We start from the raw sequence: 228775 nt of genomic DNA, 5'->3' as shown, positions 1-228775 counted from the left end.
TGCGCTCCGTCTCCGTGGTTCTCGTGCTCTGTGATGCTCTCGTGCTCTGTCATGATCTCGTCCCCCGATTCACCGATGGCGCCGCGTTCGCGGCCTCATCCTCAATGATCTCTCCTGTGGCGGTATTCACCGCCGGGGCGGCCGGGGCCGCCTGGGTGAGGGCGGCGGCCACCGTCTCCGCCGTCTTGCGGCCCACGCCGGGCACCTCGCAGATCTGCTCGATGGTGGCGGCGCGCAGCCGTTTGAGGGACCCGAAGTGCTTCAGCAGTGCCTGCTTGCGGCTCTCGCCCAGCCCCGGCACGGCGTCCAGCGGTCCGGCCTTCATGGACTTGGCGCGCTTGCTGCGCTGGTAGGAGATGGCGAAGCGATGGGCCTCGTCACGGATCCGCTGCAACAGATAGAGCCCCTCGCTGCTGCGGGGCAGCACCACCGGGTCGTTCTCGCCGGGCAGCCAGACCTCCTCCAGCCGCTTGGCGAGGCCGCAGACGGCCACGTCATCGATGCCCAGCTCGTCCAGGGCCCGCTGGGCGGCGGCGACCTGTGGCTGTCCGCCGTCGACCACGACGAGCTGCGGAGGGTAGGCGAACCGCTTGGGGCGGCCGCTGTCGTCGAGCGGGCCGGAAGACTCCCCGGAACCGTCGGAGGCCGTGCCCTGGGGAGCGGCGATCCCCTCGGGGGCCGTGTCCTGGGCGGTGACGGGCTCGGGGGCCGTGTCCTGGGCGGTGGCAGGCTCGGGGGCCGCGTCCTGGGCAGTGACGGGCTCCTCGCGGGGCTCCTCCTCCCACTCACCCGTCCGCTGCTTCTCCTGGAGATAGCGGCGGAAGCGGCGGCCGACCACCTCGTGCATGGAACGCACGTCGTCCTGCCCGGCGAAGCTCTTGATCTGGAAGCGGCGGTACTCGCTCTTCCTGGCGAGCCCGTCTTCAAAGACCACCATGGAGGCCACCACGTCATCGCCCTGGAGATGGGAGATGTCGAAGCACTCGATGCGCAGCGGCGCGGAGTCCAGGTCCAGAGCGACCGCGATCTCCTCCAGCGCCCGGGAACGCGTGGTCAGATCGGACGCGCGCTTGGTCTTGTGCAGCGCCAGCGCCTGCTGGGCGTTCCGCTGCACGGTGGCCATCAGGTCCTTCTTGTCGCCGCGCTGCGGGATGCGCAGATCGACCCGGGAGCCCCTGCGGTCGGTGAGCCACTGGACGACCGGCTCGGCCGGGTCGGGCACGGCGGGCACCAGCACCTCCTTGGGCACCGCGTCGCCCCGCTCCTCGCCGTAGAGCTGTTGCAGGGCGTGCTCGACGAGATCGGCGGTGTCCACGGCCTCGACCTTGTCGGTGACCCAGCCGCGCTGACCGCGCACCCGGCCGCCGCGCACATGGAAGATCTGGACGGCCGCCTCCAGCTCGTCCTCGGCGACCGCTATCAGATCGGCGTCGGTCGCGTCGGCGAGCACCACCGCGTTCTTCTCCATGGCGCGCTTGAGCGCCCCTATGTCGTCACGCAGCCGGGCGGCCTTCTCGTACTCCATCTCCTCGGCCGCCTCCTGCATCCGCTGCTCCAGGCGGCGCAGATAGGTGCCGGTGCGCCCGGCCATGAAGTCACAGAATTCCTCGGCCAGTTCACGGTGTTCCTCGGCGGTGACCCGGCCGACGCAGGGGGCCGAGCACTTGCCGATGTAACCGAGCAGACAGGGCCGGCCGATCTGGGCGGAGCGCTTGAACACCCCTGCGGAGCAGGTGCGGACGGGGAACACCCGCAGCATCAGATCGACGGTCTCGCGGATGGCCCAGGCATGGGCGTACGGGCCGAAATAGCGCACGCCCTTCTTCTTGGGACCGCGCATGACCTGGACCCGGGGGAATTCCTCGTTGAGCGTGACCGCGAGGGACGGATAGCTCTTGTCGTCACGGTATTTGACGTTGAACCGGGGATCGAACTCCTTGATCCACGAATACTCGAGCTGTAGCGCCTCGACCTCGGTGGAGACCACGGTCCACTCGACCGCGGCGGCCGTGGTGACCATGGTGCGGGTGCGCGGGTGGAGATTGGCGAGGTCCTGGAAGTACGACGAAAGCCGCTGGCGCAGGCTCTTCGCCTTTCCGACGTAGATCACCCGGCCGTGCTCATCACGGAACTTGTACACCCCCGGCGAATCGGGGATCTGTCCCGGCTTGGGGCGGTAGCTGCTCGGGTCGGCCATGGTCACCACCCTACTTGCGGGGAGTGACAGTTCCGGCGCCCTTCAGCCGCGGGTCCGGGGGGCACCCGGCCGCGGGTCCGGGGGTGTACGGGGCGTACGGGCCGGTGCGGTTCAGGCGTCCGGGCCCGCGACGAGCTTTCCGCCCTTGGCCCTGACCGGGACGGAGGGCAGCGGCTCGGTGGCGGGGCCCTCGAGAACCTTGCCGGTCCGGGCGTCGAACTGGCTGCCGTGGCAGGAGCAGCTGATCTTCCCGTCCTCGACCGCGTCGACCACACATCCGGCGTGCGTGCACACCGCGCTGAACGCCGTGTACGCACCGTCCGCGTCCCGAGCGACCACCACCCGGTCCTCGCGGTAGATCTTCGTGCCACCGGGCTGGACGGCGTCCGCCGCGCCGAGGTCGACCGGGGCGGTGGGGGTGACCGGGGCCTTCGCACCCGCGCCGCCCGCGGAGCAGGCGGCGACTCCGAGGCCCGCGGCGCCGGCCAGTGCCGCGCCGCACAGCACGGTTCGTCGGGAGGCGGGCTTGCTGCTCATAGCGGGCTCCTGGTGAGAGTCATGGCGTAACGACGATACCGGCACAGATCCGTCCGCTTGCCACCGCGGTCGCGTGGTGGTGTCGCACGGTCCCGTGGTGGCGCCGGCCGCGACGTAAACGCTTGCGCAAGCGTTTACGTCACCCCCTCGAGTGGTGTACGTTCCCCCGGCGGGCAGCACAAGTGGGCCCGGACAGCGGCGCGGCGACAACGGCACGGCACAGCGGCCCGGCGACAACCGCGCGAGACAGCGAAAGGGACGGCGGATGACGACCATGGCGGATGTGGCCCGGTGTGCGGGCGTGTCCGTGGCCACCGTCTCGCATGTGCTCAACGAGACCCGGCCGGTGCGCCCGGACACCCGCCGGGCGGTCCTGGACGCCATCGACGCCCTCGGCTACACCCCGAACACGTTGGCGCGCTCCCTGGTCACCGCGCGTACCCGGTCGATCGGACTGGCCGTCTCGGCAATCAGGAATCCGTACTTCACCGAGATTCTGCAAGGGGTCGAGTCCCGCGCCCTCGAACACGGCTACAGCCTGCTGATCGCCGATCCGCACGACGATCCCGCGCATGAGCGCAAGGTGGTCCAGCTGCTCCATGAGCGGCGGGTGGACGGTGTGATCGTGGCCCCGTCCGCCGAGCCCTCGGCGCTGGTGGACTATCTGACCCGGCGTGAGGTACCCGCGGTCTTCCTCGACCGGCTGGTGAGCGAGGGCCACGACCAGGTGTGCGCCGAGAACACCGCCCCGGTCGAGCAGTTGGTCCTCCATCTCGCCGACCTCGGCCACACGCGGATCGGCCTGGTCGCCGGGGAACCGGGGCTGAGCACCACCACCGAGCGGATCGCCGGTTACCGGGCCGGGCTGCGCTCGCGCGGGCTGCCGTTCGCACCGGAGCTGCTGGCCGGTGGCCACTCCGCGGCCCAGGGCGCCGAGGAGGCCACGCACCGGCTGCTCGCCCTCCCCGAACCGCCCACCGCGATCATCACCGCGAACAACACCATGACCATCGGCGCGCTGCGCGCCCTGCGGGCGGCGGGTCTCGGCGTACCGGACGACATCGCGCTCGTCTGCTTCGACGACTTCTCCTGGGCCGATGTGTTCTCCCCCGGGCTCACCGCGATCGCCCAGCCCAGCCGGGAGATCGGCAGTGCCGCGCTGGGGCTGCTGCTCGACCGGCTGGCGGACCCGGCGCGGCCGCCCCGGACGGTCCGACTGCCCTGTTCCTTTGTCCATCGCACCTCCTGCGGCTGTGCCGCCTGAGCTCCCGGTCCGCACCAGGAAAGGATCCGTCCCGTGATCGTCGTCGCCGGAGAAGCCCTGATCGACCTTGTGCCCGGTGCTGCGCCCGGTGGTACGCCCGGTAGTACGCCGCCGGGTTCCCCGGCCGGTGGTGAGCTGCCCGCGCTGCTGCCCCGGCGCGGCGGCGGGCCGTACAACACCGCGATGGCGCTGGGGCGGCTGGGTTCGCCCACCGCGTTCTGCTCACGGGTGTCCACCGACAGCTTCGGTGAGGCGCTGCTGTCCGGGCTGCGGGCGGACGGGGTGGACACCGCGCTGGTGCAGCGCGGCCCGGAGCCCACCACTCTCGCGGTCGCCTCCATCAGCGCTGATGGCTCGGCGGGATACGGCTTCTATGTCGAGGGCACCGCGGACCGGCTGTTCGAGCTGCCGGCCGCGCTGCCCGACGGGGTCACCGCCCTGTCGCTGGGCACCTGTTCGCTGGTGCTGGAGCCGGGCGCCAGCGCATACGAGGCGCTGCTGCGGCGTGAGGCGGAGCGCGGGGTGTTCACCGCGCTGGATCCCAATATCCGCACCGGTCTGATCGCGGACGCGGACGCCTACCGGGCGCGCTTCCGCGGCTGGCTGCCGTATGTCGGGCTGCTGAAGCTGTCGGTCGAGGACGCGGCCTGGCTGGCGGACACCGATGATGTGGACGCGGCCATACGGGAGTGGCTGGCGACGGGTCCGGCCGCGGTGGTGCTCACCCATGGCGGGGACGGGATCAGTGTGCGGTGCCAGGACGGCAGTGGCTGCGCGGTGCCGGGTGAGCGGGTGGAGATCGTGGACACCATCGGCGCGGGCGACACCGTGAACGCCGCGCTGCTCCACCGGCTCGCGGCGCATCACGCGCTGTCGGCGCCCGCGCTCGCCAAGCTGGACGAGGCGGCCTGGCGGGATGTGCTGGGCTTCGCGGCGCGGGCCGCCGCGATCACCTGCTCACGCCCGGGTGCCGAACCGCCCTACGCCGCCGAGCTGACCTGACGCCCCCTGGGGACCGGCGCCAGGCCGCCCCGGCGCGCCCCAACGCCCGTGGCCCGGCCCGCCGTTCAGCACGGCCGACCGGGCCACGGCTCATATCGCTAGCTGCCGGCCGCCTTCTTCGCCGCCACCGTCTTCTTGGCGGTGGTCTTCTTGGCAGCGGTCTTCTTGGCGGCCGTCTTCGCCGCGGTCTTGGCGGGCGCCTTCTTGGCCGCGGTCTTCTTCGCGGCACCGCCGCTCTTGCCGCCGTTGCGCGCCGCGGGCACCGTCGCGTCGCTCACCCGCTCACCCAGCATGTCCCGCAGGAACTTCCCGGTGTGGCTGGCCGGGACGGAGGCCACGTTCTCCGGGGTGCCCTCGGCGATCACCAGACCACCGCCGCTGCCGCCCTCCGGACCCATGTCCACCACCCAGTCGGCCGTCTTGATCACATCGAGGTTGTGCTCGATGACGATCACCGTATTGCCCTTGTCGACCAGGCCGGAGAGCACACTGATCAGCTTGCTGATGTCCTCGAAGTGCAGACCGGTGGTCGGCTCGTCGAGCACATAGACGGTGCGCCCGGTGGACCGCTTCTGGAGTTCGCTGGCCAGCTTGACGCGCTGGGCCTCACCACCGGAGAGGGTCGGCGCGGGCTGCCCCAGCCGGACGTAGCCGAGCCCCACCTCATTGAGCGTGCGCAGATGGCGGCTGATCGTGGGCACCGCCTCGAAGAAGTCGAGCGCCTCCTCGATGGGCATGTCCAGCACCTCGGCGATGGACTTGCCCTTGTAGTGCACCTCGAGGGTCTCCCGGTTGTAGCGCGCGCCGTGGCAGACCTCGCACGGCACATACACATCCGGCAGGAAGTTCATCTCGATCTTGATGGTGCCGTCACCGGAGCAGTTCTCGCAGCGGCCGCCCTTGACGTTGAAGGAGAAGCGGCCCGGCAGATAGCCGCGCACCTTCGCCTCCATCGTCTCGGCGAACAGCTTGCGCACATGGTCGAAGACACCGGTGTACGTGGCCGGGTTGGAGCGCGGGGTGCGGCCGATCGGTGACTGGTCGACATGCACCACCTTGTCGACCAGATCGTCACCGGCGACCCGGGTGTGACGCCCCGGGACCGCCCGCGCGCCGTTCAGCTCACGGGCCAGATGGGTGTAGAGGATGTCGTTGACCAGCGTGGACTTACCCGAGCCCGAGACACCGGTGACCGCGGTGAGCACCCCGAGCGGGAAGGACACATCGATGTCCTGGAGGTTGTTCTCCCGGGCGCCATGGACCGTCAGCTGCCGCTTGGGGTCCACCGGCCGCCGCATCGCGGGCAGCGCGATGGCCTTCTTGCCGGACAGATAGTGGCCGGTCATCGACTCCTTGTTGACCAGCAACTCGCTCAGCGGCCCGCTGTGGACCACCTTGCCGCCGTGCTCACCGGCGCCCGGACCGATGTCCACCACCCAGTCCGAGGTCTTGATGGTGTCCTCGTCGTGCTCCACCACGATCAGGGTGTTGCCGAGGTCGCGCAGCCGCACCAGCGTCTCGATCAGCCGGTGGTTGTCGCGCTGGTGCAGCCCGATCGAGGGCTCGTCCAGCACATAGAGCACACCGACCAGGCCGGAGCCGATCTGGGTGGCCAGCCGGATGCGCTGGGCCTCGCCACCGGAGAGGGTGCCCGCCGCGCGGTTGAGCGAGAGGTAGTCCAGGCCGACGTCGACCAGGAACCGCAGCCGTTCGTTGACCTCCTTGAGCACCCGCTCGGCGATGGTCTTCTCACGGGCGGTGAGCTTCATGTTCCGCAGGAACTCGGCGCAGTCGCTGATCGACATCGCGGAGACCTCCGCGATGGACCGGCCCTGCACGGTGACCGCGAGGACGATCGGCTTGAGCCGGGTGCCCTCACAGGTGGGGCAGGGCACCTCGCGCATATAGCCCTCGAACCGCTCCCGGCTGGAGTCGCTCTCCGCCTCCGAGTGGCGCCGCTTGACGAAGGGCACCGCCCCTTCGAAGGCCGTGGTGTAGGCGCGCTGACGGCCGTAGCGATTGCGGTAGCGGACCTCGATCTGGGTCTTGTGCCCGTTGAGCAGCGCCTTCCTGGCGCGCTGCGGCAGCCCGGCCCAGGGGATGTCGGTACGGAAGCCGAGCGCGTCGGCGAGCGCGCCGACCAGCCGCCCGAAGTAGTCCTTGGTGTGACCGTGGGACCAGGGGTGGATGGCGCCCTCGTCGAGCGATTTCTCCTCGTCCGGGACGATCAGCTCGGGGTCGACCTCCATCCGGGTGCCGATACCGGTGCACTCCGGGCAGGCGCCGAACGGTGAGTTGAAGGAGAAGGAGCGCGGCTCCAGCTCCTCGAAGGACAGGTCGTCGTACGGGCAGTAGAGGTGCTCGGAGAACATCCGCTCACGCTGCGGGTCGTCCTCGTCGAGATCCACGAAGTCGAGGATCACCATGCCGCCGGAGAGCCCGAGCGCGGTCTCCACCGAGTCCGTCAGCCGCCGCTTGGCACTGTCCTTCACGGTGAGGCGGTCGACGACCACCTCGATGGTGTGCTTCTCCTGCTTCTTCAGCTTCGGCGGGTCGGTCAGGTGGACGGTGGTGCCGTCCACCCGGGCCCGGCTGTATCCCTTGGACTGGAGGTCGGAGAAGAGGTCGACGAACTCCCCCTTGCGCTCGCGCACCAGCGGGGAGAGCACCTGGAAGCGGCTGCCCTCGGTCAGCTCCAGCACCCGGTCCACGATCGCCTGCGGCGACTGGCGGGCGATCGGACGGCCGCATTCGGGGCAGTGCGGCTTGCCGATCCGGGCGAACAGCAGCCGGAGGTAGTCGTAGACCTCGGTGATGGTGCCGACCGTGGAGCGCGGATTGCGCGAGGTGGACTTCTGATCGATGGACACCGCCGGGGACAGGCCCTCGATGAAGTCCACATCGGGCTTGTCCATCTGGCCCAGGAACTGACGGGCGTAGGAGGAGAGCGACTCGACGTAGCGGCGCTGCCCCTCGGCGAAGATCGTGTCGAACGCGAGGGACGACTTGCCCGACCCGGACAGACCGGTGAAGACGATGAGCGAGTCACGCGGGAGGTCGAGCGAGACGTTCTTGAGGTTGTGCTCACGAGCGCCACGGACGATGAGACGGTCGGCCACGCCGGTCGGCACCTTTCTTGAGAGAGGTGGGTGCGCCGGGCCCGCTCCCGGGGCTCCCTGCCGACGAGCAGGAACGGAGCGGAGCGAAGCCCCCAGACCAAGAGTATGGGGGCGCCACGGCGGTGTCTTAAGGATGGTGTCTTAAGGATGCAGCACACCGAGCCTATAGCACGCACATTCGATTTGCGGGACTGGTGAGCCGGGTTCACCCGATCGTGTAGCCCGCACTACGGTCGGGACATGAACGACTACGCACGGGGACCCGCCGTCGGCCGCACCGTGGCGGACACCGTGGCGGATCTGCCGACCGATTCGTCGAGCGCCGGCCCGACGTCCTCACTTCTTCAAGGTTCGCGGGGCGCCCCGGTATTCCCCCGCTGCGGCTGACGTTCCCGGCGCGGATCCGGTCCGTCCGGGCGGCCCCCTGCCCGTACTCCCGCCGCTAGGCTTGAGGCCATGACCTACAGCGGAGCGGTGACGGTCGGCGGACCGGCGGATGTGCATGAACTGACCGATCTCATGATCTCGAAGGTCGCGGTCGGCCCCATGCACAACAACGCCTATCTGCTGCGCTGCCGGGCCACCGACGAGCAGTTGCTGATCGATGCCGCGGCCGAGCCGCGCACCCTGCTCTCCCTCATCGGTGACAGCGGCATCGCGTCCGTGGTCACCACCCACCGCCACCAGGACCACTGGGGCGCGCTGCGCGAGGTGCGGGAGGCCACCGGCGCCCGTACCTACGCGGGTCGCTACGACGCGGAGGGCATCCCGGTGCCCACCGATGTCCTGGTGAAGGACGGCGACACGCTGCGCGTCGGCCGGGTCGTGCTGACCGCCCGCCACCTGGTCGGCCACACCCCGGGCAGCATCGCGCTGGTCTACGACGACCCGCACGGCCACCCCCATGTGTTCACCGGCGACTGCCTCTTCCCCGGCGGGGTCGGCAACACCTTCAAGGACCCGAAGGCGTTCGAGAGCCTGATCAACGACGTCGAGACCAAGCTCTTCGACCGGCTGCCGGACGAGACCTGGGTCTACCCCGGCCACGGCGACGACACCACGCTCGGCGCCGAGCGCCCGCAGCTGGGTGAATGGCGCAGGCGCGGCTGGTAGCGCCCCCTGCGCGCCGCCGGAGCCCCCGGCCCCTCCGTACGCCTGCCGTGCGCCCCGTAACCGCCGGGGGGTGACGGCGGTTGGCGCGGCATGCACCCTGACCGCTCCCCGTCCATGGCCCGACTCGCGGCCGCGTCCCTGGCCGGTACCGCGATCGAGTTCTACGACTTCTTCGCCTACGGCACGGCCGCGGCCCTCGTCCTCGGCCCGCTGTTCTTCCCCACCTTCTCGCCGCTGGCCGGAACCCTCGCCGCCTTCTCCACCTTCGCCGTCGGCTTCCTCGCGCGGCCGCTCGGCTCCCTGCTCTTCGGGCCGCTCGGGGACCGCCACGGGCGGCGGCCGGTCCTGGTCGCCTCGCTGCTGCTGACCGGTCTGGCCACGGTCGCGGTGGGCTTTGTGCCCACGTACGACTCCATCGGGATCGCCGCCCCGGTGCTGCTGCTGGTCCTGCGCTTTCTCCAGGGGCTCGGCGTCGGCGGCGAATGGGGCGGTGCGGTGCTGCTGACCGCTGAGCACGCGCCGGCGCGGCGGCGCGGGCTGTGGTCGGGCTTTCCGCAGGTCGGCCCGTCCATCGGGTTCCTGCTGGCCAACGGGACCATGCTGGCCCTGTCGGCGGGGCTGAGCGACGCCGAGTTCCGGTCCTGGGGGTGGCGGGTGCCGTTCTGGGCCGCGGGGGTGCTGGCGGGCGCCGGGCTGCTGCTGCGTACACGGCTGACCGAGTCCCCGCGCTTCCGGGAGCTGGCCGAGCAGGGCGAGCGGGCCACCGCGCCGCTGGCCGAGGTGGTGCGCGGCCACTGGCGGCTGGTACTGCTCACCGCGGGCGGGCTCGCGGTCGGCTACGCCGTCTTCTACGCGGTCACCACCTGGTCGCTGGTGTACGGCACGGAAGAGCTCGGTGTGGACCGTACGGTGATGCTGGGCTGCATCATGGCGGCGGTGGCGGTGTTGGGCGCCATGACCCCGCTGGCGGCCCATCTCGGCGACCGCTTCGGACGCCGGCCGATGTGTCTGGCGGGCTGCGCGGCCACGGTGGTGTGGATGTTCCCGATGATCGCGCTGCTGCGCACCGGGGAGCCGCCGCTGATGTTCCTGGGGTTCGCGGTCGCGATGCTCGCCTTCATCAGCATGTTCGCGGTGATCTCGGCGTATCTGCCGGAGCTGTACGAGGCGCGGGTGCGCTGCACGGGTGCCGCGGTCGGCTACAACCTCGGGGGTGTGCTGGGCGGGGCGCTCACCCCGGTGGTGGCGACGGCGGTGTCGCGCGGCGACGGCCCGCCGTGGGGCGTGGCCGGGTATCTGACCGCGGTCGCGCTGCTCAGCCTGGGCTGTTTTGCGCTGCTGCCCGAGACCCGGCCGACGGCCGACCGTTCCCCGGAGGAGCGGCCGGCCGTACGGCCCCTGGAAACAGGAGAGGCGCCCGCCTGATGGAGGGGGCGCCTGTCCCGGGCGCGCGCACCGGGTGCGTCGGAGTGGGCGCCGGGCGGGGCGCCCGCACCGGTGCGTCGGAGTTGCGCGCCTGGCGGGGGAGTCGGACGGGGCGTGCGGGACGGCGCACGCCCCCGCGTGGGTCAGATGTCCACGCTGTCCTTCTCCCGCTGCGAGTCCTCGGCCGCGGCCGTGGCACCGGCCTCCGCCGCGGCCTGCTTCTTCGAGGCGTAGAGGCTGGTGACCGTGGTGACCGCGAGCACCGCGCAGATGACGCCCAGCGAGACCGGGATGCTGATCTCGGGGACGTGCACCCCGGACTCGTGCAGCGCGTGCAGCACCAGCTTCACGCCGATGAAGCCGAGGATGACCGACAGCCCGTACGAGAGGTGGACCAGCTTCTTGAGCAGTCCGCCGATGAGGAAGTACAGCTGGCGCAGACCCATCAGGGCAAAGGCATTGGCGGTGAAGACGATGTACGGGTCCTGGGTGAGGCCGAAGATCGCGGGTATCGAGTCCAGGGCGAACAGGACGTCCGTGGTGCCGATCGCCAGCATGACGATCAGCATCGGGGTCATCAGCCGCTTGCCGTTCTCCACGATGAACAGCTTGGTGCCGTGGTACTTGTCGGTGGACGGGAAGCGCCGCTCGACCGCCTTCAGCAGGCGGTTCTCCTCGAACTCCTCTTCCTCCTCACCGGATCGCGCCTCCTGGATGAGCTTCCAGGCCGTCCAGATGAGGAAGGCGCCGAAGAGGTAGAAGACCCAGGAGAAGTTCGAGATGATCGCCGCGCCTCCGGCGATGAAGACCGCGCGCAGCACCAGCGCGATCAGCACACCGACCATCAGCACCCGCTGCTGATAGATCGTCGGCACCGCGAACTTCGCCATGATCAGGACGAAGACGAAGAGGTTGTCGACGCTCAGCGACTTCTCGGTGATGAAGCCCGCGAAGAACTCTCCGGCGGGCTGGCCGCCCGCGAAGAACAGCAGGCCGAGGCCGAAGAGCCCGGCGAGGACGATCCAGACGGCGGTCCAGATCCCGGCCTCCTTGAGGGAGACCTCATGCGGCTTGCGGCCGCCGATGAAGAAGTCGACGGCAATGAGGGCACTGAGACCGGCGATGGTCAGTGCCCACATGTTCAGGGAAACATCCACGGTTCCTCCGGCATGTGTGCGGCAGTTTCAGCGTGTCGCTGCCGGAGGTCTCTTCCGCCCGCGCATCCGCACGGGCCGGTGCCCCGGGATCTTGTCCGGCCTCATAGGAAGCCGTCCGCGATCCGTATTGACGGGAACACCGCGTAGGAGTACTCCCCTCCGCACGAAAGAGAGTACAGGAATACCCATGGAAGAGTAAAGAAAAAGATAAAAGCCCAGGTCAGATGGGTTTGCCAACTCATTGCGCAATCCAAAGAGCACCCGGGGTGACCGGATCACCGGCCACCGCGGGCGCTCTGGCGGAGCGCCGCGCGCCCTACCTGCCGTATGCCTCCCGGGCGCGGGCCACCTGCCCCATCACCTGCCACAGCACCTGGCTGCCCGCCGGGGCCAGCGACGGCTCGTAGGTCCAGGCGTGCCCCACCCAGGGGTCGGCGAGATGGTCCTCGGCGACCGGGGTGATCCGCAGCAGCGAGCGCCACAGCGGGTCCAGCACCGGCCCGTACCCCCGTGCGTCATCACGGTCGGCGACCATCATCAGATGCACGCCCACCGAGGGCCCCTCGTCCGCCAGATAACGCAGCTGGGTCACGGCCCGGTCGTCGAAGCCGTGCGGGAAGTCATGGACGATCAGCAGCTGTTCGGCGGTGTCCACATCCGGCGGCAGCGCGTCCGTGGCACCGCTGCGCACCGCCATCTGCACCAGGTCCACCCGGCGCGTCAGCGCGGCGAGCGTCGAGGTCACGCCCTGGGCTCCGGCCGCGGGCGCCCGCAGCGCGCCCGACTCCAACAGCGGGGCGTACGAGGCCGAGGCCGAACCGGCCGGGTCGATCACATGCGGCTGGAACTCCCCCACCGGATAGACGGCCATCAGCCGGGCGGCGATGGCCACCGCGGTGTCCGAGGCCAGCTTGCGCAGGCCCCCGGAGTCCAGCAGCGCCCCCTCGGGCGAGCCGGACCGCCCGGCGTCGATCCACAGCCCGCGCTCCAGCGGCAGCCGCACCAGCATGGGGATTCGCAGATCGGTGCGCTCGGGAAGGTGCAGATCGCCCAGGCGCAGCGCCATCGGGATCTCCATCGGCACCTGGTAGCCCTGCCAGACCGGGCTGCCCCAGCGGGCGTACGCGGGCGGCAGCGCGGGCTCGACCACCTCGGCCTCGGCGGCGAGCTGCGCCAGGTCGCGGTCGAGGGCGGTGCGGGCCTGGTCCACCAGAGCGGTGTGCTTGGCGCGGGCCTCCGCGCGGGCGGTGTCGGCGGCGGCACCGATCCGGGAGCGCGGATCGGAGAGCACCCGGTCCAGCTCCTGTTCCATCCGGGAGTCCGCGAAGTCCACGGCGCTGCGGTAGGCGGCGGCGGTGCGGGCCAGGTCCTCGAACATCCCCCAGACCTGGTTGTAGAGCCGCTCGTCCATGGTCCAGCCGGAGGCGTCGCCCGCGACCGGCTGGGGCGGCCGGCCGGGCGCGGCGGGCGGTACGGCCGGGGGCGGGGTGGGCGGGGTGGCCGTACGGCGGCCGGGGTGCTGGTAGTTGACCGGCCCGCCGGTGCCGGACGCGGCCGGGGTCTGCGGCTGCGCCGGGCTCTGTGACTGGGCGGGGACCGGTGCGGGTTCGGAACTGCCGCCCGCGGTGGCGGTCCGCACCCGTCCGTCGTCCCCGGGGCGGGGCGGCGGCTGGGCAACCGAACGGGCCATGCCCCGGGCCACCGCCTCGTTGATCTCCGCGGCGAGTTCGGCGGCCTGCGGCAGCCCCTGGTCCTGGAGCATCGCGGCGAGGCCGCCCGCGTACCCCTGGCCGACGGCGCGCACCTTCCAGTCGCCCTGCCTGCGGTACAGCTCCAGCGCGACCACCGCGGACTCCGCCTCCAGACCGGTGATGGTGTAGCTGGCCACCTCGGCGCCGTCGAGCCCGGTGACGGCCGCGAACGGGGCGGCCAGGGAGCCGAACCGGACCGGGCCGCCGACGCCGGTCGGCAGCGCGAGCAGCACGGTGACCCGGTGGACGCCCTCGGGCAGCGCGCCGAGGTCGACGGCGAGCCGGTGGTCCGCCGCGGCCTGCTTGGACACCTCGATACCGGGCAGCTGCGGCGAGGCGGGGTGGGCGACCCACTCCGCCCCGTGCACCGTGCCCTGTTCATCGCCGAGTGTCGCCCCGGCCACGATCGGATTGCCCGCCGAGATCCGGATCTCCAAACGGGTCTGGGGCAGAGGGTGGTTCTGCCCCCGCACCAGCTCGGCCGTCATCGCTGCGTCCCCTCGTTGTGTTCCGTTGTATGCGTCATGCGTACGGATGTGTCTGCTGCGGTGCGGGTGTTGCGGCGCCGAACACATCGGCCCGGCGGGCGGATGCGCCACCGGGCCGACGGACAGCGGCGTCTTACAGGTGCGGCAGGATGTGCGGCATCAGGTCCTGGAAGGTACGGCCGTTGGCGGGCTCACCCACCGCCTTCATCTCCCAGCCATTGCCCACGCGCTGCACCTTGGCCATGATCTGCGCGGTGTACTGACCGCCGCCGGTGAGGGTGTAGCGCGCCAGCTCCTGGCCGTTGGTCTCGTCCACCAGACGGCAGAACGCGTTCTGCACCTCGGCGAAGGTCTGGCCGGTGAAGGAGTTCACGGTGAAGATGATCTGGTTGATGTGCACCGGAATGCGCTGGAGGTCGACCAGGATCGCCTCGTCGTCGCCGCCCTGGCCCGCGCCGCCGACCAGATTGTCACCGGTGTGGCGCACCGAGCCGTCGTCGCTGACCAGGTGACGGAAGAACACGACGTCGGTGGGCTGCTGGTCGGCGAAGAGCACCGCCGACGCGTCGAGGTCGATCTCCCGCGTACGTGATCCGAACAGCCCGCGGCGGGGCGCCGCCTGCCAGCCCAGCCCCATCCGCACCGCGGTCAGGGTGCCCCCGTCGGCCTTCTGCAGGCTGATGGCCTGACCCTTGGACATGTTGACCGTCACGTGCTGTCCCTACTCTCGTCTCTCGAAATTCCCCGTGGCCTGCGCAGGGCGCGGCCCCGGACCGCCCGGCTGTGCGGCCCTGCGAAAACCCTATGCACTGGTGCCGGGAGTCCAGCCGGGCGGGCGGCTTTTGTGTCGCTCTTGCAACACAGCGGGGCACGGCAGGGACGGGCAACGGGGCGCGGTGCGGGCACGGCAGGGCATGGTGGGGCACGGACGGGGCACACCGGAGGTCGGTGTGCCCCGGGGCCGGGCGGGTCAGGAGAGCCCGGCCTCCTTCATCTGCCGCAGCTCCTTCTTCAACTCCCCCACCTCGTCCCGCAACCGGGCCGCGACCTCGAACTGGAGCTCCGCCGCCGCGGCCCGCATCCGGTCGGTCATCTCCTCGATCAGCTCGGCCAGTTCGGCGGCGGGACGGTCGGTCAGTGCCCCCTCCTTGCCCGCGGCCGCCTTGCCGCCCTTCTTGCCCGCCTTCTGCGCGCCCAGGGCGGGCACCGGCGCCTTGCCCTTGCCCTGGTCCTGCTTGCGGTAGCCGGTGCCCAGCAGCTCCCTGGTGTCGATCTCCTCGCGGGCCAGGGTGGCCACGATGTCGCCGATCCTCTTGCGCAGCGGCTGCGGATCGATTCCGCGCTCGGTGTTGTACGCGATCTGCTTGGCGCGGCGGCGGTTGGTCTCCTCGATGGCCTTCTCCATCGCGGCGGTGACCTTGTCGGCGTACATATGGACCTGGCCCGAGACATTGCGCGCGGCCCGGCCGATGGTCTGGATCAGCGAGGTACCGGAGCGCAGGAAGCCCTCCTTGTCGGCGTCGAGGATGGCGACCAGCGACACCTCCGGCAGGTCCAGGCCCTCCCGCAGCAGGTTGATGCCCACCAGCACGTCGTACTCGCCGGCACGCAGCTCGCGCAGCAGCTCCACCCGGCGCAGGGTGTCCACGTCGCTGTGCAGATACCGCACCTGGATGCCCAGTTCGAGCATGTAGTCGGTGAGGTCCTCGGCCATCTTCTTGGTGAGGGTGGTGACGAGGACGCGCTCGTCCTTCTCGGTGCGGGTGCGGATCTCGTGGATCAGATCGTCGATCTGTCCCTCGGTGGGCTTGACGACGACCTCGGGGTCGACGAGGCCGGTCGGCCGGATGATCTGCTCCACGAAGCCGTCGGAGCGGGAGAGCTCGTACGGGCCGGGAGTGGCGGAGAGATAGACCGTCTGCCCCACCCGCTCGAGGAACTCCTCCCATTTCAGCGGGCGGTTGTCGAGTGCGGAGGGCAGCCGGAAGCCGTGCTCGATCAGGGTGCGCTTACGGGAGGCGTCGCCCTCGTACATCGCGCCGATCTGCGGCACGGTGACATGGGACTCGTCGATGACCAGGAGGAAGTCCTCCGGGAAGTAGTCGAGCAGGGTGTGCGGCGGGGTCCCGGACTCACGGCCGTCGATGTGCAGCGAGTAGTTCTCGATACCGGAGCAGGTGCCGATCTGGCGCATCATCTCGATGTCGTAGGTGGTGCGCATCCGCAGCCGCTGGGCCTCCAGCAGCTTGCCCTGCTTCTCCATCCGGGCGAGGGTCTGCTCGAGCTCGGTCTCGATCCCGGAGATCGCCCTCTCCATGCGCTCGGGACCGGCCACGTAGTGGGTGGCGGGGAAGACGTAGAGCTCTTGGTCGTCGCTGATGACCTCGCCGGTGAGCGGGTGGAGGGTGGACAGCGCCTCGATCTCGTCACCGAACATCTCGATGCGGACCGCGAGCTCCTCGTAGACCGGGAAGATCTCGATGGTGTCGCCGCGGACCCGGAAGGTGCCCCGGGTGAACGCCACGTCATTGCGCGTGTACTGGATGTCCACGAAGCGGCGCAGCAGCTGGTCACGGTCGGTCTCCTCGCCGACCTTGAGCGGCACCATGCGGTCCACGTACTCCTGCGGCGTACCCAGGCCGTAGATGCAGGAGACGGAGGCGACGACCACCACATCGCGCCGGGTCAGCAGCGAGTTGGTGGCGGAGTGGCGCAGCCGCTCCACCTCCTCGTTGATCGAGGAGTCCTTCTCGATGTAGGTGTCCGACTGCGGAACGTACGCCTCGGGCTGGTAGTAGTCGTAGTACGAGACGAAGTACTCCACCGCGTTGTTCGGCAGGAGCTCGCGGAACTCATTGGCCAGCTGGGCGGCCAGTGTCTTGTTGGGCGCCATGACGAGCGTCGGCCGCTGAAGCTTCTCGATCATCCACGCGGTGGTGGCGGACTTTCCGGTGCCGGTCGCGCCGAGGAGCACGACGTCGCTCTCACCGGCCCGGATCCGCCGGTCGAGGTCGGTGATGGCCGTGGGCTGGTCACCGCTGGGCTGATACGGGCTGACGACCTCGAAGGGCGCCACCTTGCGTTCGATCTGGGTTACGGGCCGCATGTCACCCACGGTACGACTCGCCACCGACAACGAAGGCTCGGTCGCCCCGGCAGCCGCCCCGTAGCCTGGCCCGGACGGGCTCGCGGCCGGTTTCCACGGCCCGCGGACGGCCCCTGACGACACCGGAGCGAAGGGAATCGATCATGTACGAGTACAAGGTGATCCAGATCCGTGAGGGTCTGATCGGCGGCAAGATGTCGGCCGACAAGGTCGAGGATCTGCTGAACAAGTACGCGGCCGACGGCTGGCGGGTGAAGGCGATAACGAGCGCGGATGTGAAGGGCCGGGTCGGACCGGGCGGGGTGGAGGGGCTGCTCGTCACGTTCGAGCGCCCACGAGGGTGAGCGGGGCGGCGCGGACTGTTTCCCCAGCGGACTGTTTCCCCCATTCGATATCTATCCCCGGGGCCGCGCGTCTGGGACCCTCTGGCCGTTCACGAGCCATGCGCGAGTCACACGACGCGAGGAGTCCGTATGCAGATCCGTCCTGCCGCCGCGTTAACCGGCGCGCTCCTGGGTATGTCCGCGCTCTTCCTCCTCCCCATGACGGCGGCCGAGGCGACCGGCCATCCGCACCACCACACGACGACCGTGGCGCATCGGGGCGCCTCCGCCTACGCCCCCGAGAACACCCTCGCCGCCGTCGACGCGGCCGACGAGCTCGGCATCGACTGGGTGGAGAACGACGTCCAGCGCACCAAGGACGGCGAGCTGGTCATCATGCACGACACCACCCTCGACCGGACCACGAACGCCGAGGAGGTCTTCCCGGACCGCGCGCCCTGGAAGATCTCCGACTTCACCCTCGACGAGATCGAGAAGCTGGACGCCGGAAGCTGGTTCAGCTCCCGGTTCGCGGGCGAGACCGTGCCGACCCTCGAGGAGTACATGGACCGGGTTTCGGACAACCACCAGAAGCTCCTGCTGGAGCTCAAGGCCCCCGAGCTCTACCCCGGCATCGAGCGCCAGACTCTCCGGGAGCTGCGGCACGAAGGCTGGCTCGACGGCAAGCACCGGAAGCGGCTGATCGTCCAGAGCTTCAACGCGACCTCCCTGCGGACGGTCCACGGGCTGCGGCCGGGCGTCACCACCGGCTATCTGGGCACCCCCGCCGTCGAAGACCTGGCGCAGTACGCGGAGTTCGCCGACCAGATCAATCCGAACTACCGGACCATCGACTCCGGGTATGTGGCCGCGGTCCATGCGGTGTGCGGCCCGCACGGGCGTCCGCTGGAGGTCTTCACCTGGACCGTGAACGACGGCCCGTCGGCGGTCTCGGTCGCGGGGATGGGGGTGGACGGCATCATCACCAACAAGCCCGATGTGATCCGGGACGCCCTGGACGACCTCGACTGACCCGTCTGTTCGCGGCCCGTGACCGGGCCCTTTGTGTGGGGGAGCGCCCCGGTGGCCGACCGGCCGCCGGGGCGCTGTCGGTGCCCCCGCCTACGCTGGAACCGTGACGAGCGCAGAGCGGGACACCCCGGAGCAGCAGACCCCCGAGCGGGACGCCCCGGCGCGGCCGCACGTGCGTGCGCCGGAGATACGTGCCTGGTCCTGGGAGGTGCTGGACACCCCCATCGGCCCGCTGCTGCTCGCGGCCACCGACCAGGGGCTGGCCCTGGTGGTCTTCCACGCCGACGGGAAGACGGCGGCCGAGGCCGTCTCGCGGCTCACCCGCCGGCTGGGCACCGGACCCGCGCCCGCGCCGCACCGCGCCGCGGCTCTCGCGGAGGCGGTCCGGCAACTGGAGGGCTATTTCGCGGGTGGCCTCAAGGAGTTCACCGTCCCCCTGGACTGGTCACTGACCACGGGCTTCAACCGCCGGGTGCTGCGTGAGCTGGCCGACGGCGTGCCGTACGGCACGGTGGTGGGCTATCAGGACCTCGCGGACCGGGTGGGTGAACCGGGCGCCGCCCGCGCCGTCGGTATGGCCATGGGCAGCAATCCGCTGCCGGTCGTGGTCGCCTGTCATCGGGTTGTCGAGAGCGACGGCGGAATCGGCGGCTTCGGCGGTGGGCTGGAGACCAAACGCGCGCTTCTGGCGCTGGAAGGCGTTCTCCCGCAGCCCCTGTTCTGATTCCTTCTCCGGTCCGCCTCTTCACCGGTGCGGCGGGCGGAAAATATCTTGCCCGGGAAATACTCGTTCCCACTTGTCGTGGATGCCGCCCACCCTTATCTTAGGATCGCTCGCGGACCCGCACCGGGCAAGAATGCGTCGGACGCATATTTCTGACGCTCATTGCCCTGGCATTCTGCCAGCCGCCGGGCACCTCTGTGGTAGCTGTTCCGCTCAACAGCTCTTCCGCACCGCGCTCTTCGTACGGCGTTCTTGTCCCGCGTTGTTCGTACCGCGTTCTGCCGCCCTTCCTGAAACACCAGCACATTCCTTCACGGTTCAACCACGTCCCCGTCAATGATCGAATTGGAGTGCCATGTCCGGTGTACTGCTCGCCGGTGGCGCGGCCGCTGCGTTATTCGCTTCGGCCCTTTCCACCCAAGGCGTTTCCTCGGCCCCCGATGCACCCCCGGAAAAGATCCAGGTGAGCGTCAGGACCGTGAACGGATCGGGCTGCCCGAAAGGCACCGCGGCCGTCGCGGTGGCGGGCGACAACACGGCGTTCACCGTCACCTACAGCGACTACCTCGCCCAGGTCGGCGGCGGTGCGGACCCGACCGACATCCGGAAGAACTGCCAGCTCAACCTGGATGTGCATATCCCGCAGGGCTTCACCTACGCGATCGCCGAGGTCGACTACCGCGGCTATGCCTCGCTGCAAAGGGGCGCCCGCGGCACCGAGAAGGCGAGTTACTACTTCCAGGGCTCGGCCGACACCGCCTCGCGGACCCATGACTTCAGCGGCCCGTACCAGGACAACTGGCAGACCACCGACAGCACGGACTACAGCGCGCTGGTCTGGGCGCCCTGCGGCCAGGACCGGAACCTCAACATCAACTCCGAACTCCGGGTGAACGCCGGGTCCTCACCGGCGGGCAGCAGCAGCTTCATGGCCATGGACTCCACCGACGGCGGCGTCAACACCATTTACCACCTTGCCTGGAAGGAATGTCCTTCCTCCTCCCGGTAGTGCGGAAATCCAGCAGCCACGACGGCATCGGAGTCCGTGTGGATTCCCGCCGCCGTCAGCCCGATGATTGAATGGAGAATCATGCCCGGTGTTCTGTACACAGGCGGTGTGATCACGGCGTTATTCGCCTCGATGATGACCTCCCAGGGGTCCGCACAACCGCCGTTCGACACGGTGCCACCCGACAAGATCGTGATCACCGTGGCAACCGTGAACGGCTCGGGCTGTCCGGCGGGTACGGCGGCAGTGGCCGTCTCTGAGGACAATACGGCGTTCACCGTCACCTACAGCGACTATCTCGCCCAGGTGGGCAAGGGCGCCAAGCCGACGGACTTCCGGAAGAACTGTCAGCTGAGCCTGGTCACCCATGTTCCGCAGGGCTTCAGCTACGCGATCGCCAGCGTCGACTACCGCGGCTTCGCCCATCTGGAAAAGGGCGCCTCCAGCGTGGAGAAAGCCTCGTACTACTTCCAGGGGCAGTCGCAGACCACCTCCAACGCCCATGATTTCAATGGGCCGTACGACGACAACTGGCAGGCGACCGACATCGCCGATATCGCCACCGTGGTGTGGTCGCCCTGCGGCGAACTGCGGAACTTCAACATCAACACGGAGCTGCGGGTCAACGCGGGCACCTCCAACACCCGTGACACCACCAGCTTCATGACGATGGACTCCACCGACGGCGATGTGAGCACCACCTATCACTTCGCCTGGAAGGAGTGCCCGGAGAAGAAGTAGGGCCCGCGCACACACACCTGTGCCGCCCGGAGGCGAGGGTCATGCCTCCGGGCGGCGCCATGCCGGGTGCCGGGGGTCGTCCACCCGCACCACCACATCCGCCGTCTCGTCGGGCCGCACCTCGTCCTCATAGCGCGCGAACGCGGACAGGGTCCACCGCTCGTCCTCGTCGGTGCGGCGGGCCAGGGCGGCCGGGGACAGCCGCAGATGCACCGACAGGTCGAACGGAAACCAGTGCCCCAGCAGCAGCGCGCCGTGGAGCAGCAGCACCCCGCCCGGCGGCAGTTGGGCGTACGGCGAGCGGGTGGCGCGGTCGGTCACCGGGTCCCACAGATCGGGGAGCACCCGGCCGGTCGCCTCCGGCCCCGCCTCCAGCGGGGCGAAGACCTCACGCCACAGCGCCCCGGTGTCGAGCCAGCTGTCGTAGTACGCGTCCGGATCCCGCCGGCCGTACTCCAGACGCAGTGAGGCGGGCCGCCAGAACCCCGCCGCCGCGACCACCAGCACCGGACGCCCCCGCAGCCGCAGACCCTCCGCCAGCTCACCGGCCAGCCGCCCGGTGTCCGCCGCCGGAGCGCCGTCGACCGCCACCCGGAGCCAGGGGCCGCCGTCGGCCGCCGTCAGCCCGGCGATCCGGTCGGCGGTCGCGTCGGTCAGCCGCTCCCAGGTGATCGCTTCCAGCCGCACTCCCCCATCATGCCGTGGGCCCGGACCGGGCCGGGGGCCGCTGTCGGACCCGGGTCGTACGATCGGAGCGTCCGGTCCACGCGCAGCGGGCGCAGAGGTCGGTGCACGAGGAGAGTACGGCCATGGCATCCCAGATAGCGCTGCTCCGCGGCATCAATGTGGGCGGCAACAAGAAGTTCCCGATGGCCCGGCAGCGCGAGCTGATGGCCGGCCTCGGGTTCACGGACGTCACCGTCCACCTCCAGACCGGCAATATCGTCTTCGCCGACCCCGGTACGCCGCCCGAGGAGACGGCCCGCGTCCTTCAGGAGCGCTTCTCCGCCGATCTCGGCTTCTCCGTACCGGTGATGGTCCGCACCCGGGACGAGCTGGCCGCCGCCGTGGCGGCCAATCCGTACCCCGGGGCCACGGCCGAGCCCAAGACCCTGCATGTGGTCTTCCTGTCGGACGTACCGCAGGACACCACGCCGCTGGACGCCCTGGACCAGGCCGGGTACGCGCCCGACAGCTTCCGCCTCGTCGGACGCGAGGTCTTTCTGCACTGCCCGGACGGGCTCGGACGCTCCAAGCTGGCCGCGAAGATCACCGGCATCCGGCTCGGAGTGCTGGTGACCGCCCGCAACTGGAACACGGTCACCAAGCTGCTGGCCCTGGCCGACGCCGTCTGAGCCCCGGGCCCGATTCGCTCACCTCCAGCCGTAGCGCTGCCGCAGCCGCACCACGACCCGGTCGAAGCGCGGCCGGTCGAGGGCGCACGCCTCCCGCCGCATCCCCTCCGGATGCACCCGCAGCACCCGGTCCAGATCCACCCAGGACTCGCGCCCCGCCCGGTCCCACGGCCCGGAGCCGATCGCCACCCACTCGCGGTCGTCGTCATGCCGCTTGCTGGACAGCTGCACGGCCAGCAGGGTCCCGCCCCGCTCGCGCGCCACCACCAGCACCGGACGGTCCTTGCCCCGCCCGTCGTTCTCCTCGTAGGGAACCCAGGTCCAGACGATCTCCCCGGGGTCCGGATCCCCGTCCGGATCCGGTGCGTACTCCGTCCGCACCCGGCCGACCTGGCGCGGATGGGTCTCGACCGTGGCGGCGGGTCCGGTGCTCCCCGGGAGGGCCGCGCCGTCGCTCTCCTCGGTCGCGCGGGTTCCGCCCGTGGCGTGATTCCGATGGAATGGCCTGATCATGCCCACACGTTAGCCCGTCCGCGAGACCGGATGTCATGCCAGGTCCCCCTGGGTGGAAGGGGCAGTAACGTGCCAGAAGTTCTCGACCCCTTGGCCGACCTCGTCAAACGGCGCAGTGACCCGGTCGTCGTACAGACGATGCGTTCCGCGGCGGCCGCGACCATCGCCTACGTCGTCGCGCTGCAACTGAGCAACGAGACGGCCCCGCTGACCGCACCGCTCACCGCCCTCCTCGTCGTCCAGGTCACCCTGTACGCCACCCTCACCACCGGTATCCGCAGGGTCAACGCGGTGGTCGTGGGTGTGCTGATCGCCATCGCCTTCAGCGCGCTGATGGGACTGTCCTGGTGGAGTCTGGGGCTGATCATCCTGGCGTCACTGACCGCGGGCCACTTCGCGCGGGTGAGCGAGTTCGTACCCGAGGTGGCGATCAGCGCCATGCTGGTCCTCGGTGTGACCCAGGTGACCAACACCGCCTGGGACCGGGTGCTGGAGACGCTGATCGGCGCCGTGGTCGGACTGCTCTTCAACTTCCTGCTCGCGCCCCCGGTCTGGGTGGAGACGGCCGGCAAGTCCATCGAGGACCTCGCCCGGCGGATGCGTCAGCTGCTGCTGCACATGGCCGAGGAGCTCGGCAGCCACACCCCGGTGGAACGGGCCGCCGCCCGGCTCCACGAGGCCCGCCGCCTCGACCACGACATCGCCCAGGTGGACGCCGCCCTCCGGCAGGCGGAGGACAGCGTACGGCTCAACCCCCGCGTCAAGGAGGGGCTGCTGTACCGCGTGGTGCTGCGCACCGGGCTGGACACCCTGGAGATCTGCACGGTTGTCCTGCGGGTCCTCACCCGCACTTTGACCGACCTGGCCAAGGAGCGGACCGACGAGCCCCTGTTCCCGCCGACCGTGGCGGAGGAGCTGCACGACCTCTTCGTCCATATGGCTTCGGCCGTCGAGAGCTTCGCGGTGCTGGTCACCAGCCCGGTCAGCGCCAGCGCCGAGGAGGCCGAATCCCGGCTGGCGAACGAGCTCGCCACCGCACACGCCAGCCGTGACCACGTCGCCCGGACCCTGCTGCGCCGTGTCCGGCAGCACCCCGGGCATTGGCAGTTGCACGGCGCGCTGCTCGCGGAGGTCGACCGCATCCTCGCCGAGCTGGACATGGAGCAGCGTTCCAAGCGGCTGATGGAGGAGCTGGACCGCAGCGCCCGGGAGAAGCACGAACGCTTTCCTTTCCTGCACAAGGCGCAGCGCTGGTTCCGCCGGGGTCGCTCGGAGCGCACTCCGGCGAGATGATCAACTCGCCTCATCCGCTTCCTCATTGACACCCTGACACTATGAACGCATTCTGTCAGAATGCCACGTGACACCAGCGTCAGACGCGACCAGATCCTCGACGCGGCCCTCGGCGTCTTCGGCCGCTACGGCTACCGGCTCACCTCCATGGACCTCCTGGCCCAGGCGTCGGCCATGTCCCGCCCCGCCCTCTACCAGCACTTCGGCGGGAAGGAGGACATCTTCCGCACCGTGGGGAACCGGCTGGTCGACCAGATGATCCGCACCGCGGAACGGGCGGCCGAGGCCGAAGGCAGCACGGTGGACCGGCTGTTCGGCGTTCTCACGGTGAAGCTGGAGCTCTCCGCCGGAACGCTCGACGCGAACGCGCGCAAGGAGCTGTTCGCCGAGTCCGCCGCGCTCGGCGACGCCACCGGGACGACCGGAAACCTCTCGGCCGCCCTGAGGGCCCGTCTGATCACCGTCGTCGCGGCCGTACTGGACTCCGCCGCGGCCGACCTCGACCTCCTGGGCGACGCCCTCACCGCCCAGGACACCGCCACCCTGCTGGTGGACGCCCTCACCGGCCTCGCCCAGGAGCCCGAACCCCTGGACGTCCTCAGCACACGGCTGCGCCACCTCATCGACCTCACCGTGCGCGGTCTGAGCGCCGGGGCGAGCGCATGACCGAACGCCGCCCACCGACGGACCCGGCTCAGCCGACGGGGTAGCGGTCCCGGGGGAAGACCAGGTCCTCGTAGGGCTCGTAGAGCTCGACCGAGCGGTGGAACTCGAAGGCCATGTCGTCGGCGAGTTCGGCGATCACACCGCGGCCCTCGATCCGGGCCAGCCAGGACGGCGGAAGGCGGTGGTCGCCGTGCTGGGCGCCGAGGAGATTGCCGCAGATGGAGCCGGTCGAGTCGCTGTCACCGGAGTGGTTCACCGACAGCAGCAGCGCGGCCTGGAGCGGGGTGCGCGGCGGCATCGGGTCATAGCTGATCAGGCCGCCGGGGCCATAGGAGATCTGCTGGTCCGGGGTCCGGGCCAGGGCGCAGTACACCCCGATGGCGAGCGCCTCCTCGGCGATCCAGCCACCGCCCAGCGATTCGGTCTTCTCCGGGGCCGGATCGCCCTCGGCCGCCAGGTCGATCGCGGCGCGCAGCGCGGTGGTGGTCTCCTCGTGGCCCGGATAGCGGGCCAGGACTTCCAGGGTGCGCAGGGCGGCTCCCTCCAGGGATTCGCCCTCGAGCAGGCACGCGACCATCGCGGCCAGGGCGCCCGCGGCGTAGTAGCCCGTGGGGTGGCCGTGGGTGATCTGGGCACAGCGGGCGGCGAGTTCGAAGGAGCCACGGGGGTCCAGGCCGACCATGCCGAAGGGGGCCGAGCGCATGACGGTGCCACAGCCCTTGGAACCGGAGTTCACCGGTCCGGGGCGGCCGTCGAGCGGATCGTGCGGGGAGGGGATGTGCTCCTCCGCCAGCCCGGAGAGACAGGCGTTGCCGGGGGCGCGGCGGGCGTACAGCCAGGGCTGGTGGCGCAGCCAGCCGGAGCGGACCGGGTCGTACGCATCCGGGGCGGGCGGCGGCGCGGGGTGGTTCTGGGTGTCGAGCCAGCGCAGATAGGCGTTGCGGACGAGGGCGGTCTCGGCGCCGCCGATGCCCTTGGACATGGCCCTGGCGTGCGCCCGTATCAGGCCCTCGGCGGTGAACAGGGTCATCTGGGTGTCGTCGGTGACCCGGCCCACGGCGCCGCTTCCGTCCGGGAGGAGGGTGGTGACCCCCGCGTCCCCGTGGGTGTCGCGGATCGCCCGCAGGGAGCGGAACTCGACCGGATTGCCCAGGGCATCGCCGATCGCGCCGCCCAGCAGACAGCCGCGGATCCGGGCTCGCAGGGCGGCCGATTCGTCCCATGACTGGCGGATCACTGGCGGCTCCTCTTCCGATGCGGTCTGCTCAGGGCATGATCGCAGGTCTCCGCGGCCGACCGGACGGCGTTAGATTCGAAGAGGGAGAACGTGGGAGGTGCAGGGCCATGTCGATGCGCTTCATCCGGACGGGCGATGAGCCCCTGCACGCGCGCAGCCCGCTGCGGCTGCGGTTCTGGCTCGCCGCATGGGGGCTGCTCTGGACGCTCGGCGGCACCGTGGCCTTCTCGGTCGCGGGACGGCCCGGCTGGGCGGCGGCCTGCGCGGTGCTCACCGCCCTCACCCTCACCGATCTCGCCCTGGTCATCCGGCACATCCGGCAGGGGCCGCACTACCAGCCCGGACGGGACGTACCGCCGTACGCACCGGTCAGGGGGCGCGGCCGGTGGATGGCCGGGGACCACGGACGGGATGTGCGGGGTCGCCGAGGGTGAGCCCCCGGCCTCCCCTGTCCCGCCCTCGTCCGCGTCCCCGTCCCTGTCCCCGTCCCTGGGCAGCTACTCCCCCGCGTTCCGCTCCCCCCGCTCGCCGAACCGCGCCGCCTCGACGAAGTCCGGGCGCGGGTCGAGCGCCGCCGCGAGGCGGAAGTGACGGGTGGCCTCCTCCGGCCGGTTGGCCCGCTCCAGGGTGCGGCCCAGCGCGAAGTGGGCGAAGGCGTTGTCCGGCTCACGCTCCAGCACCAACTGGAACTCCAGCTCCGCCGAGCGCAACTGGGCCGCGCCGAAGAAGGCACGTGCCCGCAGCAGCCGGGCCGCGGTGTTCTCCGGATGGGCGTTGATCACCGAGTCGAGCAGCTTGACGGCGCCGCGCGGGTCGCGGGCGGCGAGCAGTTGCTCCGCGGCGCGGAAGTCGATGACATGGGTCTCGGGCGTGGGCTGGGGCACGGCTGTTTCCTTCCCGGGCACGGACAACGGATCGGCGGCGGCGGAACGGCGACGGTAGTCGGTACGGGCAGCACAACAACGGCCCCGTCCACCTCATTCCCCGTCCGGCGCCCCGCCAGACCCGGTCAGCTCCCGGCCGCCCGCTCCACCAGCTCCGTCCAGACCGTACGGACCTGCGGCTCCAGGGCCTCCAGCGGACCGTCGTTGTCGATGACCACATCGGCGACGGCCAGCCGCTCGGCCCGGGTCGCCTGCGCCGCCATCCGGGCCCGTGCCTCGTCCTCGGCCATACCGCGCAGCCGGACCAGCCGGTCGAGCTGGGTCTCGGGCGAGGCGTCCACGACCACCACGACGTCGTAGAGGGGCGCCAGGCCGTTCTCGGTGAGGAGCGGGACGTCATGGACCACTACGGCGTCGGATCCGGCGGCCGCCTCGAGCTCGGCGGAGCGGTCGCGGACCAGCGGGTGCACGATCGCGTTCAGGGCGCGCAGCCGCTCGGGGTCACCGAAGACGATCGCGCCCAGTCCGGGCCGGTCCAGGGTGCCGTCGGAGGTGAGCACCTCGGGCCCGAACTCCTCGACGACCGCAGCGAGTCCGGGCGTACCCGGCTCCACCACTTCACGAGCGATCCGGTCCGAGTCGATCAGCACCGCTCCGTACGAGGAGAGGATGCGTGACACTTCACTCTTGCCCGCGCCGATTCCGCCCGTGAGCCCCAGCTTCAGCATGGGGCCACGCTATACGGGCCCCGGTCAGCCACCGCCCTCACCCTCCCGCTCGGCGAGGAAGCGCTCGAACTCGGCGCCCAGTTCGTCCGCCGAGGGCAGCTCGGCCGGTTCGGCGACCAGATTGCCGCGGGTCTCGGCCCCGGCCACCGCGTCGTACTGGTGCTCAAGCCCCCGTACCAGCGCGACCAGTTCCTCATCACCCTCCGAGATCTGCCGCTCGATCTCCTCCTGCGCCTTCAGCGCCTCGGTGCGCAGCGTGTGGGCGGCGCCCGGCAGCACCAGACCGGTGGCCGCGGTGACCGTCTCCAGCGCGGTGAGCGCCGCGTCCGGATAGGCGGAGCGGGCCAGGTAGTGCGGGACGTGCGCGGCGACGCCGAGCACGTCATGGCCCGCCTGGACGAGCCGGTACTCGATGAGCGCGGCGGCGCTCCCGGGCACCTGGGCCTCGTCGAAGACCCCGCGGTGGCCGGGCGTCAGATCGGTGCGGTTGCCGTGCGGGGTGATCCCGACCGGGCGGGTGTGCGGCACGCCCATGGGGATGCCGTGGAAGTTCACCGCGAGGCGCACCCCGAGCCGCTCCACCAGCTGCCGCACGGCCGCCGCGAACCGCTCCCACTCCACATCCGGCTCGGGGCCGGTGAGCAGCAGGAAGGGCGCCGCGGTTGCGTCGCGCACCAGATGGAGCTCGATGACCGGGGTCTCGTAGTCGGTCCAGCGGTCGCGCTGGAAGGTCAACAGGGGGCGCCGGGCCCGGTAGTCGACCAGCCGGTCGTGGTCGAAGCGGGCGACGACCTGGTGCGGCAGTCCGTCCAGCAGCCGCTGGACGATCTGGTCACCGGTCTCCCCGGCGTCGATGTAGCCGTCGAAGTGGTAGAGCAGCACCAGCCCGGCCGAGTCCCGGGAGGCAATCGCGTCGACTTCCGCGAGCCCGCTCGACTCCCATGCGTACAAATCCTGCGGATCTAGCACCGTGACCGCTCCTCCTCGTGTTCCACATCCAAGAACACCGAACGGGGGCGGGGACATTCCCGACCGGTCCCGAACTTCTTGCGCGGCCACCGCCGTTGTGTCCGCCCGGCCGATTCAGGTCGCGTACATGCCAGGCAGGGTTGACGCCCCGGTACGCGGACCCTATCTTCGCGAGCCGTCAGCGGTTCCCTATGTCGTCCAATGTTCACTTATCAGAGCCTGAAATGTACCTCTCCGGTACATCAGGTCCTCGAGAATCCCGGATCCCCCGGACCACGTCAGTGCGCGTCCCCTGGCCACGGCAGGAAGGCAGCCCTCGTATGCAGCCACACGGCCCCTCCCGGTTACGCACCCTGGCCGGCGCCTGCGCCGCCGCCGTGATCGCCACCGGTGGACTCGTCGGGGCGGGCTCGATCCCGCGGGAGGCCGCCGCGGTCACGGCCGCCGCGATTCCGGTCTCCGATGCGCACGGGCTCAGGACCGCCCTGGCCGGTGCCCGTCCCGGCGATACGATCCGGCTCGCCGACGGGACCTATCGCGGCAGCTTCGAGATCACCGCGTCCGGCACCTCCGGCTCACGGATCACCCTCACCGGCTCCTCCAGGGCCGTTCTCGCCGCGCGCCGCGGCTATGGGCTGTATCTGAACGGGGCCTCGTACTGGACGGTCAAGGGGATCACGGTCAGCGGCGGGCGGGAGGGCATCAAGATCGACAGCGCGGAGAGCGTCACCGTCGACTCGGTGTCGGGTTCGGTCGCGGTCTCGGTGGGCGTCCGGCCCCACTCGCGAGCGGACGGCCCGGGGGGTGTGTGAGCCCGCGGGCGCACGCAAGGCCCCCGGGCATGCGTAGAGCCCCTGGGCGCGCGTAAGGCCCCGGGCATGCGTAAGGCCCGCTCCCCAGGGGGAACGGGCCTTACGCGACGATCAGGCGATCGAGCCGTCAGCCGGTGCGGTCGGTGGCGTGTCCGCCGCCGACCGCCTCAGCCGATGGTCAGCTCTGGCCGCCGGCCAGCTTCTCGCGGAGCGCGGCCAGGGCCTCGTCCGAGGCGAGGGCGCCGGAGTTGTCGGTCGACTCCGAGGAGTACGAACCGCCACCGGAGGCCTGCCCGCCCTGCGCCGGAGCGGCGGCGCCGGCCTCGGCGGCAGCCTGCTCGTCGGCCTCGCGGGACTTGATGACCTGCGCCTGGTGCTGCTCGAAGCGCTGCTGCGCCTCGGCGTACTGGGTCTCCCACGCCTCGCGCTGGGTCTCGAAGCCCTCGAGCCAGTCGTTGGTCTCGGGGTCGAAGCCCTCGGGGTAGATGTAGTTGCCCTGGTCGTCGTAGGACGCGGCCATGCCGTACAGGGTCGGGTCGAACTCGACCACGGACGGGTCGGCACCGAAGGCCTCGTTGGCCTGCTTCAGCGAGAGGCTGATGCGACGGCGCTCGAGGTCGATGTCGATGACCTTGACGAAGATCTCGTCGTTGACCTGGACGACCTGCTCCGGGATCTCCACGTGGCGCTCGGCCAGCTCGGAGATGTGGACCAGGCCCTCGATGCCCTCGTCCACGCGGACGAACGCACCGAACGGAACGAGCTTGGTGACCTTACCCGGGACGACCTGACCGATCTGGTGGGTCCGGGCGAACTGCTGCCACGGGTCTTCCTGGGTCGCCTTGAGCGACAGGGAGACGCGCTCGCGGTCCATGTCGACGTCCAGGACCTCGACCGTGACCTCCTGGCCGACCTCGACAACCTCGGACGGGTGGTCGATGTGCTTCCAGGACAGCTCGGAGACGTGGACCAGACCGTCGACGCCACCCAGGTCCACGAAGGCACCGAAGTTGACGATGGAGGAGACGACGCCGGAGCGCACCTGACCCTTCTGGAGGGTGGTGAGGAAGGTCTGGCGGACCTCGCTCTGGGTCTGCTCCAGCCAGGCACGGCGGGACAGGACCACGTTGTTGCGGTTCTTGTCCAGCTCGATGATCTTGGCCTCGAGCTCCTTGCCCACGTAGGGCTGGAGGTCGCGAACGCGGCGCATCTCCACCAGGGAGGCGGGGAGGAAGCCACGGAGGCCGATGTCGAGGATGAGACCACCCTTGACGACCTCGATGACGGTACCGGTGACGATCCCGTCCTCTTCCTTGATCTTCTCGATGGTGCCCCAGGCACGCTCGTACTGGGCGCGCTTCTTCGAGAGGATCAGGCGACCTTCCTTGTCCTCCTTCTGGAGAACAAGGGCCTCGATCTCGTCGCCGACGGCTACGACCTCATTGGGGTCGACGTCGTGCTTGATCGAGAGCTCGCGGGAAGGGATGACGCCTTCGGTCTTGTAACCAATGTCGAGCAGGACCTCGTCCCGGTCGACCTTCACGATGACGCCGTCGACGATGTCGCCGTCGTTGAAGTACTTGATCGTCTCGTCGATCGCGGCGAGGAAGGCTTCCTCGGAACCGATGTCGTTGACCGCCACCTGCGGAGTGGTGCGGGTTGCCTCGGTGCTGCTCGTCATGTGGGAATGGGCTCCGGTACGGACATTGAGTCGTAGGTACTGCTACGCCGGGGACCCTTATCGCACTGCCGAAGCCGGACAGCCTTGGAGGCGACCTTTCCGAGGATTTCGAAAAGCGCCTCGACAACCGAGGGGACATACAACAGATACGAGCGCGGCCTGCTCCGTCCGAGGCGCGCAAGCCCGCAGCGCAACTTGTAGCATACGGGGGCAGCCGGGCATGGTCAATGCACGAAGAGCACACGCGGGGCTTATCGCCCCCAACCCGGCAATTTGCATGGTCCGTACTGCGACGCGGTCACCACCGTGCCCCGCAGCCACAGGTCGATACAGAGAGTACGACGACGCGCGCGATGGTCCAAGAACACGAGCCCAGCGGCCACCTCGGGACAGCGGCGGACGGGTCCGCGGACCGGGCCCACCAGACGGACGCGGCGGAGCCGACGGCCACCCGGCGGACCGCCGGCGACACGGAGAGCAGCCGGGCGAGCCGCGGGTGGTGGGACCGCAACGCGGACGAGTACCAGGAGGAGCACGGCGGCTTCCTCGGCGACGACCGCTTCATATGGGGCCCGGAAGGGCTCGACGAGGCCGAGGCCGGGCTGCTCGGCCCGGCGGACCGGCTCAAGGGGCTGGACGTCCTGGAGGTGGGGGCGGGCGCCGCGCAGTGCGCCCGCTGGCTGGCGGCGCAGGGCGCCCGGCCGGTCGCCCTCGACCTCTCCTACCAGCAGCTGCGGCACGCCCGGCGGATCGACGCGGAGGACCGGGCGCGGGGCGGCACGGCGGGGCGGGAGCCGGTGGTCCTCGTCCAGGCCGACGCCACGGCCCTCCCCTTCCGTGCCGGCTCCTTCGACCTGGCCTGCTCGGCCTACGGGGCGGTGCCGTTCGTCGCCGATCCGGTGCGGCTGATGCGGGAGGTCCACCGGGTGCTGCGGCCGGGGGCGCGCTGGATCTTCTCGGTGACGCATCCGATCCGCTGGGCGTTCCCCGACGAGCCGGGGCCCGAAGGGCTGTCGGTCGCCGCCTCCTACTTCGACCGCACGCCCTATGTGGAACAGGACGAACAGGGCCGCGCCGTCTATGTGGAGCACCACCGCACTCTTGGTGACCGGGTACGGGACGTGGTGGCCGCCGGTTTCCGGCTGATCGATCTCGTTGAACCGGAATGGCCCGACTGGAATCACCAGGAGTGGGGCGGCTGGTCCCCGCTGCGCGGCGGGCTCATCCCGGGCACGGCCGTCTTCGTCTGCGAGCGGGACCGGGCCGCCCGGTGACCCATCGCTCCGGCACCGCGGACGCCGACGCCGCCGACGCCGCCCTGGGGCGTCTTCCCGTACGTGAAGCCCTGCCGGCTCTGCTGCGTGCCCTCGACGAGCGGGGTGCGGCGGTGCTGTGCGCACCGCCGGGCACCGGTAAGACCACCCTGGTGCCGCTGGTGCTCGCCGGTCTGGTGGGTGACGGGCAGCCGGTGCGGCGGGTACTGGTCGCCGAGCCGCGGCGGATCGCTGCCCGCGCCGCGGCACGGCGGATGGCGTGGCTGCTGGGCGAGCGGGTCGGCGGACGGGTGGGCTTCACGGTGCGCGGGGAGCGGCAGGTGAGCCGCGAAACCGTGGTCCAGGTGGTCACCACCGGTGTACTGCTGCAACGGCTGCAACACGATCAGGAGCTGGCCGGGGTCGACGCGGTCGTCCTCGACGAATGCCATGAACGCCATCTGGACGCCGATACGGCCGCCGCCTTCCTGCTGGACGTCCGGGCGGCGCTCCGCCCGGAGCTGCGGCTGGTCGCGGCATCGGCCACCACGGACGCGGAGGGCTGGGCGCGGCTGCTCGGGGACGGCGGCGAGGGCGGGGGTGACGGGGCCACCGCGCCCGTCGTATCGGCCCCCGGTGTGTCCCACCCCGTGGAGGTCGTATGGGCGCCACCGGCCCGTCCGGTACGCCCGCCGCACGGGATGCGGGTGGACCCCGCCCTGCTGGAGCATGTCGCGTCGGTGGTGCGTCGGGCGCTGCGCGAGCGCGAAGGCGATGTGCTGTGCTTCCTGCCGGGCGTCGCGGAGATCGCGCGGGTGGCCGGGATGCTGGCCGGCCTCGACGGGGCCGAGGTGCTCCAGGTGCACGGGCGGGCCCCGGCCGCCGTCCAGGAGGCGGTGCTCGCCGGGACTGACGGCGGCCCGCGGCGGGTGGTGCTCGCGACCTCCGTCGCCGAGTCCAGCCTGACCGTGCCGGGCGTACGGGTGGTGGTGGACTGCGGGCTGGCCCGCGAACCGCGGATGGACCACGCGCGGGGCTTGAGCGCGCTGACGACCGTACGCGCCTCCCGTGCCGCCGCCCGCCAGCGCGCGGGCCGTGCGGGACGCGAGGCGCCGGGCACGGTCTACCGCTGCTGGCCGGAGGCGGAGGACGCCCGGCTGCCGCGTTTCCCGTCCCCGGAGATCGCCGGTGCGGATCTGACGGCCTTCGCGCTGCAAGCGGCGTGCTGGGGCGCCCCGGACGCATCCGGCCTCGCCCTGCTCGACCCGCCGCCCGCCGGGGCGATGACAGCCGCACGCGAGGTGCTGACCGCGATCGGCGCCGTGGACGCGGCCGGACGGGCCACCGAACGCGGCACCCGGATGGCCCGGCTGGGCCTCCACCCCCGGCTGGCGCGGGCGCTGCTGGACGGCGCGCGGGAGGTGGGCGCGCGCCGGGCGGCCGAGGTGGTGGCGCTGCTCAGCGAGGAACCGCCGCGGGAGTACGGCGACGACCTGGCGGGCGCCTGGCGCACCGCCCGCCGCGGCGGCGACCCCTACGCCTCCCGCTGGCGGCAGGAAGTCCGCCGGCTGGAACGCGCCGTGACGGCGGGCGGCACCGGCCCCGGCCCCTCGGCGGCCGCCTCGCCCGGCGCGGACGGCGACGCGAAGGACGGCGACGCGAAGGGGGACCCGGCGGCCGATCACGGGCGCCGGACCGGTGCGTGCACCCGCAGCGATGACGCGGTGGCGGGGCTGGTGGCCGCGCTGGCGTTTCCCGAGCGGGTGGCCCGGCGGCGCGGGGAGCGGGCGTATCTGATGGCGGCCGGGACAGGCGCGGAACTGAGCGAGGGGTCACGGCTCGGTGGATCGGACTGGCTCGCCGTGGCCGTCGCCGACCGGCCGGTGACCTCCGCCTCCGCGCGGGTGCGGCTCGCGGCCGTGACCGACGAGGCCACCGCGCGGGCCGCCGCCGCGGCACTGGGCTCGGACGGCGAGGAGGTGCGCTGGGCCGAGGGCGACGTTCTCGCCCGACGGGTGTCGCGGCTCGGCGCGATCGAGCTGGTGGCCCGCCCGCTGACCGCCCCCGATCCGGCGCTGGTGCGGGACGCGCTGCTGGAGGGGTTGCGCCGGGAGGGCCCGGGGCTGCTGCGCTGGTCATCGGGCGCGATATCGCTACGGCAGCGATTGGCCTTTCTGCACCGGGAGTTGGGCGCCCCCTGGCCGGACGTCTCCGACGCGGCCCTGCTGGAGCGAGCGGACGACTGGCTCGGCGTGGAGCTGGGCCGGGCGCGCAGACGGGCCGATCTGGAGCGGGTGGACGCCGGGCAGGCACTGTCCCGGCTGCTGCCGTGGGCCACGGGGGACGCGGGGCGCCTCGATGAGCTGGCGCCGGAGCGGATCGAGGTGCCGAGCGGGTCACGGGTGCGGGTCGACTACGGCGAGGGCCAGCCGGTGCTGGCGGTGAAGCTCCAGGAGTTGTTCGGCCGGCAGCAGACCCCGCGGATCGCGGGCGGACGGGTGCCGCTGCTGGTGCATCTACTGTCCCCGGCGGGACGTCCGGCGGCGGTCACCGCCGATCTGGCGTCCTTCTGGAAGGACGGCTACCGGTCCGTGCGGGCGGAGTTGCGCGGTCGGTACCCCAAGCATCCATGGCCCGAGGACCCGGCCACGGCCGAGCCCACCCGCCGCACCAACCCCCGCCGCTGAGCGGAGAGTACGCCGCATTCCGGCGGGCATCCGCGCACGCGCGGCGTCAGTCGGCCCAGCCGCGGAGGCGGCGTGCGGTTTCGCTCAGGCGGAACCGGGCGGACTTCCTTATGTCGCGGACCAGTTTGACCATGGCGCCCGGTGGCGGGGTGATCCGTTCTCCGGACTCCTCCATGTACATCTGCGCGCAGGCCGCGCCGATCGTGGCGTTGTAGTCGGAGAACGGTTCCAGGATCAGCGAGGTGTGCAGAAAGGTGGCGGCGCGGGCGGCGGCCTCCTCGTAATACGGCTCCCCCGCGAAGCGTTCGTAGCGGTGCCGTTCGGTCATACAGTGCAGCGCGCCCCAGTCCCGCACCGGTGTGTTCACCGGGGAGACCGCGACCTGGACGTTCAGCACCCAGCCGGCATCGACGTAGAGGATCACCGCATGCCTTGCGGGAACTCCCGCTCGAATTCGGGCTTGTACTCCAGGGCGAACCTCACGGCGCCCTCGACAAAACGCTGCTTCTGCCGCCGCCGCACCACGTCCTCGGTCAGTATGTCGTGTGCCAGCCGCTTGATCGCGACGCCCTTCTCCTTGGCCTCCGCGCGCAGCTCGGCCAGCTCCTGCTCGGTGAATTCAATAGTGATGCCCGGCATGGGCGGAATGCTAGCCATGCTCCTACCCTGATCACTACCGGCTTCGCTACCTCGAGCGAATGCCAGGACGGAAGTTGACGACCCGCGCACCGCCACGGCCACCCGCCCCGGTCAGCACTCCAGCCGCAGCGAGAACTGCTCCGCCGTCGGCATCGGCTCGTCCGCCGGATGCGGGCCGACCCATATCAGCGCCTGCTCGAAGGTGCTGTACGAGCCGTTGTCCACGGTCTGGCCGACCACCACCGCGTTGCCACCGCAGCGCCAGGCCGCGTAGTGCCACGCATGGCCGCCCAGGTCATGGCTGACCACCGTCTCCGGCTCCCCCAGCCGCTCCCCGAAAGCATCGACGGCGGTGCGCCACTGGCCGTCGAAGAAGGAGCGATCGGCCTCGCGGTGGAAGACCCAGGAGGGCTCCTCGTCGTAGTACTCGGCGAGCCAGTCGACATTGCCGGTGAGCCCGTCCGCCTGGAGCTCGACATCGAAGTCGTCGGGCTCGTAGTAGTAGCAGAACGGGATCAGGCATTCGGTGTCGGCCGCGTCCCCGGAGTCACCGCCGAACCACTCGGGGTAGACATAGTGCCCGGTCCCGGTGTGGTGCGAGGAGGTGCGGGATCCGTCGGGCACCCAGCCGAAGCGCCGGACGGCGGCCCCGGTGACACCCGGTTTCCATTCCAGGCGCGCCAATTCGGCGATATGACCGATGAGTTCGGGGCCGGGGACACAGGTGTTGACTGGCATGTCCCTACGCTACGAGGAGCCACTGACAACCGGCTCGGCAGCCGACGTCCCGGCCGCGGCGGCCGGTCGCGGGCGGCGGCTACGGGCCTCCAGCCACAGGGCGAGGGCGAACAGCCCGCCCCCGAGGGTGAGCAGACCCCACGGCAGATAGCTGGTCAACAGGAGGACCAGCTGCCGTTGGGAGGAGACCAGGTCCACGGTGTGCTTGATGTAGTCCTCGCGCATCTTCACATGGCCGGAGAAGACGGTCACCTTGTCCCGGTCGCCCAGCAGGGTGCCACCGCGCAGCTCCTCGCGGTGGATCTCCTCACCGTTGACGGGCGCGCCGGTGGCGGGCTCGACCCAGAACATGCGCTTGGTGGTGTACCAGCGGGAGGTTCCGGCCTTGCGGACCGCCTCGGGGGTGACGCCGTCGACGGGCATGGTCTTGGGCAGCGGCACCTTGGTCCAGGGAATGGTCTGCTCGAAGTAGTAGACCTCCAGCCCGCGGAAGGTGCGGGTGCCCTTGTAGTGGATGGGGGCGGAGGTGCGGGTCTGGGCGTCGAAATAGCGGTAGTCGCGCTTCTCGGTGAGGAACGGCCATTTGAACTCGATGCCGTCGCGACGCACCGCGTCCCCGTCGACGTGTTCACCGCCGGAGTGCACCGGGTCCTGGGAGTGGGCGTCGAAGACATAGCGCTCGGGGATCCGGGAGACCATCTTCCCGTCGGGCCCCGCGATGTAGCTCAGGGCGTCCCAGACCACCACATCGCGTCCGGTGGTCCTGCCGGTCTTCTCGGCCGCCGCCACGTTTCCGCGCAGGGTCTGCACGATGCTGACCTTGGGGACCTTGCGGGGCTTCATGGTCCCGTAGTCGATGAGGGTGGCGGGTGCGGCTTCGAGGACGGCCGTCTGGTACTCGTCGGGCGGGATCTTGGCCAGCCGGGGGAACGCGTACCAGCGCAGCAGCGGTGAGAGGGCGGCGCAGAACACGGCGAAGGCGAGCAGCACCAGGCTGGCTGTGCGGCGCATGGTGGTCCGCCTCCCTCAGGGGTGTTCGGGGACGGTGGTGAGCAGGGGCTCGGGGGAGGTTTCGCCGCTGGGGCCGCCGATGGCGCTGACGGTGAGAACGAGCGCGAGGGCGGCGGTGAGCCCGATCGCGGCGGCTGCGAGGGCACGCATGCTGGGCCTCCCGTTGTTCGGGGGGGGGTGACAAGCTTGGATCTGACGTGGTGTCAGCTCAAGGTTCGGTGCACCGTAGCAACGGGCGGCGCAGATGAGAACACAACGGCGGGAACGAGGAGCGGCGAAAACGCCGCACCGCCCCCGGGCCCGTCGGGGCCCGGGGGCGGTGCGGATGCGCTACGCGGCCTTCCGGCCGTCGGCCCTCAGGAGGCGGCGGCCTGGGTGACCGTCAGCTCGACGGTGAGTACCGCGCCGTCGGCCGTGGTCAGCCGGAGCAGATAGGTGCCCGCGTGCTCGTCGGCGAGGATCTGGGGCAGGGTGAGCTGCCCCAGGGCGTTGGTCTTCAGCCCGGTCAGGGTGCGGACCGGCTTGCCCTTCTCGTCCAGGAAGTAGGGGCCCTTGTCGTTCTCCACGGGCTTCTCGGGATCCGCGGAGATCATGGTGGCGGTGACCGGCACACCCGCCGCGACCTTGCCCTTGTAGGTGGCCTTGACGGTGAGCGGATCGGCGAACGTGCCACCGGTCTCGGCCGTGAAGGCCTTGTCGTCGATCCGGGCCAGGGCGTCGGCCTGCGGAGTGGGGCGGGCCTTGACGGTGGCCTTGAACTCGACCGGGGTCAGCTTCTTCCCCTCGACCGTGGCACGCACGGCGAAGGATCCGGTCTGCTCGCCCGCGGTGAGTTTGGGCGCGGTGGCGGTGCCGTCGGAACCGGTGGGCACCACGGCGGACTTGACCAGACCGGCGAAGCGGGCGCCCGTCTCCCCGCGGATCTCGTACCGGATCTTCGCCTTGGCCACCGGCTTGCCCTTGGCGTCCACCGCGCGGACGCGGGGCAGCGTGGCGAACTCGGTGCCCGCGGTGGCGGACAACTCCTTCGCACCGACGGAGGCGAGGGCGGTGGGCACGCTGGGCGCGGGGGTCTGGGGCGGCTTCGGCGGCTTCGGCGGCTTCGGCGAGGAGGTGCCGGGCGTCTCACCGCCGTGCGACGGAGGCTTGGGGCTGGAATCGGTTGACTTGGGGAGGGTCCGCGGATGGCCGTGCTCGTTGCCCGTGCCCTTCCCGCCGCCGTGGCCGTTGTGCGAGCCCTTGCCGCCGGCGCCCGGCCCGGAGCCGCCCGAGCGGTTGTCCGAGGGCAGCACTCCGGTGCCGTCGGGCACCTCATGGGTGCCGCGCTTGTAGTACTCCAACCACGACAGGACCGTGTTCAGGTACTCCTGCGAGTGGTTGTAGCCGAGGATCGCCTGGTGCAGATGGTGCTCGGTGGACAGGTCCCGGTCGCCCGCGCACAGGTAGTTTCCGGCGGCCAGGGCCGCGTCGTAGATGTTGTTGGGGTCGCGCTCGCCGTCGTTGTTGCCGTCCCGGCCCCAGTTGGCCCAGGTCGACGGGATGAACTGCATGGGGCCGACGGCCCGGTCATGGGTGGCGTCCCCGTCGAAGGCCCCGCCGTCGGTGTCCTTGATCATGGCGAAGCCATTGCCGTTGAGCACCGGGCCGAGGATGGGCCGGGGGGTGGTGCCCTCGGCGTCCACATTGCCGCCGCGGGCCTGACCGGACTCGACCTTGCCGATCGCGGCCAGCAGCTGCCAGGGCAGATTGCAGCCGGGGCGGGAGTCCTTGAGGGCGGCTTCCGCTCTCTTGTACGCGTCGAGGACGGTCGCGGGGATACCGGCCTCGGTCTTGGTGCCGCCGCCGGGGATACCGGGGAGATCTGCCGAGTGGCCCGGTTTGCCGGGCGTCTTCAGCGGTGGCAGATCGGTGTGGTACGACGAACCGCCGTCAATGGGGGTGTCGTCCACCGCCGGTGAATCGCTCGCCGTCTGCTCCCGATTGCGGTCCCGGTCGCCGTGGTCCGAACTGCTGGCGAATCCCGGTGCCTGCGATGCGGTGAGGGCGGCCATCGCGGCCGCCGCCACCGCCGTCGTGGCCGCCCCCTTGCGCAAACGCCGGCCGATAAGCGGTGCCATCCGTGTGTCCCTCCCGTCGGACATCATGCGCTCCCCCGCGCGTCAACCCTCGTGACACTACGGCAACTTATGGCCCGCAGCCAGCGATGTACACCGCACTTCAGGGCTTGCCCGAGCTCCTCCGGTAAGGGTTGCCTTAGTGAGCGGCCGATTCCCAGTCCGCACCGGAACCGACGGATACATCAAGCGGAGCGCGGAGTTGGAAGGCATGCGCCATCTCACGGCGCACCAGCTCCTCGACCCGCTCCCGCTCACCGGGGGCGACTTCGAGCACGATTTCGTCGTGGACCTGCAACAACATCCGCGACGAGAGTTTCTCCTGCGTCAACGCCGCGTCCACCTTGAGCATCGCGATCTTCACGATGTCGGCGGCGGTGCCCTGGATCGGGGCGTTGAGCGCCATCCGCTCGGCCATCTCGCGGCGCTGGCGGTTGTCACTGGTGAGGTCGGGCAGATAGCGGCGGCGGCCGAGCATGGTCTCGGTGTAGCCGGTGGCCCTCGCCTCCTCCACGACCCGCTGGAGGTAGTCGCGCACTCCGCCGAACCGCTCGAAGAAGTTCTCCATCAGCTTGCGGGCCTCGTCCGGGGTGATACCCAGCTGCTGGGAGAGACCGAACGCCGACAGGCCGTACGCCAGACCGTAGGACATCGCCTTGATCTTGCGGCGCATCTCCGGGTCCACCTCGGACTTGGCGACCCCGAAGACCTGGGAGGCGACGGTGGTGTGCAGGTCCTCGCCGGAGGTGAACGCCTCGATCAGGCCCTCGTCCTCGGAGAGATGGGCCATGACCCGCAGCTCGATCTGGCTGTAGTCGGCCGTCATCAGGGACTCGAAGCCCTCGCCCACCACAAAGCCGCGCCGGATGGCCCGCCCCTCGTCGGTGCGCACCGGGATGTTCTGGAGGTTGGGGTCGGTGGAGGACAGCCGTCCGGTGGCGGCCACCGTCTGGTTGAAGCTGGTGTGGATCCGGCCGCCGGGCGCGATGGTCTTGATCAGCCCCTCGACGGTGGAGCGCAGCCGGGCCTGCTCACGGTGGCGCAGCATGATCACCGGGAGCTCGTGGTCGGTCTGCGCGGCCAGCCAGGCGAGCGCGTCGGCGTCGGTGGTGTAACCGGTCTTGGTCTTCTTGGTCTTGGGCAGGCCCAGCTCACCGAAGAGCACTTCCTGGAGCTGCTTGGGCGAGCCGAGGTTGAACTCATGGCCCACCGCGGCGTGGGCCTCCTTCACGGCCTGCTGCACGGCGGCCGCGAACTGCTGCTCCATGCGGTCCAGCCAGGCGCGGTCGGCGGCGATGCCCGCGCGCTCCATCCGGGCCAGCAGCTCGGAGGTGGGCAGCTCCACATCGTGCAGCAGCCCGGCGGCGCCGACGGCCTCGAGCCGCTCGCCGAAAGCCTCGCCGAGGTCGAGGATGGTCCGCGCCTTGATCATCAGGGCGTCCTGCTCGGCCTCTTCGTCGGTGCCGAAGGCGAGCTGTCCGCTGTCCGCGGCGGCGGCCGGGGACAGCTCACGGCCCAGGTACTCCACCGACAGCGCGTCCAGCTCGAAGGAGCGGCGGCCGGGCTTGACCAGGTAGGCGGCGAGGGCGGTGTCCATGCGCACGCCCGCGACGGACCAGCCGTGCTCGGCGAAGACCCGCATGAGCCCCTTGGCGTTGTGCATCACCTTGGGGCGGCCGGTCTCGGCGAGCCAGCCGGCGAAGGCCCGCTCATCGGCCTCGTCCAGCCGCGCGGGGTCGAAGCAGACGGCCGGTCCCTCCGCGGTGGCCAGCGCGATCTCGCTGACGCTGCCGCTGCCCAGGGCCCAGCTGTCGACGGTGGCCAGACCCAGCGCCGCGCCGCCGTGGGTCTCCAGCCAGGGGGCGAGCTCGCCCGCGCCCAGCGTGACGCCGTCGACCTCGACACCGGGGCCCGCGGCCGGCGGCTCCTCCTCGGCTGCGCCGGGGTCGACGGCCATGAGGCGGTCGCGGAAGTTCTGGTGGCGGAACTCCAGGGCGTCCAGGATCACCGAGAGCGCTTCCCTGTTGTAGGGGCTGCGCTTGAGACCGTCCGGGCCGGTGCCCAGCTCCACATCCCGGACCAGCTCGGTGAGCTGCCGGTTGAGCTTGACGGCCTCGAGGTGGTCACGGAGCTTGTCGCCGACCTTCCCCTTGACCTCGTCGACCCGGTCCACCAGCTCCTGGAAGGAGCCGAACTGGTTGATCCACTTCGCCGCGGTCTTCTCACCGACGCCCGGGATACCGGGGAGGTTGTCCGACGGGTCGCCGCGCAGCGCCGCGAAGTCCGGGTACTGGGCGGGGGTGAGGCCGTACTTCTCCTGGACCTTCTCGGGCGTGAAGCGGGTCAGCTCGGAGACGCCCTTGGTCGGGTAGAGGACCGTGACATGGTCGCTGACCAGCTGGAAGGAGTCACGGTCGCCGGTGACGATCAGCACCTCGAAACCCTCGGCCTCGGCCTGGGTGGCAAGGGTGGCGATGACATCGTCGGCCTCGAAGCCGTCGACCGCGAAGCGGGTGACGCTCATGGCGTCGAGCAGCTCGCCGATCAGCTCGACCTGGCCCTTGAACTCGTCCGGAGCCTTGGAGCGGTTCGCCTTGTAGTCGGTGAACTGCTCGGAGCGCCAGGTCTTGCGCGAGACATCGAAGGCCACCGCCAGGTGCGTGGGCCGCTCATCACGGAGCGTGTTCGCCAGCATCGAGGTGAAGCCGTAGATCGCGTTGGTGGTCTGGCCGGTGGTTGTGTTGAAGTTCTCCGCCGGCAGCGCGAAGAACGCCCGGTATGCCAGGGAATGCCCGTCCAGCAGGAGCAGGCGGGGACGGTCCTCCCCCGTGCGGTCGGGCGCGGGCGCTGCGGTCTTCTTCGATGCTTTCTCTGCCACGTCCCCGATCCTGCCACGCCCCACTGACAATGCTTCCCGCCCCGGCACCGGACCAGCGGACGAGACGGCGGGCGGGACAGCGGAGAAGAAGGGGAGAAGGGGAGAAGGGGAGAAGGGGAAGAAGGGGACAGGGGGAGAAAGGATCAGGCGAGACCGCCCGGTCCCGGATGTCGGTGCCCCATGACAGGATCGGTGCCAGCAGATTCCTGCACAGGACACGCACCGCCGAGCTCACAGAGGAGCGACATGGCAGCCAAGCCGCCCACAGGCGATCCGGTCCAGGACGCGCCGGAGGTCACGCCCCCGAAGCACTCGGCCGTCGGTCTGCCCGCCGTCGGCCACTCGCTGCGTATCGCTCACCAGCAGATGGGGGTGCGCCGTACCGCGCTCACCCTCCTCCGGGTCAACCAGAAGGACGGTTTCGACTGTCCGGGTTGCGCCTGGCCGGAGCCGGAGAAGCGGCACAAGGCCGAGTTCTGTGAGAACGGCGCGAAGGCCGTCGCCGAAGAGGCCACGCTGCGCCGGGTCACCCCCGAGTTCTTCGCCGCCCACCCGGTGGCCGACCTCGCCACCCGCAGTGGTTACTGGCTCGGCCAGCAGGGGCGGCTCACCCACCCCATGTATCTGCCCGAGGGCGCCACCTCCTACGAGCCGGTCTCCTGGGACCGCGCCTTCGGCATCATCGCCGAGGAACTGGGCGCCCTGTCCTCCCCCGACGAGGCCGTCTTCTACACCTCGGGCCGCACCAGCAACGAGGCGGCCTTCCTCTACCAGCTCTTCGCCCGCGAGTTCGGCACCAACAACCTGCCTGACTGCTCGAACATGTGCCATGAGTCCTCCGGCTCGGCGCTCACCGAGACCCTCGGCGTCGGCAAGGGCAGTGTGCTGCTGGAGGACCTCTACACATCCGACCTGATCATCGTGGCCGGGCAGAACCCGGGCACCAACCATCCGCGGATGCTCGCCGCCCTGGAGAAGGCCAAGGCCAACGGCGCGAAGATCATCTCGATCAACCCGCTGCCCGAAGCGGGTCTGGAGCGGTTCAAGAACCCGCAGACCCCGCGCGGTCTCACCACCGGTGTCGCGCTCACCGATCTTTTCCTCCAGATCAGGCTCGGCGGCGACCAGGCCCTCTTCCGCCTGCTCAACCGGCTGATACTGGATACCGAGGGCGCGGTCGACGAGGAGTTCATCCACGAGCACACCCATGGCTTCGAGGAGTTCGCCGCCTCGGCCCGCGCCGCCGACTGGGACGAGACGCTGCGCGCCACCGGTCTGGACCGCGCCGAGATCGACCGCGCGCTGCGCATGGTCCTCGCCTCCAAGCGCACCATCGTCTGCTGGGCGATGGGGCTCACCCAGCACAAGCACTCGGTGCCCACCATCCGGGAAGTGGTCAACTTCCTGCTGCTGCGCGGAAACGTGGGCCGTCCCGGCGCCGGGGTGTGCCCGGTCCGCGGCCACAGCAATGTGCAGGGCGACCGCACCATGGGCATCTTCGAGCGGCCCGCCCCGGCCTTCCTGGACGCCCTGGAGCGCGAGTTCGGCTTCGCGCCGCCGCGTGAGCACGGCTTCGACGTGGTCCGCGCCATCCGCGCGCTGCGCGACGGCCAGGCCAAGGTCTTCTTCGCCATGGGCGGCAACTTCGTGGCGGCATCGCCCGACACCGAGGTCACCGAGGACGCCATGCGCACCGCGCGGCTGACCGTCCATGTCTCCACCAAGCTCAACCGCTCGCATGTGGTCACCGGTGCCCGGGCGCTGATCCTGCCCACCCTCGGCCGCACCGAGCGGGACGTCCAGGCCGGCGGTCCGCAGTTCGTCACCGTCGAGGACTCCATGGGCATGGTGCACGCCTCGCGCGGGCGCCTGGAGCCCGCGGGCCCCCAGTTGCTCTCCGAGCCCGCGATCGTCGCCCGGCTGGCCCGCCGGGTGCTGGGGCCCGGCAGCCGCACCCCCTGGGAGGAGTTCGAGAAGGACTACGCCTCGATCCGGGACCGCATCGCCGCCGTGATCCCCGGTTTCGAGGACTTCAACGCCAGGGTGAGCGACCCCTCCGGCTTCGCCCTGCCGCACGCCCCGCGCGACACCCGCACCTTCCCCACCGCCACCGGCAAGGCCAACTTCACCGCCGCCCCGGTGGAGTACCCGGAGGTGCCCGAGGGCCGTCTGCTGCTCCAGACCCTCCGCTCCCACGATCAGTACAACACCACGATCTACGGCCTGGACGACCGCTACCGCGGGATCAAGAACGGCCGCCGGGTGGTGCTGATCCACCCCGAGGACGCCCAGGAGCTGGGGCTCGCCGACGGCTCCTACGCCGATCTGATCAGCGAGTGGACCGACGGCAGCGAGCGGCGCGCCACCGGCTTCCGCGTGGTCCACTACCCGACCGCGCGCGGCTGCGCCGCCTCCTACTACCCGGAGACCAATGTCCTGGTGCCACTGGACGCCACCGCCGACACCAGCAACACCCCGGCCAGCAAGTCGGTGGTGATCCGCCTGACACCGAGCGACCCGATGGAACAGGGCGACCCGGCCTAAGCGTTTGCTCAGCCACCTGATAGGAAGAGGGCGACAACAAGCACACGAACGGAGCCGGTCCATGGGCGAGCAGTCCAGCGTGAAGTTCCCACAAGAGGTCATCGACGAGTACGCGGCGCTCGGCGTCGACCTTCCCGCGCTGTTCTCCGCCGGCCACCTCGGCACCCGCATGGGCGTGCAGATCCGGGAGGTCTCCGCCGAGCGCGTGGTGGGCACCATGCCCGTGGAGGGCAACACCCAGCCGTACGGACTGCTGCACGGCGGCGCCTCCGCGGTGCTGGCCGAGACCCTCGGCTCGATCGGCTCGATGCTCCACGGCGGCAGCGGACGGATCGCGGTCGGGGTGGACCTCAACTGCACCCATCACCGCGGGGTCCGCTCCGGTCTGGTCACCGGGGTCGCCACCCCCGTCCACCGCGGCCGCTCCACCGCCACCTACGAGATCGTGATCAGCGATGAGCAGGACCGCCGGGTGTGCACCGCCCGGCTGACCTGCCTGCTGCGCGAGGTCGACGAGGCCGGACGGTCCAAGACGATCGCCGAGGTCCAGGACGCGAAGGAGCGCGCCGCCCAGTGATGCCCTGACCGGTGGTGCGGCCCTCGTTCGCCCGAGGGCGCGCGCGACCGCACCACCGGCCGTTCGTGCGTGCACGGCCGTTGCCTCCCCCTCGGGCGCGGTCTAACGTTTTTCCATGAGGGCGTCGACCCACGTGCGCACGGTCCGTGCCGCACAGGAGTTGATCACGCGTCAGACGAAGCGGCGCCGTGCGCCCGCGAAGAGCCACGCCCGCCGCCGGAACAGCCATGCCCGCCGCCATGAGAACCGGCGGCCTCCGCGATGAGCGGCATCGGCCCGGTCGAACCGGCCGCCCCCGGCAGCGATCCGCACCCCCTGGCCCCCGTCACCGAGGCGTCCGCCGAAGGCCCTGCCCCCGAAACCCTCACCGGGCGCGCCGGTGACCCCGACTCCCCCGGCGTGTACGGGCGTTGGGCGGCGCTGCCCCGGCGCACACGCCGTATCGCCCTCGCCCTCACCGGTGTCGTCGCCGCCATCACTGTGGGCTGCTATCTCCTGCTGAACCAACCCGCTCCGTCCGCACCCCCGCCACCCCCATGGCCCGCCCAGGCCGTCGAGGTGAGCTATGCGGGCACAACTGGCCTGAGGGGTGCGGCAGACGAGGGTGTCTTCGCATTCCGGATCCGCGTCTCCGCGATCCGGAACACCGCTGTGACCGTGGACAACATCACCCAGCCGTATCCCGCGTTGACCCTCACCACCAGCCCTCGCACCCCCATCACGGTCCGGAGCGGGGCCAGTCGTCAGCTCATCGTGCGCATCTCGGTGCGGCGCTGTTCGGGGATTCCGCTCGGCGTCGAACTGCCTCCGCTCGACATCACGCTCCGTAACACTCGCGCGATACAGGACCAGACTTTTCTGTTCGGCGATGCCTACGCAAACGATCTTTCCACTGCGCTGCGTGCACACTGCTCCGCACATCGCTCGCGAGTTCCTCACACTCCTTAGCGGAACTGCAACTTCTCAGTATCCGGACCAAATATTTAGTCCCGTTTTGCCCGATTTGTTCTTTCTGTTCCGCTACACGGACACCCTTGGGTGATGCGCGTCATAACAAGACAGTCACATCATGGCCTGCACCTCTGCCCCCCGCGACATCCCACGCTTAGAGTCACAGCCAGTCACGACCCCGTCGGGTGTACGCCGCACCTGCTACGGCTAGAACAGGTCCATTCGGCGAGGACACGGCACCCCCTGAGAAGAGTGCCGGGCCAGGAAAGGATTCCTCGTGCGACACCGTTCCTTGCTCATCATGACGACCGCGATCACCGCGGGAGCCCTTACCCTCAGCGCCTGCGGGTCGCGCGACGGCAAAGACTCAAGCGGAGACAAGGGTGGCAAGACCACCGTGGTCATCGGTGTCGATGCCCCGCTGACCGGTTCGCTGTCCGCCCTCGGCCAGGGCATCAAGAACTCCGTCGACCTCGCGACGAAGATCGCCAACAAGAACAACGAGGTGGAGGGCGTGACCTTCAAGGTCAAGTCCTTCGACGACCAGGCCGTGCCGTCCTCCGGCAAGCAGAACGCCACCTCGATGGTCGACGACGAGGAGATCCTCGGCGCGGTCGGCCCGCTGAACTCGGGCGTCGCCCAGTCCATGCAGGGCGTCTTCGACAAGGCCGACCTCGCACAGGTCTCCCCGGCCAACACCAACCCGGCGCTGAGCCAGGGTGACAACTGGGCCTCGGGCAAGAAGGAGCGCCCGTTCAAGACCTACTTCCGCACCGCGACCACCGACATCATCCAGGGTCGCTTCGCCGCGCAGTACTACTACAACGACGCCAAGAAGCGGAAGGTCTTCGTCGTCGACGACAAGCAGGCGTACGGCGCCGGTCTTGCCAAGATCTTCGCCGCCGAGTTCAAGCGGCTGGGCGGCAAGGTCGTCGGCACCGACCACCTGACCGTCAAGGAGACCGACTTCACCGGTATCTCCAACAAGGTCAAGTCCACCAAGGCCGACTCGGTCTACTTCGGTGGCCAGTTCCCCGAGGGCGGTCTGCTCTCCGACCAGGTCAAGCAGGCCGGTGCGGACGTCCCGATCATGGGCGGCGACGGTATCTACGACCCCGCCTTCATCAAGGCCTCGGGCACCAGCAACGACGGTGACCTCGCGACCTCCGTGGGCTACCCGGTCGAGCAGCTGGACTCCGCCAAGACATTCGTGAAGAACTACCAGGCCCAGGGCTACAAGGACCCGTACGCGGCCTACGGCGGCTACTCCTACGACGCCGCCTGGTCGATCATCCAGGCCGTCAAGCAGGTCGCCGCGGACAACGACGGCAAGCTCCCCGACGACGCCCGCGCCAAGATCACCGAGGCGCTCGGCAAGGTCTCGTTCGACGGCGTCACCGGCAAGGTCTCCTTCGACCAGTACGGCGACACCACCAACAAGCAGCTCACCGTCTACGAGGTCAAGAAGGGTGCCTGGAAGTCCGTGAAGAGCGCCACCTTCAAGGACTGACCCGCCAACTGCCCGCTCCTTCCCCCAACGAACCGCGCGAGGGCGCACACCAGCGCCCTCGCGCGGCGTCTAATCCGACACGCTCATCGGAGGCCCTGCGGTGCACGAACTGCCGCAAACGCTGGTCAACGGCCTGACCCTCGGTGCTCTCTACGGCTTGATCGCCATCGGGTACACCATGGTCTACGGCATCGTCCAGCTCATCAACTTCGCCCATGGCGAGATCTTCATGATCGGGGGCTTCGGCGCCCTCACCATCTACATCTGGCTGCCCAGTGGCACCGCACTCTCCCTCGCGCTGCCGCTGATGCTCATCGGCGGAGTAGTCGCGTCGGTCGGCATCGCCACGGCAGCCGAACGCTTCGCCTACCGACCCCTGCGTGGCGGACCACGACTCGCACCACTCATCACCGCGATCGGCCTGTCCATCGCGTTGCAGCAGGCCGTCTGGGCGTTCTACCCGGACGCCAAGAAGCCCCGCGGCTTCCCGCAGTTCGAGGGCTCGTCCTTCGAGATCTTCAGCAATCTGCACATCCAGCGCGGCGACGCGTTCCTGCTGATAGCCGCCCCGATGTGCATGCTCGCCCTGGGCCTGTTCGTCTCCAAGAGCCGGGCCGGCCGCGCCATGCAGGCCACCGCGCAGGACCCCGACACCGCCAAGCTCATGGGCATCAACACCGACCGCATCATCGTGATGGCCTTCGCCATCGGCGGTGCGTTCGCCGCCGTCGCCGCCCTCTCCCACGGGCTCAAGTACGGCCAGATCAACTTCGAGATGGGCTTCATCGCCGGTCTCAAGGCGTTCACCGCCGCCGTCCTCGGCGGCATCGGCAACATCTACGGCGCCATGCTCGGCGGTGTGGTCCTCGGCATCGCCGAGGCCCTGGCCATCAAATTCATCCAGGACATCCCCGGGATGGACCAGCTCGGCGGCGGTGCCTGGAAGGACGTCTGGGCATTCGTCCTGCTCATCCTCGTTCTGCTGGTCAGACCACAGGGTCTGCTCGGCGAACGCGTAGCGGACCGGGCGTGAGGGAGTGACCATGAGCACCGACACCACCAAGAACACCGCCCGGAACACCGGCGCCGCCTCCCGGACCACCCTGCTGCGCGCGCTCACCGCGGCCGGCGGGCTCGCCGGGGTCTTCTCCACCTTCCTCGCCTGGACCTGGACGGCCGAGTTCCCCGGAGACCTCACCGTCTACGGCTACCCCGGCGGGCTCCAGCTCCTCACCCTCGTCCTGGCCCTGATCACCACCGCGTTCGCAGGCGCCGCCCTGGGCATCCGGGGGCTGCGCTGGCTCACTCCGGCCGGTTCCACCATGGCCCTGCGCGGAGCGGCCCTCGGCACCTTCGCCACCACCTGGTTCACGGTCATCGCCATCGCCGTCGACCTCGACGGCCTGGTCAACCTGGAGCCCGGCGGCTTCGTCGCCGCCCTGGCCACCGCGATCCCGGTCGCCACCACCTTCCTGCTGCCGGACGACACCCGGCCGATCTGCCGCCCCAAGGCGCTCCCCTCCTGGGCCGAGATCCTGATCATCGCGGGCGCCTTCGCGGTCGGTCTGTACGTCCTCAACTACGGCATCCAGACCGACGCCGACCACCCCGAGCCGTTCATCGGCTACCTCATCGCGGTGATCTTCGGTGCCCTCGCCCTGGTCAAGTCGGGACTCATCGCCCGGATCAGCGCGCTCACCACCACCCACCGCTCCACCACCCTGGTCGCGGCGCTGGTCACGGCGGTCGTCTTCCCCTTCCTCCAGGAGAAGGCCAGCTTCACCGAACTCGGCGTCAGCATCGCCATCTTCGCGACCGTCGCCCTCGGCCTGAACATCGTCGTCGGCCTGGCCGGACTCCTCGACCTCGGTTATGTCGCCTTCCTCGGCGTCGGCGCCTACACCGCGGCCCTGGTCTCCGGAGCCACCTCCTCCACCATCGGCGTCCACTTCCCGTTCTGGGCCGCCATGATCACCGGAGCCGTGGTCTCGCTGATCTTCGGCGTCGTCATCGGCGCCCCGACCCTGCGGCTGCGCGGCGACTACCTCGCCATCGTCACCCTGGGCTTCGGAGAGATCTTCCGCATCACCGTGCTCAACCTCGACGGCACCTCCGGGCCCTCGGTCACCAACGGCCCCAACGGCATCCCCAACATCCCGCCGCTGGAGATCTTCGGCTTCAACTTCGACGACGAGCACACCTTCGGGGGGCTCACACTCGACTCCAACGGCAACTACTACCTGCTGATGCTGCTCGTCACGATCCTCGTGGTGCTCGTCTTCAGCAGGGCGGGCAACTCCCGTATCGGACGGGCCTGGGTAGCCATCCGCGAGGACGAGACGGCCGCCACCGCGATGGGCATCAACGGCTTCCGCGTCAAGCTCATCGCCTTCGCCCTCGGCGCCACCCTCGCCGGTGTCGCAGGCACCGTCTGGGCCCACTTCCAGACCACCGTCGTCCCCGAGCAGTACGTCTTCGCCGGCCCCGTGCCGCCGAACTCCACCTTCCTGCTCGCCGCCGTCATCCTCGGCGGTATGGGCACCATCGGCGGTCCGCTACTGGGCGCCACCCTGCTCTTCCTGATCCCCAAGAAGCTGGAATTCCTCCAGGACTACCAGCTCCTCGCCTTCGGTATCGCGCTGATCCTGCTGATGCGCTTCCGCCCCGAAGGAATCATCCCCAACCGGCGGCAGCAGCTCGAATACCACGAGACCGGCCAGCTCGACGTGCCCGACGACACCGGACTCCCGAACAGCGCCGTCGGCGTCACCAAGGCGGAGGCGTGACCGAGATGACGACCATCACCACGACCAACCCCGTGCTCACCGCCACCGGCGTCACCATGCGCTTCGGCGGACTCACGGCCGTACGCTCGGTCGACCTCGCCGTCCACCCCGGCGAGATCGTCGGCCTCATCGGCCCCAACGGCGCGGGCAAGACCACCTTCTTCAACTGCCTCACCGGCCTGTACGTGCCCACCGAAGGCACCGTGTCCTACAAGGGATCCGTGCTGCCGCCCAAGCCCCATCTGGTCACCCAGGCCGGTGTCGCCCGCACCTTCCAGAACATCCGGCTCTTCGCCAATATGACGGTGCTGGAGAACGTCCTCGTCGGCCGCCACACCCGCACCAGGGAGGGCCTGTGGTCCGCCCTGCTGCGCGGCCCCGGCTTCAAGCGCGCCGAGGCCGCGTCCAAGGAACGGGCCATGGAACTCCTGGAGTTCACCGGCCTCGCCGACAAGGCCGACCACCTCTCCCGCAACCTCCCCTACGGTGAACAGCGCAAGCTGGAGATCGCCCGGGCCCTCGCCAGCGACCCCGGGCTGCTCCTCCTCGACGAGCCCACCGCGGGGATGAACCCGCAGGAGACCCGGGCCACCGAGGAACTGGTCTTCGCCATCCGGGACAAGGGCACAGCCGTACTCGTCATCGAGCACGACATGCGCTTCATCTTCAACCTCTGCGACCGGGTCGCCGTGCTCGTCCAGGGCCAGAAGCTCGTCGAGGGCACCTCGGACGTCGTCCAGAGCGACGAACGCGTGGTCGCCGCCTACCTCGGTACGCCCTTCGAGGGCGACCCGGGCGAGGCGGAGGCCGCCGAGGTCGAGGCCGCGGAGGCCGGAGCCGCCGGGGCCACCGGTGGGGCGGGCCTGACGAACACAACGGGCGCCACCGGGGACGCGGGGGGCACCACAGCACGTACGGAGGACGAACAGTGACCGCACTGCTCGAGGTCGAAGACCTGCGGGTCGCCTACGGCAAGATCGAAGCCGTCAAGGGCATCTCGTTCAGCGTCGAGGCCGGCCAGGTCGTCACCCTCATCGGCACCAACGGCGCCGGTAAGACGACCACCCTGCGCACCCTGTCCGGCCTCCTGGAACCCCTCGGCGGCTCCATCCGCTTCGACGGCAAGCCGCTCAAGGGCGTCCCCGCCCACAAGATCGTCGCGCTGGGCCTGGCCCACTCGCCCGAGGGACGGCATATCTTCCCCCGGCTGACGATCGCCGAGAACCTCCAGCTCGGAGCGTTTCTCCGGAAGGACACGGACGGGATCGCCGCCGATATCCAGAAGGCGTACGACCTCTTCCCCATCCTCGGCGAACGCCGCGCCCAGGCGGCGGGCACCCTCTCCGGCGGTGAGCAGCAGATGCTCGCCATGGGCCGCGCGCTGATGTCCCGCCCCAAGCTGCTGATGCTCGACGAGCCCTCGATGGGGCTCTCGCCGATCATGATGCAGAAGATCATGCAGACGATCGCCGAGCTGAAGGCGCAGGGCACCACCATCCTGCTGGTGGAGCAGAACGCCCAGGCGGCACTGTCACTGGCCGATCAGGGCCATGTGATGGAGATCGGCAAGATCGTGCTGTCGGGGACCGGGGAGTCGCTGCTGCACGACGAGTCGGTGCGGAAGGCGTACCTCGGCGAGGACTGAGCCCCGCGACAGAGATCACGACAGAGATAAGGAGAGGCCCGCACCGCGGCAGGCGGTGCGGGCCTCTCCCGTGCACATCCCTCTACTCCTTGGCCTTCTTCTCCTCCGCGTCCTCGATGACGGCCTCGGCCACCTGCTGCATCGACAGCCGGCGGTCCATCGAGGTCTTCTGGATCCAGCGGAACGCGGCGGGCTCGGTCAGCCCGTACTGGGTCTGAAGGATGCTCTTGGCCCGGTCCACCAGCTTGCGGGTCTCCAACCGCTGGGAGAGATCGGCGACCTCCTGCTCCAGCGTCTTCAACTCGGTGAAGCGGGAGACGGCCATCTCGATGGCGGGCACCACATCGCTCTTGCTGAACGGCTTCACCAGATACGCCATCGCCCCGGCGTCCCGCGCCCGCTCCACCAGCTCACGCTGGGAGAAGGCGGTGAGCATCAGCACGGGCGCGATCCGCTCACCCGCGATCCGCTCGGCGGCGGAGATCCCGTCCAGCACGGGCATCTTCACATCGAGGATGACGAGGTCGGGGTGGTGCTCCAAGGCGAGCGCGACGGCCGTCTCACCATCGCCCGCCTCGCCGACGACGGAGTACCCCTCCTCCTCGAGCATCTCCTTGAGGTCGAGGCGGATCAGCGCCTCGTCCTCGGCGATGACGACGCGGGTGGTGTGCGGGGGAACGTGCGACTGAGCGTCGGGGGCGTCAGCGGTGGTCACCGTGCTCCTCGTTTCCTGACAGGTGGGGCACCACGAGCCTACCGATGTCCTGTATCTTTGACGCACGGAGGGGTTAGACTAACCTTCGGAACGCAGGGGCTCCGGTAGTCCAATCGGCAGAGACGATACCCTCAAAAGGTATTCAGTGTGGGTTCGAATCCCACCCGGGGCACTTTTCCTTCGATCTCAAGGTCGCCGGAGAATCGGAAGCTTTCACTCAATGAAGTGACCAACCCTTCGAATGCGAGCACGTGGACCGCTCAGCGACCAGGCTCGCAACCATGTACGACCTGGAAACGCGCAAGCGAGCCCTCACTCTCGTCGCCCAAGGCCGCAGCCTCAACGCTGTGAGCAAGCAGACGGGCATATCCCGATGGGCAATTCGCGCATGGCAGACCCGGATTGAGCCTGCTACCCGTACGACCGAGTGCCCCAGATGCACGCCCGAACCGCGGCCGCCGGAAGACACCGCTGCCTACGCGTACTTGCTCGCCTTCTACCTCGGCGACGGGTGTATCAGCCGCCTCAAGAACGGTGCGTACTTCTTGCGCATCGCGTGTTCGGATGCCTGGCCGGGCCTCATCGATTCCTGCGCGGACGCCGTACGAAGTGTGCGCCCCGACAACAGGGTGTGCCGCGTGCGGCGCCAGGGGTGCGTCATGGTGACCAGCTACAGCAAGCACTGGCCGTGTCTGTTCCCGCAGCACGGTCCCGGCAAGAAGCACGACCGCATCATCGCCCTCGAACCCTGGCAGCAGCAGATCGTGGACGTTCACCCCTGGGAGTTCATCCGCGGGCTCTTCCACTCCGACGGATGCCGGATCACCAACTGGACCACCCGCATCGTCGCGGGCGAGCGCAAGCGCTATGAGTATCCGCGCTACTTCTTCACCAACAAGTCCGACGACATCCGCAAGCTATGCTCCGACACCCTCACCAAGGTCGGCATCGAGTGGACGACGCTGGCGCGTGGCAGCGACCCGTTCAATATCTCCGTCGCCCGCCGCGCCTCCGTCGCCCTCATGGACGCCCATGTCGGGCCGAAGTGCTGAGCCCAGCACTCCGGCCCCGGAAGCGCGGGGCTAGCGCAGATCGTCCGCCCCGATGTAGTGGGCGCGGACCAGGTTGGTGGAGCCGGAGACGCCGGGCGGGGAGCCGGCGGTGATGATGACGAGGTCGCCCTTCTTGCAGCGGCCGAGGCGCAGCAGTTCCTCGTCGACCTGGGCCACCATCGAGTCCGTGGAGTCGACTCTCGGGCCGAGGAACGTCTCGACGCCCCAGGTGAGGTTGAGCTGGGAGCGGGTGTTCGGCTCCGGGGTGAAGGCGAGGAGGGGGATCGGGGAGCGGTAACGGGAGAGGCGGCGGACGGTGTCGCCGGACTGGGTGAAGGCGACCAGGAACTTGGCGTCGAGGAAGTCGCCCATCTCGGCCGCCGCGCGGGCCACCGCGCCACCCTGTGTGCGGGGCTTGTTGCGCTCGGTGAGCGGGGGGAGGCCCTTGGCGAGGATGTCCTCCTCGGCGGCGGCGACGATCCGGCCCATCGTCTTGACCGTGGCGATCGGGTACTTCCCGACGCTGGTCTCGCCGGAGAGCATCACCGCGTCGGTGCCGTCGATCACCGCGTTGGCCACATCGGACGCCTCGGCGCGGGTGGGGCGGGAGTTGTCGATCATCGAGTCCAGCATCTGGGTCGCGACGATCACGGGCTTGGCGTTCCGCTTCGCCAGCTTGATCGCGCGCTTCTGGACGATCGGCACCTGCTCCAGCGGCATTTCGACGCCGAGGTCGCCGCGGGCGACCATGATGCCGTCGAAGGCGTCGACGATCCCGTCCAGGTTCTCGACCGCCTGCGGCTTCTCGATCTTGGCGATGACCGGGAGGCGGCAGTCCTCCTCCTCCATCACCCGGTGCACATCGATGACGTCCTTCTCATTGCGGACGAAGGACAGGGCGATGATGTCGGCGCCGGTGCGCAGCGCCCAGCGGAGGTCCTCGATGTCCTTCCGGGAGAGGGCGGGGACGGAGACGGCGACTCCGGGCAGATTGAGGCCCTTGTGGTCGGAGACCATGCCGCCTTCGATGACGATCGTGTGCACGCGCGGGCCGTCGACGTCGACGACCTCCAGGGTGACGCGGCCGTCGTCGACGAGGATCCGCTCGCCCCTGCTGACGTCGGCGGCCAGTCCCTCGTAGGTGGTACCGCAGCGGTGCTGGTCGCCCTCGATCGGTTCGACGGTGATGGTGAACTCATCGCCGCGTTCAAGCAGTACGGGACCTTCGCGGAATCGGCCGAGGCGAATCTTCGGGCCTTGAAGGTCGGCGAGGATGCCGACACTGCGGCCGGTATCCAGCGAGGCTTTCCGCACTCGCCGGTACCGCTCCTCGTGCTCGGCGTAGGTGCCGTGGCTGAGGTTGAAGCGGGCCACGTCCATTCCGGCCTCGACGAGTGCCTTGATCTGCTCGTACGAGTCGGTGGCGGGTCCCAAGGTACAGACGATTTTTGCTCGGCGCATGTCTTTGAGCCTATGACTTACCCGTGAGTAAAGGATCGGGAAGTCCATACTCCTCCATGGCAATTGCATGGCAGGTTATTGACAACTAATGAAACGTGCGGGGCCATGCTCCGATGAGCGTTTTTCCGGGGTGTTCCGGGGTGTTTCAGAGTTCGGGGCGGGTCATGGTGAAGCGCGCGTTGACATGCGCGTATACGGTCTGGCGCTCCGGTTCCAGGTCCAGGGCGGGTGCGTGCTCGGCGCCGCCGTAGCCGGAGCGGGAGCGCGGGGAGGCCACCGCGACCGGTGTCATCGGCGCGGCCTCCACTTCGACATCGGCCAGCTCGACCAGGGCGACGAGTGAGGCACCCAGTGCCTCGGCGTACTCGCGGGCACGCCGTACCGCCTGCCGCACGGCTTCCTGGCGGGCGTCGCGGTGTGTGGGGGAGTCGGGGCGCAGCGCCCAGCGGGGGCCGTTGACGGTGGTGAGTTCGGCGTCGCCCAGCCGGGTGGTGAGTTCGCCGAGCACGGTGAAGTCGGTGATCGTCACGGTGAGGTGGACCCGGCCGTGGTAGGCGCGGACGCGCTCGTGGCGACCCTTGGCGGTGAGCTCGGGGGTGATGGTGAAGGCGCCGGTCTCCAGTGCGTCGATGGCGTCGCCGTAGGACTTCACCAGCTCGAGGATGTGTGTGTTGCGGCGGGTGAGGTCCTCCAGCGCGGCCCGCCGGTCGGAGCCGCGGGCGGCGACGGTGATGCCGAGGTGGGCGATCTCGGGGTCGGCCTCGAGCCGTGCCTCGCCGCGGACGGCCAGGCGCGGGGTGTCGGGGGTGCCGTAGGGGACGGGGGCTGCGGGCTGGTCCATGGATGCTCCCTGAGGAAGAGACGGAAGGGCGGGAAGGAAGGGCTCAGGCGGGCGGGGTGGTGAGCCGTCCCTGCGGCGGGCGTTCGGCGTTCAGGGACAGCGCGGTGTCCACCAGCGGCACCCGGTCCAGGCCGGGCACCCGGTCCAGTGCGATCCACGCCGCCCGGTCGGTCGAACCGCCGGTCTCATGGCGCAGTTCCCCACCGGTGACCCGGGCCGCGTAGAGGACGCGCACCCCGTGGAAGTCGGCCTCGCGGCCGAGCCGTCGGGGGGTGCGGTCGCGGACGGTGTCGATACCGAGCAGCCGCTCGATCTCCACCGTATAGCCGGTTTCCTCCTCGACCTCGCGGTGGACGGCGTCATAGGGGTCCTCGCCGTGGTGGAGTCCTCCGCCGGGCATCGTCCACCGCTTGCCGTCGGGGCCGAGCCATCGGGCGAGGAGGACCTTTCCGTCGTCGACACAGACGGCGTACGCCGCGACCCGCAGATGTCGGTTGGCCATTCCCCCAGCATGCCGGAAGCAATCCGATCGCAACCTGTCAAGGCTGTTGCGCGATGGGCGGGTTGGGCCATCCGTTCGAGAACACCCTCGAGGCACGGGTGCTGACGGGTGCCCAGCTGAAGGAGTATCTGGAGTTCTCGGCGCGTTACTACGTGCAGACCCCGGCCGGTGGTGAGGTGGATCCGGCGAAGCTGACGAACGCGGGGAACACCCCGGACTACAACTACGACGTGGTCAGCGGGGTCGCTTACGAGATCGACATCGCCAAGGCACCGGGCGCGCGGATTGCACAGCTGACCTTCGACGGCGAGCCGGTGGACGACGCGGCCCGGTTTGTGCTGGCGGTGAACAACTACCGTGCCAGTGGCGGCGGCAACTTCCCGCATGTGGCCAAGGCCAAGCAGGTGTGGGCGAACTCGGATGAGATCCGGAACACGATCATCTCGTGGGTGAAGGCGCAGGGGACGATCGATGTGGCGCGGTTCGCTTCGGTGGACTGGAAACTCACGCGCGAGGGCACCCCGGTGTTCTGAACAATGAGCGCATGACCGATGACCTTGCCGCCGCCCTGGAACCCGTGCTCCGCGATCTGCGGGCCACCTGTGCCGTTCAGCCCGTCGTACGGGAGGGACGGGGTGAGGGGGACGACGGCGAGGACATCGTCTGGCTCCACGACGCCGATGGCAGCGGTGTCGGCATCGTGCTGTGGCCGGGGCTCGGCGCGGCCGAGCGGCTGGCGCAGGTCGCCGAGCAGGCGAGCGACTGGGCGGTGGAGGCGCTGTGCGCCGCGCTCAAGCCCGCCGTATGGCCGGAGTGCCCCGCCCACCCCGACTCCCATCCGCTGGAGGCCGGGGTGCGGGGCGGGGTGGTGCGGTGGTCATGTCCGCGTACGGGTCAGCCGGTCGCGCTGGTCGGGGAGTTGGGGGCGTCCGACCACCGTGCCGCAGGGGCCTGAGGGCTGGAGCCCGAAGGTGGTGAAGGCGGTGCGGGAGGGCAGGGGGTAGGCGGGTTCAGGCGTCATCGAGTTGAGGATGACGGCGGAGCGCCAGGCCGCGAGCCCCAGATCGGGGGTGCCCACGCCGTGGCTGTGGCGCTCGGCGTTCTGGACGTAGACGGAGCCCTTGATCATCGAGTCGAGGATCAGCCGGTGCTGGGCGTCGACGCGGGGGCGTTCGGAGGAGTCCCGGCGGATGTAGGGGTCGAGGGCGGCCAGCAGGGTGTCGACACGGCGCTCGCGGTAGCCGGTGGCGAGGACGACGGCCTCGGTGGTGTGCCGGGCCCGGGTGCCCTGCTGGGCGTGCTCGAGGTGGAGTTCCAGGCGGGCGGCGGCGATCCGGCCCGCGGTGCGGACGGTGACGCCGGGGGTGAGTACGGCGCCGGGCCAGCCGCCGCTGAGCTGGGCGCGGCGGTAGAGCTCCTGGTGGATGGCGTCGATGGTCTCGTGGGCGATGCCCTTGTACAACTGCCACTGGCGGGGCAGGAGTTGGTCCCGTACGGGTTCGGGTAGTCCGTGGAAGTAGCGGGTGTAGTCGGGGCTGAACTGCTCCAGTCCGAGCTTGCTGTATTCCATGGGGGTGAACGCGGGGGTGCGGGCCAGCCAGTGGAGGCCCTCGGCGCCCAGGGGGCGGTGGCGCAGCAGGTCGAGGAAGACCTCGGCGCCGGACTGGCCGGAGCCGATGACGGTCACCTGGCCGGTGGTCAGCAGCCGTTCGCGGTGTTCGAGGTAGTCGGCGGCGTGCAGCACGGGCACATTGGGGGCTTCGGCGAGCGGGCGCAGCGGTTCGGGGACATAGGGCTCGGTGCCGACACCGAGGACGACGTGGCGGGCGTAGGTGCGGCCGAGGGCCTCGGCCTCGCCGTCGGCGCCGATGCGGGTGAAGTCGATTTCGAAGAGCTCGTGGGTGTGGTCCCAGCGGACGGCGTCGATCTGGTGGCCGAAGTGGAGGCCGGGGAGTTGTTCGCTGACCCAGCGGCAGTAGGCGTCGTACTCGGACCGTTCGATGTGGAAGCGCTCGGCGATGTAGAAGGGGAACAGCCGCTCCTTGGCCTTGAGGTAGCTGAGGAAGCTCCAGGGGCTGGCGGGGTCGGCGAGGGTGACCAGGTCGGCGAGGAAGGGCACCTGGATGGTGGCGCCGTCGATGAGCAAGCCGGGGTGCCATTGGAAGGCGGGCCGCTGGTCGTAGAAGGCGGTGCGCAGTCCGGGGACGCGGTGGGCGAGGGCGGCGAGGGAGAGGTTGAACGGGCCGATGCCGACACCGGCGAGGTCCAGGGGGGCCTCGAGGGGGGAGGCGGCGCCGGGCCGCGGACCGGGTGCGGAGGTGGGGGTCCCGGTGGGGGGTTGTGCGGTGCTCATGGGGTGCGGTCGCCTTCCACGAGTTCGAGCAGCCCGCGCAGATCGGCGGGCTGGGTGTGCGGGTTGAGGACGGTGGCCTTGAGCCACAGCCCGTCGGCGGTGGTGGCGCGGCCGAGGACGGCGCGGCCGTCGGTGAGCAGGCGGCGGCGCAGTGCGGCCACGGTGGCGGGTCCCGCTCCGGTGGGGCGGAAGAGGACGGTGCTGATGGTGGGGCGCGCGTGGAGTTCGAGGCGGGGGTGGGCCTCGATGAGGTCCGCGAGCTGATGGGCGGCGGCGCAGACGTGGTCGACGAGGTCGCCGAGGCCACGGCGGCCGAGGGCGCGCAGGGTGACCGCGATCTTGAGGATGTCGGGGCGGCGGGTGGTGCGCAGGGAGCGGCCGAGAAGGTCCGGAATCCCGGATTCGGTGTCGTCGTCGGCGTTGAGGTAGTCGGCGCGGTGGTCCAGGGGGGTCAGCGCGGGGGCGTCGGGAACGGTGAGGAGTCCGGCGGCGACCGGCTGCCAGCCGAGTTTATGGAGGTCGAGGGTGACGGTGCGGGCGCGGTCGAGCCCGTCGAGGCGGTGCCGATGGGTGCCGCTGAACAGCAGCGGTCCGCCGTAGGAGGCGTCGATGTGGAGGGCGGCGGTGTGGCGGTCGCAGAGGTCGGCGACGGCCGGGAGGGGGTCGATGGCGCCGGTGTCGGTGGTGCCCGCGGTGGCGACCACCAGGACCGGGCCGCGGCCGGTGAGCCGGGTGAGGGCGTCGTGGAGCCGGGCCGGGTCGAGGACTCCGGCGGGGGTGGGGAGGGTGACCGGGGTGGGCAGCCCGAGCAGCCAGGCGGCGCGGTGGACGCTGTGGTGGGCGTTGGCCCCGCAGACGATCCGGAGGGCGGCGGACGGCCCGGGCGGGACGGCGGTGCGGGCGGCCTCGCGGGCCAGCAGCAGGGCGAGTTGGTTGGCCTCGGTGCCGCCGGTGGTGACGAGGGCGTCGGGTGCGGGGCCACGCGGGTGGACCAGCGCGGCCAGGGCGCGGCAGGTGAGCGCCTCCAGTTCGGAGGCGGCGGGCGCCTGGTCCCAGGAGTCGAGGGAGGGGTTGAGCGCGGAGACCGCGAGGTCGGCGGCGGCCGCGACGGCCAGCGGCGGGCAGTGCAGATGGGCGGCGCAGCGCGGGTCGGCCGGGTCGGCGGCACCCGCGGCGAGGGCGCGTACGAGGGTGTGCAGGGCGAGCGTCGCGCCCTCGCCGATGTCGGGGATGAGCGGTTCGGCGACGGCTCGGACGCGCCGCGCCACGGCGTCGGGGCCGCCGGCGGGCAGCGGGCCCGCACGGTCGGCGGCGCCGCGGGCCAGCGCGTCCAGGACGGTGCCGACCATGGGCCTCAGCGCGTCCGGGCCGCGGCCGCCGCCCGCGAGCAGGCGGGCGGTCCCGGTGGCGGGCACAGGCATGGATGTGCCCCTCGTCTCGAAGTAGGGGAGGCGAAAGCTGCCTCAACGTACTTCGTGCGCAAGCGGATCGGCCGGTGGCGCTATGAAGTCCACTCGTACGTGGTACGCGGCCGTGCGGCGCCTTGCCGCCGCGCGGCGGAACCACCCCGGGGCGTGTCCGCGAGAGCGGGTCGGGATCTGCCCGCGGCGTGCCGTGTGCCCCCTGCGGAGGGGCGCGCTCCAGGAACGGCCCTCACCGTCCGCCGGGCCCGCGGCGGTGGCGGGCGCCAGGTCCCTGCCCAGGCGCGCCGCGGGAAGTGCCACGAGGTGCCGTCATGCGTCTGCGGCTGCGTCGTGGCTGGTCGCCCACGCGGCGGAGCCGCACATCGACACAGCCCCGCGCCCCTTCGGGGCGCGCCCGAACCGCACCGGACTTCGGCGAGGCCGCTCAGGCCCCGCTGCCTCGCTCCTCCTGCCTGCGCTGGACGCGCAGGGCGCGGCGCAGATCGTCGAGTTGGTCGGCGAGGCGCCGGCGCAGCGCGGGGAGCAGATCGTCGCGGCGCAGACACTCCTCCCCCAGCTCCAGGGTCCGGGTGTCCACGGTGGTGGGGAAGCCGGAGCGGGCGACGGCGTCGGCGATCGCGGGGCCGCGCCGGGCGGCCACCTCGGCGGCGGCCGGGAAGTAGCGGGGGAGGTAGTCGGTGAGCAGCTCGTGGTGTTCGGGCTGCCAGAAGCCGGTCGCGGTGGCGGTGACGAGATAGTTGGAGAGTTCGGACAGTTCGGAGGGTTCGTCGGCGGTGCCGAACAGGGCGTCCCAGGCGGCCTGTTTGGCGTCCGGGTCGGGGAGGGCGGCGCGGCAGCGGGCGGCGCCCTCCTGGCCGGTGGCACTGGAGTCGCGGGCGAGTTCGGCGTCGATCTCGGCGGGGCCGATGGCGCCGAGGACGGCGAGCCGCCCGAGGACCTGCCAGCGCAGTTCGGGGTCGAGGGCGGGGCCGCCGGGGACGGTGTCGCCGTCGAGCCAGTCGCTGAGCCCGGCCGGGGCGGTGGCGCTCTCGATGAAGCCGCGGACGGCGGCGAGCCGCAGTCCGGGGCCGGAGTTGTCCTCGGTGCGGCGCAGCAGGTCGCGGCAGGTGGCGCCGAGGGTGGCCAGGGCAGCGGGGCGCTGCTCGGCGGGGAGGTAGCGGTCGGCGATCTGGGTGCGGGCGAAGGCCAGGACGCCTTGGACGATGGCTATGTCGGTCTCGCGCGGGAGGTGGGCGCGGACGGCTTCGAGGTAGTCGGTGGGCGGCAGTTCGCCGTCGCGGACCATGTCGCGGGCGGCGTTCCACACCACGGCGCGGCTGACGGCGTCGGGGAGCCCGGACAGTGAGCGGACGACGGTCTTCCAGGAGCCGGGGTCGAGCCGGACCTTGGCGTAGCTGAGGTCGCCGTCGTTGAGCAGCAGCAGATCGGGGCGGGGCCCGGTGAAAGAGAGGGTGAGGGTGGGTTCGGCGCCGTTGAGCTCGGCTTCGAGGCGCTTGCGCAGCACCAGCTGATGCGCGGCGGCGGGCTCGTGGTCGTACAGCCCGATGGCGATGCGGTGCGGACGGGGTGCGGGGTCGGTGCCGTCGCCTCCGCCGTCGTGGCGGATCTCCGCGCTCCAGCGGTCGCCGTGGGTGGTGATGGCGGGGGTGAGGGTGTCGACGCCGGTGGTGCGCAGCCAGGTGTCGGCCCAGGCGTGCACATCGCGGTCGGAGCCGTGGGCGAGGGAGTCGATGAAGTCGGCGAGGGTGGCGTTGCCGAAGCGGTGGCGGGCGAAGTGCCGGTTGATGCCCTGGAGGAAGTCCTTCTCGCCGAGCCAGGTGACGAGCTGACGCAGGGCGGAGGCGCCCTTGGCGTAGGAGATGCCGTCGAAGTTGAGGCGGGCGGCGGCGGTGTCGGGGACCTGCTCGGGCGCGGGGGCGACGGGGTGGGTGGAGGGGCGCTGGTCGGCGTCGTAGCCCCAGTTCTTGCGGCGGACGCCGAAGTCGGCCCAGATGTCGGTGTAGCGGGTGGTCTCGGTGAGGACCTGGTAGCCCATGTACTCGGCGAAGGACTCATTGAGCCAGATGTCGTCCCACCAGGTCATGGTGACGAGGTCGCCGAACCACATATGGGCCATCTCATGGGCGATGACCATGGCGCGGGTCTGCCGCTCGGCGTCGGTGACGGCGGAGCGGTAGATGAATTCGTCGCGCAGGGTGACCAGACCGGGGTTCTCCATGGCGCCGAAGTTGAACTCGGGGACGAACGCCTGGTCGTAGGAGTCGAACGGATAGGGCTCCTCGAAGATCTCGTGGTAGCGGTCGAAGCAGCGCCGGGTGATGTCGAACAGTTCCTCGGCGTCGTCCTCGAGGTAGGGGGCGAGGGAGCGGCGGACATGCAGCCCGAAGGGCAGTCCGGCGTGCTCGGTGCGCACCGAGTGGTACGGCCCGGCGGCCAGGGCGACGAGGTAGGTGCTGATGGGCGGGGTGGCGGCCAGCTCCCAGCGGCCTTCGGCGGGGTCGCCGACGCGGGTGGCGATGCCGTTGCCGAGGACGGTCCATTCGGGCGGCGCGGTGACGCGGGCGTCGAAGACGGCCTTGAGGTCGGGCTGGTCGAAGGCGGCGAAGACGCTGCCCGCGTCCGACATGCAGCACATGGTGTAGAGGTAGGTCTCACCGTCGGCGGGGTCGGTGAAGCGGTGCATGCCCTCGCCGGTGCGGGAGTAGCGCATGTCCGTCTCCACGCGCAGCTCGTGCTCGCCTTGGGCGAGGGCGGTGAGCGGAAGCCGTCCGTCGGCGAGGGGCGCGGCGGCGAGGTCGAGCTCATGGCCGTCGAGGACGGCGCGGTGCAGTGCGGCCGGGTTGAGCTCGACGAAGGTGTCCGCACCCGCCTCACGCGCGTGGAAGCGGATGGTGGTGGTCGAGCCGAAGAGTTCGTCACCGCGGGTGAGGTCGAGCTCGACCGTGTAGCGGTGGACCTCGATGAGGCGGGCTCGGTTCTGCGCTTCCTCGCGCGTCAGTACGGGCATGGGGACATGCTGCCCTACCTCCCGTGGACGGCACACGGCTGGGAAGCGGTTGCGGGGTGCGGGCGGGCGCGGGGCGCGCCACCGGAGTGCGCCCTCCGGGGCGGCGAGGGGCGATCCGGGGGCGGGGGTTCAGGAGCGGGCGATGGTCTCGTGGTGCCGGATGACCTCGGCGATGATGAAGTTGAGCAGCTTCTCGGCGAAGGCCGGGTCGAGTTTGGCGCCTTCCGCCAGCTGGCGCAGCCGGGCGATCTGGCGGGCCTCGCGGCCGGGGTCGGCCGGGGGGAGTTTGTGGGCGGCCTTGAGGTGGCCGACCTGCTGGGTGCATTTGAAGCGCTCGGCGAGCACATGGACCACGGCCGCGTCGAGGTTGTCGATGCTGTCGCGCAACCGGGTCAGCTCGGCGAGGACGGAGTCGTCGATGTCCCGGGCGTCGGCGCCCGGGGCGGCGGAGGTGCCGCTTCCGTCGGGGGCGTCGCGGTCCGTGCCGGGGGCGCTGCCGCGGTCGGGGTCGTCGGCGCGGTGGGTCTCGCTGTGCGTCATGACCCCCGACCCTATGCCAGGGCATTGCGGGACCGCCCCGACCCCGGTGGGGGGTTGAAAAGGGGGCGGGGCGGTCCGGCCCGGAGGGGCCGCCCCCGGCGCGGCTCCTCCACCGTGAAGGACCGATCCTCGGCCGGGGAGGTTCCACTTCTTGCCGGACTTTCCTGTCCCGCCCCCGGACTTTTCCCTCTGTACCCCGGACTTTTCATCCCGTGAAAAGGATTTGTCCGCTTTGATCGGCGCTTGTCCGTCTCGTACGCGTACTCATACGCGTGCTCATGGGACGACCGAACTCCGGGGCACAGCCCAGGCTCTGTCCGGTGGGTCTTTGAGGAGCAGCCCGCGGCGTCTGGTGAGGGGGCACCTCCCAGCGGTAGCTGGGGGAGGATCGCAAGGCGGAGGATCGCCCTCGTACTGGGCGTACTCGGGCGACTCCGACAACGCAGCGAGGTGCGGTGCCAGGCGTCGCGGGCCCGATAAGACCCACCGGACAGGGCCTAGGGTCGGCATATGATCGCGACGCTTCAGTGCACCGTCATCGACTGTCCGGACCCCGCCGCGCTGGCCGCCTTCTACGGCCGGATCCTGGGCTGGCGGCTGGACGACAGCGACCCCGAATGGGCCACGCTCACCTCATCGGACGGTCAGCGCCTGGCCTTCCAGCTGGCCCCGGACCACCGGCCGCCGCGCTGGCCGGACCCGGCACATCCGCAGCAGTTCCATCTGGACTTCGATGTGGCCACCCTTCAGGACGCGGAGCGGGCGCAGCGGGAGGTGATCGCGCTGGGGGCGACCTTCCTGCACGACAGCGGGGGCGAGCGGTCGGGGTTCCGGGTCTTCAACGATCCGGCCGGGCACCCCTTCTGCATCTGCTACGGCCAGAGCTGACACCGCGGCCAGAGCTGATACGACGCGGCCGGGGCACACGCCGCGGGCAACGCGGAACCGGGGCCGGCCGCGGTGGCCGGCCCCGGTCCGGGGAGGGGTGGGGATCAGCCGCCGAGCTGGTCCGCGCCCGCCTTGATGTCCTTGGCGAAGGTGCTCACCTCGGTGTAGACGCCGGGCTTGCCGGGCCGTGCGCAGCCCTCGCCCCAGCTGACGATGCCGACCTGGATCCACTGGTCGTTGTCGTCCTTGCGGAACATCGGGCCGCCGGAGTCGCCCTGGCAGGTGTCGACGCCGCCGGTGTCCATCTTCCCGGCGCAGATCTCCTCACCGGTGACGAGGTTGCTGTAGGCGCCCTTGCAGGTGGCGTCGTCGACGAACGGAACGCTGGCCTTGAGCAGATAGCGCTGCTGGTCGCCGCCTTCCTTGTCGGCGCCCCAGCCGGCGACGGTGAAGTCGCCCTTGTTGTAGGCGTCGGTCTCGGCGATCTTCAAGGTGGGCTGGTCGATCGGCTTGGCCAGCTTGATGAGGGCCCAGTCCTTGCCCGTGCCGTTGTAGCCGGGAGCCTGGAGGACCTCGGTGGAGTTCACCTTGGTGGCACCGGAGTCCTCGAGGTCGACAACGCCCCCGGTGGCGGTGATGGAGGTGTTGGGGCCGCTGCCGTCGACGCAGTGGGCGGCGGTCAGCACGATGTCCTTGGTGTAGAGCGCGCCGCCACAGCCCATGGACAGCCGGACCATGAAGGGGAATTCACCCTGTGCTGCGGGGGTGCCGCCGACGACGGTGGGGCCGGGCTCGGGACCGTTGGGCAGGGCCGTCGCCGTACCGGGGGTGAGACTGAAGGCGGCGAGGGCGACCGCGCCGAGGGCCGTAGCTCTGGTGAGGTGCTTCAGGTGGTTGCGCAACGGATTTCCTCTCGTGGGGGGTTGGTGCGCCGTGTCAGGCTCATGCCAAACCGGAAATCGGAAACGCCCGCCGAAGCCCAGTGGGGTGAGCCCGCGAAACACCCTGCGATTATGTGGAGCGGGTGAACCGTGTGACAAGGGGTGCGTTCCAGCCAGCGCGGCCTACCGGCCAGTGTGAAATACGTCCGTAATGTGGAATTCTGACACGGTCTCGGCGAAACACGGACTCGGGGTGACGGCGTGGCGGCACCGGGCAGTGACATCAAGCACGGGTTTCCCCATCTGGACACCGTCCGGGCCGCCATCACCGCGCTCTACCGGCGGCTGTCCCGGGACTCGGTGGAGCGGTTCGGCGTCAGTGTGGTCCCCGGCGATGTGGCCTTCTCCGACCAGGACGACCTCTATCTCGGAGTGCAGCGGATCGCCCGGGTGATGGTGCGGCACCTGATGCTTCCCGACGCCCGGATGATCGTGAGCTTCCGCGAGATGGAGCATGCGGGCAACGTCGACCTGGCCGCGGGCCCGGAGTACTTCATCGAGCTCAACTCCCGCTTCAAGGAGCACCGGCGGGACATCGGCGCGGCCCTCGCCCACGAGGTGACGCATGTGTATCTGCACCGCCTGGATCTCACCTTTCCCGGCAGCCGCGACAACGAAATCCTCACCGACACCACCGCCGCCTATCTCGGCACCGGATGGCTGCTGCTCGACGCCTACCGCCAGGACCGGCTCTCCAGCCAGAAACTCGGCTATCTCACACCGGAGGAATTCGGCTATGTGCTGGCCAAACGGGCGATGTTCTTCGACGAGGACCCCCGCATCTGGTTCACCAGCCCGCAGGCGTACGAGGCGTACACCACGGGGCTGGAGCTGGCGGAGCGGGACCAGCGGCAGCCACCGCTGGCCGCGGCCGGATGGGCGGGCCGCCGCCGCTACGCCCGGGACCGCCGGTCGGCCCGGTCACAGGCCGAGGCCGGATCCCGCGCCGGGGCCCCGCTCGACACCCTGCCCACCGGCGGTGACTACACCTTCGAGGGCGGCCGTCCGCTGAACGTCTCCTTCCCCTGTCCGACCTGCCGTCAGCGGATCCGGGTGCCGGTGCGCGGACGGCTGCGGGCCCGCTGCGGCCTGTGCCGTACGGTCCTGGAGTGCGACACCTGAGCGCGTGTCGCCCTCGCGGCGTCGCTCCGCTCCGGCCCGTACGCTCGGCGGTATGAGCCCCTCCATCGCCACCAACACCACTGTCGGCATCGATGAGCTGCTGGAGTTCGTACGCCCGCGCCACCGCGCCCTGCTGATGACCCGCCGGTCCGACGGATCGCCCCAGGCTTCCCCGCTGACCTGCGGTGTCGACGACTCCGGACGAATCGTCATGTCCACCTATCCCGAACGCGCCAAGGTCCGCAACGCACGCCGCGACCCGGCGGTCAGCCTGGTGGTGCTCTCCGACGAGTGGAACGGCCCATGGGTCCAGATCGACGGCACCGCCGAGGTGATCGACATGCCCGACTCCGTCGAACCGCTGGTCGAGTACTACCGCAATATCGCCGGTGAGCACCCGGACTGGGACGAGTACCGCTCGGCCATGCGCAAGCAGGGCAAGTCGCTGATCCGCGTCACCCCCACCCGCTGGGGCCCGGTGGCCACCGGCGGCTTTCCCGCCCGTCTGGTGGAGGGCGAGCAGCAGGGGTGAGGGGCCGCGCGCGCCGTCAGCACCTCCCCCGGCGTGCGTAGACGCTGATCACCAGTCCCCCGGCCGTCCGGCGGGCGCAGCGCTCGAAGCGCCCGGCCAGCACCGTCTCCTTCATGTGGTCCTGCGGGGTGGGCGGGTTGTCCCTCGGACGGCCGGGCGGGTCGGTGAGGGTGACGATGCGGTCGACGGTCAGCATCCGGGCCCGGATCTCCCCGGGGGCGCGTTCGATGCCGTAGAGGGTGCCGGAGGAGACCGGGCCTTGCCCCAGTGCCAGGTCCGGCCGCCCGGCGAAGTCCCCGGGGTGGGTCAGCCGGGACTCGCGCCGCTGCGCGGGCAGGAAGAGCACACCGTCGCCGGGCCGGGACAGGGAACCCACCGCCGCCGACACCGCGTTGGTGTCGTCCTGGTGGACCCGCGGGTCCGCAGCGCCAGCCAGGACGGAAGCAGCGCCGCCACGGTCGCCAGGGCGACCACCGCGGCCATCGCCTTCGGCCGGGGGACGGTGCGCAGCAGCCGGTCGGCGGCCATGCCGATGAGCAGCGCAAACCCGATGTGGCAGTACAGGATGTAGCGGTCGTGGTAGAGCGGGTGGACGAAGGACACCAGCAGCAGCACGGCGGGCGGGACGGCCAGCAGGGGCAGTGCGAGCTGCCGGAGGCCGAGCCGCGCGAGCGGCCGCTCCGGTACGGCGGCGCAGGTCGCGCCCGCCAGTACGAGCGCCAGGACACCGCCTAACTGGGCGGTGCCCGGGGTCTTGAGCCAGGCCACCTGGGCCGCCTGCTGCTGACTGACGATCACCAGCGGCATCAGCACCAGCACCACGGCGGCGGCCGCCCGGCACCACGCCCAGCGGACCGCGCCGTCCGCACCGGCCCACAGCAGGGTGGCCCCGTGCGCCAGGAGTACCAGCACCGCGAACTCGTGCAGCAGACAGCCCACCGCCAGTGCGGTGGCGTATCCGGCCCAGATCCACCCCGAGGGCCGGGCGGCGGCGCGGACCAGCAGGTGGGTGGCCCCGGCCACGGCCGCGCAGACCAGCGCGTAGGAGCGGCCCTCCTGTGCGTATGTCTGCACGGCGGGCAGCAGCGGGAGGATGAGTCCCGCGAGCAGCCCGGCGTGCGGCCCGGCCAGTCGACGCCCGGTCAGACCCACCATGACCGCGGTGAAGGCCATCGCGAGCAGGGAGGGCAGCCGCATCGCGAGCAGCCCGCCGTCCCAGAGCGCGAAGACACCGTGCATCAGCAGGTAGTACGCGCCGTGGACGGCGTCGATGGTGCCGAGCAGGTGCCAGATCTCGCCGAGGTCGCGGTGGGCGACCTGAGAGGTCGTCGACTCATCGCGCCACATGCTGTTCTCGCGGCGGATCCCCCACAGCCCGAGGGCCAGCATCAGCACGCCGGGGGCGAGAATGACGGCGGCCCCGCCGAGCCGTCCGGGCCGCCGGAGGGCGGGCACGGTCCGCACGCTCGGAGCGGCGGCGGGGGTCGAGGCCAGGGTGGGCGGGGCCGGCGGGCGGTGACTCCGTTCGGAGCGGGGCCGGGGCGAGGGGTACGAGGTGCGTCCGCCGGTCATACGGGCCGCCTCCGGATCCACCAGACGCAGAAGACGGCGAGCGCCGCCGCCAGGACCAGGCAGATCCCGGCCTCGATCCACTGGATGCGCCAGAAGTCGCTGGGCGGATGGATCTCTGCCCAGTCCCGCGTGCCGGGCCGCCCGTCGGTCCGGCTCTCGCTCCCCCACCATGTGTCACGCGGGACGGGCCATACTCCGTCCTCCCGCTTCGTCACCACGACCGAGGACGCCAGGTGTCCGCGCAGCGCGGTCGCGCCCCACTGCGCGGCGACGACGACGCCGAGGGCGACCGCCATGGCGGGCACGGTCCGCCGCAGCAGCAGTCCGGCGGTGGCGCCGATGACCAGGCCCAGCACGGCCAGGCCCACGGCCAGCGGGCCGGTGGCGTTGAACGGCGCGGCCTGCCACCAGGAGACGACGTAGGGATTGGTCTGGTAGTCGCCCAGCTTCCGGCTGAAGGTCTGGGCCGGTGCCCACCACCAGTGGTACGCGGCGGCCACGCCCGCGGTCCCTGCCGTCACGGAGGCGGCGGGCAGCAGCAGTTTGACGAGCAGCCAGCGGACCCGGCCGACCGACTGGGCCCACACCAGCTTGTGCGTACCGCTCTCCAGCTCCCGCGCGAACAACGGGGCGCCGGCGAAGACGCCGATCAGCGCGGGAAGCGCGAGAAGCGCCTGCCCGGCGCGGACGACCGCGTCACCGAGGCCGCCGTAGCCCTGCGCCGTCCCCTCCACGCCCCGGGGTGTCGCGGGCGTTCCGCCCATGCACCCGGCGACACCCTTGGGGCAGGCGGGGAAGGCGTGCGCGTCGATGAACGACGTCAACTCCCAGCGCCGCCAGACGATGTACGCGATGGCCGCGGCCACCAGCGCCGCGCCCGCTCGGAAAGCGCTCCGGTGTTGACGCCGGACCAGCCACACCGTGCCGCCCGGCCAGGGGCCGAGGAGGCGGCCGCGTATACCAGCGGTGGGGGTACTCATGCCGTCGCCCTTCCGGAGGGCCGCCGCCGGATCCACCACAGGCAGAAGACGGTGAGCGCGGCGGCCGCGGCCAGGCAGATCCCGGCCTGGATCCACTGGAGGGGCCAGAAATGGCTCGCGGGGTGGTACTCCACGTAGCCGCGGCCCGTCGCGCCCAGCCGGGCGAAGCAGCGGTGCATGGCGGACGAGCTGTCGGCGCCGGAACAGAGGTCCCCGGGCACCTTCTCCCCGGTCCGGGTGAGGTAGCCGTCGGCCATACCGCGCCAGGAGGTGTAGAAGACGTGCTGGGGAGTGCGCCCGAAGTGGCCGTCGGCGTCGGAGACCATGGTCCGCGTGGGCATCAGATGAGGGCGCAGCGCGGCCAGTCCGTAGACCACGCCCGCGATCGCGCCGAAGGTGACGACCATGGCGGGCAGGGTCCGCGCGACCACCAGCCCGATGGCCGTGCCGAGCAGGAAGGACAGCGCGGTGAGGGCGACCGCCGCGGGCCCGGAGGCGTCGAAGGGCACCGTGGTGCCCCAGGCGATGTCGGTGAGGGTGGTGGCGCGAGCGGTCCGCCACCACCAGGTGTAGAGGGCGGACAGCAGCGCGGAGCCGGTCAGAACGGCGGCGAGCGGGAGGGCGAGTTGGGCGGTGAGCCAGCGGGTCCGGCTGACCGACTGCGTCCACACCAGCTTGTGGGTGCCGTTCTCCAACTCCCGTGCGACCAGCGGGGCACCGACGAAGACGCCGAACAGCGCGGGCAGCGCGAGCAGCACCCGTCCGGTGGCGAGGATGCGCGGCCGGTAGACGTCGGAGATGTGGAAGAAGGCGTCGCCCACCGGGCTCTCGCCCCGGCCGTCGGGAATCGGTTCGCCGTGGCAGGTGGCTTTCCAGTCCGCGCAGCCCGCGATGCCGTGGTCGCGCAGGTATCCGGTCATCGCGAAGCGCTGCCACACGATGTACCCGGCGATCGCCACGACCAGGGCGGCGCCCGTGCAGAACATGGTCCGGTACTGCCGCCGGACCAGCCAGGTCACTCCGTTCGCTCCTCCGGTACGGGTGGTCCGCCGGGCCCGGTCGCGGGGCACGTCCCGGCTCAGCGCGGTCACGGTGCTCCGTCCTCGGCGACGGGGCGGGCGCTCGCGGTGACCAGCGGCGGGGCCTCGGGCGAGCGCAGATAGCCCAACAGCACTTCCTCCAGGGACGGTTCGCGGACGATCCAGTCGTCGCCGACCGGGGAGGTGGGCCGGACCAGGGCGGTGAGCTGGCGGCCGGTGGTCCGTCTCTCGACCACCGTGTGGGCGTCGATACCGCTGCCGTCGCGGGCACCGGTGATCAGCCGGTGGGCGGACTGGATGGCCTCGCTGTCGCCCGCGAGCCGGATCCGGCCGTCGCCGATGAGCAGCAGATAGTCGCAGACGCCGTCGAGTTCGGCCAGGACATGGGTGGAGATGACCACGGTGGTGCCGCGTTCGGCGGCCTCGGCCATGAGCACGCCCATCATCCGGCGACGGCGCACCGGGTCCTGGTCGGACATGGGCTCGTCGAGCAGCAGCAGCCGGGCGCGTTTGCCGAGGGCGACGGCGAGGGCCACACAGGTGCGCCGGCCGCCGGAGAGGGAGCCGATACGGGTGGACAGCGGCACCTCGGCCTCGTCCACCACCCGTTCGGCGGCGGTCTGGTCCCAGTGCGGGTTGAGCGAGGCGCCCATCCGGAGGGTGTCGGCGACGGAGAAGCGCGGGTACAGCGGCTTCTCCTGGGCGACATAGGCGATGCGCTCGCGGGTGGTGGGGGCGGACGGGGCCTCGCCGAAGATCCGCAGGGTGCCGGTGGTGGGGGTGAGCAGATCGGCGGCGAGCGCCAACAGGGTGCTCTTCCCGGAGCCGTTGGGGCCCACCATGGCGCAGATGCGCCCGGCGGGCAGCCGGAAGGTGACGTCCCGCAGGGCCCAGCCGCGCCGGTACTTCTTGCCCAGTCCGGCCGCTTCCAGCGCGCCGGACCCGTCGTTGTCGTCGCTCACCCGTTCTCCCCGTTCCGGACGGTGCTCTCGCTGGTGGTCGGTGGCGCCCCGGCGCCGAAGCGCTCGTCGAGCACCGAGGTGACCAGGGCCGCCACGTCCTCGCGGTCGAGTCCGGCGGCGCGGGCCCGGTCCGCCCACTCGGCCAGTTCGGCACGGAGCGGTGAGTCGGCGGCGGCGCCGGGCCGGGCCAGGGAGCGGCGGACGAAGGTGCCGAGGCCGGGCCGTGGCTCGACCAGCCCCTCGCGCTCCAGCTCGCGATAGGCCTTGAGGACGGTGTTGGGGTTGATCGCGGTGGCCGCGACCACCTCCTTGGCCGTGGGCAGCCGGTCGCCCGGCTGCAACAGACCGAGGCGCAGCGCCTGTTTGGTCTGCTGAACGATCTGGAGGTAGGTGGCGATACCACTGCGCCGGTCGATGCGGTACTCGACCACCCGCACCACCCTTTCACTAATCAGTTAGTGGAATGATGGTGGAACTCCGCGCTGGGGGATGTCAAGCGAGGAGGTCAGGGGGCCACGGGAGAACGGCATGCGAACGCCACGCGGCGCCCGCCCCGGTCGGGTAGGGGAGGGCGCCGCGCGGCCGGTTCCGTACGCCGTTGTACGGGCGGAAACCTGGAGTGCTCTAGGGGGTGGGACCTCAGACCATGAGGGACCGGTCGGTGGGACGGATCGGGGCGGGCAGGGCGCTGGTCCCGGCCAGGTAGCGGTCCACTCCGCGGGCGGCGGAGCGGCCCTCGGCGATGGCCCAGACGATCAGCGACTGGCCGCGGCCGGCGTCGCCCGCCACGAAGACCCCGTCCACATTGGTGGCGAAGTCGGCATCGCGCGCCACGTTGCCGCGCTCGTCCAGCGCCAGGCCGAACTGCTCCACCAGCCCGTTCTCCCGGTCGGTGCCGGTGAAGCCCATGGCCAGGGTGACCAGCTGGGCGGGGATCTTCCGCTCGGTGCCGGGCTTCTGCTCCAGCTTGCCGTCCTTGAACTCCACCTCGATCAGGTGCAGCCACTGGACGTTGCCCTCCTCGTCACCCTCGAAGTGGGTGGTGGAGACGGAGTAGACCCGCTCACCGCCCTCCTCATGGGCCGAGGTGACCTTGTACAGCATCGGGAAGGTGGGCCACGGCTGGTTGGCGCTGCGCTCCTCACCGGGCCTGGGCATGATCTCCAGCTGGGTGACGGAGGCGGCGCCCTGGCGGTGGGCGGTACCCACGCAGTCCGCGCCGGTGTCACCGCCGCCGATGACCACCACATGCTTGCCCTCGGCGCTGATCGGCGGGGTGACGAAGTCGCCCTCCTGCACCTTGTTGGACAGCGGCAGATACTCCATCGCCTGGTGGATGCCGGTCAGCTCCCGGCCGGGCACCGGCAGATCGCGCGCCGTGGTGGCACCGGCCGCGATGACCACCGCGTCATAGCGGCGGCGCAGCTTGGCCGCGTCGATGTCGCGGCCGATCTCCACCTCGGTGCGGAACTTGGTGCCCTCCGCGCGCATCTGCTCGATACGGCGGTTGATATGGCGCTTCTCCATCTTGAACTCGGGGATGCCGTAGCGCAGCAGCCCGCCGATGCGGTCGGCCCGCTCGTACACCGCGACCGTGTGGCCCGCCCGGGTCAGCTGCTGGGCGGCGGCCAGGCCCGCCGGGCCCGAGCCGATGACGGCGACGGTCTTGCCGCTCAGCCGCTCCGGCGGCTGCGGGGTGACATCGCCGGTCTCCCACGCCTTGTCGATGATGGTGACCTCGACGTTCTTGATGGTCACCGGCGGCTGGTTGATACCGAGGACACACGCCGACTCGCACGGGGCCGGGCACAGCCGACCGGTGAACTCCGGGAAGTTGTTGGTGGCGTGCAGCCGCTCGCTGGCCTCCCGCCAGTCCTCGCGGTAGGCGTACTCGTTCCACTCGGGGATGAGGTTCCCCAGCGGACAGCCGTTGTGGCAGAACGGGATACCGCAGTCCATGCAGCGCCCGGCCTGCTTGCTGATGATCGGCAGCAGGGAGCCGGGGACGTAGACCTCGTTCCAGTCCTTGACGCGCTCTTCCACCGGACGGGTCTCGGCGACCTCGCGGCCAGTGGTCAGGAAGCCCTTGGGGTCAGCCATGGGTCGCCGCCTCCATCATCTTCTCGGTGGTCTCGGACTCGGAGAGCCCGGCTCGCTCGGCGGCGTCCTTGGCGGCGAGCACGGCCTGGTAGGTAGCGGGGATGATCTTGCTGAACCGGGCGAGGGCGGCGTCCCAGTCCTCGAGCAGCGTGCCCGCGACGGTGGAGCCGGTCTCCTCGTGGTGGCGTCGCACCGCGTCGTGCAGCCACTGCTTGTCGGTGTCGTCCAGCTCGCCGATGGCGTCGATCAGCTCACCGTTGACGTTGTCCCGGTCGAGGTCGATGACGTACGCGATACCGCCGGACATACCGGCCGCGAAGTTGCGCCCGGTCGGGCCGAGGACAACCGCCCGGCCACCGGTCATGTACTCACAGCCGTGGTCGCCCACGCCCTCGGAGACCACGGTGGCACCGGAGTTGCGGACGCAGAACCGCTCGCCGACCCGGCCGCGCAGGAACATCTCACCGCTGGTCGCGCCGTAGGCGAGGGTGTTGCCCGCGATGGTGGAGTACTCGGCGAGGTGGTCGGCGCCGCGGTCCGGGCGGACCACCACCCGGCCGCCGGACAGGCCCTTGCCGACGTAGTCGTTGGCGTCGCCCTCCAGCCGCAGGGTGAGCCCGTGCGGCACGAAGGCACCGAAGGACTGGCCGGCCGAACCGGTGAAAGTGATGTCGATGGTGTCGTCGGGCAGTCCGGCGCCGCCGAACCTCCGGGTCACCTCATGGCCCAGCATGGTGCCGACGGTCCGGTTGATGTTGCGGATCGCAACCTGGGCGCGGACCGGCTGGGCCGCCTCGGCGCTCTCGGCGTTCAGCGCGTCGGCCGCCAGCTTGATCAGCTCGTTGTCCAGCGCCTTGGCCAGACCGTGGTCCTGCTCGACCGTCTGGTGGCGGACGGCGCCCTCGGGCAGCTCGGGCACGTACAGCAGCGGGGCCAGGTCCAGGCCCTGCGCCTTCCAGTGCTGAACGGCGCGGGCGGTGTCCAGCAGGTCGGCGTGGCCGATGGCCTCGTCGAGGGTGCGGAAGCCCAGCTCGGCCAGGAGCTCGCGGACCTCCTCGGCGATGAACTCGAAGAAGTTGACCACGAACTCGGCCTTGCCGTTGTAGCGCTCGCGCAGCACCGGGTTCTGGGTGGCGATGCCGACCGGGCAGGTGTCCAGGTGGCAGACGCGCATCATCACACAGCCGGAGACCACCAGCGGGGCGGTGGCGAAGCCGAACTCCTCGGCGCCCAGCAGTGCGGCGATGACCACGTCACGGCCGGTCTTCAGCTGACCGTCGGTCTGCACCACGATCCGGTCGCGCAGTCCGTTGAGCAGCAGGGTCTGCTGGGTCTCGGCGAGGCCCAGCTCCCAGGGACCGCCCGCGTGCTTCAGCGAGGTCAGCGGGGAGGCGCCGGTGCCGCCGTCGTGGCCGGAGATCAGCACCACATCGGCATGGGCCTTGGAGACGCCCGCGGCCACGGTGCCCACGCCCACCTCGGAGACCAGCTTGACGTGAATACGCGCCTGGGGGTTGGCGTTCTTCAGGTCGTGGATCAGCTGGGCCAGGTCCTCGATGGAGTAGATGTCGTGGTGCGGCGGCGGGGAGATCAGACCGACGCCCGGGGTGGAGTGCCGGGTCTTGGCCACCCACGGGTAGACCTTGTGACCGGGCAGCTGGCCGCCCTCGCCGGGCTTGGCACCCTGCGCCATCTTGATCTGGATGTCATCGGAGTTGACCAGGTATTCGCTGGTCACACCGAAGCGGCCGGAGGCGACCTGCTTGATGGAGGAGCGGCGCGCCGGGTCGTGCAGCCGCTCGGAGTCCTCGCCGCCCTCACCGGTGTTGGACTTTCCGCCCAGCTGGTTCATGGCGATGGCGAGGGTCTCGTGCGCCTCCTGGGAGATGGAGCCGTACGACATGGCGCCGGTGGAGAACCGCTTGACGATCTCGCTGACCGGCTCGACCTCCTCGATCGGGATCGAGGGCCGGTCGCCCTTGAAGGAGAACAGACCGCGCAGCGTCATCAGCCGCTCGGACTGCTCGTTCACCCGCTCGGTGTACTTCTTGAAGATGTCGTAGCGGCGGGCGCGGGTGGAGTGCTGGAGCCGGAAGACCGTCTCGGGGTCGAACAGATGCGGCTCGCCCTCACGGCGCCACTGGTACTCACCGCCGATCTCCAGCGCCCGGTGGGCGGAGGGGATGCCGGAGGCCGGGTAGGCCTTGGCGTGGCGGGCGGCGACCTCCTTGGCCACCACGTCCAGACCCGCGCCGCCGATCTTGGTGGCGGTGCCGTGGAAGTAGGTGTCCACGAAGGACTCGTCAAGGCCGACGGCCTCGAAGACCTGGGCGCCGCGGTAGGAGGCGACGGTGGAGATGCCCATCTTGGACATCACCTTCAGCACACCCTTGCCGAGCGCCTTGATCAGGTTGCGGATGGCGGTCTCGGCCTCGATACCGGGCAGGAAGGTGCCCGCCCGGACCAGGTCCTCGACCGTCTCCATCGCCAGGTACGGGTTGACCGCCGCGGCGCCGTAGCCGATCAGCAGCGCCACATGGTGCACCTCGCGGACGTCGCCCGCCTCGACCAGCAGCCCCACCCGGGTGCGCTGCTTGGTGCGGATGAGGTGGTGGTGGACGGCGGAGGTGAGCAGCAGCGAGGGGATCGGCGCGTGCTCGGCGTCGGAGTGGCGGTCGGAGAGAACGATCAGCCGGGCGCCGTCCTCGATGGCGGCGTCGGCCTCGGCGCAGATCTCGTCCAGCCGAGTGGCGAGCGCCTGACCGCCGCCGCCGACCCGGTACAGACCGGAGAGAGTGGCCGCCTTCAGCCCGGGCATGTCGCCGTCGGCGTTGATGTGGATGAGCTTGGCCAGCTCATCGTTGTCGATCACCGGGAAGGGCAGGCTGACGCTGCGGCAGGAGGCCGAGGTGGGCTCCAGCAGATTGCCCTGCGGACCCAGCGAGGAGATCAGCGAGGTGACCAGCTCCTCGCGGATCGCGTCCAGCGGCGGGTTGGTGACCTGTGCGAACAGCTGGGTGAAGTAGTCGAAGAGCAGCCGCGGCCGCTCGGAGAGGGCGGCGATCGGCGAGTCGGTGCCCATCGAGCCGATCGGCTCGGCACCGGCCTTGGCCATCGGCGCGAGCAGGACGCGCAGCTCCTCCTCGGTGTAGCCGAAGGTCTGCTGGCGGCGGGTGACCGAGGCGTGGGTGTGCACGATGTGCTCGCGCTCGGGCAGATCGGCCAGGTCGATCAGACCGGCCTCCAGCCACTCGGCGTACGGGTGCTCGGCGGCGAGCTGGGCCTTGATCTCGTCGTCCTCGATGATCCGGTGCTCGCCGGTGTCGACCAGGAACATCCGGCCGGGCTGGAGCCGGCCCTTGCGGACCACCTTGGACGGGTCGATGTCCAGCACGCCGACCTCGGAGGAGAGCACGACCAGGCCGTCGTCGGTGACCCAGTAGCGCCCCGGCCGCAGACCGTTGCGGTCCAGTACGGCGCCGACCTGGGTGCCGTCGGTGAAGGTGACACAGGCCGGGCCGTCCCAGGGCTCCATCATCGTGGAGTGGTACTGGTAGAAGGCGCGTCGGGCCGGGTCCATGGAGGTGTGGTTCTCCCACGCCTCGGGGACCATCATCAGCACGCTGTGCGGCAGCGAGCGGCCGCCGAGGTGCAGCAGCTCCAGGACCTCGTCGAAGGTCGCGGAGTCGGAGGCGTCCGGGGTGCAGACCGGGAACATCCGGTCCAGCTCCTTGTCCCCGAACAGCTCGCTCATCAGCTGGGACTCCCGGGCCCGCATCCAGTTGCGGTTGCCCTGGACGGTGTTGATCTCACCGTTGTGGGCGACGAACCGGTAGGGGTGGGCCAGCGGCCAGCTCGGGAAGGTGTTGGTGGAGAACCGGGAGTGGACCAGCGCGATGGCCGTGGCGAAGCGGCGGTCGGACAGGTCCGGGAAGAACGGCTCCAGCTGGCCGGTGGTCAGCATGCCCTTGTAGACGAGGGTGCGGGAGGACAGCGAGGGGAAGTAGACCCCCGCCTCGCGCTCGGCGCGCTTGCGCAGCACAAACGCCTTGCGGTCCAGGGCCACCCCGGTGCTGGTGCCGTCGGTGACGAAGAACTGGGAGAAGGCGGGCATGGTGCTGCGCGCGCCGTTGCCCAGCAGGTCGGGGGCGACCGGCACCGCACGCCGGCCGAGGACGGTCAGCCCCTCCTCGGCGGCGATCCGCTCGATCTGTGCCACGGCCGCGGCGCCCTCGGCCTCCGTCTCCGGGAGGAAGGCGATACCCACCGCGTACGCGCCGGCCTCGGGAAGCTCGAAACCGGTGACGGCCTCCCGCAGGAAAGCGTCGGGGACCTGGACGAGAATGCCCGCGCCGTCGCCCGAGTCGGGCTCCGAGCCGGTGGCCCCGCGGTGCTCGAGGTTGCGGAGCACGGTGAGAGCCTGCTCCACGAGCTCATGGCTGGCCTCGCCGGTGAGGGTCGCCACGAAGCCGACGCCACAGGCGTCGTGCTCATTGCTCGGGTCGTACATCCCCTGGCGGGCGGGGTGGGATGCGGAACGCATCGGCTCTCCCGTCGTCGTCATGGCATCTGGGTGTGCCGAGGGACGACGTTGGCCCTCCGCGAAAATTTCGTGCAGATTACATGATGCGGCGGTTCTCGGGAACCGGTCATTCCGTTTCATCATGCGGACACCCCTGCACGGGGTGATCAAGGCAATAAGTACCGGGCGACGATCATCGCCACGGCGGGGGGCGGGCGACACTGCCCGCGCGTTACGGCTTTATGCCCGCACGAAAAACCCTCGAAACCCTCGAGTAATGGAATAGTGATGCAGATCGCCGTATGACTAGCCGGGCCCTCGTCGGGCCCTAGCCTACGGCGGTTCCGAAGAAGGTGCCCAGGGCGTAGGTCAGACCGGCCGCCGTCCCGCCCAGCGCCAGCTGCCGCAGTCCGCTGAACCACCAGCTCCGGGCGGTCACCCGGGCCACCACCGCACCACAGGCGAACAGCCCGATCAGCGCCACGACCACCGCGGGCCACAGCGCCACCGCGCCCAGCAGATACGGCAGCACCGGCAGCAGCGCGCCCAGCGCGAACGACCCGAACGACGACACCGCGGCGACCGTCGGCGACGGCAGATCGTCCGGGTCCACCCCCAGCTCCTCGCGGGCGTGTATCTCCAGCGCCTGCTCGGGATCCTTGGACAGCTGCTTGGCCACCTCACGGGCGAGCCGCGGCTCCACACCCCGCGACTCGTAGAGCGCGGCCAGCTCCTCCAGCTCGTCCGCCGGGTGCTTGCGCAGCTCGCGCCGCTCCACCTCCAGCTCGGCCTGGACCAGCTCACGCTGGGAGGCGACGGAGGTGTACTCTCCCGCGGCCATCGAGAACGCACCGGCCGCGAGCCCGGCGAGCCCGGCGATCACGATGGTCTGGCGGTCCACCGCACCGCCCGCGACACCGGTCATCAGCGCGAGGTTGGAGACCAGACCGTCCATCGCGCCGAAGACGGCAGGGCGCAGCCAGCCGCCGTTCACATCCCGGTGGGTGTGGTTGTCACGGTGGGCGATATGCGGTGACTCGGCGCGGTCGATGACGGACATCTGAGAAGTGCTCCCTTCGCGGAGGGCGGGCCGCCCTCACCCCAACGCTTCGAAGGTACGCGCGAATTCCTCTGTCCCGCCAGCAAGGAAGGCCGAACTTACCTCGCTGACCTGCGTAAACGCGAAAGCCGCCGAACCCGGTGGGTTCGGCGGCCTTCTGCGGTGCGCTACTTGGAGGGTTCCGCCTCCGGGGACACCGTGGAGTCGGCGTCCCCGGCACCCTCGGTGCCCTTGGCCGTTTCGGTGCCCTTGGCCGTCTTGGCGCTCGGGACGGGCTTGGCATCCCCGGCGGCGTCCTCGCCCGTCGCGGAGGCGGCCGCGCCGTCCTCCACGGCCGCGGGCTCGACCATGGTCTCCCGGCCCGGCGCCTTCTTCGCGGAGAGCACCATGTAGACGACCGCACCGACGAAGACGACGATCGAGGTCCAGTTGTTGAGCCGCATGCCGAGCACATGGTGGGCGTCGTCCACCCGCAGATACTCGATCCAGAAGCGGCCCACCGTGTAGGAGGCGACGTAGAGGGCGAACGCCCTGCCATGCCCCAGCTTGAAGCGCCGGTCCGCCCAGATCACCAGCAGCGCGACACCGACGCACCACAGCGACTCGTACAGGAAGGTCGGGTGGTACGTACCGGCCACCCGGCCCGCGTCGGCGTCGGCGTCGATCTTCAGGCCCCAGGGCAGGGTGGTGGCCTTGCCGTAGAGCTCCTGGTTGAACCAGTTGCCCCAGCGGCCGATCGCCTGGGCGAAGGCGATCCCGGGCGCGATGGCGTCCGCGTAGGCCGGGAGCGGGATCCCCCGGCGGCGGCAGCCGATCCAGGCGCCCAGCGCACCGAGCGCGACGGCCCCCCAGATCCCGAGGCCGCCCTCCCAGATCTTGAACGCGTCGACCCAGTTCCGGCCCTCCGTGAAGTACAGCTCGTAGTCGGTGATGACGTGGTACAGACGTCCGCCGACCAGGCCGAAGGGCACCGCCCAGACGGCGATGTCGGCAACGGTGCCGACCCTGCCGCCCCGGGCGACCCAGCGCCGGCCACCGAGCCAGACCGCCACGAAGACACCGATGATGATGCAGAACGCATAGCCGCGCAGCGGGATCGGACCGAGATAGATCACGCCGGACGACGGGCTGGGAATGTAAGCGAGGTCCATGACAGGGTCGACGCTACCGTGCCGGGCGGCAAATACCACAACCCACCCGGCACAACGGCTGCATAACGGGCTCAGCCCCGAGCCGCCGCGGCGACCATCCGCTTGAGCTTGTTGGGGCTCAGCGGCTTGTCGGGCTTGCCGTAGATCGACTTCCCGTTCAGCAGCACGGTCGGGGTCGACGCGAAGCCGGAGTGGTTGAAGGAGTCGCTGGACTTCTTCACCCAGCCGTTGTGGCGGCCGTCCTTCACACAGGAGCGGAAGGCGGGGGTGTCGAGCCCCGGGACCGTGCCCGCCAGCTTGATCAGCCGGTTCTTGTTGGCGTAGGTGTCGCGGGTCTCGTCGGGCTGATGCTTGTAGAGCACATCGTGGTACGCCCGGAACTTCCCCGCGTCCTGGGCGCAGGCCGCCGCGTTCGCCGAGTGCAGCGAGCCGATGCCGCCCATGTTGCCGTCGATGATCGTCACGAGGTGGTAGCGGACCTTCAGCCGGCCGATGTCCTGCAAGTCGTGCAGAGCGGTGCGGAAGACATCCTCGAACTGTTTGCAGCCGGGGCAGCGGAAGTCCTCGTAGACGTTCAGCGTCGAGGGGGCGGGCCGTCCCGGCTTGGCGGACTTCCCGGTCTCGATCACCATCCGGCCCTTGCCGACCGCGCCCCGCGGCGGCTCCACCGAACTGCCGGATTTTCCCGAGTCCTTGGTTGCGTTGGACGCGAACATGCCCACCCCGGCGGCCACCGCGAGCACGGCCACGACCGCCCCGACGGCGCCCATCGTCCGCTTCCGCTTGTTGCGCGCCCTGTCCTTCTCGCGCTGTTCCCGCAGCCGCTCACGGGCGCTGCGCTTTCCCTCACGGTTTTTCTGGCTCACCCCACGCCTAACGAGGCGGAGGAGCACGCTTGAGCTCCTCCGCCCCGCGATTCCCTCTAACGAGGGACGCGAACGCCCTCGGCGAGCTCACCGGCCAGCTCGCGCACCGCCTGGAGCCCGGCCTCGTGGTCGGCGGCCTCCAGCATCCGCTTCACGAACGCCGAGCCCACGATGACCCCGTCCGCGAACGCCGCGACCTCCGCCGCCTGTGTCGCGTTGGAGACCCCGAGGCCCACGCACACCGGCAGCTCGGTGGTGGCGCGGGTGCGCTCCACCAGCTCACGTGCCTCCAGACCCACCGATTCACGGGTGCCGGTGACGCCCATCAGGGAGGCCGCGTAGACAAAGCCGCTGCCCGCCGCCGTGATCTTCGCCAGCCGCTCGTCCCGGCTGCTGGGCGCCACCACGAACACGGTCGCCAGACCGTGCTGCTCGGCGGCCTTCCGCCACACCTCGGACTCCTCGACCGGCAGATCGGGCAGGATGCAGCCCGCTCCCCCGGCCTCGGCCAGATCGGCGGCGAACCGCTCGGGTCCATAGCGGTCCACCGGGTTCCAGTACGTCATGCACAGGATCGGCGCACCGGTGGCCGCGTGCACCTCGCCGACGGTCCGGATGACGTCGCGGATCTTCACCCCGCCGCGCAGGGCGATGTCATCGGCGGTCTGGATCACCGGTCCGTCGAGCACCGGGTCACTGTGTGGCAGGCCGACCTCGACCACATCGCAGCCGCCCTCGATCATGGCGGTCATCGCGGCCACCCCGCCGTCCACGGTGGGGAATCCGGCGGGCAGATAGCCGACGAGCGCGGCGCGCCCCTCGCTCTTGGCGTTGGCCAGGACGGACGACAGCAGCTCCAGATTTCCGGCCATCACTTCGCTCCCTCGTCGTACAGCCCGAAATACCGCGCCGCGGTGTCCATGTCCTTGTCGCCGCGCCCGGAGAGATTGACGACGATCAGGCCGCCCTCGCCCAGCTCACGCCCCAGGTCCAGTGCCCCGGCCAGCGCGTGGGCGCTTTCGATCGCCGGGATGATGCCCTCGGTCCGCGACAGCAGCCGCAGCGCCTGCATGGCGCCGTCGTCGGTGATCGCCCGGTATTCGGCGCGGCCGATGTCCTTCAGATACGCGTGCTCGGGGCCGACACCGGGGTAGTCCAGACCGGCCGAGATCGAGTACGGCTCGGTGATCTGCCCGTCCTCGTCCTGGAGGACGTAGGACCGGGAGCCGTGCAGGATGCCCGGCTCGCCCTGGCTGAGGGTCGCGGCGTGCTCACCGCTGTCCACCCCGTGTCCCGCGGGCTCGAAGCCGACGACCCGCACGCTCTCGTCCGGCAGGAAGGCATGGAACAGCCCGATCGCGTTGGAGCCGCCGCCCACACAGGCCGCCACGGCGTCGGGCAGCCGCCCGGTGCGCTCCAGGATCTGCCGCCGCGCCTCCACCCCGATCACCCGGTGGAAGTCGCGCACCAGGGCGGGGAAGGGGTGCGGTCCGGCCACGGTGCCGAAGAGGTAATGGGTGCGGTCCACATTGGCGACCCAGTCGCGGAACGCCTCGTTGATGGCGTCCTTCAGGGTCCGGCTGCCGGACTTCACGGCGATGACCTCGGCGCCCAGCATCCGCATCCGGGCCACGTTGAGAGCCTGCCGCTGGGTGTCCACCTCGCCCATGTAGATCGTGCACTCGAGTCCGAACAGGGCGCAGGCGGTGGCCGTGGCCACCCCGTGCTGTCCGGCCCCGGTCTCGGCGATGACCCGGGTCTTGCCCATCCGCTTGGTGAGCAGGGCCTGCCCCAGCACGTTGTTGATCTTGTGTGAGCCGGTGTGGTTGAGGTCCTCCCGCTTGAGGAAGATCCGCGCGCCGCCCGCGTGCTCGGCGAACCGCGGCACCTCGGTCAGGGCGCTGGGCCGCCCCGTGTAGTTGACCAGGAGGTCCTCGAGCTCGGCGGCGAACGCCGGATCGGACTTCGCCTTCTCGTACTCGGCGGCGACCTCGTCCACCGCGGCGACGAGCGCCTCGGGGATGAACTTGCCGCCGAACGCGCCGAAATACCCCTGGGCGCTGGGGACCTGACCTTCCGGGTCCGGGATGAAGAAATCAGAGGACATTCGCTGTACTCCGCAGGTCTCGATGGATGACGATCACAACGCGGGACGGGCACACCGCCGCCGGCACGGGACGGGGCGACAAGCAGGGGCCGGTGCCTCACGGAGCCGGGGCAGTCGCCGGACCGCGGGGGAACGCTGGGATCCCCCGGTGTCCGGACGGCCTGGCGGCCGCGGCACGGTACGGCCTACGGCACCTCTGCCGGTGTCAGCGGTGCGCCGTACGCCGCCATCGGCGCCCGTTGATCTGTCCCGGTTCGCATCCGATGTGATAGCGCACGCGCCGTCCGCGCACCCGTCGTGCGGGCGCACGGCAGCCCCGGGGACGGCACCCCCGGGCCAAGCGTGCGTATGCCTCCATGATCCGTCAGTCCCGCCCGTGCCGCAGCGCCGGATGGGCTCCGGCCGCCACCAGATCGGCGACGGCGCCCTTGGGGTCGCGTCCGGTCACCAGGGACTCGCCGACCAGCACGGCGTCCGCGCCGTCGTTGGCGTAGGCGATCAGGTCGTGCGGGCCGCGCACGCCGGACTCGGCGATCTTCACGATGTTGTCCGGGATCTCCGGCGCGACCCGGGCGAAGTTGCCGCGGTCCACCTCGAGGGTCTTCAGATTGCGCGCGTTGACGCCGATGAGCCGCGCTCCGGCGTCCACCGCCCGCGCGACCTCCTCCTCGTCGTGCACCTCGATCAACGGGGTCAGCCCGATCGACTCGGCCCGCTCGATGAGGGAGACCAGGGCCTCCTGGTCCAGTGCGGAGACGATCAGCAGCACCACGTCCGCGCCGTACGCCCGCGCCTCCCACAGCTGGTAGGAGGTGACGATGAAGTCCTTGCGGAGCACCGGGATGTCGACCCTGGCGCGCACCGCCTCCAGGTCGGCCAGCGATCCGCCGAAGCGGCGCTGCTCGGTCAGCACGCTGATGACGGCGGCGCCGCCCGCCTCGTAGTCGGCGGCGAGCCCGGCCGGGTCGGCGATGGCGGCCAGCGCGCCCTTGGACGGGCTGGACCGCTTGACCTCGCAGATCACCTTGACGCTGTCGCCCTTGAGGGCCGCGACACCGTCCTTGGCCGGCTGCGCCTTGGCCGCCCGCTCCTTGAGCTCGTCGAGGGTGACGCGTGCCTGCCGCTCCGCAAGGTCGGCACGGACTCCGTCGATGATCTCGTCGAGCACACTCACGCGAGCGGCCCCCTTCCCGGATGGGGATGAAGCAGATGGTCGGTGCCGGTGGGGCGGTCAACCGCTGCACCAGGCACTGCGATGGTAGCTGTCAGAGGACCCAGGTCTCGCATCCGGTTGACGCCGAGTCCCACCACATGGACATACACAACAACGGTCACGGCGTCAGTAGTCCCCCGAACGGGGAATTCCGGACGATCGTGAAGATCACTACAACCCCGAGGAACGCCCGGACCTGCCAGCCGCGCGGGGTGAACGGCCGCCCCCGCATCAGGGGGAACCGCCCTCCGGCCACGGACCGCGCACACCACACCAGCCAGCACACCGCGAGCAGGGCGTAGCAGAGGACCGCGAGGGCGTTGTCGCGCAGCGCCGCGGGCAGATCGCCGTGAGCGAGGGCGTGGGCGCCGCGCAGGCCCCCGCAGGCCGGGCAGTACAGCCCGGTGAGCCGGAGCACCGGGCAGACCGGGTAGTGGCCCGGCTGATGCGGGTCGACGGCGCCCACGTAGCCGAAGGCGGCGACGACGCCCGCGAGCACCCCCAGGGGCGCAAAAAGCCGCCGTACCGCACCGCCGCCGGGCGGCGGCGGGGCGGGCGACGGAGCCGGATCCGGGGCAGCCGGCAGAGGTGCGCTCACACCGCCGAGTCTGCCCGCGGATCGACGAAGGCGCAGCTCAGGATCTGCCGTATCTGCGCCGTACGGGGCCGATGCCGAGGATCGGCCGCCACGGGCGCCGGAACGGGCCCCGTGCCGCGCCCGACGTCACACCTACTGCTGGGTCTGCGCCTCGGGGCGGGGCCGCGGGTGGGGCTGCGCCTTCGGCATCCCGAGCCCGGCCGCGCGCATCGCGACACCGACCACACCACCGAGCGCGACGATGACCATGCCCGCCCAGAAACCGAGCGGATTGGCCAGCACGGTGAAGGCACCGGCGACGCAGAAGCCGATGAAGGCGATGGTGACACCGGTCCAGGCGGCCGGGGTGTGTCCGTGGTTGTGACCCGCCATGAATACTCCTCGTAGCTGTACTGCGCCTGGTCCGGGCGCCCGGGGCGAACGCTCCCACGCCATTGTCCCCGACGCGCGAAGTGGCCTTGAGCGGGGGTGCCGCTGGGCACTCCCGGTTCCCTTGAGCGGGGGTGCCGCCGGGCTGAGCGAGGGTGCCGCCGGGCGCTTCCGGCTCACGCCCCCGCCGGTGCCCGGGCCTACGCCCCCTGCCGGGCCGTGGGGTCCTCGCCCCGGTCCAGCGCCTTCCACAGCTCCTCGGGGCGGTCGGGGTCGGCGGCGGGGCGGGCGCCGCGGCGGACCCGGGCGCGTCCCTCGGCGCCGGAGCGCTCGTACCGCCCGGACATCGCGGGCCAGTGGCGGCCGTAGCCGAGCGCGAGCAGCCCCGCGAGCATCAGCAGCACCCCGCCTGCGAGGGCCACCCACGGCCAGGGGGTGTACGCCACGTCGTGGATGGCGCTGTCGGTCAGACCGGTCGCCTTCGACGCCTTCTCCCTCAGCGCCGCCTTGTCCGACGCGCCGAGCGCGGAGGCGACGACGATGCCCGCGCCGGTGAGCGTGAGCAGTCCGGAGACGACGACCCGGCCGACCCGGCGTACGGCGAACACGGCGACCAGCGCGGCGAGTCCGACGACCGCGAGCGCGCCCGGCAGCCCGGTGATGTCGTCGCCGTTCGCCCGCTGGGGCAGGGTGCCCTGGGCGACCGAGGCGGTGCCCTCGGCCCAGGTACGACTGGTGGCCAGCAGCACGAGTGCGGCACCGAGCGCACCGGCGAGCAGGGCGACGGCAAGGCTGATCCGGCGGCCGCGCGCGGCGGAGGCGGAGGGCTCGTTCTCGGCCCGGGGCTGGGGTACGGCTGCTGCACTCACGCGTACCACTATCCCCCACGGGGTGCGGAGCCCGGGTCCCGGGTATACCGGATGACCCGGTCCGCACCGATACGCCCGGTGGCGACTAGGGAAACGCCCGGAGCGCCCGCGGTACGCCCCGGCCGCCCCGCCTCCGCGCGGTGCGCCCCGGGACCCGCCCCGGTCAGCGGCGGAGCCGGTTGGCCGAGTGCACCGCCCGCAGCACCGCCGCCGCCTTGTTGCGGCACTCCGCGTCCTCGGCCGCCGGCTCGGAGTCGGCCACCACGCCCGCGCCCGCCTGGACATAGGCCGTACCGCCGCGCAGCAGGGCGGTCCGGATGGCGATCGCGGTGTCGGAGTCGCCCGCGAAGTCGAGATAGCCGACACAGCCGCCGTACAGCCCGCGGCGGCTGGGCTCCAGCTCCTCGATGATCTGCATGGCGCGCGGCTTGGGAGCACCGGAGAGGGTGCCCGCGGGGAAGCACGCGGTGAGCACGTCGAAGGCGGTGCGGCCGTCGGCGAGAGCACCGGTGACCGTGGAGACGATGTGCATGACGTGGCTGTAGCGCTCGATCGACATGAAGTCGACGACCTCGACGCTGCCGGGTTCGCACACCCGGCCCAGGTCGTTGCGGCCGAGGTCGACCAGCATCAGATGCTCGGCCCGCTCCTTGGGGTCGGCGAGCAGTTCCTCGGCGAGCGCCGCGTCCTCCTGCGGGGTGGCGCCGCGCGGGCGGGTCCCGGCGATGGGGTGCACCATCGCCCGGCCGTCCTCCACCTTGACCAGCGCCTCCGGGCTGGAGCCCACCACGTCGAAGCCCTCGAAGCGGAAGAGGTACATATAGGGGCTCGGGTTGGTGGCCCGCAGCACCCGGTAGACGTCGAGGGCGGACGCCGTGCACGGCGTCTCGAACCGCTGGGAGGGGACGACCTGGAACGCCTCGCCCGCGCGGATGCGCTCCTTGATGTCGTCGACGGCCGCCTTGTAGTCCTCGCCGCCCCACAGCGCGGTGTACGCGGGGACCTCGGAAGCGGGCAGCGCGGTGGGGTCGGTGGCCACCGGGCGGACCAGGTCGGCGGCCATCGCGTCGAGCCGCGCCACGGCGTCCGCGTACGCCTCGTCGACACCGGTGTCGAGGTCGTTGTGGTTGATCGCGTTGGCGATCAACAGCACGGTGCCGTCCCAGTGGTCGAGCACCGCGAGGTCCGAGGTGAGCAGCATGGTCAGCTCGGGCAGCCGCAGATCGTCGCGGCCGTGCTCGCCGATCTTCTCCAGGCGGCGGACGATGTCGTAGCCGAGGTAGCCGACCATGCCGCCGGTGAACGGCGGGAGATGGACCAGACCGCCGAGATCACGAGGGGTGTGCAGAGCCTCGATCGTGGCGCGCAGCGCCTGGAGCGGATCTCCCTCGGTGGGGACGCCGACGGGTGGGGTGCCCAGCCAGTGGGTGCGGCCGTCGCGCTCGGTGAGGGTGGCGGCGCTGCGGACGCCGATGAAGGAGTAGCGGGACCAGGAGCGGCCGTTCTCGGCGGACTCGAGGAGGAAGGTGCCGGGGCGCTCGGCGGCCAGTTTGCGGTAGAGGCCCACGGGGGTGTCCCCGTCCGCCAGCAGCCGTCTGCTGACGGGGATGACGCGGCGGTCGGCCGCCAGCTTGCGGAAGGTCTCGAGATCCATCGTGGCAGCGTCCTGGGTCATGGATGAGGAGCCTAGTGGGGGCGGGGGTGGGGGCCGGGCCCGGTCACCGGCCGAGCGGGAGGACGTCGGCGTCGAAGCAGGTGCGGTCACCGGTGTGGCAGGCGGCCCCGACCTGGTCGACCTTGACGAGGATGGTGTCCGCGTCGCAGTCGAGGGCGACGGACTTGACCAGCTGGACATGGCCCGAGGTGTCCCCCTTGACCCAGTACTCCTGGCGACTGCGGCTCCAGTAGGTGCAGCGGCCGGTGGTGAGGGTGCGGTGCAGCGCCTCGTCGTCCATCCAGCCGAGCATCAGCACCTCGCCGGTGTCGTACTGCTGGGCGATGGCGGGGACGAGCCCGTCGGCGCCGCGCTTGAGGCGGGCGGCGACGGCCGGGTCGAGGGCGGAGGGGCGGTCGGAGCCGGTCATGCGACCATTCTGCACGGCCGGGCGGGTGGCCCCGCGAACGATCTCACGGGTTGATCACCCGGAGCGGAGGGCGTGAGACGGTCCGGGGGCGCGCCGCCCTACGGTGCGGGCGCCGGTACCGCGTCGCGGGTGGCCGGTATCGCCGGGCCCGATGGCCGCAGTGTCGGTGGGATGGGGCATGCTTCGGACATGACGTTTCCGCCGCCGAACGACGCCAACCGGCCTGGAAGCGGCGGAGGGTTCGGTCCGCCGCCGCAGGACGCACCGCAGGCACAGCCACCGCAGGCACAGCCACCGCAGCAGCCGCAGGCCCAGCAGCCGTCGCAGGGCTTCGGCCCGCCGCCGCCCCAGCCGGGACAGCCCGGCCCGGCGGGACAGCCCGCGCTGCCGCCCGGCGGCGGGTTCGGCACGTTCGGCCCGCCGTCGGCGCCGCCCGGCGGCCCGCTGCCCGGAGGCTTCCCGCCGGGCAGCCTCCCGCCGGGTTCCCTGCCGCCCTCTCCGCCCCGCGGCGGAGGCTCCAAGGTCGTGGCGATCGTCGTCGCGGCGGCGGTGGCCGTGGCCGTGATCGTCGGCGCGATCGCCCTCGGCTCCCAGGGCGACCATGACAGCGACGAGGCGGCGGCCGACGAGACCCCGCGCGCCTCGGCCTCCACAAGCGCCACGGCCTCCCCGTCCGCCCCTTCCTCCGACCCCTCGAGCACGGAGGACCCGGGCGAGGGCGCACCGTTCGGCGACGACCCCAAGGGCGACCCGGACTCCGGGACCTCCCCGACCCCGTCCCAGTCCGCCGGCTCCCGCGACCGGGTGCCGTATGTGGTGCTCGCTCCCGGCACCTGCTTCGACCACCCCGCGATGGACAGCAGCGTCACCAAGATCGAGAAGCGTTCCTGTTCGAGTGCGCACGACGGCGAGGTGATCGCCAACGAGAAGCTGACCGGTGACTTCTCCTCCGAGACGGCGATCCAGAAGAAGGCTCTCTCGCTGTGCGCGGTGGATGCCAAGACCCGGCTCCAGAAAATCCCCAACGACGGGCGGAATTACTACTACTACGCGCTCTACCCCGCGCTGGGCACCTATTCCGTCCAGGGCGAGGACAAGGTCTCCTGCGCGTTGACGCTGAGCTCGGGCCTGGACGGCGCCAAGCTGCACAAGCCGCTGCCCAAGTAGGCCCGGCCACTGCCCCCGGCGCGCCGGTCGCGTCGGGCGTGGCGGGGCGCGGACAGCGGTCGTAGGGTGGGCGTTATGTCCACTCACGCGCAGCGCGAACGTCTGCTCCTCGCCGACCTCTTGGAGAGCGCGGGCCCCGGCGCACCGACGCTGTGCGAGGGCTGGACCACCCAGGAGCTGGCAGCCCATCTGGTGGTCCGCGAGCGCCGCGCGGACGCCGCCGGTGGCCTGGTGATCAAGCCGCTGGCCGCGCGGCTGGCCCGGGTGCAGGCCGAGTTCGCCGCCAAGCCGTACGAGGAGCTGCTCCAGCTCTTCCGCACCGGTCCCCCGCGGATGTCGCCGTTCGCCCTCAAGCAGGTGGACGAGGCGGCCAACAGCCTCGAGTTCTATGTGCACGGCGAGGACGTCCGCCGGGCCCAGCCGGACTGGGCGCCGCGCGAGGTGGACCCGGTCTTCGCCAATGCGCTCTGGTCCCGGATCGAGCGCGCGGCCCGGGTGTTCGGCCGCAGATCCCCGGTGGGCCTGGTGCTGCGCCGCCCCGACGGCCGTACGGCGGTGGCGCACCGGGGCACCCCGGTGGTCACCGTCACCGGTGAACCGGCCGAGCTGGCGCTGTTCCTGTACGGCCGTCAGGGCGCCGCGCGGGTCGAGCTCGACGGCGACAAGGAGGCCGTGGAGGCTGCCCGATCCGCCCCGCTCGGTATCTGAGTCACAGCGTCGGCATCACCGCCCGGGACCGCTCGGCGCCGCTTAGGGTGGCGTGATGTCCCGGACCTACTGGAACCACAACGTCCATTACCACCCGCTGGTGCTCGACGCCGTACCGGACGGCTGTGGCACGGCTCTGGACATCGGCTGCGGTGACGGGCTGCTCGCCCGCAAGCTGGCCGGGCGGGTGGCCTCGGTGACCGGCGTGGACCGCTCCGCGGAGATGGTCCGCCTGGCCCGCGCGTCCGAGCCGCACGGCGCTCCCCCGCCCCATGTGACGTATGTGGAGGCGGACTTCCTCGCCCCCTCCGCGCACCGGCTCCCCGAGGGCGGCTACGACTTCATCAGCGCCGTCGCCGTGGTCCACCACATGGAGTTCGCCGAGGCGGTGCGCGCGATGGTGCGGCTGCTCGCGCCGGGCGGGCGGCTGGCGATCGTCGGCCTGGCCCGTAACCGGACCCCGCTGGACTGGGTCATCAGCGGGGCGGGCGTGCCGGTGGCCCGGTCGCGCGCCCGGCGCAACGGCGGCAAGACGCATCCCGACGGAATGCCCCTCCAGACGCCCGGGATGAGCTGGGGCCAGGTCCGCCGGGAGGCCCGCCGGCTGCTGCCCGGCTGCCGCTTCCGACGCCATCTGCTGTGGCGCTACTCGCTCGTGTGGGACAAGGTCTGATCATGTCCTCCGCCCCCTGGCCCGTCGCCCTGACCACCGCGCGGCTGCACCTGCGCCCCATCGAGGCCGCCGATGTCCCCGCCGTGTCCCGGCTGTGGACCGACCCCGCGGTGCGCCGCTACCTCGGCGGCCCGGTGCCCGAGGAGACGGTCCGCGCGCGGGAGCGGGGATGCGTGGGCGCCTTCGGGGCGTTCGGCGTGGTGCTGCGCGCCGACGGAACGGTGGTCGGCGGAGTGCTGCTGGAGCCGGACTCGCGCCACGACGGCCGTACGGAGGTGTCGTACCAGCTGCTGCCCGAGCACTGGGGACACGGCTACGGCCGCGAGGCGGTCTGGGCCGCGGTCTCCTGGGCGTTCGACGCGCTGACGCCCGGGCGCCCGGAGGTCGTCGCGGTCACCCAGGAGGCCAACGCCCCCTCGCGGCGCCTCCTCGAAGCCCTCGGGATGCGGCAGGTCGACGCGTTCACCGAATTCGGCGCACCACAGGTGATGTACGCCCTCACCCGGGACCCGGATGGTCAGCCCCGGCAGGTCCCGCGGACGTAGCCGTCGTCGCCCCGGGGCGTGACATCGACGTCCCGGCGCACGATGCTCAGCCGGTCGCCCCACTCCGCACAGCCCTTGGCAAGCCCCTTGGCGGTGTACTCGATCACCACCACTTGGCGGCCGAAGGCGTCCACATAGCCATCGCACTCCTCGTATGCGCCGCACTCCTCGACCACGGCGAAATCGAGCCCCGTCTTCCTGCGGCTGTCGGCGAGTTCCACGGTGTTCTTCTGGCCGATGGCCAGGCCCCGGGAGTGGGCGTGCGCGGACAGCAGGGTGATGAACGCCTTTGCGTCGGCCGCCGACAGCCTGCCGCCGGAGCGGGTGTAGCTGTCGTAGTTGTCCGGCTCCACGGCGTCGTAGCCCTTGTCGGCGCAGCCGTCGATCCACCGGTTGACCCGGGCGGCGACCCGCTCGCGCCTGGCGGGTGTGCCGATGTCCAGCAGCGGTTCGTTCCAGTCCTTGTCCAGGACCACGTCCCCGTCCGCGTCGCGCAGCAGCAGATCGGCGGGCCACTGCTTCCGCTCCTCCGGCTGGGCCTGGAAGGCGTTGACGTAGCAGATGTTGTACAGCCCGTCCGCCGGAGCGGACGTACGGTCACGGCTGATGATCCGGACGCCCTTCGGCGGGGTGTAGGCGCCGCCCAACTGGTAGTCGAATCCGGCGTGGACGGGCGGCAGCGTCACCCGCGAACGGCCCCCGGACCCGGAGGATCCCGGGGACCCGGAGGACGCGGCGGGCCCGGCGGAATCCGAGGACGACGTACAGCCGGTGAGGGCGAGGAGCACCGCGACAGCGGCGACGGCGGTGGACCGGACGGTGGGACGGCGGGCGGGCATGGCGCACTGCTCCAGCGTTCGCGGGTAACGGCCCCGCCTCGGACGCGTCGTGTGCGGTCCTGGCGACTCGGGCCGGGCTGAGGATACGGATCCCGTACCGGCTGGGCGCACCTCTGGGGCTCCGGGCGGTCGCCCCGGGCCGACAGCCGCGATCCAAGCGCCCTGGGTGACACCACGTCAAGTCCGCCCCGCCGCACCCGGGGCGGCCTCATCGGCGGCCCCCTCAGCGCACCGGGTGCCCCGCCGCCCGCAGTTCGTCCTTCACCTGACTGATCCGCAGATCGCCGAAGTGGAAGACCGACGCGGCCAGTACCGCGTCCGCGCCCGCGGCGACGGCCGGGGGGAAGTGGGCGAGCGTGCCCGCGCCGCCGCTGGCGATGACCGGGACGGAGACGTGCTTCCGGACGGCTTCGATCATGGGGGTGTCGTAGCCGTCCTTGGTGCCGTCCGCGTCCATGGAGTTGAGCAGGATCTCGCCGGCGCCCAGCTCGGCCGCGCGGTGGGCCCACTCGACGGCGTCGATACCGGTGCCCCGGCGGCCGCCGTGCGTGGTGACCTCGTAGCCGGACGCGGTGACCGCGGCCGGTCCCCCGTCGGCGGCGGGCGCGCAGCGGCGGGCGTCGACCGAGAGGACCAGCACCTGGCTGCCGAAGCGTTCGGCGATCTCGCGGATCAGCTCGGGGCGGGCGATGGCGGCCGTGTTGACGCCGACCTTGTCCGCACCGGCGCGCAGCAGTTTGTCGACGTCCTCCGTGGTGCGGACGCCGCCGCCGACCGTGAGGGGGATGAAGACCTGCTCGGCGGTGCGGCGCACGACGTCGTAGGTGGTCTCGCGGTTGCCGGAGGAGGCCGTGATGTCGAGGAAGGTCAGCTCGTCCGCGCCCTCCTCGCCGTAGATCTTGGCCATCTCGACCGGATCGCCCGCGTCGCGCAGGTTCTGGAAGTTGACCCCCTTGACGACCCGGCCGTTGTCCACGTCCAGGCAGGGGATGACTCGGACCGCGAGGGTCATGGCTGTCGGGCTCCTCGGAATGCTTCCAGTTCGACTTCCACCAGGACGCGCGAGTCGACGAAGCCGGAGACCACGACGAGGGTCGCGGCCGGGCGCACGGCGTCGAAGAGCTCCTTGTGGGCACGGCCCACCTCGTCCACGTCCCGGGCGTGGGTGAGGTACATCCGGGTGCGGATCACGGACTCGACGCCCAGGTCGAACTTCTCCAGCGCGTCCAGGGCATGGCGGAACGCGGCGAGCGTCTGCTGATACGGATCGCCCTCGCCCTCCAGCACGCCGCGCTCGGCCAGCGGCATCGTCCCGGCGACGACCACCAGGTCACCGGCCTCGACGGCCCGTGCGAAACCGATGGTCTCCTCCCAGGGACTGTGGGTCTGGATCCGTCGCGCGATCTCGGGTGAGGTCATGCGGACACCGCCTCCAACGCCTCTTCCAGGGTGAACGCCTTGGCGTAGAGCGCCTTCCCGACGATGGCACCCTCGACGCCTTCCGGTACCAGAGTCGCAAGGGCGCGCAGGTCGTCAAGGGAGGAAACGCCGCCGGAGGCGACGACCGGCTTGGGCGTGGCGGCGCAGACGTTGCGCAGCAGCTCCAGGTTGGGGCCCTGAAGGGTGCCGTCCTTGGCGATGTCGGTCACCACGTACCGGGCGCAGCCCTCGGAGTCCAGCCGGGCCAGGGTCTCGTACAGATCGCCGCCGTCGCGGGTCCAGCCGCGGCCGCGCAGAGTGGTGCCGCGGACATCGAGGCCGACGGCGATGCGGTCGCCGTGCTCGGCGATGACCTTGGCGACCCACTCGGGGGTCTCCAGCGCGGCGGTACCGAGGTTCACCCGGGTGCAGCCGGTGGCGAGGGCGGCGGCCAGCGAGGCGTCGTCACGGATGCCGCCGGACAGCTCGACCTTCAGCTCCATGGCGCGGGCGACCTCGGCGATCTGCTCGCGGTTGTCACCGGTGCCGAAGGCGGCGTCCAGGTCCACCAGATGCAGCCACTCGGCGCCCGCCGCCTGCCAGGCGAGGGCGGCCTCCAGCGGGTCGCCGTACGACGTCTCGGAGCCGGACTCACCGTGCACGAGGCGGACGGCCTGGCCGTCGCGGACGTCGACGGCGGGGAGGAGTTCGAGGCGGTGCGTTGGCATGCGGGGAACCTTACGGTGAGTGCGTGAGCTGGGGCGGGCCGGTCAGAGCGTGTCGAGCCAGTTGCGGAGCAGCCGCGCGCCCGCGTCGCCGGACTTCTCGGGGTGGAACTGGGTGGCCCACAGCGGGCCGTTCTCCACGGCGGCCACGAACGGCTCGCCGTGGGTGGTCCAGGCGACCTTGGGGGCGGGCATGGCGGGGTTGGCCACCTCCAGCTCCCAGGTGCGGACCGCGTAGGAGTGGACGAAGTAGAAGCGCTCGCCCTTGTCCACGCCGTCGAACAGCCGGGAGTCGTCGGGGGCTTCGACCGTGTTCCAGCCCATGTGGGGGACGACGGGGGCGCGCAGCGGCTCGACGGTGCCGGGCCACTCGTCCAGGCCCTCGGCCTCGACACCGTGCTCGATACCGCGCCCGAAGAGGATCTGCATACCGACGCAGATGCCCATCACGGGGCGCCCGCCGGAGAGCCGGCGGCCCACGATCCAGTCGCCGCGGGCCTCGCGCAGCCCCTGCATACAGGCGGCGAAGGCGCCGACGCCGGGGACCAGCAGACCGTCGGCGGCCATGGCCTTGTCGTAGTCACGGGTGATCTCGACATCGGCGCCGACATGGGCGAGGGCGCGCTCGGCGGAGCGGATGTTGCCGAAGCCGTAGTCGAAAACGACGACCTTCGGGGCCGTGCTCAATTCCAGACCTCCAGCCGCATGATGCCCGCCACCAGGGCCATCGAGGCGCCCAGGCTGAGCAGCACGATCACGCCCTTGGGCAGCCCCTGCTTCACGAAGGAGACCACCCCGCCCAGCAGAAACAGCCCGAGGACGATGAACGCCGTCGAGGTCCCGTTCACAGCAGCTCTCCGTTCGCTTCTCCGCCCGCGCGTACGTCGCTCACAGCGCGCCCTTCGTCGAAGGAATGATCCCGGCGGCCCTGGGGTCCCGCTCGCTGGCGTAGCGCAGCGCCCGCGCCAGGGCCTTGAACTGGCACTCCACGATGTGGTGGGCATTGCGCCCGTACGGCACGTGGACATGCAGGGCGATCTGCGCCTGCGCCACGAACGACTCCAGTATGTGCCGCGTCATCGTGGTGTCGTAGCTGCCGATCATCGGCGCGATGTTCTCCGGCTCGGTGTGCACCAGGTAGGGGCGGCCGGAGAGGTCGACGGTCACCTGGGCGAGGGACTCGTCGAGCGGCACCGTGCAGTTGCCGAAGCGGTAGATGCCCACCTTGTCGCCGAGCGCCTGCTTGAACGCGGCACCGAGTGCGAGGGCGGTGTCCTCGATGGTGTGGTGGGTGTCGATGTGCAGGTCGCCCTCGGTCTTGACGGTGAGGTCGAAGAGGCCGTGGCGGCCGAGTTGGTCGAGCATGTGGTCGTAGAAGCCGACACCGGTCGATACGTCGACCTGTCCGGTGCCGTCGATGTCGATCTCGACGACGACCGAGGTCTCCTTGGTGGTGCGCTCCACGCGTCCCACGCGGGTCATGCGCTCTTCTCCTTCATCAGGTCGCGTACCGCGTCGAGGAACGCGTCGTTCTCGGTGGGGGTGCCCGCGGTGACCCGCAGCCACCCCGGTACGCCGTTGTCACGGACCAGAACTCCCCGGTCCAGTAGGCTCTGCCATGCCGCGTGCGCGTCCTCGAAGCGGCCGAACTGCACGAAGTTGGCGTCCGAGTCGGTCACCTCGCAGCCGATGCTGCGCAGCTCGCTCACCAGCCGGTCGCGCTCGGCCTTGAGCGCCTCGACGTACCCCAGCAGCGTATCGGTGTGCTCCAGCGCGGCCAGCGCGGTGGCCTGGGTGACGGCGGACAGGTGGTAGGGCAGCCGGACCAGCTGGACGGCGTCCACCACGGCCGGGTGGGCGGCGAGATAGCCCAGCCGCAGCCCGGCGGCGCCGAACGCCTTGGACATGGTCCGGGAGAGGATCAGCTGCGGGCGGTTCTCGATCAGCGGCAGCAGCGAGGGGCGGTGGCTGAACTCCCCGTACGCCTCGTCGACCACGACGATCGAGGGTCCGGCGGCCTGCGCCGCCTCGTACAGCGCCAGCACCGTGTCCGCCTCGACGGCGGTCCCCGTGGGGTTGTTCGGGGAGGTGATGAACACGACGTGGGGCCGGTGCTCGGCGATGGCCGCGCGGGCGGCGTCCACATCGATGGTGAAATCCGCGTTCCGCGGGCCGGAAATCCAGCCGGTACCGGTGCCACGGGAGATCAGCGCATGCATCGAGTACGAGGGCTCGAAGCCGATCGCGGTGCGCCCCGGACCGCCGAAGGTCTGGAGCAGCTGCTGCAACACCTCGTTGGACCCGTTGGCCGCCCAGACGTTGGCCACGCCGACCTCGTGCCCGGCGGTGCGGGTGAGATAGCGGGCCAGCTCGGTGCGGAGCTCGACCGCGTCCCGGTCCGGGTAGCGGTTGAGGTCGCGGGCCGCCTCGGTGACCCGCTCGGCGATCCGGGCCACCAGGGCCTCGGGCAGCGGATACGGATTCTCGTTGGTGTTCAGCCGTACGGGGACATCGAGCTGCGGAGCGCCGTACGGGGACTTGCCACGGAGCTCTTCCCGGATCGGGAGATCGTCAATGCCGGTCACTTGCTCGGTGGCACCTTCCAGTCGAACCTTGCCTTCACCGCGGCGCCGTGGGCGGGCAGATCCTCCGCCTCGGCGAGTGTCACCACATGGCCCGCGACCTCGGCCAGCGCCTCCCGGCTGTAGTCCACCACGTGGATACCGCGCAGGAAGGACTGCACGGACAGACCGGAGGAGTGGCAGGCGCAGCCGCCGGTGGGCAGCACATGGTTGGAGCCCGCGGCGTAGTCGCCGAGGGAGACGGGGGCGTACGCGCCGACGAAGACCGCCCCGGCGTTCCGCACCCGGGCGGCGACCGCCGACGCGTCCTCGGTCTGGATCTCCAGGTGCTCGGCCGCGTAGGCGTCCACCACGGCAAGGCCCTGCTCGACCCCGTCGACCAGCACGATGCCGGACTGACGGCCGGAGAGCGCCGGGCGGATGCGGTCCTCGACATGCTTGGTGGCCGCGATCTGGACCTCGAGCTCCTTCTCGACCGCGGTGGCCAGTTCCTCGGAGTCGGTGACCAGCACCGAGGCGGCCACCGGATCGTGCTCGGCCTGGCTGATCAGGTCCGCGGCGACATGCACCGGGTCGGCGGTGGCGTCGGCGAGGATGGCGATCTCGGTGGGCCCGGCCTCGGCGTCGATACCGATCCGGCCCTTGAGCAGGCGCTTGGCGGCGGCGACCCAGATGTTGCCCGGTCCGGTCACCATCGAGACCGGACGGCACTCCTCGGTGCCGTACGCGAACATGGCCACGGCCTGGGCGCCCCCGGCCGCGTAGACCTCGTCGACATCCAGCAGGGCGCAGGCCGCCAGGATGGTGGGGTGCGGCAGCCCGCCGAACTCGCTCTGCGGCGGGGAGCTGACGGCCATCGAGCCGACCCCGGCCTCCTGCGCGGGCACCACGTTCATCACCACGGAGGAGGGGTAGACCGAGCGGCCGCCCGGGACGTACAGCCCGACCCGCTCGACCGGCACCCAGCGCTCGGTGACGGTGCCGCCGGGCACCACCTGTGTGGTGTGGTCGCTGCGCCGCTGGGCGCGGTGGACCAGCCGGGCCCGCCGGATGGACTCCTCCAGGGCGGCCCGCACGGCCGGGTCCAGCTCGGCGAGGGCGCGCTGAAGGGCCTCGGCGGGCACCCGCACCCGCTCGAGGGTGACGCCGTCGAACCGCCGCGCGTAGTCGATCAGCGCCGCGGTGCCGCGATGCCGTACGTCCTCGCAGATCGGGCGCACCTTCTCCAGGGCGGCCTCGACATCGAGCTCGGCACGGGGCAGCAGGTCACGGTCGATGCCGCCCTCGGAGAGGGCGGCGCCGCGCAGATCGATACGGGAGATCACGCGATCAATTGTCTCAGACCCGATACGGCCGCCCGCCCCCCGTATCAGTGAGTGATACGGACCCCCTAAGTTGACCCTGACCGTTGGCGTTCAACCGGTTACTCAGCGGGAATGTGGTCCGTACGGGGACACGGAGAACAGGAGGGGACACGGCTGTGACCGAGCCGCACGATGGCGATCCGCCCCCGGGCCTCGATCTGACCACCGCCGAATGGGGCATGTGGCAGGCGTTCCGCAATGGCAGCACCCACGATCTGCGCACCTCCCACCCCCAGCGGAACGACCCCTCCGGTCCCTACGCCTGGGGCCCCGAGCGCAGTGTGCGGGCGCGGGTCGTGGCGCTGCTGCTGCTGAACGGGCCGCTCGCCCAGCCGGGCCGGGTCGCGGCGCTCAAGCTCAACGGGGTGCACATCACCGGCACCCTGGACCTGGCCGGCGGAGTCATCAGTCCGTACGTGGAGCTGAAGAACTGCCGCTTCGAGCGGGAAGTGCTGCTCCCCGAGGCGCACTTCACCACCCTGCGTCTGGTGGGCTGCGCGCTCCCCCGGCTGGAGGCGGCCCGGCTGCGCACCGAGGGCGATCTGCATCTGCCCCGGTGTGTCGTGGAGCACGGCATCCGGCTCACCGACGCCCACATCGGCACGGATTTACTGCTCAACCAGCTCATCGTGCGCCGGGATCGCCGGGGCATGTCGATCAGCGCCGACGGGCTGACCGTCGCCCAGGACTTCCAGGCCGACATGATCGAGTCGTACGGCGAGCTGAGTCTGCGCGGGGCGCAGGTGGGCGTGTCGCTCAGTCTGCGCGGCTCGCGGCTGCGCAATCCGTACGGGCGGCGGGCGCTGAACGCACCACAGCTGACCGTCGAGCGCAGCATGTATCTGACCGGCGGCGGGATATCCACCTACTCCCCCGGCTCCACCCCGCCGTACGGCACCACCGATACCCCGACGCGCGGGACCCGGATCCAGCGCTTCGAGTGCGAGGGCGGTATACGCCTGGACGACGGGCGGATCGGTGACGCGATCGACTTCGACCAGGCCCGCTTCATCCTGGAGAACGACCAGGAGCTGTCGCTGCGCCGGGTCCAGACGCCCGAGCTGCGCTTCGTCGGGGAGCGCCCGCAGCGCGGCCGGGTGATCCTCTCCGGCGCCCGGGTGGTCAACCTGGTCGACAAGTCGGTGAGCTGGCCGGGGCCGGGCGGGCTCACCATGGCTGGCTTCTCCTACGAGTGTCTGATCCCGCGCGGCCACTTCCCGCTGACCCGGCGGCTGGAGTGGGTGGCCGCGGCGACTCCGGAGTACGCGCCCGAGCCGTACGAGATGCTGGCCAACGCGATGCGGGCCAGCGGTGAGGACGCGGACGCGCGCGAGGTGCTGCTCGCCAAGCAGCGCCGCCGCCGGGAAACGCTGCCGCTGGCCGGGAAGATGTGGGGATATCTCCAGGACTGGACGGTGGCCTACGGCTATCGCCCCGGCCGGGCGGCGGTGTGGATGGCGGTGCTGTGGGCGGTGGGCTCGGTGTTCTTCGCCCACAACCGCCCCGAGGCGCTGAAGCCGGATGAATCCCCGCACTGGAACGCCTCGCTGTACACGCTCGACCTGCTGATCCCGGTGGTCAATCTGGGCCAGGACGGCTATTGGAAACCCGGCGGGGCGGTCCAGTGGGCCGCCATCGTGATGATCCTGCTGGGCTGGGTGCTGGCGACCACCGTCGCCGCGGGCGCCTCCCGGCTGCTGCGCCGCCAGTGAAGAGGGACGCGCGGGGCCATTAGGCTTACGCCCCGTGACCTCCGCGCGCCTTCCGCTCTTCCCGCTGAACACGGTGCTGTTCCCGGGGCTCGTCATGCCCCTGAACGTTTTCGAGCAGCGGTACCGCTCCCTGATGCACGATCTGTCGGCGCTTCCGGAGGAGACTCCGCGCCGGTTCGGGGTGATCGCGATCCGGGACGGGCATGAGGTCGCGCCCAGCGCGATCGGGCTCCCGGAGGCCGTGACCCTGCCCGACCGCGGCCCCGCCGCGGGCTTCGGCCCGGATCCGGTGAAGTCGTTCTATCCGGTCGGCTGTGTCGCGGACGCGGCCACCATCCGGGAGCAGGAGGACGGCACCTTCGAGGTGCTGGCCACCGGCACCACCCGGTTCGAACTGCTCTCGGTGGACTCCTCGGGCCCGTATCTGACCGCCGAGGTCAAGGAGCTCCAGGAGGAGCAGGGCGACGGCGCCGGGGCGCTGGCCTCCGGGGTGGTGCGGGCGTTCCGCACCTATCAGAAGCGGCTGGCGGGGGCGCGGGAACGCACCCTGGCCGCCGAACAGGACCTGCCGGGCGAGCCGTCCGTCCTCTCCTATCTGGTCGCGGCGGCCGCGGTGCTCGACACCCCGGCCAAACAGCGGCTGTTGCAGGCACCGGACACCGCCAGCCGGCTGGCCGAGGAGCTGAAACTCCTTCGCGCGGAGAGCGCGGTGATCGGTAAGCTCCCCTCGCTTCCCGCCGTCGATCTGACCCGCCGCCCGACCAGCCCCAACTGACGCCTGAGAGACATGGCCAAGAAATCCAGGAAGAACTCCGCCGGGACCCCTGCCACCACCGCCCTCACCGCGGCGGGCACCCCGTTCACGCTGCACTCCTACACCCATGACCCGGCGGCCCCGTCCTACGGCGAGGAGGCCGCTCAGGCGTTGGGCGTGGAGCCGGGCCGGGTGTTCAAGACCCTCATCGCCAGCGTGGACGACCGGCTGACCGTGGCCATCGTCCCGGTCTCCGCCTCGCTCGACCTCAAGGCCCTCGCGGCGGCGGTCGGCGGCAAGCGCGCGACGATGGCGGACCCGGCGTCGGCGGAGCGCACCACGGGCTACGTCCGCGGCGGCATCTCCCCGCTCGGCCAGCGCAAGCGGCTGCCAACGGCCCTGGACGCCTCGGCGGACGGATACGAGACGGTGTGTGTCTCGGCGGGCCGCCGCGGTCTTGAGGTCGAGCTGTCCCCCACGGATCTGGCGGCGCTCACCGAGGCCGTGGTGGCCCCGATCGCGCGCCACGAGGGGTAGGCCCGCCCCGGGACATCCCGGTCAGGCGGGGGTGAGGCCCGAGGTCGGCAGCGGGGGCTCCGGGTCACGCGGGCCGAACAGCCCGGTCAGCATCAGATGCACCACCATCGCCGCGACCGACCAGGACAGCAGGGCGCCCTTGGCGCGCAGCTCCAGCGGCCCGTCGAAGGTGACACCCTTGCCGACCTCCCTGGCATGGGCCGCGATGTCCGCGCTGGGTCCCAGCCAGACGCCCAGCCGCCAGGCGATCACCGAGGCGAGCACCCCGCCGATGGCCAGTCCGATGACCAGCGCGATCCCGCCCTGACGGAAGAGCAGAAACACCACGATGGCCGTCAGGGCCCCGAAGGCCAGAGCGAGCAGCGCGAACACCCCGTCCGCGCCGATGGCGTCCTCCCCCTCGGAGTTCTTCAGATAGACGGCGTTGTCACCGGCCAGGACCATCGGCACCCTCGGCGCCAGCCACAGCCACAGCAGCCCCAGCAGTACGCCCGACACCGCCACCGCGATGGCCACCAGCGACGCCTGCACCAGCTCCGCCCGCAGCTCGGGCCCCGGCTCGGAGTACTCGCCGGGCTCGGTGTATTCAGGATGTTCGGGGTGTTCCGGAGGTCCGGAGGTGTGCGCTTCGCCGGAGGGATACGGCGCGGAGCCTCCGTGCGGCTGCCCCTGCGGCTCCTGCCCCCGCGGCCCGGCCCGCCCCTCGGCGGGCTCGTCATGCGGCGACGGCTGGTCTTGTGGCGTCAACGGTGCGGTCACCCCGTCATCGTGCCAGGTGGACGGCGTACTTCGGTCAGCGGGAGGTCCGCTGCGGCGCGTCACCGCACGGCCGCCCGCCGGTAGGCCCAGGTCGCGGCGGCGAGCGACACCACGGCCACCACGGCGCACACCCCGAGGTCGGCACAGACCGCCAGCCAGTCGGGCTGCCCGTCGAAGGACCGCGCCAGGGCCTCCACACCGTACGTCGACGGCAGCAGATCACGCGTGTACGACACTACCTCCGGCATCCGCTCGGCGGGCAGCACCCCCAGCAGCAGCGCCGCCGACATTCCCAACTGGCCGCAGAGCGTGGCCAGTTCCTGGCGCGGGGCGAGCAGTCCGAGGGCCGCGCCGAGCCCGGCGAGGGCGGCGCCGGAGAGCGGGATCACCGCGACGAGGATCCACAGATGCCCCATCGGGAGCTGGAAGAGCGCACTGCCCACCACGGCGGTAACGGCCGTTCCGGGCACGGTGAACGAGGCGTACGCGGCGGCCGCGCCGAGCACCACCGCGGACGGCGGCACCGGCAGGGTGGCGTAGTGGTCGAGTCCGCCGCTCGCCCGCAGCTGTCCGAAGTACTGGGCCAGCAGGTTGAGCGCCACGAACGCCACGACCAGCACGCTGGACCCGGCGACCACCGAACGGGCCTCCTCCCCGCCGTCCACCACCCCGCGCATCAGGACCATGATCCCGACGGACTGGAAGGTGGCCACGAACAGCAACGGGATCCGGGCCACCCGGGCTCGGCTGAGCTGGGCCCGGTAGACCGCGACGAGGGCGGGGAACAGCCGTGCGCGGGCCGCCAGCGGGGCGGGCACGCCGTCTGCGTCTCCGGCCTCACCGGCCGGCGCGGCGGCCTTCGCCGGGGCGCTTCCCCCGGTGATGCCGGGCGGCATGGCCTGCGCGGGCACGACACTCACGGTGCGCTGCTCCTCTTCGCCTACGACGGCTTCGGTCGCTTCACGGACTTCACTACGGGCACGGTCACGTCTGCGTTCACACCTTCACCAGCCCCTGCGTCCCTTCCGCACGGCCGCCGAGTGCGAGGTACACATCTTCCAGGCTGGGCGTGGCCAGAGTGAAATCGTCCAGTGCGGCGAAGGCGGGACCGCCGGTCACGGTGGCGATGGCGGCGCGTGCCTCGTCCGGGGCGAGCCGCAGCGTCCAGCGGCGCCCGGAGACGGCGTGGGCGGTGTCCCGCAGCGCGGCGACCCCGGCGACGTCCAGCGGCGGCTCGGTGCGCCACACCAGCTCCACCCGCACCTCGTCGGCGACCATCGCCTTGAGCCCGGCGGGGGTGTCGCAGGCGATCACCCGGCCGCGGTCCAGCACGGCGACCCGGTCGAGCACGGTCTCGGCCTCGATGACGTTGTGGGTGACGAGCAGCACCGTCACCCCGCGCTCGGCCCGCCGCCGGTCGACCGCGGCCCACACCGCCCGGCGGGCCACCGGGTCCATTCCGGTGGTGGGCTCGTCCAGCACCAGCAGCGGCCGCTCGCCGACCAGCGCGGCGGCGACACAGGCCAGCCGCCGCTGACCGCCGGAGAGCTTCTTCAGCGGCCGTCCCGCCAGCTCACCGAGGTCCAGCTCCTCGATCACCGCGTCCCGCTCGGCACGGGCCGCGCGGGCGTCGAGGCCGCGTAGCCGCGCCGTGGTCTCGGTGGCGAGGGCGACGGTCAGCTCGTCCAGCGCGGTCGAGTCCTGGCCCAGATAGCTCAGCAGCCGGGCGGCACGCTCGGGGTGGCGGACGAGATCGTGGCCGAGCACCCGGACGGTGCCCTCGTCGGGCCGCAGCAGTCCGGTGAGCTGGCGGACCAGGGTGGACTTTCCGGCGCCGTTGGGGCCGAGCAGCCCGAAGACCTCACCGCGCGCCACATCGAGGTCGATACCGTCGCTGGCCCGTACGGCGGGGGTGGCGGGCGCGCCGCGGCGTCCCCGCGCGGCGGGATAGGTCTTGACCAGGCCGCGCACGGTGCACACCACATTGCCGCCCGTCGCCTGTTTCGCGCCCGTCCTCACGAGCTATGAGGGTACGCGCCCGGACACCCGCTCCTGCCTTCGGGTCCCTCGCCGGCCGCCCCGGCCGGGGGCCGGTATGCAGAGGATGAGGGTGACGGAGGCTCCGGCCGGTCCCGCGCTGCTGCTCATGGAGCGGTGACGACCGGCGCGGGCACGAGGAAGAACGGCAGTGCGTTGCTGGTGGAGTTCCCCGCGGTCACGCTGACCGAGCGCTGCCCCGCGCACAGGGCCGGGACGGTGACGGTGACCGTGCTCGACGTCACGGTGGCGGGGGTGACCGCGGTGCGGCCGGTGCCGACGGCGGCAGGCGCGCGGAAGGAGCGCGGGGAGGGGACGGACGACCGGGGCGCGGGGGGTTTCCCGCGCCGGGCTAATCGGGCGCCGGAGTGTGTTCCGCCGCCGTCCGGACGTCGATCTCGCGCCAGAACCCGGCCCGGATCGCATAGCGGTCGTGCTCGTCGATCTGGTCGTCCTTGTGGGCGAGCAGACCGAAGCGCGCCGCATAGCGCAGCAGTTCACCGTCGATGCGGTGCGGGATGCGCGGGTACTCGGTGGAGAGCTGCGGGAGGTGGCCGGGGTCGGAGAGCCGCTCGATCCAGCGGCGGGCGAAGACCTGGCCCACCTCGAAGGGGTCACCGCTGACGGTGGTGATGTCCTCCTCGCGGTCGGCCCAGCGCTGCTCGGCGCTGGTGAGCTGGGCCAGCATGGGGAGGTTGGCGGTCTCCGGCGGCTCGCCCACCCCGGCGCCGGGGCCGCGGTCGACCCAGCCCTTGTCGGAGGACCAGCGCAGGGTGGCGCTGGGGACGGGGTGCGGGGCGGCGGGCCCGCCCTGTGCCCGGCCCAGACCCGCGAGGTCCTTGGGGGTGGGCACACCGCCCTTGCTGACGGCGGCGGCGCCCGCCCCGTCGGCGGCCCGCCCGGCGGGGTCCGCGGCACCATTGCCGTCCGCCGCGCCGGGCCGGACGGCGCCCGCACCGGGCCGGGCGGAGCCATTGCGGCCGTTGGGGGCGTCGGCGGCGCCGGATCCGGCGGCCGCGGCCGCCGCGGCGGCTGCTGCCGTCTCGGGCAGCGGGGCGGACAGGATGGCGGCGATCTCCGGGCGCGGCGCGGCGGTGGGGGCGCAGGGGCCGGGAGCCTCCTTGGCGCGGACCGCCCCGGTGATCCAGGCGCGGTCCAGCACCCGCCGCTCATCGGCCTCGGCGACCAGGTCCTCGGACTGGTTGTAGTCTCCGTCCGCGGCCTGGACCGCCCACAGATGGACGGCGACGCCGTGCTCCTTGGCCGACATCAGCCCGGGCAGCAGATCACCGTCCCCGGTGACCAGCACGATGTCGGAGCAGGCGCGGTTGCGGGCGAGTTCGGTGAGTTCGGCGTGCATGGCGGCATCCACGCCCTTCTGCGCCCAGCGGCCGTCGCTGCGGGTCAGGGCGCCGAGCCGGACGGTCACCCGGGGCATCACCCGCAGCCGCCGGTGCTCGGGCTGCGGTACGCGGTCGGGGGCGCCGTCGAACCAGTAGATGCGCAGCAGGGGGCGCTCGGTCTCGGTCTCGGCGCGCTCCCGCAGGCCCTGGATAAGGGTTGCGTGGTCGACGGAGATACGGGACCGGGCGGGTTCCCCGGCCAGCAGGCTCGCGGCGGCGCCCAGCAGGTACCCGGCGTCCACCAGGACGACGCAGCGGTCCACGTTCCACCCTCTTTCAGACAGTCCAGTCCTCGGTCGCCCCCGTACACAGCCGTGCCCCGGAATTTCTGATGGCTTTCTCTCGAGTCTGCCCGACCGCGCGGGGGTTATCAGTCCGAACTGGATCACCGGCGTGGCGGATACGGCCTACCCGCGAAGACCCCCCTTCTCACTCACGGTAATTGCCCGAAATGCACGGGTCACCAAGGCATGTCACTGTTCTTCCCGGAGGGCTTCCTCTCCGGAGGGCCCTTCACCGGGGGCTGATCCCAACTGGAGGCACACCACCATGGGCAAGAACAAGAACCGCGATCGCAAGCAGGCGCAGGCTCAGGCCCAGACGCGGCAGAACCGCGGCATGGCCGACCGCCCCGCCGAGCAGACGGCGGCCTCCTCGCCGGAGGCGCCGTCGCAAGCGACGCGGCCGGAGGGCGCCCCCGCGGCGGGCCGCAAGGACCGACAGAAGAGTTTCGGCCACAACTGACCGCCATTTGCGAACGGTTGAGGGGCGCGCCCGGACCGGGCGCGCCCCTCGCGCGGCTACGGGCCGGGCGTCACCCGGCCAGGCAGGACGCTCCCAGCAGCACCTTGAGATCGCCGAACAGCGCCGGGTCCGCGGTGACCCGGTGCCGGTCGAGCCTCAGCACCGTGGTCTTACGGGCCCCTTGGAGCTTGATCCGCACCTCGGTGGAGCCGCGGTGGTGGCTGAGCACCTCACCCAGCTTCTCGACCAGCGGCGGGGTGACCTTGACCGTCGGAATGGTGATCGTCACCGGCGCGTTGGCCGATGCCTCGGACAGATCGGGGACCATCAGCTCCATGGCGACCAGCCGGGGTACGTCCTCGCGCTTGTCGAGACGGCCCTTGACGAAGACCACCGCGTCCTCGACCAACTGGGTGGAGACCAGCTGGTAGGTGGCGGGGAAGAACATGCACTCGATGGAACCGGCGAGGTCCTCGACGGTGGCGATGGCCCAGGCGTTGCCCTGTTTGGTCATCTTGCGCTGGAGGCCGGAGATGATGCCGCCGATGGTGACGATCGCGCCGTCGGCGTGCTCACCGCCGGTGAGCTGGGCGATGGCGGCGTCCGCCTTCTCGTTGAGGACGTGCTCGATGCCGAAGAGCGGATGGTCGGAGACATAGAGGCCGAGCATCTCCCGCTCCTGGGCGAGCAGATAGGTCTTGTCCCACTCGATGTCGGAGAACTCGACGTCCAGACCGAAGCCGGGACCGTCGCCCCCGCTGTCGTCGCCCATGCCGCCGAAGAGGTCGAACTGCCCCTCGGCCTCCTTGCGCTTCACCGCCACCACGTTGTCGATCATCGTTTCGTAGTGGGCGGTGAGGCCCTTGCGGGTGTGGCCCATCTCGTCGAAGGCGCCCGCCTTGATCAGCGATTCGGTGGTGCGCTTGTTGCAGACGACCGCCTCGACCTTGTCCAGGTAGTCGGGGAAGGAGCTGTACTTCCCCTTGGACTTGCGACTGCGGATGATCGCTTCCACCACGTTCTGACCGACGTTCCGCACGGCGGTGAGACCGAAGAGGATCACATCGTCACCCTGCGCGGTGAAATTGGCCTCGGACTCGTTGACGTTCGGCGTGAGGACCTTGATGCCCATACGGCGGCACTCGTTGAGGTAGATCGCCGACTTGTCCTTGTCGTCGCGCACCGAGGTGAGGAGCGCCGCCATGTACTCGGCGGGGTAGTTGGCCTTGAGATAGGCGGTCCAGTAGGTGACCAGGCCGTACGCGGAGGAGTGCGCCTTGTTGAACGCGTATCCGGCGAACGGGACCAGCACGTCCCACACCGCCTGGATGGCCTCGTCCGAATAGCTCTTCTCGCGGGCACCCTTCTGGAAGTTGACGAACTCCTTCTCCAGCACCTCGGGCTTCTTCTTGCCCATCGCGCGGCGCAGCAGGTCGGCCTGGCCCAGCGAATAGCCCGCGAGCACCTGGGCGGCCTTCTGCACCTGCTCCTGGTAGACGATGAGGCCGTAGGTGATCCCGAGGACCTCCTTGAGCGGCTCCTCCAGCTCGGGGTGGATCGGGGTGATCTCCTGCTGGCCGTTCTTCCGCAGCGCGTAGTTGATATGCGAGTTCATGCCCATCGGGCCCGGCCGGTAGAGGGCCGAGACGGCGGAAATGTCCTCGAAGTTGTCGGGCTTCATCATGCGCAGCAGGGAGCGCATGGGGCCGCCGTCGAACTGGAAGACGCCGAGGGTGTCACCGCGGCAGAGCAGTTCGAAGGTCTTGGGGTCGTCCAGGGTCAGATCGAGCATCTTCAGATCGACGCCCTTGTTGGCCCGCACCATCTTCACGGCGTCGTCCATGATGGTGAGGTTCCGCAGGCCGAGGAAGTCCATCTTCAGCAGGCCGAGCGACTCACAGGTGGGGTAGTCCCACTGGGTCACGACCTGGCCGTCGTTCTTGGGCGAGAAGACCGGGACATGGTCGGTGACCGTCTCGCTCGACATGATCACGCCCGCGGCGTGCACGCCCATCTGCCGCACCAGGCCCTCGATACCGCGCGCGGTGTCGATGACCTTCTTCACATCCGGCTCGTTCTCGTACATCCCGCGCACCTCGCCCGCCTCGCTGTAGCGGGGGTGCTTCTCGTCGGTGATGCCGGACAGCGGGATGCCCTTGCCGAGCACATCGGCGGGCATGGCCTTGGTGATGCGGTCGCCCATCGCGTACGGATAGCCGAGCACCCGGGCCGAGTCCTTGATCGCGTTCTTGGCCTTGATGGTGCCGTAGGTGCCGATCTGGGCGACCTTGTCCGCGCCGTACTTCTCGGTGACGTACCGGATGACCTCACCGCGCCTGCGCTCGTCGAAGTCGATGTCGACATCGGGCATGGAGACGCGCTCGGGATTGAGGAACCGCTCGAAGATCAGCCCGTGCTCGACCGGGTCGAGGTCGGTGATGCCCATCGCGTACGAGACGATCGAGCCGGCCGCGGAGCCACGGCCGGGGCCGACCGCGATGCCGTTGTTCTTCGCCCACATGATGAAGTCGGCGACCACGAGGAAGTATCCCGGGAACCCCATCTGGATGATGACGTCCATCTCGTACTCGACGAGCTTCTGCCGGTCCTCGGGGATGCCGCCGGGGAACCGGCGGGCCATCCCCTTCTTGACCTCCTCCTGGAACCAGGTGACCTCGGTGAACCCCTCGGGCACGTCGAATCGCGGCATCAGGTCGCGCTTGTCGAACCAGCCGTCGGCGTTGACCTGCTCGGCCACCAGGAGGGTGTTGCGGCAGCCCTCCTGCCAGGCGTCCGAGGAGTCGATGGCGTACATCTCGTCGGTGGACTTGAGGTAGTAGCCGGTGCCGTCGAAGCGGAAGCGGTCGGGATCGGAGAGGTTCTTGCCGGTCTGCACGCACAGCAGCGCGTCATGGGCCTCGGACTCGCGCGCGTAGGTGTAGTGCGAGTCATTGGTGACCAGCGGCGGGATGCCCAGCTTCTTGCCGACCTCCAGCAGCCCGTCCCGGACCCGGCGCTCGATCTCGATCCCGTGGTCCATCAGCTCCAGGAAATAGCGGTCCTTGCCGAAGATGTCCTGGTACTCGGAGGCGGCCTTGACGGCCTCGTCGAACTGGCCGAGCCGCAGCCGGGTCTGGAGCTCGCCCGAGGGGCAGCCGGTGGACGCGATCAGCCCCTCCGACCACTGGGCGATGGTCTCCTTGTCCATCCGGGGCCATTTGACGAAATAGCCCTCCATATAGGCGTCCGAGGAGAGCCGGAAGAGATTGTGCAGACCGGTCTTGTCGGCCGCCCAGATCGTCTTGTGGGTGTAACCACCGGAACCGGAGACGTCATCGCGCTTCTGGTGCGGCTGACCCCACTGCACCCTCCGCTTGTAGCGGCGCGACTCCGGCGCCACATACGCCTCGATCCCGATGATCGGCGTGATCCCGGCGCCCGTCGCCTGCTGATAGAAGTCGTACGCCCCGTGGAGGTTGCCATGGTCGGTCATGGCGATGTGGGTCATGCCCATCTCATTGCACGCGTTGAACATGTCCTTGAGCCGCGCGGCACCGTCCAGCAGCGAGTACTGGGTGTGGACGTGCAGGTGCGTGAAGGGCGGCTTGGTCACGGTGGCAGACCTCCGGAGAACGGTCGATGACGGCAGGGCGAGCCAGCTCCGAAGGTTACCCCTCCGCACTGACAGCGGGCGGGCACTGGCGAGTAGCCTCAGGCGTTGATCCGGACAGGCCGTCCCCTCCGCCGGGCGCTTGCGCACACGTCGGGCGGGACGGAAATTACCCTGTCGGTTCCGGTCCGGATCCACATGAGCCCGGCCAGATCTCTCATGCCCCCAGGAGGCGTTCCGCATGTCGACCCAGCTGACCCAGGCGGAACAGCGCGGCGAGCACATCCTCGCCGTCTTCGACACCGCCTTCGGCGAGCTGCTCGCCGCCGACCCGGCCGCCTTCCGCGTCAAGTTCCGGAAGATGGCCGCCTCGGCCTTCGCGTTCTACCGCGGCACGGCGTGTCTGTTCTACTCGGACGTGGAGCGGGAGCGCTCGGGCGGTCCGTATCTGGACGAGCGCACCAGCCGGGTGTGGATCCACGGCGATCTCCACGCGGAGAACTTCGGCACCTACATGGACGCCAACGGACGGCTGATCTTCAATGTGAACGACTTCGACGAGGCGTACGTCGGGCCCTTCACCTGGGACCTCAAGCGCTTCGCCGCCTCGGTCGCGCTGATCGGCTACACCAAGGCGCTCAGCGACGAGATGATCTCCGATCTGGTGCGCACGTACGCCACCGCCTACCGCGAGCGCGTCCACGCCCTGGCCACCGGCGCCAAGGACGACGAGGTGCCGCCGTTCACGCTGGAGACCGCCGAGGGCCCGCTGCTGGACGCGCTGCGCGACGCCCGCTCGCTGACCCGCTTCGGGCTGCTGGAGTCGATGACCGGGATCCGCGACTTCGAGCGCCGCTTCTCGGCGGGCGGCGGCTCCATCGAGCTGGACGCGGCCACCCGTTACAAGGTCCTGGCCGCCTTCGACGGCTATCTGGAGACGCTGCCGGAGTCCAGCCTCACCCGCCCCGACTCCTACCGCGTGAAGGACGTCGTGGGCCGTCGTGGCATCGGCATCGGCAGCGCCGGACTCCCCTCGTACAACATCCTTCTGGAGGGCAACAGCGACGCCCTGGAGAACGATGTGGTGATCTACATGAAGCAGGGGCAGACCCCGGCGGTCTCCCGGCACATCACCGATGAGGCGGTGCGCTCGTACTTCCGTCACGAGGGCCACCGCACGGTCATCTCCCAGCGCGCCCTCCAGGACCACGCCGATCCGTGGCTGGGCTGGACCGAGCTGGACGGCGCCGGGCAGCTGGTCGCCGAGATCTCGCCGTACGCGGTGGACCTGGACTGGTCCGACATCGACGACCCGGCCGAAATCGCCGCGGTCGTCGCCGATCTGGGGCGGGCCACGGCCACCATGCACGCGGCCGCCGACGACCAGAGCGGCCACTCGCTGGTGCCGTTCTCCACCGAGCGCGCCATCGACGCGGTGATCGCAGCCGACGAGCACGGCTTCGCGGAGCTGCTGGTGGAGTTCGCGCACTCCTACGGGGCGCGGGCACGGGCCGACCACCAGATCTTCGTGGACCTCTTCCGCAACGGCCGTATCCCCGGGCTCTGACGGCCGCGTCCCCGGACTGCTGCGCGGCCGCGGGGCGGGACCCGCGGCCGTCGCCCTCCGGCCCGCCCCATAGGGTTGTTGACCATGTGGCCCGGACAGCAGCCGCCAGGGGGCGAGCAGAACCCGCAGCACAACGGTCAGCACCAGCCGTACCCGCAGCCGGGGTCGCCCCCGCCGCCTCCGGGACCACCACCTGCCCAGCCTCCGGGCTACCCGCCCGGCCCTCCCCCGCCGCCTCCGGGCGGCGGCGGAGGCTGGGGTACCCCGCCATCGGACCGGCAGCGCCGGGCCGGGCTGACCGCGATCATCGGGGTGTCGGCGGCCGCCGCGGTGCTCGCCGCCGTGCTGGTGATCACCGACGATGACCCGAAGGACGGCTCCGCGGGCACCTCGGACCAGGCGCAGCCCTCCCAGCCGGGCCCGGGGGCCTCCGCACCGGCGGGCGGCACGGGCGGCAGCGGCGGCTCCGGCGATGACGCCCCCGGAAGCGGTGGCGGAGGCGGCTCGGGCGACTCCGGATCCGGCGGATCCGGCGGCTCGGGCCCCTTGGTCAAGCCCGCGCACACCTCCGGCGCCAACGGCACCACCGTGCTCATCGGCAAGAAGGGCTCCGGGCACACCCTGGATGTCTACGAGGACATGCGCTGCCCGGTCTGCTCCCAGTTCGAGCAGGGGGTCGGGGCCACCGTCCGCAAGGACATCAAGGACGGCACCTACCAGGCGTCGTTCCACTTCGGCACGTTCCTCGACAAGACCCTGAAGGGCAGCGGCTCCCGGAACGCACTCAGCGCACTCGGTGCGGCACTGAACGTGAGCACCGACGCCTTCCTCGACTACAAGGCCGCTCTGTTTTCCACCAAGCATCACCCCACGGAGTCCGAGGACTCCTTCGCCGGTGACGCCTTCCTGCTGGACGTCGCCGACGAGGTGCCCGCCCTCAAGGACAGCGCCGCCTTCCGCAAGGCCGTCCGCAAGGGCACCTACGACCGCTGGGCCCAGGAGATGTCCTCGGACTTCGACCGGTCCGGCGTGAGCGGGGTCCCCACCGTGAAGCTGGACGGTTCCGGGCTCACCGGGAGCGGTGGGTCGGTGCCCTTCACTCCGACGGAATTCACCGAGGCGGTGAACGACCAGCTGGGGGACTGACCGGCAGGGGCCGGGCCGGCTCTTGATGTCGCCCCTACAACCGGCCATGGCAGACTTTGAGGTCATGGACAGCACCGGACCGCAGCTGAGGACCGTGCGCGCGGCGCTCTTCACAGCGCTGTGCGTCACGCTGTCGTCGGCGTCCCATGTGCTGCTGTCGCGCACCCCGCTGCCGCTGGCCACCGTCGCCGTGCTGTCGGTCGCCGTCTTCGCCCTCGCCTACGCCCTCGCGGGCCGGGAGCGCGGCTTCTGGAGCATCGCCGCCCTGCTGGTCCCGCTGGAGCTGGCCGCCGACACCGTCTTCACCACCGGCCAGCACGCCTGCTACGGGCAGTCCGGCGGACCGGTGGCGGGCTCCCTGCGCTCCATGGGCGTCACGGTGCTCTGCAAGGGCGGCGATGTCGGCACCCCGCTGGCCCAGGTGACCCATTCGGGCGGTGGGACCCCGCTGGCGGTCGCGGTCAGCTCCGCCACGCCCTGGCTGCTGCTGGCCGCGCATATCGCGGTGGGGCTGATCGCCTCGGCCTGGCTGCGCCGCGGCGAGGCCGCCGTCGGGCGGCTGCTGGGCTCGCTGGCCTGGTTCGCCTTCCGGCCCCTGCTGCTGGCCGCCGCGGCGGTCGGCGCGGCGCTGGAGCCGCTCCGCCCGGGTCCGCGCGTGGTGCGCCCGGCCCGTCCGGCACCCGCGCTCCCCCTCCTCGGGCACTCCGTCGTGCGTCGTGGACCGCCCTGCTCGGCTCTGGCCTGAGCACGCTCCGAGCGCAGCTCTGAGCACAGCGATCCACCCACCCGTACGCAGTACTGACGCATTCACGACGGAGATCGATCACATATGAGCAACCGCAATAGCCACCAGAACAAGCAGGCCGCGCGCGAGCGGCTGCGCGCCGAGCGCGAGCGCCAGGCGAAGAAGGACCGGATGCGCCGCCAGCTGATCGTGGGCGGCGCGGTCGTCACGGTGCTGGCGATAGCCGGCGGCATAGGTTACGCCGTCTCCAACATGGACGGCGACACCACCGTCAGCCAGAAGTGGACGGCGGCCGCCGAGAAGACCAAGCTGGTCACGCCCGCGAACACTTCCGGCCCCAACGGCACCACGCTGATCATCGGCAAGAAGAGCGCCAAGAACACCCTGCATGTCTACGAGGACATGCGCTGCCCGGTCTGCTCCCAGTTCGAGCAGTTCACCGGCAAGACCGTCGAGGCGGACATGAAGAAGGGCACCTACAAGGTGCAGTACACGATGGCCGCCTTCCTGGACGACGCCCAGCAGATCGTCGGCACCGGCTCCAAGAACTCCCTGAGCGCGCTGGGCGCGGCGCTGAACGTCAGCCCGGACGCCTTCCTCGAGTACAAGTCCGCGCTCTACTCGGCGAAGAACCACCCCAAGGAGACCGACGACGCCTTCAAGGACGACAAGAAGCTGCTCGCCGTCGCGCAGCAGGTCAAGGTCCTCAAGGGCAACAAGGAGTTCGAGCGGGCCGTGAAGAAGGGCACCTACGACCACTGGGCGGTCGAGATGTCCAAGACCTTCAACAAGGCCAAGAAGGACGGCATCACCGGTACCCCGGCCTTCCAGATGAACGGCAAGAACCTGGAGGTCAACGAGAACCCGCCGATGACCCCGGAGCAGTTCACCCCGCTCGTCCAGCAGCACCTGAAGAAGTAGCCGCAACCCCACGATCCTTGACGGGGCCGGTGCGCGCCGGGAACGGCCCGCGCACCGGCCCCTCGGTGTCTGCGAGCGGTCTCCGGGGAGACATGTAGGCGAACTTCCCGCCGAGGCCTGTCCTCTGGGATTACTTACCAGTAATCTCCTCCGCCGTGACCCCCCATGACCACCACCACATATCGCGCCGCAGCGCCGTCACGGCCGTAGCCGCGACCGCCGCCCTGCTGCCCCTCGCCGGCCTCCCCGCCCACGCCGCGGACGGCCCTGCCTTCGTGCACGGCGTCGCCTCCGGTGACCCGTTGCCCGACGGAGTCCTGCTGTGGACCCGGATCACCCCCACGCCGGACGCGGTGCCCGGCTCCGGGCGCGGCCCCGCCATCGACGTCCGCTGGGAGGTGGCCTCGGACAAGGACTTCCGCTCGGTCGTCGCCCACGGCACGGTCCGCGCCTCCGCCGCCGCCGACCACACCGTCAAGGCCGATGTCCGCGGACTCAAGCCCGCCACCGACTACTTCTACCGCTTCAGCGCCGACGGCGGCGCCACCTCACCGGTGGGCCGCACCCGCACCACCCCCGCCGAGAACGCCTCCGCCGACAAGGTGCGTTTCGGCGTGGTCTCCTGCGCCAACTGGGAGTCGGGCTACTTCTCGCCGTACCGTCATCTGGCGGGCCGTACCGACCTGGACGCCATCCTCCACCTCGGCGACTACATCTACGAGTACAAGAGCGGCGAGTACCCGGAGGCAAAGTACGTCGTCCGGCCGCACCAGCCGACCCACGAGATCATCACCCTCGCCGACTACCGCGTCCGGCACGCCACGTACAAGACCGACGCCGACGCGCAGGCGCTGCACGCCGCGCTGCCGGTGATCGCCATCTGGGACGACCACGAGTTCGCCGACAACGCCTGGTCGGGCGGGGCGGAGAACCACACCCCGGACAGCGAGGGCACCTGGGCGGCCCGGATGTCCGTCGCCAAGCAGGCGTACTTCGAGTGGATGCCGGTGCGCACCTCCACCCAGGGCACCACCTACCGGCGGCTGCGCTACGGCAACCTGGCCGACCTCCACCTGCTGGACCTGCGCTCGTTCCGCGATCAGCAGGTGTCCACCGGCAGCGGCGAGGTGGACGACCCGGACCGTACGCTCACCGGGCGCGCTCAGCTGGACTGGCTCAAGTCCGGTCTGTCCGGCTCGAACACCACCTGGCGGCTGGTGGGCAACTCGGTGATGATCTCGCCGGTGGCCTTCGGCTCCATCCCGGCCGATCTGCTGGGCCCGCTCGCCGAGCTGCTCGGGCTGCCCAAGGGCGGGCTGGCCACCAACACCGACCAGTGGGACGGCTATACGGACGACCGGCGCGAGCTGCTGGCCCATCTGACCGACAACTCCATCAACAACACCGTCTTCCTGACCGGTGACATCCATATGGCGTGGGCCAACGACGTACCGGTGAAGGCCGCCACCTATCCGCTGTCCCGGTCCGCCGCCACCGAGTTCGTGGTCACCTCGGTGACCTCCGACAACATCGACGACATCCTCCATGTGGCACCGCACACGCTGTCCCTGGTGGCGGCCGCGGCCATCAAGGCCGCCAACCGCCATGTGAAGTGGCTGGACATGGATTCGCACGGCTACGGTGTGCTCGACATCACCGCCGAGCGGGCCCAGATGGACTACTACACGGTCTCCGACCGGACCGATCCGCACGCCGCCTCGTCCTGGGCCCGGTCGTACCGCACGCTCTCGGGCACTCAGAAGATCGAGCGCGTCGACAACCCGGTGGCCTGAACCGTACGAACCCGCCTGCGCGGGCTCAGAGTTCGTCGCTCAGAGTTCGTCGAGGAAGCCGAGGGCCACCCGCCAGGTGGCCTCGGCCGCTTCCTTGTCGTAGTCCGGCAGCTCGGGGTCGGTGTACAGATGCCCGGCCCCGGCGTAGCGGAAGACCTCCACCTCGGCGCCCGCCCGCCGCATCCGCAGATACCACGCGCTGAGCCAGTCGTGCGGCTCGAACGGGTCGGGGTCGGCGATATGCAGCTGCACCGGCAGTTCGTCGGTGGCCGCGTCGTCGGCGATGTCCGAGGTGCCGTGCAGCAGAAGCAGCCCGCGGGCCTTCTCGTCGCCCAGGGCCAGGTTCTGCGCGATCGACGCGCCGAGCGAGAAGCCCGCGTAGACCAGCCCGCGCTCGGAGTGGGGCGCCGCCGCGGTGATGGCCCGCTTCAGCAGCTCCTCCCGGCCGATCTCGTCCTTGACGGCAATGCCCTCCTCGACGCTGTCCGCCGTCCGCCCCTCGTACAGGTCGGGCACGATCACCTCGTGCCCGGCCGCCCGCAGCCGGCCGGCCGCCGCGTGCACCGCGGGGCGCAGCCCGTACACGGAGTGGAACAGAACGACCGTCGACGCTTCCGCCACCGCTTCACTTCTCCTCATCCGGGGTTTCGCTCGTCCCATCGTGCCAGTTACGTTCCGGAGGGGGCGGATCCGGGAAGACGGGACACCCGGGACTCCCGAAGGAAGGATGAGGTAGGTGTCCATGGAGGACGTACTGCGTCCGCTCGTCGTCATCGGCGGCTCACTGGCCATCACGCTGTGCATCGGCTGGGCCGTCGACTGGTTGCTGCGGAGGGCCGATGCCCGGCACCCGGAGACCCCGCTGTGGGGTCTGCTGCGGCGCTGTCGGCTCCCCTTGCAGGTGACCGTGTGCACGGCGCTGCTCAGCGGTTCGTACGACAAGACACGGGCGAAGGTCGTCGAGGCACACAGCTCGGCCATCGGTCAGCTCCTGGCCCTGGTGCTGATCGCGGCCACCGCATGGCTGGTGGTGCGGGTCGCGTCGGTCGTGGTGGAGTCCAGCTACGCGCGCTACGCCGCCAGCGCCCACGACCCGGCACGGGTGCGCCGGGTGCGCACCCAGGTGACGCTGATCCAGCGGGTGGTGACCGCGGTCGTCGGGGTGGTGGCGATCTCCGCGATGCTGCTGACCTTCCCGGCCATGCGCGCGGTCGGCACCTCGATGCTGGCCTCCGCCGGGCTCGTCGGCATCGTCGCCGGTATCGCCGCCCAGTCGACGCTGGGCAATCTGTTCGCCGGGCTCCAGATCGCCTTCGGCGACATGGTGCGCATCGGCGACACCGTGGTGGTCGACGGCGAATGGGGCACGGTCGAGGAGATCACCCTGACCTTCCTGTCCGTACGCACCTGGGACGAGCGCCGGATCACGATGCCGGTGTCGTACTTCACCTCCAAGCCGTTCGAGAACTGGTCGCGCGGCGGCACCCAGAAGACGGCCACGGTCCTGTTCCACCTGGACCACGGGGCGCCCATCGAGGAGATGCGCGACCGGCTGCGGGAGATCGTGCAGAGCTCCACCGCCTGGGACGGCCGGGACTGGAACCTCCTGGTGACCGACACCACCCCGAGCACCATCGTGGTGCGGGCGCTGGTCACCGCCCGGGATCCGGACGACGCCTGGACGATCCGCTGCGAGGTGCGCGAGCAGATGATCGCGTTCCTGCGGGACTTCCATCCCTACGCCCTGCCGCGGATCGCCACCGCCCCCGCGCCGGCCACCGCCCCGCAGCCCCGGCGCCGCCCCGAGCGCGAGGACCACTTCGCCCGCTTCGACGACACGCTGAGCAAGGACGGCACAGGGCGCGGCCGGAGCTGAGGCTCCCCTACAGGACCCGCCGCATCGCGCGGTGCGGAATGCCGCTGCCCTCGTCGAACTCCGGGCCGAACGCCTCGTAGCCCAGCCGCTCGTAGAAGCCGAGCGCATGGGTCTGAGCCTCCAGATAGACCGCGGTGAGCCCGCGGCGGAGCGCCTCGGCCTCGACGGCCCGCACCAACGCGGCCCCGAGCCCGGTACCACGGGCCGCCGCCGTCACGGCCAGGCGGCCGAGGGCGGCGGTGGTGGCGCCGTCCACCCCGGCGTGGGCGTACTTCGTGGCGGCGGTGGCACCGTGCAGAAAGCGGACGGTGCCGACGGGGCGCCCCTCGGGGCCGGTGGCCAGGAGGTGGACGGCGTCGCTGTCGTACGCGTCCATCTCCTCCTCTTCGGGGATCCGCTGCTCGCCCACGAAAACCTCGCGGCGGACCGCGAAGCAGCCCGCGAGGTCGCCGTCGGTGATGACGCGGATCGCCGGGACGGTCACGCGCTCTCCGCGCGCACGATGTCCAGGGCGCGCTGGAGGTCGTCGGGGTAGGCGCTCTCGAACTCGGTCCAGCCGCCGTCGGCCGGGTGCTCGAAGCCCAGCCGCACCGCGTGCAGCCACTGCCGGGTCAGCTTCAGCCGCTTGGCGAGCGTCGGGTCCGCGCCGTAGGTGAGGTCGCCGACGCAGGGGTGGCGGTGCGCGGCCATGTGCACCCGGATCTGATGCGTGCGGCCGGTCTCCAGCTTGATGTCCAGGAGGCTGGCGGCGCGGAACGCCTCGATCAGGTCGTAGTGGGTGACGCTCGGCTTGCCTTCGCTGGTCACCGCCCACTTGTAGTCATGCTGCGGATGGCGCCCGATCGGTGCGTCGATGGTGCCGCTCAGCGGGTCCGGGTGGCCCTGCACCAGCGCGTGGTAGCGCTTGTCGACGGTGCGCTCCCGGAACTGCTGCTTGAGCAGGGTGTAGGCGCGCTCGGACTTGGCGACGACCATCAGCCCGGAGGTGCCCACGTCCAGCCGGTGGACGATGCCCTGCCGCTCGGCGGCGCCGGAGGTGGAGATCCGGAACCCGGCGGCGGCCAGCCCCCCGATCACGGTGGGACCGGACCAGCCGGGGCTGGGGTGAGCGGCGACCCCGACCGGCTTGACGATCACCACGATGTCGTCGTCGTCGTGGACGATCTCCATGCCCTCGACGGGCTCGGCGACGATCCGCACCGGCGGCGCGGCCTGCGGCATCTCGACCTCGAGCCAGGCACCGCCGGAGACCCGGTCGGACTTGCCCGCGACACTGCCGTCGACCTGCACCTTCCCGGCTGCGGCCAGTTCGGCCGCCTTGGTCCGCGAAAAGCCGAACATCCGGGCGATCGCGGCATCGACGCGCTCGCCCTCCAGGCCATCGGGTACGGGCAGGGTGCGGATCTCGGGAATCGTACTCACCCGTCGAGTATGCCGGACCGGACGGACCGGTTCGTACGGCCGTCGTACACCGGCCATGACCGACCGGCCCCGCTCATTCCTTGTGGGCCGTGGCTCATTCCTTGTGGGCCGGGGCTCAGTCCTTGTGGACCGTGCCGTCCGGGTCCAGGCCGCGGAAGGACAGGATCACGATCAGGAAGCCGCCGCACACGATGGCCGAGTCGGCGAGGTTGAAGACCGCGAAGTGGGCCGGGGCGATGAAGTCCACCACCGCGCCCTGGAGGTGTCCGGGCGCCCGGAAGACCCGGTCGGTGAGATTGCCGAAGGCCCCGCCGAGCAGCATCCCGAGCGCGATCGCCCACGGCAGGCTGTAGAGCTTGCGGGCCAGCCGGGCGATCACCAGGATCACCCCGGCCGCGATCACCGTGAAGACGATGGTCATCGCCTCGCCGAAGCCGAAGGCGGCGCCGCGGTTCCGGATCACCTCGAGCCGGAGCAGGGTGCCGACCAGATCCACCGGAGCGTGGTGCTCCAGCTTGGCGACCACGACCAGCTTGCTGACCAGATCGAGCAGGTACGCGAAGGCGGCCACGGCGAGCAGCACCCCGATCCGCCGCTTCCCCCTGGCTCCGGTAGCCGTCGTATCGGCGCTGGTCCCGGCGCCCTCCTCGGCCTTCCCGGCATCTGGTGTACCGATGGCCTGCTCCGCCTCTGTCACGTGAGTCCCTCAACCTCGTCCGGGCCAGTCTCCCCCTGGCTCAGGACGAGGGTACGGCACACGCGTCCGGGTGGTCAGCGGCGCTCCTGGCGCTGCTTGCACTCGACGCACAGCGTGGCCCGCGGGAACGCCTGCATCCGGGCCTTTCCGATGGGGTTGCCGCAGTTCTCGCAGAGCCCGTAGGTCCCGGCGTCCAGCCGCTCGAGGGCGCGCTCGGTCTGGAGCAGCATCTCGCGGGCGTTCCCGGCGAGGGCCATCTCGTGCTCACGGGTGATGTTCTTGGTGCCGGTGTCGGCCTGATCGTCGCCCGCACCGTCTCCGGAATCACGCATCAGCCCGGTGATCGCCTCCTCCGAGGCAAGGATCTCGGTGCGCAGCCGGCCCGCCTCGGTCAGCAGCTCGGCGCGCGCCTCGGCCACCTCCTCCGCCGACCAGGGGTCCTCACCGGGGCGTACCGCGAGCTCACTGGGGTCGACCGGGGCGCCGGCGGCACGGGCCTTGGGCACGGGGGGCGCGGTCGTCGTGGCCTTCTTCGCCGTCGGCGCACCACCCGGGGTCTTCTTCGCAACCACTTTCCTGGCTCCCGTCTTCTTCGCGGGCACCGCCTTCTTGGCCGGTGCGGCCTTCTTGGCTGTGGTCTTCTTCGTCGGTGCGCTCTTCTTGGCAGCTTTCGCGGTCGCCTTGGCCGTGGACTTCGCCGCCGCGGCGGTCTTCTTCGCGGCCTTCTTGCCCGATGTGCTCTTCTCGGCGGGCGCGGCCTGCGTCGCCTTCGCCGTGCTCTTCTGCACGGCGGTCTTCCTAGCCACCATGGCCGCGGCCCCTTCACATATTGTGATCTTGCTCGCGAATCGTTCCGGAACGATAAATCGACTCCGGGGATGCGGCAACGGGGCACGCCGCCCGATTCGCCCGGCTTGCCCGTACGACAAACCGGTCTCCACCGTTGTGCCCCACTCCGCACCCGGTGAATCCGGCCGCGGACCGGTACCGGAGGGTGACCCCGCCCTACCGCGGGACTCCAGCACCCGGCGTATCGGCATTCGGGTCATCCCCGGGCGGCCCGGTACCTCACTCGGCGCAGTGGGGCGGCAACGGGGAGGGAAGGGAGGCCACGAGCGGACGGTGCGGAAATCGGTCGGCCGCGGTCCGTCCGGCCCCGTACACTGGGCGCAGCGAAAGGCATGGATGGGGACGAGTAGCGTCGTACGCGGCCATGAGCGACCCGGGGACGGTGAGAGCCCGGGGGCGAGCGCGATGTGAAGGATCACCCCGGAGCCGCCGGAAGAACCCCCGCCCAGGGCCAGTAGAACCGGCATCGCGACCCCAATGAGGGGGCCGGGAGCGCAGTGCTTTCGGCCAAGGAGGGTGGTACCGCGGGAGCGCACGGCTCTCGTCCCTCCGGACGGAACGACGAGCGTGTGTCCGCCGGAGGATTCCCGATGACGCTGTACCGCCAGGTGCCCGCCCAGGTCGACCTGCCCGCCCTCGAGCACGCCGTGCTCGACTTCTGGCGGGAGAACAAGATCTTCGCCCGCACCCTCGAGCAGTCCGAGGGCCGGCCGGAGTGGGTCTTCTACGAGGGCCCGCCCACTGCCAACGGCATGCCGGGCGCCCACCACATCGAGGCCCGCGTCTTCAAGGACGTCTTCCCGCGCTTCCGCACCATGCGCGGCTACCACGTCGGCCGCAAGGCGGGCTGGGACTGCCACGGTCTGCCGGTGGAGCTCGCGGTCGAGAAGGAGATGGGGTTCAACGGCAAGAAGGACATCGAGGCGTTCGGCATCGCCGAGTTCAACGCCAAGTGCCGGGAGTCGGTGACCCGGCACACCGACGCCTTCGCCGAGCTGACCCAGCGCATGGGCTACTGGGTGGACCTGGACGACGCGTACCGCACGATGGACCCCGAGTACGTCGAGTCGGTGTGGTGGTCGCTCAAGGAGATCTTCTCCAAGGGGCTGCTGGTCCAGGACCACCGCGTCGCCCCCTGGTGCCCGCGCTGCGGCACCGGTCTGTCCGACCATGAGCTGGCGCAGGGCTACGAGAACATCGTGGACCCCTCGGTCTACGTCCGCTTCCCGCTGACCTCCGGCCCCCTGGCGGGCGAGGCGGCACTGCTCGCCTGGACGACCACGCCCTTCTCCCTGGTGGCCAACTTCGCGGTGGCCGCCCACCCCGAGGTGACCTATGTGGTCGCCACGGACGGCACGGAGAAGCTGGTCGTCGCCGAGGCGCTGGTCGAAAAGGCGCTCGGCGAGGGGTGGCGGACCACGGGCCAGACCTTCACCGGCGCGGAGATGGAGCGCTGGACGTACCAGCGCCCCTTCGAGCTGGTGGAGATCCCCGGAGCGCACTTCGTCGTCAACGCCGACTACGTCACCACGGAGGACGGCACCGGCCTGGTCCACCAGGCCCCCTATGGTGAGGACGACTTCAAGACCTGCCGCGCCTACGGGCTGCCCGTGGTGAACCCGGTCCGCGCGGACGGCACCTTCGAGGAGGAGCTGGACCTGGTCGGCGGCCAGTTCTTCAAGAAGGCCGACGAGAGGCTGGTGGCCGATCTGGAGGCGCGCGGGCTGCTGTTCAAGCACCTGGCGTACGAGCACAGCTACCCGCACTGCTGGCGCTGCCACACCCCGCTGATCTACTATCCCCAGCCGTCCTGGTACATCCGCACCACCGCGGTCAAGGACGCGCTGCTGCGGGAGAACGAGCGGACCAACTGGTATCCCGAATCGGTCAAACACGGTCGTTTCGGTGACTGGCTGAATAACAACATCGACTGGGCGCTGTCCCGCAACCGCTACTGGGGCACCCCGCTGCCCATCTGGCGCTGCGCCGAGGACCACCTCACCTGTGTGGGCTCGCTCGCCGAGCTCTCCGAGCTGACCGGCAGCGACCAGTCCGGACTGGACCCGCACCGTCCGTTCATCGACGAGATCACCTTCACCTGCACCGCGGAGGGCTGCTCGCTCACCGCCGAGCGCGTCCCCGAGGTGATCGACGCCTGGTACGACTCGGGGTCGATGCCCTTCGCGCAGTGGGGCTACCCGTACCGCAACAAGGAGCTGTTCGAGAAGCGCTACCCGGCGCAGTTCATCTCCGAGGCCATCGACCAGACCCGCGGCTGGTTCTACACGCTGATGGCGGTCGGCACCCTGGTCTTCGATAAGTCCTCGTACGAAAACGTGGTCTGCCTCGGTCACATCCTGGCCGAGGACGGTCGGAAGATGTCCAAGCACCTGGGCAACATCCTCCAGCCGATCCCGCTCATGGACCAGCACGGCGCCGACGCGGTCCGCTGGTTCATGGCCGCGGGCGGCTCGCCCTGGGCCGCCCGCCGGGTGGGCCACGGCACCATCCAGGAGGTCGTCCGCAAGACGCTGCTGACCTACTGGAACACGGTCGCCTTCCAGGCCCTGTACGCCCGCACCTCCAACTGGGCGCCCGGCGCGGACGACCCGGCCCCGGCCGACCGCCCGCTGCTCGACCGCTGGCTGCTGGGCGAGCTGGGCACCCTGACCGAGCGGGTCACCCAGGCCATGGAGGCGTACGACACCCAGCGCGCCGGAAAGCTGCTGTCGTCGTTCGTGGACGACCTGTCCAACTGGTACGTGCGCCGCTCGCGCCGCCGCTTCTGGCAGGGCGACGCCGCCGCGCTGCGCACCCTCCACGAGGTCATCGAGACGGTCACCCGGCTGATGGCCCCGCTGGTGCCCTTCATCACCGAACGGGTCTGGCAGGACCTGGTGGTGCCGGTGGCCCCGGAGGCCCCGGAGTCCGTCCACCTGGCGAGCTGGCCGGAGGCCGACCAGGCCATGATCGACCCCACGCTGTCGGGCCAGATGACGCTGGTCCGGCGACTGGTCGAGCTGGGCCGGGCGACCCGGGCCGAGTCCGGGGTGAAGACCCGCCAGCCGCTGTCCCGCGCACTGGTCGCGGCGTCCGGCTTCGAGCAGCTCTCCACCGAACTGCGGGCCCAGATCGAGGAGGAGCTGAACGTCTCCTCCCTCGCCTCGCTGAGCGAGGTCGGCGGCTCACTGGTGGACACCACGGCGAAGGCGAACTTCCGTGCGCTGGGCAAGCGCTTCGGCAAGGGCACCCAGCCGGTCGCCAAGGCCATTGCCGACGCGGACGCGGCGGCGCTGTCGGTGGCCCTGCGCGAGGGCACGGCCTCGGTGGTGGTGGACGGTGAGACGGTCGCCCTCTCCCCGGACGAGGTGATCATCACCGAAACCCCGCGCGAGGGCTGGTCGGTGGCCTCCGACGCGGGCGCCACGGTCGCCCTCGATCTGGAGATCACTCCCGAGCTGCGCCGCGCCGGGCTGGCTCGCGACGCCATCCGGATGATCCAGGAGGCCCGCAAGAACAGCGGTCTCGATGTGGCCGACCGGATCGCGCTGCGCTGGGAGTCGGCGGACGAGGAGCTCCGCCGGGCGCTCACCGACCACGCGGGTCTGATCGCTGACGAGGTCCTCGCCACGGACTTCGCCTCGGGCGAGGGCGACTCCGGCTACGGCGAGCCCTTCACCGACGAGCCGCTCGGGCTGACGTTCCGCCTCCGCAAGGCGTAACGCTCCCGCACCCGAAGGGGCGCGGGGCTGTGTCGATGTGCGGCTCCGCCGCGTGGGCGCGACCAGCCACGACGCAGCCGCGGACGCATGACGGCACTCCGCGGCACTTCCCGCGGAGCGCTTAGTCGAGGCCGAGCCGCTCGGCCAGCGGCTGGTCCGGCCCCGCGCTCACATACAACAGGTGCTGCGCAAGGTCGTTGGGGCTGGGGCCCACGGTGAAACCCCCGGTGGTGAGGATCCGGTCGATGGCGTCCCTCATGGCTTCGCCCAGCCCGGACAGATGCCGTGCCAGGGTCTCCTGCGGATGCTGCTGCCGTGCGCCGTCCACGAACGCGGACCACAGCCAGGGGTGGGCCCGCCATCCCACATAGACCCCGCCGGCGCTGTCGCCACCCGGGTCGATGTCCACCTGCGCCCCGGCGCTGACGCGGAAGTCCATCTCCGGTATCACCGGCAGCCCCGCCGCGGCGAGATGGGTGCACACCTGGTCGGCGAGGCGCCGCCACCGCTCCGGGGTGGAGGGGTCGGCCTGCTGGTATCCGGGCGGCATGACCGCAGGCCAGCAGCGGGTCCAACACGGCAAGGGCCGGGCCCCGGGAGGATCCTCCCGGGGCCCGGCCCCTGTGATTGCCGAGACGGTGACGCGCTGGACGCGCGCAGCGTCAGTTGTCGTCCTCGTCGATGAGGAAGCCCCGCATCGGGCTGGGCGCCTGCTGCATCGGCTGCGGACTCTGCGGCCGCACCGGTGCCATCGGCTGGGTCATCGCGGGCGACATCTGCTGCTGGCCGCCGTAGGACGGACCGCCGCCGTTCTGCCCGTGACCGCCGCCCATGGGCTGGTTGCCGCCCATCGTGTTGCCGCCCATGGTGTGGCCGCCCATCGTGCCGGCACCGGCCGAGGCCATGGAGCCGCTCATCGAGGGGGACGGCGGCAGCGAGGCGGTCGCCGGGGTGCGCGGCGGGGCCAGCGAGTCATCGGCCTGGTTCTCCAGCTGGCGCAGCTGGCTCTCCAGGTACGACTTCAGCCGCGTGCGGTACTCGCGCTCGAAGCCGCGCAGGTCCTCGACCTTGCGCTCCAGCGTGGCTCGAGCGGACTCCAGGGAGCCCATCGCCACACGGTGCTTCTCCTGCGCGTCCCGCTCCAGGGCGTCGGCCTTGGCGCGGGCGTCCCGCTCCAGGCCCTCGGCGCGGCTACGGGCCTCGCCGACGATCTTGTTGGCCTCGGAACGGGCCTCCGCGATCGCCTGGTCGGCGGTCTGCTGCGCGAGCGAGAGCACCCGCGCGGCGCTGTCGCCGCCCGGGCCCTGACCCGGCTGCGGCAGCTGGGGGCCGCCGGGACCACCGGGACCGCCCATCGGGCCACCCATGGGGCCGCCGGGGCCCATGGGACCGTTCTGACCCATCGGACCGGGTCCGCCCTGCTGCATCGGACCAGGTCCGCCCTGCTGCATCGGACCGGGTCCGCCCTGCTGCATCGGTCCGGGGCCGTTCTGGCCCATCGGGCCGGCCGGCAGCTGCGGGGCACCACCCGGAAGTTGGGGCGGGCCACCCATCTGCTGCTGGCCGGGCGGCACCGGCTGCGGTCCGGATATGGCGGCGGGGACAGGTGCCCCCGGCCTCTCCTGCTGTTCGGGAGGCTTGCGCATGCCTTGTTGCTGCTGGCTCTGCGCGGCGGCCCTGGTGGCGGCCGCCAGCTTGGCGCGCAGGTCCTCGTTCTCCCGCAACAGCCGGGTCAGTTCGGCTTCGACCTCATCGAGGAAGGCATCGACCTCGTCCTCGTCATAGCCTTCTCGGAGGCGGACGGTCGTGAACTGCTTGTTCCGCACGTCCTCGGGGGTCAACGGCATCTCTACTTCACCTCAACGTAGTCGTCGGCAATCGGCAAGACCGTATCGTTCACACGCTGCTCGCAAAATTGCTCACGACGGTGATCAGGATCCAGACGATGATCATCAGCACGAAGAAGGACAGGTCGAGCGCCACACCCCCGAGACGCAGCGGTGGAATAAACCGCCGCAAGAGCTTGAGTGGCGGATCGGTCACAGTGTAGGTGGCCTCGAGGATGACCACCATCGCCCGACCGGGTTGCCACGAGCGTGCGAACTGGAAGACGTAGTCCATCACCAGCCGGAAGATCAGCACGATCAGGAAGCAGTACAGCGCGATGTAGACCACCTGTAGTGCGATGCCCATCCCGCGCGTCCCTCTCCCCTGTGTCGTACTGGGCCTCGCGGCCCGAAGATGACTCGATGTTGCCGTGTTGCGTCTCAGCTCTGGTTGAAGAATCCGCCCTCTGCGATACGGGCCTTGTCCTCCGCCGTGACATCGACGTTAGCAGGAGACAACAGGAACACCTTCTGCGTCACCCGCTCAATGCTCCCATGGAGACCGAACACGAGTCCGGCGGCAAAGTCGACAAGTCGCTTCGCATCCGTGTCGTCCATCTCCGTCAGATTCATGATCACCGGAGTGCCCTCACGGAAGTGTTCCCCGATGGTACGGGCCTCGTTGTAGGTCCGCGGGTGCAGCGTGGTGATGCGGTAGGGCTCCCGCTCGGACACGACCTTGGGCATGATCACCGGTGCGTTCTTCTCCAAGTTCTGACGTTCAGGTGTGATGGACGCCACGGGTGCGATTCGCGCGGGTCGTCCGGTTTCCACCGCGAGCGGAGCGGGTTCACGCTGTGCGGGGGGATGGACGACTCGCACAGATTCGCCCCTTTCCGGGCGAGGTTCGGTCTCCACCACCTGGTGCCGCCGACGGTCCCGTTCGGGCTCCGGCTCGGGCTCGAAATCGTCATCGGGGTCGAACCCCCGGCCGTCGTACCCATCGTCCTCCACGAGGCCGAGGTAGACCGCCATCTTGCGCATCGCGCCGGCCATTCTCTGCGTCCTCCGCTCTGTGGTGGATCGGCTCCGCCACCGGATGCCATGGATCCACGTGGCCCGCCCGCCTTTTGACGGGAATGACCATATTTTCTGCTGTGGTCCGACTTCTTCGCGACGTTACCGGAGCGGGGGTCGGACTCCGAGTACCGCGGTGCCGACGCGCACATGTGTCGCTCCCGCCGCCACCGCTTCCTCCAGGTCCGAGCTCATTCCCGCGGAGACCATGTTCGCAGCCGGATGGGCGGCGCGCAGGCGGGATGAGATTTCCATCAGCCGGTCGAACGCCGCCCGCGGCCGCCCCGCGTAAGGGCCGGCCAGCGGCGCGACGGTCATCAGACCGTCCAGCCGCAGCCCTTCGGCCGCGATCACGGACTCGGCCAGCGACTCCACTCCGTCCGGTCCGACCCCTCCCCGCGATCCCCGCTCACCGGAGTCCACGTCGAGGGCGACCTGAAGCAGGACGCCCATCTCCCGGGCGGCACGCACCGCCGCTCCGGAGAGAGCGTCGACCAATCGCTTGCGATCGACAGATTGCACCACATCGGCATAACTGGAGACGGAACGTACCTTATTGGTCTGCAATTGCCCCACAAAGTGCCAGATCAACGGCAGATCCGCGCATTCGGCTGCTTTGGGCCCCGCCTCCTGGTCGCGGTTCTCGGCGACATGCCGTACGCCCAGTTCCGCCAGCAAACGGACGTCGCCGGCCGGGTACGTCTTGGTGACCACGATCAGGGTCACCTCTTCGCGCTTGCGACCGGCGGCGGCGCAGGCCGCGGAGATACGTTCCTCCACCTGGGCCAGGTTCGCGGCCAGTTCCGTCTCGCGATCCGTCACAGCTCAGCCGTCCAACCACACATAGCTCGCGAGCCTCCCGGTGGTGCGCTCGCGCCGGTAGGAGAAGTGGTCCGCCGATTCCAGCGTGCAGATGTGAGATTGTCCATCCATCTCGACGCCGGATCGGGCGAGTTGGGCCCGTACACCCGCGGCCACATCGACCGCCGGGGTGCCCCAGCCGGTCTCGGCCCATGCCTCGGGAACCGTCTCCGCGACCTCGGCGCGCATCGCCGCGGGCACCTCGTAGCAGCGTCCGCACACCGAGGGGCCGGTGCGGGCGATGATCCGGGCGGGGTCGGCGCCCCGCGCCGTCATCGCCTCGACCACCGCCGGGACCACCCCGGCGACCAGGCCCGGCCGTCCGGCGTGGGCGGCCCCGGCCACGCCTGCCACCGGATCGGCGAGCAGCACCGGGGTGCAGTCGGCGGTGAGAACGGCCAGAGCCAGCCCCCGACGCGTCGTCACTACGGCGTCCACCGCGGGGATCTCGTCGCCGGTCCATGGGCCATCGACCACCGCGACGTCCCGGCCGTGCACCTGGTTCATCCAGACCACCGCGGCCGGGTCCAGGTCCAGCGCCTTGGCGGCCAGCTCGCGGTTGGCGCGTACGGCCTGGGGGGCGTCGCCGACCGCGCCGCCGAGATTGAGCTCGTCATACGGAGCGGCGCTCACCCCGCCCCACCGGTCGGTGAAGGCGAAGTGCGCGCCGCTCGCGTCGTGCTGTTGCGCTATCACTGCTGGATCTCAGGGTCGCCGTGGAGCCATCTCACCGGGCTCACTTCAGGAAGTCCGGGACGTCCAGCTCCTCGGCCTGGCTCTCCGGGTAGGGCCGGGCCGGGGGGACCTGGGGGGTGACCGGAGGTGCCGGGACCTCGGCCACCGGCGTGGGGTCCGCCGGGGCGGGCTCCTCCTCGCGCGGGGTGACGCTGCCGAGTCCGCCGAAGGACGGCCTGGGTTCCGGGGTGGACGGGCGGCTCATGGAGCTGCTCGAGCCTTCCTCGCGGCTGCCGCCGCTGTACGACCCGAGCACCTTGTCGCGGTTCTTCGCGGGCGGCTGGCCGCCGTCGAAACCGGCGGCGATCACGGTGACCCGGACCTCGTCGCCCAGCGCGTCGTCGATCACGGCACCGAAGATGATGTTCGCCTCGGGGTGGGCGGCCTCGCTCACCAGCTGGGCGGCCTCGTTGATCTCGAACAGACCGAGGTCGGAGCCGCCGGAGATGGAGAGCAGCACGCCCCGGGCGCCGTCGATGGACGCCTCCAGCAGCGGCGAGGAGATGGCCATCTCGGCCGCGGCCACCGCGCGGTCGTCACCGCGGGCCGAGCCGATGCCCATGAGCGCCGAGCCCGCCTCGGACATCACGGACTTGACATCGGCGAAGTCGAGGTTGATCAGGCCCGGGGTGGTGATCAGGTCGGTGATGCCCTGGACACCCGACAGCAGCACCTGGTCCGCGGACTTGAACGCGTCGAGCACGCTCACCTGACGGTCCGAGATGGACAGCAGGCGGTCGTTCGGGATCACGATCAGGGTGTCGACCTCGTCGCGCAGTCCCGCGATGCCGTCCTCGGCCTGGTTGGCGCGGCGGCGGCCCTCGAAGGTGAACGGACGGGTGACCACACCGATCGTCAGTGCGCCCAGCGACCGGGCGATGTTGGCGACCACCGGAGCACCGCCGGTGCCGGTGCCGCCGCCCTCGCCCGCCGTCACGAAGACCATGTCGGCCCCCTTGAGGACCTCCTCGATCTCCTCGCGGTGGTCCTCGGCGGCCTTGCGACCGACGTCGGGGTTGGCACCCGCACCGAGGCCGCGCGTGAGCTCGCGGCCGACGTCGAGCTTGACGTCGGCGTCACTCATCAGCAGGGCCTGCGCATCGGTGTTGATCGCGATGAACTCGACGCCCTTGAGCCCGACCTCGATCATCCGGTTGATGGCATTCACGCCACCGCCGCCGATGCCGACGACCTTGATGACTGCGAGGTAGTTCTGCGGTGCTGCCACGTCGAAGGCCTCTCGCCTCGAGTTACGTGTCGCCACCCCGCTGTTGTCGCGGTGCGCCGACTGATGCCGAATGGGACGGTTCCGATTGCCGACCCCAACCCTAACGCTGAAGTTTAGGGTTACCAGTGCCTCTGTTTCCCGGACTCTTCGGAACAGGACACTAAGTCGACAAGTGGCGCGCGTTCAATGAACACGCCGAACCTCCCGCTTTTCTTTTCACCCTATGTGATCACCCAGTGGGCAAGCCAACCAGGGTGCTGGCCAGGGTCTATCACGTCAACTGCGAGACACCGCGGGGGCGCTCGGCGCACTGACGTCGAAGTGGTCCGCGTCCGGCCGCGCTTTCATGAGCGCGGTGAGGGTCCGCGCCTTCGCCGTCCCGCGCTCCCCGCTGCCCCAGGCGACCGTACGCCCACGGGTGAGGACCAGTGTGATCGAGTCGTACGAGCGGACCCGGAGGGAACGGGCCTCCCGGCGGACCGCCGTGGGGAGTTGGGTGACCACGCGGACCGCCTCCCGGCGCAGTCTGGCGGCGCCGAAATGGCGTGAACTCGGCGACCGGTCCGGCTCCATTTCCAGCAGCGGAACACCCTTCGGACGCTTGACCGAGGTCGCGAACCGTACGCCGTGAGCGTCCACTTCGCGGAACTTCCCGCCCTCTTGGACAATCGCTTCGGCCTTGCGTTCCGTCACATCCAGACTGATGGTGTGCGGCCATGACCGGGATACCGTCACTTTCGCTATCCGCGGCAGCCGGTCCCGCAAGCGGCGTTCGATCCCGGCGGTATCCACACTCACCAGCGGGGTGTCCGGGGATACGTCCGCGGCCTCGCGGACCTCGCCGGCGGTGAGCTCCCGGGTGCCGGTGACCGTCACCCGCTCGGCACGCAGCCAGCTCGAGCCGTAGAACACCCAGACGCCCGCGGCGGCCAGCAGGGTCAGGGTCACCACGATCACCAGCAGGGTGCGGCGGCGGGGCAGCCGCGGCCTGCGGCGCGCAGGGAAAACGCTCGGGAGCGGGCCGGACGACGACGTCCGTCGGGTACCGCTCTTGGCGGTCGTCGGTCCGGCCACGCTCCCTGCCTTCTCACGCCTGGCGGCGTGCCGCGATTGCCTCGTACACCATGCCGACCAGCAGCTCGTCGGCGTCCCGGCGGCCGAATTCGGCGGCGCGCCGGGACATGTCGTACAGCCGGTGCGGGTCGCCGAGCACCGGGAGCACATGGTTCTGCACCCACTCGGGGGTCAGCTCGGCGTCGTCGACCAGCAGCCCGCCGCCCGCCTTGACCAGCGGCTGGGCGTTGAGCCGCTGCTCGCCGTTGCCGATGGGCAGGGGCACATAGGCGGCCGGAAGCCCGACGGCGGACAGCTCGGCGACGGTCATCGCGCCCGCGCGGCAGAGCATCATGTCGGCCGCGGCGTACGCGAGGTCCATCCGGTCCACGTACGGTACCGGGATATAGGGCGGCATTCCGGGCATGTTGTCCACATGCGGCAGTTCGTTTTTCGGGCCGACCGCGTGCAGCACCTGGATCCCGGCGCGCTGGAGGAACGGGGCGACCGCCTGGACCACCTCGTTGAGCCTGCGGGCGCCCTGCGAACCGCCGGAGACCAGCAGCGTGGGCAGGTTGGGGTCGAGACCGAAGGCCGCGCGCGCCTCGGGCCGGACCGCGGCCCGGTCCAGGGTGGCGATCGAGCGGCGCAGCGGAATGCCGACGTAGTGGGCGTTACGGAGCTTGCTGTCCGGGGTGGAGACCGCGACGTACTTGGCGTAGCGGGAGCCGATCTTGTTGGCGAGACCGGGCCGGGCGTTGGCCTCGTGGACCACGATCGGCACCCCGAGGCGCTTGGCGGCCAGATAGCCGGGCAACGCCACATAGCCGCCGAAGCCGACCACACAGTCGGCCTTGGTGCGCTCCAGGATCTGCTCGGCCGCCTTGATGGTGCCGCGCAGCCGCCCGGGGACGGTGATCAGCTCGGGGGTGGGCTTGCGCGGCAGCGGTACGGCCGGGATCAGCCCGAGTTCATAGCCGCGCTCGGGCACGAGCCGGGTCTCGAGCCCCCGCTCCGTGCCGAGCGCCGTGATCCCCACGGTCGGGTCCTGCCTGCGCAGGGCGTCCGCGAGGGCGAGCGCGGGCTCGATGTGGCCGGCGGTCCCCCCACCGGCGAGTACAACATGCACCGAAATTCACCGCTCTCCGGACGGCCGCTTCTTGCTGAGCCGTCTCATCGTCTTCCGTCTCACCCGAGCCAGCTTCTTCCGCAAAGCAGGCTGCCGCGTGGCCAGTGCCGCCCGCGCGGCGGGCTCTGCCCGTGCGAAGGCGATCAGCAGACCGACGGCGAACATGGTCGGCAGCAGGGCGGACCCTCCGTAGGAGAACAGCGGGAGCGGAACCCCGGCGATCGGCAGCAGACCGAGCACCGCGCCGATGTTGATCACGGCCTGGGCCGTGATCCAGGTGGTCACGCCTCCCGCGGCGTACCTCACGAAGGGGTCCTCCGTGCGTCCGGCCACGCGGATACCCGCATAGCCTAGAGCCGCGAAGAGAACGAGGACCGACAGCGTCCCCGCCAGGCCGAGTTCCTCCCCGGTAATGGCGAAGATGAAGTCGGTATGCGGTTCAGGCAGTTCGCCCCATTTCTCCATGGATGCCCCGAGTCCGGAGCCGAACCAGCCGCCGTTGGCGAGGGCGTAGATTCCGTGCACCGCCTGCCAGCATTGATCATGGTCTCCGGGCTCGGTGGCGCCGATGCAGGCGAGCCGGGACATCCGGTTGGCGCTGGTCTTGATCAGCACCACCCCGACCGCACCGGCGAACGCCAGCACACCCACGAACATCCGGGTGGGGGCGCCGGCCAGCCAGAGCAGGCCGAACAGGATCGCGGTGAGAATGATCGCAGTGCCCATGTCACCGCCCAGCATGATCAGGCCGAGCAGCATCCCCGTGGCGGGCACCAGCGGCACCAGCAGATGCTTCCACTGGGCCAGCAGCCTCTTGTCCTGTTTGCGGGCCAGCAGATCGGCTCCCCACAGCACCAGCGCCAGCTTGCTGAACTCGCTGGGCTGGAGGAGGAACGGGCCGCCGAAGGAGATCCAGTTGCGGTTGCCGTTGACCGAGATGCCCATCCCGGGCACCTGGACCAGACACATCAGAAAGACCGAGACCGCGAGCAGCGGATAGGCGAAGGCACGGTGCAGCTTGATGGGCATACGCACCGCCAGCAGCATCAGCGAGCCGCCCAGCGCCGCCGCGAAGAGCTGCTTGCGGAAGAAGTACGACGGGGCCAGACCGGACTGCAACGCCTTGATCTGCGAGGCCGAGTAGACCATCACCAGGCCCAGCACCGTGATCAGCAGCGCACCGCCGAGGACCAGGTAGTACGCGGTGAGCGGCCGGTCCCAGGCCCGCCGGGCGCGCTGCTGCGTGCGGCGCAGCGACTCCAGCACCGAGGTCCGGGTGGGACGGCGCGGCAGCCTGGGGCCGCGGCCGCCGCCGCGCGGGCGCGCGAGAACCGCCGCACGCCCTCCGGCGCGCACGGCCGCCCGCACGCGCGGCGCCGCGCCCGCGCGGGGCGCGGTGCGGCGCGCGCCCGGTGCGCTCGGCCGGGATCGCGGGGCGGCGGGCTGGTCAGGCGTCATCTCGTATCCCCTCCGGATTCCCCGCGCGAGCGGCCCACGCGCGGGGACGGACCGGCGGGCTACCGGTCGTCCGGGACCCGGCCGGAGGCCAGATCGTGGACCGCCGCGGCGAAGGCGTCGCCCCGCTTGTTGTAGTTGACGAACATGTCCATCGAGGCGCAGGCCGGTGCCATCAGGACGGTATCGCCCGGCCGGGCGAGCCGGGCCGCTTCGCGCACAGCCGCCGCCATCGCCCCAGTGTCGGTCCGCTCGAGGTCCACGACCGGGACATCCGCTGCGTGTCGCGCGAGCGCTTCGCGGATCAGCGCGCGGTCGGCGCCGATCAGCACCACCCCGCGCAGCCGCTTGGCGGCCGACACCACCAGCTCGTCGAAGGTGGCGCCCTTGGCCAGCCCGCCCGCGATCCACACGATGTGCTCGTAGGCGCCCAACGACGCCTCGGCGGCATGGGTGTTCGTGGCCTTGGAGTCGTCGACGTAGGCGACCCCGCCGACGTCCGCGACATGCTCCACCCGGTGCGGGTCCGGGCGGAAGGCGCGCAGGCCGTCGCGGACGGCCGCGGGCGGCACCCCGTAGGCGCGGGCCAGGGCCGCCGCGGCGAGCGCGTTGGCGATGTTGTGGGGCGCCGGGGGGTTCACATCGGAGACCTCGGCGAGCTCCTGCGCCTGCTTCTGCCGGTTCGCCACGAAGGCCCGGTCGACGAGGATGTTCTCGACCACGCCGAGCTGGGAGGGGCCGGGGGTGCCGAGGGTGAAGCCGATCGCCCGGCAGCCCTCCTCGACGTCGGCCGCGCGCACCAGATCCTCGGTGGCCGGGTCGGCGACGTTGTAGACGCACGCCACCTGGTTGCCCTCGTAGATCCGGCCCTTGTCGGCCGCGTAGGCCGCCATGGAGCCGTGCCAGTCGAGGTGGTCGGGGGCGAGGTTGAGCACCGCCCCGGAGTGGGCGCGCAGCGAGGGCGCCCAGTGCAGCTGGTAGCTGGACAGCTCGACCGCCAGCACGTCGTACGGCTCGTCGCCGAGCACGATGTCCAGCAGCGAGACGCCGATGTTGCCGACGGCCGCGGTGCGCAGCCCGGCGGCCTCCAGGATGCAGGCCAGCATCCGCACCGTGGTGGTCTTGCCGTTGGTGCCGGTGACCGCAAGCCACGGCGGCGCGTCCACGCCCCGCAGCCGCCACGCCAGCTCCACATCGCCCCAGACCGGCACCCCGGCCTCCGCGGCGGCCAGGAACAGCGGGCTGGTGGGCTTCCAGCCGGGCGTGGTGACGACCAGTTCGGTCCCCTCGGGGAGAGTGTCGCCGTCGCCGAGCCGGACGGTGATGCCCAGCGGCTCCAGTTCGGCGGCCTGGGCGCGCTGCGGCTCGCCGTCGCTGCCGTTGACGACGGTGACCTCGGCCCCGAGGCCCCGCAGCGCACGCGCCGCGGGGACCCCGGAGACGCCGAGCCCGGCGACGGTGACCCGCCGGCCGGCGAGGTCGGTCACATCGGGGCCGGTGGCGGGGGACGTCACTGGGCCCGCCAGCCCGCGTAGAAGAGACCGAGTCCGACGATCACGCACATGCCCTGGATGATCCAGAACCGGACCACCACAAGGACCTCGCTCCACCCCTTGAGTTCGAAGTGGTGTTGGAGCGGAGCCATCCGGAAGACCCGCTTCCCGGTGAGCCGGAAGGAGCCGACCTGGATGACCACGGACATGGTGATCAGGACGAACAGACCGCCGAGGAGGGCCAGCAGCAGCTCCGTACGGGAGCAGATGGCCAGACCCGCCAGTGCGCCGCCGAGGGCGAGCGAGCCGGTGTCCCCCATGAAGATCTTTGCGGGTGAGGTGTTCCACCACAGGAAGCCGAAGCAGGCGCCCATCAGCGCGGAGGCCACGACCGCGAGGTCGAGCGGATCCCGGACTTCGAAACACGACGAGGGGTTGGTGAGGGTGTCCGCGTTGGCGCAGGCCTCCTGGTACTGCCAGACGCCGATGAAGGTGTACGCGCCGAAGACCATGACCGAGGCGCCGGTGGCCAGACCGTCGAGGCCGTCGGTGAGGTTCACACCGTTCGACATCGCCAGGATCATGAACAGCGCCCAGATCGCGAAGATCACCGGGCCGAAGGTCCAGCCGAAGTCCTGGACGAAGGAGAGCCGGTCGGAGGCCGGGGTCTGCCCGCGCGAGTCCGCGAAGTTCAGCGAGAGGATCGCGAAGGCGATACCGACGATCAGCTGTCCGGCCATCTTCGCCTTGGCCCGCAGGCCCAGGCTCCGCTGTTTGACGATCTTGATGTAGTCGTCGAGGAAGCCGACCAGGCCCATCCCCGCGAAGAGGAAGAGCACCAGCACCCCGGAGAAGGTCGGCGGCTTCCCGGTGATCACCTTCGTCACGGCGTACGCGATCAGCGTGGCCAGGATGAAGGCGATACCACCCATGGTCGGCGTGCCGCGCTTGCTGCCGTGCGTCCGCGGGCCGTCGTCCCGGATGTACTGGCCATAGCCCTTGCGGGCCAGCAGCTTGATCAGCAGCGGGGTGCCCACCAGGGTCAGGAAGAGCCCGATGGCTCCCGCGAAGAGGATCTGCCTCATGCCCATCGGCCGGCGACCTCACCCTCACCCTCGAGCAATGCCTGCGCCAGCCGCTCCAGGCCGACCGACCTGGACGCCTTCACCAACACGACGTCCCCCGGTCGCAGCTCGCTCCGCAGCAGCTCGACCGCTGCCCGCACGTCGGACACGTGCACCGACTCCTCACCCCACGAACCCTCGTTCTTGGCGCCCATGTCCAGCCAGGCGGCCTCCTGGCCACCGACCGCCACGAGCTTGCTGACGTTGAGCCGGACGGCCAGCCGCCCGACCGCGTCGTGCTCGGCGAGAGACTCCTCACCCAGCTCGGCCATCCGGCCCAGCACCGCCCACGTACGACGCCCCGGTGTAGCGGCGCCCATGGCGACCAGCGCCCGCAGCGCGGCTCTCATGGACTCGGGGTTCGCGTTGTAGGCGTCGTTGACGACCGTCACGCCGTCCGAGCGCTCGGTGACCTCCATCCGCCAGCGGGAGAGCTGTCCCGCTTCGGAGAGCGCCACGGCGATCTCGTCGACGGACATGCCCGACTCATGGGCGACGGCGGCCGCGGCGAGCGCGTTCGACACGTGGTGCTCACCGTACAGGCGCATGGTCACTTCGCTGCACCCGGTAGGGGTGTGAAGTGTGAAGGCGGGCCGACCACCGTCGGCGAGCCGGACATTTACCGCGCGTACGTCGGCGTCCTCGCTCTCGCCGAACAGCACCGTACGGGCCGCGGTACGGGACGCCATGGCGCGCACCAGGGGGTCGTCGGCGTTGAGCACCGCCACTCCGCCGTCCTCGGCCGCGGGCAGCGCCTCGACCAGTTCGCCCTTGGCCTCGGCGATGGCCTCCCGGCCGCCGAACTCCCCGATGTGGGCGGTGCCGACGTTGAGGACGAGGCCGATCCGGGGCGGGGTGAGGTCCGTCAGGTACCGGATGTGGCCCTTGCCGCGGGCGCCCATCTCCAGCACCAGGTGCTCGGTGGTCTCGTCGGCGGTCAGCGCGGTCAGCGGCAGCCCGATCTCGTTGTTGAGCGAACCCGGCGTCCACACGGTGGGGCCGTGGCGCTGGAGCGCTTGCGCGATCAGGTCCTTGGTGCTGGTCTTGCCCGCGGAGCCGGTGAGCGCCACCACGGAGGTGCCCAGGCGCTTCACGACGGCGCGCGCCAGCGCCCCCATGGCGGCGATGACATCGGGCACGACGATCGTGGGGACCTGGTCGACCGGGCGGGTGGCCAGAACCGCCACCGCGCCCGCCTCGACCGCGCCGTGCGCGAAGTCATGGCCGTCCACGCGCTCTCCGGCGAGCGCGGCGAAGAGGCTGCCGGGGCGCACCTCACGGGAGTCGATCACGACCGGACCCGTGACCTTCAGATCGAGGTCCGGTATGTCGTGCGGCTGCCCACCGACGAGGCCGGCGATCTCGGTGAGGGACAGTGCGATCACTGATCACCTCCGGCCGTGCGGGAGAGCTGCCTGGAGGGGGCTGGTGCACGCATGGCGGTCTGTCATCCCTGGTTGTCTTGATGTTTGTCCCAGTGCTGTCCGTTCACCCCGGGGCGATCGGACTGGCGCTGTCTGGTCCGCTCGCTCAGCTCGATGGCTTCGCGGAGGACTTGGCGGTCGTCGAAGGCGCGGACCACTCCGGCGATGTCCTGGCCCAGTTCATGGCCCTTGCCCGCGATGAGGACGGTGTCCCCGGGTTCGGCGCGGGCCACGGCGGCCGCGATGGCGTTCGCCCGGTCCTCCTCGACGAGTACGTCGCCGCGCTCGTGCGCGGGCACCTCGGCGGCGCCCGCGAGCATGGCGGCGAGGATCGCGAGGGGGTCCTCGGAGCGGGGGTTGTCGGAGGTCAGTACGGCGGTGTCGGCGTACCGCGCGACCGCGGCGCCCATGGGCCCGCGCTTGAGCCGGTCGCGGTCGCCGCCGCAGCCGAGGACGGCGTGCAGTTTGCCCTCGGTGACCTTGCGCAGGGCGCGCAGCACCGACTCCACGGCGTCGGTCTTGTGCGCGTAGTCGACCACGGCGAGGTACGGCTGGCCCGCGTCCACGCGCTCCAGCCGCCCCGGCACCCCGGGGACGGCGGCCACGCCGTCGGCGGCCGTCTGCGGGTCGACCCCGGCGACGACGAGGGCCACGATGGCGGCGAGCGCGTTGGCCACGTTGAAGGGGCCCGGGAGGGGCGCGGCGGCGCGTACGGACTCGCCGTTCGGGCCGAGCGCGGTGAAGGTCGAGCCGAGCGGGCCGACCTCGACGTCGTCGGCGCGCCAGTGGGCGTCGGGGTGGCCCTCCGCGGAGAAGGTGGTGACCGGCACCTCGGCCTGCTCCACCAGCCGCTTGCCGTACTCGTCGTCGTAGTTGATCACCGCGGCCCGGCTGCGGGCCTTGGTGAACAGCTGTGCCTTGGCCTGGAAGTAGTCCTCCATCCCGGAGTGGAACTCCATGTGCTCCGGGCTGAGGTTGTTGAAGACGGCGACGTCGAAGACACAGCCGTCGACCCGGCCGAGGACCAGGGCGTGGCTGGAGACCTCCATGACGACCGAGCGGACGTCGCGCTCGCGCATCACCGCGAACAGCGCCTGGAGGTCGGTGGCCTCCGGGGTGGTGCGTTCGGACTTGATCCGCTCGTCGCCGATCCGCGTCTCGACGGTGCCGATCAGACCGGTGAGGCCGCCGTTGTCCTTCGCGGCAGCCTTGAGGCCGCCCTCGATGAGGTACGCGGTGGTGGTCTTGCCGGAGGTGCCGGTGATGCCCAGCTGCAACAGGGCGCGGCCCGGCTCGTCGTAGATCGTGGCGGCCAGCGCGCCCATCCGGCCGCGCGGGTTGTCCACGGCCAGCACCGGCAGACCGGTGGCGGCGGCGCGCTCGGCGCCCGCCGGGTCGGTCAGCACGGCCGCCGCGCCGAGATCGGCGGCCTGGGCGGCGAAGTCCGCGCCGTGCAGACGGGCGCCGGACAGGGCGGCGTACACATCGCCGGGGCGCACGGCGCGCGAGTCATGGGTGATCCCGGTGGCCGCGGCACCGGCCGGCGCTTCGGGGGCATCGACGCCCAGCTGATCCGCCAGCTCCGCCAGGGGGACCGGGCGAACCTGGAAGGGGCGGGGCGCTCCTGGATATTCCACAGAAACGTCCTTCTGAGGGGTTTGCGACTGATCAGCGTGGGGCACGGCGGTGAGCGTACCCGGGACACCCGCTCCCCCGCGAAATGAGGCGGCGAACCGGGGCGGAACCGGCCCGCGGTTCCCTGGGTCCGGCGTGATCGTCGTCACTGCTGGGTCCGCTCACTGACCCGGGCTGTAGCTCACGGGGAGCTGCTTGGCCTTGGTACCGGACGGGGCCACCTGGAGGCTCTTGAGCCCGAACTCCATGACCTTCTTGTAGACCGGCCCGCAGACCTGGCCGCCGTAGTAGCTGCCCTTGGTCGGGTTCTGAACCGCGCAGTAGACGGTCAGCCGCGGCTTGTCGGCGGGGGCGAACCCGGCGAACGAGGCGGTGTAGCCGCGGTAGCGTCCGGTCCTCGGGTCCACGCGGTTGGAGGTGCCGGTCTTGCCCGCCACGCGGTAGCCGGGGATCTTGGCCTTGGTGCCGGTGCCCTCCTCGTCGTAGACGACCGACTCGAGCATCCCGGACAGCGTTGTCGCGACATCCTTGCCCACCACCCGGGTCTTCTTCGGCCCGGGTGCGGCGGCGTAGTCGCCGTCGGGGCCCGTGGAGCCGCGGACCAGGGTGGGCGCGATCCGCTCACCGCCGTTGGCGATGGTGGAGTACACCGAGGCCGCCTGGACCGCGTTGAGCGACAGCCCTTGCCCGAACGGGATCGTGTACTGCTGCGAGGCGCTCCACTGGTCCGGCTTGGCCAGAATGCCCCGGGTCTCACCGGGAAGACCGAGCCCGGTGGGCTGCCCGATCCCGAACTTCCGCAGATAGGAATAGAGAATCCGGTTCGTCTGCCGCTGGGTCTTGCCGAGCTGCTCGGTGGCCAGAATGGTGCCGATGTTGCTGGACTTGGCGAACACGCCGTTGAGCGTCAGGTACCAGGTGGGGTGGTCGATGTCATCGGCGAAGGCTCGGTCCGCGCGGGGCAGCCGGTTCGGGACCTCCACATGGGTGTCCCAGCGCGCCGCGCCCTCCTCTATGACGGCGGCCATCGACATCAGCTTGCTGACGCTGCCCGGCTCGTAGGCGTCCGAGACCGCGGCGTTCCCCAGGGCGTCCGCGTTCTGCCGGGAGATGTCGTTGGGGTCGAACCCGGGGGCGTTGGCCAGCGCCAGGATCTCGCCGGTGCGGGTGTCCTGGACGACGACATAGCCGCGGTCGGCCCGGGACTTCTCCACCTGGGAGGCGATGGCGCTCTGGGCCGCCCACTGGAGGTCGCGGTCGATGGTCAGCTCCACATCGCGGCCGGGCACCGCGGGCTGTTCCTCGACGTCGCCGGTGGGCACCTGGTGGCCGCCGGACTGGGCGTAGACGCGCTTGCCGTCCTGGCCGGCCAGCTCCTTGTTCAGCTGCTGCTCCAGGCCCGCGGCGCCCCGGCCGTCGGCTCCCACGAAGCCCAGCAGCCCGGCGGCGAGGTCCCCGTTGGGATAGATCCGCTTGCTGTGGGCCTCACGGTTGACCCCGGCCAGCACATTGGTGCCCTTGCCCTTCTCGGCCGCCTCGTCCAGGGCGTTCTTCAGGTCCTTGATCTGCTTCCAGACCTGCGGGCTCTGCTGCCGGGCCAGGACCACATACTTCGACTTCGGGTTGTCGGTGAGCTTCTTCTCCAGATCCGCCTGATCCTTGCCGAGGATCGGCGCGAGCAGGGAGGCGGCCTGCCGGGGCGCGCCGTCCATCTGGGCCGTCTGCGGCGTGAGCAGATCGGGGGCCGCGGTGATGTCGTACGCGTCCACGGTGGTGGCCAGGTCCACGCCGTCGCGGTCGGTGATGGAGCCGCGCGGGGCGGCCAGCGTCACCGGGATGTAGCGGTTGACGTTGGCCTTGGCGGCGTACGCGCCGGCGTCGACGGCCTGCACCTGGAGCAGCCGTACGACGAAGACCAGCATCACGAGGCTGAGGCCGAGGCTGATCAGCCGCAGCCGGGGGCGCGGACTGCCGAGCCGCAGCTGCTGCGGTGCCCCGGGGCGGGGGCGCCCGCCCGGGCGGCGGCCGGACGGCCCCGGACGGTCGCCGGGCCGCCGGGGCGCCCCCTGGCGCGGGCGGCGATCGGCGCGCGGACCCGCCGGGCCGGGCACCCGGCGGCGGCGCGGGTCCTGGGGCGCGGTCACGCGGCGGCCGCCCTCGTCGGCTCCGCGGGGCGGGAGTCCGCCGCCGCGGGGCGGGAGCGATGCGCGGACGGGCGGGGCCGGGCGCAGGCAAGGGATCGCGTCACCGTGTCACCTACTGGGGAGCCGGGGTCGAGTTCGCGGAGGCGGAGGGGGTCGCGGAGGCGGTGGTGGAGGCGGCGGCCGAGGGGGACGGGGTGGCCGGGGTGGCCGGGGTGGCCGGGGTGGGGATCACCGGGGCCGGGGCCGGGGTCGGAGCCAGTTGGGGCGGCACCCAGACGCCGGTGGTGCCGAGTGGCGCGGGCTGCGCCGTGGCGGGGGCGGGCACCCCCCTGACGGTGCCGTCCGGCTTGAGGAACGCCGGGCTGCCGCCCGGGACCATGCCCAGCTCGCGGGCGCGCCGCTCCAGGGCGCCGGGGGCGGAGAGGCGGTCGACGTCCTGCTCGAGCGCCTGGCGGTCGTCGGTGAGCTCGTCGGTCTGCTTCTCCAGTCTGCTCAGCTCGAACGAGCCCTGGTTGAGGGAGGAGTTCAGCACCAGCAGACCGATCAGGCCGGAGCCGAGCAGGACGACGACGAGCAGTACGAAGGGCGCACGCCGTGCCGTCGTGGCCCCCGGCACCGGCCGTCCTTGGGACGCCGACCCTTTGGACGCCGGTCCTTTAGGGCCCGTTCCTTTGGACGCCGATCCTTTGGACGCCGACCCGGCCCCGGCTCCGCTCACAGCCCCTCCTCGTTCGCTTCTCCGCCCGCGCGGCGCAGCGGCGCGCCACACCTCACCAACCACAGCCCGGCGGCCACGCGCACGTCGCTCACAGCCCCTCCCCGTTCGCTTCTCCGCCCGCGCGGCGCAGCGGCGCGCCTCGCCTCACCAAAGACAGCCTGGCGGCCACGCGCACGTCGCTCACAGTGCCTCCTCGCGGATGCGTTCCGCACCGCGCAGCCGCGCGGGGGCCGCGCGGCGATTCTCCGCGATCTCCTCCTCGGTGGGCAGCTCCGCGCCACGGGTGAGCAGCTTCAGCCGGGGCTGGTAGCGCTCGGGGACGACCGGGAGGCCCGGCGGGGCGGTGTTGCGCGCACCCGCCGCGAACACCTGCTTGACCAAGCGGTCCTCGAGCGAGTGGTACGACAACACGGCGATCCGGCCGCTGACCGCGAGCGCCGCGACGGCCGACGGAATGGCCCGCTCCAGGATCGCCAGCTCGCCGTTGACCTCGATGCGCAGCGCCTGGAAAGTGCGCTTGGCGGGGTTGCCGCCGGTGCGCTTGGCGGCTTGCGGCAGCGCCTCGCGGATCAGCTCCACGAGCCGGGCGCTGGTGGTGAACGGCTCCTTCGCGCGCTCCCGCACCACCGCGTCCACGATCTTCTTGGCGAACTTCTCCTCGCCGTAGCTGCGCAGGATGCGCACCAGGTCGCCCGGCGGGTAGGTGTTGAGCACCTCGGCGGCGCTCACGCCGGTCGTCTGGTCCATCCGCATGTCCAGCGGAGCGTCCTGCGCGTAGGCGAAGCCGCGTTCGGCCTCGTCCAGCTGCATGGACGACACTCCGAGGTCGAAGAGAACCCCCTGGACGCGCGGTACGCCGAGCCGGTCGAGCACCTCGGGCAGTTCGTCGTAGACGGCGTGCACGAGCGTCGCCCGATCGCCGTAAGGGGCCAGCCGTTCACCGGCGAGCCGGAGGGCTTCCGGGTCGCGGTCGAGGGCGATGAGCCGGGCCGCCGGGAAGCTGCTCAGCAGCGCCTCGCTGTGGCCACCGAGGCCGAGGGTGCAGTCGACCACGACCGCGCCGGGCTGGGCGAGAGCGGGGGCCAGCATGTCCAGACAGCGCTGGAGCATGACGGGAACATGGAGAGCGTTGCTGCTCATTGCGCTGCTCGTGCGCCCTTCTGAGGGTCGGGCGAGGAGGGTACGCACCTCCGGGTCCCCGCCCGCTCTGAAGGGGAAGCGGCCTACTGGCGCCGGGGAAGTGACGTCAGGCGACCGGAGCGGGAGGAGGCCGAGGGGTACGTACGCACCGCGCTCACGCGAAAATCCGGAATCCAAGGGGAGCGTCACGCCTCCCACTTCGCGCCACTTTAGTCCACTCGTCCCTTCGGTCAACCAACCGGTCAGCGCGTCCCGTCACCGGTGCGCGCGCCGTCCGCGGCAGGGCGCCAGGAGGCGCCGCGGGGGTGTGGATCGCATCACAATCACTCCTTCAGCGCACCCGATGCCCTCGTTTGCGAAGGCTAAAGAAAAGACAAAATCCCCTGGTGGGCTTAACGTCGTCATCATGTCGATAGCCGCGCCGCAGCCGCAGCCTCAGAACTCCGCCGACCGCGACGCTCACCCGGGAGGTACGGTCACCGACCGCCTTGTCGAAGCCAATCGCCAGTACGCCCACACCTTCACCGACCCCGGCATGGACGCCCGCCCCGTACAGCGCGTCGCCGTGGTCGCCTGTATGGACGCACGCCTCGATCTGCACCAGGCGCTCGGCCTGGAGCTGGGCGACTGCCACACCATCCGGAACGCGGGCGGTGTGGTGACCGACGACGTCATCCGTTCCCTGACCATCAGCCAGCGCGCGCTGGGCACCCGCAGTGTGGTGCTCATCCACCACACGGGCTGCGGTCTGCTGAATCTGACCGAGGACTTCCGGCACGACCTGGAGGACGAGGTGGGCCAGCGGCCGTCGTGGGCGGTCGAGGCGTTCAAGGACCTCGACGGCGATGTACGCCAGTCGATGCAGCGGGTGCGCACTTCTCCGTTCCTGCTCCACACCGACGACGTCCGCGGCTTCGTGTTCGACGTCAAGACGGGTCTGCTGCGGGAGATCGAGCCGCGTAGCTGAGAGGGATTTACCTCTCGAACTCGTGCAGAGGTGACAAATAGCCCCGGGTTATCCACAGCCGAGTGACGCGAGGCCGCGAAGACCGCAAGAATGCGTATGTGACATCGTCCCCCGCAATCCGGCGGGGGATCGATGCCAGCGTATGCGGTGGGCCGGTCCGTTTCCGAGGGCAGCGGCCCTGAGAACGGGCCGAGGAGGGCCGGGTGACGACCTATGACGAGCGAGCGAGCCTCAGCGATCTGACCACCACAGCGGACCGGATCCGCCAGTCGGTGGAGGGTGTGATCGAGGGCAAGCCCGAGGTCGTGCGGCTTTCGCTGACCGTGCTGCTCGCCGAGGGACATCTGCTGATCGAGGATGTCCCGGGCGTGGGCAAGACCATGCTCGCCAAGACACTGGCGCGGTCCATCGACTGCTCGGTGCGCAGGATCCAGTTCACGCCGGATCTGCTGCCCTCGGACGTGACCGGGGTGAGCATCTTCGATCAGCAGCGCAAGGAGTTCGAGTTCAAGCCGGGCGCGATCTTCGCGCAGATCGTGATCGGTGACGAGATCAACCGCGCCTCCCCCAAGACCCAGTCGGCGCTGCTGGAGTCCATGGAGGAGCGCCAGGTCACCATCGACGGGAAGAGCTACGAGCTGCCCAGCCCCTTCATGGTGGTGGCCACGCAGAACCCGGTCGAGATGGAGGGCACCTATCCGCTGCCCGAGGCGCAGCGCGACCGCTTCATGGCGCGGGTGTCCATCGGCTATCCCAGCCCGCAGGCCGAGCTGGAGATGCTGGACGTCCACGGCGGTGTCTCCCCGCTCGACGACCTGCAACCGGTCGCCCACGCCCATGACATCGTCAAGCTGGTCGAGGCGGTGCGCTCGGTGCATGTGGCCGAGCCGGTGCGGCGGTATGCGGTGGAGCTGGTCTCCGCCACCCGTAACCACCCCGATCTGCGGCTGGGTGCCTCACCCCGCGCCACCCTGCATCTGCTGCGGGCCGCCAAGGCGGCGGCCGCGCTGGCCGGGCGGGATTACGCGCTGCCGGACGATGTGCAGGCACTGGCGGTCGCGGTCCTGGCGCACCGGCTGCTGCCCACCGCACAGGCCCAGTTGAACCGCCGTACCTCCGAACAGGTGGTCACGGAGATCCTGCAGCACACCCCGGTGCCCACGGCCGCTCCGCGCGGCGCGGGCGCGATGCCGCACTCGGGCCCCGTGCCGCCGTCCGGCCCCATGCCGCCGGTGCCGCCCATGCCGCCGGCCGGTTACGGCCAGCAGCAGCCGGGCGCGCGGAGGCTGTGATGACGGCAGGGGGGATGGACGCGGATCCCGACGGCTCCGGTGAGGAGGACAAGGGAGCGCTGCGGACCGCGCTCGCCGGGCTGACGACCCGCGGCCGCTCCTTCCTGGCCGCCGGGGCCGCCGCCGCGGTGTGCAGCTATGTCCTGGGGCAGGCGGATCTGCTGCGGGTGGGACTGCTGCTCGCTTCGCTGCCCCTGGTGTGCGTGGCCGTGGTCTACCGCACCCGGTACCGGGTGGCGGGCAGCAGACGGCTGTCGCCCGCCCGGGTCCCGGCGGGCTCCGAGGCCCGGGTGCATCTGCGGATCGACAATGTCTCGCGGCTGCCCACCGGGCTGTTGATGCTCCAGGACCGCGTTCCGTATGTGCTGGGGCCGCGCCCCCGTTTTGTGCTGGACCGGGTGGAGCCGGGCGGGCGCCGTGAGGTGTCCTACCGGGTCCGTTCGGATCTGCGGGGCCGCTATCCGCTGGGCCCGCTCCAGCTCCGGCTGAACGACCCGTTCGGGATGTGCGAGCTGACCCGCGCCTTCAGCGCCCATGACACGCTCACCGTGGTGCCGCGGGTCGAACCGCTGCCCGCGGTGCGGCTCACGGGCGAGGCCGCGGGATTCGGGGACGGGCGCCATCGCTCGCTGGCGCTGGCCGGTGAGGACGATGTGATCCCGCGCGGCTATCGGCACGGCGACGATCTGCGCCGGGTCCACTGGCGCTCCACCGCGCGCTACGGCGAGCTGATGGTCCGCCGGGAGGAGCAGCCGCGGCGTGCCCACTGCACCGTGCTGCTGGACACCCGGTATCTGGCCCACCAGGGCTCGGGGCCGGATTCGGGGTTCGAGTGGGCGGTCTCCGGCGCGGCCTCGGCCGCGGTGCATCTGCTGGAGCGCGGCTATGCGGTGCGGCTGCTGACCGACACCGGAAGCTCGGTGCCCGGCCCGGACGGCGGAGGCGGTTTCACCGGTTCCACGCATGACTCGGCGGAGACGGCCGGGCTGATGCTGGACACCCTCGCGGTGGTGGACCACTCCGACGGCGTCGGGCTCTCCGCCGCCTATGACGTGCTGCGCGGCGGCGGTGAAGGGCTGCTGGTGGCGTTCTTCGGCGACCTGGACGAGGAGCAGGCGGCGCTGGCCGCCCGGATGCGGCAGCGCACCACCGCGGCGGTGGCCTTTGTACTGGACGGCGCGGCGTGGGCACGCGGGGTGCCGGGCGCGGGGCAGCATCTGCTGGAGGAGCGGCTGCGGCGGCTGCGGGAGGCGGGCTGGACGGCCCTGCCGGTGGGCCCCGGCGCCTCGCTGGCGCAACTGTGGCGGCAGGCCGACACTCTGGGCACGTCCGGCGCCGACGCCGGACCGCCGGTGGTGGGCGGTATGACAGGGAGCTGGGCATGAGTGACGCAGGCGTGGCCGCGCGCACGGGCAGCCGCCCCGGCGCGGCACAGGCGACGGAGGGGGGCGCGGGATGAGTGGGAGTGTTCGGCTCGCGATATGCGCGACCGTCGCCACGGTGGCGGCCGGCTGTGCCCTGCTGCCCCTGGTGGACGCGTCCGGATGGCTGGTGCAGGCGGTGCTGCTGCTGACGGTCCAGAGCGCGGTGGGCGTGGCCGCCCGCCGGGTGCCGCTGGCCCGTCCGCTGACCCTGGCCGCCCAGGCCCTGACCACGCTGGTGCTGCTCACACTGGTCTTCGCGCGGGGTCAGGCGCTCGGCGGGCTGCTGCCGAGCCCGCAGGCCTTCCATGAGTTCTCGCTGCTGCTGCGCGCGGGTGCGGACGATGTCGGGCGGTACGCCATCCCGGCTCCGCTCACCGACGGCATCCGACTGCTGCTGGTCGGCGGGGTGCTGGTGATCGGCCTGGTGGTCGACGCGCTGGCGGTGACGTACCGCAGCGCGGCCCCGGCCGGGCTGCCGCTGCTGGCGCTGTACTCGGTCGCCGCCGGGCTGTCGGACGACAGCGGCGACTGGCTGTGGTTCCTGGTGGCCGCGGCCGGATATCTGTTGCTGCTGCTGGCCGAGGGCCGGGACCGGCTGTCCCAGTGGGGCCGGGTGTTCAGCGGCGGGGCCCGCCATCCCGGGGGCGCTCCGCCGTCCGGTCTGGCCGGGGCCGGTGGCGGTCAGGCGCTCGCCCCGGTGCGCAACGGCCGCCGGATCGGTGTGCTGGCGCTGGGCATCGCGCTGGCGGTGCCCGCGGCGCTGCCCTCGCTGGACGGCGGGCTGCTGGAGCAGAAGAACGGCGGCAGCGGCTCGGGCAGCGGGGGCGGCACCATCTCCGCGGTCAATCCGCTGGTGTCGCTCCAGGACAGCCTGAACCAGCCGGAGAACAAGGAGGTGCTGCGGTACCGCACCTCCTCGCAGACCACCCAGGACCTCTATCTGCGGATCGTCGCGCTGGACAAGTTCGACGGCACCTCGTGGAAGTCCTCGGAGCGGCATGTCACGGATGTGCCCGACCAGATGCCGGCACCGGCCGGGCTCGGCCCCTCGGTGCGGGTCTCCTCAATCGACACCTCCATCAAAGCCGCCGGTTGGTACGCACAGAACTGGCTGCCCCTCCCCTACCCCGCGTCCCGGGTCGAGATCGACGGGCGCTGGCGCTATGAGCCCGAGGGCCGCACGCTGGTCGGCGACCGCGGCCAGACCACCCGGGGCGCGCGCTACCGGGTCAGCAGCCTGCTGGTGGAGCCCACGGCCGAGCAGCTGGCCGCGGCCCCGGCACCGCCCAAGCGGCTGCTGCGCGAGTACACCCAGGTGCCCCGCTCGCTGCCGTCCGTGGTCTCGCAGACGGCGCGGCGGGTGACGTCGGGTGCGGACAGCGCGTACCGGAAGGCGGTCAAGCTCCAGGACTGGTTCGCGGTGAACGGCGGCTTCCGCTACGACACCCAGGTGCAGTCCGGCAGTGGCTCGGCCGCCATCGTCCGGTTCCTGAAGCAGAAGGAGGGATTCTGCGTCCACTTCTCGTTCTCGATGGCGGCGATGGCCCGGACGCTGGGCATCCCGGCCCGGGTCGCCGTCGGCTTCACCCCCGGCACCACCCAGGCGGACGGCTCGGTGTCGGTCGGGCTCAAGGACGCCCACGCCTGGCCCGAGCTGTACTTCGAGGGCGTCGGCTGGACCCGCTTCGAGCCCACCCCGAGCCGGGGCACCCAGCCCGACTACACGATGGATCAGACGCCCACGGACGAACCGAGCGATGAGCCCTCGGACGAGCCCAGCGCCTCTTCCGAGCCGTCGTCCGCGCCGACCGCCTCGGACACCTGCCCCCCGCAGATGAAGAAGGAGGGTGCCTGCGGAGGCGCCGCGGCCCAGCAGCCGGACAGCGGCTCCTCGGGTGGCGGCTGGTCCGCGTCCAAGGTCACCAGCTGGAGTTCACTGGCAGTGCTGCTGGTCCTGGTTCCCCTGCTGCCGATGCTGTGGCGGCGCCAGGTCCGGTCCCGCAGACTGGGCGGCTCCCGTGGCCGCACCGAGCAGGACGCGGCCGATCGCACGCTTGCCGCCTGGCGCGAACTGATCGACGCTGCCTGGGACTTCGGCGTGGTGCCGGACGACTCACAGACCTCGCGGAACGCGGTGGCCCGCATCGTACGGATCACCGGGCTCGAGGGTGAGGCGGCGGAGGCGGCACGCCGGGTGGCCACGGCGGTGGAGCAGGTGCTCTACGCACCGCATCCGCGCCCGAGCGCGAGCGTCGCGGACGATGTCCGCCAGGTGCTGGCCGGTCTCCGGTCCGGCGCCACCCGCTGGGAGCGCCTGCGCGCGCTCCTGTTCCCGCGCTCCGGTGCCCGTCTGCTCTGGGCGGCCGCCGACCGCCGGTCCAGGCTGGTCAACCGCTGGAGCACCGCCCGCTGGTCCCGCTGGGCCTCCCAGCTCCGTACCCCCCGCGGCCAGCGGGGCTGATCCCCGGGGCCCACGGACCCCGGGGCTCCCGGCCGGCCCGACCGGACAGCGGAGTCCGGCGGCTCCCCCGCGGTGTGGGGCTTCGCGAGCGGGCACTCCCACCGCGGTGGGGCGCTCCCCCCGCAGAGGGGCCGCGCCCCGCACGGGAACGGCCACAACCGGCGTATCAGCCGGTCAGTGAGCCGATGCGGTCGCCCCCGTGCGGGGCCCGGCATCGGAGCCCGGCGCGGGGTACCGCATGCGTAAGGGGCGGCCACCGGATGGTGGCCGCCCCTTGGGGTCTCAGGGGTGCTGCTCAGTGGCCCTGTTCATCGCGGCGGCGCTGCCACCGCTCCTCGATACGGTCCATCATCGAACGGCGCTGACGGCTCTGACGTCGGGGGGCTGCCGCGCCGGGGCGCTGTGCCTCACCGGGCTTGGGCGCCTTGCGCCAGCCCGTCACCGCAAGCACCGCACAGCCCAGCATGATCAGGAATCCCACCACGCTGATCCACGTCTTCGGGAGGATCACTCCGACCATCAGGAGCGCGATGCCCAGCAGAAAACCCGCGACCGCCAGGTAGACCCGTCGCCGGGTGTACGTGCGCAGGCCGCTTCCCTCAAGCGCTGTCGCGAACTTGGGATCTTCGGCGTACAGCGCTCGCTCCATTTGCTCGAGCATGCGCTGCTCGTGCTCCGAGAGCGGCACGGAGTCCTCCTACTCGTCGGTCGCGGGGGGCGACCGGGTGCGACCCTTTCAGGATAGGCAGGGAATCGCCCCCATGAAACCCGCCCCTCAGCGCCAATTCGCCCACCACTCCATGGGTAGCGAAAGTTGACACTGAGACGTCCATTCCCCTCCCGCCGATTCGCCATGCCGGACGGTGTACCCCGATCATACGGGGCCGCGGGGCCTCTCGGGGGGCCTGTGGCCTACTCCACCTGCCCCGCCCCTCCGGCGGCGGTGCAGGTGGGAGGGTCAGTCACGCTCGGCGAGCACATGCAGCTGGGTCGCGACCGAGTGGAAGGCGGGCAGCTCGGCGGCGGCGGCCTCGAGCTGCAACAGCGCGTCCATGGCCCCGGGCTCGGTGTCCACCAGCACCCCGGGCACCAGGTCGGCGAAGACCCGCACGCCGTGCACCGCACCGACCTCCAGCCCCGCCTCCGCCACCAGCTCGGTCAGCTGGTCGGCGGTGAAGCGGCGCGGCATCGGGTCTCCGGCGCCCCAGCGGCCCTCCGGGTCCGTCAGCGCTTGCCGGGCCTCGGTGAAGTGTCCGGCCAGCGCACGGGCCAGCACGGCGCCGCCCAGGCCCGCGGCGAGGACACTCAGCGTCCCGGCCGGGCGCAGTGCGGCCACCGCGTTCCGCAGGCCCTCGGCGGGGTCGTCCACGTACTCCAGCACGCCATGGCACAGGACCGTGTCGTAGCCGCCCCGCTCGACGACGTCGAACAGTCCGTGGGCATCGCCCTGCACACCGCGCACCCGCTCGGCGACCCCGGCCTCGGCGGCCCGCCGCTCCAGCGCGAACAGCGCGTTGGGGCTCGGGTCGACCACCGTGACGCGGTGGCCGAGGCGGGCGACCGGGACGGCGAAGTTACCGCTGCCGCCGCCGGTGTCCAGCACGTCCAGCGCCCCGTCCCGGCCGGTGGCCTTGGCCCGCCGGTCCAGGGCGTCTTTCAGGACCTCCCACACCACGGCGGTACGGAGGGACGCTCGCGGGCGCTGCGGGTCTGACACGGCGGGTGGCTCCTCGGCGCGGTGCCGCCACCGCCCGGGGGCGATGACGACGACTTACTGACGTCGGCCCCAGCCTATTGCCTCCGGAGCCCCCGGCGGCCCACAGGCACCGGGCGCATCCCTCCCCCGGCCATCGCACGCACCCCCGCACGCACCGCCCCTCACCCCTGCCGACCCCGCGCGCCGCGCGCTCACCGCCTCGGTTGCGGCTGCTGGGGCAGTGCGGGCTGGAGCTGGAGCATCCGCTCCACCAGCCGCAGGAACACGGCCGCGTCGCGCAGCAGATCATCGGCGTCCCGGCAGGTGGCCGCGCCCTGTATGCCCGCCTCCGCGCGGGCCCGGCGCTCGGCGCCGGAGGCGAACAGCGCGCACCATTCGGTGAGTTCGGGAGCGACTTCCGGCAGCACCTCCCAGGCGCTGCGGATACGGGCCCGGCGGCGGGCGGACGGCTCGGGCCGGCCGCGCACCGCGAGCACGGCCGCGGCCGTGCGCAGGGCGGCCAGATGGGCGGTGGCGAAGCGCTCGTTGGCACTCTCGAGCCCGGCGGCCTCCTCCAGACCCTGATGGGCCTGGCCGAGCAGGTCGAGGGCGGCGGGCGGAGCCGCCGCGCGGCGCAGCACGGGGTGGACATCGCCGGCGGGGCCGGTTGACGAAGGGGCAGGGGCAGCGGCTCGGTGCCGGCGCGCTGCGGCGGTACTGGCCATGACGAACCTCCTGTCGTCGCGTGGCGGCCGGTCATGTGGTAACGCGACCGCCGTATGGGGCCATCGTGGGGCACACCACTGACAATCGGCCCTGACTTGCGCACATGCCCCCGGTGCGACAGCCGGCTCGAGCCACCCCCTATCCTTGATTTGAACTGACCAGTCAGTTCAAATTTCACACAGACTCCAGGATGCGCAGTGAGGAGTGGTTCTCGTGGAGGGCACCCCGGACCGGGAGACCGGGGCGGCGGTGACGGCCGTAGGACTCGGCGTCAAGGGCTCGCGGGGCTGGGCGTTCCGCGATGTCGGCCTCGCCGCCGACCCCGGCACACTGATCGCGGTCGAGGGCCCCTCCGGCTCCGGCCGCACCTGTCTGCTCCTCACACTCACCGGGCGGATGCGCCCCGCCGCGGGGCAGGGCAGCGTCGGTGGCTTCCGCGTTCCCCAACAGATGGCGCGCATACGCCGGATCAGCGCACTCGCCCAGGTGCCCGGGGTCAGCGAGCTGGATCCGGTGCTCACCGTCGCCGAGCATCTGCGTGAACGCGCCCTGTTGCAGCGCCGGTTCGGTGACGCCCCGCGCGGGCTGCTGCGGCCCCGCCGCGAACGGGCCGCCGCCTCCCGGGCCGCGATCGACGCCGCCGTACGGGCCGCGGGGCTCGACCTGGACACGCTGCCCAAGGGGCCGCGCACGGCCGTACGGGACCTGGAGCGGCTGGAGGCGCTGCGCCTGTCGATCGCGCTCGCGCTGATCTCCCGGCCGCGGCTGCTGGCCGTCGATGACACCGACATGAAGCTCTCGGACGCCGAACGCGCCCAGGCCTGGGCGCTGCTGCGGGAGATCGCGGAGGACGGCATCACCGTCCTCGCGGTGTGCAGCCAGGCCCCGGAGGACGCCGTTGTTGTCCCGACCCGCCCCGCCGAAGCGAGCACTTCCGACTCCGGCAGCGGCACCGACACGGGCACCGAGCAGGAGACCGGCACGGCGGCCGACAGCAACACCGGAACCAAGAACGACGACCAGGCCGAGGACAAGGCCGACGACGAAGCCGACGACAAGAACGAGGAGGGGGCGGAGGATGCGCTCGCCGAAACTGGCCGCGCTTGAGCTGAAGCGCTTCGGCAGGGGAAAGATGCCCCGGGCGGCGCTCGCCGCCCTGCTTCTGCTCCCCCTGCTCTACGGCGCGCTCTATCTGTGGTCGTTCTGGGACCCCTACGGCAAGCTGGACAAGATCCCGGTCGCGCTGGTCAACGCCGACGGCGGCGCCACCGTGAAGGGCAAGAGCCTGCACGCCGGTGACGACATCACCAAGAAGCTGCTCAAGAGCGAGACCTTCGACTGGCACACCACCGGCGCCGCCGACGCCCGCGACGGCGTGGCGAACGGCCGGTACTACCTCTCGCTGACCGTGCCCTCGGACTTCAGCGAGCGGATCGCCTCCAGCTCCGGGAAGTCCCCGGAGGCCGGCGCCCTCCGGGTGCGTACCAACGACGCCAACAACTACATCGTCGGCCAGATCTCCCGCTCCGTCTTCACCGAGGTGCGGGCCGCGGCGTCCACCAAGGCGTCGCGCGGCTTCTACGACAACATCTTCATCTCCTTCTCCGACATCCACGGCAAGGCGAAGAAGGCCGCCAAGGGCGCCGACAAGCTGGGCAAGGGCATCTCCAAGGCCAAGAAGGGCACGGGCGACCTCGCCAAGGGCCTCACCAAGGCGAAAAAGGGCAGTAAGGACCTCAAGTCCGGGCTCGGCAAGCTCAACAAGGGCGCCGGCACACTGGAGAAGGGTTCGGGCAAGGTCGCCGAGGGCACCCAGACCCTCTCCGACAAAGTCAACGACGTCTCGGTCAAGGTCGGTCCGTTCCTGAAGAAGAACGGTGCGGAGATCGGCCGGGTCTCCCGGCTGGTCGCGAGCGCCGCCCAGAAGGCGTCCGACAACCTCGACACCCTCCCGGAGACCACCTCCAGCGCGGCCACCAAAGCCCGCAAGGCGTCCGACGACCTGGCCACCGACTACCGGACACGCTGCACGGGTGTGGTGACCCTCGATCCGGACTGCCCGGCCCTGAAGAAGTCGGCGGCCGCCGCCGACACCGCCGCCGATGTGGCCGAGCAGGTCGACAAGCTGGTCCAGGACAACACCGATCAGCTCGACGCCCTCGGCACCCGGCTGGACGATCTGCACAGCAAGGCGACCTGGCTCGCCGACAACGCCCCGCACCTCGGCAAGGACCTGGACTCCGCCGTACGGAAGATCAACGCGCTCAACTCCGGGGCGCACAAGGTCGCCACGGGCGCCGACACGCTCCACACCGGCCTGACCACGGCCAAGACCGGCGCGTCCGGCCTCGACACCGGTGTCGGCAAACTGCACACCGGCGCGAACACGCTCAACGGCGGGATGTTCAAACTGGTCGACGGCTCCGGCAAGCTCTCCGGCGGACTGCACGACGGCGCCGCGAAGATCCCCGACTACACCAAGCACGACCGTGACGCGCGTACCGAGGTGATGTCGGACCCGGTCCAGCTCGTCAACCAGGCGATGCACAAGGCACCCAACTACGGCACGGGTTTCGCCCCGTACTTCATCCCGCTCTCCCTCTGGGTGGGCGCGATGGTGGCCTACATGCTGATCCAGCCGCTCAACAGGCGCGCGCTCGCCGCGGGCGCCGGCTCCTGGCGGGTGGCGCTCGCGGGCTGGCTGCCGGTCGCCGCGATCGGGATGCTCCAGACGGTGGCCCTGATGGCCGTACTGCACTGGGCGGTCGGCCTCCAGATGGCCCGCGCGGCGGGCACCGTCGGCTTCCTGCTGCTGGTGACGGCGTGCTTCGCGGCGATCGTGCAATGGCTCAACGCCCGCTTCGGACCGGCCGGGAGGATCCTCGTCCTGGCCCTGCTGATGCTCCAGTTGACCTCAGCAGGCGGTACCTACCCGGTGCAGACCAGCCCGCACTTCTTCATCGCCATCCACCCGTTCCTGCCCATGAGCTACGTCGTGGACGGGCTGCGCAGGCTGATCACCGGCGGCGGGCTCGGCCCGGTCTGGACGGCCTGCGCGGTGCTGATCGGCTACACCACGGCCGCCCTCGCCCTCACCGCGTGGTCGGCCCGGCGCAAGCAGGTGTGGTCGGTCGACCGGCTGCATCCGGAGCTGAGCCTGTGAGCACGGGGCCGGTGAGCTCCGGGCCGGTGAGTCCCGGGCGGGTGAGCCCTGGGCCCGTCAGCGGAGTTCCGGACACCCGGCCTGTGAGCGGGACCACGTCGACAACGGGCACAATCGGCGCCATGGACAGCAGCAACACACGCCGCCAGGCCACCCGTCAGAAACTCTTCGAGGCAGCGGTCACCCTCATCGCGGAACAGGGCTTCTCCTCCACCACCGTGGACGAGATCGCCGAGCGGGCCGGGGTGGCCAAGGGCACGGTCTACTACAACTTCGCGAGCAAGACCGTCCTCTTCGAAGAGTTGCTGCGGCACGGTGTCGAGCTGCTCTCCGCATCGCTCCAGCACGCCTCCGACGAGAACGCCGAACGCGGCGGCAGCCATGTGGACGGGCTGGACGCGATGGTCCGCGCCGGGCTCGGCTTCATCTCCCGCTATCCGGCGCTCACCCAGCTGTACGTGGCCGAGCTGTGGCGCACCAACCGCGCCTGGCAGTCCACCCTGATGATGGTCCGGCAGCGCGCCATAGCGGTGATCGAGGCCGAGTTGCGGGACGGTGTGACCGCGGGCGAGCTGAGCGAGGACATCGACATCCCGCTGACCGCCTCGGCGCTGTTCGGGATGGTCCTGGTGGCCGCGCTCGACTGGCAGTCGTACCAGCCCGAGCGGTCGTTGGACGATGTGCACGCGGCGCTCTCGCTGCTGCTCCAGGGGCGGGTGGGCGGCGGGGCCGTGGCCAAGGGCACCCCCGCCTCCGGCTGACGGCCCGGTCCCCGGCGGGCGGCGGTACGGACCGGACAGCTCCGGGGGACACGCGGACACAGCAGTGGCGGGCACAGCAGAAGGCGCTGTCCCGGCGCGGTTTCGACCCCCATCGATCCCGCGCCGGAACAGCGCCTCCCCCCGTAACTCCCCCGTAGAAGCCACCGCGGCAGCGGCGGCTCCCCCGTACGCCCCCGGTATGTCCGGGCCATCCCGCCGTTCCGCCGCCCCGTGTCGGCGGTCCGGCGAGCGGCCCTTCCGTGTGCTCCACTCTCCCCTCCGGAGGGGATCCGCCCCATCCGCGCGGCTACTCATCTCCCCGTCTGAGTACGCGTACTCAGACGCCCCGCGCTCCTCCCCACGCCCCTGCCCCGGCCGCGCTCCGTGACTGTCGGTGGCGGCGGATAGAGTCGCGGTCATGGCACGGATTGCGGTGATCGGCGCGGGGATGGGCGCCATGGCGACGGCGGCCCGGCTGGCCGTCGCGGGCCACCGGGTGGTGGTGTACGAGCGCGGCGCGACCCACGGCGGCGGGGTCGGGCGCTTCGAGCGGGACGGCTTCTCCTTCGACACCGGCCCGGGGCTGCTCCAGCTGCCCGCGGTCTACCGGGATCTGTTCGTGAAGACCGGCAAGGAGACGCTGGAGCGGAGCGTCGAGCTCATCCAGGTCGATCCCGCCGCCCGCCATCTCTTCCCCGACGGCACCGAGGTGCTGCTGCCCAACGCCTCGCACGGCGGGGTGAGCCAAGCCCTGGACGGGGCCTTCGGCGCGGGTGCGGGCGAGCGCTGGAGCGATCTGGTCAACCGCGCCCGTGAGGTGTGGGACGCCACCCGCAGACCGCTGCTCGAGGAGCCGCTGCGCTCCGACTGGCAGGTGCTGGGCCGCGATCCCTATCCGGCCGCCGCGATGCGGCGCTGGTTCGGCGGCCGTCGCCCGGCCACGCTCGCCGAGGTGGCGCGGCGCGAGCTCGACGACCCGCGGGCGGTGGCCCTGCTGGAGAGCCACGCCCTGGCTCATGGCCTCGACCCGCGCTCCGCCCCCGCCGCGGCCACCGTGCTGGCCTATATGGAGCAGACCTTCGGCACCTGGTACGTGCGCGGCGGGATGCGCGCGCTGGCCGACGCGCTGTACGAGCGCTGCTGTCAGCGGCGCGTCGAGTTCCGGTTCGACGCCGCGGTCACCGGCATCACCGAGAAGGACGGCCGCGCGGCGGGCCTGGAGCTGGCCGACGGCACCGCCGTCGAGGCGGACGCGGTGGTCGCGGCCGTCGACCCCGCGTTGCTGCCCCCGCTGCTCGGCGGGCGGCGCCCCTGGGACGACGGCGATGTCGCCCCCGAGCTGGGCCCCGGGAGCGGCGTCCCGGGGCGTCTCACCGTCCATCTGGGGCTGCGCGGAGCCCGCCCCGAGGGCACCGCGCACCGGTCCGTGGTCCACGCCCCGGACCGGGACGCGGAGTTGGCCGGTGTCTTCGGCGACGGACGCGGCACACGTCGGCCCTGTCGGCGCCCCACCGTGACCGTGCTCCGGCCGGACGACCCCACGGTGTGCCCGGACGCGGACCACGAGGCCGTCACGCTCACGGCGGTGGTCGCCCCGCACGGCCCGGTGGACTGGGCCCACCCCGAGGGCGTCGAGGACGACGCGGACGGGCTGATGGAAGCGGCCAAGCTGGTGATCCCGGATCTGGCGGACCGGGTGCTGTGGCGCGAGATCCGTACACCTGTCGACACCGCCGCGGCCACCGGCGCCCGCGGCGGCGCGGTCCCCGCCCCGGCCCTCGCGGGCGCCGGGGGCCGCCTGCTCCACCCGGCCAACCTCACCCGGCTGCCCGGCCTGTACCTGGCGGGCGGCTGGGCCCACCCGGGCGGCGGTCTGGCCCACGCCGGGATGTCGGGCGCGCTGGTCGCCGGCCTGATCGTCGAGGGCGAGGACTTCCGCGGCTCGCAGTAGTGCGGCGCACGGCCCCGCGCACCGGGTACGCCTGGCCGGCCCGGGCGCGGCGGACGTAGGGCGGCGCGCCCGCCGACCACACCAGCGGCACCCGTTGCGGTCGGCGGACGGCATGGCCCCGCCCGACGGCGTCAGTCGCTCAGCCGGCCCCGGAGCGGGCACCCTGCCTCAGCAAAGGGTCCGGCGGCGCAGGAGGCAGACGCCGGTCCGGGGCGACCCGCCCCGGACCTCAGTAGCGGTACTGCTCGTCGTAACCCTGCTGGAAGCCCTGCTGCTGGTACGGGTACGGCTGCTCGGCCGGGGGCTCGGCCTCGCCGTCGCGCTGCTGGGGCACCCACGTACCGCCCGGCTGCATCGCGTCGCCACCCTCGGGGTACTGCGCCTGCCCGGGGTACGAGGCGCCCGCCGCATAGTGGTCGCCGCCGTGTCCCCCGCCACCGAACGGATCGGCGGCGTACGGGTCCTGCCCGTAGGCGGCGTACGGATCGGCGTACTGCTGCTGGCCGTAGGGCTGCTGCGCCTGCGCGTACGGATCGGCCTGGGGCTGCGGCTGGGCACTGCCGTACGGATCGCCGTACCCCGCGTACGCCTCGTTGCCGTAGCCGTAGCCGTATCCGGCCTGCTGGCCCGCCTGGCCCGCGTCGGCGTACGCGTCCTGGCCGTAGGCGTGGCCGTGGCCCTGGCTGCTGTCCTGCGAGCCGTAGCCGCCATAGGTCTCGTACGCGCTGTAGCCGTCGTCCGCGCCCCCGCCGTATGCCGCCGCCCCGGCGGGCTGGGAGGGCACGAAGGGCGAGTTGTCGTCGTAGACGCCGTACTCACCGGTGTCGTCGGGCATCGGCTGGGGCTGGTAGGTGGGCGGTTCGGCCGGGGCGGTCGGGACGTCCTCCAGATCCGAGACCTGAAGGATCGGCTCCGGCTCGGGTGGCGCGGCGCGCTCCTCGTCCCGGCCTCGTCCGAGCCCCGGCAGTCCGCCGGGCAGCGCCCATCCGGCGGCGAAGCCGCGCCGGAAGGAGAGCGTCACATACGTCTGGCCGACCGCGAAGGCGACCGCGCCGATCGCGATCACCAGCACGGACGGGACGAGCACCCCGGCCACCACGCCGAGGAAGCCGACGAACGCCAGCAGCCGCCAGCGCAGGCGCGCCTTGTATTGCAGCAGGACCTCACCCAGCAGCCACAGCGCGACGACGCCGAAAGCGATGTAGAGGACCGTCCAGCCCATGCCCGCCCCTCTCAGTGCGGCCGCCTGTCGGCTGCCGTTACGAGGACCGCTGATGCAGTCCGAGATTCTCGTAGATTTCCAGCGTGGCCGTGGAGTGGTTCAGCGTAATGAAGTGCAGCCCGGGGATCTCCTCGGCCATCAACCGCGCGCACAGCTCGGTGGCGTAGTCGATCCCGATCGAGCGTACAGCGGCCGCGTCATCCTTCACCGCCAGGATCCTCTCCGCGAGCTCGGGCGGGAACGCGGCATTGCTGAGCTTGGCGAACCGCTCGATCTGCCGCACGTTCGTGACGGGCATGATTTCAGGGATGATCGGCGTCGTACAGCCCGCTGCCGCCACCCGGTCGCGCAACCGCAGATAGTCGTCCGGGTAGAAGAACATCTGCGTGATGGCGAAATCGGCGCCCGCGCGGCACTTGTCCACGAAGTGCCGGATGTCGGTGTCCCAGTCCGCGGAACGGGGATGCATCTCGGGGAAGGCGGCGACGCCCACGCAGAAGTCGCCCGACTCCTTGATCAGCCGGACCAGCTCGATGGCGTAGTCGAGTCCCTTGGGGTGCCGGATCCACTCCCCCATCGGATCGCCCGGCGGGTCACCGCGCAGCGCGAGCATGTTCCGGATCCCGGCGCCGGCGTACTGGCCGATGATGTTGCGCAGCTCGGCCCGGGAGTGGTTGACCGCGGTCAGATGGGCGACGGGGGTCAGGGTGGTGTCCGTCGCGATGCGCTCGGTGGCTCGCACCGTGCCCTCACGGGATGAGCCGCCGGCGCCGTACGTCACGGAGACGAAGGTCGGCGAGACGGCCTCCAGCCGGCGGATGGCGTTCCACAGCGTGTGCTCGCCCTTCTCCGTTTTGGGGGCGAAGAACTCGAAGGAGTACGACTGCTCGCCCGATGCGAGCAGATCACGCACGGTTCGCGCGCGATCGGTCCTGGTGGAAGCGGTGCCTAGGGCCATATTGGGAAGGTTAGCCAGCGGGGTGGGCCGCGCCCACCCGGGCGGCCGAAATTTACCTTTTGTCGGTGTCGTGTCCCGCAGTGCGGATACCTCCGGCCGATTGCCGGTGGTTCGACGGACCCTGGGCCGACCGGACCCGCTTGGCCAGGCTCGCCGCCGCCTCCGCCGGGTCGTCGGCAGCCGTGATCGCCCGGACCACCACAATCCGGCGCGCTCCCGCCTCCAGCACCTCGTCCAGGTTGGACGCGTCGATACCGCCGATGGCGAACCAGGGACGGGAGGGGCGCAGTGCGGCCGTGTACCGCACCAGGGACAGCCCGGGGGCGGGGCGGCCGGGCTTGGTGGGGGTGGGCCAGCAGGGGCCGGTGCAGAAGTAGTCGACGCCGGGCTGGGCGACCGCCGCGTCCACCTCCGCCTCCGCATGGGTGGAACGCCCGATCAGCACGTCCTGGCCGAGGATCGCGCGGGCCGCCGGGACGGGAAGGTCGCCCTGGCCCAGATGGAGGACGTCGGAGCCGATGGCATGGGCGACGTCCGCGCGGTCGTTGACCGCCAGCAGCTTGCCGTGGCGGCGGCACGCCTCGATGAAGACGGCCAGGTGGTCCAGCTCCTCGGCCGCCTCCATGCCCTTGTCGCGGAGCTGAACGATGTCCACCCCGGAGGTCAGCACGGCGTCCAGGAACTCCGGCAGATCGCCCTGGCGCTTACGGGCGTCGGTACACAGGTACAGCCGGGCGTCGGCCAGCTTCTCGCGAACGGACCGAGCGGACAAACCCGCGGACAAACCCGCGGACGAACCCGCGGACGAAGCAGCGGACGTGCTTCCGGACGGGCTGGTGGTGGCGGCCATGGTGCGACGGTCCCCCCGGGTCGGCGGCGTACGGGCAGGGGACGATACCCCTTGCCCGTACGCCGAGGTGATGGTGCTGAGTGCGCGATGCGGGCTGCGCGAGCGGTGTCAGACGGCGAGTGCCTGCGCCCTGCGCTTCACTTCCGTGCCGCGATTCTCGCGCAGGGCCCGCGCCGGGGTGCCGGGCAGGCTGGGGTCGGGGGTGAAAAGCCACTCCAGCATCTCTTCGTCGCTGAAGCCGTCGTCCTTCAGAAGCGTCAAGGTCCCCACGAGGCCCTTGACGACCTTGCCGTCACCGATGAACTCCTCGGGCACCTGGAGGACCCGGTTCTCGCCACGGCGCACCGCGATCAGCTGGCCCTCCTTGACCAGCTGCCGGACGCGGGTCACCTCGACACCGAGCCTCTCGGCGGCGTCGGGGAGCGTGAGCCAGGCGGGGACGAGAGCATCGATCTTTGCGTCAATCTCGGTCACGGCACAAGCCTGCCATCTGGGACTGACAGTGGATAGCCGGGCGTCCGCCACGCGGGCCGCCCCGCCCCGCCCGCGGGGCCCCCGCCCCCGCGTCCCACCGCGTCGGCCCAGCAGGCGGGAACGGGTCAGAAAACGGCGGACTTCAGCGGAACCGAGGGGTCCATGGCCCGTGCCCGGTCCAGCCGGGCACCGCGTTCGATCAGCTTGCGTCCCTGGGCCAGATCGCGCGGACGGCCGACGGCCAGCAGGGCGACCAGGGCCCCTTCGCGCAGCCAGCAGACCGCCCAGGACGCCCCGGCTGGATCGCCCCGCCACACCAGTTCGTCGTCCTCCGAGTGGTGCCCGGCGTACTGGATGAACCGCCCGAACTGCTCGGACCAGAAGTACGGCACCGGGTCGTAGACCGAGAAGGCGGTGTGTGCGGCCGTCCGGCTGCCCACGACGTTGGCGGCCACGGTGCGCGGCCCCTGGAGCGCGTTGTCCCAGTGGTGCACCAGCAGCCGGGCGCCGTACCGCGCGGAGGGGAAGGACGCGCAGTCGCCGACCGCGTAGACGTCCGGCACCGAGGTGCGCAGCCGCTCGTCGGCGGCGATGGACCGGTCGTCCGACAGGTCCACGGCGGAGCCCGCCAGCCAGTCCGTAGCGGGCCGCGCCCCGATGCCGACGACCACCGCGCCCGCCCGCAGCCGGGTGCCGTCGCCGAGCAGCAGCCCGTTCTCGTCCACCGCGTCCACCCGGACGCCGGTGACCAGGGTGGCGCCGTAGTCCGCGTACCAGTCGGCCATGGGGGCGGCGACCTCGGCCGGGAGGGCACCGGCCAGCGGCCGGTCGGCGGCCTCGACGACGGTCACCGCACAGCCCGCCTCCCGCGCGGCCGTGGCGAACTCCGCGCCGATCCAGCCCGCCCCCACCACCACGATCTCGTGCTGCCTGGCGAGCACCGGGCGCAGCCGCTCGGCGTCGTCCAGGGTGCGCAGCAGATGGACGCCGGGGACGCCCTCGCTGCCGGGCAGGGGGATGGGCTCGGCGCCGGTGGCGATCACCAGGACGTCGTAGGGCACCGGCCCGGATTCGGTCTCCAGCCGCCGTTCGCCGCTGTCCAGCGCGGAAACCGTGACCCCGAGCCGCAGCTCGATGCCGAGCGCGCCGAAGTCCACGTCGAACGCCGACCCTTCGGCCTTGCCGAGCAGCACGGCCTTGGACAGCGGCGGGCGGTCGTACGGCTGGTGGGGTTCCGCGCCCAGCAGCAGAATCTCCCCGGCCCAGCCCTCCTCGCGCAGCACGACGGCGGTCTGCACCCCCGCCATGCCCGCGCCGACGATCACCACGCGCTGTCCGCTGCCCACCGTGGAGGCCGTCTTCGTCGTCTCATCGCTCACACGATCACTGTATTGCGGTACGCGGGGCGGACCGCAGAGCGCGGGACGAGATCTACTGCACAAGATCGATTCAAGGCATACGGCAGGTTGTTGCCGTGATTCCCGGATCGCACCGTTCGCCCTTCCGGGCCGTTCGAGGCTCGTACTAGGGTGGCGCCTCAGAGCACTCGCGGGAGTTCGGACGCACCGGGCTGAGAGGGAGGCTGGGGCGGCCTCCGACCGTATGAACCTGATCCGGGTCATGCCGGCGAAGGGAGGGGCGCATACCCATGCGCACATCGGGGACCCATGCGAGCACCGAGCGGACTGAACCGTACGACGCCCTCGTGATCGGGGGCGGCATCATCGGCCTGGTCACGGCCTGGCGGGCGGCCCAGCGGGGGCTGCGCACCGCGCTGGCCGACCCGGCGCCGGGCGGCGGGGCGGCCATGGTGGCGGCCGGGATGCTGGGATCCGTCGGGGAGTTCCAGTACGGCGAGCACGCACTGCTCGATCTCAATCTCGCGTCCGCGGCCCGCTATCCGGAGTTCGTGGCGGAGGTGGAGGAAGCGGGCGGCCAGGAGGTCGGCTACCGCGACTGCGGCACCCTCATGGTGGCGCTCGACGCCGACGACCGCGCCCATCTGCGCGACCTCCATGAGCGGCACCGGCGCTTCGGGCTGGAAGTGGAGTGGCTGACCGGGCGCGAATGCCGCCGTCTGGAGCCGATGCTGGCACCGGGCGTCCGCGGCGGGATGCGCATCGACGGTGATCATCAGGTGGATCCGCGGCGGCTGACGGCGGCCCTGCTGCGCGCGTGCGAGCGGGCGGGTGTGGTCATCCACCGCGCCCTCGCCGAGCGGCTGACGGTCACCGGGGACCGCGCCACGGGTGCGGAGCTGGCCGACGGCACCCGGGTGTCCGCCGGGCAGACCGTCCTGGCCGCCGGAAGCCTCAGCGCGCGGCTGGCGGGGGTGCCCCCGGACGTGCTGCCGCCGGTGCGCCCGGTCAAGGGCCAGGTGCTGCGGCTGACCGTGCCCGCCCCCTACCGGCCGTTCCTGTCCCGGGTGATACGGGCCGTGGTGCGCGGCACGGATGTCTATCTCGTCCCGCGCGTCGACGGCGAGCTGGTGATCGGCGCCACCTCCGAGGAGCGCGGCTGGGACACCACGGTCACCGCGAGCGGGGTGTACGAGCTGCTGCGCGACGCCCATGAGCTGATCCCCGGCATCACCGAGCTGCCGCTCGTCGAGACCTGCGCGGGCCTGCGCCCCGGTTCCCCCGACAACGGCCCCTTCCTCGGGCCGACGGCGCTGCCGGGGCTCCAGATGGCCACCGGCCACTTCCGCAACGGCGTCCTTCTCACCCCGATCACGGGCGATGTCATGGCCGAGGCGCTGACCGGCGGAGAACTCCCGCCGGCGGCGCGCGCGTTCACCCCGCACCGGCTCGACGGCGCCGCCCGCACCTCGTTCAACGCACCACAGGAGCAGCCCGCATGACCGTCTCCGTAAACGGGGAGCCCCGCGAGATCGTCGAGGGCACCACCCTCGACCGGCTGGTGGCCACCCTCACCCAGGCGTCCTCGGGCGTCGCCGCGGCCGTCAACGAGACGGTCGTACCGCGCGGCCAGTGGCCGGTGACGGCGCTGGGCGAGGGCGACCGCGTCGAGGTCCTCACCGCGGTCCAGGGAGGCTGACCGATGGCTCCCACGACGACAGACACCACGACGACGGACACCACAAGCGCCGGAACCGGAACGGCCGGGACCGGAACCGCCGCGCCCGCGCCCGCCGCCGACCCGCTGACCATCGCCGGGACCGACTTCGGCTCCCGTCTGATCATGGGCACCGGCGGGGCGCCCAGCCTGGAGATCCTGGAGCACGCCCTGCTCGCCTCCGGCACCGAGCTGACGACCGTGGCCATGCGGCGGCTGGACCCCACGGTGCAGGGCTCGGTGCTCTCCGTGCTCGACCGGCACGGCATCCGCGCCCTGCCCAACACCGCGGGCTGTTTCACCGCCGGTGAGGCCGTGCTGACCGCGCGGCTGGCCCGTGAGGCGCTGGGCACGGACTGGGTGAAGCTGGAGGTGGTGGCCGATGAGCGCACCCTGCTCCCCGATCCCGTGGAACTGCTGGACGCCGCCGAGATCCTGGTGGACGACGGTTTCACGGTGTTGCCGTACGCCAATGACGACCCGGTCCTCGCCCGCAAGCTGGAGGACGTGGGCTGTGCCGCGATCATGCCGCTGGGCTCGCCCATCGGCTCCGGCCTCGGCATCCGCAATCCGCACAACTTCGAGCTGATCGTCGAGCGGGCCACCGTGCCGGTGATCCTCGACGCGGGCGCGGGCACCGCCTCGGACGCGTCGCTCGCGATGGAGCTGGGCTGTGCCGCGGTGATGCTCGCCTCGGCCGTCACCCGGGCGCGGGAGCCGGTGCTGATGGCGGCGGCCATGCGGCATGCGGTGGAGGCGGGACGGCTGGCCCGCCGGGCCGGCCGGATCCCGCGCCGCCACTTCGCGGAGGCGTCGTCCCCCGTGGAGGGCCGGGCGGCGCTGGACCCGGAGCGGCCCGCCTTCGGCTGAGCGCTCCGCGGGAAGTGCCGCGAGGTGCCGTCAGTCGTCCGCGGCCGCGTCGTGGCTGGTCGCCCACGCGGCGGAGCCGCACATCGACACAGCCCCGCGCCCCTTCGGGGCGCACCCGAACCGCACCGGTCTTCAGCGAGGCCGCCTGGCCCGGCGCCCCCGGGCAGCGGCCTGCCCAGGAGCGGCCGCCCGCCTCCGGCGAGCCGTCGGCCCGCGCACAGACACCCGCCTCCATGGGCGTACCGGCCGCAGGCGGGGCGTCCCGGAGACGCCCCGCCTACCGTGGAAGCCGGAGGTGGTCGCCGTGACCGTGGCCGACCGGATCGAGCGCGAGGTGTATGTCCCCGCCCCCATCGACCGGGTGTGGCGGGTGCTGACGACGCCCGAGCACATCCGCGCCTGGTACGCCTTCGGGGGCTGCGAGCTGGATCTGCGCCCCGGCGGCACGCTCCGCTTCCGCTGGGACGAACACGGGGAGTTCCACGGCCGGGTGGAGAAGGCAGTCCCGGACGCCCTCTTCCGCTTCCGGCTGGCCCATGAGCCGGACCGCCCCGGCACCGAGGCGGGCACGGCCACCCTGGTGGAGTTCCGGATCTCTCCGGAGGGCGCGGGCACCCGCCTCCGCCTGACGGAATCCGGTATCCGCGCCCTGGAAGTCTCCGACGAGGCCAAGACCCAGCACGCCGAGTACGCCACCCTGGCCTGGACCTCCGCCCTCGAGGAGCTGGCCGCCCTGGCCGCCGCGTCGCACAACTGACCCACAGCTGTCACCATTCGGCTTCAACTCCACTTCCACCTGGGGCTGGCGGTCGGAACGGCCCGTACCGGTCCGTAAAATGCCCTCTCGTGGATACGACGCTCCAGGACCCCCTTGTCGGGCAGGTGCTCGACGGCCGCTACAGCGTGGAGGCACGCATCGCCGTGGGCGGGATGGCGACGGTCTACCGCGCCGTCGACACCCGGCTCGACCGCGTCATCGCCCTGAAGGTGATGCACCAGAGCCTCGCCTCCGACGCCGCCTTCGTCGAGCGCTTCATCCGCGAGGCGAAGTCCATCGCCAGACTCGCCCACTCCAATGTGGTCGGCGTCTACGACCAGGGCACCGACGGTGTGCATGTCTATCTGGCGATGGAGTACGTCGCCGGCTGCACCCTGCGTGATGTGCTGCGCGAGCGTGGCGCCCTCCAGCCACGTGCCGCGCTCGACATCCTGGAGCCGGTGCTCGCCGCGCTCGGCGCGGCCCACCGGGCCGGTTTTGTGCACCGCGACATGAAGCCGGAGAACGTGCTGATCGGGGACGACGGCCGGGTCAAGGTCGCCGACTTCGGCCTGGTGCGGGCGGTGGACACCAACACCAGCGCCTCCACCGGCAGCGTCCTCGGCACCGTCTCCTATCTCGCGCCCGAGCAGATAGAGAACGGCACGGCCGACCCGCGGGCCGATGTGTACGCCTGCGGTGTGGTGCTCTACGAGATGTTGACCGGCTCCAAGCCGCACGTCGGCAGCACCCCGGCCCAGATCCTCTACCAGCACCTCAACGAGGACGTTCCGCCGCCGTCCGTCCTGGCCCCCGATGTGGCGGCCCAACTGGACGTCCTGGTCGCCTCCGCCACCGCCCGCGAGATCTCGCTGCGCCCCGCCGACGCCGTCGCACTGCTCGGCCAGGCCCGTTCGGCCCGCGCCGCGCTGACCGACGCCCAGCTGGACGCGGTGCCGCCGGAGGCCAGGGACGCGGGCGACGACAGCGGCTCGGAGAACCGTACGACGGTGATCCCGCGGCCCGCCGGCGCGGCGGACGACCAGGACCGGCTCGACCGCACCAGCCGTCTGGAGCTGCCGCAGGACCCGCCCGCGCGGCGGGGGCGCGGCCGTGGCCGCGACCGCGGCGGCCGGATGCCGCGGCGCGGGATCGTGACGATCGTCGCCGCCGTGCTGCTGGCCCTCGGAATCGGCGTCGGCGTCTGGTACATCAACTCCGGGCAGTTCACCAAGGTCCCGGCGGTGCTGAAGATGAGCCAGGCGAAGGCCGAGAAGAAGCTGCACGACACCGGGCTGGACGTGAAGGTCGTCCGCGAGTACAGCGATGTGGTCGACAAGGGCCATGTCATCAGCACCAAGCCGGGCGTCGGTGCGCGCATCCGCGACACCGGTACCGTGACGATCAGCGTGTCCCAGGGGCCGGAGCGGGCCGAGATGCCCAATGTGGTCGGCAACCGGCTCTCCGAGGCGAAGAAGAAGATCGCCGACCAGGGGCTCACGGTGGGCCGGATCATCAAAAAGTTCAGCGATGAGACGCCCCAGGGGTCGGTGCTGTCCACCAGCCCCCGTGAGGGCGCCGTGCGCCGCCCCGACACCCCCGTGTCGCTCGTGGTCAGCAAGGGCCCCGAGATCGACATCCCGGACGTGGTCGGCGACACGCTCGACGACGCTCGCTCGGAGCTGCTCGACGAGGGCTTCAAGGTGAAGATCGACAAGCAGCGGGTCTTCTCCGACGAGGACAAGGGCGCGGTCGCCAAGCAGTCGCCGGGGGACACGGGCGCCAAGGGTGACACCGTGACCCTGACGCTCTCCAAGGGCCAGGAGATGATCGAGGTGCCGGATGTCGAGGGCATGAGCATCGACGACGCCACCACCAAGCTGGAGGACAAGGGCTTCCAGGTCGACGTCGACAAGCCGGTGTTCGGCGGGGACACGATCAAGGACCAGTCGGTGGACGGCGGGGACAAGGCCCCCAAGGGCAGCACCATCACGATCGAGGTCGAGGGCATCTTCTAGACGACGCCCGGCAAACCACTGGACGGCGCCCGGGACCCCTGTGGTCCCGGGCGTCCGCCGCGCCTGGGACCCTTGGACCCGTGAGTACGCACCGCACCCGCAACCCCGTCGGCGGCCATATCCGCGTCGCGGGCGGCCTTGCCACCGTCGGTCTCGCCCACGCCCGGGACATCGGCGCCGAGACCGTCCAGGTCTTCGTCGCCAATCCGCGCGGCTGGGCCACCCCGACCGGCACCCCCGCCCAGGACGAGGCGTTCCGCACCGGCTGCGCCGAGCAGTCGATGCCGGTCTACGTCCATGCCCCGTACCTGATCAACTTCGGCTCGCACACCGAGGCCACGGCCGAGCGCTCGGTGGACTCCCTGCGCCATTCGCTGCGCCGCGGCCGGGAGATCGGGGCGCGGGGCGTTGTCGTCCACACCGGCTCGGCCACCGGCGGCCGGGAGCGCGTCCAGGCGCTCGCCCAGGTGCGGGAGCGGGTGCTGCCGCTGCTGGACGAGCTGACGCACGACGACGACCCCTGGCTGCTGCTGGAACCCACCGCCGGCCAGGGCACCTCGCTGTGCGCGCTGGTGGAGGACCTCGGGCCGTACTTCGATGCGCTGGACCGGCATCCGCGGCTGGGCGTCTGCCTGGACACCTGCCATGTCTTCGCCGCGGGCCACGATCTGGCCGCCTCCGGCGGGATGAAGCAGACCCTCGACGAGCTGGTGGCGGTCACCGGGCCGGGGCGGCTGAAGCTGATCCACGCCAATGACTCCAAGGATGTGGTCGGCGCCCACAAGGACCGGCACGCCAACATCGGGGCCGGGCACATCGGCGCGGAGCCGTTCCGCGAGCTGTTCGGCCATCCGGCGACGGAGGGGGTGCCGCTGGTGATCGAGACCCCCGGCGGCACGGAGGGACATGCGGCGGATGTGGCGCGGCTGAAGGAGCTGCGGGACGGGTGAGCCTCATGTGAGCCTCACCCTGGAATACCCCCTGGGGGTATAGCGTTCCTTCGGGGCGACGGATCACCACAGGCCCCGTTTCCCTCAGGAGGACTCCGATGGAACAGCACGGCACATCCACCACGGCGAGCTGGCCCATAGCCGTGCGGGCCACCCTGCACTGCCTCACCGGCTGCGCCATCGGCGAGGTCCTCGGCATGGCCATCGGCACCGCACTGGCCTGGCACGACGCCCCGACCATGGCGCTGGCCATCGTGCTCGCCTTCACCTTCGGCTACGCGTTCACCGTGCGGGGTGTGCTGCGGTCCGGGCTGGGTCCGCGCACCGCGGTACGGGTGGCGCTGGCCGCCGATACCGTCTCGATCGCGGTGATGGAGCTGGCCGACAACGGCACCATCCTGCTCTTCCCCGGCGCGATGGAGGCGACCCTGTCCGACGCGCTGTTCTGGCTCAGCCTGGCGCTGTCGTTCGTCGTCGCGTTCCTGGTGACCACACCGGTGAACAAGTGGATGATCGCCCGCGGCAAGGGCCATGCGGTGGTACATCAGCACCACTGACGCCCGCGGCGGGCCCCGGCTACAGCTCGGGCCCGTCCCCCGGCTCCTCCTGGTAGGAGTAGCGCTGCTCGCTCCAGGGGTCGCCGAGATTGTGGTATCCCCGCTCCTCCCAGAAGCCCCGGCGGTCGGCCCTCATGTACTCCACACCCCGGACCCATTTGGGCCCTTTCCACGCGTAGAGATGCGGAACGACCAGACGGACCGGAAATCCATGTTCCGCCGTCAGCAGTTCGCCGTCCTTGTGCGTGGCGAAAATCGACGTCGAGGAGGCGAAGTCCGACAACCGCATATTTGAGCTGAAGCCGTATTCCGCCCACACCATCACATGGGTGACATCCGGCGCGGGTGGCGCCAGATCCATGAGCACCCCCGTCGAGACCCCGCCCCATTCGGCGCCGAGCATGCTGAATTTGGTGACGCAGTGGAGGTCGGCCACGACCGTGGAGTACGGCAGCGCCGAGAACTCCTCATGCGTCCAGCAGTGCTTTTCGCCGTCCGCCGTCGCACCGAAGACCCGGAACTCCCAGCGCTCCTGCCTGAACTTCGGCACCGGCCCGTAGTGCGTAACCGGCCAACCGCGTTGCAGTCGCTGACCCGGAGGCAGCTGCGCAAGCTCCCCCTCGCGGCTTTCCGACTGACCCATGGACTCCATGGTCTCAGACCGCCGGGGGTGGTCGTGACCAGGGGATCATCCGTGGGGGCAACTCGTACTAAGCGTGCACTTACTGGACGCCCCACCAGGGGCGATGCGACGATGCGCGCAACCTGGCATTCCCCGTTCTGATGGGAAGGAGCCCCTTCGATGCAGGGCGACCCCGAGGTCCTCGAGTTCCTGAACGAGCAGCTGACCGGTGAGCTGACCGCAATCAATCAGTACTTTCTGCACTCGAAGATGCAGGACAACTTTGGCTGGACACGGCTTGCCAAATACACCCGGGCCGAGTCCTTCGACGAGATGAAGCACGCCGAGCTGCTCACCGACCGGATCCTTCTCCTCGACGGCCTCCCCAATTACCAGCGGCTCTTCCACGTTCGCGTGGGGCAGACCCTCACCGAGATGTTCCAGGCCGACCGGCAGGTGGAGGTCGAGGCCATCGACCGCCTCAAGCGGGGCATCAAACTGATGCGCGCCAAGGACGACATCACCTCGGCCAATATCTTCGAGGACATCCTCGCCGACGAGGAGCAGCACATCGACTATCTCGACACCCAGCTCGCGCTGATCGAGAAGCTCGGTGAGGCCCTCTACATCGCCCAGCAGATCGAGCAGCCGAGCGACTGACCGCCCACCCGGGCTCCGCCTGCGCTCAGGCGGCCTCGGCCGCCGGCACTACCGCCGTGGCCTCGACGGCGGGGGCCAGCACCACCGGATCGAGGTTCTCGCGCCGCGGGCAGGAACCGCGCCCCAGCAGCGCCTGGATCTTGCGGACGCAGGAGCCGCAGTCGGTGCCCGCCTTGCAGGCGCCGGCGATCTGGCGCGGTGTGCAAGCACCCGTTTCCGCGTGCTCGCGCACCTGCTTCTCGGTGATGCCGAAGCATGAGCAGACGTACACGCGAACTCTCCAGCGTTGACCAGCATGATCAGTGAGGTAACCCTTACCTTACCCGCCATGAGGGAGACCCACAACGCCGAGGGGCACGGATCGATGTGATCCGTGCCCCATTCATCTTTCAGCGATCTTGCGGTGGCCTCACCGGCCAGGCAGACCCGGCAGCCTCACTGGTCCCGGTACATCTCCGCCACCAGGAACGCCAGGTCAAGCGACTGGCTGCGGTTCAGCCGCGGGTCACAGGCCGTCTCGTAGCGCTGGTGCAGATCGTCGACGAAGATCTCGTCGCCGCCGCCCACGCACTCCGTGACATCGTCCCCGGTCAGCTCCACATGGATACCGCCCGGGTGGGTGCCCAGCTCCTTGTGGACCTCGAAGAAGCCCTTGACCTCATCCAGCACATCGTCGAAGCGCCGGGTCTTGTGCCCGGACGCCGCCTCGAAGGTGTTGCCGTGCATCGGGTCGCAGACCCACACGACCTGCGCCCCGGACGCCGTCACCTTCTCCACCAGGTTCGGCAGCTTGTCGCGGATCTTGTCCGCGCCCATCCGCGTGATGAACGTCAGCCGGCCCGGCTCGCGGTTCGGGTCGATCCGGTCGATCAGCGTCAGCGCCTCTTCCGGCGTGGTCGTCGGGCCGAGCTTCACACCCACCGGGTTGCGGATCTTGGAGGCGAACTCGATATGCGCCCCGTCCAGCTGCCGGGTGCGCTCACCGATCCAGACCATGTGCCCGGACACGTCGTACAGATCGCCGGTCCGCGAGTCCGTACGCGTCAGCGCCGACTCGTAGTCCAGGATCAGTGCCTCGTGCGAGGAGAAGAACTCCACGGTCTTGAACTCCTCCGGGTCCACCCCGCAGGCGTTCATGAAGTTCAGCGCCCGGTCGATCTCGCGCGCCAGCGCCTCGTAGCGCTGACCCGACGGCGACGACTTCACGAAGTCCTGGTTCCAGGCGTGCACCTGGCGCAGGTCCGCGTAGCCACCGGTGGTGAAGGCGCGCACCAGGTTCAGCGTCGACGCCGACGCCTGGTACATGCGCTTGAGGCGCTGCGGATCGGGGATCCGCGCCTCCTCGGTGAACTCGAAGCCGTTGACCGAGTCACCCCGGTACGTCGGCAGGGTCACCCCGTCCCGGGTCTCGGTCGGCTTCGAGCGCGGCTTGCTGTACTGCCCGGCGATCCGGCCGACCTTCACCACCGGGACGGACCCGGCGTAGGTCAGCACGGCGCCCATCTGGAGGAGCGTCTTCAGCTTGTTACGGATCTGGTCGGCACCCACGGCGTCGAACGCCTCGGCGCAGTCCCCGCCCTGGAGCAGAAACGCCTCACCCCGCGCCACGGCCCCCAGGCGGTGCCGCAGCGCATCGCACTCGCCCGCGAAGACGAGCGGCGGATAGGACTCGAGCTCAGCGATCGCATCGCGCAGAGCCGCTTGGTCCGGCCAGTCAGGCTGCTGCGCCGCGGGAAGAGACTGCCAGGTGTGGCCACCGGCGTGGGTTTCAGCGTTCACGGTCACCCCGCCAAGGTTACGGGGTCCCGTCGGCAGTCCAGCCCGATGCCCACAGGGTGAGACGTCTCCGGTCATGCCTTGAGCTCGAACCACACCCGCTTCCCGGACCGGGCCGGGGTCCGGTCGATCCCCCATGCGTCCGTGATCAGATCCACCAGATCCAGCCCCCGCCCGCTCTCGTCCCACGGCCCGGCCGTCCGCCTGACCGGTAACACCGGTGAGTTGTCCCCCACCTCGACCCGCAGCCGCCCCTCCTCCGCGATCAGCAGCACGGCGCAGGAGCAGTCGGGTACGTGCTTGATCACGTTCGCGAGCAGCTCGGTCACGGCCAGCCCGGCGGCGTCGGCGACGTGACCCATCTCCCACATCTCGGCATAGATGCGCACCATGCGGCGGATATGACGGACGGCGTGCGGGGACATGGCGGCCAGGATGAGGTGGTACTGCGGCGGGGGGTACGCAATGTCTTTGTTCACGCCACAAGGGTGGATCCAGTCGATTACTCTCGGCTATGTGACGAACACAACGCGTCCGGGCGTTGCTGGAGTTGAGGAGGGGCACACCTGTGGCGAACATCAGCGAACTGGACCCCAGTGCATCCCCGCTGAACTACTACGGTTACGAGCTGCGACGGCTGCGTGAGTCCGCATGCCTCACGCTGAACCAGCTCGGCAAGATCATCTTCTGTACGGGCTCACTGATCGGCCAGATCGAGACGGCCCGCAAGGCCCCGACCCGCGAGCTGACGGAACGGGCGGACGCGGCACTGGGGGCGGATGGGGCGCTGCTGCGGTTATGGCCGCTGGTGGCGCGGAGCCAGTTGCCGGGGTGGTTCCAGCCCTATGCCGAGATGGAGGCCATCTCGACCTACATCTCGACGTATCAGACGCAGCTCGTGCATGGTCTGCTCCAGACCGAGGAGTACGCGCGTGAAGTTCTCGGCGTACTTACAGAGGAACGTCTCGACGTACGGGTGGAAGCGCGGAGCGAACGACAGCGCATCCTGGCCCGCACAAACCCTCCAGCGGTGTGGGTTGTTCTGAACGAGGCGGTGCTGCACGGAACCATCGGCGGGCTCAACGTAATGCGGCGGCAACTCTCCCACCTGTTGAGCTTCCGCCGCCAGGGACACGTGAACGTCCAGGTGCTGCCGTTCACTGCCGGAGCACACGCGGGACTCATGGGCTCGTTCACGGTGCTCCGCTTCAAAGACGAGCCGGACATCGTCTACACACCGGACTACAACTCCGGCCACATGACCTTCAACCCGACTGACCTCAGGGACCGTTCGCTCCGTTACGATCACCTGCAAGCCGCCGCCTTGTCCGTCGAGGACTCGGCGGACCGGATCGCCCAGGTGATGGAGGAGCGCTATGGGGAGCACCCCTGACCTGACTGCCGTGCAGTGGCGTAAGTCCAGCTACAGCGGAGACGACGGCGGCGAATGCGTGGAGTGCGCCGCACTCGGCGGCGCCACGTGGCGTAAGTCCAGCTACAGCGGGCATGACGGCGGCGACTGCATCGAGGTGGCGGAGATAGCCACCCGGCAGCAGGTGGCCGTGCGGGACTCGAAGAACCCCCACGGCCCCACCCTGCTGCTCTCCCCCACCGCCTTCGCCGACTTCGTCGCCGCCGCGGCGACCGGCAAACTCTGAAGTGGTCGAGGGCTTCCACAGCTTCCACTGGCAGGACTGCGAGTTGGGCGACGCGGGGCTGAACCGCGCGCTCGACGAGCTGATGGCACCGACCGAACGCAGCGCGTATCTGCGCGCGTTCCGCACCCTGTTGCACAGCGAGAACACCGTCGCCGCGGGCATCGCACTCGACCACTTCCAGTACTCGGGCGCTCTGACCCGGTGGGGTAGGGAGAGCGCGCTCGATCTCCATGAAGCCGACGCACTCACAGTCGCCCGCAAGCTGCTTCGGCAGCCGCCCATGGCCAACGGCGCCAATCATGCGAGCGCTCTGAACGCGATGATGAACATCGCCCAGCCGGAGGACGCCGACCTGATCGCCGACGCCCTGGCACTCGCGACCGACGTGAACGTGCGCTCGGCGGCGTGTACGGCGGCGGGCGCGGCTCTCTACGGGAGTGAGGAACCGAGCCTGAGGTTGCTCACGGCTCTCGGGGATCTGGTCTTCGACGAGCACCTCGATATCCGGGAGCGGGCCCAGGCCCTCTCCAACGTGGGCGACGCCGACTGCCCCGAGGCGATCGCCCTGCTGGTTCGCGCCACCGAGTCCACCGAACTCGACCTCCAGGTCCAGGGCGCGATCGAACTCACCACCCGCGGCCGCCTCCCCGCACACCGAGAGCGCCTCGAACGTCTCGTGGCCGCCTGGCCCGCGGACGCGGGATCCCAGGCAAACGACGTACGAAAGGCACTGAGCGGGTTCCACAGCCTCTACTGGACCGACGCCGAATGGGACGATCCGGAGCTCGGGCGTGCCCATGAGGAGCTGATGTTCCCGTCGGGGGCGGCGGACGACTACCACCAGGCGTTCCGAACGCTGCTGCGCAGTGATCACCCGATGGCGGTGGGTATCGCGCTCGACCACTTCACCAGCTACGACGGTCTGCGCGAAGTCCTCGATCCGGACGAGGTCGACGCCTACGGGCCCGAGGTGATCGCTCGGGCCCGGGACGTACTACGGCGGCACGGCTCTGCCGCCCTCCATCTGAGCGCGTTGAACACGCTCGGAAGCGGCAACGCCGAAGCCTCGGACGCCGAGCCGATCATGGACCTGCTGGAGCACACGACCTCGGGCGAGGTCCGCGACAAGGCGCTGTGGGTTGCCCTCGGGGTGCTCAAGAGGATCGAGACCCCGGACCCGCGCTTTCTCGACCTGGTCGGCCGCTGTGCGGTCGACCAGGCTCTCTCCGGCCACCAGCAGATCGCGCTTCGCGTCCTCGGCGAGGCGTTCGGGCCCGAGGCGAACCCCTTCCTCGTCCGCGCCGTGGACAGCGACGACGTCGACGTCCAGATCGACGCGGCGTGGCAGTTGTCCCACCCTCGGCGCGTCGAAGAGCACCGCGAACTGCTCGTGGAGACCGTCGGGAACTGGCCCGCCCTGACCGGCCGTTCGGGATTCCTCGCGAGACAGATACGCACGAGGGTGCTGGGGCCCGCCGCGAGCGGCGGGCGCTGACTCAGCCGTTCAGCTTCTCCATGCACAGGGTGTACTGCGGGCGGCCGTTCCGGGTGACCTGGTACTTGCTCAGGCCCGGCTCGCACTCGTGGTCCAGCGGCCAGTTCTCCTTGACCTTGTAGTCGGCCGCCGCGCCGCCGCAGTCGACCTTCTTCAGGTCCGGGTCGCTCTCGGTCCCCTTGTTCTGCACGCAGTCGCCCGCGTCGATGGTCTGGCTGGCCACCTTCTTCTGGTGCTCGGGACCGGTGGTGTTGCCACGGCTGTTGTAGTACCAGACGCCCGCGATGATGAGCGCGAGCGGGATCGCGATCATCCGGACCTTGGTCTGCCGGCTGAGCGTGGACATGGTGCATGACCCCCGTGGTGGTGGTGAGCTGCGCACATCAATTCGATGTGCGGCCCTGAAAGTTAGCCCGCGCCGCTGACATCGCAAAACCCGGTCCGCGGGCGTCTGGCCGCCCAAGAGCGGCGATCTCGGTCATCTCGGGACCATCGACGACCGTCCCGTGAAGAACCCCTCACCGAACCGTGACACCGCGACCGACCGATGACCGGTCGTGTAGGGTTTTCGGCATGCACGCGCGACTGAACATGAACTGGTGGTGGCCCGCTCATCCGGCGGCCCACTGATCGCGCGTACATCCAGACACCACGCGAAGGCCGCCCGAGGGGCGGCCTTCGGCGTTTGCGCGGGCCGTTCCTCCTCCTCGGAAGGAACACACCGCCATGCGGAACGACACGCAGGCCACAGCACGCGACGTCATCGCGCGGCTGCTCTCGGCCGACTCCCCCTTCGCCCTGATCCATCGCCGTACCCCCGGGCACGCCCAGGACACCGTGGAGGTGCTGGTCGGGCCGGTGAGCGAGGTGGAGCGGCTGACCGACATCCCGTTGCCGACCGGGGCCCCGGAGGGCGGGGCGGCGGTCGCGGACGCGCTGGCGCTGGTGCCGTTCCGGCAGATCCGGGAGCGAGGGTTCGACGTACGGGACGACGGGACGCCGCTGGCCGTACTGCGGCCGGAGGAGACGTACGAACTGCCGCTCGCCGAGGTGCTGGACGCGCTCCCCGCGCACCGGGTGAACGTCGAGGGCGGGGCCTTCGACGTCGAGGACGACGCATACGCCGAGATCGTACGGCGGGTCATCACGGATGAGATCGGCACCGGCGAGGGGGCCAACTTCGTGATCCGAAGGACGTTCCGGGGCGAGATCCCGGGCTTCGGGAGTACCGACGCGCTCGCGCTCTTCCGGCGGCTGCTGGCCGGGGAGCGGGGCGCGTACTGGACATATGTGGTGCGTCTCGCGGACGGGCGGACGCTGGTGGGGGCCAGTCCCGAGGTGCATGTGCGGATGTCCGGGGGCACGGTCGTGATGAACCCGATCAGCGGGACGTACCGCTACCCGGCCGGCGGGGCCGACGCCGACGGCCTGCTGGCCTTCCTCCACGACCGCAAGGAGGTGGAGGAGCTGTCCATGGTCGTGGACGAGGAGCTGAAGATGATGTGCACCGTCGGCGACCGCGGCGGTGTGGTGATCGGCCCCCGGCTGCGGGAGATGGCACACCTCGCGCACACCGAGTACGAGCTGCGCGGGCGGTCCTCGCTGGACGTACGGGACGTCCTGCGGGAGACCATGTTCGCGGCGACGGTCACCGGGTCACCGGTGCAGAACGCCTGCCGGGTCATCGAGCGCTACGAGCCCGGGGGGCGGGGTTACTACGCGGGGGCGCTGGCCCTCATCGGCCGGGACGGCGGCGGAGCGCAGACGCTGGACTCACCGATCCTGATCCGGACCGCCGACATCGACGGGGCGGGTGCGCTGAAGGTCGAGGTCGGCGCGACGCTGGTGCGGCACTCCGATCCGCGGGGTGAGGTGGCGGAGACGCATGCGAAGGCGGCGGGCGTGCTGACGGCATTGGGCGTGCGGCCGGGGGCTGTGGAGGGGGACGAGGGCGATGCGCGGCCGCGGTTCGCGGACGATCCGCGGGTGCGGGCGGCGCTCGACGTGCGGCGGGCGGATCTCGCGCCGTTCTGGCTGCGGATGCAGAACCTTGAGGAGCCGGTGGACGTGGGCGGGGAGTTGGGGCTGTCGGGCCATGCGCTGGTCATCGACGGCGAGGACACCTTCACCGCGATGCTCGCCCATCTGCTCCGGACGTCCGGACTGACCGTCACCGTGCGGCGGTACGACGAACCGGGCGTACGGGAGGCGGCGCTCGCGCACCAGGGCCCGGTGGTGCTGGGCCCCGGGCCCGGCGATCCGGGCGACACCGCCGACCCGAAGATGCGGTTCCTGCGGCGGCTGGCCGCGCATCTGGTGGCCGGACACCGGCACGGGCTGCTGGGGGTGTGCCTGGGGCACGAGCTGATCGCGGCGGAACTGGGGCTGGAGATCGTGCGGAAGGAGGTGCCGTTCCAGGGGGCGCAGGAGCGGATCGACTTCTTCGGGCGGGAGGAGACGGTGGGCTTCTACAACACGTTCACCGCGCGGTGTGAGGAGGCGGCGGAGACGGAGTTGGCGATGCACCGGGTGGAGCTGAGCCGGGACGCGGTGAGCGGGGATGTGCATGCGCTGCGCGGGCCGGGGTTCGCGGGGGTGCAGTTCCATCCGGAGTCGGTGCTGACGATGAATGGGGCGGTGCTGGTGGCGGGGCTTTTGGCGGCTGTGCGGGTGTGAGGGTGTGAGGGTCCCCCACCCCGCCCCTCCCCGGAACGCGCGTGCCGGCAATGAGGTGATGGAAACCGCCGATTCCGGCACGGAAGGGATCGGTACGGCGCGGGCATCAGCTTCGAGACCGAAGCGTGGGAAGTCCGAAACTACGAGGCCCGGCCCCCGTACCCGCGGGGGCCGCTGCCGTTGTCGGCAAATCGCGGCTGTGCCTGGCTAATAAGCCCCGCTCCGGGACTCCCGCTACCTCGGTGGTAGCGATGTCGGAGGCGAGGGCAAATTGAGCATCTGTATATACCGGGTTGCCTGATCGGGGGGAAGATCAGCCAGAATGGCCATGAGGTGCTTATTTGTTTCTTCTCGGGTTGCTTGAGCTGTGGCTGCCGGCTCCGTGCCGATCTTAAGGCCGAGGTAAGCGGACACGACGGCGACGATAGGGCTTGCAATGGCACCGATGATGCCGGCCAACTCGACTTGATCATCCCTTAGCCAAAGCATCGCAAAGAAGACGAGGATGCCCAGGACCGCAAGCCCCACAATGACCGACCAGAGTCCGGCCCATGTGCGAGCGCGATCACCATTTGGTTTACCCATGCGATCACCTCACCCGGCTGCATCTCAGTGCAGGCCCTGCTCACAGGTCTGAACATAAACAGCCCAGCAGCCCCCCGCAGGACGATTACTGATGATCTTTGAATGATGTCGCACATCGCCAGCCCGTTTGCACACGTCAGGACGTTCGCGTGCAGCGACACCACGCGGCGAAGTTCAGTAGGCCAATCGGGTGATATCCGCGGGGTGCCGAGGCCGCATGCATAAGCCTTGTCTGAACTCGCCTGCTGCGAGCCACTGTCGCTCGATGTGCGGGAGACTGCTTTGTCGCTTATGGTGCCTGTGGTTGCATCACCTTCGGTGATTGACAATGGCGGAATCGCACGGGAGGCAACTGTGGCGAACGACTGCAAGGCGCTCCAGGATCGGGTTGACCAACTCAGATCCGAGCTCGGAGACCGGCGGGCGGAATGCGTGCGAGAGAGTTCTGACATCAACGAACTCAAGGCCTGCCTCGCGGCGGCAGATGATGAGCTGCGGAGGGCGGAGCAAGCACTGAACCAGTGCCTGACAACCGAACGATTGCTTCAAACCTCTGGAAAGATCACGTTCCTTCTGGTTCAGAACGTCGGCGCCGGTTTCGGGCCAGGTGATGACTTCATTGATGTCGAAGCGGTGATCCAACTCGACACCGAACCAGGCAAGGCATTTGGGTTCACCTTGAGAAAGGATGACAACCAAGTTGCCCACGCCGCGATGTTGGAGGTTCTTCGCGACGCCTTCAACGCCGGCACTCCGGTCACGATCGACTTCGACATCCGCCCCAACAAGCAAAATGGATCCATCGTACGAGTCTTTCGGAGCGGATCATAGGTCACTACCTTCTCAGCGGCCGTATTCCACAGCGCGCCGCGCTGGCCGGAACGCCCCGTTCGCACCGGCCAGACGGCCTTGGGGCTCCGCCCCCGGCCGGTGCGGGGCCGGGGGCGCACAGGGCCCCGGGGGCCACCCCCGTCAGCCGAAGAAGACCTTCGCCTCCTCGTACTCCGATGGATCCACCGTCTTGAGGCGGGCCGTCGCGTCGGCCAGAGGGACGCGGACGATATTCGTGCCGCGCAGGGCGACCATCGTGCCGAAGTGCTGGTCCCGCACGGCGTCGATCGCGTGCAGACCGAAGCGGGTGGCGAGCCAGCGGTCGAAGGCACTGGGGGTGCCGCCGCGCTGGACGTGGCCGAGGACGGTCGTACGGGCATCCTTGCCCGTGCGGCGCTCGATCTCCTTGGCCAGCCATTCGCCGATCCCGGAGAGCCGGACGTGGCCGAAGGAGTCGAGCGAGTCGTCCTTCAGCACGGCATCGCCGCCCTTCGGCATGGCGCCCTCCGCCACCACCACGATCGGCGCGTAGCGGATCTTGAAGCGGGATTCGACCCAGGCGCAGATCTGGTCGACGTCGAAGCGCTGCTCGGGGATGAGGATGACGTTGGCGCCGCCCGCCAGGCCCGAGTGGAGCGCGATCCAGCCCGCGTGGCGCCCCATCACCTCGACGACGAGGACGCGCATATGGGACTCAGCGGTGGTGTGCAGCCGGTCGATCGCCTCGGTGGCGATGTTGACGGCGGTGTCGAAGCCGAAGGTGTAGTCCGTGGCGGAGAGGTCGTTGTCGATGGTCTTGGGGACCCCGACGCAGCGGATGCCGTACTCGCCGGAGAGCCGGGCGGCGACGCCGAGGGTGTCCTCGCCGCCGATCGCGATCAGCGCCTCGATCTCCTGCTTGGCGAGGGTGTCCTTGACCCGGCGGATACCGTCCTCGCTCTTGAGGGGGTTGGTGCGGGACGAGCCGAGGATGGTGCCGCCGCGCGGCAGGATGCCGCGCACCGCGCGGATGTCGAGGGGGATGGTGTCGTTCTCGAGAGGGCCTCGCCAGCCGTCCCGGAAGCCGACGAAGTCATAGCCGTATTCCTGTACGCCCTTGCGGACGACGGCGCGGATGACCGCGTTGAGCCCGGGGCAGTCGCCGCCGCCGGTCAGCACTCCGACCCGCATCGTTTCTTCCCTTCTCCCGTGGAATCCCGTGCTTGGGCCCGGTACGGAGGGCCACGGTAACGGTGATCCAGGTCACAGGGGATGGGGTCGTGGTCGATTTCCGCACACGCCTGGGGAGTTGGTTTTGAACTTCACCCTTACGAGGGGGTGGGGGCTGCCCAAACCTCAGGCGCCGTCCAGGCCCCGTTCGATCGCGTACCGCACCAGCTCCACCCGGTTGTGCAGTTGCAGCTTGCCGAGGGTGTTCTGCACATGGTTCTGCACGGTGCGATGCGAGATCACCAGCCGCTCGGCGATCTGCTTGTACGAGAGCCCCTTGGCCACCAGCCGCAGCACCTCCGTCTCGCGCTCCGTCAGCTGCGGGGCGACCGGCTGGTCGGCGGCGGTGGGGGCGGGTTCGCCGGCGAGCCGCCGGTACTCGCCGAGCACCAGGCCCGCGAGGCCGGGGGTGAAGACGGGGTCCCCGGCGGCGGTGCGGCGCACCGCGTCGAGCAGGTCCTCCGTACTGGCCGACTTCAGCAGATAGCCGGTGGCGCCGGACTTCACGGCCTCCAGGACATCGGCGTGCTCACCGCTCGCGGAGAGCACCAGCACCCGCAGCTGGGGGTGGGCGGCCACGACCTCCTTGCAGACCTCGACCCCGGGCAGCCCGGGGAGGTTGAGGTCGAGCACCAGGACATCGGGGTCGGCGGCCTTGGCCCGGCGGACGGCCTGCGGGCCGTCCCCGGCCGTGGCCACCACGTCGAACCCGGCCTCGGACAGATCGCGGGCCACCGCGTCGCGCCACATCGGATGGTCGTCCACCACCATCACCGTCACCGGCCGTCCCTCGTGGTGATCGGTCATCGTGCTGCCTTCCCCTTGTCGTCCGTCGACGCCTTGTCGTCCGTCGAAGTCCCCGACGGCACGGGCGCCTTCGGGACCGTGAGTTCCACTTCGGTGCCCTGGCCCGGAGCCGAGATCCACTCGGCCGTACCACCGAGGTCGCGCAGCCGTCCCCGGATCGACAGGGCCACCCCGAGACGCCCCTCGCGCTCGGCGTCGGCGAGCCGTCCATCGGGGATGCCGGGGCCGTCGTCCCGTACGGTCACCATCACGGCGTCCGGTTCGTCCTCCACCAGGATCCAGGCGCGGGCCTCCTCGCCCGCGTGGACCCGCACATTGTCCAGTGCGGCGCCGACGGCGGCCGCCAACTCCCCCGCCGCGTGGGCCGGGAGGACCACGGGGGCGCCGGGTTCGGAGAGGGTGACCCGGGATCCGGTGTGCGGCGCCAGCAGGGCCCGCAGATCGCATGGCTCGGTGCCGTACGCCTCGTCGGGGTCGTCGTCCGGGACGGGAGCCGGGGCGTGGTCCACGGTGCGCTGTACGGGGACACCGCGCGGTGGGGTCACCAGACCCGTGGAGACCAGGGTGCGCAGCGCGATCTCCTGTTCACCGGCCATCCGGCCCAGTTCGGCCGCCTCGCCGCCGATCGCGGCGCCGCGCCGCTGCACCATGGCGAGCACCTGGAGCACGCTGTCGTGGATGTCGCGGGCCAGCCGCTCCCGTTCGCGGGTCGCGGCCTCGATGCGCAACGCGCGGGCGAGGGTGCGCTCACTGGCGCGGGCGACCTCGACGATGTAGCCGATGGCCACGCTCGCCACCCAGACGAGCATCAGCATGTGGATGGTGTCCTGGGCGAAGCCGCCGCGCTCGATGATGTTGGCGGCGCAGACGACGGTCGAGGCCCAAGCCGCCCAGCGCCAGCCGCCCTTGATGGCGAACCCGAGGACGGCGCCCGCGGTCCATATGGACGGCAAGGTGGGCGTGCCCTCGGCGATCCGGTCGTGGGTGTCGACGAGCGGGGTGAGCAGGATGCCCACCACCGCCACACTGAGGTCGCCGACCAGAAAGCGCCGGGTGCAGCGCTCGGCCGAGGAGACCATGCGGTAGGTCAGCGCCGTCCACACGGTCAGTACGGCCATGTAGGCGCCCGCGCCCAGCGGGCGGTCGTAGTCGTGGAACGACACGACGTAGAGGGTGAGGGCGTAGAGGAGGGTGAGGACGCGGTAGGCGGTCAGCGCCTGCCACAGCGGCTGCTCGACGGACATCCGCACCACGCGCTCGCGCTTCGGATGGCGAGCCCGCCGCTCACGCTCCGGCTGCTCGGCCGCCTGCTCCTGTTCCGGCCGCTCCGACCGCTCCGGCTGCTCGGCCGTGTGCTCCTGCTCGGGCTGCTGCGCCACGATCCCCCCGCCCCCGGGCCCGGACGCGCCTTACGCCCCGGCCGTGTCCTTGTGCTTCTCCCGCTCGGCCCGCTCCGCCTTCTCGGCCTTCTCCGCCTGCTTCCTGGCCGCCTCCGCCTCCGCGATCTGCCGCTTGGCGGCCGTCGCGTAGATGTCGACGTACTCCTGGCCGGAGAGCTTCATGATCTCGTACATGACCTCGTCGGTCACCGAGCGCAGGATGAAACGGTCGCCGTCCATGCCGTGGTAGCGGCTGAAGTCCAGTGGCTTGCCGATCCTGATGCCGGGCCGCATCAGCTTGGGCATGACCTTGCCCGGCGGCTGGATCTTCTCGGTGTCGATCATGGCAACGGGGATCACCGGTGCGCCGGTGGCCAGCGCCACCCGGGCCAGACCGCCCGGCTTGCCCCGGTAGAGACGGCCGTCGGGCGAGCGGGTGCCCTCGGGGTAGATGCCGAACAGCTCACCGCGCTTGATCACGTCGATGCCCGCCTTGATCGCGGCCTCACCGGCGCCGCGCGAGCCCGACCGGTCCACGGGGAGCTGACCGACGCCCTTGAAGAAGGCCGCCGTCAGCCGCCCCTTGACGCCCGGAGTGGTGAAGTACTCCTGCTTGGCGATGAAGGTGACCTTGCGGTCCAGCATCGCGGGCAGGAAGAAGGAGTCGGAGAACGAGAGGTGGTTGCTGGCCAGAATGGCCGGCCCCTCGGCGGGGATATGCTCCAGTCCCTCCACCCAGGGCCGGAAGGCAAGCTTCAGGGTGCCACCCACCGACAGCTTCATTGCGCCGTAGAACAACCGAGAACCTCCTGTATCCGACGAGGAGACCTTAACCTGCCTACCCCGCGTGCGGCGCGCCGCGTAGGCTGAGACGCCGGGCCGCCGGACCCCGAACACCGGTTCCGTCACCCCTGCCCGACTCACCACCGAACACCGAACGGAGATCCGTGGTGCCGCTCCTTCCCGGAGCCGAGCCGTTCCGCCACGACGGCGGGCAGATCGGCGTCCTTGTCTCGCACGGCTTCACCGGTTCCCCGCAGTCGGTGCGACCCTGGGCCGATCATCTCGCGGCGCAGGGCTTCACCGTCTCGCTGCCACTGCTTCCCGGCCATGGCACCCGATGGCAGGATCTCGCGGTCACCGGCTGGCAGGACTGGTACGCCGAGGTGGACCGTGAACTGCGGGCGCTCACCGAGCGCTGTGAGCGGGTCTTCGTCTGCGGTCTTTCGATGGGCGGGGCGCTCGCGCTGCGGCTGGCCGCCCAGCACGGTCCGGCGATCAGCGGTCTGGCCCTGGTCAACCCGGCGAACAAGATCCATGACCCGATGGCGGTGGCGCTGCCGCTGATCCGCCATCTGGTGCCGTCCGTGAAGGGCATCGCCAGCGACATCGCCAAGCCTGGCTCGTACGAGCTGGGCTACGACCGGACCCCGCTGCACGCCGTGTACTCGCTGCGGCGCTTCCTGCGGCTGGTGGACGCCGAGTTGCCGCAGGTCACCCAGCCGCTGCTGGTGATGCACAGCGCTCAGGACCATGTGGTGTCGCCCGCCGACTCCGAGCGCATCCTGAGCCAGGTGTCCTCCCGGGACACCACCGAGCGGCTGCTGGAGCGCAGCTATCACGTGGCGACCCTGGACTACGACGCCGAGCTCATCTTCGACGAGACGGTCGCGTTCATCACCCGCCTGACGGCGGGTACGGGGGACGGCACCGCGACGGACAGCGGAAGGGAGGGCGCGGCGGCCAGTGGCTGAGCGCGACTCGAACGAGAACGAGGCGGATGCGCGGCGCGACGACGACGCCGCCTTCGCCGAGATCGTCGCGGCGTACGGGGAGGAGCCGCCGGACCCGCCGGAGGCGGAGCGCTGGCCCGTCGCGGAGGATCTCATCGAGCGGTGGGGCCGGGACGGCGCGCCGGGGTCCGCGGACCCGGCACGCGAGGACGGCACACCGGACAACGCCGCCGATCCCGGCCCCGACGGTGCGGGCCGGGACGGCCGGGACGGCTGGGACGGTGAGAACGCGGACGATGTCACCAAGCCGGCCACCGGCGGTGCGGGCGACAGCGACAAACCGGTCGGCAGCTTCATCGTCTACGCGCCGGGCGTCGGCCCGCGCGACTGGGAGCCCGAGGAGCCGTCCGAGGACGACTTCGACGAGAGCGACGAGGGCCATTTCGTGCCGCCCGAGCCGCCTCCGCTGCCCGAGTCCGACACCACCTCCCGGTTCGCCTGGCTGGGTGTGCTGGGCGGGCCGCTGCTGCTGATCGGTGTGGTGGTGTTCCGGGTCGAGATGACCTGGTGGATCACCACGCTGGGCGTCGGTGGCTTCCTGGGCGGCTTCGCCACCCTGGTGATGCGGATGAAGGACAGCGACGACGAGGAGGACGAGGACCCGGGGCGCGGGGCGGTCGTCTGACCCGGTGGCGCCCTAGGAGGGAGAGCGGGGAAGTCTGAGGGCGGCCAGGACCGGGAAGTGGTCCGTGGCCGCCCTCAGGTCCGCTTCGGTGACGCCGGGCAGTCCGACGGGGACCCCACAGCCGATGATCTCCACACCCTCGGAGGCGAAGACCGCGTCGATACGGCGTCGGGGCTCGCCCGGCGAGAAGGTGGCCTCGCTCCCCCAGGGCCGGGCGGCCCAGCCGTCCCGCAGCCCTCCGGCGATCCTGCGGAAGGCCCGGCCGTCGGGGCGGTCGTTGATGTCACCGGCCGCGACCGCGTACGGGACATCGAGCGCGGCGACCCGGTCCAGCAGCATCCCGGCCTGGTCGTAGCGTTCGGCGGCGGCCAGGCTCAGATGGCAGCTGACCACGCCGAGCCGGATGCCATCGGTGTCGCGGTGGCCGGTCCCGAAGCGCAGTACGGCGGTCGCGAAGCCGCGCCGGTGCAGTCCGGGGACCCGGGGCAGCAGGATGTCCTCGGTCCGCTCCACTTGGGCGCGCAGCGAGGTGAGGATCATCGGTCCGGTCGCGGTGGCCCCGCCCGTGGTGTAGACGAGGCCGGTCTCCCGGGCGAGCCATGCCGCGGCCTTGCGCCAGCGGAAGAAGCGCGGCGCCTCCTGCACGCACAGCACATCGGGGGCGCAGGCCCGGATCACCCGGGCCAGCGCCTCGCGGTCGTCGCGCATCGAGCGGATGTTGTAGCTGAGCACACGCACCACCGCCGCGTCCGGGCCGGTGGTGGATCCGGGCAGGTCCGCGAGCGCCACGGCGGCGGCTCGGGGTCAGCCCTGGCGGGCCAGGTCGGCGGCTCCGACGAGCCCGGCCTTGCCGCCGAGCTGGGCGGCGAGCACCTGGGCGTGCGGGCGCCACCGGTTGCCGACGAGCCAGCGGCGGAAGGACTTGCGGATCGGCTCCAGGACGAGATCGCCCTCGTCGGAGACCCCGCCGCCGACGATGAACGCCGAGGGGTCGAAGAGCGAGGCGAGGTCGGCGAGACCGGCCCCGGCCCAGCGGGCCAGCTCGCGGAAGGAGTCGATGGCCACCGGGTCGCCCTGGCGGGCGGCGTCGCTGATGTGCTTGCCCTGGATGCCCTCGGCGGTGCCGTCGCCGAGGCCGAGCAGCACCGTGGCGTTCTCGGGGGTGGCGGCGGCGCGCTGCTTGGCGTAGCGGACGAGGGCGCGGCCGGAGGCGTACTGCTCCCAGCAGCCCTGGCTGCCGCAGCCGCACAGCAGACCGTCCGGGACGACCCTGAGGTGGCCGAACTCGGCGGCGATACCGAACCGGCCGCGGTGCAGCTTGCCGCCGATGATGATGCCGCCGCCCAGACCGGTGCCGAGGGTGATGCACACGACGTCGTCATGACCGGCGCCGGCGCCGAAGCGGTACTCGCCCCAAGCCGCCGCGTTCGCGTCGTTCTCCACCACGACGGGCAGGCCGACGCGCTGCTCGACCTTGTCCTTGAGCGCCTCATGGCGCCAGTTGATGTTGGGCGCGAAGAGCACCGTGGCGCGCTTGTCGTCCACGTAACCGGCGGCGCCGATGCCGACGGCCTCGACGTCATGCCCGGTGCTCACCTTGCGCACCGCCTCCGCGATGGCGTCGACGACCCCCTCCGGGGTCGGTGGGGTCGATACCGTGCTCGTTTCGAGAATCGAGCCCTCTTCGTCGACCACGCCAGCCGCGATTTTCGTGCCGCCGATGTCGACGCCGATGGTGAGTCCCATGAGTCCCTCAGTTATTTGGTCGAACCCCGCCGTGGCCAACGGTACCGGAGAAGCGCTCAATCGAGGTCGATGTGTTCACTACTCGAACTCTCGCCTCCGTCATCACGGCCCTTGCCACCACTCTCCGTACCCTTGGTCCAGCGCTCCTCCTGGCCCGCAACAGCGGCGCGATAGGCGGCCAGCAGCTCCGTCCCGGCGCTGGCGAGATGGTCAAATACGTCCGGATTGCGCTCGATGACCGGCTCTACGGCCGCCTTGGCCTGTGCGATCAATTGTTGTACGGCACCGTGGACAGGGGTCCCGGCGAGCGGAGACTCGGTCCCGGTGAACCGGTCGGCCAGCGCCTCGGCCAGCTTGAGCAGCTCCTCGGCGGCGCTGCCGGGCTCCTCCTCCGCCGATTCCCGGGCCCGGCGGGCCCGCTCGGCGGCGAGGTCCTCGGCGCAGGCTCGCTCCCAGGCGTCGGGGTCGATCTCGGAGACCGGGATCTCGGTGTCCGGGGTGTCTGCGGGGCGCTCGGTGGCATCGCTCATGGCGAACTCCTGCGGCGGGGAGGCTGGCTGTCCGGTGCGTTCATCCGGGCTTGCCACCGACGTTACCGGAACGGCGGGGCCCGGTCAGAGCCCCCGGGATCGGAGCCGGGTCAGAGCCGCTTGGGCCACAGGTCGGGGTCGGGGCTGAAGCGGACCTGGAGCCATCCGTCGCGCAGTCCGGCGCCGGAGACGGTGCAGCGGCGCAGCGCGGACGGCAGGGGCAGCACCCGGTGGAAGGGGCCGACGGTGACGATCAGTTCATCGCCGCGGCGGACCAGGGTGAGGGCGTCCCGGTCGGCGCCGGGCAGCGGCAGCCGCCACAGCAGGATGCCGTCGTCGGCGAGCCGGTCCTCCACGGTCCAGGGGTCGGGGGCGGGACGGTCGGGGCGGGGCCGCGGCGCCCCGATGACCTCGGCGAGGGCGGCGAGGCCGGCGGGACGGGGACCTGCCGCGGAGTCGGGGCCGGGCTCGTCTCCGGTGGCGGGCTGGTCACCGACGCCCTGCGGATCGCGGCCCAGATGCGGCAGCTCACGCACCGGCACGGCGGGTGCCCACTGCTCGTACAGCTCCTTGAGCGCGGCCTGCTGCTGGCCGGAGAGGGCGGCGAGCCAGGGGTCGGCGGTGCCGGTCGGCAGCAGCCGGTTGGCGATGACCTCCTCCACCCGGCAGCCGTGCAGCGCGAGCCCGGCGCGGGCGGTGCGCAGCGCGCGGTCGGCGAGCGGACCGGGGTCCACCACCAGCCGTACCGTCGTGGCCTCGGACTCGATGACGCCCTGGACCGCCGCGAGCTCGCGCTCCCAGCGCTCGGCCGTCTCGTAGAGCTTCTGCGCGGGCATCGGCACCCCGGCGAGCTGGGCGAGCATCGGGCGCAGCGCGCGGGCCGCCTGGCGCTCGGCGGGCAGCAACCGCCGCAGATAGCGCCGCAGTTGCTCGGGCAGCGCCAGCACCCCGATGGCCTCCGAGGCGGGCGGCATGTCGACCACGAGGACGTCCCACCCGGCGCCGGGCGGGGCGGTCTGAGCCATCCGCAGGGCGCGCAGCAGCGCGAAGGATGCCATCCCGGGGAGGGCGGTCAGCTCCTCGCCGTCCAGCGGGGTGGCGCCCAGCATGTCCAGGGCGCCGCGGCCGCGCTCCTGGAGCGCGGTCAGCTCATCGCGGAACCAGTGGTCGGTGACGATCCGGGCCGCCCACAGCCCCGGGGTGACCTCGACGGGGACGGACCAGGGCAGCCGGTCGGCGGCCCGGCCGGGGACCGGGCGCAGCGCCCCGATGCCGAGCAGGGTCTCGGGGGTACCGTCCGGGTCGGCGGTCAGCAGCAGCGCCCGCTGCCCCTCACGCGCGGCGGCCAGGGCGGTCGCGGCGGCCACGGTGGTGCGGCCCGCGCCGCCGGTACCGGTGACGAGGACCGTACGCATGAAAGAAGCCTCCGGGCGGGGTGATGCGGGGTGCGTGGGCGAGGGTGCGGGGTGCGCGGGTCGCACCACCGTGGCCGCCAGGACGGCCCCGGCCGGAGCGTACCCCGGCGGCCGGGGCGGGCCCGGTCATCCGGTGCCGCGTCCCGCCCTCGCCGCCACCGGCTCAGGGCATGCGAGATGCCCCGGCCGGTGTCAGACGTTCTCGACGCGCTTCTTCAGGCCCGCCAGGGCGCGGTCGATGATGACCTTCTCGGCCTTGCGCTTGATCATGCCGAGCATGGGGATCTTGACATCCACGGTCAGCTGGTACGTCACCTCGGTGCGCTTGCCGCCGTCGACCGGGGCGAGCCGGTAGGAACCGTCGAGGGTGCGCAGCATCTGGGACTTGACCAGGGACCAGCTCACCTCGTCGGCACCGGTCCAGGTGTAGGCGAGGGTGTAGTCGTCCTTGATCGCCCCGGCGTCGAGCACCATCCGCACCTGCTCGGCGCGGCCGCGGTCGTCCTTGGTGAGGATGTCGGCCTCCTTCACCTCTCCGGACCACTCGGGGTAACGGTCGAAGTCGGCGATCACCTCCATCACGTCGGCCGGTGCCGCATCGATCGTGATGCTCGAGCTGGTGTGTTCCGCCATCGCCGTGGCTCCTCCGTACCGGTCCGCCGCATGGGGTGTCTGCCGGTGAAGGCTACCGCGCGCGGCTCACCACTCCAGGGCCCAGGGGGTGCCCGAGGAGGCGAAGTGTCCGACGTTGACGCACTCGGTGGCGCCGATCCGCATCCGGCGAGCGAGCGGCTGATGGACATGGCCGAAGAGGGCGTACCTGGGGCGGACCTCGTGAATCGCCTCGAGCAGGGCGGAACTTCCCCGCTCGAAGCGGCGGGCCACGGTGTCGTAGCAGAGCTCGGGAACGTCCGGCGGGATATGGGTGCACAGCACGTCCACCCCGTCGCCAAGGGCCACGATCTTGGCGGCGTAGGTCTCGTCGTCGATCTCGTACGGCGTGCGCATCGGACTGCGCAGACCACCGCCGACAAAGCCGAAGACCAGTCCGCCGATCCGCACGCGCTCACCGTCGAGGACGGTGAGCCCGGGGCGGGCGTACTCCGACCACAGAGACGGTATGTCGACATTGCCGTAGGTGGCGTACGTCGGGGTGGGGAACGCGGCGAACAGCTCGGCGTACTGGCGGCGGACGGCGGACTCGATCGCGGCGCGGCGGTCGAGGCCCTCCCACAGCCGGTTGCCGAACTCCCGTGCCTCCTCGAAGCGGCGGGCGGTGCGCAGTTCGACAATGCGGTCGGCGTTCTCGACGCCGAACAGATCGGGGAAGATCCCGCGGGAGTGATCCGCGTAGTCGAGGAAGAGGACGAGGTCACCGAGGCAGATCAGGGCGTCCGCTCCGTCACCGGCCTTCCCCAGGTCCTCGCTGTTGCCGTGCACGTCGCTCACCACGTGGACTCGCATGCGTGTCACCCTAAGACCTGCGGCCACCGGGCCGTAAGGTGTTCTGTCGCCGCAGCCCCGCGTCTACCTGCGGTTACTTACCAGTCGTCGGTCCGGTCGACTAGTCTGCGGACAGGATGAAGGCGGTGTGTGACGCATAAAACATCTGGGCAGAAACCCCTATCCCGGAGCCAGTACCGATGGGTAACGTCCGGGCCGTCCAACCACACCCCCCATGCCCTGTAGCGGGTCCGGCGCCCCACGAGGAGCAGCAGTCTTGCGCGAGTTCAGCCTTCCGGCCCTGTACGAGGTTCCGGCCGACGGAAATCTGACGGACCTCATCCGACGCAATGCCGCCCAGCACCCGGATGTCGCTGTGGTCGGCCGCAAGGTCAACGGCCGGTGGGAGGACGTCACCGCGACCGCATTCCTGGCCGAGGTGCGCGCCGCCGCCAAGGGTCTGATCGCGGCCGGAGTGCAGCCGGGCGACCGGGTGGGGCTGATGTCGCGCACCCGCTACGAGTGGACGCTGCTGGACTTCGCCATCTGGAGCGCGGGCGGCGTCACCGTGCCGGTGTACGAGACGAGTTCACCGGAGCAGATCCAGTGGATCCTGAGCGACTCGGGCGCGGTCGCCGCGCTGGTCGAGACCGGGGCGCACGAGGCGGCCGTGGAGTCCGTCCGGGACTCGCTGCCCGCGCTGGAGAACGTCTGGCGGATCGAGGGCGACGCCATCGAGGCGCTGCGCAAGCTGGGCGCGGACGTATCCGACGAGGTGGTCGACGAGCGCTCCTCGGTCGCCAACGCGGACTCCCCCGCCACCATCGTCTACACCTCGGGCACCACCGGCCGCCCCAAGGGCTGTGTGCTCTCCCACCGCAGCTTCTTCGCCGAGTGCGGCAACGCGGTGGCCCGGATGAAGCCGATCTTCAACACCGGTGAGTCCTCGGTGCTGCTGTTCCTCCCCGAGGCCCATGTCCTGGGGCGGCTGGTGGAGATCGCGGCGGTGCTGGCCCCGATCAAGCTGGGCCATGTCCCGGACATCAAGACGCTCACCGATGAACTCGCCGGATTCCAGCCCACCTTGGTGCTGGGTGTGCCGCGGGTCTTCGAGAAGGTCTTCAACTCGGCGCGGGCCAAGGCGCAGGCCGAGGGCAAGGGCAAGATCTTCGACAAGGCGGCCGAGACCGCCATCGCCTACAGCACGGCGCTGGACACCCCCTCCGGGCCGTCCCTCCGGCTGAAGTTCACGCACAAGGTCTTCGACCGGCTCGTCTACAGCAAACTGCGGGCCGTCCTCGGCGGCCGGGCCACCCACGCGATCTCCGGCGGTGCCCCGCTGGGCGCGCGGCTGGGCCACTTCTACCGGGGCATCGGCTTCACCGTGCTGGAGGGCTACGGCCTCACCGAGACCTGTGCCGCGACCACCTTCAACCCCTGGGACCGGCAGAAGATCGGCTCGGTGGGCCAGCCGATGCCGGGCTCGGTGGTGCGGATCGCGGACGACGGCGAGGTGCTGCTCCACGGCGACCACCTGTTCACCGAGTACTGGAACAACGAGGCCGCGACCGCCGAGGCGCTGTCCGACGGCTGGTTCCACACCGGCGACGTCGGCACCCTCGACGAGGACGGCTATCTCACCATCACCGGCCGCAAGAAGGAGATCATCATCACCGCGGGCGGCAAGAACGTCGCCCCGGCGGTGATCGAGGACCGGATCCGCGCCCATGCCCTGGTCGCCGAGTGCATGGTGGTCGGCGACGGGCGTCCGTTCGTCGGCGCGCTGGTCACCGTGGACGAGGAGTTCCTGCCCCGGTGGGCCGCCGAACACGGCAAGCCGGAGGGTGTCACCGTGGCCGAACTGCGGGACGACGCGGATCTGCTGGCCGAGGTCCAGGCCGCGGTGGACGACGGGAACGCGGCGGTGTCCAAGGCGGAGTCGGTACGCAAGTTCCGTATCCTGCCGACCCAGTTCACCGAGGACTCCGGACATGTCACCCCGTCGCTGAAGCTGAAGCGGAACGTGGTGGCGAAGGACTTCGCGTCCGAGATCGAGGCGATCTACCAGGGCTGAGGCCCCACGTGCGCTGTGTTCTCACGGCCGTCCGCGGGCCGCGGGGCGGCCGTGAGAACAGTTCGGAGCAGACCACCGGCCCGGTGGGCTCAGCGCCTCACAGCAGTGACGTCAGCCGCTCGGCCAGCAGATCCCAGCGCCAGCGCTCCTCGACCCACTCCCGGCCCCGCTCCCCCATACGGCGCCGCAGCTCCGGGTCCTCCAGCAGGACCACGATCCGCTCCGCGCACGCCTGGGCGGAGCCGCCGGGGACCACCCAGCCGGTCTCCCCGTCCAGCACCGCGTCCGGCGCGCCGCCGGAGTCCCCGGCGACCACCGGGAGTCCGGTCGCGGACGCCTCCAGGTAGACGATGCCGAGCCCTTCCACGTCCAGCCCGCCGCGGCGGGTGCGGCAGGGCATGGCAAACACATCGCCCGCGCCGTAGTGGGCGGGCAGTTCCTCCCAGGGCACGGCGCCGGTGAAGCGCACCGAGTCCGCCGCCCCGGTGGTCTCCGCCAGCCGGCGCAGATCCTTCTCGTACGGGCCGCCGCCCACGATGAGCAGCACCGCGTCCGGCACCCGCCGCAGGATCGACGGCATCGCCTCGATCAGCGTGTCCTGCCCCTTGCGCGGTACCAGCCGGGAGACACACACCACCACGGGCCGGTCGGCCAGGCCCAGCCGGGCTCGGATCTCGTCCCCGCCCGACCCCGGGTGGAAGATCTTCTCGTCCACCCCGGGCGGCAGCTGGACCATCCGGGACGCGGGCTCGGGGCCGACCGCCGCGGCGATCCGGGAGCGGGTGTACTCGCCGAGGTAGGTCAGGGTGTCGGTGCCCTCGCCGATCCGCCGCAGCAGGGTGCGGGAGGCGGGCAGCTGCGCCCAGGCTGCCTCATGTCCGTGGGTCGTTCCCACCAGCCGCCGCGCCCCGGCCTTGCGCAGCGCCGGGGCCATCAGACCCAGCGGCGCGGCGGCGCCGAACCACACCGAGGTGCAGCCGTGTTCCCGCAGCAGCGCGGTGGCGCGGCGGGTGACCCGCGGAGTGGGCAGCAGCATCGTCGTACGGTCACGGACCACGCGGTACGGCTGCTCGGCGTCGAAGCGGGCAGTGGCCTCGACGCCCTCCTGGCCGCGCTTCCAGGTGGAGGCGTAGACGACGATCCGCTCCGGGTCCAGGCACAGCGCGATGTTGTGCAGGAACGCCTGGATGCCGCCGGGGCGGGGCGGAAAGTCGTTGGTCACGAGCAGGGTCTTGTCCATCGCCGCCGACAGTACCGGGTTGTGGCGACGGCTCGCGGGCCCGGGGCGGGGCAGCGGCGCCGGCCGCCGTCGAGGGCTGCCGCTCCCCGGCGCCGCGCCATCCTCGTGCCGCTCCCGCCCCGTCTACTCCAGCTCCACCGCCATGTACCTGCGCCATGCGTCCGTGAACTCCTCCGGATTCACGTCCAGCACCCGGCGCAGCGCCGACTCCACCGCCCCGGAGCGCCGGGGCGCCTCGCCGACCGCGCGGTAGAACTCCACCAGCTTCCGCGCGCCCCACCGGTCGGCGATGAGCCGGCAGGCCAGCCAGCCCTGCTCGTATGCCCGGGAAAGCCGGTCCGGATCGCTGCCGAAGCGGAAGTCGTCGTCACGCGGAAGGGCGCGCGGCAGATGGCCGGAGGCCACGGAGTCGGCCAGCTCCGGGGCGACTTGGCTCGGGGTGCGGCCGGGGGTGCGATAGCCGACCCAGTCGGCGAACCCCTCCGAGAGCCACAGCGGGGTGGCGGCGGTGGTGGCGGAGCGGGTGGCCACATGGGCCGTCTCATGGGTGATCACGACCTGGTGGCCGAAGTCGCCGAGGACCTGGTACGCCTCGGGGTTGACGATCACGCGGTCGGCGGCCGAGGGGCTGCCGGCGTTCCCGCCGACCTCCCCCGTGGTGACGGCCGCGATTCCGCGGTAGCCGTTCGGGGAGGCGCCCAGCAACGCGGCCATCCGGTCCAGATCGGCGGGGACCTCGACCACGACCCGCCCGGCCCAGACACCGGGCCACACCCTGCTGAGCGCGGGCACCGCGCGGTCCGCGGCGTCGGCCACTTCGCGCAGCAGCCGCCGCTTGTGGCCGACGCCGAGCACGAGGCTGTGCGCACCGCGCACCACCTCCACCCGGCCGTCGTCCCACAGCTGCTCCCCGGAGTGCTTGCCGTCGACCACACCGTCGTCGGAGGCGACGTACCAACTGCCGCCGCGCTGCGCCAGCGTCAGGTGCTGGGCGGAGATCACCGGCGCGGTGTCGTATCCCTCCAGCCGGTAGCGGAGTTCGACCTGTGCGGCCAGGCGGCGGCCGCTGCCCAGCGCGGGTTGGAAGCCGCCGGTGCGCACCAGCCGGTAGCTCCAGGAGCGCAGCGGTACGGCGGCCATCCGCCGGAACACCCGGCGCTGCTCGTCCCGGTAGCGCCGGGAACCGCGGTCCACGGTGGCCAGGAAGGCGGCAGCGTCCCGCTGACGGACCGCCTCGGCCCGCCGGTCGAGCATGTGCTGCACGGACCGGGCGTCCCGACCCAGGGGGTCGTCGGAGCCGGTCACCGGACCGCATCCGGTCAGCGCCGCCACCGGCAGTACCCACACCAGCGGCAGGCACAGCAGCGCCCGCCATCCACCCGACCTCCACCGACCCGCCACGCCATAGATCGTACGAGCCCGCGCGGCCGGGTTCAGACGCGTGTGACGGAAGAGATCGGCATCATGCCGACGGGGTCGTAGCGGACCCGCGCCCCGGGGTGGGGGGCGTGGATCACCTGGCCGTTGCCCGCGTACATCGCCACATGGCTGGCGTCGGCGCGGTAGACGACCAGATCACCGGGGCGGGCCTGGGACAGCGGCACCTGCTGTCCGGCCCCGGACTGGGCCTGGGAGGTGCGCGGGATGGCCACTCCGGCGTGGGCGTAGGCCCACTGGGTCAGCCCCGAGCAGTCGAAGGCGGTGGGCCCGGCCTGGCCCCAGGCGTACGGCAGTCCGAGGGCGGCACGGGCCGCGCCGAACGCCGCCGCGGCCCGTGGGGAGGACGGCGGAAGCGATCCGGCGAGGGCACCGGGGACGCCGTAGGCGGCGCGCCCGTCGCGCGAGACCCGTTCGTACGCCGCGCGCTCGTCCGGGGGCAGTTCATTGACCATCCGCCGGACGATGGCCAACTTGCGCCGTACATCCCGCTTGTGGCGGGCCACGGCCTTTCTGCTGTGTTCCAGGCGCACCAGTTTCGCCGCGGCCGCGGCGCGCTGCTGGCGCAGGGTGCGCTGGGCCTCCTGGAGGACCCGCAGCTGGGCGCTCTGGCGGTGGCCGATGCGCTCGAGGGTGGTGGCCTTGTCGAGGTAGGCGGCGGGCTCCTCGGAGAGGATCAGCGCGAGGCCCGGGTCGACGCCGCCGCTGCGGTACTGCCCGCCCGCGAACGCCCCGAGAGCCACCCGCATCCGGTTGACCCGCTCCTGACCGCGGGCGACGCGGTCCTGGATCCGGTCCACCTGGCGGCGCAGCGTATCGGTGCGGGCCTCGGCCGCGTTGTAGCGCTCGGTGGCCCGCTCCGCCTCCGCGTAGAGGCGCTCGGTCCGGTCGCTCAGCAGCCGGGCGGCGGGATGGCCGTCGGCGGGGTCGTGCGGTTCGGCTCCGGCGGAACCGGCCCCCAGCGCGGCGGCGGTGGCCGCGGCGGCCGCCGCGGCGGCGGTCCAGACGGTAACCCGGCCGAGGCCGGGCTTCGGGACGCGGTGACATGACGCCATGAAAGCCGCACTCCTTCCACGGTGTGGGGCCCCGCTGTGTCGGGTTCCGCAGTGTGGGTTCCGTCCTGCCGGAACGAACTGCGGGCAGACAGTAGCCGGGTGGCTACGCGGGGTCAAAACCCGGAAAGGGGTGCAAGGGTGCGCAGACGCGGACGCCCCGCCGGAGACGCAGGTCACCGACGGGGCGGGGGCCAGGGGAAGTTGTGGGGATTCGCCCGATCGGACGGCTTTCCCGATGTTTCGACGCCTGGTTCCGGAGGGTGTGTCCGAGCGGAGAGCCGCTCAGTGGCTCATATCCGCACGCCGAACTGGAACGGCATGTTGTCCATCGCCTCGAAGCGGACGTTGGCGCCGGGCTTGGGGGCGTGCAGCACCTGCCCGTTGCCCGCGTACAGACCTATGTGGTGCAGATCGCCGTAGAAGAGCACCAGGTCGCCGGGCTTGAGCTCACCGCGGCCGATCCGGGTACCGGCGTTGGCCTGGTCCTGGGAGATACGCGGCAGCTGCACCCCGGCCTGCTGGTACGCCCAGCCGGTGAGCCCGGAGCAGTCGAAGGAGGAGGGACCGGTCGCGCCCCACACATACGGGGAGCCGATCTTGGTCTTGGCGGCGGCCAGCGCGGCGGCGGCGCGCTGCGAGTCGGGCACGTCATCGCCCAGGTTCACACGCTCGCTGGAGCGGTTGGCGCGCTCCCGCTCCTTGGCGGCGAGGGCGGCGCGCTCCTTGGCGGAGATGGTGTTGAGGAGCTTCTGGGCCTTGGAGAGCTTGCCCTGGATCTCCGACTTCTTCTCGCCCAGCGCCTTACGGGTGTCCGCCAGGTCCGTCAGCTTGGTGGACGCCTGCTCGCGCTGCTGCTTGAGGGAGCGCTGCTTGTCACCGATCTTGCGCAGCGCCTCGGCCTGCTTACCGCTCAACTGGCTGAGCGTGGACGCCTTGTCGAGGTAGGTGTCCGGGTCGGAGGAGAGCAGCAGCTGCACCGAGGGGTCGATACCGCCGGAGCGGTACTGGGCGGTGGCCATCGAACCGAGGCCGTCGCGCAGCTTGTTCAGCTCCTCCTGGCCGCGTGCCACCTTGTCCTGGAGGTCGCCGACCTGCTTCTCCAGCTTCTTCTGCTTCTCCTTGGCCCCGTTGTACTTCTCGGTGGCCTGCTCCGCCTCTTCGTAGAGCTTGTCGACCTGCTCCTTGACGTCCTTCTTGTCCTGCTTGGGAGCAGCCTGGGCGGCCTGGGAGGTGAGGGCGACGGCCGCGGCGGCGGTCGCGGTGAGGACGGTCACCCGAGTGCGGCTCGGCTGCTTGGGTCGACGGTGGGACGCCACGAAGGCGAGCTCCTTCTTCCTCCAGCCGCCTACCGGGTGGGTGGGGGGTCGAGACCCCGGCTCCGCAAAAAGCGCTTGCGGACTCGGCGGTACCCCCGCTGTCATCCCCGATGGATGATCAACCGCGCGGAGGTTCGAGGTGACGATAGTGACCCTGCCGTGATCCGTTCAAATCCCAACGGCAAAAAAATGCCCCTCCGAGCACATCTTTTACAAACATCACACGGGCAGTAGCGGCCAATTGACGCTGCGCTGATAATCTGACGTCGCTCAGGTCCGGGTAAGTCGCTTCAGCAACAGAGCCGATGCCACCGGACGCGCACCGGCGCGTGCCACCCCGTCCGCCACTTCGCGGTCGGTCGACACCACGACCACCGGCCGCCCCGGCGGTTCGGCCCGCACCAGCTGCCGGATCAACTCGTCCGCCGTCACCCCCGGCTTGCTGAACAGCACCCGCACCCCGCGCGGTGGCGCCAGCAGCACCGGAGCGGCCAGCTCCGCCCCGTCGAAGACACAGGTCATCTCCGCGCCGGTCTGGGCCGCCAGCACCGCGAGACCGCCCAGCAGCCGCAGCCGCTGCTTCTCCAACGGCATGGTCGGATAGCCGGTTTTGGTGACGTTGTAGCCATCCACCACCAAATGCGCCTGCGGCAGCGCGAGCAGCTGGTCCAGCAGGGCCGGATCGGTTTCGGACAGCGCCCTGGTCGCTATGTCCTTCGGGGTCATCCGGCCCGGTTCCACCGCGTCCACCGTCTCGGCGGGGCGCATCGAAGCGGGCGGCAGCGCCAGTTCGCGCCGCAGGCCCTGCGCCGCCTCCAGCACCGTGTCCAGCAGCAGCCGCACCCGCATGTCCTCCACGCTGCGGCCCTCGCGCACCGCCCGGCGGCTCGCCTCCAGCGCCGACTCGGTCTCCGCGAGCCGGGCCCGCAGCCGCCGCGCCTCACCGTCCGCGGTCGCCTGCCGTGCCGCCGCCTCGGACCGTACAGCCTCCAGCTCGGCCTCGGCCTTGCGCAGCGCCGCGGCACCGCGCTTCACATCGCTCTGCGCGCTGCGCAGCTTGCGCTGGAGCGCGTCGCCCTCCTTGCGCGCCGCCTCCAGCTCCCCGCGCACCCGCTCCGCCTCGTTGCGCGCCGCGGCCCTGGCCTCCGCCAGCTCCTCGCGCAGCCGCTGGAGCTCCCGCTCGGCCTCCTCCCCGGCCCGCTCGGCCGAGGCCCGCTGCGCCTCCTCACCGGCCGCGTCGACCAGCTTCACCCAGCCGGTCGGACGCAGGACGTACGCCACCGCGGCGACATCCACCGGATCGGCCGCGGCGGGCGGCGAACCGCCCTCGATGGCCTCCGACAGCTCCGGCTGGGTCTCGCGCAGCCGTGCCGCGATCCGCTGCCGGAAGACCGGGTCGCTCTCCACCGCGGCGGCCATCGCGTTCCCCGCGAACTTCGCGCGGCGGGTCGGGGTGAAACGGGCGTACTGCCGGAGCTGGGGAGGCAATTCGGTGACCGTCAGGCCACCGAAGGCGTCCGCGACGAGCCCCACGACACGCCGCCGCACCCCTTCCGGCAGGGGGCGGTCGAGCGCCTCGGTGACGCCCTCGGCGTCACCGGCCGCCCCGGGGCCGCCCGTCCGCTCCACCACCTGTCATCGCTCCGTTCTCAGGCGCTCGCACCCGCACTCGGCCGGTCCACCAGCTCGATCTGGTCGACCGCGTTGCACCAGCGACAGCGCACTGACTCAATGGTCTCACTGACCACCTCGCGCTCCTCGACCTTCGGCTCCCCGGCCAGGTCGAGATGGACATACTCCACGGCCTTCGTCGAGCGGGTCACATCAAATCGGGTGAGGTTGCCACACAGCGTGCAACGCCAGCGGGTCTCGGCTGTCGGCGTGGGAACGGCCATCGGTCTTGTGTCCTCGCTTCTCGGCACGTCTCTCGGGGGTCAGATCTCGGGGGCTCAGATCTGGGGCTCAGGGGCGTCCTGTAACCCTACGGCCTGAGCCCTGGCCCGTGCCGTGCCCATACCGCCCCTCGGCACCGCGCGGCGAGGCACTCTGGGCAGGTTGTGCCCGGTACGCGATGATCTGGCCATGATCGATACGTCTGAGGGTTCCGGTGAGACGTCCGGCCGCCCCCTGATGACGTACACCTTCATCGTCAGCTGCTGTCTGATCTTCGTCCTCGGCCCGGCCTCCGGCCTCAACCCCGAGTACGGCACGGGCGGGGAGCTGCTCCAGGCCCAGTCCGCCTACTTCGAGCGCTGGGGGGTGGTCCCCAGCGCCCTGTGGAGCGGCGGGCCCGGTCAGCCGCTGACCCCGCTCACCGCGCTCTTCGTCCACGGCAACTGGCTGCACCTGCTCGGAAACATGCTGTTTCTCTACGTCTTCGGTGCGATGACCGAGGAGCGCATGGGACGAGTGCAATTCGCCCTCTTCTACCTCGCCACCGGCTATCTGGCGCTCCTGGGCTACGCCGCGGCCCACGCCGACTCCGGGCAGACCCTGGTCGGCGCCTCCGGAGCGATCTCCGGGGTCCTCGGCGCGTTTCTCTGGCTCTTCCCCCGGGCCCGGGTGACCAGCCTCTTCCCGTTCCTGTTCTTCCTGCCGCTGCGCTTCCCCGCCTGGGTGGTCCTGGTCTTCTGGGTCGCCCTCCAGTGGCTCGCCGCCCGCGAGGCCGACGACCACCCAGGGGTGGCCTATCTGGCCCATCTGGTGGGCTTCACCCTCGGCTTCCTCTACGCATGGGCCCGCTTCGGGCGGACGGCTAGAGTGGGCGGCGCAGCCAGGTCCAGCGAGGGAGAAAGCCAGCCATGATCACTTCGATCGTGCTCATCAAGACCAGCGTGGACCGGATCCCGGAGATCGCCGAGAAGATCGCCGCGCTGGAGGGTGTGAGCGAGGTCTACTCGGTCACCGGCGCGCACGACCTGATCGCGATGGTGCGGGTGGCCGAGCACGACGACCTCGCGGACATCATCCCGGGCAAGATCAGCAAGGTCCCCGGGGTGGCTTCCACGGAGACGCACATCGCCTTCCGCACGTATTCCCAGCACGACCTGGAAGCGGCCTTCGCCATCGGCCTCGACGGCTGACCCACCCACCCGGGGCAGTCGCCTCGCATGCCTGACGCCCCATCGCCCGCGGAGCGACGGGCGACCCGCCCGGCCACCGGCGGCGCCGGACCAGGCCACGGCGGTGGCTCACCGACGTCCGCCCAGCGCCGCGGGCAGACGCCCGTCGCGTTACCGCTCGCCGCGGGGGCGGGGGAGCGGGGCGGGGCACCGCCCGGTGGGGTCAGTCGCGGGCGGGGACGCAGCGGCCGTCTTCGGTGCGGTAGGTCCACTGGGCGCCGTCGCGGACCAGTTCCTTCACCGCGCGGACGAAGCGGTCCACGTGCTCGTCCGGGGTGCCCGCGCCGAAGCTGACGCGGATCGCGTTCAGGGAGCGCTCGCCCGGCGCGGCCTCGGGGGCGCCGCATTCGCCCGGCTCCTCCGGCTCGCTGCCCAGCAGTGTGCGGACCAGCGGGTGGGCGCAGAAGAGGCCGTCACGGACGCCGATGCCGTACTCCGCGGAGAGCGCGGCAGCGAAGTGCGAGCTGTTCCAGCCGTCCACCACGAACGACAGCACCCCCACCCGCGGGGCGTCCTCGCCGAACAGCGAGAGCACCCGCACCTCCGGCACCTCCGCCAGGCCCTCCCGGACCGCGGCGATCAACTGCCGCTCACGGGCGACCAGACCGTCGAACCCGGCCTCGGTCAGCGCCTTGCAGGCGGAGGCGATGGCGTAGACGCCGATGACGTTCGGCGAACCCGCCTCGTGCCGGGCGGCGGTGGTGTGCCACTCGACGTCCACCCCGCCGTCTTCCCGCCGGGCGACCTTGCGGCTGGCGCCGCCGCCCGCCAGGTACGGGCGCGCCTCGCGGAGCCAGTCGGCACGTCCGGCCAGCACTCCGGCGCCGAAGGGCGCGTACAGCTTGTGCCCGGAGAAGGCGACCCAGTCGACGTCCTCCGCCGCGATGTCCACCGGGTGGTGGGGGGCGAGTTGGGCGGCGTCGAGGACGATACGGGCGCCGTGGGCGTGGGCCGCGGCGGCCAGCTCCCGCACCGGCCAGAGCTCACCGGTCACATTGGACGCACCGGTCACGCACACCAGCGCCGGGCCCCCGGTCCGCTCCGCGAGCGCCCGCTCCAGCGTCTCGACGGCCTGCCGCGGGGAGCGCGGCGCGCTGAGGTAGCGCACTCGGACGTCCTCGCGCTGCTCCCAGGGCAGCAGCGAGGCGTGGTGCTCGGTCTCGAAGACGAAAACCTCGGTACCGGACGGCAGCACGGCGGCCAGCAGGTTGAGCGAATCGGTGGTGGAACGGGTGAAGACGACCTGGTCGTCCTCGCGGCAGCCGAGGAAGGCGGCGACGTCCGCGCGGCTGTTCTCGAACAGATCGGTGGACAGCTGCGAGAGGTACCCGGCACCGCGGTGGACGCTGCCGTAGTACGGGGCGTAGGCGGCGATGTCGTCCCAGACCCGCTGGAGGGCGGGGGCGCTGGCGGCGTAGTCGAGCGCGGCGTAGGTCACCTCGCCACCGGTGACCAGGGGCACCCGGACATCGGCGCCCAGCACGGACAGCGGCTCACAGACATCGGCGGCAGCGGGGGCAACGGAGGCGGCAGGGCGCACGGACATGGCGAATTCTCCCGGAGGGTGAAGGCGTGAATGCGTCACACGCGGACCCGGCGGTTCACCGCCGGTGCGGGCGTGGAAAATCGCTCAACGCACGGAACAGGGCACCGCGCGGAGGCTGTGGGATACGGGCCGTCCGGCCCTAAAGCATTCGCTGCGTCACGGAAGAACTCCCTCGACCACCAGGACCCCTAGTGCGAGGGGTCCGCGCTTGCCGCAGACCTCGCTGCCTGCGGCCCGGTCATCACCCGGGGCACCCCGCCACGGACGGAGGGTTGCCGGACAGCGGGCCGGGGCCGTAGTCGCTGTCGCTCGTGACCTGGTCAGGAGTATGCCATACGGAGAAACGGCGCACCGCCCCTGTCCGGCATCCGGGCAAGGGCGGTGGGACGGCAGGGCCTTACGCGTTGCTGGCGCGTACCCATCGCTCCAGGGCGTTGCGCGCCGCCCCCGAGTCAATGGACTCCGCGGCGCGCGTCAGCCCCTCCCCGATCTGCTCGGTGAGCGTCTTGGTGCCCGGCTCGGGGTCCAGCGCGGCCAGCGCGGCGGCCGAGTTGAGCAGCACCGCGTCCCGGACCGGGCCGGTCTCCCCCGCCAGCAGCCGGCGTGCCACATCCGCGTTGTACGAGGCGTCGGCGCCACGCAGGGACTCCACCGGGACGAGGTCGATACCGAGGTCACGCGGGTCGAAGGTCTCCTGGCGTACGGTGCCGTTCCGCACCACCCACACCTGGGACGTCGCGGTCACGGTCAGCTCGTCGAGGCCGTCGTCGCCCCGGACGACCAGCGCGGACGAGCCGCGCTCGGCCAGCACACCGGCGACGATGGGCGCCATCCGGGCGTCCGCCACACCGGTCGCCTGGGTGCGCACCCGGGCCGGGTTGGTGAGCGGGCCGAGGATGTTGAACGTGGTGCCGATGCCCAACTCCCGGCGGGCAGCGGCGACATGGCGCAGCGACGGGTGGAACTTCACCGCGAAGCAGAAGGTGATCCCCGCCTCCTCGGCCACCTCGACCACCCGCCGCGGGGTCAGGTCGAGATTGACGCCCAGCTTCTCCAGGACGTCGGAGGCTCCGCTGGCGGAGGACGAGGCACGGTTGCCGTGCTTGACCACCCGCGCTCCGGTACCGGCCACCACCAGCGCCGACATCGTCGAGATATTGACCGTCCTGGCACGGTCGCCGCCGGTGCCGACGATGTCGACGGTGTCCCCGGGGACCTCGATCACCGCGGCGTGCTCGTACATCGTCCGGACGAGCCCGGACACCTCGGCCACGGTCTCGCCCTTGGCCCGCAGCGCCACGATGAATCCGGCGATCTGCGCGTCGGTGGCCTCACCGCGCATGATCCGGTCCATGGCCCAGGCGGTGTCATCGGCGCTGAGGTCCTGGCCGTCGAGCAGTGAGGTGAGCACATCCGGCCAGGTGCGGGCCGTCGCGGTGCTGTCGCCTCCGGCTGGGGTCACAACGTCCATGGTCCGCTCCTGGATCCGTGGGGGTGGGCAGGGGAAAGGGGAATCCGCACGGGTGTCTGCGGTCGGCCCCGCCGTTAGCCTAGCGGCGCCGTGGCCGCGGATGCCGGGCGCCCGGTGGGCCTGATCCGGCGGACACTCCTGGCCACCGCGCTCGGCCGAACGGCCAGGGCCCCGGCCGGACCGTAGTGGTCCGGGCCGGGGCCCTGGTCTGTGGGTGGCGTCAGCGGTGTACCGAAGGATCAGTGGTGGCCGTGGCCACTGGTGATTTCCTGGTACTCCTCGCGGGTCGGCTTCGGGATCATCGCCTGCTCGCCGTAGTAGCTCTTGGAGAGCTTCGAGCGGAGCTTGTCCTTGCGCTTTATCTTCCGCGCGACCCCGTTCTCGTCGACCGCCGGGCCGACCTCGAACGGCTTCGGCTGCTCGTGCTGGGTCAGCGTGTGCAGCTGCTCCTGCGAGAGCGGCTCATGGACCTCGACGAACTCACCGTGCGGCAGCCGCTTGATGATGCCGGTCTCCCGGCCGTGCAGCACCTTGTCGCGGTCGCGGCGCTGGAGGCCGAGACAGATCCGCCGGGTGGCGATGAAGGCCACCACCGGTCCGGCGAAGAAGCCGATCCGGACGAACCACGTGATCGCGTTGATCGACAGATGGAAGTGGGTCGCCCAGAGGTCGTTTCCACCACCGATCAGCATCACGAAGTACGCGGTCAGCCACGCCACACCGAAGGCGGTACGGGTCGGGGCGTTGCGCGGGCGGTCCAGGATGTGGTGCTCGCGCTTGTCACCGGTGATCCACGACTCGATGAACGGGTAGACGCCCATCGCCAGCAGCACCACGGGGAACAGCACGATCGGGATGAACACACCCAGGACGAGCGTGTGGCCCCAGATGTTGATCTCCCAGCCCGGCATCACACGGACCAGACCCTCGGCGAAGCCCATGTACCAGTCGGGCTGCGCACCGGTGGACACCTGGTCCGGCCGGTAGGGACCGATGGTCCAGATCGGGTTGATCGTGGCGACCGCGGAGAGGACCGCGATCACGGCGAAGACGAGGAAGAAGAAGCCGCCCGCCTTGGCCATGTAGACCGGCAGCAGGGGCATGCCGACCACGTTCTTGTTGGTCTTTCCGGCCCCGGGGTACTGCGTGTGCTTGTGGTAGAAGACCAGGATCAGGTGCGCCACCAGCAGACCGAGCATGATGCCCGGCAGCAGCAGGACGTGGACCGGGTAGAGCCGGGCGATCAGATCCGTGCCGGGGAACTCGCCGCCGTACACGAACATCGTGATGTAGGTGCCGATGACCGGGACCGACAGGAACACACCCTCGATGAACCGCAGACCGGTACCGGAGAGCAGGTCGTCGGGGAGCGAGTAGCCGGTGAAGCCGGTCAGCATGCCGAGGAAGAACAGCAGGAAGCCGAACAGCCAGTTGATCTCACGCGGCTTGCGGAACGCACCGGTGAAGAACACCCGCATCATGTGCACGAACATCGCGGCGAGGAAGATCAGCGCGGCCCAGTGGTGGATCTGCCGGATCAGCAGACCGCCGCGCACCTCGAAGCTGATGTCCAGCGTGGAGGCGAACGCCTCCGACATCCGCACGCCCTGCATGGGCTCGTACGGGCCGTGGTAGACGACCTCGCCCATGCTGGGGTGGAAGAACAGCGTCAGATACACACCCGTGAGGATGATGATGATGAAGCTGTAGAGCGCGACCTCACCCAGCATGAAGGACCAGTGGTCCGGGAAGATCTTGCGCATATTGGCCTTGGCCATGCTGTAGATGCCCAGCCGGCCGTCGGCCCAGTCGGCAACGCGCTCGCCCGCGGACGCTTTACCGCGCCGCTGCGCGTCGTTGGCCTGTGCAGTACTCATCCGCGCTCCCAGAAAGCAGGACCGACGGGCTCCGGGAAGTCGCCCATGGCTTCGAGGTACCCCTCGTCATTCACCGTGATGTGCAGCTGCGGCAGCGCATGCCCGGCGGGACCGAAGATCACTCGGCCACCGTCGGCGAGGTCGAAGGTCGACTGGTGGCAGGGGCACAGGACGTGGTGGGTCTGCTGCTCGTACAGGTTGATCGGGCAGCCCACGTGCGTGCAGATCTTCGAGAACGCGACGATGCCGTCGTGCGACCAGTCCAGCTCATGCTTGTCCTTGATGTCCTCCGGCTGGAGCCGGACCAGCATCAGGGCAGCCTTGGCGATCTCGGTCTGGAAGTCGTGCTGGTCCTCCTCCATGCCCTCGGGCATGGCGAAGGTCAGCGAGCCGACGACGATGTCCTCGGGGCGCAGCGGCTGCATGGTGTTCTGGTTCATCAGCAGCTTGCCCTTGGCCCACTTGGTGTGCCGCAGCTTGGTGCCGGGCATCGGGCCGAGGCCACCCAGCAGCACCAGGCCGGAGAGCGGCACCAGCGCCAGGGCGCCGAAGAGGGTGTTGCGCGCCAGCTTGCGGCGGCCGAACCCGGACTCGGCGGCACCGGCCCGGAAGTCCGCCATGACCTTGGCCTTGACCTCGGGGCTGGCCTCGATCGGGTGGCGCTCGTCGGCGATCTCCACATCGGACATCAGGGTGCGGGCCCAGTGGACCGCGCCCGCGCCGATACCGAAGAGGGCGACCCCGAGCGTCAGGCCGAGCGTGAAGTTGAGCGCGCTGATGTGGCCGATCGGGAAGACATAGATGTACTTGTCCACCGGGATCGCCACATACGCGGCGATGAAGGCGATCGTGGCCAGCATCGAGGACGTGAAGAGCAGGGCGACGGTGCGCTCGGAGCGCCTGGCGGCCCGCTCGTCGATGTCCTGCTTGCGGTGCTCATGCGGCGGCATGCCCGGATCGGCGAAGGGGTCCTCGGAGACCTCCACCGCGCCCTCGGCGGTCTCCCGCTTCTCGGGCAGCTGCTCGTCTGCTTCTGGAATCTCGTGGCTACTCATGACTTCTTGGCCTTTGCGGTCCGGGCGGCGACCCAGATGGTGAGGACGATCAGGGCGCCCATGCCGAAGATCCACGCGAACAGGCCCTCGCTGACCGGGCCGAGCCCGCCGAGCTCAAGGCCACCAGGGGTCTTGGTCTTGTCGCTGTTGACCGTGTCGAGGTACGCGATGATGTCCTGCTTCTCCTTCTCCGGCATCGTGGTGTCGGGGAAGTTCGGCATGGCCTGCGGGCCGGTCTGCATGGCCTCGTAGATGTGCTTGGGACTCACACCATCGAGCGCGGGCGCGTACTTGCCGTTGGTCAGGGCACCGCCCTTGCCGGCGAAGTTGTGGCACTGCGCGCAGTTGGTACGGAAGAGCTCTCCGCCCCTCGCGACGTCCGCGCCGTCGATGTTGTACTGGCTCTTGGTGGGCGTCACCGGACCGGCGCCGAGCGAGGCGATGTACGCGGCGAGCTGCTCGGTCTCGGCGTCCGTGTACACCTTCTTCTTCTTCGGCATCTGGGCGCCCGGCTGCTGGGCGGGCATCCGGCCGGTGCCGACCTGGAAGTCGACGGCGGCGGACCCGACGCCGACCAGGCTCGGGCCGTCGGAGGACCCCTGACCGCCCGTGCCGTGGCAGCTGGCGCAGCCGACGGCATAGAGCTTCTTGCCCTCCTCGATGGCGAGGGACTGGGCGGAGCTGTCATCAGCCTTCGCCTCGCTCGGCGAGAACGCGGCGTATGCCCCCCCAGTGACCGCCAGCGCGAAGAGTAGGACGACGAGCGCAGCCAGCGGATGGCGTCGTCGTGCGGAGAGCTTTTTCACGGATTACCCCGGTGTCAGGATCTTCTGCGTCGATGCTTTAAAGGACGTGGTTCCGGTGCGGTGACCGGCTTACTTGATCATGTAGATCGTGGCGAAGAGGCCGATCCAGACGACATCGACGAAGTGCCAGTAGTAGGACACGACGATGGCCGCCGTCGCCTGCTGGTGGGTGAACCTCTTGGCCGCGTACGTCCTTCCGAGGACCAGCAGGAAGGCGATGAGGCCGCCCGTCACATGCATTCCGTGGAAGCCGGTGGTCAGGTAGAACACCGAGCCGTACGGGTCGGACGAGAGCGAGAGCCCCTCGTGCTTGACCAGCTCGGTGTATTCGAAGATCTGACCGCCGATGAAGATAGCGCCCATGACGAAGGTGATCACGAACCAGGTGCGCAGCTTCTTCACGTCGCCGCGCTCGGCGGCGAAGACGCCGAGCTGGCAGGTGAGGGAGGAGAGCACCAGGATCGTGGTGTTCGTCGCCGAGAACGGGAAGTTCAGCGCGGACGCCATTTCCTTCCAGTGCTCGGCTCCGGTCACCGATCGCAGGGTGAAGTACATCGCGAAGAGGGCCGCGAAGAACATCAGCTCGGAACTCAGCCAGATGATGGTTCCGACGCTGGTGAGGTTCGGCCGGTTGACCGACGGGTGCGCGTGCCCGGTATCTACTGCTGTTGCTGTCGCCACGACCGACATTATGTCGGTCGCTTATCCGGCCCTCACTCCCGGGGGTGCCGTTCGGAGTGTCAACGCCATCGGCCCTGCTCGTCGGCGCCCTTCCGGGCAGTCCCTCGAAGGGGGTAGAGATCTGTACGCCCCCTCCTCCGGGCGGCTGTACCGGAGTAGCATCCGCCACAGGAGCCCAGCGGATCACTTAGTTCATCCGGAGGACACGATGCGGCCTACCGCCACGGTGCTGGTCTACAGCGATGACGCGAGCACCCGCGAGCAGGTGCGGCTCGCCGTCGGACGACGGCCCGCAGCCGATGTGCCCCCGGTGGAGTTCCTGGAGTGCGCGACCCTCCCCGCCGTCCTGACGGCACTGGAGGAGGGCGGTATCGATGCCTGTGTGCTGGACGGCGAGGCGGTGCCCGCGGGCGGGATGGGCGTGTGCCGGCAGATCAAGGACGAGATCTTCCGCTGTCCGCCGGTACTGCTGCTCATCGGCCGCCCGCAGGACGCCTGGCTGGCCACCTGGAGCCGCGCGGAGGCCGCGGTCACCCATCCGGTGGACCCGGTGGCCCTGGCGGACGCGCTGGCCGGGCTGCTCCGCACGCGGCCGGCCGTGAGCGCCTGACCGCAGGGGTCTCCTGACGGCCGGGGCGGTCACGGCTGTCGCCACCGTCACACCTGGGGCCGGAGCCGGGCCGAGTCGGCCGGGGTCGAACCGTCCCGCTGACCGGCGGCGAGGGCACTGCCCTGACGCCAGTCGTTCCAGGCCATGTTCCAGTCGCCGTAGCCGTTGTCGAACGTCGTCATATCGGCGCCGTTGCTGTTCACGACCTTGACGACGTCGCCGAGCCGCACGGTGTTGAAGAACCACTGGGCGTTCTCCGTGCTCATACCGGTGCAGCCGTGGCTGACGTTGGCCACGCCCTGGGAACCGGTGGACCACGGCGCCGCGTGCACGTACTCACCGCTCCAGGTGACCCGGGTCGCCCAGTAGACCATCAGGTCGTAGGAGTTGCCGAGGCCGATACTGGCGCCGGTCATCCGCACCGCGGACTCCTTGGCGAGGATCACCTTGACGCCATTGCGGGTATCGAATCCGGGCATACCGGTGGTGATCGGGATGGTCCGGACCGGCACTCCATTGCGCTTCACCGTCATCTGGTGGGTGCCGGAGTCGGTGAGGGCCTCGATGCGGTCACCGGTGGTCAGCTTCAGAGACTTGGCGTCACCGCCGTAGAGCCCGCCGCCGATCCTGATGCCCTTGAGGTTGGAGTGCACATTGATGGTGGCGTGGGCGGGCCAGTAGTCCTGCGGACGGTAGTGCAGGGTCTTGTTGTCCACCCAGTGCCAGACACCGTCCACCGCGGGCTGGGAGTCCACCTTCAGGGCACGCTCCACCACGGCCCGGGCCGAGGGGTCCTTCACCGGCCGGCTCAGCTTGGCGGTGACGGGCTGCCCGACGCCGTACTCCCCCGCCTTCGGCCCGAAGGTGACCTTCAGCAGCCTGCGGGCGGAGCTGGTGGTGAAGTCGATGGTCCGGCGGCCGGGCGCCCCGTTGGAGTCCTCCGTGCTCACCCGGAGCGTGTAGTGCGCTCCGGCGGCCAGCGGCACGGTGCTGCGCCAGCGGCTGCCGTCGTCGGTCAGCTCGCCCCGGACGTAGCGCCCCGCGGCGTCGGTGGCGGTGACGTCCGTGATCCGGCCGTCGTCGCCCTTGGCCGTCACTTCCAGTGGCTTGTCCGGATCGGCCTTGTGGTTCTCCCCGTCGCCGCTGAACGAGATCTGGTCGGCGGCGTCGTACGGCTTGGCGGACAGCGGGTTGGAGGAAGGGCCCCCGCAGCCGCTGAGTCCCGCCATCAGCGACGCCACCAGCAGGGTGCAGGTGAGCACGGCCCGGGGTCGAGGTGATCGCGATGTGTGGCTCATGGACACACGCTATGAACGGCCGCCGCGGACGGCGCGCGGAGTGAAGCACCGGAGTGACACCCGCCTGGGCGTGGGGAGGTACGCACGGGGCCCGGACACCTTCGGAAGGTGTCCGGGCCCCGTGCTCAGCCGGTACGAGAACCGGTTACTGGTTCTGGTTCTCGCCGCGGTAGTACTCGAAGACCCAGCCGAACAGACCGACCATGATGATCGGGGCCGAGAAGTAGAGCAGCCACCAGTCGAAGACCACACCGAGGAAGGCCAGCGCGCCACCGAAGCCCAGGGAGAGCGGCTGCCAGCTGTGCGGGGAGAAGAATCCCAGCTCACCGGCGTCGTCGGCGACGTCCGCGTCCTTGTTGTCCTGCGCCCCGACATCCACCCGGCGCGCGGTGAACGCCAGGTAGTAGCCGATCATGACGCTCAGGCCGAAGGCGAGGAAGAGCGCGGTGGTGCCCGCCGGTTCCTTGGACCACACGCCATACACGATGGCCATGATCAGGATGAAGACGGCGAGCCAGATGAACATCCGGCCTTGGACCTTCACTTGCCGGCCTCCTTGCCACCCGCGAGGGCCTTGTCATCGTCGGAGGCACCGTGGTTCTCGAGCTGGTCGAGCGCCGCGATCTCCGGGTGGTGCAGATCGAAGGCCGGGGACTCGGAGCGGATCCGCGGCAGCGTGAGGAAGTTGTGCCGCGGCGGCGGGCAGGAGGTCGCCCACTCCAGCGAACGGCCGTAGCCCCACGGGTCGTCGACCTCGATCTTCTTGCCGTACTTGGCGGTCTTCCAGACGTTGTAGAAGAACGGCAGGATCGACAGACCGAGCAGGAACGAGGCGATCGTGGAGATCGTGTTCAGCGTGGTGATGCCGTCGGCCGCCAGGTAGTCGGCGTAGCGGCGGGGCATGCCCTCCGCACCGAGCCAGTGCTGCACCAGGAACGTGCCGTGGAAGCCCACGAACAGCGTCCAGAAGGTGATCTTGCCGAGCTTCTCGTCCAGCATCTTGCCGGTGAACTTGGGCCACCAGAAGTGGAAGCCGGCGAACATCGCGAACACCACGGTGCCGAACACCACGTAGTGGAAGTGGGCCACCACGAAGTACGAGTCCGAGACGTGGAAGTCCATCGGCGGCGAGGCCAGGATGACACCGGTCAGACCACCGAAGGTGAAGGTGATCAGGAAGCCGATCGCCCAGAGCATCGGGGTCTCGAAGCTCAGCGACCCCTTCCACATGGTGCCGATCCAGTTGAAGAACTTGATACCGGTCGGAACCGCGATCAGGAATGTCATGAAGGAGAAGAACGGCAACAGTACGCCGCCCGTCACATACATGTGGTGCGCCCAGACCGTGACCGACAGACCGGCGATCGAGATCGTCGCGGCGATCAGCGAGATGTAACCGAACATCGGCTTGCGGGAGAAGACCGGAATGATCTCCGAAATGATCCCGAAGAATGGCAGGGCGATGATGTACACCTCTGGATGGCCGAAGAACCAGAAGAGGTGTTGCCAGAGCAATGCTCCGCCATTGGCCGCGTCGAAGACATGGGCCCCGAATTTACGGTCCGCCTCCAGGGCGAACAGCGCGGCGGCCAGCACCGGGAAGGCCAGCAGCACCAGCACCGCGGTGAGCAGGACGTTCCAGACGAAGATCGGCATCCGGAACATCGTCATGCCCGGAGCGCGCATGCAGATGATCGTGGTGATGAAGTTGACCGCACCGAGGATCGTGCCGAAGCCGGAGAAGGCCAGACCCATGATCCACATGTCCGCGCCCACACCCGGTGAACGGACCGCGTCCGACAGCGGGGAGTAGGCGAACCAGCCGAAGTCGGCCGCGCCCTGCGGAGTGAGGAAGCCGCCCACCGCGATCAGCGAGCCGAAGAGGTACAGCCAGTACGCGAACATGTTCAGCCGCGGGAACGCCACATCGGGCGCACCGATCTGGAGCGGCATGATCCAGTTCGTGAAGCCCGCGAACAGCGGGGTGGCGAACATCAGCAGCATGATCGTGCCATGCATGGTGAACGCCTGGTTGAACTGCTCGTTCGACATGATCTGCGTACCCGGGCGGGCCAGCTCGGCGCGCATGAAGAGCGCCATCAGGCCGCCGATGCAGAAGAACGCGAACGACGTGACGAGGTAGAGCGTGCCGATCGTCTTGTGGTCGGTGGTGGTCAGCCACTTGACGACGACATTGCCGGGCTGCTTGCGGCGCACCGGCAACTCGTTCTCGTACGAGGCGGTGGCGTCGGCACCCTGAGGTTCGTTGAGGATGCTCATGTGTTGTTGGTCTCCGCGTTCTTGGCAGCGTCCGTCTGCTCAATGCCCGCCGGGATGTAGCCGGTCTGGCCCTTCTTCGCCAGGTCCTTCAGGTGCTGCTGGTAGCGCTCGGGCGAGACTACCTTGACGTTGAAGAGCATCCGGGAGTGGTCGACGCCGCACAGCTCGGCACACTTGCCCATGAAGGTGCCCTCGCGGTTCGGGGTGACCTCGAAGCGGTTGGTGTGCCCCGGGATGACGTCCATCTTCATCAGGAAGGGGACCACCCAGAACGAGTGGATGACATCGCGGGAGGTCAGGATGAACTGGACCGACTCACCCTTGGGCAGCCACAGGGTGGGCCCCGGGTTGCCGTTCTGCGGGTTCCGCTGGCCGGGGACACCCGCGTCGTAGACGCCCTCGGCGCCCTTGGGCACCGCGGAGAGCATCCGGTTGGGGATGGCCTTGATCTCCTTGGCGGTCTGCTTCGGAGTGGCGGTCTTCCCGTCCACGTTCTCCATGTAGTTGAAGCCCCAGCTCCACTGGTAGCCCACGACGTTGACGACGTGGTCCGGCTTCTTGGAGGTCTTCAGGAGCGCGGTCTCATCGCGCGCGGTGAAGTAGAACAGCACCGAGACGATGATGATCGGGACCACGGTGTACAGCGCCTCGATGGGCATGTTGTACCGGGTCTGAGCGGGAACCTCGATCTTGGTCCTGCTGCGGCGGTGGAAGATGACCGCCCACAGGATCAGGCCCCAGACCAGAACGCCCGTGGCGAGCGCAGCCGCCCACGAACCCTGCCAGAGGGAGAGGATCCGCGGCGCCTCCTCCGTAACCGGGGTGGGCATTCCGAGGCGGGGGAAGTCCTTCGATGTGCAACCGGTGGCGGTCGCCAGGACCAAGCCCGCGGCCAGCGCCTGCAGCAGCTTCCGCCGCACCGGGCGCCGCGACGAGCGGTCGGAGCCGTTGGGACTCACGTAGCGCCTTCCCGAGAGTCTCGCCCGCGCGGTCGGCCGCGGCCGTCTGTCGGTCGGTCGCCGGCCCGGTGCGGGCAGGGGTTTGGATGTTTATGCGGACCAAACCCTACTGGACGCCATTTGGGGCCGCGCGGCCAGGGTGCCCAACGCGCCGGGCCGCACCCCGATGGGGTGGAATGCCCCCCTCCGCCAGCGGTTTTCGCCCCGGTACGGCATGTTGGACGGCACCGGATCCGGGGTGCGAGAGGGTGCGGCGGGACCGGTTCCGATCACCGCCGCGGACACCGCGCGGTCCACACCGACTAGCGTTCTTTACGTGCCCTACTTCGACGCGGCCTCGTCCGCTCCGCTGCACCCGGTCGCCCGGCAGGCGCTGCTCGCCGCCCTGGACGAGGGGTGGGCCGACCCCGCGCGGCTGTACCGCGAGGGGCGCCGCGCCCGGCTGCTGCTGGACGCCGCCCGGGAGGCGGCGGCCGAGACCGTCGGCTGCCGCCCGGACGAGCTGGTGTTCACTCCATCGGGGACACGCGCGCTCCACGACGGCATTGCCGGAGCGCTCGCGGGGCGCCGCCGGGCCGGCCGTCATCTGATCGTCTCCGCCGTCGAGCACTCCGCGGTGCTGCATGCCGCGGCCACCCACGAGGCGGGCGGCGGCACGGTCACCGAGGTGGGGGTGGACCGCGCCGGACGGGTCGCGCCGGACGCCTACGTGACGGCCCTGCGGGAGGCCCCGGAACCCACCGCACTGGCCTGTCTCCAGTCCGCCAACCACGAGGTCGGCACGGTGCAGCCGGTGGCCGAGACCGCGGAGGTGTGCGCGGAGGCGGGCGTACCGCTGCTGGTGGACGCGGCGCAGTCGCTCGGTTGGGGCCCGGTGGACGGCAATTGGTCACTTATGACCGCAAGTGCCCATAAATGGGGAGGCCCCTCGGGGGTCGGGCTGCTCGTCGTCCGCAAGGGGGTGCGCTTCTCGCCCCAGGGCCCGGCGGACGAACGGGAGTCGGGCCGCTCCCCCGGCTTCGAGAACCTCCCGGCCGTGGTCGCCGCGGCCGCCTCGCTGCGCGCCGTACGGGCGGGGGCGGACGCCGAGGCGGAGCGGCTGCGGGGTCTGGTGGACCGGATCCGGGCGCGGGTGCCGGAGTTGGTGCCGGATGTGGAGGTGGTGGGCGATCCGGAGCGGAGGCTGCCGCATCTGGTCACCTTCTCGTGTCTCTATGTCGATGGGGAGACACTTCTGCATGAGCTGGACCGCGCGGAGTTCTCGGTCTCGTCCGGCTCCTCCTGCACCTCCTCCACCCTGACCCCGAGCCATGTGCTGCGGGCGATGGGGGTGCTGTCCGAGGGAAACATCCGGGTCTCGCTGCCGTTGGGGACGCCCGCGGCGGAGGTGGACCGGTTCCTGGAGCTGCTGCCAGGGGTGGTCCGGGAGGTCCGCGGACGGCTCGGCGCCCCGGAGCCGGCGCGGCCCGCGGCAAGGGAGCCGGCGGCGGAAACAGCGGTGGAGACCGCCGGACCCGAGCTGGTGGTGGACTCGCTCGGCAAGCGGTGCCCGATCCCGGTGATCGAGCTCGCCAAGGTGATCGGCGAGGTCCCGGTGGGCGGGGTGGTCACGGTGCTGTCCGACGACGAGGCGGCCCGGCTGGACATCCCGGCCTGGTGCGCCATGCGGGACCAGGAGTACGAGGGCGAGCGCCCGGCCGAGCGCGGTGTCGCCTACCGGGTCCGCCGCCGCACCTGACACCCTCCGGCCCCCGGGGAGCCCGGGGGCCGGAGGGGCGGGCGTCAGACCAGGTGGTCGTTGACCTCGGCGGCGGCGTCATGGCCGTACGCCTTGGCGAACCGCTCCATGAAGTGGCCGCGGCGCAGCTCGTACTCCTGGGTGCCCACCGTCTCGATGACCAGGGTGGCGAGCATGCAGCCCACCTGGGCGGAGCGCTCCAGCGACAGCCCCCAGGACAGACCGGAGAGGAAGCCCGCGCGGAAGGCGTCGCCGACACCCGTCGGATCGGCCTTCTCGTCCTCCTCCGGGCAGCCGACGACGATCGGCTCCTCGCCCTCGCGCTCGATCCGGACGCCCTGCGCGCCCAGCGTGGTGACGCGGGTGCCGACCTTGGCGAGGATCTGCTCGGAGGTCCAGCCGGTCTTGGTCTCGATCAGCGCGGCCTCGTACTCATTGGTGAACAGGTACTCCGCCCCGCCCACCAGAAGCCGGATGTCCTCGCCGTCCATCCTGGCGAGCTGCTGGGAGGGGTCGGCGGCGAAGGGGATACCGCGCGAGCGGCACTCCTCGGTGTGCCGGACCATCGCCTCCGGGTCGTCCGCGCCGATGACCACCAGGTCCAGCCCGCCGACCCGGTCGGCGACCGGCTGGAGCTCGATCTGCCGGGCTTCGCTCATGGCGCCGGTGTAGAAGGACGCGATCTGGTTGTGGTCGGTGTCCGTGGTGCAGACGAAGCGCGCGGTGTGCAGCACCTCGGAGATCCGGACGGACGCGGTGTCCACGCCGTGACGGTCCAGCCAGGCGCGGTACTCGGCGAAGTCCTCACCGGCCGCGCCGACCAGGATCGGGCGCAGGCCGAGCACACCCATACCGAAACAGATGTTGGGGCCCACACCGCCGCGGCGGACGTCGAGGGTGTCGACCAGGAAGGAGAGGGAGACCGTATGCAGCTGATCGGCGACCAGCTGATCGGCGAAGCGGCCGGGGAAGGTCATCAGATGGTCGGTGGCGATGGAGCCGGTGACGGCGATACGCACGGAAGTCGCTCCTGCGGGGCGGCGGCGGGGTCGGAGCCCCTACGCTAGCGCCTTGCCACTCCCACAGGAACGTAAGAAACTACCAGATAGTAGGGCTATTTTCGCCAGAGATCCGGTGCATACGGTGCGTATACATCAGATCTTCATCCGCGACCCCTTCGGACCGGGAGGCTCCCCATGCCGGAGCACGTGATCAACGCCCTTCCCACCGGTGCCATCGAGCCCGAATTCCTGGAAGAGCTGCGCGGCCAGGGGGCACGGATGGTGCCGCACTGGCCGGTCACCGTATCGCCTCCCGCCGCACCGGTGTCCCTGTCGCGGATCCGCGGGGTCACCGTGCCGCCCGCGTCCGCGCAGCTGCTGGACAAGATGTCCGATTACGGCGACTGACGGAACCGTACTCCCGTCCGCCCCGTCTCACCGGCGTCCCCTCGCGAGGAAATGGGACCGTACAACGTGAGCGGAGCCGAAGGAGCGAAACGGTGAGCACCGAGGAGACCGACACCCCGCATACCCCCGACGACGACCATCCGCGTCTGCGGCGCCGTTCGCCACTGGCCGTGGTCGCGGTGGCGGCAGCGGTACTGGTCGCCGGTGGCGGCGGGGCCTACTGGGCCTCGACCGCGGCGGACGGCAGCGGCACGGCGCACAAGGACGGATCACCAAAACCCCTCGCACTGGACGCCTACCCCACCGCCGGACGCGAGGGCATCGCGCCCGGGGAACCCGACCCGAGTGGCGGGCGCTATGTGGCGGAGAAGAAGCTGCCCGACGGGCCGGACTCGGCCCCGGTGTATCTGTCCGACCCGAAGGTCACCAAGGCCGAGGTGGCACGGCTGGCCAAGGCGCTGGACGTGCCCGGCAGCCCGCGCGGCGACCACGGCTTCTGGAAGGTCGGGGGCACCAAGGACGCGGCCGGTCCAGTGCTGCGGGTGAGCCAGGACGGTCCGGGCAGCTGGAGCTACTCCCGCTACGGCACCCCCGCCGGCGGCTCCTGTGTGCGCCTGCCGGGCGCGGACGGCGACGCCGGTGCGGGCGAGCGCAAGGGCGACGGCAGCACCGCCCAGGATTGCCCCGTCTACCGGGACGGGAAGTCCGGCAAGAAGGGCGATGACGACCACCCCGAACGGAGCGACGCCGACCACGACAAGGTGGTGTCCGAGGCGAAGGCCAAGCGCACCGCCGAGCCGGTGCTCAAGGCGCTCGGACTCTCGGACGCCAAGCTGGACGCGACCGGTCGCTACGCCGCCATCCGCACGGTGAACGCGGAGCCGCGGGTGGGCGATCTGCCGACGCACGGCTGGTCGACCAGCCTCCAGGTGGCCGCCGACGGCCAGTTGGTCGGTGGCAGCGGCACACTGGCGCTCCCCAAGGAGGCCGACACCTATCCGCTGATCAGCGCGGACGAGGCGCTGAAGAAGCTCAACGCGGCGACCAGGGGCCGGGGTCCGGCCACGGGCGCGAGCTGTCCGTCGGCCACCCCGGACCCGGACGGGCCGGCGGAGGGCGGCTCGATCGCGCCGTGCGAGCCCAACCCCTCGGGCAGCTCCGGCAAGGTGATGGTGCGCAAGGCGACCTTCGGGCTGGCCTCGCACATGGTGGACGGACGGCGGGCGCTGGTGCCGTCGTGGATCTTCGAGACCCGGCCGACCGGGACCAACGGTGTCTCGATGACCCTTCCGTACCCGGCCGTGCAGCCCGAGTACATCAAGAAGGCCGCCGGTACCGAGAGCCCGGGACAGGGCGAGAGCGGTAAGCCCGACAAGTCCGGCAAGGAGAAGATCAACCACATCATCTCCTACACCGCGGACGACAAGACCCTGACGCTGCGCTTCTGGGGCGGGGTGTGCAACACCTACTCGGTCTCCGCGAAGGAGACGTCGAAGCAGGTGACGGTGGAGATCAAGAGCAAGCCCAAGCACCCCGGGCGGGCCTGCATTCTGATCGCCAAGGAGATGACCGAGAAGGTCAAGCTGGACAAACCGCTGGACGACCGCACGGTGGTCGACAAGTCGACCGGCAAGACGGTGCCGCTGCGGAAGAAGTAGGCGACACCACTAAAGAAGGCGGCGGTCCCGGCCGGGACCGCCGCCTTCTCGGCGTCGTCGAGCGCGCACCCCGCGGGCGGGCTCAGCTGAAGGAGTCGCCGCAGGCGCAGGAGCCGGTGGCGTTCGGGTTGTCGATCGTGAAGCCCTGCTTCTCGATGGTGTCGACGAAGTCGATCGAGGCACCGCCCAGGTACGGGGCGCTCATCCGGTCGGTGACGACCTTGACGCCGTCGAAGTCCTTGACGACGTCGCCGTCGAGGGAGCGCTCGTCGAAGAAGAGCTGATAGCGCAGGCCGGAGCAGCCGCCGGGCTGGACGGCGACGCGCAGCGCGAGGTCGTCACGGCCCTCCTGCTCCAGCAGGCTCTTGACCTTCGACGCGGCGGCGTCGGACAGGATGATGCCCTCGCTCGCGGTGGTCTCGTCCTGAACGGTCATCTGCTTCTCTCCCGGGTTGTACGGACTGCTTGCCGTCGGCACAAACCAACGGCCCCCCGGATTCATTCCGGGCCCATCGCTTTGCTCCTGCGTTCTTCATGCTCGCACACGGCCCGGCACACCGGGAATGCGTCACATCGACACGATGCCCATCGTCAACGTGACGTGAAGCAGTTATGATAGATAGCGTCATTTTGACGATTAACAGGACCAGCGTTCCCAGCGAAGAAAGAAGGGTGCGTGACGTGACCACCGCCCAACCCCTCGACGTGCAGCCGACACCGCTCGCTCTGCTGCTTCTCGGCCGTGAGGCCGACCCGCGGAGCGAGCGTGGTGTGGAGTGCCCCGGAGACCTTCCGGCGCCCTCCGACCCGGACCTGGTGGCACGCGCCCGCGCGGCCAAGGAGAAGCTCGGGGACAAGGTCTTCGTGCTCGGCCACCACTACCAGCGCGACGAGGTCATCGAGTTCGCCGACGTCACCGGGGACTCCTTCAAGCTCGCCCGGGACGCGGCGGCCCGGCCGGACGCGGAGTACATCGTCTTCTGCGGTGTGCACTTCATGGCGGAGTCCGCCGACATCCTGACCGGCGACGACCAGCAGGTCGTCCTCCCCGATCTGGCGGCGGGCTGCTCGATGGCCGACATGGCCACCGCCGAGCAGGTCGCCGAGTGCTGGGACGTGCTGACCGAGGCGGGGGTCGCCGAGGCGACGGTGCCGGTCTCGTACATGAACTCCTCGGCAGACATCAAGGCGTTCACCGGCAAGCACGGCGGCACCATCTGCACCTCCTCCAACGCCAAGCGGGCCCTGGACTGGGCCTTCGGCCAGGGAGAGCCCCGGCACAACAAGGTGCTGTTCCTGCCCGACCAGCACCTGGGGCGCAATACGGCCGTCCGCGACATGGGCATGTCCCTGGAGGACTGCGTCGTCTACAACCCGCACAAGCCGGGCGGCGGGCTCACCGCCGAGGAGCTGCGGGCGGCGAAGATGATCCTGTGGCGCGGCCACTGCTCGGTGCACGGCCGCTTCTCGCTGGACTCGGTCAACGACGTCCGTGCGCGCATACCGGGCGTCAACGTCCTGGTCCACCCCGAGTGCAAGCACGAGGTGGTCGCGGCCGCGGACTACGTGGGCTCGACCGAGTACATCATCAAGGCCCTGGAGGCCGCGCCCGCCGGGTCCAAGTGGGCGATCGGCACCGAGCTGAACCTGGTCCGCCGACTGGCGAACCGCTTCGCCGACGAGGGCAAGGAGATCGTCTTCCTCGACAAGACGGTCTGCTTCTGCTCGACCATGAACCGGATCGATCTCCCGCATCTGGTGTGGGCGCTGGAGTCGCTCGCCGCGGGCAAGGTCGTCAACCGCATCCAGGTCGACCCGGAGACCGAGAGCTTCGCCAAGCTGGCGCTGGAGCGGATGCTGGCGCTGCCGTAACCACGGCGCGGTACGCATACGGGGCGCGGGGCCGACGGGCTCCGCGCCCCGTGGCGTATGCGGAAGTCCGGCGTCAGGCCCCGGGGCGGACCAGGCCCGTCTCGTAGGAGATCACGACCAGCTGGGCCCGGTCCCGCGCCCCCAGCTTGGCCATCGCGCGGTTCACATGGGTCTTGACCGTCAGCGGGCTGACCTCCAGCCGGGCGGCGATCTCGTCGTTGGACAGCCCACCGGCCACCTGCACCAGCACCTCGCGCTCACGCACCGTGAGCGCGTCCAGCCGACTGGCGTCGTAGGCGGGGTCCTCGCCGTCCCGGGCGCCGTCGCCCTGGGCCAGGAACCGGGCGATCAGGCCCTTGGTCGCGGCCGGGGAGAGCAGCGCCTCGCCCGCCGCCGCGATCCGGATCGCGGACAGCAGTTCCTCGGGCTCCGCGCCTTTACCGAGGAAACCACTGGCGCCCGCCCGCAGGGAGTCCACCACGTACTCGTCGACCTCGAAAGTGGTCAGCATGACCACCCGGACCCCGGTCAGCTCCGGGTCCTCGCTGATCATGCGGGTCGCGGTCAGCCCGTCGGTACCGGGCATCCGGATGTCCATCAGGACCACGTCCGCGCCCTTGGCACGGACGATCTCGACCGCCTCCGCACCGTCGGACGCCTCCCCCACCACCTCCATGTCCGGATCGGAGTCCACCAGCACGCGGAACGCACTGCGCAGCAACGCCTGGTCATCGGCGAGCAGCACCTTGATCGTCATGAATCCCCTCCCGTACGGCCCTGCAAGGGAAGTCTGGCCCGCACCCGGAAGCCGCCCTCGGGCAGGGGGCCCGCCTCGCAGCTGCCGCGCAGCGCGGTGACCCGCTCCCGCATCCCGAGCAGTCCGTGTCCGCCGCCGTGCTCGTCGTCCAGCAGCGGCGACGTGGGCACGCCCTCCCCGGCGGCCCCGTCGGCCCGGGGCTCCGCCCCCGCCCCGTCGTCCACGACGGTGATCTCCAGCACGCCGCGGTCCCGGACGATCCGGATCCGCACACCGGCCTCGGGCCCGGCGTGCTTGTGCACATTGGTCAGCGCCTCCTGGACGACCCGGTACGCGGTGAGGTCGACCGAGCCCGCCAGCGGTCCGAGGCCGCCGCGCGGCTCCGCCTCCACCTCGACCCGCATCCCCACCCGGGCGAAGCCCTCCACCAGCTGGTCCAGCACACCGAGGCCCGGTGCCGGTTCGGTGGGGGCGGCGGGGTCGCCGTACTGCCGCAGCAGACCGACCGTGGCGCGCAGCTCGTCCAGCGCCGAGCGGCTGGCCTCCCGGACGTGGGCGAGCGCCTCCTTGGCCTGGTCGGGGCGTTTGTCCATGACATGGGACGCCACCCCGGCCTGCACATTGACCAGGGCGATGTGGTGGGCGACCACATCGTGCAGCTCCCGGGCGATCCGCAGCCGCTCCTCGGCCACCCGGCGGCGCGCCTCCTCCTCGCGGGTGCGCTCGGCCCGTACCGCCCGCTCCTCGACGGCGGCGACATAGGCGCGGCGGCTGCGCACCGCGTCGCCCGCGGCGGCGGCCAGCCCGGCCCAGGCGAAGATGCCCAGGTTCTCCTGGGAGTACCAGGGGCTGAGCCCGAAGAGCATCGCGGTCCCGGTCAGCAGCACCGCGGTGATGAGGCCGACCCGCCAGGTGGTGGGGCGGTCGGTGCTGGCCGCGAGGGAGTACAGCGCCGCCACCACGGCCAGCACGATCGAGGTGCGCGGCGGTCCGCTCTGGTTGGTGGTGATCTCCACCACGGTGAGCGCCGAGGTCACCGCGAGCACACTGCACGGCAGATCGCGGCGGAGCACCAGGGAGGCGGAGGCGAGCAGGGCCAGCAGGACGAAGACCGGGCCGATGTGCTGTTCCCGCAGATGCGGGTTGGCCACCGCGCCGATGATGATCAGCGCGAAGATACCGACGGCCACCAGGATGTCCAGGGCCCTCGGGTGCGCGGCCAGCCAGCGGTGGGGACGGGCCAGGCTCGGCCCCACGGAGAGGGGAGTCACGGGATCCAACGGTAAGCGCCGCGCCGGACCGCTCCGCTCCGGGGGCGGCCGGTCACCGGCGGACAAAGGGGGCACGACCTGTGCTGGAGTGCGGCCGGGCTAGCCCGGGATCAGGCCGTCGTCCTTGAGCATCGCCTTGACTTCCTCGAGGGTGGCGTCGGGGGCGGGCAGGATCAGCTCGGAGGGTTCGAGGGAGTCGTCCGGCAGCGCTTCGCCCGCCGAACGCACGGCGTCGAGGAGCGCGCCGAGCGTCCGCCGGAAGCCGTCCTGGTCGCCGCTCTCGACCTCGGCGAGCAGTTCGTCGTCCAGCTTGTTCAGCCCGGGCAGATGACTTTCGGCCACCTGTACCTGGCCCTCCCCCATGATCCGTACGATCATGACGACCTCCTCCGTAGGAGACCTCGCCCGGGTGGGGGCGCGGGCTACTGCTTGTCGAACTTGTGCTGGCCCTGGGACTGCTGGGACTGGTTCTGCTGACCGCCCTCGATGGCCTGCTGGGAGCCGCCGCCGGCCAGCTCGGCCTTCATCCGCTGGAGCTCCAGCTCCACATCCGTACCGCCGGAGATCCGGTCCAGCTCGGCCGCGATGTCGTCCTTGGCCATCCCGGACTGGTCGTCGAGGGCACCGGAGGCGAGCAGCTCGTCGATGGCACCCGCGCGGGCCTGGAGCTGCGCGGTCTTGTCCTCGGCGCGCTGGATCGCCATGCCGACGTCGCCCATCTCCTCGGAGATGCCGGAGAACGCCTCGCCGATCCGGGTCTGCGCCTGGGCCGCGGTGTAGGTGGCCTTGATGGTCTCCTTGCGGGTGCGGAAGGCGTCGACCTTGGCCTGGAGCCGCTGGGAGGCCAGGGTGAGCTTCTCCTCCTCGCCCTGGAGGGTCTGGTGCTGGGTCTCCAGATCGGTGACCTGCTGCTGGAGCGCGGCACGGCGGGAGAGCGCCTCCCGCGCCAGGTCCTCGCGGCCGAGCGCGAGCGCCTTGCGGCCCTGGTCCTCCAGCTTGGCGGACTGCCCCTGGAGCTGGTTCATCTGGAGCTCCAGCCGCTTGCGGGAGGTGGCCACGTCGGCGACCCCGCGGCGGACCTTCTGGAGCAGCTCGAGCTGCTTCTGGTACGAGTAGTCAAGGGTCTCGCGCGGGTCCTCGGCCCGGTCCAGGGCCTTGTTGGCCTTCGCGCGGAAGATCATCCCCATACGCTTCATGACACCGCTCATGGGCCTCGCGCGCCCCCTTCTGACGGACTTGAGACTCCAGCACTCCAACAGACCCAGCCTACGGGCCCTGCTTCCATTACCGCACTGTTCGGGGCCGTTCGCGCTCCTCCTCCAGGACGATCGGGAGGCGGGCGCCTCCGGCGCAGGGAGTAGCTGACCGCTGTGTCCCGATACGGCGGCAGTGCCGTTGCCGGATCGTTCCCCATGGGACTGGGGCGCACACCCGTGAACCCGTACCCTTGGGCTTTGTGTTCCGAAGCCGTTCCAAGGATGAGCAGGCCGCCACCGCCAAGGTGACCGCGGACCAGCCGCAGCAGCCCCGTGACCCGCAGGCGCCCAAGGGCCGCCCCACGCCCAAGCGCAATGAGGCTCAGTCTCAGCGCCGCAGCCTGGCGAAGACGCCGGCCACCCGCAAGGACTCCGCCAAGCGCCAGCGGGAGGCCCGCCGTACCGATCTGGCCCGTCAGCGCCAAGCGCTCGCCAGCGGTGACGAGCGCTACCTCCCGGCCCGTGACAAGGGCCCGGTGCGCCGCTTCGCCCGCGACTTCGTGGACTCCCGGTTCGTCGTCGCCGAGTTCTTCCTGCCGCTCGCGGTGGTCATCCTGGTGCTGAGCATGATCCGTGCCGGTGCCATGCAGAGCTATGTGCTGCTGCTGTGGATGGTCGTCATCGTGATGATCGTCATCAACTCGTTCATCCTCGCCTTCCAGCTGAAGCGCGCGCTGCGCAAGAAGTTCCCTGACGAGAATCTGCGCGGCGCCGTGGCGTACGCGCTGATGCGCACGCTCCAGATGCGCCGGCTGCGGCTGCCCAAGCCGCAGGTCAAGCGCGGAGAGCGGCCCTGAGCGGGAGATCAGCGGACCACGGCGGACAAGCGTCCGGCTTCACCGGCGGGGCGGAGGGCTGGCTGAGCCGCCTCGGGGGCCTGCGGAACACCGTCCGGCAGGCGCTGGTCGCCCAGCAGCTCGACGAGCAGATCACCGCCCGCTATCCGGTGGGCCGGCGGCTGCGGGTGCTCGATGTCGGCCTCGGCCAGGGCACCCAGGCCCTGCGGCTGGCCCGCGCGGGCCACGAGGTGACCGGGGTTGAGTCCGACCCCACCATGCTGGCCGCGGTGCGCAACGCGCTCGCGGAGGAGCCGGAGGGCATCCGGGCCAGGGTGCGGCTGATCGAGGGCGACGGCCGGGACACCGGCGCGCACTTCCTGCCGGGTACCTTCGATGTGGTGCTCTGCCACGGTGTGCTGATGTATGTGCCCGAGCCGGATCCGCTGCTGGCGGGCCTCGCCCGGGTGCTGGCGCCGGGCGGTCTGCTCTCGCTGCTGGTGCGCAATGCCGACGCGCTGGCGATGCGGCCGGGGCTGGCCGGGGACTGGGACACCGCGCTGGCCGCGTTCGACTCCCCCGCGTACACCAACCGGATCGGGCTGCGGGTGCGGGCCGACCGGCGGGAGGAGCTGACCACGACGCTCACCGCGATCGGCGCCCCGCTGCACGCCTGGTACGGGGTGCGGGTCTTCACCGACCAGGCCGGGAGCGACACCCCGCCCCCGCCGTCCCCGGAGTGGGAGCGGCTGCTGGCGGCCGAGGAGCGGGCCGGGCGCACCGATCCGTACCGCTCGGTGGCGGCCCTGCTGCATCTGTGCGGGGTACGCGGCTGAGCCGGTTCACCGGGCTTCACCGGGCGGAAGGAGTGTGGCGGCGCCACGGGGCGCCGCCACATCCGGTGCCCGGGAGCTCAGCCTCCGGTGCTCATCACGGTGCTCATTCGGCCCGCAGACTCATCGGGCCGTAGATCTTGGTGCCGTCCTCGAAGAGGATGACCTGCTCGGCTCCTCCGTCGAGGAGCTCCTTCCACTCCTCACCGATCCATGACTCCGCATCCCCCTGGGTCGGGAACTCCTCCGGCTGTACCGCGGGCTTCGTCTCCGTCCCATCGGACTTCTCGAACCGCCACGTCCACGCCATGTACGCCTCCTCCATCCCGCCGGTCGACGGGTGATACCCGCCGGTCCACAGGTGATAACTGCCCGCAGCCTAGGCGACTGATCACTCCGTACGGGGTGGCCCCGCGCGACCCGCGCTTGCGGACGCGAGACGATCGGGGCGTGGAACTCACATTTCTGGGCACCGGAGCCCCCGACGGGCTGCCACGGCACGACTGCCCCTGCGCGTCCTGCGCCACCGCCGTCGGCGACGAGGCACGGGCCGCGACGGCCCTGCTCATCGACGGCGCGCTGCTCCTGGACCTCACCCCGGGCGCCGCCTTCGCCGCCGCCCGCGCCGGGTATTCGCTGGTCGGTGTGCGGCAGGTGCTGCTCTCGCATCCGCACGCGGGCCCGGCCGTCGAGTTCCCCGCCGGACTGCCCGCGCCGGGGCGGGTGCCGGACGGCCGTGAGCTGTCCCTGATCAGCGGCCACCGGGTGCGGGCCATCGCCCTGGACTCCCCCGGCACCGGCTACGCGATCACCGGACCCGACGGCACCCGGCTGCTGTATCTGCCGCCCGGCGGGGCCCCGGCCGGGCTCACCGAGCAGACCCAGCCGTACGACATGGTGGTGCTGGACGCCATCGGCCGCCCGGACGCGCTGGCCCGGCTGCGGACGAGCGGGGCCGTGGGCGCGACCACCGACGTCCTGGCGGTCCATATCGACCACACCGTTCCGCCCGGCCGGGAACTCCACCGCCGGCTGGCCACGGCGGGTGCCCGGACGGTCCCGGACGGCCGGACGGTGATCGTCGGCGAGTACCACGCGGTGCCGGACCTGCCGCGGCGCACCCTGGTACTGGGCGGCGCCCGGTCCGGCAAGTCCCTGGAGGCGGAGCGGCGGCTGTCCGCCTTCCCCGACGTGCTGTACGTGGCCACCAGCGGCACCCGCGAGGGCGACCCCGAGTGGGCCGCCCGGATCACCGCCCACCGCGACCGGCGGCCCGGCTCCTGGCGCACCACCGAGACCTGCGAGCTGGCCCCGCTGCTGGCGGAGGACGGACCGCCGCTGCTGATCGACTGTCTGGCGCTGTGGCTCACCGACGCAATGGACTCCGTCGGGGCCTGGGACGACGAGAAGTGGGCCCAGGGCGGTGCGGACGCCCTGCGGGAGCGGGTGGACGCTCTGGTGGCCGCGGTCCGGGCGACCGGCCGCACCGTGGTGGCCGTCAGCAACGAGGTGGGCGCGGGCGTGGTCCCCGCGACCGCCTCGGGCCGCCGCTTCCGTGATGAACTGGGGCGGCTCAACGCGGCGTTCGCGGCCGAGTGCGAACAGGTGCTGCTGGTGGTGGCCGGTCAGGCGCTGCCGTTGCGCGGCTGACCGAGCCCGCGCCGAAGGGGCGCGCCGCTGTCACCCCCGACGGTAGGGTTCGCGGCGTGAGTGCCCTGAATCTCGATGACTTCGTCGATCTGATCGAGCGCCCCGACGGGGGTATCCGCCGCGATGCCGAGGAGCGCCGGGCACGGCTCGCGCCACCGGCCGACGCGCTGGGGCGGCTGGACGAACTGGGCGAGTGGCTGGCCGCCGCCCAGCAGCGGGTGCCGGTACGGCCCGTCGAGCGCCCCCGTGTCGTGCTGTTCGCGGGTGACCACGGCATTGCCGACCTCGGTGTCTCCGCGCGTCCCGCCGGAAGCGCCCACCGGCTGGTGCGTGCGGTGCTGGACGGCGAGAGCCCCGTCGCGATCCTCGCCCGCCGCTTCGGCGTACCGGTGCGCGTGATCGACATGGCGCTGGACTGCGACCCGGCCGAGCTGCCCGAGGAGGTCACCCGCCATCGGGTGCGCCGGGGTTCGGGACGGCTGGACATCGAGGACGCCCTCACCCACGAGGAGGCCGAACGAGCCTTCCGCACCGGGATGGCCATCGCCGACGAGGAGGCCGACGCGGGCACCGACCTGCTGGTCCTGGGCGATCTGAGCGTGGGCGGCACCACGGCCG

Annotated in this window: 216 protein-coding genes, 1 tRNA gene, 1 pseudogene and 2 riboswitches (2 of these 220 cut by a window edge); of the genes and pseudogenes, 82 read left to right on the top strand and 136 right to left on the bottom strand. The window is 70.9% G+C overall.

Annotated features, from left to right (window positions below; all coding sequences use genetic code 11):
* The 3 genes from rapZ to JK363_RS10815 form a co-directional block, all read right to left on the bottom strand.
* Nucleotides 1-53, bottom strand: partial view of an RNase adapter RapZ gene (gene rapZ, locus JK363_RS10825; RefSeq protein WP_215910753.1) — the 5' portion only. It extends 904 nt beyond the left edge of the window; 53 of the gene's 957 nt are visible here — the first part of the coding sequence; the start codon lies at nucleotides 51-53; its stop codon lies off the left edge, out of view.
* Nucleotides 50-2197, bottom strand: coding sequence for an excinuclease ABC subunit UvrC (gene uvrC, locus JK363_RS10820; protein WP_201874253.1), 2148 nt, complete (start codon nucleotides 2195-2197; stop codon nucleotides 50-52). The genes rapZ and uvrC overlap by 4 nt, the downstream gene beginning before the upstream one ends.
* A 111-nt stretch (nucleotides 2198-2308) precedes the next feature.
* Complete coding sequence (locus JK363_RS10815) at nucleotides 2309-2734, bottom strand: QcrA and Rieske domain-containing protein (protein ID WP_201874251.1); 426 nt, start codon at nucleotides 2732-2734, stop codon at nucleotides 2309-2311.
* A 265-nt stretch (nucleotides 2735-2999) separates the two neighbouring features.
* Between JK363_RS10815 and JK363_RS10810 the strand changes: the two genes are divergently transcribed.
* The gene (locus JK363_RS10810) at nucleotides 3000-3998 is read left to right on the top strand and encodes a LacI family DNA-binding transcriptional regulator (RefSeq protein WP_201874249.1); all 999 of its coding nucleotides are present in this window, start codon (nucleotides 3000-3002) and stop codon (nucleotides 3996-3998) included.
* Between the two features lie 33 nt (nucleotides 3999-4031).
* Complete coding sequence (locus tag JK363_RS10805; protein WP_201874247.1) at nucleotides 4032-5000, top strand: carbohydrate kinase family protein; 969 nt, start codon at nucleotides 4032-4034, stop codon at nucleotides 4998-5000.
* A gap of 98 nt (nucleotides 5001-5098) precedes the next feature.
* On the opposite strand, the gene uvrA is transcribed toward JK363_RS10805, so the two are convergent.
* Nucleotides 5099-8119, bottom strand: coding sequence for an excinuclease ABC subunit UvrA (gene uvrA, locus JK363_RS10800; RefSeq protein ID WP_201874245.1), 3021 nt, complete (start codon nucleotides 8117-8119; stop codon nucleotides 5099-5101).
* Nucleotides 8120-8575: 456 nt separating this feature from the next.
* Between uvrA and JK363_RS10795 the strand changes: the two genes are divergently transcribed.
* A complete protein-coding gene (locus JK363_RS10795) occupies nucleotides 8576-9232 on the top strand; it encodes an MBL fold metallo-hydrolase (protein WP_201874243.1) in 657 nt (218 codons plus the stop codon).
* Nucleotides 9233-9346: 114 nt separating this feature from the next.
* Nucleotides 9347-10657 (top strand): MFS transporter, encoded by a 1311-nt coding sequence (locus JK363_RS10790; protein WP_201874446.1) that lies wholly within the window; start codon nucleotides 9347-9349, stop codon nucleotides 10655-10657.
* Between the two features lie 143 nt (nucleotides 10658-10800).
* Here JK363_RS10790 and JK363_RS10785 read toward each other — a convergent pair whose 3' ends face one another.
* The 4 genes from JK363_RS10785 to uvrB all read right to left on the bottom strand — a co-directional run bounded on the left by JK363_RS10785 (nucleotide 10801) and on the right by uvrB (nucleotide 17159).
* Complete coding sequence (locus JK363_RS10785; RefSeq protein WP_201874241.1) at nucleotides 10801-11814, bottom strand: TerC family protein; 1014 nt, start codon at nucleotides 11812-11814, stop codon at nucleotides 10801-10803.
* Nucleotides 11815-12130: 316 nt separating this feature from the next.
* A complete protein-coding gene (locus tag JK363_RS10780) occupies nucleotides 12131-14053 on the bottom strand; it encodes a TerD family protein (protein ID WP_201874239.1) in 1923 nt (640 codons plus the stop codon).
* Nucleotides 14054-14186: 133 nt separating this feature from the next.
* Nucleotides 14187-14765 carry a TerD family protein gene (locus JK363_RS10775; protein WP_201874237.1) on the bottom strand — a complete coding sequence of 193 codons (579 nt, stop codon included), beginning with the start codon at nucleotides 14763-14765 and terminating at the stop codon, nucleotides 14187-14189.
* 258 nt (nucleotides 14766-15023) lie between these two features.
* Nucleotides 15024-17159: an excinuclease ABC subunit UvrB gene (uvrB, locus tag JK363_RS10770; protein WP_215910752.1), complete on the bottom strand. Its 2136-nt coding sequence runs from the start codon at nucleotides 17157-17159 to the stop codon at nucleotides 15024-15026.
* A gap of 143 nt (nucleotides 17160-17302) precedes the next feature.
* Between uvrB and JK363_RS10765 the strand changes: the two genes are divergently transcribed.
* From JK363_RS10765 to JK363_RS10745, 5 genes are all read left to right on the top strand, one after another.
* A complete protein-coding gene (locus JK363_RS10765; RefSeq protein ID WP_201874235.1) occupies nucleotides 17303-17503 on the top strand; it encodes a DUF4177 domain-containing protein in 201 nt (66 codons plus the stop codon).
* 129 nt (nucleotides 17504-17632) lie between these two features.
* Nucleotides 17633-18514, top strand: coding sequence for a glycerophosphodiester phosphodiesterase (locus JK363_RS10760; RefSeq protein WP_201874233.1), 882 nt, complete (start codon nucleotides 17633-17635; stop codon nucleotides 18512-18514).
* 103 nt (nucleotides 18515-18617) lie between these two features.
* Nucleotides 18618-19238 carry a methylated-DNA--[protein]-cysteine S-methyltransferase gene (locus JK363_RS10755; RefSeq protein WP_372444737.1) on the top strand — a complete coding sequence of 207 codons (621 nt, stop codon included), beginning with the start codon at nucleotides 18618-18620 and terminating at the stop codon, nucleotides 19236-19238.
* Nucleotides 19239-19593: 355 nt separating this feature from the next.
* Entirely contained in the window at nucleotides 19594-20247 is a 654-nt protein-coding gene (locus tag JK363_RS10750; RefSeq protein WP_201874231.1) for a DUF4360 domain-containing protein, read from the top strand.
* 81 nt (nucleotides 20248-20328) lie between these two features.
* Nucleotides 20329-20988, top strand: coding sequence for a DUF4360 domain-containing protein (locus JK363_RS10745; RefSeq protein ID WP_201874229.1), 660 nt, complete (start codon nucleotides 20329-20331; stop codon nucleotides 20986-20988).
* 39 nt (nucleotides 20989-21027) lie between these two features.
* On the opposite strand, the gene JK363_RS10740 is transcribed toward JK363_RS10745, so the two are convergent.
* A complete protein-coding gene (locus JK363_RS10740) occupies nucleotides 21028-21675 on the bottom strand; it encodes a nucleoside/nucleotide kinase family protein (RefSeq protein ID WP_201874228.1) in 648 nt (215 codons plus the stop codon).
* Nucleotides 21676-21797: 122 nt separating this feature from the next.
* Between JK363_RS10740 and JK363_RS10735 the strand changes: the two genes are divergently transcribed.
* Nucleotides 21798-22343: a DUF1697 domain-containing protein gene (locus JK363_RS10735; RefSeq protein ID WP_201874227.1), complete on the top strand. Its 546-nt coding sequence runs from the start codon at nucleotides 21798-21800 to the stop codon at nucleotides 22341-22343.
* A gap of 18 nt (nucleotides 22344-22361) precedes the next feature.
* Here the strand turns inward: JK363_RS10735 and JK363_RS10730 are convergent, their stop codons facing one another.
* Complete coding sequence (locus tag JK363_RS10730; RefSeq protein WP_201874226.1) at nucleotides 22362-22856, bottom strand: type II toxin-antitoxin system PemK/MazF family toxin; 495 nt, start codon at nucleotides 22854-22856, stop codon at nucleotides 22362-22364.
* Between the two features lie 69 nt (nucleotides 22857-22925).
* Between JK363_RS10730 and JK363_RS10725 the strand changes: the two genes are divergently transcribed.
* Complete coding sequence (locus JK363_RS10725) at nucleotides 22926-24149, top strand: FUSC family protein (RefSeq protein ID WP_307821675.1); 1224 nt, start codon at nucleotides 22926-22928, stop codon at nucleotides 24147-24149.
* A 60-nt stretch (nucleotides 24150-24209) separates the two neighbouring features.
* Nucleotides 24210-24815: a TetR/AcrR family transcriptional regulator gene (locus tag JK363_RS10720; protein ID WP_201874224.1), complete on the top strand. Its 606-nt coding sequence runs from the start codon at nucleotides 24210-24212 to the stop codon at nucleotides 24813-24815.
* 28 nt (nucleotides 24816-24843) lie between these two features.
* Here JK363_RS10720 and JK363_RS10715 read toward each other — a convergent pair whose 3' ends face one another.
* Nucleotides 24844-26052 (bottom strand): ADP-ribosylglycohydrolase family protein, encoded by a 1209-nt coding sequence (locus tag JK363_RS10715; protein ID WP_201874223.1) that lies wholly within the window; start codon nucleotides 26050-26052, stop codon nucleotides 24844-24846.
* Between the two features lie 107 nt (nucleotides 26053-26159).
* Here JK363_RS10715 and JK363_RS10710 point away from each other — a divergent pair, with 107 nt between their 5' ends.
* Nucleotides 26160-26486 (top strand): DUF6343 family protein, encoded by a 327-nt coding sequence (locus JK363_RS10710; RefSeq protein ID WP_201874221.1) that lies wholly within the window; start codon nucleotides 26160-26162, stop codon nucleotides 26484-26486.
* Nucleotides 26487-26549: 63 nt separating this feature from the next.
* Here the strand turns inward: JK363_RS10710 and JK363_RS10705 are convergent, their stop codons facing one another.
* The 3 genes from JK363_RS10705 to JK363_RS10695 all read right to left on the bottom strand — a co-directional run bounded on the left by JK363_RS10705 (nucleotide 26550) and on the right by JK363_RS10695 (nucleotide 28633).
* Nucleotides 26550-26936, bottom strand: a complete 387-nt coding sequence (locus tag JK363_RS10705; RefSeq protein WP_201874219.1) for a tetratricopeptide repeat protein — start codon at nucleotides 26934-26936, stop codon at nucleotides 26550-26552.
* 125 nt (nucleotides 26937-27061) lie between these two features.
* A complete protein-coding gene (coaE, locus tag JK363_RS10700; protein WP_201874218.1) occupies nucleotides 27062-27664 on the bottom strand; it encodes a dephospho-CoA kinase in 603 nt (200 codons plus the stop codon).
* Nucleotides 27665-27688: 24 nt separating this feature from the next.
* Complete coding sequence (locus JK363_RS10695) at nucleotides 27689-28633, bottom strand: PAC2 family protein (protein ID WP_201874216.1); 945 nt, start codon at nucleotides 28631-28633, stop codon at nucleotides 27689-27691.
* 320 nt (nucleotides 28634-28953) lie between these two features.
* Here JK363_RS10695 and JK363_RS10690 point away from each other — a divergent pair, with 320 nt between their 5' ends.
* Nucleotides 28954-29445, top strand: a complete 492-nt coding sequence (locus JK363_RS10690) for a right-handed parallel beta-helix repeat-containing protein (RefSeq protein WP_201874215.1) — start codon at nucleotides 28954-28956, stop codon at nucleotides 29443-29445.
* A gap of 178 nt (nucleotides 29446-29623) precedes the next feature.
* Here JK363_RS10690 and rpsA read toward each other — a convergent pair whose 3' ends face one another.
* Entirely contained in the window at nucleotides 29624-31126 is a 1503-nt protein-coding gene (gene rpsA / locus JK363_RS10685; protein WP_201874214.1) for a 30S ribosomal protein S1, read from the bottom strand.
* Between the two features lie 353 nt (nucleotides 31127-31479).
* Here rpsA and JK363_RS10680 point away from each other — a divergent pair, with 353 nt between their 5' ends.
* Both JK363_RS10680 and hrpB read left to right on the top strand, forming a co-directional pair.
* Nucleotides 31480-32400 carry a class I SAM-dependent methyltransferase gene (locus JK363_RS10680; RefSeq protein ID WP_201874213.1) on the top strand — a complete coding sequence of 307 codons (921 nt, stop codon included), beginning with the start codon at nucleotides 31480-31482 and terminating at the stop codon, nucleotides 32398-32400.
* Entirely contained in the window at nucleotides 32397-35066 is a 2670-nt protein-coding gene (hrpB, locus tag JK363_RS10675; protein ID WP_372444736.1) for an ATP-dependent helicase HrpB, read from the top strand. The genes JK363_RS10680 and hrpB overlap by 4 nt, the downstream gene beginning before the upstream one ends.
* A 46-nt stretch (nucleotides 35067-35112) precedes the next feature.
* Here hrpB and JK363_RS10670 read toward each other — a convergent pair whose 3' ends face one another.
* From JK363_RS10670 to polA, 7 genes are all read right to left on the bottom strand, one after another.
* Nucleotides 35113-35490: a hypothetical protein gene (locus JK363_RS10670; RefSeq protein ID WP_201874211.1), complete on the bottom strand. Its 378-nt coding sequence runs from the start codon at nucleotides 35488-35490 to the stop codon at nucleotides 35113-35115.
* Nucleotides 35487-35705 (bottom strand): hypothetical protein, encoded by a 219-nt coding sequence (locus JK363_RS10665; protein WP_201874210.1) that lies wholly within the window; start codon nucleotides 35703-35705, stop codon nucleotides 35487-35489. The genes JK363_RS10670 and JK363_RS10665 overlap by 4 nt, the downstream gene beginning before the upstream one ends.
* 111 nt (nucleotides 35706-35816) lie before the next feature.
* On the bottom strand, nucleotides 35817-36443 hold the full coding sequence (locus tag JK363_RS10660) for a hypothetical protein (protein WP_201874209.1): 627 nt from the start codon (nucleotides 36441-36443) through the stop codon (nucleotides 35817-35819).
* Between the two features lie 9 nt (nucleotides 36444-36452).
* Nucleotides 36453-37454: a cell envelope lipid trafficking protein PgfA gene (gene pgfA, locus JK363_RS10655; RefSeq protein WP_201874208.1), complete on the bottom strand. Its 1002-nt coding sequence runs from the start codon at nucleotides 37452-37454 to the stop codon at nucleotides 36453-36455.
* Nucleotides 37455-37469: 15 nt separating this feature from the next.
* The gene (locus JK363_RS10650; protein WP_201874206.1) at nucleotides 37470-37604 is read right to left on the bottom strand and encodes an SPW_0924 family protein; all 135 of its coding nucleotides are present in this window, start codon (nucleotides 37602-37604) and stop codon (nucleotides 37470-37472) included.
* 206 nt (nucleotides 37605-37810) lie between these two features.
* Nucleotides 37811-39571, bottom strand: a complete 1761-nt coding sequence (locus JK363_RS10645) for a lytic transglycosylase domain-containing protein (RefSeq protein ID WP_201874204.1) — start codon at nucleotides 39569-39571, stop codon at nucleotides 37811-37813.
* Between the two features lie 136 nt (nucleotides 39572-39707).
* A complete protein-coding gene (gene polA, locus JK363_RS10640; protein WP_201874202.1) occupies nucleotides 39708-42446 on the bottom strand; it encodes a DNA polymerase I in 2739 nt (912 codons plus the stop codon).
* Between the two features lie 246 nt (nucleotides 42447-42692).
* Between polA and JK363_RS10635 the strand changes: the two genes are divergently transcribed.
* The 8 genes from JK363_RS10635 to JK363_RS10600 all read left to right on the top strand — a co-directional run bounded on the left by JK363_RS10635 (nucleotide 42693) and on the right by JK363_RS10600 (nucleotide 52459).
* Nucleotides 42693-44990 carry an FdhF/YdeP family oxidoreductase gene (locus JK363_RS10635; RefSeq protein WP_201874201.1) on the top strand — a complete coding sequence of 766 codons (2298 nt, stop codon included), beginning with the start codon at nucleotides 42693-42695 and terminating at the stop codon, nucleotides 44988-44990.
* Between the two features lie 61 nt (nucleotides 44991-45051).
* Nucleotides 45052-45567, top strand: a complete 516-nt coding sequence (locus tag JK363_RS10630) for a PaaI family thioesterase (protein WP_201874199.1) — start codon at nucleotides 45052-45054, stop codon at nucleotides 45565-45567.
* A 261-nt stretch (nucleotides 45568-45828) separates the two neighbouring features.
* On the top strand, nucleotides 45829-46515 hold the full coding sequence (locus JK363_RS10625; RefSeq protein ID WP_201874198.1) for a hypothetical protein: 687 nt from the start codon (nucleotides 45829-45831) through the stop codon (nucleotides 46513-46515).
* A 280-nt stretch (nucleotides 46516-46795) separates the two neighbouring features.
* Nucleotides 46796-48028 (top strand): branched-chain amino acid ABC transporter substrate-binding protein, encoded by a 1233-nt coding sequence (locus tag JK363_RS10620; protein WP_201874197.1) that lies wholly within the window; start codon nucleotides 46796-46798, stop codon nucleotides 48026-48028.
* Between the two features lie 100 nt (nucleotides 48029-48128).
* Entirely contained in the window at nucleotides 48129-49061 is a 933-nt protein-coding gene (locus JK363_RS10615; RefSeq protein ID WP_201874196.1) for a branched-chain amino acid ABC transporter permease, read from the top strand.
* Nucleotides 49062-49071: 10 nt separating this feature from the next.
* Complete coding sequence (locus JK363_RS10610; protein WP_201874195.1) at nucleotides 49072-50814, top strand: branched-chain amino acid ABC transporter permease; 1743 nt, start codon at nucleotides 49072-49074, stop codon at nucleotides 50812-50814.
* Between the two features lie 5 nt (nucleotides 50815-50819).
* Nucleotides 50820-51746, top strand: a complete 927-nt coding sequence (locus JK363_RS10605) for an ABC transporter ATP-binding protein (protein ID WP_201874442.1) — start codon at nucleotides 50820-50822, stop codon at nucleotides 51744-51746.
* Nucleotides 51743-52459, top strand: a complete 717-nt coding sequence (locus tag JK363_RS10600) for an ABC transporter ATP-binding protein (protein WP_201874194.1) — start codon at nucleotides 51743-51745, stop codon at nucleotides 52457-52459. Before JK363_RS10605 ends, JK363_RS10600 begins: the two co-directional genes overlap by 4 nt.
* An 82-nt stretch (nucleotides 52460-52541) precedes the next feature.
* Here the strand turns inward: JK363_RS10600 and JK363_RS10595 are convergent, their stop codons facing one another.
* A complete protein-coding gene (locus JK363_RS10595; RefSeq protein WP_201874193.1) occupies nucleotides 52542-53174 on the bottom strand; it encodes an ANTAR domain-containing response regulator in 633 nt (210 codons plus the stop codon).
* Between the two features lie 98 nt (nucleotides 53175-53272).
* Here JK363_RS10595 and JK363_RS10590 point away from each other — a divergent pair.
* Both JK363_RS10590 and JK363_RS10585 read left to right on the top strand, forming a co-directional pair.
* Nucleotides 53273-53346, top strand: a tRNA-Leu gene (locus JK363_RS10590).
* A gap of 109 nt (nucleotides 53347-53455) precedes the next feature.
* Nucleotides 53456-54226, top strand: a complete 771-nt coding sequence (locus JK363_RS10585; RefSeq protein ID WP_201874192.1) for a transcriptional regulator — start codon at nucleotides 53456-53458, stop codon at nucleotides 54224-54226.
* Nucleotides 54227-54256: 30 nt separating this feature from the next.
* Here JK363_RS10585 and pyk read toward each other — a convergent pair whose 3' ends face one another.
* The 3 genes from pyk to JK363_RS10570 form a co-directional block, all read right to left on the bottom strand.
* Entirely contained in the window at nucleotides 54257-55687 is a 1431-nt protein-coding gene (gene pyk, locus JK363_RS10580; RefSeq protein WP_201874191.1) for a pyruvate kinase, read from the bottom strand.
* A gap of 145 nt (nucleotides 55688-55832) precedes the next feature.
* Nucleotides 55833-56528, bottom strand: a complete 696-nt coding sequence (locus JK363_RS10575; RefSeq protein ID WP_201874190.1) for an SIMPL domain-containing protein — start codon at nucleotides 56526-56528, stop codon at nucleotides 55833-55835.
* A 43-nt stretch (nucleotides 56529-56571) separates the two neighbouring features.
* The gene (locus JK363_RS10570; RefSeq protein ID WP_201874189.1) at nucleotides 56572-57030 is read right to left on the bottom strand and encodes an NUDIX hydrolase; all 459 of its coding nucleotides are present in this window, start codon (nucleotides 57028-57030) and stop codon (nucleotides 56572-56574) included.
* 68 nt (nucleotides 57031-57098) lie between these two features.
* On the opposite strand from JK363_RS10570, the pseudogene JK363_RS10565 reads away from it, so the two are divergent.
* A pseudogene (locus JK363_RS10565) lies at nucleotides 57099-57563 on the top strand (5'-nucleotidase C-terminal domain-containing protein); the annotation flags it as partial.
* An 11-nt stretch (nucleotides 57564-57574) separates the two neighbouring features.
* On the top strand, nucleotides 57575-57985 hold the full coding sequence (locus tag JK363_RS10560; RefSeq protein ID WP_201874188.1) for a hypothetical protein: 411 nt from the start codon (nucleotides 57575-57577) through the stop codon (nucleotides 57983-57985).
* Here JK363_RS10560 and JK363_RS10555 read toward each other — a convergent pair.
* The 4 genes from JK363_RS10555 to JK363_RS43730 all read right to left on the bottom strand — a co-directional run bounded on the left by JK363_RS10555 (nucleotide 57908) and on the right by JK363_RS43730 (nucleotide 64234).
* A complete protein-coding gene (locus JK363_RS10555) occupies nucleotides 57908-59383 on the bottom strand; it encodes a lysine N(6)-hydroxylase/L-ornithine N(5)-oxygenase family protein (RefSeq protein ID WP_201874186.1) in 1476 nt (491 codons plus the stop codon). The two genes, JK363_RS10560 and JK363_RS10555, sit on opposite strands and share 78 nt — an antisense overlap.
* The gene (locus JK363_RS10550) at nucleotides 59380-60804 is read right to left on the bottom strand and encodes a pyridoxal phosphate-dependent decarboxylase family protein (RefSeq protein WP_201874184.1); all 1425 of its coding nucleotides are present in this window, start codon (nucleotides 60802-60804) and stop codon (nucleotides 59380-59382) included. Before JK363_RS10550 ends, JK363_RS10555 begins: the two co-directional genes overlap by 4 nt.
* Before the next feature lie 427 nt (nucleotides 60805-61231).
* On the bottom strand, nucleotides 61232-63814 hold the full coding sequence (pepN, locus tag JK363_RS10545) for an aminopeptidase N (RefSeq protein ID WP_201874182.1): 2583 nt from the start codon (nucleotides 63812-63814) through the stop codon (nucleotides 61232-61234).
* Nucleotides 63815-63943: 129 nt separating this feature from the next.
* Nucleotides 63944-64234 (bottom strand): chorismate mutase, encoded by a 291-nt coding sequence (locus JK363_RS43730; protein ID WP_201874441.1) that lies wholly within the window; start codon nucleotides 64232-64234, stop codon nucleotides 63944-63946.
* 630 nt (nucleotides 64235-64864) lie between these two features.
* Between JK363_RS43730 and JK363_RS10535 the strand changes: the two genes are divergently transcribed.
* Entirely contained in the window at nucleotides 64865-65242 is a 378-nt protein-coding gene (locus JK363_RS10535; RefSeq protein ID WP_201874180.1) for a VOC family protein, read from the top strand.
* Between the two features lie 104 nt (nucleotides 65243-65346).
* Here the strand turns inward: JK363_RS10535 and JK363_RS10530 are convergent, their stop codons facing one another.
* On the bottom strand, nucleotides 65347-66144 hold the full coding sequence (locus tag JK363_RS10530) for a S1 family peptidase (protein WP_201874179.1): 798 nt from the start codon (nucleotides 66142-66144) through the stop codon (nucleotides 65347-65349).
* Between the two features lie 240 nt (nucleotides 66145-66384).
* Here JK363_RS10530 and JK363_RS10525 point away from each other — a divergent pair, with 240 nt between their 5' ends.
* Nucleotides 66385-67305: a hypothetical protein gene (locus JK363_RS10525; protein WP_201874178.1), complete on the top strand. Its 921-nt coding sequence runs from the start codon at nucleotides 66385-66387 to the stop codon at nucleotides 67303-67305.
* Between the two features lie 52 nt (nucleotides 67306-67357).
* A complete protein-coding gene (locus JK363_RS10520; RefSeq protein WP_201874177.1) occupies nucleotides 67358-67837 on the top strand; it encodes a PPOX class F420-dependent oxidoreductase in 480 nt (159 codons plus the stop codon).
* 16 nt (nucleotides 67838-67853) lie between these two features.
* Here JK363_RS10520 and JK363_RS42225 read toward each other — a convergent pair whose 3' ends face one another.
* The 20 genes from JK363_RS42225 to hisI all read right to left on the bottom strand — a co-directional run bounded on the left by JK363_RS42225 (nucleotide 67854) and on the right by hisI (nucleotide 89330).
* The gene (locus tag JK363_RS42225) at nucleotides 67854-68213 is read right to left on the bottom strand and encodes a hypothetical protein (RefSeq protein ID WP_236075661.1); all 360 of its coding nucleotides are present in this window, start codon (nucleotides 68211-68213) and stop codon (nucleotides 67854-67856) included.
* The gene (locus JK363_RS10515) at nucleotides 68144-69409 is read right to left on the bottom strand and encodes a glycosyltransferase family 39 protein (RefSeq protein ID WP_236075660.1); all 1266 of its coding nucleotides are present in this window, start codon (nucleotides 69407-69409) and stop codon (nucleotides 68144-68146) included. The genes JK363_RS42225 and JK363_RS10515 overlap by 70 nt, the downstream gene beginning before the upstream one ends.
* Nucleotides 69406-70389 (bottom strand): ABC-2 membrane transporter-related protein, encoded by a 984-nt coding sequence (locus tag JK363_RS10510; protein ID WP_201874176.1) that lies wholly within the window; start codon nucleotides 70387-70389, stop codon nucleotides 69406-69408. Before JK363_RS10510 ends, JK363_RS10515 begins: the two co-directional genes overlap by 4 nt.
* Nucleotides 70386-71480 carry an ABC-2 membrane transporter-related protein gene (locus tag JK363_RS10505; protein WP_307821674.1) on the bottom strand — a complete coding sequence of 365 codons (1095 nt, stop codon included), beginning with the start codon at nucleotides 71478-71480 and terminating at the stop codon, nucleotides 70386-70388. Before JK363_RS10505 ends, JK363_RS10510 begins: the two co-directional genes overlap by 4 nt.
* Nucleotides 71477-72391: an ATP-binding cassette domain-containing protein gene (locus JK363_RS10500; protein ID WP_201874175.1), complete on the bottom strand. Its 915-nt coding sequence runs from the start codon at nucleotides 72389-72391 to the stop codon at nucleotides 71477-71479. The genes JK363_RS10505 and JK363_RS10500 overlap by 4 nt, the downstream gene beginning before the upstream one ends.
* Complete coding sequence (locus JK363_RS10495) at nucleotides 72388-72822, bottom strand: GntR family transcriptional regulator (protein WP_201874173.1); 435 nt, start codon at nucleotides 72820-72822, stop codon at nucleotides 72388-72390. The genes JK363_RS10500 and JK363_RS10495 overlap by 4 nt, the downstream gene beginning before the upstream one ends.
* A gap of 208 nt (nucleotides 72823-73030) precedes the next feature.
* Complete coding sequence (locus tag JK363_RS10490; protein WP_201874171.1) at nucleotides 73031-74491, bottom strand: glutamate synthase subunit beta; 1461 nt, start codon at nucleotides 74489-74491, stop codon at nucleotides 73031-73033.
* Nucleotides 74484-79034, bottom strand: a complete 4551-nt coding sequence (gene gltB, locus JK363_RS10485) for a glutamate synthase large subunit (protein ID WP_201874169.1) — start codon at nucleotides 79032-79034, stop codon at nucleotides 74484-74486. The genes JK363_RS10490 and gltB overlap by 8 nt, the downstream gene beginning before the upstream one ends.
* Nucleotides 79035-79341: 307 nt before the next feature.
* Complete coding sequence (locus JK363_RS10480; RefSeq protein ID WP_201874167.1) at nucleotides 79342-80073, bottom strand: VIT1/CCC1 transporter family protein; 732 nt, start codon at nucleotides 80071-80073, stop codon at nucleotides 79342-79344.
* A 167-nt stretch (nucleotides 80074-80240) separates the two neighbouring features.
* Entirely contained in the window at nucleotides 80241-81224 is a 984-nt protein-coding gene (gene lgt / locus JK363_RS10475; RefSeq protein WP_201874166.1) for a prolipoprotein diacylglyceryl transferase, read from the bottom strand.
* A 71-nt stretch (nucleotides 81225-81295) separates the two neighbouring features.
* Entirely contained in the window at nucleotides 81296-82090 is a 795-nt protein-coding gene (locus JK363_RS10470) for a DsbA family protein (RefSeq protein WP_201874165.1), read from the bottom strand.
* Nucleotides 82091-82146: 56 nt separating this feature from the next.
* Nucleotides 82147-82962, bottom strand: a complete 816-nt coding sequence (gene trpA / locus JK363_RS10465) for a tryptophan synthase subunit alpha (RefSeq protein ID WP_201874164.1) — start codon at nucleotides 82960-82962, stop codon at nucleotides 82147-82149.
* Nucleotides 82962-84197 carry a tryptophan synthase subunit beta gene (gene trpB, locus JK363_RS10460; RefSeq protein ID WP_201874163.1) on the bottom strand — a complete coding sequence of 412 codons (1236 nt, stop codon included), beginning with the start codon at nucleotides 84195-84197 and terminating at the stop codon, nucleotides 82962-82964. The genes trpA and trpB overlap by 1 nt, the downstream gene beginning before the upstream one ends.
* Nucleotides 84198-84402: 205 nt before the next feature.
* Nucleotides 84403-84555 (bottom strand): tryptophan biosynthesis modulator TrpM, encoded by a 153-nt coding sequence (trpM, locus tag JK363_RS44610; RefSeq protein WP_372444735.1) that lies wholly within the window; start codon nucleotides 84553-84555, stop codon nucleotides 84403-84405.
* Between the two features lie 6 nt (nucleotides 84556-84561).
* Nucleotides 84562-85371: an indole-3-glycerol phosphate synthase TrpC gene (gene trpC, locus JK363_RS10455; protein ID WP_201874161.1), complete on the bottom strand. Its 810-nt coding sequence runs from the start codon at nucleotides 85369-85371 to the stop codon at nucleotides 84562-84564.
* A gap of 157 nt (nucleotides 85372-85528) precedes the next feature.
* A complete protein-coding gene (locus tag JK363_RS10450; RefSeq protein ID WP_307821673.1) occupies nucleotides 85529-86008 on the bottom strand; it encodes a DUF2752 domain-containing protein in 480 nt (159 codons plus the stop codon).
* A gap of 132 nt (nucleotides 86009-86140) precedes the next feature.
* Nucleotides 86141-86380 carry an HGxxPAAW family protein gene (locus tag JK363_RS10445; RefSeq protein WP_201874159.1) on the bottom strand — a complete coding sequence of 80 codons (240 nt, stop codon included), beginning with the start codon at nucleotides 86378-86380 and terminating at the stop codon, nucleotides 86141-86143.
* Between the two features lie 197 nt (nucleotides 86381-86577).
* Nucleotides 86578-87246, bottom strand: coding sequence for a TIGR02234 family membrane protein (locus JK363_RS10440; RefSeq protein ID WP_201874157.1), 669 nt, complete (start codon nucleotides 87244-87246; stop codon nucleotides 86578-86580).
* 163 nt (nucleotides 87247-87409) lie between these two features.
* On the bottom strand, nucleotides 87410-88900 hold the full coding sequence (locus JK363_RS10435; RefSeq protein ID WP_236075679.1) for an anthranilate synthase component I: 1491 nt from the start codon (nucleotides 88898-88900) through the stop codon (nucleotides 87410-87412).
* A gap of 64 nt (nucleotides 88901-88964) precedes the next feature.
* The gene (gene hisI / locus JK363_RS10430; protein ID WP_201874155.1) at nucleotides 88965-89330 is read right to left on the bottom strand and encodes a phosphoribosyl-AMP cyclohydrolase; all 366 of its coding nucleotides are present in this window, start codon (nucleotides 89328-89330) and stop codon (nucleotides 88965-88967) included.
* Nucleotides 89331-89519: 189 nt separating this feature from the next.
* On the opposite strand from hisI, the gene JK363_RS10425 reads away from it, so the two are divergent.
* The 4 genes from JK363_RS10425 to JK363_RS10410 all read left to right on the top strand — a co-directional run bounded on the left by JK363_RS10425 (nucleotide 89520) and on the right by JK363_RS10410 (nucleotide 92423).
* The gene (locus JK363_RS10425; RefSeq protein WP_201874154.1) at nucleotides 89520-90497 is read left to right on the top strand and encodes a hypothetical protein; all 978 of its coding nucleotides are present in this window, start codon (nucleotides 89520-89522) and stop codon (nucleotides 90495-90497) included.
* A 75-nt stretch (nucleotides 90498-90572) separates the two neighbouring features.
* Entirely contained in the window at nucleotides 90573-91205 is a 633-nt protein-coding gene (locus tag JK363_RS10420) for a TIGR03085 family metal-binding protein (protein ID WP_201874153.1), read from the top strand.
* A gap of 55 nt (nucleotides 91206-91260) precedes the next feature.
* The gene (locus tag JK363_RS10415) at nucleotides 91261-91878 is read left to right on the top strand and encodes a class I SAM-dependent methyltransferase (RefSeq protein ID WP_201874152.1); all 618 of its coding nucleotides are present in this window, start codon (nucleotides 91261-91263) and stop codon (nucleotides 91876-91878) included.
* A gap of 2 nt (nucleotides 91879-91880) precedes the next feature.
* Complete coding sequence (locus tag JK363_RS10410) at nucleotides 91881-92423, top strand: GNAT family N-acetyltransferase (protein ID WP_201874150.1); 543 nt, start codon at nucleotides 91881-91883, stop codon at nucleotides 92421-92423.
* On the opposite strand, the gene JK363_RS10405 is transcribed toward JK363_RS10410, so the two are convergent.
* The 9 genes from JK363_RS10405 to hisD form a co-directional block, all read right to left on the bottom strand.
* Nucleotides 92396-93262 carry an endo alpha-1,4 polygalactosaminidase gene (locus tag JK363_RS10405; RefSeq protein ID WP_201874148.1) on the bottom strand — a complete coding sequence of 289 codons (867 nt, stop codon included), beginning with the start codon at nucleotides 93260-93262 and terminating at the stop codon, nucleotides 92396-92398. The two genes, JK363_RS10410 and JK363_RS10405, sit on opposite strands and share 28 nt — an antisense overlap.
* A gap of 223 nt (nucleotides 93263-93485) precedes the next feature.
* A complete protein-coding gene (gene hisF, locus JK363_RS10400) occupies nucleotides 93486-94274 on the bottom strand; it encodes an imidazole glycerol phosphate synthase subunit HisF (RefSeq protein WP_201874147.1) in 789 nt (262 codons plus the stop codon).
* Entirely contained in the window at nucleotides 94271-94681 is a 411-nt protein-coding gene (locus tag JK363_RS10395; protein ID WP_201874146.1) for a Rid family hydrolase, read from the bottom strand. The genes hisF and JK363_RS10395 overlap by 4 nt, the downstream gene beginning before the upstream one ends.
* Nucleotides 94678-95409 (bottom strand): bifunctional 1-(5-phosphoribosyl)-5-((5-phosphoribosylamino)methylideneamino)imidazole-4-carboxamide isomerase/phosphoribosylanthranilate isomerase PriA, encoded by a 732-nt coding sequence (gene priA, locus JK363_RS10390; RefSeq protein ID WP_201874145.1) that lies wholly within the window; start codon nucleotides 95407-95409, stop codon nucleotides 94678-94680. Before priA ends, JK363_RS10395 begins: the two co-directional genes overlap by 4 nt.
* Before the next feature lie 42 nt (nucleotides 95410-95451).
* Nucleotides 95452-96093 carry an imidazole glycerol phosphate synthase subunit HisH gene (gene hisH / locus JK363_RS10385; RefSeq protein ID WP_201874144.1) on the bottom strand — a complete coding sequence of 214 codons (642 nt, stop codon included), beginning with the start codon at nucleotides 96091-96093 and terminating at the stop codon, nucleotides 95452-95454.
* Entirely contained in the window at nucleotides 96090-96254 is a 165-nt protein-coding gene (locus tag JK363_RS10380) for a CG2302 family histidine operon protein (protein WP_201874143.1), read from the bottom strand. The genes hisH and JK363_RS10380 overlap by 4 nt, the downstream gene beginning before the upstream one ends.
* 40 nt (nucleotides 96255-96294) lie before the next feature.
* Nucleotides 96295-96888, bottom strand: a complete 594-nt coding sequence (gene hisB, locus JK363_RS10375) for an imidazoleglycerol-phosphate dehydratase HisB (RefSeq protein ID WP_201874141.1) — start codon at nucleotides 96886-96888, stop codon at nucleotides 96295-96297.
* Nucleotides 96885-97991, bottom strand: a complete 1107-nt coding sequence (locus JK363_RS10370; RefSeq protein WP_201874139.1) for a histidinol-phosphate transaminase — start codon at nucleotides 97989-97991, stop codon at nucleotides 96885-96887. Before JK363_RS10370 ends, hisB begins: the two co-directional genes overlap by 4 nt.
* Nucleotides 97988-99313 (bottom strand): histidinol dehydrogenase, encoded by a 1326-nt coding sequence (gene hisD / locus JK363_RS10365; RefSeq protein WP_201874137.1) that lies wholly within the window; start codon nucleotides 99311-99313, stop codon nucleotides 97988-97990. Before hisD ends, JK363_RS10370 begins: the two co-directional genes overlap by 4 nt.
* Before the next feature lie 155 nt (nucleotides 99314-99468).
* Here hisD and JK363_RS10360 point away from each other — a divergent pair, with 155 nt between their 5' ends.
* From JK363_RS10360 to ybaK, 3 genes are read left to right on the top strand one after another with little or no spacing between them, the layout of a single operon-like run.
* Complete coding sequence (locus tag JK363_RS10360; protein ID WP_201874135.1) at nucleotides 99469-101064, top strand: oxidoreductase; 1596 nt, start codon at nucleotides 99469-99471, stop codon at nucleotides 101062-101064.
* Between the two features lie 34 nt (nucleotides 101065-101098).
* Nucleotides 101099-101839 carry an LON peptidase substrate-binding domain-containing protein gene (locus tag JK363_RS10355; protein ID WP_201874132.1) on the top strand — a complete coding sequence of 247 codons (741 nt, stop codon included), beginning with the start codon at nucleotides 101099-101101 and terminating at the stop codon, nucleotides 101837-101839.
* Nucleotides 101840-101851: 12 nt separating this feature from the next.
* Nucleotides 101852-102355, top strand: coding sequence for a Cys-tRNA(Pro) deacylase (ybaK, locus tag JK363_RS10350; protein WP_201874130.1), 504 nt, complete (start codon nucleotides 101852-101854; stop codon nucleotides 102353-102355).
* A 21-nt stretch (nucleotides 102356-102376) separates the two neighbouring features.
* On the opposite strand, the gene JK363_RS10345 is transcribed toward ybaK, so the two are convergent.
* The 5 genes from JK363_RS10345 to JK363_RS10325 form a co-directional block, all read right to left on the bottom strand.
* Nucleotides 102377-103114, bottom strand: coding sequence for an ABC transporter permease (locus JK363_RS10345; protein WP_201874128.1), 738 nt, complete (start codon nucleotides 103112-103114; stop codon nucleotides 102377-102379).
* Between the two features lie 59 nt (nucleotides 103115-103173).
* On the bottom strand, nucleotides 103174-104010 hold the full coding sequence (locus tag JK363_RS10340) for an ABC transporter permease (protein ID WP_201874438.1): 837 nt from the start codon (nucleotides 104008-104010) through the stop codon (nucleotides 103174-103176).
* Between the two features lie 100 nt (nucleotides 104011-104110).
* The gene (locus JK363_RS10335; RefSeq protein WP_201874126.1) at nucleotides 104111-105133 is read right to left on the bottom strand and encodes an ABC transporter ATP-binding protein; all 1023 of its coding nucleotides are present in this window, start codon (nucleotides 105131-105133) and stop codon (nucleotides 104111-104113) included.
* A gap of 125 nt (nucleotides 105134-105258) precedes the next feature.
* Nucleotides 105259-105396 (bottom strand): hypothetical protein, encoded by a 138-nt coding sequence (locus JK363_RS10330; RefSeq protein WP_201874124.1) that lies wholly within the window; start codon nucleotides 105394-105396, stop codon nucleotides 105259-105261.
* A 107-nt stretch (nucleotides 105397-105503) separates the two neighbouring features.
* Nucleotides 105504-106817 carry an NYN domain-containing protein gene (locus JK363_RS10325; RefSeq protein ID WP_201874122.1) on the bottom strand — a complete coding sequence of 438 codons (1314 nt, stop codon included), beginning with the start codon at nucleotides 106815-106817 and terminating at the stop codon, nucleotides 105504-105506.
* A 286-nt stretch (nucleotides 106818-107103) separates the two neighbouring features.
* Here JK363_RS10325 and JK363_RS10320 point away from each other — a divergent pair, with 286 nt between their 5' ends.
* A complete protein-coding gene (locus tag JK363_RS10320; RefSeq protein WP_201874121.1) occupies nucleotides 107104-107298 on the top strand; it encodes a hypothetical protein in 195 nt (64 codons plus the stop codon).
* A gap of 70 nt (nucleotides 107299-107368) precedes the next feature.
* Here JK363_RS10320 and dnaE read toward each other — a convergent pair whose 3' ends face one another.
* Nucleotides 107369-110911 carry a DNA polymerase III subunit alpha gene (dnaE, locus tag JK363_RS10315; protein WP_201874120.1) on the bottom strand — a complete coding sequence of 1181 codons (3543 nt, stop codon included), beginning with the start codon at nucleotides 110909-110911 and terminating at the stop codon, nucleotides 107369-107371.
* Nucleotides 110912-111149: 238 nt separating this feature from the next.
* Between dnaE and JK363_RS10310 the strand changes: the two genes are divergently transcribed.
* The 5 genes from JK363_RS10310 to JK363_RS10290 all read left to right on the top strand — a co-directional run bounded on the left by JK363_RS10310 (nucleotide 111150) and on the right by JK363_RS10290 (nucleotide 117080).
* On the top strand, nucleotides 111150-112475 hold the full coding sequence (locus JK363_RS10310; protein WP_201874119.1) for a DUF2252 domain-containing protein: 1326 nt from the start codon (nucleotides 111150-111152) through the stop codon (nucleotides 112473-112475).
* An 84-nt stretch (nucleotides 112476-112559) separates the two neighbouring features.
* Complete coding sequence (locus JK363_RS10305) at nucleotides 112560-113621, top strand: thioredoxin domain-containing protein (RefSeq protein WP_236075659.1); 1062 nt, start codon at nucleotides 112560-112562, stop codon at nucleotides 113619-113621.
* 64 nt (nucleotides 113622-113685) lie between these two features.
* Nucleotides 113686-114366 (top strand): hypothetical protein, encoded by a 681-nt coding sequence (locus JK363_RS10300; RefSeq protein ID WP_201874118.1) that lies wholly within the window; start codon nucleotides 113686-113688, stop codon nucleotides 114364-114366.
* 84 nt (nucleotides 114367-114450) lie between these two features.
* Complete coding sequence (locus JK363_RS10295; protein WP_201874117.1) at nucleotides 114451-115287, top strand: thioredoxin domain-containing protein; 837 nt, start codon at nucleotides 114451-114453, stop codon at nucleotides 115285-115287.
* 155 nt (nucleotides 115288-115442) lie between these two features.
* Nucleotides 115443-117080, top strand: a complete 1638-nt coding sequence (locus JK363_RS10290) for an alkaline phosphatase D family protein (RefSeq protein WP_307821671.1) — start codon at nucleotides 115443-115445, stop codon at nucleotides 117078-117080.
* A 39-nt stretch (nucleotides 117081-117119) separates the two neighbouring features.
* Here the strand turns inward: JK363_RS10290 and JK363_RS10285 are convergent, their stop codons facing one another.
* Entirely contained in the window at nucleotides 117120-117719 is a 600-nt protein-coding gene (locus JK363_RS10285) for a dienelactone hydrolase family protein (protein ID WP_201874116.1), read from the bottom strand.
* Between the two features lie 103 nt (nucleotides 117720-117822).
* On the opposite strand from JK363_RS10285, the gene JK363_RS10280 reads away from it, so the two are divergent.
* A complete protein-coding gene (locus tag JK363_RS10280) occupies nucleotides 117823-118956 on the top strand; it encodes a mechanosensitive ion channel family protein (RefSeq protein WP_201874434.1) in 1134 nt (377 codons plus the stop codon).
* Nucleotides 118957-118963: 7 nt separating this feature from the next.
* Here the strand turns inward: JK363_RS10280 and JK363_RS10275 are convergent, their stop codons facing one another.
* The 4 genes from JK363_RS10275 to JK363_RS10260 form a co-directional block, all read right to left on the bottom strand.
* Nucleotides 118964-119440: a GNAT family N-acetyltransferase gene (locus JK363_RS10275; protein ID WP_201874115.1), complete on the bottom strand. Its 477-nt coding sequence runs from the start codon at nucleotides 119438-119440 to the stop codon at nucleotides 118964-118966.
* Complete coding sequence (locus JK363_RS10270; RefSeq protein ID WP_201874114.1) at nucleotides 119437-120378, bottom strand: RluA family pseudouridine synthase; 942 nt, start codon at nucleotides 120376-120378, stop codon at nucleotides 119437-119439. The genes JK363_RS10275 and JK363_RS10270 overlap by 4 nt, the downstream gene beginning before the upstream one ends.
* A gap of 115 nt (nucleotides 120379-120493) precedes the next feature.
* A complete protein-coding gene (locus JK363_RS10265; protein WP_201874113.1) occupies nucleotides 120494-121075 on the bottom strand; it encodes a signal peptidase II in 582 nt (193 codons plus the stop codon).
* A gap of 74 nt (nucleotides 121076-121149) precedes the next feature.
* Complete coding sequence (locus JK363_RS10260; RefSeq protein ID WP_201874112.1) at nucleotides 121150-121884, bottom strand: TraR/DksA family transcriptional regulator; 735 nt, start codon at nucleotides 121882-121884, stop codon at nucleotides 121150-121152.
* A 630-nt stretch (nucleotides 121885-122514) separates the two neighbouring features.
* Here JK363_RS10260 and ileS point away from each other — a divergent pair.
* Nucleotides 122515-125646: an isoleucine--tRNA ligase gene (gene ileS, locus JK363_RS10255; protein WP_201874111.1), complete on the top strand. Its 3132-nt coding sequence runs from the start codon at nucleotides 122515-122517 to the stop codon at nucleotides 125644-125646.
* Nucleotides 125647-125767: 121 nt separating this feature from the next.
* Here the strand turns inward: ileS and JK363_RS10250 are convergent, their stop codons facing one another.
* The 17 genes from JK363_RS10250 to rsmH form a co-directional block, all read right to left on the bottom strand.
* On the bottom strand, nucleotides 125768-126196 hold the full coding sequence (locus JK363_RS10250; RefSeq protein WP_201874110.1) for a hypothetical protein: 429 nt from the start codon (nucleotides 126194-126196) through the stop codon (nucleotides 125768-125770).
* Nucleotides 126197-126308: 112 nt separating this feature from the next.
* Nucleotides 126309-127493, bottom strand: coding sequence for a DivIVA domain-containing protein (locus tag JK363_RS10245; protein ID WP_201874108.1), 1185 nt, complete (start codon nucleotides 127491-127493; stop codon nucleotides 126309-126311).
* A gap of 49 nt (nucleotides 127494-127542) precedes the next feature.
* Complete coding sequence (locus JK363_RS10240; RefSeq protein WP_176183480.1) at nucleotides 127543-127839, bottom strand: YggT family protein; 297 nt, start codon at nucleotides 127837-127839, stop codon at nucleotides 127543-127545.
* A 74-nt stretch (nucleotides 127840-127913) separates the two neighbouring features.
* On the bottom strand, nucleotides 127914-128528 hold the full coding sequence (locus JK363_RS10235) for a cell division protein SepF (protein WP_201874106.1): 615 nt from the start codon (nucleotides 128526-128528) through the stop codon (nucleotides 127914-127916).
* Nucleotides 128529-128651: 123 nt separating this feature from the next.
* A complete protein-coding gene (locus JK363_RS10230) occupies nucleotides 128652-129371 on the bottom strand; it encodes a YggS family pyridoxal phosphate-dependent enzyme (RefSeq protein WP_201874104.1) in 720 nt (239 codons plus the stop codon).
* A gap of 3 nt (nucleotides 129372-129374) precedes the next feature.
* Nucleotides 129375-130106, bottom strand: a complete 732-nt coding sequence (gene pgeF, locus JK363_RS10225) for a peptidoglycan editing factor PgeF (RefSeq protein ID WP_201874102.1) — start codon at nucleotides 130104-130106, stop codon at nucleotides 129375-129377.
* Between the two features lie 40 nt (nucleotides 130107-130146).
* Nucleotides 130147-131373 (bottom strand): cell division protein FtsZ, encoded by a 1227-nt coding sequence (gene ftsZ, locus JK363_RS10220; RefSeq protein ID WP_201874100.1) that lies wholly within the window; start codon nucleotides 131371-131373, stop codon nucleotides 130147-130149.
* Between the two features lie 276 nt (nucleotides 131374-131649).
* Entirely contained in the window at nucleotides 131650-132447 is a 798-nt protein-coding gene (locus JK363_RS10215) for a cell division protein FtsQ/DivIB (protein WP_201874098.1), read from the bottom strand.
* A gap of 13 nt (nucleotides 132448-132460) precedes the next feature.
* On the bottom strand, nucleotides 132461-133555 hold the full coding sequence (gene murG, locus JK363_RS10210) for an undecaprenyldiphospho-muramoylpentapeptide beta-N-acetylglucosaminyltransferase (RefSeq protein WP_201874096.1): 1095 nt from the start codon (nucleotides 133553-133555) through the stop codon (nucleotides 132461-132463).
* A gap of 6 nt (nucleotides 133556-133561) precedes the next feature.
* Entirely contained in the window at nucleotides 133562-135013 is a 1452-nt protein-coding gene (gene ftsW, locus JK363_RS10205) for a putative lipid II flippase FtsW (protein ID WP_215910745.1), read from the bottom strand.
* Between the two features lie 59 nt (nucleotides 135014-135072).
* On the bottom strand, nucleotides 135073-136524 hold the full coding sequence (gene murD / locus JK363_RS10200) for a UDP-N-acetylmuramoyl-L-alanine--D-glutamate ligase (RefSeq protein WP_201874094.1): 1452 nt from the start codon (nucleotides 136522-136524) through the stop codon (nucleotides 135073-135075).
* Nucleotides 136521-137588: a phospho-N-acetylmuramoyl-pentapeptide-transferase gene (gene mraY, locus JK363_RS10195; protein ID WP_201874432.1), complete on the bottom strand. Its 1068-nt coding sequence runs from the start codon at nucleotides 137586-137588 to the stop codon at nucleotides 136521-136523. The genes murD and mraY overlap by 4 nt, the downstream gene beginning before the upstream one ends.
* A complete protein-coding gene (locus JK363_RS10190; RefSeq protein WP_201874092.1) occupies nucleotides 137585-139012 on the bottom strand; it encodes a UDP-N-acetylmuramoyl-tripeptide--D-alanyl-D-alanine ligase in 1428 nt (475 codons plus the stop codon). Before JK363_RS10190 ends, mraY begins: the two co-directional genes overlap by 4 nt.
* 62 nt (nucleotides 139013-139074) lie before the next feature.
* A complete protein-coding gene (locus tag JK363_RS10185; protein WP_201874090.1) occupies nucleotides 139075-140835 on the bottom strand; it encodes a UDP-N-acetylmuramoyl-L-alanyl-D-glutamate--2,6-diaminopimelate ligase in 1761 nt (586 codons plus the stop codon).
* 12 nt (nucleotides 140836-140847) lie between these two features.
* The gene (locus JK363_RS10180; RefSeq protein WP_201874088.1) at nucleotides 140848-142830 is read right to left on the bottom strand and encodes a peptidoglycan D,D-transpeptidase FtsI family protein; all 1983 of its coding nucleotides are present in this window, start codon (nucleotides 142828-142830) and stop codon (nucleotides 140848-140850) included.
* A gap of 112 nt (nucleotides 142831-142942) precedes the next feature.
* On the bottom strand, nucleotides 142943-143446 hold the full coding sequence (gene ftsL, locus JK363_RS10175) for a cell division protein FtsL (protein ID WP_201874087.1): 504 nt from the start codon (nucleotides 143444-143446) through the stop codon (nucleotides 142943-142945).
* Nucleotides 143447-143728: 282 nt separating this feature from the next.
* The gene (gene rsmH / locus JK363_RS10170; RefSeq protein WP_201874085.1) at nucleotides 143729-144688 is read right to left on the bottom strand and encodes a 16S rRNA (cytosine(1402)-N(4))-methyltransferase RsmH; all 960 of its coding nucleotides are present in this window, start codon (nucleotides 144686-144688) and stop codon (nucleotides 143729-143731) included.
* A 406-nt stretch (nucleotides 144689-145094) separates the two neighbouring features.
* On the opposite strand from rsmH, the gene JK363_RS10165 reads away from it, so the two are divergent.
* From JK363_RS10165 to JK363_RS10150, 4 genes are all read left to right on the top strand, one after another.
* Nucleotides 145095-145655, top strand: coding sequence for a beta-class carbonic anhydrase (locus tag JK363_RS10165; RefSeq protein WP_201874083.1), 561 nt, complete (start codon nucleotides 145095-145097; stop codon nucleotides 145653-145655).
* 203 nt (nucleotides 145656-145858) lie between these two features.
* Nucleotides 145859-146947: an AAA family ATPase gene (locus tag JK363_RS10160; protein ID WP_201874081.1), complete on the top strand. Its 1089-nt coding sequence runs from the start codon at nucleotides 145859-145861 to the stop codon at nucleotides 146945-146947.
* Nucleotides 146947-148332, top strand: a complete 1386-nt coding sequence (locus JK363_RS10155; protein WP_201874079.1) for a DUF58 domain-containing protein — start codon at nucleotides 146947-146949, stop codon at nucleotides 148330-148332. The genes JK363_RS10160 and JK363_RS10155 overlap by 1 nt, the downstream gene beginning before the upstream one ends.
* A gap of 70 nt (nucleotides 148333-148402) precedes the next feature.
* The gene (locus JK363_RS10150) at nucleotides 148403-150832 is read left to right on the top strand and encodes a transglutaminase TgpA family protein (protein WP_201874077.1); all 2430 of its coding nucleotides are present in this window, start codon (nucleotides 148403-148405) and stop codon (nucleotides 150830-150832) included.
* A gap of 295 nt (nucleotides 150833-151127) precedes the next feature.
* Here the strand turns inward: JK363_RS10150 and JK363_RS10145 are convergent, their stop codons facing one another.
* The 3 genes from JK363_RS10145 to JK363_RS10135 form a co-directional block, all read right to left on the bottom strand.
* Nucleotides 151128-151520: an SCO2097 family morphological protein gene (locus tag JK363_RS10145; protein WP_201874075.1), complete on the bottom strand. Its 393-nt coding sequence runs from the start codon at nucleotides 151518-151520 to the stop codon at nucleotides 151128-151130.
* Nucleotides 151521-151790: 270 nt separating this feature from the next.
* Entirely contained in the window at nucleotides 151791-152549 is a 759-nt protein-coding gene (locus tag JK363_RS10140) for a methyltransferase (protein WP_201874074.1), read from the bottom strand.
* A gap of 191 nt (nucleotides 152550-152740) precedes the next feature.
* Entirely contained in the window at nucleotides 152741-153253 is a 513-nt protein-coding gene (locus JK363_RS10135; protein ID WP_201874072.1) for an SAV_6107 family HEPN domain-containing protein, read from the bottom strand.
* A gap of 214 nt (nucleotides 153254-153467) precedes the next feature.
* Between JK363_RS10135 and JK363_RS10130 the strand changes: the two genes are divergently transcribed.
* From JK363_RS10130 to JK363_RS10115, 4 genes are all read left to right on the top strand, one after another.
* On the top strand, nucleotides 153468-154361 hold the full coding sequence (locus JK363_RS10130) for an ATP-binding cassette domain-containing protein (protein ID WP_307821670.1): 894 nt from the start codon (nucleotides 153468-153470) through the stop codon (nucleotides 154359-154361).
* Nucleotides 154333-156417 carry a YhgE/Pip domain-containing protein gene (locus JK363_RS10125; RefSeq protein ID WP_201874068.1) on the top strand — a complete coding sequence of 695 codons (2085 nt, stop codon included), beginning with the start codon at nucleotides 154333-154335 and terminating at the stop codon, nucleotides 156415-156417. Before JK363_RS10130 ends, JK363_RS10125 begins: the two co-directional genes overlap by 29 nt.
* Nucleotides 156418-156539: 122 nt before the next feature.
* On the top strand, nucleotides 156540-157178 hold the full coding sequence (locus tag JK363_RS10120) for a TetR/AcrR family transcriptional regulator (RefSeq protein ID WP_201874067.1): 639 nt from the start codon (nucleotides 156540-156542) through the stop codon (nucleotides 157176-157178).
* Between the two features lie 418 nt (nucleotides 157179-157596).
* On the top strand, nucleotides 157597-159129 hold the full coding sequence (locus JK363_RS10115) for a phytoene desaturase family protein (RefSeq protein ID WP_201874065.1): 1533 nt from the start codon (nucleotides 157597-157599) through the stop codon (nucleotides 159127-159129).
* A 229-nt stretch (nucleotides 159130-159358) separates the two neighbouring features.
* Here JK363_RS10115 and JK363_RS10110 read toward each other — a convergent pair whose 3' ends face one another.
* The 5 genes from JK363_RS10110 to JK363_RS10090 all read right to left on the bottom strand — a co-directional run bounded on the left by JK363_RS10110 (nucleotide 159359) and on the right by JK363_RS10090 (nucleotide 163940).
* Nucleotides 159359-160351, bottom strand: a complete 993-nt coding sequence (locus tag JK363_RS10110; protein ID WP_201874063.1) for a hypothetical protein — start codon at nucleotides 160349-160351, stop codon at nucleotides 159359-159361.
* Nucleotides 160352-160388: 37 nt separating this feature from the next.
* Nucleotides 160389-161309 carry a methylenetetrahydrofolate reductase [NAD(P)H] gene (gene metF / locus JK363_RS10105; RefSeq protein WP_201874061.1) on the bottom strand — a complete coding sequence of 307 codons (921 nt, stop codon included), beginning with the start codon at nucleotides 161307-161309 and terminating at the stop codon, nucleotides 160389-160391.
* 52 nt (nucleotides 161310-161361) lie between these two features.
* Nucleotides 161362-162159 carry a thiamine phosphate synthase gene (thiE, locus tag JK363_RS10100; protein WP_201874060.1) on the bottom strand — a complete coding sequence of 266 codons (798 nt, stop codon included), beginning with the start codon at nucleotides 162157-162159 and terminating at the stop codon, nucleotides 161362-161364.
* 108 nt (nucleotides 162160-162267) lie between these two features.
* Nucleotides 162268-162633: an Rv2175c family DNA-binding protein gene (locus JK363_RS10095; RefSeq protein ID WP_201874059.1), complete on the bottom strand. Its 366-nt coding sequence runs from the start codon at nucleotides 162631-162633 to the stop codon at nucleotides 162268-162270.
* 125 nt (nucleotides 162634-162758) lie between these two features.
* Nucleotides 162759-163940, bottom strand: coding sequence for an NAD(P)/FAD-dependent oxidoreductase (locus JK363_RS10090; protein WP_236075676.1), 1182 nt, complete (start codon nucleotides 163938-163940; stop codon nucleotides 162759-162761).
* 231 nt (nucleotides 163941-164171) lie between these two features.
* A riboswitch (TPP riboswitch) is annotated at nucleotides 164172-164286 on the top strand.
* Here JK363_RS10090 and thiO point away from each other — a divergent pair.
* From thiO to JK363_RS10055, 7 genes are all read left to right on the top strand, one after another.
* The gene (gene thiO, locus JK363_RS10085; RefSeq protein ID WP_201874057.1) at nucleotides 164282-165493 is read left to right on the top strand and encodes a glycine oxidase ThiO; all 1212 of its coding nucleotides are present in this window, start codon (nucleotides 164282-164284) and stop codon (nucleotides 165491-165493) included. (Overlaps the previous riboswitch by 5 nt.)
* A complete protein-coding gene (thiS, locus tag JK363_RS10080; protein WP_201874056.1) occupies nucleotides 165490-165690 on the top strand; it encodes a sulfur carrier protein ThiS in 201 nt (66 codons plus the stop codon). The genes thiO and thiS overlap by 4 nt, the downstream gene beginning before the upstream one ends.
* A 3-nt stretch (nucleotides 165691-165693) precedes the next feature.
* On the top strand, nucleotides 165694-166578 hold the full coding sequence (locus JK363_RS10075) for a thiazole synthase (protein ID WP_201874055.1): 885 nt from the start codon (nucleotides 165694-165696) through the stop codon (nucleotides 166576-166578).
* A gap of 304 nt (nucleotides 166579-166882) precedes the next feature.
* Nucleotides 166883-167335, top strand: coding sequence for an SRPBCC domain-containing protein (locus JK363_RS44150; RefSeq protein WP_307821669.1), 453 nt, complete (start codon nucleotides 166883-166885; stop codon nucleotides 167333-167335).
* A gap of 89 nt (nucleotides 167336-167424) precedes the next feature.
* Complete coding sequence (gene pknB, locus JK363_RS10065; RefSeq protein ID WP_201874053.1) at nucleotides 167425-169353, top strand: Stk1 family PASTA domain-containing Ser/Thr kinase; 1929 nt, start codon at nucleotides 167425-167427, stop codon at nucleotides 169351-169353.
* A gap of 80 nt (nucleotides 169354-169433) precedes the next feature.
* Nucleotides 169434-170303, top strand: a complete 870-nt coding sequence (locus JK363_RS10060; protein WP_201874052.1) for a deoxyribonuclease IV — start codon at nucleotides 169434-169436, stop codon at nucleotides 170301-170303.
* A gap of 98 nt (nucleotides 170304-170401) precedes the next feature.
* The gene (locus JK363_RS10055; protein WP_201874051.1) at nucleotides 170402-170860 is read left to right on the top strand and encodes a DUF4396 domain-containing protein; all 459 of its coding nucleotides are present in this window, start codon (nucleotides 170402-170404) and stop codon (nucleotides 170858-170860) included.
* A 19-nt stretch (nucleotides 170861-170879) separates the two neighbouring features.
* On the opposite strand, the gene JK363_RS10050 is transcribed toward JK363_RS10055, so the two are convergent.
* Nucleotides 170880-171503, bottom strand: a complete 624-nt coding sequence (locus JK363_RS10050; protein ID WP_201874049.1) for a sulfite oxidase-like oxidoreductase — start codon at nucleotides 171501-171503, stop codon at nucleotides 170880-170882.
* A 159-nt stretch (nucleotides 171504-171662) separates the two neighbouring features.
* On the opposite strand from JK363_RS10050, the gene bfr reads away from it, so the two are divergent.
* Nucleotides 171663-172142 carry a bacterioferritin gene (gene bfr / locus JK363_RS10045; RefSeq protein ID WP_201874047.1) on the top strand — a complete coding sequence of 160 codons (480 nt, stop codon included), beginning with the start codon at nucleotides 171663-171665 and terminating at the stop codon, nucleotides 172140-172142.
* Between the two features lie 25 nt (nucleotides 172143-172167).
* Here bfr and JK363_RS10040 read toward each other — a convergent pair whose 3' ends face one another.
* From JK363_RS10040 to JK363_RS10030, 3 genes are all read right to left on the bottom strand, one after another.
* Nucleotides 172168-172413 carry a (2Fe-2S)-binding protein gene (locus JK363_RS10040; RefSeq protein ID WP_201874038.1) on the bottom strand — a complete coding sequence of 82 codons (246 nt, stop codon included), beginning with the start codon at nucleotides 172411-172413 and terminating at the stop codon, nucleotides 172168-172170.
* 164 nt (nucleotides 172414-172577) lie between these two features.
* Nucleotides 172578-173927 carry a class II 3-deoxy-7-phosphoheptulonate synthase gene (locus JK363_RS10035; protein ID WP_201874036.1) on the bottom strand — a complete coding sequence of 450 codons (1350 nt, stop codon included), beginning with the start codon at nucleotides 173925-173927 and terminating at the stop codon, nucleotides 172578-172580.
* Nucleotides 173928-173992: 65 nt separating this feature from the next.
* Nucleotides 173993-174397, bottom strand: a complete 405-nt coding sequence (locus JK363_RS10030) for an ATP-binding protein (RefSeq protein WP_201874034.1) — start codon at nucleotides 174395-174397, stop codon at nucleotides 173993-173995.
* 89 nt (nucleotides 174398-174486) lie between these two features.
* On the opposite strand from JK363_RS10030, the gene JK363_RS10025 reads away from it, so the two are divergent.
* From JK363_RS10025 to JK363_RS10015, 3 genes are read left to right on the top strand one after another with little or no spacing between them, the layout of a single operon-like run.
* A complete protein-coding gene (locus JK363_RS10025) occupies nucleotides 174487-175311 on the top strand; it encodes a helix-turn-helix domain-containing protein (RefSeq protein WP_201874032.1) in 825 nt (274 codons plus the stop codon).
* Complete coding sequence (locus JK363_RS10020; RefSeq protein ID WP_201874030.1) at nucleotides 175295-175576, top strand: DUF397 domain-containing protein; 282 nt, start codon at nucleotides 175295-175297, stop codon at nucleotides 175574-175576. Before JK363_RS10025 ends, JK363_RS10020 begins: the two co-directional genes overlap by 17 nt.
* 1 nt (nucleotide 175577) lies before the next feature.
* The gene (locus JK363_RS10015; RefSeq protein WP_201874028.1) at nucleotides 175578-177071 is read left to right on the top strand and encodes a hypothetical protein; all 1494 of its coding nucleotides are present in this window, start codon (nucleotides 175578-175580) and stop codon (nucleotides 177069-177071) included.
* A gap of 1 nt (nucleotide 177072) precedes the next feature.
* Here JK363_RS10015 and JK363_RS10010 read toward each other — a convergent pair whose 3' ends face one another.
* The gene (locus JK363_RS10010) at nucleotides 177073-177417 is read right to left on the bottom strand and encodes an LppU/SCO3897 family protein (protein ID WP_201874026.1); all 345 of its coding nucleotides are present in this window, start codon (nucleotides 177415-177417) and stop codon (nucleotides 177073-177075) included.
* A gap of 227 nt (nucleotides 177418-177644) precedes the next feature.
* Here JK363_RS10010 and JK363_RS45160 point away from each other — a divergent pair, with 227 nt between their 5' ends.
* Together JK363_RS45160 and JK363_RS10005 are read left to right on the top strand one after the other, a co-directional pair.
* Nucleotides 177645-177701: a trp operon leader peptide gene (locus tag JK363_RS45160; protein WP_504751942.1), complete on the top strand. Its 57-nt coding sequence runs from the start codon at nucleotides 177645-177647 to the stop codon at nucleotides 177699-177701.
* Between the two features lie 96 nt (nucleotides 177702-177797).
* Nucleotides 177798-179747, top strand: coding sequence for an anthranilate synthase family protein (locus tag JK363_RS10005; RefSeq protein ID WP_201874024.1), 1950 nt, complete (start codon nucleotides 177798-177800; stop codon nucleotides 179745-179747).
* A gap of 234 nt (nucleotides 179748-179981) precedes the next feature.
* On the opposite strand, the gene JK363_RS10000 is transcribed toward JK363_RS10005, so the two are convergent.
* Nucleotides 179982-180332, bottom strand: coding sequence for a hypothetical protein (locus tag JK363_RS10000; RefSeq protein ID WP_201874020.1), 351 nt, complete (start codon nucleotides 180330-180332; stop codon nucleotides 179982-179984).
* A 228-nt stretch (nucleotides 180333-180560) separates the two neighbouring features.
* On the opposite strand from JK363_RS10000, the gene JK363_RS09995 reads away from it, so the two are divergent.
* Nucleotides 180561-181163 (top strand): hypothetical protein, encoded by a 603-nt coding sequence (locus JK363_RS09995; RefSeq protein ID WP_201874019.1) that lies wholly within the window; start codon nucleotides 180561-180563, stop codon nucleotides 181161-181163.
* 141 nt (nucleotides 181164-181304) lie between these two features.
* Here the strand turns inward: JK363_RS09995 and JK363_RS09990 are convergent, their stop codons facing one another.
* The 4 genes from JK363_RS09990 to JK363_RS09975 form a co-directional block, all read right to left on the bottom strand.
* Nucleotides 181305-182333, bottom strand: coding sequence for a 6-phosphofructokinase (locus tag JK363_RS09990; RefSeq protein ID WP_201874018.1), 1029 nt, complete (start codon nucleotides 182331-182333; stop codon nucleotides 181305-181307).
* Nucleotides 182334-182498: 165 nt separating this feature from the next.
* Nucleotides 182499-183179, bottom strand: a complete 681-nt coding sequence (locus tag JK363_RS09985; protein ID WP_201874017.1) for a response regulator — start codon at nucleotides 183177-183179, stop codon at nucleotides 182499-182501.
* Complete coding sequence (gene macS / locus JK363_RS09980; protein ID WP_201874429.1) at nucleotides 183176-184423, bottom strand: MacS family sensor histidine kinase; 1248 nt, start codon at nucleotides 184421-184423, stop codon at nucleotides 183176-183178. The genes JK363_RS09985 and macS overlap by 4 nt, the downstream gene beginning before the upstream one ends.
* 165 nt (nucleotides 184424-184588) lie before the next feature.
* Nucleotides 184589-185341: a lysophospholipid acyltransferase family protein gene (locus tag JK363_RS09975; RefSeq protein WP_201874428.1), complete on the bottom strand. Its 753-nt coding sequence runs from the start codon at nucleotides 185339-185341 to the stop codon at nucleotides 184589-184591.
* A gap of 167 nt (nucleotides 185342-185508) precedes the next feature.
* Here JK363_RS09975 and JK363_RS09970 point away from each other — a divergent pair, with 167 nt between their 5' ends.
* Both JK363_RS09970 and JK363_RS09965 read left to right on the top strand, forming a co-directional pair.
* Nucleotides 185509-186312, top strand: a complete 804-nt coding sequence (locus JK363_RS09970) for an alpha/beta hydrolase (RefSeq protein ID WP_201874016.1) — start codon at nucleotides 185509-185511, stop codon at nucleotides 186310-186312.
* Complete coding sequence (locus tag JK363_RS09965; RefSeq protein ID WP_201874014.1) at nucleotides 186305-186976, top strand: hypothetical protein; 672 nt, start codon at nucleotides 186305-186307, stop codon at nucleotides 186974-186976. Before JK363_RS09970 ends, JK363_RS09965 begins: the two co-directional genes overlap by 8 nt.
* Nucleotides 186977-186988: 12 nt before the next feature.
* Here JK363_RS09965 and JK363_RS09960 read toward each other — a convergent pair whose 3' ends face one another.
* From JK363_RS09960 to JK363_RS09935, 6 genes are all read right to left on the bottom strand, one after another.
* Nucleotides 186989-187765, bottom strand: a complete 777-nt coding sequence (locus JK363_RS09960; RefSeq protein WP_201874013.1) for an endonuclease/exonuclease/phosphatase family protein — start codon at nucleotides 187763-187765, stop codon at nucleotides 186989-186991.
* A 15-nt stretch (nucleotides 187766-187780) separates the two neighbouring features.
* Nucleotides 187781-188722, bottom strand: coding sequence for an ROK family glucokinase (locus JK363_RS09955; RefSeq protein ID WP_201874010.1), 942 nt, complete (start codon nucleotides 188720-188722; stop codon nucleotides 187781-187783).
* Nucleotides 188723-188778: 56 nt separating this feature from the next.
* Nucleotides 188779-189252, bottom strand: a complete 474-nt coding sequence (locus JK363_RS09950) for a DUF5304 domain-containing protein (protein ID WP_201874003.1) — start codon at nucleotides 189250-189252, stop codon at nucleotides 188779-188781.
* Between the two features lie 110 nt (nucleotides 189253-189362).
* On the bottom strand, nucleotides 189363-190667 hold the full coding sequence (locus JK363_RS09945) for an ArsA family ATPase (protein WP_201874001.1): 1305 nt from the start codon (nucleotides 190665-190667) through the stop codon (nucleotides 189363-189365).
* A 192-nt stretch (nucleotides 190668-190859) separates the two neighbouring features.
* On the bottom strand, nucleotides 190860-191300 hold the full coding sequence (locus JK363_RS09940; protein WP_201874000.1) for an SRPBCC family protein: 441 nt from the start codon (nucleotides 191298-191300) through the stop codon (nucleotides 190860-190862).
* 66 nt (nucleotides 191301-191366) lie between these two features.
* The gene (locus JK363_RS09935; protein WP_201873999.1) at nucleotides 191367-192131 is read right to left on the bottom strand and encodes a metallophosphoesterase family protein; all 765 of its coding nucleotides are present in this window, start codon (nucleotides 192129-192131) and stop codon (nucleotides 191367-191369) included.
* Nucleotides 192132-192387: 256 nt separating this feature from the next.
* Here JK363_RS09935 and JK363_RS09930 point away from each other — a divergent pair, with 256 nt between their 5' ends.
* Nucleotides 192388-194184 carry an AMP-dependent synthetase/ligase gene (locus JK363_RS09930; protein WP_201873998.1) on the top strand — a complete coding sequence of 599 codons (1797 nt, stop codon included), beginning with the start codon at nucleotides 192388-192390 and terminating at the stop codon, nucleotides 194182-194184.
* Between the two features lie 97 nt (nucleotides 194185-194281).
* Here JK363_RS09930 and JK363_RS09925 read toward each other — a convergent pair whose 3' ends face one another.
* From JK363_RS09925 to JK363_RS09900, 6 genes are all read right to left on the bottom strand, one after another.
* Nucleotides 194282-195424 (bottom strand): glycosyltransferase family 4 protein, encoded by a 1143-nt coding sequence (locus JK363_RS09925; RefSeq protein WP_201873997.1) that lies wholly within the window; start codon nucleotides 195422-195424, stop codon nucleotides 194282-194284.
* A gap of 123 nt (nucleotides 195425-195547) precedes the next feature.
* Nucleotides 195548-196825, bottom strand: coding sequence for a ParB N-terminal domain-containing protein (locus JK363_RS09920; RefSeq protein WP_372444734.1), 1278 nt, complete (start codon nucleotides 196823-196825; stop codon nucleotides 195548-195550).
* A 32-nt stretch (nucleotides 196826-196857) separates the two neighbouring features.
* Nucleotides 196858-197916, bottom strand: a complete 1059-nt coding sequence (locus tag JK363_RS09915) for a C40 family peptidase (protein WP_201873996.1) — start codon at nucleotides 197914-197916, stop codon at nucleotides 196858-196860.
* A gap of 290 nt (nucleotides 197917-198206) precedes the next feature.
* Entirely contained in the window at nucleotides 198207-199232 is a 1026-nt protein-coding gene (locus JK363_RS09910) for a C40 family peptidase (protein WP_201873995.1), read from the bottom strand.
* Nucleotides 199233-199502: 270 nt separating this feature from the next.
* A complete protein-coding gene (locus JK363_RS09905) occupies nucleotides 199503-200864 on the bottom strand; it encodes an NYN domain-containing protein (protein ID WP_307821668.1) in 1362 nt (453 codons plus the stop codon).
* A 17-nt stretch (nucleotides 200865-200881) separates the two neighbouring features.
* On the bottom strand, nucleotides 200882-201127 hold the full coding sequence (locus tag JK363_RS09900) for a hypothetical protein (RefSeq protein WP_201873990.1): 246 nt from the start codon (nucleotides 201125-201127) through the stop codon (nucleotides 200882-200884).
* A gap of 187 nt (nucleotides 201128-201314) precedes the next feature.
* Here JK363_RS09900 and JK363_RS09895 point away from each other — a divergent pair, with 187 nt between their 5' ends.
* Nucleotides 201315-202037, top strand: a complete 723-nt coding sequence (locus JK363_RS09895; protein ID WP_201873989.1) for a rhomboid family intramembrane serine protease — start codon at nucleotides 201315-201317, stop codon at nucleotides 202035-202037.
* Nucleotides 202034-202315: an Lrp/AsnC family transcriptional regulator gene (locus tag JK363_RS09890; RefSeq protein WP_201873988.1), complete on the top strand. Its 282-nt coding sequence runs from the start codon at nucleotides 202034-202036 to the stop codon at nucleotides 202313-202315. Before JK363_RS09895 ends, JK363_RS09890 begins: the two co-directional genes overlap by 4 nt.
* 202 nt (nucleotides 202316-202517) lie before the next feature.
* Here JK363_RS09890 and JK363_RS09885 read toward each other — a convergent pair whose 3' ends face one another.
* The 6 genes from JK363_RS09885 to ctaE form a co-directional block, all read right to left on the bottom strand.
* Complete coding sequence (locus tag JK363_RS09885; RefSeq protein WP_201873986.1) at nucleotides 202518-203900, bottom strand: aminotransferase class V-fold PLP-dependent enzyme; 1383 nt, start codon at nucleotides 203898-203900, stop codon at nucleotides 202518-202520.
* Nucleotides 203901-204099: 199 nt separating this feature from the next.
* Nucleotides 204100-204217, bottom strand: a riboswitch (SAM riboswitch).
* 80 nt (nucleotides 204218-204297) lie between these two features.
* Nucleotides 204298-205371 carry an anthranilate phosphoribosyltransferase gene (gene trpD, locus JK363_RS09880; protein ID WP_201873984.1) on the bottom strand — a complete coding sequence of 358 codons (1074 nt, stop codon included), beginning with the start codon at nucleotides 205369-205371 and terminating at the stop codon, nucleotides 204298-204300.
* A 239-nt stretch (nucleotides 205372-205610) separates the two neighbouring features.
* Complete coding sequence (gene qcrB / locus JK363_RS09875) at nucleotides 205611-207248, bottom strand: cytochrome bc1 complex cytochrome b subunit (RefSeq protein ID WP_201873983.1); 1638 nt, start codon at nucleotides 207246-207248, stop codon at nucleotides 205611-205613.
* A complete protein-coding gene (qcrA, locus tag JK363_RS09870; RefSeq protein ID WP_201873982.1) occupies nucleotides 207245-208303 on the bottom strand; it encodes a cytochrome bc1 complex Rieske iron-sulfur subunit in 1059 nt (352 codons plus the stop codon). The genes qcrB and qcrA overlap by 4 nt, the downstream gene beginning before the upstream one ends.
* A complete protein-coding gene (gene qcrC, locus JK363_RS09865; RefSeq protein WP_201873981.1) occupies nucleotides 208300-209109 on the bottom strand; it encodes a cytochrome bc1 complex diheme cytochrome c subunit in 810 nt (269 codons plus the stop codon). The genes qcrA and qcrC overlap by 4 nt, the downstream gene beginning before the upstream one ends.
* 69 nt (nucleotides 209110-209178) lie before the next feature.
* Nucleotides 209179-209799 (bottom strand): aa3-type cytochrome oxidase subunit III, encoded by a 621-nt coding sequence (gene ctaE / locus JK363_RS09860; RefSeq protein WP_201873979.1) that lies wholly within the window; start codon nucleotides 209797-209799, stop codon nucleotides 209179-209181.
* 199 nt (nucleotides 209800-209998) lie between these two features.
* On the opposite strand from ctaE, the gene JK363_RS09855 reads away from it, so the two are divergent.
* Nucleotides 209999-210400, top strand: coding sequence for a hypothetical protein (locus JK363_RS09855; RefSeq protein ID WP_201873978.1), 402 nt, complete (start codon nucleotides 209999-210001; stop codon nucleotides 210398-210400).
* Between the two features lie 47 nt (nucleotides 210401-210447).
* Here the strand turns inward: JK363_RS09855 and JK363_RS09850 are convergent, their stop codons facing one another.
* The 4 genes from JK363_RS09850 to ctaC all read right to left on the bottom strand — a co-directional run bounded on the left by JK363_RS09850 (nucleotide 210448) and on the right by ctaC (nucleotide 214937).
* Nucleotides 210448-211698 carry a L,D-transpeptidase gene (locus JK363_RS09850; protein ID WP_201873977.1) on the bottom strand — a complete coding sequence of 417 codons (1251 nt, stop codon included), beginning with the start codon at nucleotides 211696-211698 and terminating at the stop codon, nucleotides 210448-210450.
* A 145-nt stretch (nucleotides 211699-211843) separates the two neighbouring features.
* Nucleotides 211844-212242, bottom strand: a complete 399-nt coding sequence (locus tag JK363_RS09845) for a cytochrome c oxidase subunit 4 (protein ID WP_201873976.1) — start codon at nucleotides 212240-212242, stop codon at nucleotides 211844-211846.
* Nucleotides 212239-213978, bottom strand: a complete 1740-nt coding sequence (ctaD, locus tag JK363_RS09840; RefSeq protein WP_201873975.1) for an aa3-type cytochrome oxidase subunit I — start codon at nucleotides 213976-213978, stop codon at nucleotides 212239-212241. Before ctaD ends, JK363_RS09845 begins: the two co-directional genes overlap by 4 nt.
* Nucleotides 213975-214937 (bottom strand): aa3-type cytochrome oxidase subunit II, encoded by a 963-nt coding sequence (gene ctaC, locus JK363_RS09835; protein ID WP_201873974.1) that lies wholly within the window; start codon nucleotides 214935-214937, stop codon nucleotides 213975-213977. The genes ctaD and ctaC overlap by 4 nt, the downstream gene beginning before the upstream one ends.
* A 316-nt stretch (nucleotides 214938-215253) precedes the next feature.
* Between ctaC and JK363_RS09830 the strand changes: the two genes are divergently transcribed.
* Nucleotides 215254-216675 (top strand): cysteine desulfurase/sulfurtransferase TusA family protein, encoded by a 1422-nt coding sequence (locus tag JK363_RS09830; RefSeq protein WP_201873972.1) that lies wholly within the window; start codon nucleotides 215254-215256, stop codon nucleotides 216673-216675.
* 44 nt (nucleotides 216676-216719) lie between these two features.
* Here JK363_RS09830 and JK363_RS09825 read toward each other — a convergent pair whose 3' ends face one another.
* A complete protein-coding gene (locus JK363_RS09825; protein WP_201873970.1) occupies nucleotides 216720-217694 on the bottom strand; it encodes a carbohydrate kinase family protein in 975 nt (324 codons plus the stop codon).
* A 177-nt stretch (nucleotides 217695-217871) separates the two neighbouring features.
* Between JK363_RS09825 and JK363_RS09820 the strand changes: the two genes are divergently transcribed.
* Together JK363_RS09820 and JK363_RS09815 are read left to right on the top strand one after the other, a co-directional pair.
* Entirely contained in the window at nucleotides 217872-218084 is a 213-nt protein-coding gene (locus JK363_RS09820; protein WP_201873968.1) for a hypothetical protein, read from the top strand.
* A 92-nt stretch (nucleotides 218085-218176) separates the two neighbouring features.
* On the top strand, nucleotides 218177-219742 hold the full coding sequence (locus JK363_RS09815) for a hypothetical protein (RefSeq protein ID WP_201873966.1): 1566 nt from the start codon (nucleotides 218177-218179) through the stop codon (nucleotides 219740-219742).
* Between the two features lie 82 nt (nucleotides 219743-219824).
* Here JK363_RS09815 and erpA read toward each other — a convergent pair whose 3' ends face one another.
* Nucleotides 219825-220178: an iron-sulfur cluster insertion protein ErpA gene (gene erpA, locus JK363_RS09810; RefSeq protein WP_135340779.1), complete on the bottom strand. Its 354-nt coding sequence runs from the start codon at nucleotides 220176-220178 to the stop codon at nucleotides 219825-219827.
* Nucleotides 220179-220414: 236 nt separating this feature from the next.
* On the opposite strand from erpA, the gene nadA reads away from it, so the two are divergent.
* Nucleotides 220415-221614 (top strand): quinolinate synthase NadA, encoded by a 1200-nt coding sequence (gene nadA, locus JK363_RS09805; RefSeq protein ID WP_201873964.1) that lies wholly within the window; start codon nucleotides 220415-220417, stop codon nucleotides 221612-221614.
* A 73-nt stretch (nucleotides 221615-221687) separates the two neighbouring features.
* Here the strand turns inward: nadA and JK363_RS09800 are convergent, their stop codons facing one another.
* From JK363_RS09800 to JK363_RS09785, 4 genes are all read right to left on the bottom strand, one after another.
* Nucleotides 221688-222371 (bottom strand): response regulator, encoded by a 684-nt coding sequence (locus JK363_RS09800; RefSeq protein WP_201873962.1) that lies wholly within the window; start codon nucleotides 222369-222371, stop codon nucleotides 221688-221690.
* Nucleotides 222368-223651, bottom strand: a complete 1284-nt coding sequence (locus JK363_RS09795) for a sensor histidine kinase (protein WP_201873961.1) — start codon at nucleotides 223649-223651, stop codon at nucleotides 222368-222370. Before JK363_RS09795 ends, JK363_RS09800 begins: the two co-directional genes overlap by 4 nt.
* Before the next feature lie 90 nt (nucleotides 223652-223741).
* Entirely contained in the window at nucleotides 223742-224020 is a 279-nt protein-coding gene (gene pspAA, locus JK363_RS09790) for a PspA-associated protein PspAA (RefSeq protein ID WP_201873958.1), read from the bottom strand.
* A 44-nt stretch (nucleotides 224021-224064) separates the two neighbouring features.
* A complete protein-coding gene (locus tag JK363_RS09785) occupies nucleotides 224065-224850 on the bottom strand; it encodes a PspA/IM30 family protein (protein ID WP_201873957.1) in 786 nt (261 codons plus the stop codon).
* A gap of 248 nt (nucleotides 224851-225098) precedes the next feature.
* On the opposite strand from JK363_RS09785, the gene JK363_RS09780 reads away from it, so the two are divergent.
* Entirely contained in the window at nucleotides 225099-225695 is a 597-nt protein-coding gene (locus tag JK363_RS09780; protein WP_201873956.1) for a DUF3043 domain-containing protein, read from the top strand.
* An 8-nt stretch (nucleotides 225696-225703) separates the two neighbouring features.
* Here the strand turns inward: JK363_RS09780 and JK363_RS44145 are convergent, their stop codons facing one another.
* A complete protein-coding gene (locus tag JK363_RS44145; protein ID WP_307821685.1) occupies nucleotides 225704-225922 on the bottom strand; it encodes a hypothetical protein in 219 nt (72 codons plus the stop codon).
* Here JK363_RS44145 and JK363_RS09775 point away from each other — a divergent pair.
* A complete protein-coding gene (locus JK363_RS09775) occupies nucleotides 225827-226510 on the top strand; it encodes a class I SAM-dependent methyltransferase (RefSeq protein ID WP_372444740.1) in 684 nt (227 codons plus the stop codon). The genes JK363_RS44145 and JK363_RS09775 overlap by 96 nt on opposite strands.
* Nucleotides 226511-226613: 103 nt before the next feature.
* Here the strand turns inward: JK363_RS09775 and JK363_RS09770 are convergent, their stop codons facing one another.
* Complete coding sequence (locus tag JK363_RS09770; protein WP_201873955.1) at nucleotides 226614-226817, bottom strand: hypothetical protein; 204 nt, start codon at nucleotides 226815-226817, stop codon at nucleotides 226614-226616.
* A 140-nt stretch (nucleotides 226818-226957) separates the two neighbouring features.
* On the opposite strand from JK363_RS09770, the gene JK363_RS09765 reads away from it, so the two are divergent.
* Both JK363_RS09765 and cobT read left to right on the top strand, forming a co-directional pair.
* A complete protein-coding gene (locus JK363_RS09765; protein WP_201873954.1) occupies nucleotides 226958-228157 on the top strand; it encodes a bifunctional adenosylcobinamide kinase/adenosylcobinamide-phosphate guanylyltransferase in 1200 nt (399 codons plus the stop codon).
* A gap of 56 nt (nucleotides 228158-228213) precedes the next feature.
* Nucleotides 228214-228775, top strand: partial view of a nicotinate-nucleotide--dimethylbenzimidazole phosphoribosyltransferase gene (gene cobT / locus JK363_RS09760; RefSeq protein ID WP_201873953.1) — the 5' portion only. Its footprint extends 545 nt past the window's final position; the window shows 562 of its 1107 coding nt (coding positions 1-562); it begins with the start codon at nucleotides 228214-228216; its stop codon lies beyond the right edge, outside the window.

It is taken from the genome of Streptomyces coffeae, from assembly GCF_016741875.1.
GTDB lineage: Bacteria > Actinomycetota > Actinomycetes > Streptomycetales > Streptomycetaceae > Streptomyces > Streptomyces coffeae.
The sequence above is the reverse complement of the archived record's forward strand: the minus strand, read 5'-3'. Positions and strand labels throughout refer to the sequence as shown.

Excerpts from the sequence above, each read along its gene's own strand:
- uvrC (WP_201874253.1), bottom strand. The coding sequence starts at position 2,197 with ATGGCCGACCCGAGCAGCTACCGCCCCAAGCCGGGACAGATCCCCGAT.
- JK363_RS10815 (WP_201874251.1), bottom strand. The coding sequence starts at position 2,734 with ATGAGCAGCAAGCCCGCCTCCCGACGAACCGTGCTGTGCGGCGCGGCA.
- JK363_RS10810 (WP_201874249.1), top strand. The coding sequence starts at position 3,000 with ATGACGACCATGGCGGATGTGGCCCGGTGTGCGGGCGTGTCCGTGGCC.
- JK363_RS10795 (WP_201874243.1), top strand. The coding sequence starts at position 8,576 with ATGACCTACAGCGGAGCGGTGACGGTCGGCGGACCGGCGGATGTGCAT.
- JK363_RS10790 (WP_201874446.1), top strand. The coding sequence starts at position 9,347 with ATGGCCCGACTCGCGGCCGCGTCCCTGGCCGGTACCGCGATCGAGTTC.
- JK363_RS10780 (WP_201874239.1), bottom strand. The coding sequence starts at position 14,053 with ATGACGGCCGAGCTGGTGCGGGGGCAGAACCACCCTCTGCCCCAGACC.
- uvrB (WP_215910752.1), bottom strand. The coding sequence starts at position 17,159 with ATGCGGCCCGTAACCCAGATCGAACGCAAGGTGGCGCCCTTCGAGGTC.
- JK363_RS10765 (WP_201874235.1), top strand. The coding sequence starts at position 17,303 with ATGTACGAGTACAAGGTGATCCAGATCCGTGAGGGTCTGATCGGCGGC.
- JK363_RS10760 (WP_201874233.1), top strand. The coding sequence starts at position 17,633 with ATGCAGATCCGTCCTGCCGCCGCGTTAACCGGCGCGCTCCTGGGTATG.
- JK363_RS10750 (WP_201874231.1), top strand. The coding sequence starts at position 19,594 with ATGTCCGGTGTACTGCTCGCCGGTGGCGCGGCCGCTGCGTTATTCGCT.
- JK363_RS10745 (WP_201874229.1), top strand. The coding sequence starts at position 20,329 with ATGCCCGGTGTTCTGTACACAGGCGGTGTGATCACGGCGTTATTCGCC.
- JK363_RS10735 (WP_201874227.1), top strand. The coding sequence starts at position 21,798 with ATGGCATCCCAGATAGCGCTGCTCCGCGGCATCAATGTGGGCGGCAAC.
- JK363_RS10730 (WP_201874226.1), bottom strand. The coding sequence starts at position 22,856 with ATGATCAGGCCATTCCATCGGAATCACGCCACGGGCGGAACCCGCGCG.
- JK363_RS10720 (WP_201874224.1), top strand. The coding sequence starts at position 24,210 with ATGCCACGTGACACCAGCGTCAGACGCGACCAGATCCTCGACGCGGCC.
- JK363_RS10710 (WP_201874221.1), top strand. The coding sequence starts at position 26,160 with ATGTCGATGCGCTTCATCCGGACGGGCGATGAGCCCCTGCACGCGCGC.
- coaE (WP_201874218.1), bottom strand. The coding sequence starts at position 27,664 with ATGCTGAAGCTGGGGCTCACGGGCGGAATCGGCGCGGGCAAGAGTGAA.
- JK363_RS10690 (WP_201874215.1), top strand. The coding sequence starts at position 28,954 with ATGCAGCCACACGGCCCCTCCCGGTTACGCACCCTGGCCGGCGCCTGC.
- rpsA (WP_201874214.1), bottom strand. The coding sequence starts at position 31,126 with ATGACGAGCAGCACCGAGGCAACCCGCACCACTCCGCAGGTGGCGGTC.
- JK363_RS10680 (WP_201874213.1), top strand. The coding sequence starts at position 31,480 with ATGGTCCAAGAACACGAGCCCAGCGGCCACCTCGGGACAGCGGCGGAC.
- JK363_RS10665 (WP_201874210.1), bottom strand. The coding sequence starts at position 35,705 with ATGCCGGGCATCACTATTGAATTCACCGAGCAGGAGCTGGCCGAGCTG.
- JK363_RS10660 (WP_201874209.1), bottom strand. The coding sequence starts at position 36,443 with ATGCCAGTCAACACCTGTGTCCCCGGCCCCGAACTCATCGGTCATATC.
- pgfA (WP_201874208.1), bottom strand. The coding sequence starts at position 37,454 with ATGCGCCGCACAGCCAGCCTGGTGCTGCTCGCCTTCGCCGTGTTCTGC.
- JK363_RS10650 (WP_201874206.1), bottom strand. The coding sequence starts at position 37,604 with ATGCGTGCCCTCGCAGCCGCCGCGATCGGGCTCACCGCCGCCCTCGCG.
- JK363_RS10645 (WP_201874204.1), bottom strand. The coding sequence starts at position 39,571 with ATGGCACCGCTTATCGGCCGGCGTTTGCGCAAGGGGGCGGCCACGACG.
- JK363_RS10635 (WP_201874201.1), top strand. The coding sequence starts at position 42,693 with ATGGCAGCCAAGCCGCCCACAGGCGATCCGGTCCAGGACGCGCCGGAG.
- JK363_RS10630 (WP_201874199.1), top strand. The coding sequence starts at position 45,052 with ATGGGCGAGCAGTCCAGCGTGAAGTTCCCACAAGAGGTCATCGACGAG.
- JK363_RS10625 (WP_201874198.1), top strand. The coding sequence starts at position 45,829 with ATGAGCGGCATCGGCCCGGTCGAACCGGCCGCCCCCGGCAGCGATCCG.
- JK363_RS10610 (WP_201874195.1), top strand. The coding sequence starts at position 49,072 with ATGAGCACCGACACCACCAAGAACACCGCCCGGAACACCGGCGCCGCC.
- JK363_RS10605 (WP_201874442.1), top strand. The coding sequence starts at position 50,820 with ATGACGACCATCACCACGACCAACCCCGTGCTCACCGCCACCGGCGTC.
- JK363_RS10585 (WP_201874192.1), top strand. The coding sequence starts at position 53,456 with ATGTACGACCTGGAAACGCGCAAGCGAGCCCTCACTCTCGTCGCCCAA.
- pyk (WP_201874191.1), bottom strand. The coding sequence starts at position 55,687 with ATGCGCCGAGCAAAAATCGTCTGTACCTTGGGACCCGCCACCGACTCG.
- JK363_RS10575 (WP_201874190.1), bottom strand. The coding sequence starts at position 56,528 with ATGGACCAGCCCGCAGCCCCCGTCCCCTACGGCACCCCCGACACCCCG.
- JK363_RS10570 (WP_201874189.1), bottom strand. The coding sequence starts at position 57,030 with ATGGCCAACCGACATCTGCGGGTCGCGGCGTACGCCGTCTGTGTCGAC.
- JK363_RS10560 (WP_201874188.1), top strand. The coding sequence starts at position 57,575 with ATGACCGATGACCTTGCCGCCGCCCTGGAACCCGTGCTCCGCGATCTG.
- JK363_RS10555 (WP_201874186.1), bottom strand. The coding sequence starts at position 59,383 with ATGAGCACCGCACAACCCCCCACCGGGACCCCCACCTCCGCACCCGGT.
- JK363_RS10550 (WP_201874184.1), bottom strand. The coding sequence starts at position 60,804 with ATGCCTGTGCCCGCCACCGGGACCGCCCGCCTGCTCGCGGGCGGCGGC.
- pepN (WP_201874182.1), bottom strand. The coding sequence starts at position 63,814 with ATGCCCGTACTGACGCGCGAGGAAGCGCAGAACCGAGCCCGCCTCATC.
- JK363_RS10535 (WP_201874180.1), top strand. The coding sequence starts at position 64,865 with ATGATCGCGACGCTTCAGTGCACCGTCATCGACTGTCCGGACCCCGCC.
- JK363_RS10520 (WP_201874177.1), top strand. The coding sequence starts at position 67,358 with ATGAGCCCCTCCATCGCCACCAACACCACTGTCGGCATCGATGAGCTG.
- JK363_RS10515 (WP_236075660.1), bottom strand. The coding sequence starts at position 69,409 with ATGACCGGCGGACGCACCTCGTACCCCTCGCCCCGGCCCCGCTCCGAA.
- JK363_RS10510 (WP_201874176.1), bottom strand. The coding sequence starts at position 70,389 with ATGAGTACCCCCACCGCTGGTATACGCGGCCGCCTCCTCGGCCCCTGG.
- JK363_RS10490 (WP_201874171.1), bottom strand. The coding sequence starts at position 74,491 with ATGGCTGACCCCAAGGGCTTCCTGACCACTGGCCGCGAGGTCGCCGAG.
- gltB (WP_201874169.1), bottom strand. The coding sequence starts at position 79,034 with ATGCGTTCCGCATCCCACCCCGCCCGCCAGGGGATGTACGACCCGAGC.
- JK363_RS10480 (WP_201874167.1), bottom strand. The coding sequence starts at position 80,073 with ATGTCCGTCATCGACCGCGCCGAGTCACCGCATATCGCCCACCGTGAC.
- lgt (WP_201874166.1), bottom strand. The coding sequence starts at position 81,224 with ATGGACCTCGCTTACATTCCCAGCCCGTCGTCCGGCGTGATCTATCTC.
- trpA (WP_201874164.1), bottom strand. The coding sequence starts at position 82,962 with ATGGCCGGAAATCTGGAGCTGCTGTCGTCCGTCCTGGCCAACGCCAAG.
- trpB (WP_201874163.1), bottom strand. The coding sequence starts at position 84,197 with ATGTCCTCTGATTTCTTCATCCCGGACCCGGAAGGTCAGGTCCCCAGC.
- trpM (WP_372444735.1), bottom strand. The coding sequence starts at position 84,555 with ATGGAGGCATACGCACGCTTGGCCCGGGGGTGCCGTCCCCGGGGCTGC.
- JK363_RS10445 (WP_201874159.1), bottom strand. The coding sequence starts at position 86,380 with ATGGCGGGTCACAACCACGGACACACCCCGGCCGCCTGGACCGGTGTC.
- JK363_RS10435 (WP_236075679.1), bottom strand. The coding sequence starts at position 88,900 with ATGGATCTCGAGACCTTCCGCAAGCTGGCGGCCGACCGCCGCGTCATC.
- hisI (WP_201874155.1), bottom strand. The coding sequence starts at position 89,330 with ATGACCGGCTCCGACCGCCCCTCCGCCCTCGACCCGGCCGTCGCCGCC.
- JK363_RS10425 (WP_201874154.1), top strand. The coding sequence starts at position 89,520 with ATGACGTTTCCGCCGCCGAACGACGCCAACCGGCCTGGAAGCGGCGGA.
- JK363_RS10420 (WP_201874153.1), top strand. The coding sequence starts at position 90,573 with ATGTCCACTCACGCGCAGCGCGAACGTCTGCTCCTCGCCGACCTCTTG.
- JK363_RS10415 (WP_201874152.1), top strand. The coding sequence starts at position 91,261 with ATGTCCCGGACCTACTGGAACCACAACGTCCATTACCACCCGCTGGTG.
- JK363_RS10410 (WP_201874150.1), top strand. The coding sequence starts at position 91,881 with ATGTCCTCCGCCCCCTGGCCCGTCGCCCTGACCACCGCGCGGCTGCAC.
- JK363_RS10405 (WP_201874148.1), bottom strand. The coding sequence starts at position 93,262 with ATGCCCGCCCGCCGTCCCACCGTCCGGTCCACCGCCGTCGCCGCTGTC.
- hisF (WP_201874147.1), bottom strand. The coding sequence starts at position 94,274 with ATGACCCTCGCGGTCCGAGTCATCCCCTGCCTGGACGTGGACAACGGC.
- JK363_RS10395 (WP_201874146.1), bottom strand. The coding sequence starts at position 94,681 with ATGACCTCACCCGAGATCGCGCGACGGATCCAGACCCACAGTCCCTGG.
- priA (WP_201874145.1), bottom strand. The coding sequence starts at position 95,409 with ATGCCAACGCACCGCCTCGAACTCCTCCCCGCCGTCGACGTCCGCGAC.
- hisB (WP_201874141.1), bottom strand. The coding sequence starts at position 96,888 with ATGACCCGCGTGGGACGCGTGGAGCGCACCACCAAGGAGACCTCGGTC.
- ybaK (WP_201874130.1), top strand. The coding sequence starts at position 101,852 with ATGGCCAAGAAATCCAGGAAGAACTCCGCCGGGACCCCTGCCACCACC.
- JK363_RS10340 (WP_201874438.1), bottom strand. The coding sequence starts at position 104,010 with ATGCCGCCCGGCATCACCGGGGGAAGCGCCCCGGCGAAGGCCGCCGCG.
- JK363_RS10320 (WP_201874121.1), top strand. The coding sequence starts at position 107,104 with ATGGGCAAGAACAAGAACCGCGATCGCAAGCAGGCGCAGGCTCAGGCC.
- JK363_RS10310 (WP_201874119.1), top strand. The coding sequence starts at position 111,150 with ATGTCGACCCAGCTGACCCAGGCGGAACAGCGCGGCGAGCACATCCTC.
- JK363_RS10305 (WP_236075659.1), top strand. The coding sequence starts at position 112,560 with ATGTGGCCCGGACAGCAGCCGCCAGGGGGCGAGCAGAACCCGCAGCAC.
- JK363_RS10300 (WP_201874118.1), top strand. The coding sequence starts at position 113,686 with ATGGACAGCACCGGACCGCAGCTGAGGACCGTGCGCGCGGCGCTCTTC.
- JK363_RS10295 (WP_201874117.1), top strand. The coding sequence starts at position 114,451 with ATGAGCAACCGCAATAGCCACCAGAACAAGCAGGCCGCGCGCGAGCGG.
- JK363_RS10285 (WP_201874116.1), bottom strand. The coding sequence starts at position 117,719 with ATGAGGAGAAGTGAAGCGGTGGCGGAAGCGTCGACGGTCGTTCTGTTC.
- JK363_RS10280 (WP_201874434.1), top strand. The coding sequence starts at position 117,823 with ATGGAGGACGTACTGCGTCCGCTCGTCGTCATCGGCGGCTCACTGGCC.
- JK363_RS10260 (WP_201874112.1), bottom strand. The coding sequence starts at position 121,884 with ATGGTGGCTAGGAAGACCGCCGTGCAGAAGAGCACGGCGAAGGCGACG.
- ileS (WP_201874111.1), top strand. The coding sequence starts at position 122,515 with ATGACGCTGTACCGCCAGGTGCCCGCCCAGGTCGACCTGCCCGCCCTC.
- JK363_RS10250 (WP_201874110.1), bottom strand. The coding sequence starts at position 126,196 with ATGCCGCCCGGATACCAGCAGGCCGACCCCTCCACCCCGGAGCGGTGG.
- JK363_RS10245 (WP_201874108.1), bottom strand. The coding sequence starts at position 127,493 with ATGCCGTTGACCCCCGAGGACGTGCGGAACAAGCAGTTCACGACCGTC.
- JK363_RS10240 (WP_176183480.1), bottom strand. The coding sequence starts at position 127,839 with ATGGGCATCGCACTACAGGTGGTCTACATCGCGCTGTACTGCTTCCTG.
- JK363_RS10235 (WP_201874106.1), bottom strand. The coding sequence starts at position 128,528 with ATGGCCGGCGCGATGCGCAAGATGGCGGTCTACCTCGGCCTCGTGGAG.
- ftsW (WP_215910745.1), bottom strand. The coding sequence starts at position 135,013 with ATGACGCCTGACCAGCCCGCCGCCCCGCGATCCCGGCCGAGCGCACCG.
- mraY (WP_201874432.1), bottom strand. The coding sequence starts at position 137,588 with ATGAGGCAGATCCTCTTCGCGGGAGCCATCGGGCTCTTCCTGACCCTG.
- rsmH (WP_201874085.1), bottom strand. The coding sequence starts at position 144,688 with ATGAGCAGCAACGCTCTCCATGTTCCCGTCATGCTCCAGCGCTGTCTG.
- JK363_RS10165 (WP_201874083.1), top strand. The coding sequence starts at position 145,095 with ATGTCGATAGCCGCGCCGCAGCCGCAGCCTCAGAACTCCGCCGACCGC.
- JK363_RS10155 (WP_201874079.1), top strand. The coding sequence starts at position 146,947 with ATGACGGCAGGGGGGATGGACGCGGATCCCGACGGCTCCGGTGAGGAG.
- JK363_RS10150 (WP_201874077.1), top strand. The coding sequence starts at position 148,403 with ATGAGTGGGAGTGTTCGGCTCGCGATATGCGCGACCGTCGCCACGGTG.
- JK363_RS10135 (WP_201874072.1), bottom strand. The coding sequence starts at position 153,253 with ATGGCCAGTACCGCCGCAGCGCGCCGGCACCGAGCCGCTGCCCCTGCC.
- JK363_RS10125 (WP_201874068.1), top strand. The coding sequence starts at position 154,333 with ATGCGCTCGCCGAAACTGGCCGCGCTTGAGCTGAAGCGCTTCGGCAGG.
- JK363_RS10120 (WP_201874067.1), top strand. The coding sequence starts at position 156,540 with ATGGACAGCAGCAACACACGCCGCCAGGCCACCCGTCAGAAACTCTTC.
- JK363_RS10115 (WP_201874065.1), top strand. The coding sequence starts at position 157,597 with ATGGCACGGATTGCGGTGATCGGCGCGGGGATGGGCGCCATGGCGACG.
- JK363_RS10110 (WP_201874063.1), bottom strand. The coding sequence starts at position 160,351 with ATGGGCTGGACGGTCCTCTACATCGCTTTCGGCGTCGTCGCGCTGTGG.
- metF (WP_201874061.1), bottom strand. The coding sequence starts at position 161,309 with ATGGCCCTAGGCACCGCTTCCACCAGGACCGATCGCGCGCGAACCGTG.
- thiE (WP_201874060.1), bottom strand. The coding sequence starts at position 162,159 with ATGGCCGCCACCACCAGCCCGTCCGGAAGCACGTCCGCTGCTTCGTCC.
- JK363_RS10090 (WP_236075676.1), bottom strand. The coding sequence starts at position 163,940 with ATGGCGGGGGTGCAGACCGCCGTCGTGCTGCGCGAGGAGGGCTGGGCC.
- thiO (WP_201874057.1), top strand. The coding sequence starts at position 164,282 with ATGCGCACATCGGGGACCCATGCGAGCACCGAGCGGACTGAACCGTAC.
- thiS (WP_201874056.1), top strand. The coding sequence starts at position 165,490 with ATGACCGTCTCCGTAAACGGGGAGCCCCGCGAGATCGTCGAGGGCACC.
- JK363_RS10075 (WP_201874055.1), top strand. The coding sequence starts at position 165,694 with ATGGCTCCCACGACGACAGACACCACGACGACGGACACCACAAGCGCC.
- JK363_RS10055 (WP_201874051.1), top strand. The coding sequence starts at position 170,402 with ATGGAACAGCACGGCACATCCACCACGGCGAGCTGGCCCATAGCCGTG.
- JK363_RS10050 (WP_201874049.1), bottom strand. The coding sequence starts at position 171,503 with ATGGGTCAGTCGGAAAGCCGCGAGGGGGAGCTTGCGCAGCTGCCTCCG.
- bfr (WP_201874047.1), top strand. The coding sequence starts at position 171,663 with ATGCAGGGCGACCCCGAGGTCCTCGAGTTCCTGAACGAGCAGCTGACC.
- JK363_RS10020 (WP_201874030.1), top strand. The coding sequence starts at position 175,295 with ATGGGGAGCACCCCTGACCTGACTGCCGTGCAGTGGCGTAAGTCCAGC.
- JK363_RS10010 (WP_201874026.1), bottom strand. The coding sequence starts at position 177,417 with ATGTCCACGCTCAGCCGGCAGACCAAGGTCCGGATGATCGCGATCCCG.
- JK363_RS10005 (WP_201874024.1), top strand. The coding sequence starts at position 177,798 with ATGCGGAACGACACGCAGGCCACAGCACGCGACGTCATCGCGCGGCTG.
- JK363_RS10000 (WP_201874020.1), bottom strand. The coding sequence starts at position 180,332 with ATGGGTAAACCAAATGGTGATCGCGCTCGCACATGGGCCGGACTCTGG.
- JK363_RS09990 (WP_201874018.1), bottom strand. The coding sequence starts at position 182,333 with ATGCGGGTCGGAGTGCTGACCGGCGGCGGCGACTGCCCCGGGCTCAAC.
- JK363_RS09985 (WP_201874017.1), bottom strand. The coding sequence starts at position 183,179 with ATGACCGATCACCACGAGGGACGGCCGGTGACGGTGATGGTGGTGGAC.
- macS (WP_201874429.1), bottom strand. The coding sequence starts at position 184,423 with ATGTCCGTCGAGCAGCCGCTGTGGCAGGCGCTGACCGCCTACCGCGTC.
- JK363_RS09975 (WP_201874428.1), bottom strand. The coding sequence starts at position 185,341 with ATGAAGCTGTCGGTGGGTGGCACCCTGAAGCTTGCCTTCCGGCCCTGG.
- JK363_RS09955 (WP_201874010.1), bottom strand. The coding sequence starts at position 188,722 with ATGGGACTCACCATCGGCGTCGACATCGGCGGCACGAAAATCGCGGCT.
- JK363_RS09950 (WP_201874003.1), bottom strand. The coding sequence starts at position 189,252 with ATGAGCGATGCCACCGAGCGCCCCGCAGACACCCCGGACACCGAGATC.
- JK363_RS09945 (WP_201874001.1), bottom strand. The coding sequence starts at position 190,667 with ATGCGTACGGTCCTCGTCACCGGTACCGGCGGCGCGGGCCGCACCACC.
- JK363_RS09940 (WP_201874000.1), bottom strand. The coding sequence starts at position 191,300 with ATGGCGGAACACACCAGCTCGAGCATCACGATCGATGCGGCACCGGCC.
- JK363_RS09935 (WP_201873999.1), bottom strand. The coding sequence starts at position 192,131 with ATGCGAGTCCACGTGGTGAGCGACGTGCACGGCAACAGCGAGGACCTG.
- JK363_RS09925 (WP_201873997.1), bottom strand. The coding sequence starts at position 195,424 with ATGGACAAGACCCTGCTCGTGACCAACGACTTTCCGCCCCGCCCCGGC.
- JK363_RS09915 (WP_201873996.1), bottom strand. The coding sequence starts at position 197,916 with ATGGCGTCATGTCACCGCGTCCCGAAGCCCGGCCTCGGCCGGGTTACC.
- JK363_RS09900 (WP_201873990.1), bottom strand. The coding sequence starts at position 201,127 with ATGGCCGTTCCCACGCCGACAGCCGAGACCCGCTGGCGTTGCACGCTG.
- JK363_RS09895 (WP_201873989.1), top strand. The coding sequence starts at position 201,315 with ATGATCGATACGTCTGAGGGTTCCGGTGAGACGTCCGGCCGCCCCCTG.
- JK363_RS09890 (WP_201873988.1), top strand. The coding sequence starts at position 202,034 with ATGATCACTTCGATCGTGCTCATCAAGACCAGCGTGGACCGGATCCCG.
- JK363_RS09885 (WP_201873986.1), bottom strand. The coding sequence starts at position 203,900 with ATGTCCGTGCGCCCTGCCGCCTCCGTTGCCCCCGCTGCCGCCGATGTC.
- trpD (WP_201873984.1), bottom strand. The coding sequence starts at position 205,371 with ATGGACGTTGTGACCCCAGCCGGAGGCGACAGCACCGCGACGGCCCGC.
- qcrB (WP_201873983.1), bottom strand. The coding sequence starts at position 207,248 with ATGAGTACTGCACAGGCCAACGACGCGCAGCGGCGCGGTAAAGCGTCC.
- qcrA (WP_201873982.1), bottom strand. The coding sequence starts at position 208,303 with ATGAGTAGCCACGAGATTCCAGAAGCAGACGAGCAGCTGCCCGAGAAG.
- ctaE (WP_201873979.1), bottom strand. The coding sequence starts at position 209,799 with ATGTCGGTCGTGGCGACAGCAACAGCAGTAGATACCGGGCACGCGCAC.
- JK363_RS09855 (WP_201873978.1), top strand. The coding sequence starts at position 209,999 with ATGCGGCCTACCGCCACGGTGCTGGTCTACAGCGATGACGCGAGCACC.
- JK363_RS09850 (WP_201873977.1), bottom strand. The coding sequence starts at position 211,698 with ATGAGCCACACATCGCGATCACCTCGACCCCGGGCCGTGCTCACCTGC.
- ctaD (WP_201873975.1), bottom strand. The coding sequence starts at position 213,978 with ATGAGCATCCTCAACGAACCTCAGGGTGCCGACGCCACCGCCTCGTAC.
- JK363_RS09820 (WP_201873968.1), top strand. The coding sequence starts at position 217,872 with ATGCCGGAGCACGTGATCAACGCCCTTCCCACCGGTGCCATCGAGCCC.
- erpA (WP_135340779.1), bottom strand. The coding sequence starts at position 220,178 with ATGACCGTTCAGGACGAGACCACCGCGAGCGAGGGCATCATCCTGTCC.
- JK363_RS09800 (WP_201873962.1), bottom strand. The coding sequence starts at position 222,371 with ATGACGATCAAGGTGCTGCTCGCCGATGACCAGGCGTTGCTGCGCAGT.
- pspAA (WP_201873958.1), bottom strand. The coding sequence starts at position 224,020 with ATGATCGTACGGATCATGGGGGAGGGCCAGGTACAGGTGGCCGAAAGT.
- JK363_RS09785 (WP_201873957.1), bottom strand. The coding sequence starts at position 224,850 with ATGAGCGGTGTCATGAAGCGTATGGGGATGATCTTCCGCGCGAAGGCC.
- JK363_RS09770 (WP_201873955.1), bottom strand. The coding sequence starts at position 226,817 with ATGGCGTGGACGTGGCGGTTCGAGAAGTCCGATGGGACGGAGACGAAG.